Raw genomic sequence first — 230,686 nt, 5'->3', positions numbered from 1 at the left:
CTGGCGCGTGTTGTTCGCCCGGGACGTTAGCCGATATGCCCAGTAATCAAGAATATGTAGGTGTTCGAAGATTTGAATCACCGTCATCATGGCAAGAATGGACCATAATGTGGCAAAACTTATGTCGCTTATTTTAGGCCGGCCTATGAATAGACTTATGACGACCAACAAGCCGGTGATCTGCAGGACCCGATCTCTGATCAGACGCCGAATAACAATCATCAATTTACCTCATTTGAAAAAAACTCAACCTGTACATTTTGCGCTAAAAACCGAACGATGACAATAGCTAAACCCAACAGAACGTCTGGTATACTTGAATTAAGACAAGATTGTGGCAGAAGCATGATGACGGGAGCAGCAAGTAACGTGAATATTAAAATCATTGGTGTCGGTAAATTGAAAGAAAAGTACTTTCGTGAAGGTATCGCGGAGTACTTAAAACGGATGGACAAGTTCGCCAAAGTCAAAATTGTTGAAGTGGCGGATGAAAAAGCACCGGAGAACCTTTCCGAAGCCGAAATGGCGGAGGTTAAGGACAAGGAAGGTAAGCGTATTTTGGCCAAAATCAAGGACAAGGAGTGGGTCATTGCCTTAGCGATTGAAGGCAAGCAACGTCCTTCCGAAGTCTTTGCCAAGGAGATTGCCAATCTCGGTACATATGGCCACTCGGATATTACCTTTGTGATCGGCGGCTCGCTTGGCTTGTCACCGGCCGTCATGAAGCGCGCCAACGACACCTTGAGCTTCGGCAAATTGACCATGCCGCACCAGCTGATGCGCTTGGTGTTGATGGAGCAGATCTACCGCGCTTTTATGATTAATATTGGTAGCCCGTATCATAAGTGAGCGTGGACTTTAAAAGTGAAAAAATCACACTGTTTACCTTGCCAAAAAATATTTCTCTCAATTTTGGCCATTTCTAAGAGATATATTTTTAAAAGCGGCTGTTTCTTCAAATCTTCGAGATATATTGGCCAAAATCAGCAGGTATTTGTTTGATTGAGCCATCTAAGCAAGGAGGAAGATAATGACACCGGAAACTTATTTTACCCAAGCAAAGCAGGTGTTGGGTTTGCCGGGATCCACACCGTTACAAAGCGCGTATCAGTTTGGCGCTGAAGCAGATAAATTGGCAGCACTCGTGCTTGTTGGCAAAAAAACGGCAACAGCAAGTGCACGAGATCTATATGCTGTCGATGAACCATTGCCACAAACAGGCGCGTATGATGTGATTTTAAATGCATCCAACGAACCTGTTTGCGTGACTTACACGGATGCTGTTGAAGTCCAGCCATTTTTAGCGGTGACGGCCGACCATGCGTTTCGTGAAGGTGAGGGAGATCGCAGCTTAGCCTATTGGCGACAGGTTCACGAAGCATTTTTTAAAGCCGAATATGCGGAAGCAGGTAAACCCTTTGACCCAGCGACAGCGCGAATCGTTCTTGAATCGTTTCATGTTGTGTATCCGGTTTGACGATTAGTACGCAACAACATTTTGACATCATCAAAAAAAGTCTCCGGTATGGGAGGCTTTTTCTGTAAGTAAATATTCGGAAGTCAATAAATCTTAACTGCGGGCAGATCTAACTTTTTGCCTTCGATGATCTTCTGGTCAATCAAGCAGTTGAAGACTTCGTTACCAAAGAACTCGGCGCTTTTGGCGTCAAAATGATAGGCGTCCAGCAAGGTGCCGTTTTGCATGTCGATCATGTGGATGTTGGGGTCTTCCGAAGCTAGTTGGATCATGCTCTTTTCGACTTGCGGGTCGTATTGTTCGGAGTGATGGCTGACGGTGCCGCAGATGATGGGTAAGGTAGCGTTGCCGACTAACTGGCGGCAGTAAGTGAAGACAGCTTTGAGATTGTCATAGTAGTGATCGGCGGCAGCTTGCGAATAGGATCCGCGGTCGGCTTCGCCTTGATGCCACAGCATGGCCTTGATGTCGAGGTGTTGCTGACTCGCCGCGAGACACTGCTTGATGAGGTGGGTGAATGGCAGCAGCAAAGAGTCATCAGGCGAAGCGAGTTCGTCAAAATGCGTGGTCCAGTGGCGATCACCATCACCGGTTGGGTCGATCGATGTCCCGCCTTCGGAACATTTGATGACGTATAGACCTTGATAAGGCGTCCGCTGCAAAATGTTGTGGTAGGTCACCAAGTCGAAGCCCCAGCGATCCTGAGATAAATCGCTGGTTTTCAAACTGGGCTGAAAGACGCCTTTATCGTGATCAGGGGTGTCGTTGCTGCAATAGTGGCAATCCGCCAGCGGCAACTGAATGTCGGCGGGCAGTTCCGCCACGGGCACCCGCCCATCCATGTTGGACTGGCCGGCAGAGATAAGGGTGATCGGCGCTAGATCTTTTTCCAAAATAATCGCTCCATTCTTAAAAATGAATGTGGTCGAGTCGTTGCATCGAGCAGTTTTTACTGTCGTCGCGTTGTTTTGGCCCGAGACAACAAAGAGCACTTCTATGGATTCGGTTTTAGAGCGAACAAAATCCATGGAAGTGCTTCCGCGATTAAAGTACAACAAAAGGAACCGTATAGCAAATCGTTGAGCATTAATGAGATGCCAATCTTGTGCCAATAGACACTAATTTTTTTGGTGGTAGCAAGTAAAATGCGGTATAACACGCGCTTCATTGTGTTAAATTAGTAGCAAACCCTGATGTTGAAGGCGGATCGAGGTGAATCGGATGAATGAAAAACGCGAATTGCAAGTCAAAGCGGCCATTGCTGGCGCTTTGGACGCCGAAGACTGTATCATCAGCTTCTATTGTGCGCGGAAAAGTCAGTCAATCTATGTGATTCTTGGCCATCCTATGAGCCAATATCTGGCCATCCGAATCAGTAACCACCGTGCTTTCAGCGGGTTTCAAAAAGTGCCGACATTTTTCTTGCGTTCACAAGCACAGCTGACTGAAGAGCTGACAGAATTTTTAAAAACGGCGACTTGGCTAAAGTTTGATTATCAGGATTTCTTTGTGCTGTCACTGATTAAATACGGGCACCATCATGGGACAACGTTTCAAATTGATGATAGTTACGCGACCTTTTCCGAAGAATCGCAGGCTATGATTTTTTACCAGCTTATCCATTTAGGCAGGCGGCAGCAGGTGATGATGAACGCCTTGCCGGAGGATCTGAATCATGCGCTTGCTAAGCTTTATGCGTCGGATTTGATCGGCAGCTTCTCTAATCAGCGATCGTTGCTGGTTTATCTTTCCGAAGGCGGTCGGCGGCTTTTGGACTTACATGCCGGTCAGTATATAGCACAATTTATGCAAGATTATGAGCAAGTGAATTGGCGCAACTTGAATTTGCCAGCGGTTGGGTCGGCGACTGAAAGGCAGCAGGATCAGGCGTGATGCCGGTCATCTTATTTTTAAAAAGGCGAGCGCAATGCAGCCAAAAAGCCTGATTCAAGGCAGCGACGTTTTTGGTACAAAGGGGTGTGGACTTGGAAAAAATCACAAATTTTCGCGAACTTGGCGGTTATCGCAACAAGAGTAAGCAGATGGTCAAAAAGGGGTTGTTGTATCGCTCTGGGCAGCTTTTTGAACTGGATGATGCTCAGAAACGTTATCTGACCGAGACGGTGGGCATTCGGCAAATTATTGACATGCGCAGTGCAGACGAACGCGCGCAGTTTCCTGACACGACCCTGCCAGGTGCGGCGTACACGGTGCTGGACATTTTGAAAGACGCCACCACCAACGATGCGAGCTTGGGTCATATGATAACCGAACAAGGCGATGTGCGCGAAAACATGCTGGCGACTTATGAACAGCTGGCGATGAGCGGCTCGGCACAGGCAGGCTACCACGCGTTTATTCACGACTTGCTGGCGGAACCGGAGCCCACTGTTTTTCACTGTTTTGCGGGAAAAGATCGCACCGGCGTCGGCGCCGCGATCATCTTGAAGTTGTTGGCAGTTCCCGATGAAACGATCATGGCGGATTATTTGTTGACCAATCAAGAGCGCAAGACCGCGAATCAGGTGATTCTGGCTGATTTGAAAAAGCAAGGCGTTCGGGCCTCGCAACTGCAGACCATTGCGGTGGCGCTGAGGGTGGATGCTGCGTATCTGGAGCATTATTTTCAGGTGATTGATACGAAGTTTGGCAACTTTGACCAGTACTTGCAGCAGGGGTTGCAATTGACAGATGCGGATGTGGATACGTTCCGGGGGTTGTATTTGCAGGGTTAACGGACTAGTCTTTCGTTTCTTATTCGGTGTTTCTATTTATGAAGGGGCGCTACTTAATGCCGATAAAAATTGTTTTCGTTGATCGTGACGGGACGATTGGCGGAGATGGACACTTTACGCCTATATCTGAATTTGCGCCGTATGCCGGCAGCGCGGAAGGCATTCATGCTTTGCGTGCAGCGGGACTTCAGGTTTTTGCCTTAACCAATCAAACGCGGATCGCGGCTGGTGAGCTGGACGAGGCTGAATTGCGGCGCTCGCTCCTTGAACTGGGATGCTCGGATGCCTTTATCTGTCCGCACGCTGAAAATGCCAACTGTGATTGCCGCAAACCGAAAACCGGACTCTTGACTCAGGCACACTTAAAGTATCATTTTTCCAATGAGGAAGCTGTGATTATTGGAGACAGTTATCGGGCTGATATGCAGTGTGCCAATCGTGCAGGCATTTTGGGCATCCATGTTGCTACCGGTCGCGGAGCTGTTGGCCGAGCTGATGTTTGCGACACATGGGTTGAATGTGCGGATTTAGCCACTGCGGCAGACTGGATCTTACGACACAATCAGCTGGAAAAAGAAGGTGACTAGGCATGATGAGCATTCGCATTGTTAAAGCAACGCCGAAGACCGATTTTGATGCCGTCAGCAGGGTATATTACGACACTTGGCAGTCGGCCTATCGTCATCTGATTCCAGCAGGTTTTTTAAGACAGCTCACGCCAGCATCGTGGCATCCCGAAAAACGGTGGCAGAACACTTTTTTGGCAATCACTGGATCCGAAGAGATTGTCGGCGTTTGCAGCTTTGGTCATGCGCGCATGGCAGATTATGCAGGTTGGGGTGAATTATATTCGTTGTATGTTTTACCGCAATTCCAGCGGCAGCACGTCGGCAGTCAGCTGATTGAGCATGCGTTGAAACGACTTAGCCAAACCTATGAAAACAATTATGTGCGGGTGCTGAACAATAATCTTGCGGCGCAGAAGTTTTACCTGAAGTTTGGGTTTAAGAAGACGGACACAGTGCTAGAAGATGTGACCAGATTTGGCACGATTCGCGAATTGATGATGATTCGAGAAGGATAGAATCCATTAGTGAGGACAACAGCATGTCATTGATCAACACCCAGTTAGGACTCGATTTTCAATTGTCGGCGGCAGAACTGAAAGGTTCACGTAACCTTTTTATGGCAAAACCGCCCCAGCCCGCGGCACGTTTTTGGGCACGCGATGAAGGCGACATAGTGATTCGGGGCAATCGTTTGTTGGTGCGTGTGACAAATCCAGAAGCCCTAATAGTTTTGAAGCGGGCGTTTGGCGAAGAGGATGGCGCGTGGTTTTTGTCGATGGCTAATTTAACTAAATTAGCAACGATATTAAGCAGTTTTGGTCTGAGGGTGAGCAATATGGCCCCCTTTTTCGTGCCGAGTCAGCGGTTTGTGTCAAATCTCATTCCGGAGATACATCTGATTGAAGCGGATGAAATTCCCGCTTATCGAGCAAACAAGGCAATCACAATGGCGTTCGGCTATGATCGCCATTACCCAGATCAATTGGGCGTCGCTTATCATGTTGATGATGAATTAAAAGCCATAGCCGGTGCGAGCCAGAATGGGGATGCCTGCTGGGAGATCAGTGTTGAAATTCTTGATCCGCAATATCGACATCGTGGCATTGCCGTCCAATTGGTTAAACAGCTAACCGCTACTATTCAGAGTCGGCGGCCGGATATTTTGCCCGTCTATGGCACACAGTTTTCACATGTTCAGTCAATGAATGTCGCGATTCGGGCAGGATTTGTACTTGGATGGACAGAATTAATGATCGGGAAATGTTAATCTGGTGTTGGAACTATATGAGGCGCAAGCGCCGGGAATGCCAGAGTTTATGTAGTGTCATTGAAAGGGGAAAATATCATGTCCGATAAGCCGATTTCACCTCAAGTTATGGCGAAATTCAAACAGTACTGGCCGAGATTCGAAAAGAGCAAGAACTACCAGTAGTTGTATGTGTATCCCGCAGTTAAAGAAAATGCACCCAATCTTATCCAGGCATTTCTCGCCGGTATGGAAGATATCATCGGTTTAAACCCAAGCGAGTGGACATCCGCGGACATTCAACAATACGTGGATAGTTTTGCTGACGAGAAACCCGATGAGGTTGAGGCAATGATTCTCTTATCAGACAGTCTGGACTTAATTGAGACTTTCTTGGTGTGGTTGTCGGCAAGGCATGTGGTTCATATCAAGCAGATGGCTATTACACAAATAATGATGACACCCCGAATGGATTTGTCAGACCGTATTGACGCCACGTTCACAAGCGGTGAAACGGACGATCTGGGCGATGGCGAGGATATGTCTGATGCGTTCACAGATGAAGACCCATGGGACCAAGACAATTTGTATCAGCCGGATGAATTCTATCAAAGCGAGCCACACGTCGACAAAATTGGCGATCAGCAATGGCAATTGGCCACGGCAACAAGTGTTCACGATCAATTGCTTAAGTACATAAGATTGGCATGGGCAGCCGAAGACAGTCAGGATCTGCGTGATGCTTATCCTCAATCAGTGGTCATTGATGCGGTTGTTCAGATGGGTGATGCGCTTTATGCCCAACATTTAGAAACCTTACAGACATGGGAACCGGAACACTTTCTTGACTACATCACCAACACCATTCATACACAGTCATTAGAAAAATCTCAGGCACTCATTGCCAGTTGGATACATCTACTTTTGTATTTAATTTTCAATGACAAGATCGAAAGAGAGCATGGTGATGAACTGCTTGCGATGTTTGCGCGCGGAGCACAATTATTGCCCAAGCCAAAACCAAAAGGCAGAGCTGTTTCGCTATCTGACTATAAACGGGGCAAGCGAAAAAGTAAAAAACGTCGTAAAAAGCGTTAATCAGCAGTTGCCCAAATTGACACATATCTTTTACTTGTCTAATTTGACATCACCGTAAATATGTGAAAAGATACCTAACAACAGCAATTTAAATAACTAGTCACTACCGGGTGACAGTATCGCAACCGCATTAGGTCAATGTAGCGGTTGCGGGTACTGTCACCCTATTTTGTTTGGCTGTGATGGTTGATGACTGGCATTTAATCACAGGAGGAAAAGAACATGCAGTGGTTTTATTTAGTTTTAGCAGGCGGTTTTGAAGTCGTTTGGGCAACGTTTATGAAGTTGTCGCACGGTTTTTCCCGATTAGGTTTTACCTTAGCTACGTTGGCAGGGATGATTTTAAGTTTTGGCTTTCTTGCGCTGGCGGTCAAGCATCTCCCGTTAAGTCTTGCATATCCGGTTTGGACCGGGATCGGTGCGGTTGGCTCGATCATTGTTGGTGTGGTTTTGTTTAAGGATCAACTGCAGCCAGCAACTTGGCTTTTCATCGCGTTGTTGGTCATCGGAATTGTCGGTATTAAAGTGACGAGTGGCGATTAGTCACCAAATGAACCTTATGAAATGATAAACTTAAATCATGAATGGGGAGGTGTGCGAATGTTACCGGGTAGCATTGTGCGAGTGCTTCAGGCAGCTATTGTTGGCGATGCTTTTGGCGTGCCGTATGAATTTAAGGAGCGGGGATCTTATACCGTAGAAGCTGAGATGATTGGTGGCGGATTCTGGAAGCAAGCGGCTGGAACGTGGTCGGATGATACGGCTTTTACGCTTGCGCTCATTGACAATCTGACTCACGACGGCAGTTACGCGGATCTTATGGATAAGTTTGTGGCGTACATGGAGCGCGGCGCCTATACGCCAACCGGTCAGCTGTTTGATATTGGTAATACCTGTGCTAAAGCGATTCGCACTTATGTCATTGAGCAGGCTGAACCGACAATGTGCGGTGATCCCTCTGAATTTGCAAACGGCAATGGTGCCTTGATGCGATTGGCTCCCATGGCGATTGCGTTATATGATGAGTCGGCATTCAATCAGCGGGCTAAAAAGTATCGCGCTTACACCCAACTGACACATCGGCATCCACGAGCCGTGCTTGGCAGCATCATTTATCTGGAAATATTGTGGCAATTACTGCATGGCAAAACACTATCGCAAGCGCTGGCAGCAGTGAACTTATCGTTTGAAGCGTTGCCGACAGCAGAACAAGCAGAAATACCGGTTTATCACCGGTTATTCGCGGCCAACTTTAAGAAGCTGCCTGTGTCAGCGATTAAATCAAGCGGTTATGTCGTTGATACACTGGAGGCAGCAGTCTGGGTGGCGGCCAATGCTCGTGATTTGAAAAGTGGAATCATGAGCGCTGCTGCCTTAGGCCAGGATACGGATACAATTGCGACCATCGCGGCTTCATTAATGGCTGCCAGCGGACGCGATGCAATACCGCCGGAATGGTGGCAAGCCATTGTTAATCGCGAACTGGCGGAGTCGTATATAACGCCATTTGCGAAAAAGTTTGGTAACATGGATGAGCCAATTGAAGGCAACAAATAAAGAAGGCTTTAAAATCCGATCTAGTTTCGGATCTTAAAGCCTTCTTTTACTTATTAAGCGGGTTAGTCTCAAACACGAGCTGGAATGTTTTAAAGGCATTTGCCTCAACAACCGGTTGCTTCATCAACTCGATGAGAAATGCCTTATTCTTTTTGTTAACGAGTACTTTTAGAGTTTTCTCGTCTCCCATGAAAGTTATTGTTGCGCTAACTCTTGCGTAATTGCCTGCACTTCAGCAAGGTCATCTGCCACGGCGCCGCTTGCTAAGGGATGGCCACCGCCGCCATGGCGTACGGCTAAGGTGTTGATTTCCTTGGTTTTGCCCCGCAGTTCGACGCGATATTTGCCGTCTTGATGTTCCGTGAACACCACCCAGCGATCGATGCTGGCGAGTTTGCCAATATTGCCGACTGCGCGCTGCTCTTCGCCGTAAGCCAAGCCGAATTGTTGCAACACTTTTTGCGTGATGAGCAGTGATCCGGCACCGTTTGCCGTAATTTTAACATGTTCCAGCGCCCAGCCGATGAGTCGCCCGACTTTTTCCGGAAACTGGTCTTCGCGGCGGCCGATCGCCGGTGCGTCAATGCCGGTCGCAAGCAAGTCGGCAGCTGCCAGATGCGTGCGGGCCGTGGTTAAGTCGTAGAGGAAGCGACCGGTGTCACCGATCATCCCCGCGTAAAGCGCCGCCGCAGCCGGTTGATTGAGCGTCAGGCGCTTGCTGTGTTGCACCAGCTCCCAAACCATTTCCGAAGCACTTGACGCGTTGGTGTCGACCCAACTGATGGTGCCGAGTTGATCTTCATTCAGGTGGTGATCGATCTTAATCAGCATGGCGCCTTGGTCAAAATGCGTCCCGGCGATGCGCGAGCGATTGGCGGTATCAATCACCACCACCAGTGCGTCCTTATAAGCAGCTGCTGGCACATCTTGCTGCGGCCCGATCCAAGCTAAGTCGGGCGCGGCCGGGCCGGCAGTGTAAATGACTTTTTGCGGATAAGCTGCCCGCAACAGCAGCGCTAGTCCGGTTTGTGAACCGATGGCGTCTGGATCAGGGTTGATGTGGCGGTGAATGATGATGGTATCGAATTGATCAAAAGCGGCTAAAATGCGCTCGATTTCGGCTGACATAACAGGTTCCTTTCAATGTTGGGTTATGTAAAATTGTGCGTCCTGCTTGCGAAAATGGCAGGCGTGTACACATACTTAATCGTACTGGTCTCAGGTGAAAAGACAACTGTTATAATGATTGAAACCAAACTTAATGGGGGAATATTGGTGAAACGCTTATTGAAATGGATTGCCATTGTCGTTGGCGCCGTCGTGCTGGTCGCAGGCGGTTACCTGATTTATCTTTTCACGACTTATTACCGGCTACCGGATAATCAGGCGTTGAAAGTCAAAAATCAGCAAGATGCCCAATTCAAGCCAGGCCAGACGTATACGGCCATGACCTATAACATCGGGTACGGCTCCTATCCGCCGAGCTATAGTTTTTTCATGGACGGCGGCAAATATTCGCGGGCTTATAGTCAACAAGCGGTGCGAAAAAGTATCAATGGTGTCATTAAAACCACGCAGGCGCAAAATCCGGACATTGCCTTTTATCAGGAAATCGATCCGGATGGCGATCGTTCCCGCCACGTGAATGAAGTGAACATGGTAACGCAGGCACAAAAACAATACGCCAATGTGTACGGGCAAAATTACGATTCTGCTTATTTGTTTTATCCATTTACCCAACCGATTGGCAAAGCGAAGTCGGGGATTTTAACGTTAAGCAAGGCTAAAGTCGACAGTTCCCGCCGTTACAGTTTGCCGGTTGATACCGACTTCAACAAAATTATTGACTTGGATCGCGCCTTTACGGCCACGAAAACGACGGTCGCGAACGGCAAACAGTTCATCATGGTCAACATCCATATGTCCGCCTTTACCCCGAATGTGAAGGTGCAGCAGGCACAATTTGCCAAATTGTTTAAGTATATTGATCATGCCTACAAGCAAGGCAATTACGTCATGGTCGCTGGCGATTATAACCACCGGCTATTGAAAAATACTGCCGAGATTTTCCACACCAAAAATCTCGAAGAAACCTGGACGCACCTGTTTCCTAAGTCGAAACTGCCAACCGGATTTCACATCCCGACCATGGGCTTGGCTGAAGCTAAAGTGCCTTCCGTCCGCGCCCTTGATCAGCCGTATCGACCAGGGAAAAGTTTTGTGACGTTAATTGACGGCTATATTCTGTCACCCAATATCAAAGCGGAAAGCGTGCATGTGGTGTCGACCGGTTTCCAGTATTCCGATCACAATCCGGTCGTGCTGAAGTTCCAGTTGCAATAGTAAGAACATCCTTAGTGGCCTGAAAATGGGGCCACTTTTTTATGCCTTCATTCGTTGCAGTGTCAGCGTGAAGCACACCATTTTCTTGTACACGCTCATGCAGATACAGATGCAGCAATCTGTTTTGCTGGCAAACTAACTCGCAATTCCTTAATTGGTACACGTGACACTTTTCTGTTCCACGAGAAACTGCATTTCAGTGTTAACTTTTATAACGCAAATACTTGAAATACAGTTTCATATGGGACCATAATCAAGTTGATCGATGAAATCTTATTAGGGAGGGGAAACATCATGTCGATATCTGCTTTTGCACTTATTTTTCTGACGATCTATGTGGGCTTGGCACAACTCGATGCACTCTCACTGAAGATCGGCTTATTTTCACCGGTGTTTGGTGGTGCGGCAACTGGTCTAGTTATGGGAGATCTCAAAACCGGTTTGATTGTCGGTGCGACTTTGCAGCTGGCAACGTTGGGGGTCGCGACTTATGGCGGCGCAACGGTGCCGGACTTTCTTTCCGGTTCGATTATGGGCAGTGCGTTTGCGATTATGTCCGGACGCGGGGCTGCTTATGGGATCGGGTTGGCGATTCCAATTGGCCTGTTACTGACGCAAATGGATATTCTGGCGCGGATGACCAACACGATTTTTCAGCATCATGCTGATCGCTTGGCACTCAAGGGTGACTATAAAGGCGTTGAACGGAACAACCTTTACGGGATCATTCCGTGGACGGTTTCACGTATGTTGCCGGTTTTTGTGGGCTTGTTCTTTGGCTCGGCGGTTGTTAAGGCCATCAATGCCTGGATTCCGGCGTGGCTGATGGTCGGATTGAAGACGGCCGGGATTATTTTGCCCGCGATGGGGATTGCGATCCTGATGCGGTACCTGCCAATCAAGCGGTATTATCCTTATTTCATTCTCGGATTTGTCCTCATGGCTTACTTCACGAAGTCCTTCTCCCTGCTGGGCACGGCGCTGGTCGGCTTCGTCTTTGCGGCGATTCACGTGATGGAGGCCAACGAGCGCAAGCACAATGGCGGCAACGGCAACGGTCCAAGCAAGCCTGACAATGGTGGTAACGACAGCGGCAGTAGCGACGACGAGGAGGTCGAGATCGATGTCTGACTTGAAATTAAACAAAATAACCAAAAAAGATCTTAAGCACATCTTCATTCAAAACGTCTTGGGATTGCAGTTGGGTTGGAACTACGAAAAGATGCAAGGCCTGGGCTATGCTTATTCGGTGATGCCTGCGTTGAAACGGCTGTATAAAGATGATCCTGCCAAAATGAAGCAAGCGCTGAACATGGAGATGGGCTTCTTCAATACCACCCCGCAAATGGCGCATTTGATTGTCGGCGCGGATGTTGCCTTGCAGGATCAACTGGGAATGAACGATGAAAATGAAAAGGCCATTGCCGGATTGAAAACCGGGTTAATGGGGCCTTTTGCCGGCGTCGGCGATACCATTTTCGTTGCGATTTACAATGCGATTATTTACTCCATCACGGCGTACATGGCACTGTCGAATCAACCGATCGGCCTATTGATTCCGGTAGTTGGTTGCTTGGCCATTTTATGGGTGCGTTGGAAGTTGTTCCAAGTCGGGCTGGCGCAAGGTACCCGGTTGGCAACGACCTTCGCCGACAGCATGGCGATTTTCACGGAAGGCGCTTCGATTCTTGGCTTAACGGTTGTCGGCGCGATGATTCCTGCAGTCATTAATTACAAGCTTGATTTGACCTATAAAGTCGGCAAGGTCACGATGAATGTCCAAACCATGCTCGACAAAATTATGCCGGCGTTGATTCCGTTGGCGATTGCTTTGTTCTCATATTGGATTTTGGGACGGAAGCATATGAATTCCACACGGCTGATTTTCGTCTTGATTTTGATCGGCATGGTGCTGGGTAATCTCGGTGCGATTTTTGGTTGGATTGGTAGTTTGGTTTAACTTTATAACGATAACGCGCTCACCGGCGCAGAAACCTGCGTGTAAGGACCTCGGTCGCAATGGCCTAAGCCCGGGCCATCACGCCCAAGGCCACTTACACTTCGGTTTCTGAGCGCGCCGGTTCGCGCTCACTGAAGGGAAGTAGTGTTCAATGACAATTGTGGCAGCACGGGTTGACGAGCGGATGATTCATGGACAGGTAGCGATGGTGTGGACGAATACGGTTGGCGCCAATCGCCTCATGGTCGTCAACGATGAAGTCGTCCACGATGACATGGCAATTCAGGGTTTGAAAATTGCTCGGCCAGCCGGAAAAAAGTTGGCCATCAGCTCAGTGGCCAAAGCCATCGAAAATCTGCAAAATGGCAAGTTTGCCGCGAATCAAGTGTTTGTGATCACCCGCAATGTTCCGGACATGGCGAAGTTGATTGACGGCGGCGTGCCGATTAAGTCGTTTAATGTCGGCAACCTGTCAGAAAAACCCGGTACCAAGAAAATCAAGCCGTCTGTGGCGCTATCGCCTGATGATATTGCGATTATTCGGCGTTTGCTCAAACAAGGGGTGACCATTACTGCGCAGATGGTGCCTAATGAAAGTAAAACGTCAATCGCCACATTTATTGACAAGGCCGAATGACGCCGCTTTTAACAAGGGTGGAGGCGCGGCTTGCGCAGTTGAGCCCGGTTAACCGCGCCTTGGCCCACCACGTATTGGCCGATCCGGAGGCGTTTGTCGCCGAGACAACGGCCCAGATTGCCCAAGCTAGCGGCGTCTCGGCAGCGTCCGTCATTCGCTTTGTGCGCCTGTTTGATTTTGATGACTTACAATCGTTTAAGCTGGCTTTGGTGCGCGAAACCAAAACGACCGACGATCCGCAACCGCTTGATCCGCTGGTGCAAGACGACGATGATTTGCCGACCATGATGCGCAAACTCAGTCAGACAGCGATTGCGGCGGTGCGGGATTTGCCGGAAGCATTGGATCAAAATGCGGTTCAATCGGCGATTACCAAACTGCGGCACGCCCGACATATTTATCTGGTTGGCATCAGCGCGTCGGCACTCGTGGCACAGGACCTGTATTTAAAATTGATTCGGGCTGGTTATCTGGCGATTTTTGATCATGATGCGCACACGGCGTTGGAGCGGATGTATTATACGACTTCGGCTGATGCGGTAGTTGCCTTTTCCTACAGTGGCATCACCAAAGAAGTTGTCTTGGCAGCACAACAGGCACGGCACAATCACACCCCGGTGATCGCCGTAACCCGCCATGAGCCAAGTCCGTTGCGGGATGTGGCAAGTTGCGTGATTGCCTTGCCGCCAACGGAACCGCTTTTGCGTATCGGTGCTGTGACGTCTATGTTCACGGAAACTTATGTCGCCAATATTCTGTTTTTAGGCGTGGTTCATGGCGAAATTAAGCGCACGGAGCAGAATTATCGGGCGACATCACAACTAACCGGGGAATTGAAAATTCGAGGTGAGGAAAATGGCAATCGCAGATCTAACAACCGAACAAAGAAATCCAGCCAGCATGCACATCGACACGATGACGACGCCTGAAATTGTGGCCTTGATCAACCATGAAGATGCCAAAATTGTACCGGCGATCGCTAAGGAAGAGGCGCATATTGCCGCGGCTATTGATGAAGCCAGTCAGCGTTACAATCGCGGTGGGCGGCTGATTTACGCCGGGGCAGGCACGTCCGGGCGCCTAGGTGTTTTGGACGCGGCTGAGTTGGTACCGACTTATGGCATTCCGCCAGAGCGAGCAGTGGGCTTGATCGCGGGCGGTATGTCGGCCATGTTCAAATCTGTGGAAGGGGCCGAGGACTCGGCTGAATTGGCCGAACACGACCTGAAGCAGTTGAATCTGAATGCCAATGACACGGTGATTGGGATTGCTGCGTCCGGCCGCACGCCTTATGCGATTGGCGCGTTGACGTACGCCCAACAGACACACGCACTGGCCGTGTCCGTCACCTGCGTGGCCGATAGTGCGTTGGCCACCCACGCCGATATTGCGATTGCGCCAGTGGTTGGTCCGGAAGTGATTACCGGCTCCACCCGTATGAAGGCTGGTACCGCTCAAAAAATGGTGCTGAACATGTTGTCGACGGGTGTGATGATCCGCGCCGGAAAAGTGTTTGGCAACTTGATGATCGATGTACTGCCGACTAATGCTAAGCTGATCGATCGCGCCGAGCGGATTATCGTTGAAACCGCTGGCGTTACCAAGGCCCACGCCGCTTCCTTATTGAAGGCAGCGGCGCATAAGGTACCGGTAGCAATTGTCATGGCCAAAACCGGCATGGATGCCGCGACAGCTACCCAAGTGTTGGCTGCGCATGATGGCGTCGTGAGTGCGGTTTTAACGGCATGGGAGGCTGAACATGGCCAACAATCCTGACTTAGTGGCACCGATCACCTTGGCTATTCACGAGGGTGCCGTCTTTGGTGCTTCGTTTAGTTTGGTTGCGCCGGATGAAAATGCGTTATATTTTCTGGGTTATCAAGGTGCCGGTGACGATCATCTACCGTTAATGCCACAGGATCGTTATGATCTGGCCTCGCTGACTAAAGTCGTGGGGACGACGACGCGGTTATTGCAGTTGCTGGTGGCGGGGACAATCCAGCTGGATCAGCCGATCGGGTCACTTGTAGATGGCTTGCGGTATCCGCAACTGACGATTGAGCAGCTCATGTTACACCGCAGCGGGTTGCCGGCAGATGTAGCAAACGCACATGATCTTGATCGTGGCGGCTTGAATCAAGCGGTGAAAACGATGGCGGTAGTTGCGCCGCCGGATACGACCACGATTTATTCGGATTTGAATTATATTCTACTAGGCTGGGCGGTGGCCAAAATCGACGGTTCGTTAGCGACCAGTCTGCAGAAGCACATTTTTGCGCCGTTAGGGATGCAGGCTACGGGTTATCAACCCCATGGCGTCGCGTCACGCGATTTTGTCCCGACCGAAAAGGTGCCAGAGCGCGGCGGCGTGTTGCGAGGGACGGTTCACGACCACAAGGCCTTTTTACTGGATGGCGTCAGCGGTCACGCCGGGTTGTTTGCGACCTTAGGTGACTTGACAACGTTCACGCGGTTGTTGGCGGGGTTGCCTGTGCCAAACGGTGAAGCGGTGTTGCCACCTGCTGCTTTTTCCTTGCTGGAGCGTTTTTGTGTCGGCGGACGCACGTTGGGATGGCGTTGCTGGTCGGCCAATCGCCACCAGTATTGGCACACCGGCTTTACCGGCACCTCGATTGCTTTTGATCGCGACACCCAGCGCGGATTTGTTTGCCTGACAAATCGGATCTATCCCAGTCGAACTAACCGCGCGTGGGTCAGCATTCGGATGCAATTGCTCACCCGGTTTTTCGGAGTCGCCACTTCATGGCCTGATGCGTGACAAGCGGTGGTTGTGTTATCTTTTCTCAGCGTTGGTCATTGGCACGGCGAATGGGTGTATGATCGAAAGTAACTTGAGCTGAGTGTCTAGCTAATGCTTGTCTGGCGCTTGGTTTGCGATCGGAGATAGGTCTAGATGAAGCATGCCCATTTAGTTGAACAACTTAACCAATTGCACCGCCACTTTGCCGAGCCGCATGCGCTCTTGCTGGCGGATGACCACCACCTGCTTTATGGCGCAAAGACCGACACGTTGTTTCCCGCGGCAAGCTTGATCAAGCTGGGCATTGCTGCTTACGTGAAAAAACGTGCTGAGGCGGATCCTTTTCAGTGGAATCGAATGGTTGAATTACCAGCAACTGTTGGTGGCGCAGGGGTGCTGCGCTTCATGACGGCGCCGTCTTGGTGCGTGCGGGATTTGGTAACGCTGATGCTAATGGTGTCTGATAATTTGGCGACGAATGCGCTGCTGAAATTATATGGATTGCCGACAATTTCACGGTGGTTGGCTGAACATTTTCCTGGTACCCAATTGAACCGCGCATTGATGCAGTCCCATGCAGACAACGATAATCGGATTACGGCGGAAGCAGCTTGGCGGCTGTTGCATGACTTGTTAACGCCGACCCACCAGTCAGCTGACGGGGATTGGTGCGCGCAGGCGTTACGGCACCAGCAGAATCGTACGAAACTGTTGCTGGCACCAACGATGCGGGCTTTTGTGGGTTGGACAGCCGGTAAAAGCGGCGAGTTGTCAAATTGTGAACACGATGCGGCATGTTTTGCAGCGGAAGGTGAGCAGCTGTATGCCGTGGTGCTCACCACGTACAATCACCGGCGAGAAGACGCCATGCGTTTCAATCAGCAGGTAGGTCAGTTAATCGTGGATGACTTCCAGCAGCGGCGGGATCGGCTGTTGTGATAAATAGCCGATTGATGGATTGGGGTGTTGCTGATTCAGGCGCACTGCGAGAAAGGGAGACAATGAGATATGAGTAAGGTCGGTATCATAGGTGGTCTCGGACCAGAAGCAACCATCATCTATTATCAGGGAATTATTCGGCAATACCAGCAACGAGTCGGTAGCCAAGAGGACTTACCTGAGCTAACGATTGAAAGTGTTAATATGTATCGGGTCTTTCAGTTAATTGATCAAAACCGAACTGACGAGCTAGTTGATTATTTACTGCGGGCAGCTCGGCACTTAAAAGCTAGCGGAGCGGATTTTGCGGCAATGTGTGGGTTAACGCCCCATCTAGTTTTTCCGGCTTTGCAGGCGTCAAGCTCATTACCGCTCGTAAGCATCATAGATACTGCTTACGAACGAGCACGGCACTTGGGGTTGACTCGCCTAGGATTATTAGGCACAAAGTTTACGATGACACATGATTTCTTTCAGCGACCTTTTGAGGAGCGCGGAATTAACGTTATCGTCCCACCCGCTGATCAGCAAGCATATATTCACCAAAAAATCGTGACAGAGCTAGAAAACGGCATCGTGAAACCTGATACCAAATCAGCTTTCCTGAAGATTGTCCAAATGATGATGAGTAAAGACAACATTGATGGTCTGGTTCTTGGCTGCACTGAACTACCATTGCTCCTTCACTCGAACGATGTGGAAGTTTCAGTACTTGATATCGCTCAGATCCATATTGATGCGCTTGTTGATAAAATGTTTGCTGAGTCATAATTCGCTGTTAATTGTAAAATGTTAGCTACATGTGACTCCCATGAAATGGCCAGACTAAGCCATTTTATGGGAGCCATTTTTTGCTGGCATCTAAAAGCGGAAAGATTAGTATTTTAATTGCCGCCAAAGTATTATAGAATTATTAGAATTAATTAAAACATCTATGTGAAAAAGGAGACGGCAAACGTTCATGCAAGCAGCACACGCCACTCACCCTGTCATGATTACGGACCGGGAATCGAATCGCCAAATTACCAAGGACTTTACCAGCAACCTGATCGGCTCGTTGAGCGGCGGGATGTTTTCGTTCGGCATGGGGCTGATGTTGCTGAATCAAACCCATTTGGCCATTAGCTTTGGCCTCTCGACGATTGTCGGGCCGCTTGTCAGTCTGCTGCTTTTTGTACCGATGGGAAGCATTGTCGATCGCTACCCGCACCGGTCGATTCTAATCGTCAGCAATCTTGTCAGGTTGGTCGGACTAGCAGTGTTTGCGTGGGCACTGCCTAACTTTGCCGGGGTGCAAAAACTCATTCCTGTGGTGCTCTTTGCGATAATCGATTATATGTGCAGCGACTTCAGCTCAACCGCATACTCATCTTCTGTACACGAGTTGGTGAACAAACAGAAAATTCAAAAACTGAGCTCACTGACGTCAACGGCCAGTTCGATTTCTTCGATTTTCTCACCGATGCTAGGGCTAGCTTTATACTCGTTGGTTGGATTTGAAACTTTTATTTTCATCGAAATTGTTGCGTCATCGCTTTCTTTTTTCATCATGCTGACGATGAAATTCCACGTGGCGCCGCGCCGTGTAAGTACCGAGACCGATGAGAGCGGCCGTTCGCTGGCGATGTTTAAAACGGGCATTGGGTATATCAAGACCCGACCGCTGGTAAAAGGCGCCATCATGGTGGGCGTTGTGTTGAACTTTAGCTTCACCAGCGTGACGGTGGGGATGCCGTTCATCATCACTAACACGCTGCATTTCGGCAGTGCGCCGATCGGTTATCTGGAGACGGGCTCGGCGGTTGGTATTTTAATCGGCAGCCTATTTATGAGCACCTTGGCCACTCAGCGCCATATTCGCTTTAAAATGCTCGGCCCAGTCATCGCCGATTGTGGGTTGCTGGTGGTGCTGGGTGGTATCTTCAATATTGCCAAAACAGCAAGTGACGTGTCCATCAGCGGCACTATCCTCATGACCGTGCTAGGCTTTTTAATCGTGATTCCTAACATCGTCATGCAAGTGGCCATCCAAAAAACCGTCCCAACCAGCTTCCTGGGCCGCGTCAACACAACTTTGATGACCATCAACAACTCCGTCACACCCCTCGCCACGTTCTTTTACACGTTCCTCTTCCAAAACATCGCCCAAAACTATCTTGTCTTTGTCGTCAGCGGCATCGTGGCACTGCTGTACATGCTGGCCATTTTGCCACGAATTTTGCAGTTCTTTAGGCAGGAAGGGATTCAGTGAGATAGCGCCCAAACTGGAACAGGGGCTCTTTGATATGTAGTGCCAAAGCGGAGCAATCGGAGGCCAGAGGGGGCTCAGTGGTGACATTGTACTAGCCGGGCGATCTTCCCGGCGTAGTACAAGGCCGAGCTTAGAGACTCTGCCGGTTTTGCAGAGGCTCTAAGTCGTGCCCACCACTCTAGCTTCGCGGTCGCCAGCCCCCGACCTGGCCGGAGATTGCGTAGTTTGGCACGGCAGGAGAACATCATCCTCAAACCATTGACGTTCTAGTTACACAGCACCGCAAAATGCTATGTTTCATTTCGAAACACCTGTTTTTACATAATACTTACATAATTAATACACCGGGTTGACATCGATCTTTACAAAGGCTTGTTAGGCTTTGTGTAAGGAGTTGATGAGGAATGAGTATTCGATTAGCGAATGTGTCAAAGGCTTTTGGCAACACCAAAGTGCTTTCCAATATTTCCGTCGAGATCGAACCCGGTGAGTTTTTTGTCATGGTCGGGCCGTCTGGTTCTGGTAAAAGTACGCTCTTGCGGATGATTGCCGGTTTAACCAGCGTGACAGATGGACGCATCTTTTTTAACGAGCGTGACGTCACCGACTTGCCGCCCAAGGATCGCAAACTGGCGATGGTCTTTCAAAACTATGCGTTGCTGCCATTCATGAGCGTGGCGCAAAACGTTCGGTTTGGCTTGGAAAACCAAGACCTGTCCGATGATGAAAAGACCAAGCGGGTGGACTGGGCACTGGATCTGGTTCACATGACGGATTTACGCGACCGGAAGCCAAAAGAACTCTCCGGTGGCCAACAACAGCGGGTCAGCTTGGCACGCGCCTTGGCGACCAAAGCCCCAGTGGTTTTGATGGATGAACCGCTATCGAATCTCGATGCGCAACTACGAACCGAAATGCGCGAAGAAATTGCCCGATTGCACCGTGAAATCGGCATGACGCTGATTTATGTCACCCACGACCAGGTCGAAGCCATGACCATGGGCGATCGGATTTTAGTGTTGGATGATGAAAAAATCCAGCAACTCGGCACCCCGCTTGATTTATATAATCATCCGGCCAACGAGTTTGTGGCCAAATTTATCGGCAGTCCGGAAATGAACCTGCTGCCTATCACGGTTAACGATGAAGGCGACCGCTTCAGTATCGGCGATGCCTTTTGGACGGATAATGCCTTTGTTCTGCCATTCGATTTGCCAGCTGGTTCTTACCATCTTGGCATTCGGCCAGAGAAACTGGTGCCGGTTTCCATTGCCAATCCGGATACCATCACCGCGAAAGTCAAAAGTTTGCAACAGCTTGGCAACGATACCTTGATTTTCTGCGATTATGACGGCCAGCCACTCGTGAGCCGGGTACCGGAGCAGTTCACGGTCGCGGTTGGTGCTGAACTCAATTTGCTGCTTCCAGCCAGTGCCGATGAATGGCACCTCTTCAACGTTGACGACGGCGAGCGGATTGTTGCGGCGCCGGTAAAGGAGGCGGCAGGTTATGGAGCTTAATAAAGAACTCAATAAAACCACAACCGAATCAAAAGGCAAAGTAGTTGCGACGCTTCGCGAAAACAACAAGCCGGCCTTTTGGTTCTTAATGCCATCGCTGTTGATTCTGACCTTGTTTACGTTTTATCCGATGATCATGACGGTTTACAACAGTTTCTTTGCGACCAACATTCGCGGTGAATCGGCTAAGTTTGTCGGGCTAGGCAACTATCTCGATATTTTCAAAGATCCGTTATTCCTGAAAAGCCTAGCCGACACCTTAGTGTATGTCGTTGCGTTTGCGTTGGTGACCATCATTCTCGGGGTGACCTTGGCGCGGTTGGCGACGATGAAATTGCGGCGGATTAGCTGGTTCCAGACTGCATTCGCCGGCACGATGGGTACCAGTGCCGCTGCGGCTTCGATTCTCTGGCTATTCCTGTTCAACCCGTCTGTTGGTCTCGCCAGCTTTGCCTTGAAGGCGATGGGCGTCACGAATGCCAACTTACTGGTTGATCCGACTGGCGCCATGATTGTCATTGTGTTGGCCAGTGTCTGGATGGCTTTGGGCTTTGCCTTTCTGATTCTGCTCAGTGCCTTTCAGAGTGTACCGCCTGAATACTATGAAGTGGCCGATATTGCCGGTTGGTCCCAGTTTAAACAGACATTGAAAATTACGGTGCCGATGATTTCGCCAACCTTGTTCTTCCTATTTGTGGTTGAAATCATCGATGGGTTCAAAATGTTTGCCCAGATTGACCTGATTACCGGCGGCGGTCCTAACAACGCGACGAACTTTTTGGCTTATAAGATTTATCAAGACGCATTTGCTTTCCATAACTTCGGGACTGCAAGTGCAGAGTCGATTGTCTTAACCGTGATTATCGCGTTGGCAACCTGGGTTCAATTCCACTTCACAGAACGGAAGGTGTATTACGCATGACACATGTCAAAAATGGGACACGTTATCTGTTGTTGACCGTTGTGGCGGTAGTACTTCTGTTCCCGATCTTGCTGGGAATTTGGGCTTCACTGCTGCCGACCAAAGATATTGCGGCAGGTAACTTCTTATCGACCAATATTTCGTTAAACAACTACTGGCAGGCATTTGTGACCACGCCGATTATCCGTTACATGATCAACTCGTTTGTCACTGCCGGATTGATCACGATTGGCCAGCTGGTCTTATGTACGCTTGCGGCTTACGCGTTTGCGTTCATGAATTTCCGGTATAAGAAACAGTTGTTCTTTGCCTTTTTGATCACGATGATGCTGCCGTTTGAAGCGCAGATCATTCCTAATTTCCAGACGGTGAAGGCGTTCGGTTGGTTGAACAATTACGCCGGCTTGACGATTCCATTCTTCACATCTGCCTTCGGGGTCTTCATGTTGCGGCAGGCCTTCTTACAGATTCCCACGGACCTCGTGGACTTTGGGAAGTATCTCGGCCTCGGTCGCCTGCAGTTTCTTTGGAAAATCGCGATTCCATACAGCCGCAGCATGTTGATTACCTTTTCGCTGTACACGTTCCTGACGCATTGGAACCAATACCTGTGGCCGTTAATTACCACGTTCTCAGACGACTTCCGGCCAGTGCAGGTCGGCTTGAAACAGTTACAGTCTGAAGACACCTTCGCCAACTGGGGCATGGTCATGGCCACGGCGATTATCGTCCTGTTGCCAACCTTGGCGTTGCTGCTGATTGGCCAGAAGTTCTTCAAGCGTAATCTGAATGCAGGGGGGACGAAGGGGTGAAAACCACATACAAGAAAATCATCGCGTTGATCGCAGCGCTTGCGGTCATTTTAGGCCTTGCCTTTTTCCTGACCGGGCAACAAAAAACCGCGGCGGCGTCGGACAATGGCCGGACCACCATCACGTTTTGGCATTCGATGAACGGTCCGAACGAAAAGGTGCTGGAGAAGTTGGTCGATCAATTCAACAAGAGCCAGACGAAGTACACGGTTAAGCCGATTTACGCTGGGAGCTATGAATTGTCGATTATGAAGTACGCCAATACGGTCGGCAGCAATGTCTCGCCTGATTTGATTCAGAGTGACCAGGCCAACCAGTCGATGATGATCGGCCTCAACTCGACCGTGCCGGTGCAAAAGTTCATCGATCGCGATCATTATGATCTGAGTCAACTGTATCCCGGCGTGACGGCAGCCTATAAGATCAATGGCAAGCTAGCTTCCATGCCATTTAACTCGTCCAGCTCGGTCATGTACTATAACAAGGCACTGTTCAAGAAATATGGCATTGCGGACTTGCCGCTGTCGCCAACCTATAGCGACATCACCAAGGCGGCTGTTGCCTTAACCAAGAAAAGTAAAGGTGCCGTTAAAGGGATGACCATGCAGATCTATGGCTGGTTGCCGGAAGAATTGGTCGCCAACCAAAATTCGCTCGTGGTCAACCATGATAACGGACGCCAGGCAATGGCCACTCAAGCCACATTGAATTCGCCGGAAATGGTCAAAAGTATGAACTGGCTGCAGGATGTCATCAAGCAAGGCGCTTTCCAAAACTTCGGTACCGGATCAGCTGCTGCTAACAACCAAAGCGCAGCATTCCTGGCGCAGAAGGTCGGTATTTTCATGCAAAGCTCGGCAATGCTGGGGCAGCTGCAGAAAAACGCCAAATTTGACTACGGCGTCACCTTCACGCCGCATCCGGATAACACTAAGGCCAATGGGGTCGCAATTGGCGGGGCCAGTCTCTGGATCACCAAGAACAAGCCGACAGCCGTTCAAGAAGGGGCTTGGCAGTTCATGAAGTACCTCATGACGCCAAAAGCTCAGGCAGCTTGGCAACTCGGCACCGGCTACTTCGCGGTTAACCAGAAAGCCAACAAAGTTAAGACGCTAGCCACTGCGATCAAGAAGAATCCTGCCTTGGCCGTGCCAATTGAGCAGCTCAATCAAGGTAAAATCAATGCCGCCACAGCCGGCGCCTTCTTCAGCAATATCCAGGAAGAACGGCAAAATGTTGAGTTGGCCATGCAGCAGATTTACGGCGGTGAAGATGTCAAGAAAGCCCTAGATGAGGCGGAGTCAAGCACCAATACCGCAATTTCCAAGACCAACTCCGTCAGCGGCAATTTGCTGGATTATAAACGCTAAATGGGCCTTCTTTGCTGAATGAATGGCAGACGCGTATGATCAGGCATTGGATAGTCTTTTATCAATGAACGGAGGGTAAGCATGACAGTAGCAATTTATGGACATCGCGGGTACCCTGCCCGTTTTCCGGAAAATAGCCTGCAAGGATTCGAATATGCCTGTGAGCATGGGATTGACGGCATCGAAACCGACGTGCAGATGAGTGCTGACGGCCATCTGGTCATCATGCATGATGAACGCGTCGATCGCACCACAGACGGGACTGGCTGGATCGCCGATTTGACCCGAACCCAGTTGAAGGGGATGCGTCTGGCCAATGGCGAACACATCCCGTCACTGCGGGAAGCACTCACGGTTTTGAGCCGTTATGACGTGATGGTCAATATTGAATTTAAGACCGGCAAAATCCGGTACCCGGGAATCGAGGCACTGACGCAGGATTATGTCGAGCAGTTCGACATGCAGGATCGCGTGATTTACTCCTCGTTTAATCACGACAGCATCAATGTGGTTCACACACTGGCCCCAAAGATGAAAACCGCTTGGCTAACCAGCCGGGTACTCATGGGTGCTACCTTGCCATCCTACTTAGAAGCCGTGCACATCGAGCACTATAATGGCCACCTCGACAAAGCCCAGCGCGTCTGGACGGTTGACGACCCGCTGCAAATGAAACAACTGATGCGCGAAAAGTATGTTGTCGGGCTCATCACCAACCGTTTTGAGGAAGCCATGGACATGCGCGAGTTGGTGGCGAAAGAGAGTAAATCGCCGGTGTGAGTGGCTAGAAAAAAAGAGGCGTTTCGAGAATTTGCTCGAAACGCCTCTTTTATATTAGCTTTTGTTTTTACCGTTATGTTATGTTAAACAAACAGAAAACAGCATATACGAGGAGGCCCCATGATGCCAATTGGCGAGAACAAATATTTAGAAGGAAACGTTACCAGTGAAGGACGAGTAACCATTCCGGCTGAATTCAGACGCCGAATGGGCATCACTAAAGGTGCTAGAATCCGCTTTGACTTGGACAAGGATGGCGTTCTTGAATTGCGTGTGGTCAAAGATGATCAGACACATGACAAAGAGGCGTTGGACAATGCCGTTGAAGTACTGTTGGATAAGTATCACGTTGCAATGGATTATTTAAAGGATAGATGATGAATCCGAAAACAGATGTTACAAAGGTTACACTCATGTTGTGATCCAGAAAACGAATTCATTATAACAACCGTGATTAATGCGTAGCGTTAGACACATGCGTATAATGGCGATTAAGGAGGCGAGGAAAGTGGCAGACACCCGAGTTCAAGTGAATAAGCGGCTAATTGACTGGGCATTGGCAACCACTGACCTGCCCAGTGACGTTTTAGCGGACATCCAGAAGCGCAATAAGTGGTTACAAGTCGACTTTAAACATTATTTACAGCCGACCGTCAAGCAACTGGGGTTATTTGCGCGGCGCCTTCATGTGCCATTTGGCAATCTGCTGATGGATGAACCACCTAAAGAGGAAGACATTCGTTTGGCTTTTCGAACCCAGGAAAATGTGCCAGCGCAAGTCAGTCTCACGTTGCGTGACATTATATACGAAATGCAACGTAAACAAGACTGGTTCAAACACGAGAGCGGCGTAGCTAATCAGCAGCTAACCTTTGTGGGCGCTGCTCGTGGTGCATCGGCATCAGAGACACAACGGATGATGGCTCGTTTCATTGCATTGCATCATGCTGAATCGCCAAGACATCTTTACAAGGACCTGCGTGCTCAGCTATCCCAACTGGGTGTTTTAAACATGCAAAAGGGTGGTGCTGGTTTTGGCACTAATAGGCCGTTAAACGTTTCTGAAGCCCGTGCCTTTGTCCTTCTTGATGACTATGCCCCCTTGATATTCATTAACCAAAAAGACAGTTACACCGCCCGTATTTTTTCACTTATTCATGAGTTTGGGCATATTTTACATGGCACCGACGAGCTGCTAAAGAATCTTGACAGTGAAAAACAAGAAGAACAACTCATTAACAAGGCAACTGCTGCGTTTTTGATGCCTGAACAAGACTTCATTCGTCGCGTTAAAGAATATGATATTCGTAAGGCCGCTCGGTTCTTCAATGTGAGTCCTTTAGCAGCCGCAATTCGTGCGCAAGGCTTAGGTCTTATTGATCATGTTGTGCCCGAAGATTTTACAGAACAACCCGTAGCCAGTATGGATTCGACTGGGGGTAACCCATATAATAACGCACTGAGCTTAAACGACAATCGGTACATGAATACCTTGGTCGCCGCTCAAGAACGTGGTGCAGTGCAGCCAACTGAGGCCGCTAGCTTGATGGGTATCAGTTATAAGATGATGGATCGTACTATTGAAAAATTTATTGAGCGTGAGGTTCTGACATGAATGGCTATTTGCTGGATTCAGACATCTGGATTATTTCCAATAGGCATTATCGCCAGCGATTCTTTCCAATCGTCTGGCATTTCTTCTTAAACACGGAGCACCTGTACATGCTTGATCGAGTGTATGAAGAGATAACAACTAAGGATGATGAATTGAGTGTTTGGGTCAAAGAGCACTTTAAGGGTAAAACCATCGTGTCAGATTTATTTGTTACCGAATACCAAGTTGTTACACAGTACCTAATGACATCGCAAAAATGGACTGCTGCTGGATACGAACAGTGGACTGGTGATTATCAAAAGGCTGATCCGTGGTTAATCGCGTGTGCATTGAACAAAAAGATGACCATTATTACAAATGAAAATATGACTGGTCCTAATGGTCTGGCCAGTAAGGCAGAGCCCAAGATTCCATACGTTGCTAATCAATTAGGCGTTGCCACAATGAACTTTTGGGACTTTCTTGCTAATGAAAAGTTCATTGCCGAATAAACCTTCTTACCCAAAACTTCCCCTAAGAATTGGTAATGCCAAATTCAATGGGGTATTTTTGTATTTGAAGCCGCGTTTTTTCAATGAGTGAAACGGAAGTCAAATATACTGGCATCATTTAACCGTTGCTTTCGGAACTGCCACTTTCAAAACAAGGAGTTGACGCTATGGCCGATGAATTTGTTGCGCACCCACTAATTACCATAACCAATGTGATTTGGAGCTTTTCCCGCACCACGCATCAGCTGCAGATTTTGCTGATTCACCGCGCTGATGAGCCGTTTGCCGGATACTGGGCGCTGCCGGAGACCACGCTGCGAGTCAAAGAAAGTGCCGATGCGGCTGCGATTCGCCTGATTCGCGATAAAATTGGCATCCATGTCAATCGCGGCTCAACCGAGCAACTCGCCACGTTCACCGATCCGGCTCGCACGCCAGGGGAACGGGCGCTGGCGCTCACTTACATGACGTATTTGCCGACAATGCCAAAATTGCGGCCCGGCTATGGCGCCACCGATGCGCGTTGGTTTGCCTTCAATGCTGTGGCGGGGGATGAGCAGCTGCAAAATGGTCGGCTCACGTTTCACATGAAACCTGAAGCAGCTGACTTAGCTTTTGATCATGCGCGTATTCTCAGCGTCGCCATTGGCCGGATCCGCAACAAACTCGATTATCAGCCGACTATTTTGCAAGTCCTCGGGCCGACGTTTACCTTAAAAGAAGCGCGCGAAGTTTATGCGCCGTTTCTCCATACCACTGCCGCCGCGATCGATAACTCGAACTTCAAGAAAACCCACCAGCGGCTGTTTATCGAAGTCGGGGTTGCCCATGACCGTAGTCGCAGCGGCCGGCCGCCGAAACTTTTTAAGCTGGCATAGTTGAAAAAGCCAACCAGACCGCGTATCGTTGTCACCAAATAAAAGTCTTCTGTACTTTTATGCAACCTTAGTTTAAGTAAAAAGTACTTTAATTAGAAAGGAATGCTACTGATGGCACATTCAAATGAAGCACTGCTGATCATTGACTACACGAATGACTTTGTGGCAGATAAGGGCGCCTTGACTTGCGGAAAAGCCGGGCAGGTGCTGGCGCCTACGATTGTTGCACTCGCAGATGAATTCTTGCAACAGGACGGCTGGGTTTATTTACCGACTGACGTGCACACGCCGCATGATCCGTATCATCCGGAAAGCAAGCTGTTTCCACCGCATAATGTTCGCGGTACTTGGGGACGGGAATTTTACGGACCACTGGCGCCTTGGTATGCCGCGCATCGGGATGAGGAGCGCGTCAATATGTTTGACAAAACCCGCTATTCTGCTTTTGCCGGCACCCCGCTGGATCTGCGCTTGCGGGAGCGTAAAATCGACACTGTTCATTTGGTTGGCGTTTGCACCGATATTTGCGTGCTGCACACGGCAGTTGATGCTTACAATCTCAATTACCAAATGGTGGTGCACAAAAATGGCGTGGCGGCGTTAACCCCAGCTGGGCAGGAATGGGCATTGGATCATTTTGCTCATGTGCTTGGTGCTACTGTTACTGAATAAAATCGCTCACGAATCAAAAGAAGGCTTATTAAATTATGAATATGAATCCGGCAATGTTGACAGATCTTTACGAATTTTCGATGGCGAACGGGTATTGTGCTGCCTTGCCGCACGAGGATCAAGCGGTTTTTGATCTTTTCTTCCGCACCGTTCCGGATCACGGCAGCTTCGTTATCGCGGCCGGTCTGCAGCAAGTCGTTGAGGCGTTGCGCAACTTTCACTTCGAGGATGCAGATATCAGCTACTTGCGGTCGCTGAAACTTTATTCCGAGACCTTTTTAGACTATTTGAAAAATATGCGCCTGGACTGCACGGTGTTGGCCTTACCTGAAGGCACCCCGGTCTTTCCGCGTGAACCGTTATTAACCGTTCAGGGACCGCTGATGCAAGTTCAACTACTGGAAACGTTATTATTGAACATTGTCAATCACCAGTCGCTGATCGCTACCAAAGCACGGCGGATCACGGCTGCCGCAGAAGGCCGCCCCGTCATGGAATTCGGGGCGCGGCGGGCGCAAGGCCCTGATGCGTCGGTCTACGGTGCGCGCGCGGCTGTCATCGGCGGGTGCAGCAGTACCTCCAATGTGTTGTCTGCCCAGCAATTCAACATTCCGGCTGCCGGAACGATGGCCCACAGCTGGGTCGAAGCCTTTCCAGATGAACTAAGCGCATTTAAGGCATGGGCAAAAGTCTATCCAGACAACAGCGCTTTGCTGGTCGATACGTATGATGTCCTAAGGTCCGGTGTGCCCAACGCCATTACGATCTTCAAGGAGCTAAAAGCGGCCGGTCATCATCCGGTCGGCATTCGCATTGATTCCGGCGATATCACCCAGCTGGCCAAGCAAGCGCGTCAGATGCTCGATGCGGCTGGCTTCCCGGATGCCAAAATCACGGCCTCCAATGCGTTAGATGAAACCGTGGTGCAGTCCTTGCTAAAGGAAGGCGCGCCTATCGACAACTTCGGAATTGGTGAGAACCTCATCACGAGTGCCTCGTCACCGGTTCTGAGCGGCGTTTATAAAATGGCAGCCTTGCAAGCAAATGGCCAGTGGTTGCCGAAGATCAAAGTCAGCGCCAGTCGCGAAAAAACGACCTTACCGAGCCACAAGCAGGTTTACCGGTTGTATCATCACAACAACAAGCAAGCCTTTGCCGATGTCATTGCCTTAGCCGATGAAACCCTGCCGCAAACAATCGCAGCAGTCAGCGCGAACCCACTGGCAACGCATCCGCAAGTTACTCTGCGCGACTTCTCCGCCCGTCCACTTCTGAAACCAGCTTTTAATCCTGGAAAAGAATTGTTAGTGACAACCGATGTCTTTGCGATTCAAAAATACGCTCGTCAAGAATTAGCCCAGCTGCCTGAAGCCACACAGCGGCTCGTCAATCCGGATCTTTACCCAGTATATCTGACGCCTAAGCTGGCAACTTTGCAACAACAACTCATTGATGAGCATCATCAAAATAGTCAAAAATAATTAGTATAAACTGATTCTTTGAACGTCATCCGCTCTAAGTTGGATGACGTTTTTTTTCGTCGGTTTAAGATAACGTTGTTGGCGTTAATGAATTGTAAAACCATGAAGTCTTAGATTGACTATGTGTTATTTTATTAGCGCTTTATGGAGGCCTGGACAATTATGCTAGCACGACGATTCCGTGAACGTGGTGAACCAAATCGGACGACAAAAAGTGGCCAAAAAGTTGTCACTTGTTGTTCTCTTAACAATTTGTAAGTAGATGCGTCAAAAATAAAAAAGCCTGTTTTTATGCCATATTTTAGAGGCCAACGTCCTTTTTATGCAAAATAAATTAAATGATATTGTAATATAATTATTTAGATGTATACTAAATGTGGATTCAAGATTTATGCGCTTCCTGCCAAATGGGTTGTGTTGATAAGTGGCCAACCAGTTTTGTCAGGAAACGATCAGTTGTTACCATATGGAGGGGATACAAATGTGGAAACAGGCCAAGCTATATGTTTATAGCGCAGCTGTTTTGTGCATGACAACCATTGCGTTGTTATGTGTGCCTGGAACCAGTGTGTCGAATGCAGCAAGCAATAGCAGTACTGGTTCCGGCTCTGATCATGTTGCCACTCAATTGAAGACAACGCAGGACAACAGTGTTACCAATCTAATACCGAATCCTACCAATGATAATTCTTCGAATGAGCGAAATGGTGTGGCGTTTAGCACTCAGTTCCAGACGACTTATAAGAATGGTACGAGTGTGATCACACCGGTATCCACTAACTCAAACTCAATCACAAACTTTACGGATTTGAGCAAAGTGGATGAAATCAGCACGTTGAAGAACAGCAATTCTTCAGCTGAGAACATCAATGTTATTTTCGAAACACCCGATTTTAAAGGTGTTGATCCAAACAATATTGAAGCTGATGTTGCAGACGCACCGACCTTTAGTCAGGATATGGCTAAAGCGGGCTTGAAGGTGCTCTATAGTGGCAAACCAGGCGTGTATGATTCACAAAGCGATTTTCTGAGTCAGTACAAGTGGAGCCAGTTGATCGCCGTTCAAGTTATGGGTGATTTGCCAGCTAATAGCAAAATTACCATGACCATGCCGCTTACGTTGAGCAATACCACAGATAAAACGATTGGAGCAGGCGACTACAATCGTTCGACTTTGTTCGTTCAGACCTTGGCGTTTGGCGACAAGGGCTGGGGTTCAACGACAACGACTCGTTTCTCTGAACCTTTCGATATGAACTTTACCGGATACTTTGCAGCCAAGAGAGATTCGGATACACAATATACCGCTTTACCTGACTCAATTCAGAAATTGATGCCAACGACAGCCCCTAATGCAGATTTCACCGCGTATAACTTTTCGAATCTGCTTGATCAACCGGATGAAACCGGCACTGTTTACAAGGGTGGCCTTATCAAACTTGATTTGACGCGGATCATGAACGCGATCAAGGATCAGGGACTTTCCGTTGACGTTGGTGCGGATGGTCAGTTCGTGAAGAGCTATCTGTATGATACCGTGTCTGACACCAAGGTTCAGATTGTTGATGAAAACGGCAAGCCGATCAGTATTCCTAAGACTGATTGCTACGTTGAAATCCATCAAGTGATTGATACCAAAGATACAACGATTAAAGAAGGCAGCACCTGGAATCCTAAAGATAATCTTGTATCGGCAGTTTCACCGAAGGACAGCAGCGACATCTCATCCCAGATTAAGACGGATGGCACAGTTGATACCAGTAAGCCAGGTACTTATGCCGTTAAATATAGTTACACGCTCGGCGGTGTTACCATTTCCAAGACCGCGCATGTGACGGTTGCTGCGCCAGCTCCTGTTAAAGGCGGTAACGTCACGGTTTCTTACGAGACAACCGATGGCACCAAGTTGGCACCGGACGTTACCTTGAGTGGTAATGTCGGTGACACGTATACGGCAACGCAGAAGCAGTTTGAAGGTTACGAGTTTAAGTCAGTAACCGGCCAGCCTACGGGTAAGTTCACCAGCGATCCACAAACGGTCGTCTTCGTTTATGAAAAGCACGGTGTTCTTCCAAGCACTGGCGGCAGTGGCAGTAGCTCCAGCAGCAGCTCAACCGTTCCAAGCTCAGGTTCTAGCTCCAGCAGTTCGAGCGTCGTTCCGAGCTCCAGCGAAAGCAGCGGTTCGAACGTACCAAGTTCCAGCTCAGCTTCTAGCGAGAGCAGCGGTTCAAATGTACCGAGTTCCAGCTCAGCTTCTAGCGAGAGCAGCGGTTCAAATGTACCGAGTTCCAGCTCAGCTTCCAGTGAAAGCAGCAGCTCCAACGTTCCAAGCTCCAGCTCAAGTGCCAGTGAGAGCAGCAACTCGAACGTACCAAGTTCCAGCGCAAGCTCAAGCAGCAGCTCGAACGAACCAAGCTCAAAAGCAAGTTCCGAAAGCAGCAGTTCCAGCAGTTCCAGCAGCTCCAGCTCTAGTGCAAGCGGCGCCGTTACACCGGGCATCAATGACAACGGTGGCAATGGTGGTAACGGCGGCAACGGTCCACAATTACCTAATGTGACAGGCAATGACAATGGTACCAACAACCATCGTTTGCCACAAACCAGCGATGCAGTTAACGCATTGGTTGGCATTGTCGGCGCTATAATCGTACTGACAGGCATTGTTGGCCTCGCAGCACGGCACTTGGCACATCAAGCAAAATAATGCGGTAATTAAGATATGGTTCCAAAAGTAGCTTTTGTAACCGTGTTGATATGAGCATCAAAGAAGAACGCGTAGACATTTAATCTGCGCGTTCTTTTTGTGCGTTCAGATGCCAATGCTTAGCATCCGTGAATGAAATGAGTCTGGCTCTCATGAATATAAAAATTATAATCAAAAAAGTTCAGGGACATTTTCTTGGGCGCCGAACCCAGCTGAAGCCGCTTGATATATAACGAGTGTTGCGGCAAACTTCCGATAAATACATTTATATTTTCAGAAAAATATTTTAGGAAACCGATTTTTCCTTCTCATCGAAAGAACTTTCCAGTTGAAAGTATCTCATGAATGCGGTTACAATTCGCTCAGGTGGTACCAACCACCTAAATGATATGTTGTGCGAGGGTTATGCAAACGTTGAGGGGGAGTTTCTCGATGCACCAAGGGTTAAAGAAGCGGCAATATCGGGTTCCACGTTCATTACTTTACAGCAGCGCGGTTTTATCACTTACAGCCACGGCCATTTACTACACCAGCACCATTCCAGTGTCGGCGGTTAAGGCGGATCCTGACACTAGCAAGGCGACGGCCAAGGCAGCTACGAGCAACCTGCAAATTGTCAGTGTCACGAAACAAGCACACTATTTTGAAATTACTTACTCGAACAATCTCAAGGCGCGGTTATTCATTTTGGCGGACAATCAATTTCGCTTTTATGCTGATCCGTCTGGCAAGTTTGATGCGCCGGCGCAATCTGGCGATGGGCTGAATGCAAAAATTTTCACCAAAACTGTCGACACCTCGGCCACCAAGCCGTTTGACGCTGCTCAGTTGGCGAATGCAGCGAAGGGCTGGCAGATTCAAACCAAGGCGATCACGATTGCCTTTGATAAGGCCGCCGCGACGTTGCAGGTTTTGCAAGGCAACAAAGTGGTGCTGGCCGAACAGCAGCCACTGGAAATGACGGCCGATCACACGACGCAGGTCTTGAAGCGTAGCGGCCAGGATCATTTCTTTGGCGGCGGAACGCAAAACGGCAACTTCACCTTGACCGGCAAAAAGATCAAAATCCAAAACACCAACAATTGGGTGGACGGCGGGGTGGCGTCGCCTAATCCGTTTTACTGGTCCACAGCCGGTTACGGGGTGGTACGCAACACCTTTACGCCGGGAGCGTATGATTTTGATGCGGCTGGGGATGGCCAGGTTAAGACCACGCATCAAGAAGAGCGCTTCGATGCGGTTTACTTCTTTGATGCGAAGCCGGCTGATTTGTTAAAAGATTATTATGATCTCACGGGTGCGCCTGCCATGATGCCACGGTATGGCTTTTATGAGGCGCATCTGAATGCCTACAATCGCGATACCTGGGTGCCGGTCAGTGCCGATACGCCGGGTGCGATTAAGTTTGAAGATGGCAAGTATTACAAAGAGTATCAGCCAGGGAAAGTGCCGGCTGGTCAAAGTGGTATCAAGGAATCGTTGAATGGCGAGTTGAACAATTACCAATTCAGCGCCCGGGCCGTGATTGACCGGTATGCCAAGAACGACATGCCATTGGGCTGGCTGCTGCCTAATGATGGCTATGGAGCCGGCTATGGGCAAACCGATTCGTTGGCGGGTAATCTGGCTAATCTCAAGGAATTTGCCGATTATGCCGACAAACATGGCGTCGCAACCGGTTTATGGACCCAGCAAAATCTGTCACCGGTCGATCCGGCGCATCCAAAACCGGATGATCGCGACTTTGCCAAAGAAGTGGCGAATGGGGTCAAAGCGTTGAAAACGGATGTTGCCTGGGTCGGCTCCGGCTATTCATTCGGCTTGGATGGCTTGGAAAAGGCCAACCAGATGCTGACTAAAGTCAAAGGCGATGACTTACGGCCTTTTGCTATTACCTTGGATGGTTGGGCCGGCACCCAGCGCTACGCCGGCATTTGGACCGGCGATCAAACCGGGGGCCAGTGGGAATATATTCGCTTCCACATTCCGACGTACATCGGCACCAGTTTATCCGGCCAGCCGTATGTCGGTTCGGATATGGACGGCATTTTCGGCGGCGGCAATCCGATTGTCAATGCCCGTGATTTTCAGTGGAAGGCGTTCACCCCGATTCAGCTGAACATGGACGGCTGGGGCAGCAATCCCAAGACGCCATTTTCGTTTGATGACCAGACGACCGCCATCAATCGAGCTTATAACAAGCAGAAAACGATGTTGATGCCGTACAACTACACCGCTTCGGCGCAAAGCGTTTTCGATGGCAAGCCAATGGTGCGTGGCTTATTCCTGGACTATCCGGAAATTCCCGAGGCCTACACGGATTTGGTGAAGTATGAATACCTGTGGGGCGACAACTTCCTAGTGGCGCCGATTTACCAAAACACGGCCGCCGATGATAAAGGGAATGACGTCCGCAATGGGATTTATCTGCCGGATAAAAACCAGGTTTGGGTCGATTATTACACTGGCAAGGAATACCGCGGCGGGCAAGTGTTAAACAATTTTGATGCCCCAATCTGGAAGCTGCCGGTTTTTGTCAAAAAAGGGGCCGTGATCCCAACGACACCAGCCCATAATACGCCAAAAGCGTTTGATCAAACCAAGCGGCAATTCCAGATTTTCCCGGCAGCTGGCAAGAACGATTTTACCGTTTACGAAGACGACGGGATTTCGCAAAAATACCTAAAAGGTGCCCACGCCCAAACCAAAATCACAAGCGAGTTGCAAAAAGATCAGCTGGAAGTGACCGTTGATCCGTTGACTGGCGATTACAGCGGGTTGGATCCGGAACGCACAAGCGAGTTTGCCATTCGCACCAGCGGCCAGCCGAAAAAAGTAACCGCAACGGTTGGTGGCAAGGCGGTCACGCTAAAGGCAGTTGATAATCTTCAAGATTACGAAGCCGGCAGCAATGTTTATTTTGTCAATAAACAGTACCACACCAACACCTACTTGGAAAAACTGGCAGATAAAAGCATTGACCAAAACTTCCTGCAGGTTAAGCTGGACAAAACCAATGTGAAAACCGATGCGATTAAGTTAACCGTATCAGGCATTGACGCCACTGACGATCCGACGACTGGCGACTTGCCGGAAAGCGATCAGGTTCCTGTACCGACTGACGTGAAGCAAAACGACAAAACGACCACGGACACGACTGTCGGTATTAATTGGAGCCCAGTTAAAAATGCGGCAAGTTACGACGTGAAAGCAGATGGCGTCATTTATCGCAATCTGAACAAGCCAGCGTTTGTGCTGGATCAGGTCAAAGACAACTCGAAGCACACCTTCCAAGTGCGAACCGTCACAACCAAGGCCGTTTCAAAGTGGAGCACCGAGCAGACGTTCAGTTCCAAAGAAAATCCGATGCGCTTAGCCGTGAAAATGCGTAATCCAAAAGTGACCTCACCGATCAAGGACGCCCCGGTTTGGCAAGGTGACGATACCGTCGATAATCTTTTTGACCAGGATCTAGACACCATGGCGCACAGCAATTGGTTCTCGGATACGCCAAAACAGTCGCCGACACCGATGACGATCACCACCGAATTGGATGGCGTGTATGACTTAGATCACGTAACCTATGTCCCCCGCGAAAACGGCGGTAACGGCAATCTATCAGCGTTAACCGTTGAAACCAGTTTGGATGGCATTCATTGGCATCAGGCTGGTGAAGGCAAGGGCTGGAAATGGGACAGTACCGACAAAACCATTAACTTTAGCGAAAAGGAAAAAGCCAAGTATGTCCGTTTTGTTATTCCGGAAAAGTCAACAGTCGGCGATTTTGTCTCCGGTCGCGAACTCCTGCTTTTCAAACGCGATGGCACCAACAAAGCAACACTCGGCGATATTACCAATGACGGTCAGGTGAATGATGACGATAAAACGTCATTGATGAACTACGCCGGATTAACTGCCAATATCGACAGCGATTTTAACGGCTATGTTCAAAATGGCGACCTGAATCGCAATGGGGTGATCGATGCGTTCGATATCAACTATGTTATGACCAAGCTGGGTAAGCAGCCAGTGACCAAACCGGACGAAACGACGCCTGCTGGCACATTGGCCTTGCAGACTGACAAGCCGACTTATGTACCAGGCGATACCATCACATTATCCTTAGTCGGCAATCATCTAGACAAGGTGAACAGCCTATTTGCCCGCCTGCCGTTGACCAATCCGAATGTGGACTTGGTCAAAGTCGAACCGACTAAAGCGACCGCCAACATGGTCAACTTCAGCAAAATCCGGACCCACGGCGATAACAGCCGGGATATTTATCTGATTTTTGCCAATGAAGGCCAACAGCCGCGCTTATCCGGCGATCAGAAACTGGCAACGATCACGCTGAAAACCAAAACGCAGATGACTAAAGCTGACTTGCAGTTTGCGTTACGCGACTTGATGCTGACCAATCAGTGGGGGCCGGAAGCCTTGCCGCAAGACCCTTCACCTGTGACCGTGCAACAGTCCGTAAGTGAACAGGCGCAGGAGAAGACTAAGTTAACGGCGCTGCTGGATGCGGTTCATGCCTTGGATCCTAAACTGTTTACCGCTACCAGCTGGCAGGCAGTCGCAACCGCCAGTGACTCGGCCGCCCAGTTAGTAAAAGATGATGCTGCTTCCACCGATGCCCTCACGAAGGCGTATACCGATCTGCAACAGGCTTTGCAACAACTGGAAGCCGATCGCGGTGTGACTCAGGCGCAGTTGAAAGGGCTCATCGACGCAGCCGAAGCAATGAAACCAGACGCCTATACGGAGGACAGTTTCGCTAAATTGCTGGCTGCGGTTGCTGCGGCTAAGCCAGTCAATGCTGACGAACACGCCACCCAAGTGCAAATTCAATCGGCCATTCAGGCGATCACTGCTGCTTGGGTTGCGTTAGAGCTCAAACCGCAACCAACGCCGGTCACCGATTTGGCACAGTGGCTTCAGGTAGCGGCAGCACTTAAGGCAGACGACTATACACCTGCCAGCTATGCCAAACTAACCGAAGCCATCACCGCTGGCAAAAAGGTCGCGGCGGATCCAAACGCATCCACCGCTGCACAACAGGCAGCCGTGGATCAGTTAAAGGCCGCGATTGACGCGCTGGTGCCACGCGCCAACAAGCAGTCGCTGGAGGCGGTCATTGCAACAGCCGACAAGTTAAGCGCGAGTGCGTACACCGCTAGTTCCTACGCGAAATTGCAAGCTGCAGTGAAAGCGGCCCGTCCGCTTTTAACTGACCTGAACGCCACGCAGGCAGCAGTCGCGGAGCAAACCAATGCTGTTTTGACGGCACTTCAACAGCTCGTCAAACTGCCGGATAAAACCGAACTGGTCAAGCTGATCACGCAGGCGGCCGGACTCAAAAAAGACGCCTACACAGAAGCAAGCTTTAACGACGTGCAAACGGCTTTAGCGCAAGCACGCACCGTTCAAAAAGACCCTGAAGCAACGGAAGCGCAAGTTGCCAAGGCCGTTGCCGACCTCAAAACCGCGATTGATCACCTTGTGAAAGCGGCGCCGGAGCCAGGCAAAAAAGATCCGACAACGCCGCCAGCACCAAAGCCAACACCAGGTGGCGGGTTCCAGGGCGGGCAGCCAACGCAATCCGGCAAAACACCGGAATCTCGGAAAGAAACGAACGATACAAACACCATTCCTAAAACGGGCGAGCAAACGCAGTCAGTCTTGGCTGTTTTGGGAGCTGCGTTAATTGGGTTGTTAGGGTATGTTAAGTTGCGTAAGCATAAGCATGAATAATAGGTTGTCGTATTAGTTACGTGACGCCAATAGGCCGACATCTCCTGCGAGGTGGCGGCCTATTGTCTCAATTAAGAAGGGCACCATTTAGGCACCTTCTCGTAGCGAAATTCAAACGGAGGTAGGCAAATTGAAACATAAAATACTTTGGCTAGTAAACGGTATTTTGGCAGTTGCGATAGTTGGTCTAACCATCACAGTCCTGGTGCGACAAGTTGATGGGACTGGTCATGTGGAGACGTTGCAGTCACGTTTAGCGTCACTAGCAGTTTTGGGGGTCGTGATATTAGTGATTGCTCTTGTGGAAGGAATTTATTTGTTGGTTTCCAACCGTCATTCATGAACAACGCTTACTTTAATAACGAGATTTATTTATTAAGTGTCTGTCTTTAGAAAAATCGCATTCTATGGAAATTAAAAAACCCACGATATGATTGGTCGCGGGCGTAGCATCTGATAAGCTATGACTAAGCAGAAAGTTAAATAAGCGGTGGCGCTTCGCAATCGAAAGAAGGTGATGTCGATGGTTTTACAACTGTCGAACCACATTCCGATGAAAGGGGGTGCCAGTTTGTCGTCTGTGATTGACGCCTTTGCGGCAATCACGGCTGGCCTCGGCTCGGCCATTGTCATGGTCAACGTGTTCACACGTTTGATCAAGGCTTTGGAGAAACTGTGTCATGCAGTTTACGAGCTGAAGCAAGCGCTCGGAAAATTCCGAGAAAAGTAGGCAGACTAAAAGCCGCGTTAACTTTGACGAGTCGCGGCTTTTAGTTGCGTTATAGTCACCGTACTTTTAACGGTTCTGCTGTACCACAAGGGGCGTCTTGTTAGAGCAAGGCGCTCTTTGCTTACGCATTTATTATAACAGGTTCGAATTCATAGTGGAACCCGTTTCTGACGATTCGAATGCTACACTTGGTATCAACAAACAAGGCCTTCATCTTTATTTAAATTCATCACCAAATGCGCCTGTCCTGAAATGTCATCAACTACAATAGTAAGTGAGGTGATAGGGGTGGCAACGAAGGATCTGAATCTGTTAATCGTGCAGCTGCAAGCGATTGCGCAGTCCGGGCGCTATTATACAAAAGATGTTTTTGACCGCGAACGTTACGATCAGTTGGCAGCGATCACCAAGCAACTGGTGACGTTGCTAGGGGATGCGACACCCGAACAAGCACGGTTATTTGTGGATCAGGATATTGGCTACGTAACGCCTAAAGTTGATGTGCGGGCCGTCACGTTCATCGATGATCGCCTTTTAATGGTTCAGGAACGGGTCGGGGAAACGTGGTCAATTCCCGGTGGCTGGGCCGATTTGGGCTATAGTGCCAGTGAAATTGCAGTTAAAGAAACACGCGAAGAGGCAGGCTTGACGGTTAAACCTACGCGGCTACTGGCGGTCTATTCAGTCCGCAAGCGCGACTATGCACCGCAGAGTACCCGTGACGTGTACAAGTTTTTCATTGCGTGCGAGCCGGTGTCACACACGTTAAAAACGGGTGTTGAGACCGAAAACGTTAAAACTTTCAGTCGTGAAGAAGCGCTGGCACTGCCGTTATCGTTGCAACGTAACCTTCCCGCTGATGTTGCTATGGCGTTTGCGGCGCATGGGGTTGATCATTGGGAGACGCGGTTTGATTGATTGTTTGCCAATCAGATCGGTCCTGATATTGAACGTATCAGAAGACCTAATATCGCGTTGCGTATAGGATTAGTGCTTCGGCAACACTTACCATAAACTTGGCCGGAAACGCTACACCTCTTTGGAAAAGACTGCTGTAATGCGCTTTCTGCTTAGTAAAAGCTATATCAGTTAAGCACCACTCGCAGATCAACAGCACAACTGACCCGACACCACATACCACTGGAGTAAAAGTGAGTGTGATGCTCGGGATTTTTTAGTACACTTAACTTCAACTGAGGCCGATGAAGCAGTGCCAAGCTATTTGTGGTCATCTTGATGGTAGCCGGGCCTTTTTTCACTTCACTAGAGGCGGTCTGTGGCAGTCGCTACGCAAGTTGTTAGGGGATCTATATGTATACGAATGAACGCGTCAAACGATTTCAACTATTCAAGCAGCAGTTGGCGTTTACTGAGGCGAAACCTTTTTCGCAGCCAGCACTTTTCACGTTGCTAGGGAAAATCGGCTACATTCAACTTGACAGCATCAACGTCACCAACGCCAGAAGCCAGGACATCTTTTTGTGGTCTCGGTTTAAGAACTATCAGAACACAAGCTATGTCGATGCTTATACCAAGGGTGATGCGGTCGAGGTTTATTTAAACGCCCTTTCGTTGATGTCAAAAGATTCGCAATTAGTCCGGAACTTGCATCGAATGAACTTAGCTAAGCTTAAGCACGATGTCAATTACCCAGACTACATAAAGATATATCGCCAATTAATTCAAGTCGGGCGGGTTTATAAAAAGGATTTTGTCACCAACCACAATTTGCCGCAGTGGGAAATGTCTAAAGAAGACAACGCAATCGACAAACTTTGGCGCGCGGGACTCATTGACATCCAGCGGGATCGTTCATTTCGGAAAATATTGATCGCTGATAAGGATGACTTCGCCGATTCGCCCGCTGATGTTAACGAACTGGAAAAACAGGTATATGCGGACTTGATTCTGTTAACGTTCAATAATCTCGGGATAGCCACTAAAACAGACGTATTTAACGGAGCGCATTTTCGAAAGCGTTTATTCGATAGTGTTTTTGACGAGTTGCTCAAAGAAAAGCAGATAACAAACATCACAGTTGAGGGACAAGGCCATTACATCTTGGCGTCTGATCTAGATGCCTTTCATCACAACGATATCTTGCCGAACGTTGCCACTTTGTTGCCGCCTTTCGACAATCTTATTCGTGACAGAGCTAGAACGTTGCGATTATTTGGCATCAACTATAAGTTAGAAAGTTATACGCCAGCTGTTGATCGGAAGCTCGGCTATTTTGCACTACCCATCCTGATTTATGGTGATATTGTCGGCACGGTTGATCTTCGATTTGATAGAGCCCGCAAACAGCTTTCCGTGAACCGACTTGTTTGGAAAAATGAGAAGGTAAATAATCGAGCCAAAAGCGCAATCTTGGACGATGTTTTGCAGCGTTTTGGCAGGTTTATTTCACACTAAGGAATTGATAAAACACTAGAAAGGTGTCGGCGAGGAAACTTAATTATAAGCCATGACATGATCCGATAATGGGCTAGAAACATACCTATCATTTGGGAAGGACAAATGCAAATTAGAAAAGTTTTCGCTCATTAATCCGCGGCAGCCTCCTTCCCAACACAAACGTCACGATGGTCAAAATCACCACGATACCAAGACTAACAAGCTGAACTAACGAGTCACTGATCACGATTGATGAATGCGCATTGGCTTGGTCAAAAAGGCGAGTCAAGTCAGTGTGGGATAAAAGAGCGGCAATTAGGCCCCCGAAAACCAGCATCGCTTGCAGCAGAATGCTCCCTAAATAAGCATTTCGATACTTAACAGCCAAACGGTTAGCCGGGGTCGATATATTGAATCTGTAGACTTGGTGGTTAAGCAAAATACTGTTGGCACTGCCAATAAATCCGATCAGGAAAAAGCCGGCTGCGGAGATACTGGGGATGATCATGAGCCAACCACCTAGCATGAAGCCAATTAATTGTAACTGTAAATTTGCAATGTGGCGGAATTTGTTTTGAATAGCTTGCCGCACAATTTGTGCCAATATGAGCCCAAGCCCATAGGCGACATAAGCAGCCACCATTAATTTTTGATTGCGGATGGCAAATAGAATGTATAACATGGCAAAAGTTTCATAGACACCATTGATGAACGAACTTTGAATGAGCCACCATGGAAAGTCGATTCGAATTTGATGGTGGAGGGCAATGCGCAAAATAAAGAGAAAAAAGCCCAACGTGAATACGACCATTAAACCAACACCGAGCGCATTAGCAAAGAAGCGGGTAAAGCGGAGGCAAAAGACAATCGCGGTCAGCCAGAAGAAAAGTTCTAAGTCAGTTCTTGAGGATGTCTTTGCAACAAAGGTTGGTGTCTGCGGGGACTTTGCGAATTGGGGCAAGCGTATCAAGAACAACAAGCCACCAACCACAAATGCCAATAATACCCAGAAGCCTACGCGCATTGTTGACTGTCCGCTCCACAGGATTAGGCCTAACGTTACGATGCCATAAAGAACGAATCCTAGCATTTCAATCGCGGCAAAATTCCAATGCCAGACACGCCGCTCATGGTAATAAACAGCCTGATATGCTGGCAAAAAGGCACTGGCACCACAGCCGAGGACGAAAGCTGCCGTATCTTGAATGACTGCCTGTGAGAATACACTGAGCAAAATCAATGCTGCAGTACACAGCCATAAACAATTGCGGGCCAAACGATAAGCATTCTGGACATCACCTAAGCCGTTTACCAGCAATAGACCGGTTTTCGTTCCGGTGTAGAAGAAAATATAAGGCAAGTAAGCTGTGGGCGATTGGCCGTGATATAGCGTTGCAAAAACAAGCAGTGGCAACAATGAAATAAGGTTAGCCACTGCGAATAAACCACCCTGAAGCCACTTACCCTTAGTTGTTAAAGGCGCTACACCCATACTTGCCAGCCTTCCTTCAGCTGCGTTTATTAGCATAAATCGAGCTTAAGGCAGATAATCGCTGAAAACAATAGATAGATACTGATTCTCGGTGCCCGAGAGATGCCAAAATGTCAACCTAACAAGCAGCATAAAACCCATATTCACAACAAAGTTTGCAGTCTGCTCCCGATAAGCATATAAATAACGGTGAAATGCTTAATAAACAAATTAATAGCAAGTTGGGAAGCTAACAGGACAAGAATGCTGAAGTTAATGGCGTATCTGACAACAGCAGTAAACGTTACCGTTCTGGCAGAAACTAAGGAGCAGGGGTCGAAATGAAAAAGTTGAAGGTCCGTCTTGATGCATTCAGTGATGCCGTGATTGCCATTATTCTAACCATTATGGTATTGGATCTGACACCGGTGATGAAGGATGACTGGGCGAATTATTTGGTGTTGTGCAAGGAACTTGGGGTGTATTTGATCAGTTATGCTTTTGTGGCGAATATGTGGTACCAGCACAGCACATTGTTTAACGAAATCGATGACATGAGTTACCGCATCATGTTGTATGATTTTCTTTTCCTGATTCTGTTATCGCTGACGCCGCTGGCAACCAATATGATGGCGAGCAACACGACGCAAGTGACGGTGATGGGGTATGGTGTCTTGCTGGCAGTTGTGTCGTTTTCTTTTCGGCTTTTGGCGCGCGCCATCATTCATTTTCAATACACCGCGGCTTCAGACATGCGGCAAGTTTATGGGAAAATCTTTGGCGAACATAATCGCATTTATACGCTGTTTAATTTTATCTTGATTGGGTTGGCTTATTTCTTCCCGCATTTTGTGATGTGGTTTTACTTGCCATATCCGCTCGTTTATCTGCTACTTAGCAGCCGCGACCGCCAGCAAATGTATGATGTCGCACAGTTGACCCCGTCTCAGCGGGCGGACTACTTAAAACTGCCGCGCGATAAGATGGCGGCTTTTCGGAAAATGATTGCCGATCAAGCTGCTGCGAAAACGAGTGAGGCCACCGCTCAACCAGGCGAAAGTGCATCCCGGCCAGTCCTGCCATGGTTGGACCGAGTTGTTGGGAATGGCGTTGAAACAGCGGCGCCCCGCACACCTGGTGGCCGTATCGATGTCGAGCAATTACGGGCATTGCGCCGGGAACAGTGGGCAACATTTTTGGTGCAGCAAAAATCCCAACGCGCCAAGGGAAAAAATAGCCAACATGCTGACCATCACGAACAAGAAGATGCTGACAAAGCGGCAGCGCAACATCTTGACTTGAAGAAGAAGGCGCAGAAGCAGGCGGACAAAGAGCAGGAGCGGCAACAAGAAATTGATGAAGATACCCAAGAAGCAGCCAGACACGATTTGGCAAGACGACAAAAGTTAGCCCAAGAAGCTAAAGAACATGAACAAAAAATGGCTGCCAAAGCTGCAGAGCAGGCCTTGGAGCTGCAAAAACAGCAGCTGCGGATGGATCGGCGAGCGCAAAAGGCACGACTTAAGGCCCAGCGAGAGGAAGTTAAGGCACAAGTGCGGCGGGCAAAGATAGCCAGGGAAGCTGGTATTCCGGTTGAAAAATCTGGACAAGAGACGTCGACTTCGAAAGAAAAAGAGAAATCTGAGCATGATCAGTGAGGAATGTGGATCACCACATTGCGATCACGCTTGTTCACCCGCCTCAAGATGGTTGACCAGTTCCTGCCGTTTAGTTAAATAGTGAGTTGCTGTGTCGGGATCCGCATAAGTGGTTAGCTGAGCAGCCTCTAATAAAGATAATTGCTTCTGCTGCACGAGCTGATCAACGATATTCGTCAGGCGAGAAAATTTTTTAAAAGGCTCAATTTTATCTAATGGGCTAGGCGGGAAAGTGGATTTAGTGACTAAGTCTTGCCATTCTTTGTCGGTTAGCCTTGCCACTTTTTTGTTAGCCAATAAATCAAGCTCTGATAACCGCCGCGTGACAGCTGCGTAGGGCATCGCCGACACATTGGCAATTCGGATGATGGCATCTGTTACCATATCAATATTTGGCGAAGTTTGGTTTTGAATATATCTGTTCCAAGTTCTAATCATAACGTCCCGCGGCATCATGATTGCGGCAGCAAAATGGTCGGCTGCACGTTCGGTATTAAATTCGGGTAAGCTAATCAGTTTCTGGTACTTGGTTTGGTCAATGCTAAATAAGTCACTGCCCACAACTAAATGCCAGAGTTCGTGGGCAGCGCTGTAATAGCGGTTGCGTAATGTCTGGTGGGTGTTTAAAGCAATAAAATGAACGCCTTTATACGAAATGGCAGCTCCGGAATAGTTAGAATCGTCGACATCTTGATAGACGATATTCACTTGTTCAACGAGAACACGTTCGATGTCCGCGCTAATAAAAAGATCGGAGCCAAAGTAATTAATCAAGAAAGTTTCGGCTAGGTCTTCAGCTACTGACTCTGACAAGAAGGTGGAAATCAATGAATTACTTTGCATGAATTGTTTCCTCCAAGTCGACGCAATGCTGAACATCCAAAAGCAGTTGATCAATTTGTTTTTTGGCATAATCATTCGACAACCTGCCCCTTAAAGCAATCTGGGGCTGGTGGTTGTCATTTGCATTGGTGCCAAGCAGTTGCTCTAAAGGGATCTCGGTGATCTCGGAAATAGCGATGATATATTTTGTCTGCAGCTTTCGATTGCCATTCATAACTTGGCTTAGAAGAGCAGCAGACATATTAAGCTGCCCAGCCAACCAAGCCTGGGTCTTTTTGTTGTCGGTCAGCCATTTTTGAATGAGTTTTAATGTTTCTGGGGCGGTCATCAGGCACTTCCTTTCTGGGTCAAGTCGAGTAGGGTAAGATTTAATTTTAAACTCATTATAACGGCGGATGTAAATATTTACAAAGATGAAATAGGATCTGTAAACATATGGAAGACAACTGAAAAGTTTGACAAAAAATAGGCGGCTTTCACGGATGAAAGGATAAACCCAAATCTAAAATGGCTGCGCATCGCAGCATCCAACAAATGTTTCCCGTGAAACATTCAACGCTACCCTTGCAATTAGCTGAAAAAATACTATGATTTTGGTTAAACTCTTTTGAAAGCAGGGATGCGCATGTCAACACCAACCCATGAAGAAGTTATTCGGCCCATGACTGCAGCAGATGATGCACCGGTTGCAGCACTGATTCGTGAATGCTTGAAAGCCGCAGATTTGGATCGACCGGGAACAGTTTATTTTGACGCGGGACTGGATCACTTGAGCCAATTCTATGGTGCAGCGCCAAACCGGAATTATTTTGTTGCGACTCGCGATGGGCGAGTTCTGGGTGGCGTTGGCATTGCCGAATATGATCCGACCCACGGCGTTGCCGAATTGCAAAAGTTCTATGTACATGGGGATTTGCAGGGACATGGCATCGGCAAACGGCTGTTGCGCCACGCCTTGGATTACGCGCAGCAGGTCGGCTACCGGTCGGTTTATCTGGAGACCTATCACACGCTTAAAACTGCGGTTCATGTTTACCAGGAGTTTGGATTCACTTCGCTGCCGGGTCCGCTGGTGACGGCACAACATCAATTGATGGATCAGTTTTTGCTGAAGAAGCTTGCCTGAAGTGCATTTCTAGGAGAACATTATTCAAGACTGAAAATTTCTGGTAAAGGACGGTTTTTAGTTTCCAGGATTGCAAAAAAATATCCAGCTAAACTAATTGGCTCTAGAGATACGTTAGTGTACATTTCTCTAGAGCCAATTCGTTTGCCCTTGGAAGCCAAGCAGATGTCTTGGATATGAAATCTTGTTTTCAGTTTCAATTCCGTAGTATTGCAGCTAAGGTTTGTTCGAAAGGATCAGAAGTCAGTCGGGCATAGTCGTTAATTGTCTTGACAAGATTTTCGAGCTGAGGTTCCCAATATGCTGTTACATAATCCTTTGATTTGACGTTGCCTTTCGGTAGATGGGATAGCTCCTGCTTGACGTATTCATACGGTTTTGCGTTTGCCTTTTTGAACGTTGCAAACTTGCCTTCGTTAATGATGTATAGGATTTCAATTTCAGGCCGCGTATACAATGCTTCAATTTTTGAAACGCGCTTTTGATAGGCGGGAGACAATTTGAAACGCTCGTGACGTGAATCGAGAATACGGTAAATATGCACTTTACGATCCATGGCGCGATCAAGGTGCCGCTTTTGAAACTGTGTCGCGGATCGCGTGCGAATGATATCTTGTTCTAATAAATCTTCCCGTTCAAATTTTAAAAGATGGTGATCAATCAGTAATGTCATAACAGCATGTTCGGCAGCGCCTTCTGCAATGATCGCAATCCACTCAGCATTAACCATGATCAGACCTCGAGATTGTCAAGTCTTCGTCATTAGCTTGCTGATTCAAATCAATCGTCTGACTGCGTAACTTGAGATAAGTCGCGTAGTCCGGGGCAGTCCCGCCGAGATAGTCTGACATGAAGACTTCGGCGCGGTTGATGTCCTGACGATCCGCGATCTTTGAATAGCGGCCAAGGGTTATCTTGCCTTGTCGACGTCTGGTAATGAAGATTTGATCGCCGCGAGACAAATCGTTCAGCAAATCAGCATTGTGGGTGCTGAAGACGAGCGTGGCGTGATGCTGATTAATCTTGGGGTTGGCAAAATATTCCATAAATGTATGGACAATCGCCAAATTAAAATGATTTTCGAGTTCATCGACAAAGATGAGTCCCCCGCTTTGCAATGCCTGAACGACATAACGGTAAAGCGTGATGCCTTTGACAGTACCTGAAGAAAGATAGTATTCAATCGTGGCGAAATTGTTGTCGGTAATTTCTTGATCGTCTTGCTTGAACTTTAAGCGGTAAAAAGCTTTGCCATGTTTGTTGGTTTCGATGAAGAGATAGTCGATGGTCGGATCAAGGTAAGCCAGGATCGCGTCAGGGACTTGGCCATTGCTGCTAGGGAAGAATGGCAGATTGGCGTTTGTGAACATGAAAGTATCGAAAACCTTTTGAGTCTGATAATGATGTTGGGCAATTAACGACCGCATGAAAGAATCATCAGCTGCCAGCAGGCTTTGCTGAAAAGTGTCTAATTGCAGTCGATCCATTAATAACTCTGCTTTTGAAAAGTCGAAAATCGATTTTCGCGTCATTGATTTTTGTACCTTCTTGGCCCAGATTTTTTCGTCTTTAACTTGCCATTGCTTCGCTTGGTCTGGAACAGGCGCAATTGTGAGGTCATCCCGATAAAGGAAATGGTCACTACCGTAAAAATAGACGCTAAAAGAAATCGGTTGGCTACCCATTAACGTTTCATTTAGGTGGGTTTGGCTGATCGATCTTTGATGTAGCAAAAGATCCAGGATTCCCATGACAAGTTTCATGGTCAAGGTTTTCCCTGAGGCATTGCGACCGATCAATGTTGTCAGATTGTTAATCCAGATTGATCCAAATAAATGTGTCATATCGTCGTGGGCATCATTCGGAACGCGTTGGCTGGCGGTTAAGGAAAAAGACGTCTTCTGTGCAAACAGTGGGTGGTCCAAAATATCGATTCTCAGGAAGCTTAAGTGCGGATTTGTCATTGATTTTCACCTCTTAGGGTGATTTTACCATAGTTTCAAACGCGAATCACGTTTGAAACTTAAAAACGTGAGTGAGCAGTAAGACAACTGGAAGGCAAGCGTTGGTGCCGAAAATCTAGCTGTTCCAACTTGCTTAACCATAGATTACGCATCAGCCAACCCGATACCCTTTGTACCACCTGCCTTGAGCCTTACAATCCCAGCAAACCAAAACCCCCATCCGCCAATAACCATGACGAATGGGGGTTTAACTTTACATTTCAAAAGCCAACTTTACCTAGATTTAACTTTGCAACATCAAACCACCGTTGCCGCCTGACGCTTGGCCTCCTGAGTGTCAGCCACATCTTCCAACGCCTTAGCCGCCAGCAAATTCTCCTCGGCCATCATCGGCACCCGGCCCAGCGGATCGAGGCCGATATTGAGCAGGTAGTTGATGCCGAAGTCGTTGAGATGTTGCTTATAGCGGAAGAGCGTGCGCGGTGTTTTCCAATTTTGATCATGGTATGAAAAGCCCCACGAATCATTGATGGTGCCGGCGGTTTCGTACAAGCCCAATGGTGATGGCTTGAACCCGGAAAGGTCATTGAAGTCCACATCGGTTTTGGTTATGTCTTCTTTGTGTTTAGGAATTTCATTGTCACCGAGCGAGACATAGTCGTATTTGCCGTTGCCTAGGCGCGAGTTGATGAGGCAGTTTGGCTGCAGGTTGCGAACCGTGTCGTAAATCATCTGGCTTTGCGCTTCTGACAGCGTCATCGGTACATCGAACCAAGCTGTGGCGATGTCGCCGTAGTTGGTCATAATTTCTTTAATTTGCGGCAGAATTTTGCGGTCAAAACAGCGATCGAAGTTTTTTTGCTTTTCATCCGGGAAGTCCCAGCTGTTGTCCCAAGTCGTCCCAGCCGTTTCAACATGGTTGGATTTGTAGCCGCCGCCGTCTGGTTCGTGCCAGTCGAGGTCCTGCGAGTAGTAGAGGCCGAATTTCAGCCCGGCATTGCGACAGGCTTCTGCTAGCTCGCCGATGACGTCGCGGTGGAACGGGGTGGCGTCATAGACGTTGTACGCATCGACTTGGGAGTGATACATGGCAAAACCATCGTGATGTTTGGTGGTAACCACGAGGTATTGCATGCCGCACTTTTTGGCTAACGAAACAATCTTATCCGCATCGAAGTAGATGGGATTGAACGCCGTGGCCAGTTGCTCGTATTCGGCGTTAGGAATTTGGAACTTGGATTGAATCCATTCGGCGTAGACACTCGATGATTCGCCGCGGTATTCCCCAGCCAGCAACGAGTACAGCCCCCAGTGGATCATCATGCCGTACTTGGCTTCTTTGAACCATTTCACTTGATCGTTCACGAAAATGCCCTCCTTTTTAAATGGTTAACTCATCCTTTTTAACAACAATCAGGTCGTAAGCAGCGAGGAGGACGAAGAAAAAGCCGCTCCACAAAATCATATTGCCTGGGCCAGCATTGCCGACCATGCCGCCGAAGAATTGGAAGAAGTACGGGGCCACCAGCCCGCCGATGTTGATGCCGATGATGATAATCGAGGTCGTGAAGTTCATCGAATCTTTTGGCGAATAGTGGACCATTCTGGCGGTTAACGCAGGGTGGACGATGCCGTTGCAGAAGCCTGACACCAGGACCAGCACCAGTAACAGCGGAATCGATTCGGTGAAGGCCATGACGATCATGGTGGTGGCCACGATCAGTTCGGCAATGGCCACGGTATACTTGCCAAACCACTTGGCAATTTTCTCAAACGCCACGCCGGAGACAATCGAGCACAGGACCAAAAAGCCGAAGATGCGGGTTGCGTCGGCGGCCGTGCCGACGTGGTTGTTGACCATGTAGCTGGCCAGCTTCAGTCCAATCGCCGAGTAGAAAAGGCAAACGAAGAGGAAAATAATTGCCAGTTGAATGACGCCGCCGTTGGTTGTTGGCTTGGCTTTGGCCACTTCTTCAACGACCTCGCCACCTTCTTCAACCACGATGTTGTCATAGTGCTTAGGCACCAGCATCATGACCAAAATGATCGGCACCAGCAGGAACAGGAAAACCAAGTAAGTCGTGTGCCAGCTGATGTTGATCAAGAACCCGGCAATGAAAAGCATGATCGCATCACCAATCGAGCCCACCGAATTACGCCAGCCTAATAAGCGATTCCGGGTTTCTTCAGGGAATAAGTCGGTAATGTAAGACACACTCAGCGGGGTGAAAACCCCCATGCCGACGCCAAACATCGCGCGGGAAATCAAGATTGCCGGATAGCTGAAGAAGAACGCCGGAATGATGCCGAAAATCAGCGAAATCGTCAGACCGGCGATGACCGTGTACTTTTTACCCAGCAAGTTGGAGACCAAGCCGCTGATGACGGTTCCCAGCAGGACGCCGGCAGTTGGAATCACCACCAGTAATTCCACGTTGGCGCGGGAGACATCGGAAAAATATTTTTCCATTAACGGGATCGTGCCAGACACGGCATTGCTGACCGATATCAGAAACGAAATCGATAAAATGCCAAGCGCTAAGAACGGCGAGCGCTTGTCTTCGGGGACGTTGGTAGATGTTAACATGATGCCACTTCCTTCGTTAAGTTTTGTCGCGTTTCGTTACCCAACCAGTAAAAGTGCGCCGGCAATGTGCGGTATGACACGGTTTGCGGCGACTAATCAATCGAGGCGCCTGTGAAAATATGAATATTTTAGTATATACTAGTTAGTACATACTGATTATAACCGGCCACTTGTTGAAAGACAAGCAAAAATGAAAGGGTATACATTAGCGGCCTGAAGCTGTTTTTAAGTGGTACCAGGTTCACGCTACCGATTCAGAGGGCGTTTTGCATTGGCGGAAACCTTAAACGCAAGAGCCGATTGTAGGTGCCATTTTTAAATTCGCGCAAACGGTTGCAGTTTAAAAGTAGATCAAATAGTATATACTAAAAAGTATAGATGCGCAGCGGACCGCATGAACTTGAACACCATGAATCCTAGCGACAGTCCGCCCACCAAGAAACCGGAGGCTACAAAATGGCAAAATTTGAAGAAGTCGCAGATGAATTGAGTCGCCGTGTCCGTGATGGCATTTACACCACGAGTCAGCGCTTGCCGTCCGAATATGATTTAGCCAAAGAGTTCGCGGTCAGTCGGTTGACGGTTCGCAAAGCCATCGACCTGTTGATTCGCAAGCAACTGTTAGTCAAATCGCCAGGCAAGGGCACGTATGTCATGTCGTATTCCGATAAAGTTGAAAGCGGGCGGATGGGGCTGCAAGGGTTCACCGAAGCCGCCAAAGCGTACGGCAAAAAAAGCCGCACCGAAGTGATCAGCTTTGGGCCGCTGGAGCCGATCCCGGAAGAAATCGGCCGCGTGTTGGGCTGTGACCAACAAGTTCATAAAACCGTCGACTTATTGGTGCGGCGCCGGTTCTGGGATGAAGAACCGATGACGGTCGAGCATATCGCCATCTGCCACGAATACATCGAAGGCCTGCAGGCACAGGACTTTGAAGGTTCACTCTTTGCACTACTCGAAAAGCGGGTGGCGATTGCCTACTCACATCAGGAAGTCGAAGCGGTGCTGATGGATCCGGATCTGGCCGCGTTACTGGATGGGAAAAAAGGTGATCCGATCTTACTGGTCCATTCCGTGACCTACACGGCGGATGCCAAACCGATTTTGTATGATATTTCCTATTACCGCGCCGACAAGTATTCCTTTAAGTCAACGCTGACCCGCGATCACGTTTGAAGCCAAAGGAGCAGAACCCGGTGAAAAAAGAAATGCTGGCCGCCTTATACGATGCGCAGAGGCCAGAATTCATGGCTGCACTGCGCTCAATCATGCAAATTAAAAGCGTGCGCGGCCCAAGTCGTCCTGACGCGCCACTTGGTTCCGGTCCGCGCGCAGCACTGGACGCAGCGGCCGAGCTTGGCACGGCATATGGCTTTCAAGCCAAGGTGGTCAATAACGCCATGACGTCCATCCAGTGGGGTGACGATGATGAACACTACATCGGCATTGTCGGCCACTTAGATGTCGTCCCGGCCGGTGAAGTTGCGTGGCATTTTCCACCGTACGACCTCACCGAGCAAAACGGTCGCTTGTACGGACGCGGCATTCTCGACAATAAAGGCCCGAGCATGGCATGCTTGTTTGGGATGAAGCTGTTGAAAGAGGCCGGTTATCGACCGACCAAAACGATTCGCCTCATCTTGGGTTCAGACGAAGAAAGTGGTTCGGCTGATGTGCCGCGCTACCTCGCCAGCCAAGCACCGCCTGATTTTGGCTTCACGCCGGATTGCAAATTCCCGGTGGTGTATGGTGAACGCGGGATCGTGAATTATCAATTAACCACGCCGATCACGGATGGGTCGCTCGCTAACATCGGCAAAATCCGCGGCGATCAGGCCAGTGACCATGTTCCTGATCAGCTGGAAGTGACGATTGATGGCCAGCTGATCCGGGTCACCGGCAAACGGGCGCCTAGCAATGCGCCCGAACTCGGCAACAATGCGATCACCCGTCTAGCCGAAACATTGCTCAACCATCCTGCAGTCCACGGACAATTCGCCGACTACTGCCGCTGGTTAGTTACCAAACTAGCCGACCAGCACAATGGCGTGGGCTTAGACATGGCGTTTGCCGATGCGGCCAGTGGCAATCTCATCGTTACCCCATACCAATGGCAAAAGGCAGGCCAAACGCTGACTTTGCGCCTCGCGATGCGTTACCCAGTCACCTACCACGAGGCAGATGTTACGCAGGCACTGGCTGCAGCGGTATTGCCGCGAACAGCCATTGAAGTCATTCGCAGCCTGCCTGGCGTTTTGCACGATCGCCAGGATCCGCGCCTGCAGGACTTAAGCCAAGCCTATGAACAAATCACCGGCCAACCGGGGCAACTCGTCACCACCACCGGCGCAACCTACGCCCGGACCATGCCGAACATTGTGGCATTTGGCCCGTCTTTTCCCGGGCAAAAAGGCATTGCCCATAACGCGGATGAATGGATGGACGAACAGGATCTTAAACTGAATATGCTGATTGATATGACTGCGATGATGAAACTAGGAGGAATGACCGATTGAATAAGACTACGTGGGGCGCAATTGCCACTTGGCGAATGGCGCATGATGGCGTTAAGCAGGCCAGCCAGATGCTGCAAGCCAATAGCAGCGCCGGGGATGCTGTCGAGGCGCTAATCAAAACCGTTGAAGCCTACCCCTATTACAAATCGGTTGGCTACGGCGGCTTACCTAATGAAAATGGCGTCGTGGAAATGGACGCCGCATTTATGAACGGTGATACCCTGGCTCAAGGCGCCGTTGCCGGCATTCACAATGTTTTCCACGCTGTATCGGTGGCGCGGGCACTCAGTCATGAGCACTACAACAGTTTTCTGGTCGGCGAAGGCGCCACACAATACGCGCAATTAAACGGCTTTGAAATGCGCAATATGTTGACCGACCGCGCCAAGCAGCGTTGGGAAAAGCGGCGTCAGGAAATTGCCGACACCAAGGTCAAACCCTATGACGGCCATGACACGGTCGGCGCGATCACGCTGGCACCGAGCGGATCAATGGCCGCGGCTACGTCAACATCCGGTCTATTCATGAAGCGTCCTGGTCGCGTAGGCGATTCACCGCTGTCCGGCTCCGGCTTCTACGTGGACAGTGACGTTGGCGGTGCCGCAGCAACCGGCCTAGGCGAAGACATCATGAAAGGCTGCCTCTCCTATGATATCGTCCGCCGCATGGGCGAAGGCCGAACCCCGCAACAAGCCTGCGATGAAGCCGTCTACCCATTCATCGAAAAGCTGAAGCGCCGCTACGGTAAAGCCGGCGAATTTTCCTTGATTGCACTGGATCGTCAAGGCAATTGGGGCGTGGCAACCAACGTGGAGTTCACCTTCAGCGTCGCCACCGCCAGCCAAGAACCGGCTATTCTGATCGCGCATCCGGGCCCGAACCAAACGACGAACATCGCACCAATCACCCAGGCGTGGCTCGATGCTTATGAAAAGCGTATCAAGGCACCGATTGAATGAGATTATCTTGGAAAAAGAGGAAACAGCCACATGAAGCAGTACTTAGCCATTGACGTTGGCGGCACCATGACCAAATATGCGTTAGTCTCTGACCAAGGCGATTTGTCCGAACAAGGCAAACAAGCAACCGTCCACAGCAACCTAACAGAGTTCACGGCAGCCATCAATCAGCTTATTCAACGCTATCAAACCCAGATTGCCGGCATCGGCCTGGCATTACCCGGCGTTGTGGATCCGCAACGAGGCATCGTCAAAGCCTGCGCTGCCTTACCTTTTTTGGAGAATGTCGCACTAACCACGCGTCTCGCTGATGCTGCCAAAATAACGGTGCCCGTCGTCCTCGAAAATGATGGCAACGCAGCAGCACTAGCCGAATTCTGGCGCGGGCAACTCGCCGGCACTACCAACAGCGCCATGGTCGTCTTAGGCACCGGCGTTGGCGCATCGCTATTCATCAACGGCCAGCTCTACACCGGAAGTCATCAAGTCGGCGGCGAGCCTAGCTTCATGGTCACCAACGGCTTGCGCCCGATCACCCGCGACCAGACTGCAGCCGGACTTTCCGCGGTCAAAACCGTCAACGCCATGGCCGCTGCCCTCAACATCCACCGCGCACCACTTGGCCCGCGCGTCTTCCAAGCGCTCAAACCCAACACGCCTGCCGCAGCCATCCTCGAAATCTTCACCCGCGGGGTGGCAGCCATGATATACAACATGCAAACCGTATTGGATCTGGAAAAAGTCGTCATCGGCGGCGGCATTAGTGCCCAACCAAGCGTTATCGCCGCTATTCAATCAAGCGTGGCGGCGTACCGCGACGTGACGCCGCTTGCTGCGCGCACCATCCAGATGCCGGTGATCGAAGCAGCTAAATACCGCAACGAGGCAAACTTGATCGGCGCAGTGGTGCCGTTGCTGCAACGCACGGGCATCCACTCTAAGTCTTAGCATCGCCAAAGAATCAAATAAAAAACCAACAGCAGCGCAACTTCCAAATGACAATAAGTTGCGCTGCTGTTTTGGATTTTGTCCTTCAAGGAATCACCCATGCAGCTGAAGTGCCAGCTTACTGGCAAACCACTGGCGACCGTCTGCTGATACGGTGACAATGCGCGAATTTGGCGTTTGCTGCACATAGGCGTTGGCTAACAGCCCTTTGAAAAGTGCATGTCCCCACGCACCGCCCAAATGAAAGTCGCGCTCGCTCCAGTCGAGGCAGGCAACGGTGTTTTGGCGTCTGGTACGATCGATGCTATCGGGATCAATGGCCAGTTCCGCTTTCAGAAAATCCTTACCCGCCGACAATACTTCAAGACGATGGTCCGAATGCGCTATTACAAAATGCCGCTCTTCCAACGCATACAGTAAGCTGACCGCGACTTTGCCGGCTAAATGGTCATAACAGGAACGACAATAAGTCATTGCGGTTGCACTTTTCCGCTGACTCAAGCGATGTTCGATTTTCGTGGGAGCCACTGTACTTAAGGATTCAAAAGTGGCCGCTAACTCACTGGAAGCCAAGCGATAGTAATGATGCCGACCGCTTTTGATCTGATTGACAACGCCAATCGCCCACATTCTATGTAAATGATAGCTCACGGTTTGCGGCGTCACAGTCAGCCGCTGCGTGATCTCAGATAAGGTATAGGCTTTGCCGTCCATTAAGACATCAATGATAGCGGAACGGGTGTTATCAGCAAGCATCGCCGCCAAATCCGTCACGTTCGGGGCCGCGACAATTCGATCTTCAGAACATGCCATATTTCGATCCACCTCGATTATTACTTTTGTTATGGTTATACCACTAACTGGTCAAGGAAGGAATGTTGGCAATGCTGGTACCCTACACGACTAAGAAACTCTACTACGCTTATCCAATCTTCATCATTGGTTATCAAGATGACCGTTGCCACTACAATGTAACCACCTGCAGTTCATCATATTCCTTAGGCGACATGTTCACCTTCAGCGTGGCCAACGACGAAAATGTTGCCAAGCAATTGCAAAGAACCCGCCACTGCACGATCAATTACATGACAAGCGCTCACTTAGATCAAATCGAATATGCCGGCTACCTACATCGCCGCGAAAAAATAAACAGTGGGCAGCTGCCACACCAAATTGATCACCAAACTGATCTGCCGATTCTAACGGATGCCTTAAGCACACTCTTCATTGATGTCGAAAAAAGCGTTCCTTATCACGGCTACATCAACTTCATCGGCCACATTAGCCGCCGATTGGTACAAGAAGACGCGCTTCAAAATGGGCGCCTCAATGTTGCCACCATCACGCCAGCGCTTTATGCAGGCGATCAACATCAGCGGGTTTATCGTGAAGTCAATCAGCAAGTCAAAACAACCGGGCAATTCTTCCGCCAGCGGACCCGATTAAGCAAGCACTACGAGGAATAGACGTTAAAAAGTTGGCTTGGATCACGGTCATGCAGGTAAGCCTCTGCATGCATTATTCAAGAAACGCCGGAATGGCTAATGTCCACGACGCGGAAGCTCATCTATGAAGACAGTTGGGAAATGGCAGTCAAAAAAAGTGCCAGCAAAACTGCTAGCACCCAATAGTTAACCCGCTGTCAAACAATGAATGAATCACGAGGCGGATGATGAGCCATCCTTCTGTGGAATCCGCTTAATGACCCGCGCAGGATTACCGGCCACCACCAAATTCGCACCAAAACTGTGCGTGACCGTGGCATTAGCGCCAATCACCGTATTATCGCCAATCGAAGCCCCAGGCAACACCACAGCGCCACCGCCAATCCAGACATTGTTACCGATTGTAATCGGAGCACCTTCACCGATGCGTTCCCGCCGCCTCTCCGGATCAAGGGGATGCGACGCCGAATAAAGCTGCACCAACGGCCCAAACATACAATCATCGCCAATCGTAATCGGCGCAATATCCAGCATCACATTGTTGTAATTGCAAATAAAGTTATCCCCCACATGAATGTTGTACCCAAAATCGCAATGAAAATCAGGCTGAACATAAACATTCTTACCAACACTGCCAAACAACTGCCGAATCAAGCCAATCTTATGCGCATCATCCGTCGTACAGCGATTAATCTCCCGACACAACGCCCGTGCCCGTTCCTCATCCGCCGCCAACTCCTCATCAAAAATACGATAAGGCTGCCCAGCAAGGAACTTCTGCTTTTCCGTCGTCAATGAAATCACTTCCTTGGTTAAATTAAAGCGGTTTCTTTGGGTGGGGGCAAGGGCAGGAGGTTGGGTGGTTGGGACAGAAGGTTTGATTTAGAAGTTTGGCCAATGAAAAAGTACTGACCTCATTTATTACGGTGAGGACAGTACTTTTTTGAATTTAAAAGAAATCAGACTTTGTTTGTTTTATCCGTTTCAAGTTTGGCAAGTGTTGATTTGAGTTCGTCCCAGAATTCATCTTCGCCAATACCAGTTAGTAATCCAGTTCCGTTAATCACAGGAATCCCATAGTCCGCTTTTGGCAATGGGCTAGTAAAAACGATCAAGTCATAATGACCACTATCGACTAATTGCTTTGCCTCTGTCGGTCTTGCTTCGGTGGCGTTGACATGATAGCCATCACTTTTTAAGTTATCCGTGATCTCACCGGCTATCATCGATGATGTCACTGTACCAGAACCGCAGACAGATAACAGATTAATTCGCTTGCTCATAGTGCTTACCCCTTTTATCATAGTGTAGAAAGCCCTTACATCGAAACAATTATGGCATTCATTTTTTGAAATTGCAAGGATTTAGCTTTTCTATCATTGGCAAATTGTTTGCAAAAAAGATATAATTGGTTTGCAAACTGGTCGTTAATTATTTTAAAGAGGGACTTCGGAGGTAATCGTATGAAAATCGATGAACGCAGGCGTTATATCCTAGACGCCGTTAATCAAAATAAAAATGTGAGAATTTCAGCGTTGAGCAAGAAGATGGCGGTCTCACGGGAAACCATTCGCAAAGATATTTATAACTTGGCGGAGAAGGGGCTCGTTAGCGCGATCAGAGGCGGAGCAGAGGCAGTCGATGATGATCCGACATCACGATTTGATCAGCGGAAAGCGGTCAATCAAGATGCAAAACGTGAAATGGCACAACGAGCTCTGTCGTATATAAAAGATGGCGCCACGATTTTCTTGGACTCTGGAACCAGTTCATATGAATTAGCTGAAGCCCTTAAGCAGGAACCTCGCCATGATTTATCAATCATTACTAGTTCCACCTTTGTAGCGCAGACTTTGCTTGTTATGAAAGGTATCCAAATTGTTTTGCTTGGCGGTGTCGTCCGTGGAGATGAAGGATCGGTATCAGGGCCAATTGCCTTGCAAGCAATTGAGTCGATTTATGCTGACGTTGGCTTCTTTGGCTGTGGAGGGATCGATGAAGTCTCAGGTATTACGAACCGCTACTTGGAAGAATCCCAAACGGCCAAAGCAATGAAACAGCATTGCCGAACAAGCATTGTTTTGGCGGATCATAGTAAATTTGGCGCTAGCTCATTAGTCAGCATGTTTAAGTTAGATGACGTTGATTTTATCATCTCCGACTCTGGCATCAATAAGGATCTAGTTCAGCATATAGGCGTGAAAAACCTTGTAGTTTGAACATTGAGCTTTGAAAATTTGCTTCGACAAAAAAGCTCCTCTGTAGCAGCATTCCGATTTTGAACATTGGAAGATGCTTGCAGAGGAGCTTTTTAAACTATTTCCCAAGGAGGAAGAAACTTACTTCAACGGTTCCCATTGCCATTCTTCGACTTCCGGCAGATCGGTCCCGGCTTCACGAATGAAGTCGTGGTGCTTCTGCAGGAGATCATCCATTTCCTGCATCAGATGAGCGCCTTTTTCCGTGAAGTCCGGCACATCCAGGACAGCTTCCTTGACTAAGTGGAAGCGATCCAAGTCGTTCCTTACCCGCATATCAAATGGGGTCGTGATGTCGCCTTCTTCACGATATCCGTGAACATGCAGGTTGTGGTTATGGCGATCAAAGAAGATATCCTTGATCAGGTCATCATAGCCGTGATAAGCGAAGATGACTGGTTTGTCTTTGGTGAAGTACATATCGAATTCGTCATCGGACAAACCACGCGGATCGTCTTTCTTCAGCTTAAGCAGATCAACGACATTGATGAAGCGAATCTTGAGATCCAGCAAGGCCTTGTGCAGGATGGAGATGGCGGCCAGACTTTCCAGTGTTGGTTCCGAACCGGCTGCCGCAATGACCAGATCCGGCTCAGCGCCTTGGTCGGTGCTGGCCCAATCGATGATGCCGAGGCCTTTTTCAACCAGATCCTTGGCTTCGGTGTCCGTAAACCACTGCGGACGCGGATGCTTGCTGGAAACGATCAGGTTAATCAGTTGCTTGGAGTCAACGGCCTTGTCGAAGACCCGCACCAATGTGTTGGCATCGGCAGGCAAATAAGCACGGATGTACTTGGTCTTCTTTTCCGCCAAGTGGTTGATGACGCCAGGATCCTGATGGGAGTAACCGTTGTGATCCTGCTGGAACGCCGTGGAAGAAGCGATGACGTTCAAAGATGGCACATCAGCACGCCAGTCAGCTTCTTCATGGGCATTGCGTAACCACTTGAAGTGCTGGGTGAGCATGGAATCAACCACGCGCAGGAAGGATTCGTAGCTGGCAAAGAAGCCATAACGGCCGGTCAGGGTATAAGCCTCTAACATACCTTCGTCCATGTGTTCGGAAAGCATTGAATCAATGATTCGGCCATGTGACGCCAACAGGGCATCATATGGCGGGTCGGTTGGTTCCATCCATTGCCGTTTCGTGGCTTCAAAGACTTTATTCAACCGATTGGACAAGGTTTCATCCGGTCCAAAGCCGCGGAAATTCTTGTTCTTATCATTGAGCTTGATCAGGTCACGAATGTAGGCGCCGAGCACCATCATGTCTTGACCTTCGATGGCGCCATGATCCTTGTTATCCAAGGCGTAATCAGATGGGTTTGGCTTCTCCAGATGCTTGGCCAGCTGACCACCATTCGTCACCGGATTCATCGCCATACGTTTGTCACCCTTAGGAATAATCGCCTTAATGTCAGCTTTCAGGGTGCCATCGTCATTAAACAGTTCTTCCGGGTGGTAGGACTTCAACCAGTCGACGAGTTGATCGGCATGTTGCATATCGCCTTGGTCCACCGGAATAGGGATCTGATGCGCACGGAAGGAACCTTCGATCGGTTCGCCGTCCCATTCTTTCGGACCGGTCCAGCCTTTAGGGGCGCGGAAGACCAGCATTGGCCACGCCGGACGACTTTCATCATCGTTGTCCTTAGCGTTCTTCCGAATCGCCTGGATCTCTTCGATGATCTTGTCCATTTCGGCTGCCATAAGCACATGCATCTTGGCCGGATCTTTGCCTTCGACAAAATGCGGATCCCAACCCAAGCCTTTGAAGTAATCTTCCAACTCTTCATGGGATTCACGCGACAAAACGGTTGGGTTGGCAATCTTGAAACCATTCAGGTTCAAGATCGGCAGCACCGTTCCATCGGTTACTGGATTGAGAAACTTATTGACTTGCCAAGAGGTTGCCAACGGACCAGTTTCCGACTCGCCATCACCTACGACAACCGCCGCAATCAAGCCTGGATTGTCCAGCACCGCGCCGGCTCCATGAAGGATAGAGTAACCCAGCTCGCCGCCTTCGTGAATGGAGCCCGGTGTCTTTGGATCGGCATGTGACGCAACGCCGCCAGGGAATGAAAACTGTTTGAAGAGCCGTTGTAAGCCCTGCGCGTTCTGTTCAATCTTTGGATACAGTTCAGAATAACTGCCATCCAAATAGGAGTTAGAGACCATCACTTGGCCGCCATGACCCGGACCTTCAATGTAAAACATGTTCAGATTGTACTTGTTAATGACCCGATTCAAATGGGCGTAAATAAAGTTTTGACCCGAAATCGTTCCCCAGTGGCCGATTGGGTGCACTTTAACATCTGACGCCTGCAATGGCCGCTTTAACAGCGGGTTGTCTTTCAAGTAAAGCTGACCGACCGACAGATAGTTAGCCGCCCGCCAATACTTATCGACTTCAGCCAGATAGTCTTTCGACGAATAGTCGGTGGTTTTTTCAATTGTTTGGTCCATAATTGGCAATCTCCTTTGCAAAATGTTCGCATATTGTTGTCTACAAACCGTATAGTATATCTAAATGTAACCGATTGCAATTGTTAATTCGCTAAAAGGGCAAGATGAGCACAAAAAATCCGTAAAAAATTCGAAGCAGACTTTTTGCCAAGATAAATAATGAGCGAAGTTTAGGATTAAGAACTTGAAGTGCATCTATACTTAAGAAGGAATGCCTATAAATAAAGGGGAGTTAACGATGCATTAGTTTTTATGAACCTTGTTAAGAAATTTGCAATCTCAATAAACACTATATGCCTTAAAATTCTTTGCTAAAAAATTTAATGCAATGTTGTTGCAAACAAAAAGCAAAGGTGATACATTGATGACGTTGAAAGCGTTTCCTTCTTGTTTCTGACGGGGACAGATTTCAGGTAACAAACAAAGCTATAAGCGATTTTCAGGGTGTGTGAAAGGAGAAAGCCAGATGGCCTTAAAATTTGAAGAGGCGTTTATCTACCCAAAGCTAGACGCCAAAAGTTATGAAGATGCGGTTCGTAAAATGTCACAAAATCTCTTAAAGGAAGGTTATGTCACTTCTGAATATCCCGATCAAGTGCTTGCTCGGGAAAAGAATTTTCCGACAGGATTGGTATTGGCAAACATGAATATTGGTATTCCGCACACGGAAGCTGAATATGTCAAGAAAACAGCTGTAGCGGTTGCCACTTTAAGAGAACCAGTTAAAGTCCACAGCATGATTGATCCGGAACAAGAATTACCGGTCAGCATGATGTTTATGATCGCCGTTAGCGATCCTAAAGGACAAGTCACAATCTTGCGCGAATTGATGCGCCTTTTCCAAGATCAAGATTTGATGGAAAAAATTATGTCAGAAGATACAGCATCAGGGATTTATAAGTTATTGAAGCCAAATACCGTTAAGGAGCAAAGCAGCAAATCTTAGGAGGATGGAATTTATGAGCAAACGTATTAATTTATTGGCAGTTTGCGGTTCGGGAACTGTAACGTCATCTATGGTCGCTGGTGAAATCCAAGATGAACTAAGCGATGACGGTTACACAGTCAAGGCAACAGAAGCTCGGCCAACAGAAGCCAAACAGTTAATTGATAGTGGCAAATTTGATTTAGTAGTATATACAAGCCCACTCCCTAAAGCTAACTATGGAGTTCCGGTTATAAATGGGACAGGCTTGTTGACTGGCATTGGTGAGGACGAATTTTGGGAAGAACTTAAAAAGACCGTTGCTGGAATTAGTGCGAAAGCTTAGAGCTCTTTGTTAGTTCTTATACAAAATCATCAATATACGAGGAGATGCCGAAATGCTAACGACAGTAAAGCTCGTCTTTGACACTTTTGGAGCAAACGTCTTTGTTCCGATTATCTTATTCTTCATCGCCTTAATACTAAAAGTTAAGACCCAAAAAGCTTTTCTCTCGGCTTTATATGCCGGTGTTGGGTTGACTGGATTCACTCTATTATTGAATTCATATACACCGATCATTAGTAAAGTCATTAAAAAGATGGTTAGTGACACAGGTGTTAACTTGCCTGTTTTCGATATTGGTTGGCAAGGGGCATCGCTTGTGGCTTACTCCACCCAAGCAGGTATGATCTTTCTGGTTGTGGCATTTATTCTGCAAACAGTTTTGTTCTTAGTTCGTTGGACAGATGTCTTTCAGCCTTCGGATTTATGGAATAACTACTCCTACATGGTTTGGGGTTCGATGTGTTATTACGTCACAAAAAACATGTGGCTTTCGCTACTCTTGATGTGCCTCTTAAATATGTACAGTCTTCTTCTTTCAGACTCCATCGCTCAACGATGGTCAACGTACTATGGCTATCCTAGAACGACCATCATTGCCTTGCATAATTTGGAACCGGCAATTTTTGGCATTTTAATGGATCCTATCTGGAACAAATTGCACATCAACAAAATCAAATTAAGTCCTGAGTACCTTCAAGAAAAGTTGGGATTCTTAGGAGAACCGATTTCGTTGGGATTTTTCTTAGGATTTCTGCTAGGTATCCTGGGGAACTTTAAACATCTCGGCGAATTAGCATCTTGGGGACAAATTACGCAAGTGGCGATTGCTACAAGTGCAATTATGGCTATCTTCCCTAAAATTGCCGGTATTTTTGCTCAAGCTTTTGCACCTCTTTCCCAAGCTGCCAGTCGCTCGATTCGTAAAAGCAATAAAGGCAAAGCGGCAAATCAACCTGAAGGTAAAAAGCCTCGTCTATGGTTCTTGGGTGTCAATGATGCGGTTGGTTTTGGTGAAACAGCCACTCTGATTACAGGAATTTTACTGATTCCTATCATGGTTGTTCTGGCTATCTTGTTACCAGGTAATAAAGTCTTACCGGTTATTGATTTGCTTGCGATCCCATATTGGATTGAAGGTCTGATCGCGTTGTCGAACGGTAACATGGTCAAAACAATGATCAATGCCGTCATCTGGTTCAGCTTAGGGCTTTATATGTGTACCGCAACTGCTCCTTTATTCACACACATTGCAAGTTCAGGAATTGGCGTTGCTATTCCAACAGCTGCATTGATGGTCACAAGCTTTAACATTCTTGGCAAGCCGTTCTTTGGCTTAATCTTCTATGCCTTTTTAAGCCAAAACATTTTTTGGATAGGGTTGACTATCATTCTTTACTTCGTTTTATGGGCAGCGTTCCAAAAGAACAAAGAGAAATTCCGTGCTTATTTGGAACGGGCTGCTGCTAAGAATGCCACTGCGGCAACCGATGATTGATGTTTGGAAAGATTAGAACAAGTTGTTAACGCGGACGAAAGATTTAAAAAAGGTGGGCAATATTCTCATGGTTAATACAATGAAAGCTGCTGTGTTGATTAGTGCTGGTAACGTCGAGTACAAAGATGTCCCGGTTCCGGAAATTTCTGATGACGATTTTCTGATTAAAGTTGCTTATTCAGGCGTTTGCGGTTCAGATCTACCCAGAAGCCAAAAAGAAAATGGAGCTAGACTGTATCCGTTGATTATGGGGCATGAATTTAGCGGTACAGTGGAAAAAATGGGCGCCAACATCGAAGGTTTTAAGGAAGGCGATCATGTTGCCATTGCGCCGTTGCTGCCTAATCCGGATTCGATTTACACCAAAATGGGATTGTATGGGTTCAGCGAACACTACAACTTGATAGGGACAGGTAGCAATGGCGGATTCGCAGAATACGTTAAAGTGCCCAAAGGTCATGTTTTGCATCTGCCTGACTCAGTTGATTTAAAGACAGCAGCTGGCATTGAACCGGCTACGGTTAGTGGATATGGATTAGCTCGCGGGCACATTCAAGCTGGAGATACTGTGGCAATTCTTGGTGCCGGATCAATCGGCCAGTTTGCGATTCAGAATGCAAAACTTTATGGCGCAAGCAACGTCATTGCTGTTGATGTATTTGACGACAAACTTGAATTGGCGAAAAAGCTTGGTGCGGATTATACGATCAACGGAAAGACGCAGGACGTCATTTCAGAAGTTAAAAAGATTACCAAACATGGGGTAGACGTTGCCGTTGACTGTGCAGGTAGCCGATTCACTGAAATTGAAGCCTTGGAAATTACGCGGCGAGACGGCAACGTTGTCTATATCGGTATCTCAGGAGATGATTTGCCGATTCCTAAAGATGTCTTTGAACAATATGTTTTGCGCGGCGGCTTGAATATTCACGGATCATGGATGTCATACACCATGCCATATCCTGGTCGGGCATGGGATATCGTCATTGATGCCATGAGCAAAGGCCGGCTGAACTTTAAATCAATGATTTCACATGAGATTAGTCTAGATCAGCTCGGAGATACCTTGAAGAAAATGTACAACAAAGAAATTGAATTTAACAAGGTAGTCGTAAAGATCAATCAAGATATCGATTAACAAAATCGCTGATGCTGGAAGCGCCACTACTAGGAAGGAAGAGATTTTAAAATGTTAGAATCTTTAAAGAAACAGGTTTACGATGCCAATATGCAGCTACCTAAATTAGGTTTGGTTACTTTTACCTGGGGAAATGTATCTGGAATTGACCGAGAAAAAGGCCTATTCGTTATTAAACCATCGGGTGTTGCCTACGAAGATCTTACGCCAGACGATATGGTGGTGGTTAACCTTCAAGGGGAAGTAGTGGAAGGTGATTTAAACCCTTCTAGTGATACGCCAACCCACACGGTATTGTATAACGAATTTCCAGACATTGGCGGCATTGTTCATACCCATTCACCTTGGGCAGTTGCATTTGCCTCAGCTCATATGGATGTGCCGAATCTAAATACGACGGCTGCCGACACTTTCTATGGTGATGTTCCAGTCTCTGAAGCATTAACTAAACAAGAGATTGAGGAAGCTTACGAAGAAAACACAGGCAAGGTAATTGTTAAGACTTTCAAGGACAGGGGAATTGATCATAACGCCGTTCCTGCAGTCATTGTTAGTCAGCACGGCCCGTTTAGTTGGGGCGCAACACCAGAAAAAGCAGTTTACAACGCAAAAGTTCTCGAGGTAGTTGCCGATATCGATTATCATGCCCTGACGTTAACACATGCGGATGTTCATGTTCCTCAGTATCTGCTGGATAAGCACTATTATCGTAAGCACGGGAAAAATGCATATTACGGGCAGAATAATGCTAAGTCAAAGAGCCATGCCGTAAAACTTTAAGCTCTGCGTTCGTTGTCCGCTTAAAAAATTTTTGGAAAAAGGCTGGAAGTTAGATTCTTATTCAACGATCCGAAGCATTTGAGATATGCGATTGAATCGGTGAAAAACTTGTATTAAAGCTGAAAAATACTCCGCGATCGCAGTTGAGCATTGACTACGATTGCGGGGTATTTCATATCACTATGGTTTTTTGGTTGTCTCTTCGAAATGTATCTATTTGTCATCATGTCGGTTTAACTCAACAATGACACGATAAGTTTCTGGCTTAAGCGCCCATTGCATACCTTTATCGATTTCGGACAAAGGCACGGTACCCGCGATCAATGGCTTTACATCAACACTTCCGTTATTTAGCAACTTCATAGCTTTAAGAAAATCGACAGAATCTGAGTTTGCGCTGCCCATTAACTTTGTCATTCGCCGATGAAGGGTGTGAGGACTAATAGAAATTGGCGTGTCTGGATGAAAAGAGCTGTATAGAATAACTCGCCCATCAATAGCAGCCATTGATACGGCCTGTTCGGCAACTGGCGAAATAGGCAGGGTGTCGAATATAACGTCTGCACCTTTTCCGTTTGTTAATGTATTAATTGCGTTAACTGGGTCCAGATGTTTAGGATTGATTATTTCGTGAAACCCAAGCTGTTTCAAAAATTTTTGCCGATTTCCATCAGGTTCACTGACAATAACACGCGCACCACGCTCTCGTGCAAGCATCGCATGGAATACGCCCATAATGCCTGCACCAATGACCACGACATCATTACCCAATTCAACCTTTGCCGTATCTACGCTATGAACGACACAAGACAACGGCTCGGCAAGTGCCGCTTCTTCGTAGGTTAATTGATCACCAATTTTAAAGAGTTTAGTCACCGGAACGGCTAAGTACTCTGCGAGCCCGCCCATACCGCGAATGTTTAAACCGCCAACATGATTTTCGTAAGAGAACTGGGTGCAACTTCCTTCGTGGCCTGTCCGGCAATTATCGCAGTAGCCGCAAGAAGTCAGCAGGCCAACAACAACCCGGTTTCCGATTTGCCATAAATCGGTGTCAACTTTTTTCCCAACATCAATGATAATTCCTGCTTCTTCATGACCGCCAATAAATGGAAAGTGAACTTTGTTGATACCTGTATAAACTCGTTGTTCCCACGTACAAAGGGCACACGCCTTAATCTCTACGAGGACCTCGTCTTCTTTGATATTAGGTTTATTGATTCTTTCAACATCTAACTGTTCAATATCGTTGAAAATTGCTGCATTCATAGTTGCCATAATTTTAGCCTTCCTTTTTGTTCTTTTTTTCGTAGTTTTTAAATATCTCGAAAGCCGTGTTTGCATCAGCATTGTTATGAACTATTGCATTCAAGCCAGCTACTATTCCAACTGGGCTCTGACTCTGAGTGATATTTCGACCGACAGCTACACCTCGGGCACCGATCTCAATACAATGTTGGACAAACTTGAAGTAAGTTAGTGTGTCAGTCTTTGGACCGCCTAAAGCTAGAACAGGCTGACTGGTACTTCCTGTGATCAGGGCATCTTCTTCAGTACCTGTAAATCGTGTCTTAATAATGTCAGCACCAAGTTCTGCGCTCAGTCGAACGGCAGTTGCAATATAATGTGGATCATTTGACTTTGGGGAAGTAACTGGATAGCCAAACGGCAAAGCTTCTGCAATGACTGGCACTTTCCACTTTGCTGACTGATGCGCCAGTTTGGTCAGCATGTGATTAGAATCAGCTTCTCTTTTTGAGGCACCAGGAAATGTCATACAGACGACTCCTGATGCGCCGAGTTTAAGCGCATCTTTAATATCGAAAAAGAGTTGTGTGTTAGGCACTGATGAATCGTAAATTTCAGTATTTGCATCCACACGAAGTACAGTTGTTACCTTAGACAGTTCATGTTCATAAGTCTTAGCTTGACCGTACGTGACTAAGGCAGTATCTAAACCGGCATCAACTAATTGGTCAATTTGTAAACTCGTGTCGTCAATACCTGATGTGGTCATTGAAAAAGCAAAGCCATCTAACGCAGCAACAACTGCTCTGCCATCTGCTGCGAATATTTGATTCATTCTCCTAAATTTGCTCATAATCGTTTTCCTTATCCTTTCATTACAAAAACGCCCAAAAACTCCTGAAACAGGAATTCTTGAGCGTCTCCTTACGTTGCTCTATGCAGATCTTTAGTTTTAACTATCGATGGTACATGGTTTCATCAATCGCATCAACAGGTCTTTGTTAGTCAGCTTTTTCTGCCGCTGATGATGCTCGTGGTTACCACAAATCTTTCTGGCTAGTTGCAATAAGTTGATAGCCTGACGAAAACGCTAATTTAACTTGGTTACGAGTTTCTAACAAGCCACTTGCGATTAACGGCTTGTGTGTAACCATTTGTTTAATGCGTTTAACTTCAGCAATCGCACCAACGGCTGGCAAAACTTGAACAGCATCATAACTGTCAGAATTTTTTAAAAAATCGTGTGCCTTTGCCAAAGAAAGTGAATCAATTAAAGGAAGCCGATAGATCGTTGTCATTCCCCAATGTTTTCCTTGACTAAGTGCTCGAACATTAGCACTTAAAATACCATCTAATTTATACAAGTTTTTCAGCAAATGCATGCCGATATCATCCGATTTAAAGCCGCCTAAGATATCGATATGCGCCACTGCCTGTTTTTGATTTTCATGGATAGCATGGACAAATTCTCTCAAATTTCCAATCGAAACCCCAGATAGTAAAATAACCTTTGAGGGCACGCGCAATGCATAGTTGAGATCACGACCATTTATCAACGATGGAATGACCATTGATGTGTCAAAAATAACAAAATCACCTCCATGTACGTCATACGGCAAAGTCCCTTGATAAGTTTTTGTTATCCCAAGCCACTGTTTACTGACCGACGGCTGCTAACAATTTATTGACTTGTGATATTGGATCACTAGCGTCAAAGACGTAGGAACCAGCAACGAAAATATTAGCACCGGCTGCCGCACAATCCTTAATGGTTATATCGTTAATACCCCCATCTACTTCAATGTTAAATTTCAAACCTAAATTATCTCGTAACTCAGCCAATTCTTGAACCTTATTGACCATTTGAGGAATAAACTTTTGCCCGCCGAATCCGGGGTTAACAGTCATAATTAGTACTTGGTCCACAAGTGGCAACACTTCCCTTGCAGCGTCAACCGGTGTTCCTGGATTCAAAACCAGTCCGGCTTTTGCTCCAAAATTCTTAATTTCCTGAAGAACACGATATATATGCACTGATGCTTCTAAATGCACCATGATGACGTCGCCACCAGCCTTTGCAAATTCTGGTGCAAACTTATCGGGATTGTCAATCATCAAATGGCAATCAAGCTTTAATGATGTTGATTTGTGGAGATCTGCAATCATCTTTGAACCGAAAGTAATGTTGGGAACAAAGTGACCGTCCATTACGTCAACATGAAGCATATGAATGCCAGAATCTTTAACTTTATTGATATCCTGCATTAAATTTGAAAAGTTAGCACTTAATATTGAAGGCGCAATTTCAATTGACATTTTCTTTTCCCCCGAATAATTCTGGTTAATCCTAAATAATCCAGAATAAACCGCCAACGACACCGATTCCGACAAGTATTAATAATACCGTAGTGGGTTTGAACTTTTTTCGCAAAAGATAGTAGGTGAGTAGGGTGACAGCCATAGGGAGTAAACCGAGAACCAGTTTATCAAGTATCCCGGTTTGAACCTTCATAACGGTTTTACCCAAGTGCAATTTCGCCGGAGTGGAGATCTTAACGAAGGTTGCTGACAGTGCACCAATGACAATGGGTCCTAATGTTTGCGCATAAGTCATCACTGTCGGTAATAATGATCCCTGTAAGATCTTCGCTATTCCTTCTTTACCTAAGTTATAGCCTTGCATCCAAGCAAGATACCCGATGGACCAGATAATCGCTAAGTGCAAAACAGCAAAAAGAACAGGTCCCATTAAAATATTTCCTTTTGCCGCAAAACTAATAGTAAATGACAGCAAAATTGGAATTAAAGTACCTTGCCATAGAGTATCACCTATCCCAGCCAAAGGGCCCATCAAACCAGTTTTCAGTCCGTTGATGGTTTCATCAGTAATCGGTGCACCATTAGCTTTTTGCTCTTCCATCGCAATGGTAACGCCAAGAATGGAGCCGCCAAAGTGTGGTTCGGTGTTGAAGAATTGCATGTGTCGTAATAAAGCGGCTTTCATTTCTGCTTCATCATCGCCGTATAATTTCTTAAAGATAGGTGAAAGGGCATGAATCACCCCAGTAGCTTGTAAACGTTCGTAGTTGTAATTGGCGTGTGAGAAGAATGTCCACCGCCAAAAAGCCTTAACCACGTCACGCTTGCTTAATCTTTTTGCATTAGGCTTTTTTTCCGAGGGGAGTTCTTTTTCTTCGAGTTGTTCTTTTTTGTCTTCTTCACTCATGCTTGTTCACCTCGTTTCAGGAATAACTGGGTGTAAATATAGGCTATGATTGCTGCAAAGATAGCGATTGGCAAAATTGCGAGTTTTGAGTAAACGGCAACCATGAATCCCAGAAGAAAGAACACAATAGTTCCTTTGCTGCTCATTGCATGCAAGTTCATCGCGATCCCTAGAGCAGGTAAAATACCACCGATAACTGTTAATACATGCAATGGTGTACCAGCTAATCCACCAATAACCTGCTTGACCGGTCCTGCACCGAAATATGCTGCCAGCATAGCGGGAATGACGGAAAAAAGAAACATAGTTATCTGGGGCGGCCATACATGCAAGAAATCAATTCGTTTCAAATTTCCTTCTTCTGCTGCCTTGTCTGCCATGTGAACAAAAGTAATATCCACCGTCATATGAAGAACCCATATCATGGTCCCAACAAGGCTGATGGGTACGGCTAGTGTAATTGCGACTGATGGGGAAACGTTGGATGCCATGCCAAGGGCGGTACCCAACGTACCAGCTAATGCCGTATCCATAGGGACAGCACCACCGGCACCAATCCAAGCTAGAAAAGGCAGCTGAATAGCGGCACCGTAGATTGTTCCTTTAACCGGATCGCCCAGAATCAAGCCAACTAAAGCTCCGTTTACCAAGGGACGCATGATAGTGTGAGTGCCTGCTAGGGAAACCCAAGGCGTCCCCATCTGACCAAGGTAGTAAACAACCCCAATCAGGAATGCTTGCCAGAGATGAATTGTCATATCTCTATTCCTCCATTTTTACTTCAACAAGTTTTTAACATCAGTTGCTCCATCGCTGGGTACAATTTGAATTTTGACGTCAATGCCTGCATCAATTAGCTTTTGCATAATAGCTTTTTCGTCGTCTGAAGCGGAAATATTTTTAAAAAACTTTTTTCTTTGAGGATTTGCACCCATACCGCCAATAACAACTTTGTCAATTTTGACGCCTGCATTTACCAAATCAAGGAAAGCTTTGGGAGTTTTTGCTAGTAAAAGTAGCTTATCGTTACCGTGTTCCCCCTTTAGGAAATCTGGCCCTTCGGCAACGCTTAAGACATCTAACTTGATTCCTTGAGGTACTGACATGGACATAATGCTTTTTAGAAAATCATCCTTTGCTGTGGCATCATCGATAATGACAATGTGATTACCCTCCGTATACTGCAACCAAGCAGTCATGACCTGGCCGTGAATTAAGCGATCATCAACACGTGCTAATACGATCTGTGACATGATAATTCCCCCTTAATGTTTTGTTTGCGAAGTGTGTGCATTTAGTTCATCCCAAAAGTTTTTGATACCAACTTTAGCGGTTTCAAATGCAGCATTCGTGATCTGTTCAATATTTTGCCCCATCATTCGTGCATTGATTGCTTCAATAATCATCGGCAAATTGACCCCTGTGATCAGCTGGATTTTGACATTCTTGATTCTACTTGCGCAAAGTGCTGCTTGATTGTACGGACTAGCGGCAAAAAGATCAGTGAACACAATGACACCGTCACCTTCATCTTCTTGTCGGATTAATTTTTCCAACTTCAATCCAAATTCAGAGACATCATTGCCTTCGAACAAACCAATTTCGCCAATGTTCTCTTGTTCTCCAATAATTAACTTCACTGCGTCCAAAAACCCTGACGCTAACTTCCCGTGAGTTGCAATGACAAAACCTACCATACTTTCAACTTCCTTCTTTCATAGAATCATCACCGTTCATAGTTGACTTACAGCAGTTACCATTCAAATTTCAGAACGGCTTTGTACCAAGCCTTACTTGCAACAATTTCCTCAAATGCTTTATTTAAATCGGACGCGTTTTTGATAATCATTTCTTTTTGAGGCAAGAGTTTACGAAGCGTGTCTTGATATGCTTGACTTTGACTCATAGCTTTAACGACTTCTTCAAAGTCAGGTGTTGTCGAACGGCTAGTTCCATAGAACGTCAAACCCTTTTCCAAAATATCTCGGGTATCAATTGGAACCAAATCTTCGCTAACACCCATTAAGACAAACTTACCTGTTCGCTTGATGACTTTAATGCCTTCGTTAATAGCACTTGAGCTAAAGTTTCCGCCCGTTGCTTCGAAGATCACATCGAATTGTTCACCAGCGTGGTCGAAATCATAATCTGTAACCAATTCTTTGTTAGCAAAGTCAAATTCATTCAGTCGGTCGGGAATTGCACCGAACACAGTCAGGTGTTCTTTATCAATGCCGCGAATATAATGCAAAACGGCCGCCGCCATGTAGCCAACAGGTCCATCACCAAATAATGCAACGCGGCAGTTTGGTTTTGATAATGCTTCTGCAACATGACTAGTTGCGTGATACCCCACAGTGCTGACCTCAGTTAGAATTGCAATTTCATCTGGAATGTTGTCTGGGAGAGGGACAACCGCACGATCCGGCTGCACTAAGTCACTTTGCGCAATTCCGTCATAACCACTGCTTAAAAAGACTGAGTCGACACTGTAATTATCAGGGATTGGATCTTTCTTTGTTTCCCCTCGTAACATATAACCAGGAACATTCGGGACGATTACAACTCGCTGCCCTTTTTGGAATTTGTTGCTCATTGTTTCTTTGATTGTCCCAATGCCCTCGTGCAACAAAGCCATAGGTAACTTTTTAGCCAATGCCTCTGGGCGTCTTTTACCAGCAAAGTAACGATCATCCGCATGGCAAACGCTTGCCATTAGTGGCTGAATATTGACAAATCCAGGCTTTAGTTCGTGCTTTAACATAACCTCTTCAATATCTCCAGGCTTCAATAACCTGTAAGACTTTGACGTAATTTCCTTGCTTCTAACTGCATTGTTTAACATGATATAAGCCTCCATCTTTTTGCAACCGTTTTCAAGAAGGACTATAGCACGAGGTTTTGTACTTTGCAACATTTTGCTATTTGTATATTTGCCATAATTTGCAAATTGATGGCGCGATGCCTTGATTTATCAAGTATCGAACGAGGTTTAGGAATGTTAATATTGCCTTATACTTTGGGGCGTGCTTAGACAAGTTAAATCAACATTTGGAGGCGATCTTGGTGAATTATATTGAACGGCAGCAAAGTATTTTAAAACAATTGAACAGTAACGGAAGCGTGCGTATCTCTGAGTTAGCGAAAGACTTATCTGTTTCGCGCGAAACGCTTAGGAAAGATATCGCCGAGTTAGGGAACCAAGGGAAACTACAAGTGATCCGCGGCGGGGCTGTGCTGAATAAACCCGTGAATGAAACGATTTATGACCAAAGACGCAAAGAGAACTTCCAAGAAAAACTCTCGATCGCGCGGAACGCTGTCAAACTCATTTCTGAGGGTGATTCTGTATTCTTGGGTAATGGCACAACTGCCGCACTGGTGGCTCAGGAAATCAAGGAGCACGAATTTAAGAATGTTGTGGTTATCACTACGTCAATTAATGTCCTTCTGGAACTACGATATGCAGAGTCGGTTCAGTTGGTTTTGCTCGGCGGAGGGCTTCGTCGTATTGAAGGTTCACTGTCTGGCCCCTTGACGCTTGCCAATATCGACAGTGTCTTCTGCGACATTGGCTTTTTTGGTTCTGGTGGTGTAAGCATCAGTCGTGGCGTGACAAATCATTATTTTTCTGAAATTGAGGTGGACAAAAAGATGATGCAGCATTGCCATAAAAAGGTGTTGCTGGCAGATCATTCGAAGTTCACTAAGATGAATCCCTTTAGAACAGCTTCGATAAGTGATTACGACGTCATTTTGTCTGACAAAGGTCTCAACACTGAGACTATCTCGGCAATGGAAAAACACGGTGTAAAGGTCATTGTTTAAGAATGTTAATGGCGGTGTCCTTATCGTCATTCTTAAAAATAATTTTGAAAGGGGTTTCAAAATTTTGGTTGTGTGGTATTATTGCTATGCAAACAAACGCAAAGTTTAGCAAAGGAGATTGCCAATTATGGACCAAACAATTGAAAAAACCACCGACTATTCGTCGAAAGACTATCTGGCTGAAGTCGATAAGTATTGGCGGGCGGCTAACTATCTGTCGGTCGGTCAGCTTTACTTGAAAGACAACCCGCTGTTAAAGCGGCCATTGCAGGCGTCAGATGTTAAAGTGCACCCAATCGGCCACTGGGGAACGATTTCGGGTCAAAACTTTATTTACGCCCATTTGAATCGGGTCATTAACAAGTACAATCTGAACATGTTTTACATTGAAGGTCCGGGTCATGGCGGCCAAGTGATGGTCTCTAACTCCTATTTGGATGGCAGTTATTCTGAACTGTATCCAAAGATTGAACAGAACGCGCAGGGCTTACAACGGCTCTTCAAACAGTTTTCATTCCCTGGCGGCGTTGCGTCACATGCCGATCCAAAGACACCGGGCTCCATTCACGAAGGCGGCGAGCTGGGTTACTCTATCCTTCATGGAGCCGGCGCGGTGCTGGACAATCCAGGCTTGATTGCGGCGGTTGTCGTAGGTGATGGCGAGTCGGAAACTGGTCCGTTGGCAACCTCTTGGCAAGTCAATAAGTTTCTCAATCCAGTAACCGATGGAACGGTGCTGCCGATCTTGAACCTGAATGGTTTCAAGATTGCCAACCCAACCGTTTTGTCGCGTGAATCCCATGAAGAGTTGGAAGATTACTTCAAAGGCTTGGGTTGGGATCCGCATTTTGTCGAAGGCAAAGATCCGGCCAAGATGCATGTGCTTATGGCAGCCGAAATGGACAAGATCATCGAAGAGATCCAGGCGATTCGGAAGAACGCTAAGGACAACGATGATGAAAGTCGTCCGGCGTGGCCAATGCTGGTCTTCCGCGCCCCTAAAGGCTGGACCGGTCCGAAAGAATGGGACGGCGAACCGATCGAAGGTTCCTTCCGTGCGCATCAGATCCCTATTCCGGTGGACCAAGGCGATATGCAACATGCCGATCAACTCGTCGACTGGTTGAAGTCCTACCACCCGGAAGAACTGTTTAATGACGATGGCACCCTGAAAGCTGACATTAAGGCGATTATTCCTAAGGGTGACAAACGTATGGCGATGAATCCGGTGACGAATGGTGGTCAGCTGGCCAAGCATCTGGAGAAGCCAAACCCATCTGATTACGCCTTGGATAACAAGGATCATGGCGCCATCGAAGGTCAAGACATGATGGTGCTCGGCGCCTACATTCGTGACCTGATCAAGCTCAATGATAAGAACAAGAATTTCCGCGGCTTTGGACCGGATGAAACCTTGTCCAATCGGTTGAATAAAGTCTTTGAAGCCACGAAACGGCAATGGATGGAACCAACCGACCCGCCATATGATGCCCTGTTGGCGTCACATGGCCGAATCATTGATTCAATGCTTTCCGAACACATGGACGAAGGTATGTTAGAGGCTTATACCCTGACCGGCCGTTATGGCTTCTTTGCCAGCTACGAATCCTTCCTGCGCGTGGTTGATTCCATGCTCACCCAGCACTTCAAGTGGTTACGCAATGCCCATGAAGAAGCTGACTGGCGTGCTGATGTGCCATCTTTGAACGTCATCGCTTCTTCCACGGCGTTCCAGCAGGATCACAACGGTTACTCCCATCAGGATCCTGGCGTCATCAACCACTTGGCGGAAAAGAAGACCAAGTACATCCGTGCTTATTTGCCTGCCGATGCCAACACATTGGTGCGGGTCTTCGACAAGGCCGTTGACTCCAAGCAACTGATTAACCTGATCGTTTCCAGCAAGCATCCGCGTCCGCAGTGGTTTACGGACACCGAAGCCAAGGATCTGGTTGAAAAAGGCCTCGGCATCATCGATTGGGCCAGCACCGACCAAGGCGCTGAGCCGGATCTGGTCATTGCGGCAGCCGGTTCGGAACCAACACTGGAAAGTCTGGCCGCCATCTCCATCCTGCACAAGGCCTTGCTGGATCTCAAGATTCGCTTCATCAATGTCGTTGATCTGCTTAAGCTGAAGAAAGACGATCCGCGTGGTTTGTCCGATGACGAATTCGATATGTACTTCACCAAAGACAAACCAGTCATCTTCGCTTATCACGGCTATGATGACCTGATCAAGGATATCTTCTTTGATCGCCATAACCACAACCTGCATGTTCACGGATATCGTGAAGAAGGCGACATCACGACCCCATTTGATATGCGGGTAAGGAACGACTTGGATCGCTTCCACTTAGTCAAGGAAGCTGTCCTGGATGTGCCGGACTTCACGGAAAAAGGCGCTCATCTGATGCAGGAAATGGATGATCTCCTGCAGAAGCACCACGACTTCATTCGTGAAGCCGGGACCGATCTGCCGGAAGTCGAAGAATGGCAATGGGAACCGTTGAAGTAAGTTTCTTCCTCCTTGGGAAATAGGGAAATATTCTAAACCACGTCCTCTTGTGTGAGGGGGCGTGTTTTATTTGAGAAAGAACTTTTGCGCGAACTTTTAAATATTTACCACATACTACCTGAAAAGCTTAGTTGACAAACCGCCAACAAAATGTAAAATATACTGTGTTGTTGCAATGTAATCGCTTTATGCGAGCATGTGTAACCCGTTTCAGATTTAACTTATAAGTTAATCGATTATTGATAAGGTGCGATCGTTAAGAGCATGACTTATCCTAATTAAAGGGTCTATTTGACCTTCGTTAGGGTAAGTCTTTTTATTAACATTAGCAGGGAGGAAGTCAGTCGTGATCATCGAACGTGTTTTGAATAACAATGCATGCCTATCTGAGAATCACGACGGTCTCCCAGTCTTGTTAATGGGTAAGGGTTTGTGTTTTGGTAAGCGAAAGGGCTCGCCAGTTGATATGGAATTGGTGGATAAAACTTTTATTCTTAAAGACCACAACACAATGAACCGGTTCACTGACTTGGCAATTGACGTTCCGATGGATGAGATCATGATTGCGGAGAAGGTCATCAATTACGCGAAAATCCGCACTGGTAAAAAGTATAGTGAATCGATTTACGTTAACTTGACGGATCATCTGCATAACACGATTAAGCAGGCCAAAGAAGGCATTCAGCTAAGCAATCCGCTAAAGTGGGATATTAAGCGGTTTTATCCGGACGAATATGCCGTCGGTCAAAAAGCAATTCAAATCGTCAATGATGAGATGGGAGTATCCTTGAAAGACGATGAGGCGGCGTTTATAGCCTTGCATTTTGTCAACGCGGACGTCTCCAATGGGGCTGAACAAAATCGCGCCTATGACGTGACCCAGATCATGAAGGAAGTTGAAGGCATTGTTAAGGACTTCTTCAATACCGAATTTGACGAGAATTCACTAGCTTATTACCGGTTTATTACCCATTTGAAGTTTTTCGCGCAACGTCTGTTGGAAGGACAACATTATGAAGATGATGATTTAGATCTCCTCGAAACCATCAAGCGTCGTTATCCTCGTCCTTACGCCTGCTGCAAGCAGATTCAAGCCTATATTCAGAAAAAGTATCAATTTAAGGTGACGGATACTGAAATGATGTACATGACAGTCCACATTAGTCGCCTAGTTAAAAATCTTTAGGGTGTTATCTTAGCAAAGAGCATGACCTAAATGAGTGAGAGGATCTTTCTCGCTTGTTTGGGTCTTTTTATATGGAAAGGAAGAACAAACATGGACTATTCTGAAACAGCTCGCTCGATTGTTAAAGCAGTCGGTGGCAAGCAAAACATTAAGTCGTTGACCCATTGTGTCACACGGCTACGATTCTATTTAAAGGACGAACAGAAGGCTTCAGATGCGACTGTTAAAGATATTGCCGGGGTCTTAGGTGTGAATCATCAGTCCGGTCAGTATCAAGTTATTATGGGCAACGGAGTCGGAACTTATTATGACAAGATTATGGCTTTAGGTGGTATTCAAGCAGCTGACGCTGATAACGTGGCTGATTCAGCCGAAGATGAAGCTAAGGGTCACACGAACCTGTTTGATACTTTCGCCAACTTTATTTCTTCGTGCATGTCGCCTTTGATTCCTGCTTTGATTGGTGGGGGCATGATGAAGGTTATTGTCATTCTCCTTCCACTGCTTCATATGTTAAGTACCAGTAGTCAAACATATAAGATCCTCGCTATTTTTGGTGACGCTCCGTTTTACTTTTTACCCGTTATGCTTGCCTATACGGCTGCGAATTACTTCAAGGTCTCCCAGATCTTGGCAGTGGTAATTGCAGGCATCATGATCCATCCGAATTTCTTAGCGATGGTCAACGCGGCTAAACCGGTTCACTTCATCGGCATCCCGGTGACGCTATTCAATTATTCATCTTCAGTCATCCCGATCTTGATGATTGTGTGGGCTATGAAATATATCGAAGGTGGGCTCAAACGGATCATTCCAAATTCGATCAAGAGCATCGCGTTACCGTTGCTTGAAATTTTTGTGATGGGTTTCTTAGCATTGATTGTCATTGGACCAATCGGATCATTTGCAGGTCAAGGTTTGTCTGCCGCAATTCTCTTCATTCAATCCAAAGTCGGTTGGTTAGCGATGGCTCTGATGGCGGCCTTTATGCCGTTGATCGTCATGACTGGTATGCACTGGGCTTTTGCGCCAATCTTCTTGGCCGCCTCGGTAGCCACACCGGACTCGTTAATTTTGCCCGCAATGTTGGCTGCTAATATTGGTCAAGGTGCAGCGAGTCTCGCCGTCGCCATTCGGACTAAGAACAAAAAGACCCGTCAGGTTGCTTCTGCCGCAAGCATCTCAGCTTTGTTGGCGGGTGTAACTGAACCTTCACTTTACGGGGTCACTTTAAAGTATCGTCGTCCTCTCTATGCTTCTATGATTGCGGGCGGCATTACCGGATTATTCATGGGCTTTGTCCACTTGAAGGCGTTTGCCTTTGCTGTCCCGTCCTTTGTGGCCTTACCGCAATTCATGAGTGACGGTCAAAACCAGAACTTCATGTTTGCTCTGATTGCCTTAGCGATGTCGTTTGTTTTGTCCTTTGTTTTAACGTTAGTGCTTGGCTGGGATGATGGATCAGCAACAACATCGGTAAAAGGACAAAAAATGAATCATGCGGCTAATGAACCGGCTTTAGCTCTTGCAGGTGTTGCTGATGTTGCAGGTGTTGATGACACTACCGCCCAGACTGCGACGGATTCCGAAACGGTCAGTTCAGGCGTGCGGGCCACCAAGCGGATTTACAGCCCTGTTCAGGGAGAATTGATCACGATGGCAAGTATTCCTGATGATACTTTCGCAAAAGGGATGTTAGGAAAAGGTTGCGGAATCATTCCCGAAGATGATCACTTCTATGCGCCCTTTGATGGAACAGTTGAATCAGTTTTTCCAACCAAACATGCCATTGGCTTAAAGAGCGACACTGGGATCGAGTTACTAATTCATATTGGCCTGGATACGGTTGATTTGAAAGGCAAACCATTTACTGCTCATGTCAGTCAAGGCGACCGCGTCAAGCAAGGGCAATTGTTAATGGATGCTGATCTGAAAGCAATCAAAGCGGCAGGATATGATATCACCACGCCGCTGGTTGTAACGAACTCCAAAGACTTTGTCGAAGTCACTGCAAGCGATAAGACTCAAGTTTCAACCCAAGACCCAGTTCTCTACGTCATTTAAGGAGGAATATCAATGACTCAATTTCCAAAAGGTTTTTTATGGGGCGGTGCCACCGCAGCTAATCAACTTGAAGGTGCATATAACGTTGATGGTAAAGGCTTATCTGTTGCTGATGTATTGCCTGGAGGTAAGGAACGTTTCGCAATCGTGAACGACCCGCACTTTGATTGGCGTATCCATGCTGATCAATATCGTTACCCTAACCACGAGGGCATCGATTATTACCACCATTACAAGGAAGACATTGCCTTGTTCGCGGAGATGGGCTTTAAATGCTACCGTTTCTCGATTGCGTGGAGTCGCATCTTCCCGAATGGAGATGAGGCAACGCCAAATGAAAAAGGGCTGGCATTTTATGATGACGTTATCGCGACCTGCCTGAGCTATGGTATTCAACCGGTCATTACCTTGTCTCACTATGAAATGCCGCTCCATCTAATTACCCAGTATGGTGGATGGAAGAATCGAAAACTGATTGATTTCTTTAAACATTACGCGGACATTGTCCTGACTCGTTATAGTGACCGGGTTCATTACTGGATGACTTTTAATGAGATCAATAGTGCCATGACAATGCCGATCATGGGTCAAGGTCTGGCACCAAGTAATGGCAGTCACGACAAGCAAAATATTTTCCAAGCTTGGCACAATCAATTTGTTGCCGGTGCTTATGCGGTTTCTAAAGCCCACGAATTGAACTCGGAAAATCAGATTGGTTGCATGTTGCTGTATGCCACCAGCTATGCTTTTGACAGTAATCCGAAGAACCAACTGGCGACTTTGAAACATAATCAGGCTTTCAATCAATTCTGTGGCGATGTGCAGGTGCGCGGTGAATATCCTGGATATTCGAGCCAATTAATGAAATCGTTTGGGTTCAACTGGTCAGATCTAGATATCACAGATGCGGATTTAGCATTGCTCAAGGCTAATCCGGTTGATTACATCGGTTTTAGCTACTATATGTCAACGGTCATCGATGTTGTTGACACGAATAAGCCTCAAGCTAATGGGAATCTCATTGGTGGTGTGGCTAATCCGTTTTTAAAGTCTAGTGATTGGGGATGGCAAATTGATCCCACTGGTCTACGGATTGCGTTAAACGAGCTCTACTACCGCTATCAAAAGCCTGTTTTTGTGGTTGAAAATGGCTTAGGGGCAGTTGATAAACCAGACCAGCATCATTTTGTTCAGGACGATTACCGGATTGATTATTTGCGTCAGCACATCCAGGCCATGGCTGGTGCGATTGATGACGGGGTTGACTTAATGGGATACACACCATGGGGATGCATTGATCTAGTCAGTGCAACCACCGGGCAAATGTCCAAGCGGTATGGATTCATTTACGTTGATCTCGATGATGATGGTCAAGGAAGCTTGAAGCGGTACAAGAAGGCATCTTTCGACTGGTATAAACAGGTCATTGCGACTAATGGTGAGAAGATGTAGTTAATATGACTCAGTCTACGGCATTCTGCTTGACAAACCCAAATTTGCGCGTAAGCTTGCAATTAAATTAATATTTCATGACAAGATGAGTAATCGTCTAACCGAAATACAGAGAATTGTCAGTTGGTGGAAGGCAATGTGAAGTTGGCGATGAATATGGTCTTGGTATTGTAGGTGTGATTGCGGTCGAACGTTGGTAAGACGGCAACGGAAACTTTCGTTAACAAGTAAGGATATTGATTTTGATGTATCCGGAGTGAGACATTTTGTCTAATCAAGGTGGTAACGCGGCTTATGGTCGTCCTTGTCGAGTGATCGGCAAGGATAACATAGGCCGCGTTTTTGTTTGGTTGATGATGATGTTGTTGCAAAGGGCTATAGGAGGAGATTTTCATGAAACGAACGCAGCGGGTGGTTCATCTTTTCATTGTTTTGGCGGGATTGTTTTTGCTTCTGGTTGGCTGCCAGAAGACCAGCAGTCAGCAAGCTTCCAGTAGCACGAGTAACGTTAAGCAGGAGCTTTTGGATCATAAGACGTTAACGGTGGGGCTTGAAGGAACTTATGCGCCGTTTTCGTATCGAAAGAATGGCGAACTTGCGGGTTTTGAAGTCGATCTGAGTCGTGATATTGCCAAGAAACTTGGGGTTAAAGTGAAGTTTGTGCCGACTAAATGGGATTCGCTGATTGCCGGCTTGGGGGCGAACAAGTTTGATGTCGTTTTGAACAACATCACCAAGACGCCGGAACGGGAGAAGGTCTATGATTTTTCGACGCCGTATATTTATTCGCGGTATGCGTTGATTACGCCCACGGCAAAAGCCAGCACGATTACAAAGTTGGCGGATATTAAGGGAAAGACGGTTGTGGAAGGAACCGGCACGAGTAATGAAGTCTTGGCCAAGAAGTTGGGCGCCGCTAAGATCCTTCCGTCAGGTGACTTTGCGACAACGTTGGGGTTATTGCGGCAGAATCGGGCGGACGCGACGATCAACTCCACTGCTGCTTGGTATTCGTTTGCTAAGAGCAATAGCACTAAAGGGTTGAAGTTCAGAGCAGTCCCCGATTCTCAGCAGAAGCCAGATGAAGTTTCGGCTTTGCTGACGAAGAAAACGCCTAAGCTTCGTAAAGCGATTAATCAGGTGATTCACGATTTACGCGCGGATGGCACGCTTAAGAAACTTTCTGAGAAGTATTTTGGCGGAGACGTTACGACCAAGTAGTCGCCGTTCTTGAATTTGATACCGTCTTTTATAGTCAGGAGGATTTCAATGACAGATTTTAATACCAAGCTTGTCCATGGCATACCCGTTGGCGATAACCGAACCGGGGCAGTGGTGCCGCCGATTTATCAAAGTACCACCTTTGCTTATCCGCAGGCAGACGCTAAGGTGCGCTGGGATTATACCAGAAGTGGTAATCCTACTCGCGAATACCTAGAAAAGGAAATTGCTTATCTGGAAGATGGCGATGCCGGGTTTGCGTTTTCAAGCGGGTTAGCGGCGATCTCAACCGTGTTTTCGATTTTTGACCGCGATGATCATATTATCATTGGCGATTCGGTTTACGGCGGGACTTATCGTCTGTTGAACGATTATTTTACCAAGCATGGCTTATCGTTCACGACGGTGGATACGCGTGACCTGGATGCGATTAAAGCGGCCATTCAGCCGAATACCCGCGCGATTTATTTTGAAACGCTGTCGAATCCGCTGCTAAAGGTGACCAGCGTTAAAAAAGTCAGCGCGCTGGCTAAGGAGCACGGCCTTTTGACGATTGTGGATAATACTTTTTTGACGCCTTATCTGCAGCAGCCGCTTAACTTGGGTGCGGATATCGTGATTCACAGTGCTACTAAATATTTAGGCGGCCATAGCGACGTTTTGGCAGGCTTGGTGGTGACCAAAACGCCGGCGTTGAGTCAACAAGTCGGCTATTTGCAGAATGCGTTGGGGCCAACGTTGGCGCCTGAAGCGGCTAACTTGGTGCGGCGCGGGATCGAAACCCTTAGTTTGCGCATGGATCGAGAGCAGCAAAATGCGCTGGCAATTGCCGAACACCTGGAGGCATCGCCGCTGGTTTCAAGCGTTCATTATCCTGGCTTGAAACAGGATCCAAATTATCAGATAGCGCAGGAAGAACTCAACGGAGCAGGAGGCGTCTTGTCCTTTGAATTGGCCGATAACGTTGATGCCGATCGCTTTGTGAATCACCTGAAATTATTTACATTGGCGGTTTCGCTAGGATCGGTGGCCAGTTTGGCAGAGTTGCCTTGGACGATGACCCACGCCGAGCTACCGGTTGCTGCACGCAAGGCAAGTGGGCTTTCGCCGCAACTTATTCGGTTGGCGATCGGTGTGGAGAGTGTGCGGGATCTTATTGAGGATCTTGATCAGGCGTTGGCACAGGTGGGGTGAGAACAGCAGTAGGCCTTTTGAGGGGGAAAATCCCGAATTGCAAAAATAATCTCTTTATCGTACAATTGATTTAGTCAAAGTTCGACGTTTCGTCATCAGACCGTGAGTGACTGCAAGCCTCACGGTGTTTTTATGTCTAAAAAAGCTTGCTTTGCATATGTGCGCCAACAAGAAAACGCTTCGAAATCTGCAAGAATTCCGAAGCGCCCTGTTTACTTGCTGAACAATGTCACTACTTCCGCTTATTGTAGTCGTTCAGCACTATGTCAAGCAAGATCAAGACAATGCCAACGATAAGCGGCGCCGTTACGGTTTGGTCAAAGTCCGACAATCTCGTCACCTCCAATCCGTCACCGGATTTGGGTTGTAGTGACTTTTTTAGCTTACGATAACTGGCCAAAAATGGTAGCGTTTTTTTAAAGTTGCTAAAAAACTCGAAAAATAGAATCAACTATGATATCATTCACTCATCGAGACCTAACTGGCAGGGCATGTGGGTTGATGGAAACTGTATGCTTATCGCTGATCATCTGATTAATATGTAGGCAACAAGAGTCATATTCCTACAATGAATGACGCGATAATCGGGCCAAAAAAAGTCACGCATGACAACACCTCCCCTTGAGGCGGTTACCGTTTATCCACAGCCTGTTTTGTTTCTAGAAGATAGTCGTCAACGTGTGTTTTGCGGGACGACTATTTTTTTGGATTAAAGTTGTTTGGCATTGTGAATCAGTAGCCAAAACGGGAACGTTGACTTGACGAGTAGCATCAAAAAAACAGGTGTTGAACCAGCACAAAATGCTTGCTGAAACAATACCTGTTTCTTTATATCTATTATCGTTATACCCAGGATTGTCAGACTGAGAACCCGCCATCACCCAAGTTCATGACCGGTGCTTCTCATGCAAAACCTCAAGCTGATACCCATGCTGTTTGAGAGCCTCCGCATAGTTGTCAGGCAATTGCTGATCGAAACGAAAACGGATGAGCGGCTTGAATTCACCTTTGTCTGTGCGGGTACCGAAGATGTGATCAGCGCCTGGTTCGCTAGGCACGCGTTCAACAACGGTTTGTTGCAGTTCGCCGCGTTGACGCGCCTGAATCAAGGCGGTTAAGAGCCGATCGAGATTCATAATGGTCACTGGCTGCACGTGCTCATCTCCCTTGATAATCAACCTATTGTTTAAGCTGATTTCAGTCTAGACGCGTTTCTTCCGGGATGCAAAGCCCATAAAACTAAAGATGCTGACGATGGCGAGACCGATGATAGCTAACGGGCTCTGGGATTCACCGGCTTGTGGCATGGTTTTGCCGGTTGCAGCTTGTTTGGTGGCGTTGGCTGTCGTGCCATTCTTGGCAGCAGGCGTCTTGGTTTGATTCTTAAGCTTGTTGTCGAGTGTCACCAGTTTTGGACTCTGCTGACCGTTGTTGCCGTTACCGCCGTTAGTACCAGTGCCGGTTGTTGGCGTCGTCGGTGTGCCGTTGCCGGTAGCCGGGGTTTGGCCGCTACCGTTTCCACCTTGAGTACCACCGTTGTTGCCTTGATTGCCACTATTACCGCCTTGGTTACCGGCGTTGCCACCAGTTCCTTGCTGATTCGAGTTGCCATTGCCTGAGTTGCCGGTACCCGAAGTGTTGCCATTATCACCAGGCGTTGGTGTTGGCGTTTTAACTTTAACGACATGGAAGACCTTGGTGACTTTATTGCCGACCATATCGACGGCTGTCACTGTGAAGTAGTTGTCGCCGTCTTTCAGCGTGTAGGTCTGGTTGAAGTCAGCGGCACCGTATGGGTTAGAAGTTGTCGATTGCGGATCGAGATGGTTGTTGAAGCCAGCCAGATTCTTTTGGTGGACAACGTTATCGCCGTTGGTGTAGAGCCGATAACCGTTGATGTTGTCATTGACCGTGCCGGAAACCGTGAATGTGTCACTGGTGGTCGTGATGTCGTAGTTGCCTTGGTCATCAACCTTCAATGTGTCGGCTTGCGGCAGGTCGAGTGTCGGGAAGATGGTGTCGAGGTAGATTTGCAGTTCGCCATAAGCGGTTTTCGTTGATTTCGAGCCATCCGTGGCTGGTTCGGTCAGCCGGTAGCCAACCGATTGCTGTTCGGCGGCTTTGAATGGCACGGTGAAGCTGAACTTGCCATCTGCGCCGATTGCAACGGTTTTAGCCGGTTCGGTGGCATCCGTGACAGTTAACGTTTTACCAGCCGGGTTGTCAACGTGGCCGGTAATAGTTAGCTGGCCGGTTTGCGCGTTGTAGATATCGGCGACTTGGTCAGCGCCAACCAGCGTGAAGGAATTGTCGTTGAATTTATCAAACTTCAGACCGGCAGTTGGCTGGGCGTGCGTCGTGATTTGGGAAAAGGCGCGGCCACCTAGTACTGGCGCACCACTGGTCTTGGTCGCGTTGGCCGCAGCCTTGGCATTATCTTGCAACGGAACGACAACGTGCACGTTCTTTTGACTGAAGTGGCCGTAGCCGGCCGTACCGTTAGCATCCAAAAAGACAATCATTTCATCGCCGTCTGCACGACCGGCTTCTTCATAAGTCCCGAAGTCTGCGGTCGGTGACAGGACGGTGCCGACAAAATCACCATACGGCGCAGATTCAGTCAAGTTGAAGGTGACAGTCCCGGTTTTGGTGTCGACCGTGCCTGGGAAGACTTTGCCGGTTTGCGCATCAGTGGCATAGACGATCCAGTCCACGCCAGCCGGTACCTGCGCGTATGCGGTAAAGCTGGTTTGGTCGGAAACCGCTTGAACGAAGCCTTCAGAACGCCAGAAGTTGTGCGGGCCATCGCCGACTTTCCAGGTGAATTGCGGAGCAACATCAGATGTTGGCGTGGTTGTATCGGTTTGATGTGTGCCAGCAGTTGCTTGTAGGCTGGCGCTGGTTTTATTACCGGCGACATCAGTTAACGTCAGGGTCAGGCTGCCGTCACTATTTTCCAGTGCGGCTTTTTGGGCGGCGGTTAATTCAAAGCTTAACGTGCCGTCGTTATTTTGGCCGTTGTTGTTTAAGTTGACGCCGTATGCCTTGTTACCGATTTTCAATGCCAAATCGCTGAACTTGGTGAAGCCAGCGCCTTGATCATCGTAATGAACGGAGACGCGGCCGTCTTGATAGCTTAGGCCGGTTAGCGTTGGCGCAACGGTGTCGACGGTGACCGGTAAGTCATAATCCTGATTCTGTTGGGCGCCTGTGTTGTATTGCTCGGTCACCAGCCGGTACGTATACTTGCCATCGGGTGCGGTGACATATTTGCCGGTGGCCTGATCGTAAACCTTGCCGTCCCAAGTGAAGGCGGTTGGATCAAGGCGCATGTCGGTACTTAAACCCAGATCGGAATTAAAACTGTTGCCGTTTTGCAAGTAGGACTTGGAGGTGTTGTTTTCCTTGTCCAGGACTCGAACAACGTGGCCTTGAGCATCGAGGATCTGGATAGTGACCGACTTCAGGTTTTGCTTAGAGAAGACGTATGGGAAAACCGTGTCGCTAGCGCCGTCGCCATTTGGTGAGAATGAGACTTTCTTGTTGTCGACGTACGTGGGTACCAGCGTCCATGTATACTTGCCAGTCGTGTCGGTATTAACCAAATTGCTCAGCGATGCGGCGTCGGTGACACCAAGCGGATTGTTGTTGTTATCCACCAGATAGCCACCATTGAAAATGGATTCACCGCTGTTGGCCGGTGCGTCAATGACCTGTTCATCAGTGAGATCACCATAGTAGCCGAGATACGGAACGCTGATCGTTTGCGCAGCGTCGGTTGCTTTAAAGGTGAGATAGCCTTCAACTAGTTGGTTGGCGGCAACGGAATCGTCGAGGGAGAGTTTGAAGGTGACTTGCTTGGTTTCGCCAGCCGCTAAAGTGAAGTTGGCGGTATCGGTGTTGACGGTTGCTCCGACAAGCGTTTCATCATGGACGGTGTTGCCGTTACTTGCATCGCGAACCTGGGTGAGTGGACCACCATTGGTATCAACCGTGTAGTTTTGTGCGGTTTTGCCATGGTTCGTCAGGGTCACGGTGAAGGTCGTGGTTTTGCCGATTTTACCGAGTGAAACCGAACCGGCGTCGTTGGTGCCTTCAGCACTAACGGTTAAATCGCCGGCTTTGGCGACATCGATTTGGCCAGCTCCTTGGCGCCGCGGGGAAATGTAGGTGTCCGGATAATTGACATCTTTCATCGGTTCCGCTGCGTTCATGAGGGCTAACTTGACGGCCTTGACGAGATCAGCGCCGGTTAAGTCAGGCTGGGTTGCTTTGATTTTTTGCATAACCAGCAACGCGGCACCAGCATTGAACGGGCCGGCCATGGACGTGCCGGATTCGACGGCATATGTTTGCGTGTTGGTGGTAGGGTCGATCGCGGTGGATGTGACGTTGTCGCCAGGCGCAGAAATGTCTGGTTTTAAGGTGTAATCAGCCATCGGACCCCAAGATGAAAAGCCGTCCATCTGGGAATCCGCGCCAGTTGTGCTGGTTTCTGCCGCGACTGTCATGGCCGATGCAGCAGCACCAGGGTCACCGATTGTTGAGTCGTTCTTAGGCGCATAGGCGGTGGAGATATCATTCGGCGTTTTAGAACCGATGATACTGCCGGCGATGGCGTTGTTACCCGCTGAAATCGAGACGAAAACGCCGTGCTCCGTGGCGTATTGCACCGCTGCTTGCTCTTCATCGGTTAAATCCTGTTCGGTAACACCGATGCCCAGTGACATTTGAATGGCATTGGCGCCGAGTGCCACCGCATCACGAATCGCCCGGGAAATGTCATTCGCATTTTCATCCGGGAATTCATCGATGACCTGCATGGCGAGAATCTGGGCTTCAGGCGCAACGCCTTTGACGTAAGTGGATGCTTTTTCTTTGCCAGTTGCGCCGTCTGCGGTGGTGCCGTTGGCGGCAATAATCCCGGCAACGTGTTCGCCGTGGGTGGAGCCGGCAACCGTGGTCCCAGTGTTCACACTGTCGTTGTTAACATAATCGTAGGCAAATGGAATTTTGCTGTTAACGTAGGTGCCATAGCCTAGTTTGGCGATGGCAGCTTCGGCCTGTTCTTTGGTGATGGCGGCGGTGCTGTCGTCACTGAGGCGTAAGTCGGCGTGCGGTTGCACCCCGGAGTCAATGACGGCTACGACCATGCCTTGGCCTTGGTAGCCTTCGTCCCATAGCCCTTTGACGTTGCCTTTGGTCAGGGTATCTTGGTTAGCTGGCCCGGGATCGGTTGTGGCAGCAGAACTGGCTTGGCTTTGATTGCCAGCTGTAGCCGTACTGGTTGCAGTCGCCGCGGCGCTTGCTTGGCTAGTAGCCGTTGTTGCTGTACTTGTTGCCGTTTGGCTGGCCGCGCTGCTGGCGTTTGTTTGCGTGGTTGTGCCAGACGCCGGTGCGGTTGTTTTTGCTGTCGCAGATGAGGCTTGCTGGGTTGTAGTTTGCGGCTGACTAGCATTGCTCTGCGTGTTTTGGGCAGGTGTTGCCTGTGTTTGAGCTGCGCTACTTTTGGCATTGTTTGCCGTTGTAGTTTGAGTCGCGTTGCTAGAAGCAGCGCTGGCTGTTGCCTGACTGGTCGTCGTTTGTGCGGCCGGCTGTGATTGTGCACTAGTTGACTGAGCCGTTTGACTCGTTTTTTCTGTCGGCGTCGTCGTTGTATCGGCGGCAACGGACTGGGTGGCGGTGCCGCCCAAGACAATCAAACTCGTACCAAAAGTAATGATCGCAGCAGTCATCCATTTGGAGCCTGCCTTATACATCTTGTAATGTCGCTTCATTTCGGTCGTCGAATTTTTATTCATGTACGCCCGTCCCCCTTAGATTTTGTATTAAGAAAAATGAGACTTAAAAGAAATGTCTAAAATACCCAAATTTTTCACATTTTAAAAACAATTTCTTCTCATTTATTCTTAATAGCAAAAAGCTTATTCCCTGAGGTGGCTTCTGTCAAGACATGGACGGGGTTTCAGCGGTGAAATCTGGCTCGATAATTTTGATTTCATTTTATAGTAGATTATTTAGCTTATATTGATAACGATTAATAGGAAAATTGTCTTGCTTATACGAAGACAAAAAGTTCGAGTTTGCCGTGTCGCAGTTGCATTTCTCGGGCTTTTTGGCGTGCAAAAAAAGATGTCGCGGCATTTTGTTAAGCATTCCTAAATCATGAATAAGAAACAAGACAGGTATTGCATTCTGTTGGTTAACGTGCAATTTTAAATGTAATTGTAGATTCTTGCCTTAATCGGTTTTATATTCCCTCAACGTGTGTTTGTCTGCTTGTGATAAATAATACAGACGGACTGAGGCGACGTCCTAACCAAGAAACCAGCAGGCCTTTGATATCAATTTGGTTATGCCGCAATAACCTTTATGCACTGAATTGCCGAAAATTATGATTCCATTCATAAAGTTTCACTGCTTAAATTTGGAAACGTGCATATAAAATTCATAAAGCGTCATATAATCCCGTAAACGTTCATATAGCAGTATTGTAAGCGCAACCACAAGACTTTACCATGAGAACCAGGGTCAGGGAAAGAAGCTAAGGAGGAACATCATGGTAAAGAAGACAATCAATAACGTCACCCGCGAAAAATGGATTCTGAGCACGTTTCCGGAATGGGGGACTTGGTTAAATGAGGAAATTGCGGCGAAACATGTGAAATCAGGCACATTCTCGATGTGGTGGCTGGGTTGCACGGGGATCTGGTTGAAAACTGCTGAAGACACGAACATTTTGGTTGACTTGTGGTGCGGCACAGGTAAGCAGACGCATGGCAGCGGCATGATGCGCAAAGGGCATCAGATGATGCGAATGAGTGGCGTGCAGCAGATGCAGCCAAACCTGCGTAATCAGCCGTTTGTGATTGATCCTTTTGCGATGAAGGATGTGGATGCCCTGTTTGTGAGCCATATTCATAGCGACCATTTGGACATCAATACTGCCGCGGCAGTGAACGCGAATTGCCCGAATGCTAAGTTTTACGGTCCGGAGAAAGTCTGCGAAATCTGGCAGGGATGGGGCGTTCCAGCCGAAAAAACCATCGTTGTCCGGCCTGGCGATGTCGTGACGATTGGCAAGACGAAGGTCAAAGTGTTGGAGGGTTTTGACCGGACAGCATTAATCACTGAGGATGATCCGAATGTGAAGCTAGTAGGCAAAATGCCGCAGGATATGAACCAAATTGCCGTTAACTATTTGTTTGAAACAACCGGCGGCAATCTCTATCATGCGGCAGACTCGCATTACTCTAACCTATTTGCCAAACATGGCAATGAAAATCACGTTGATGTTGCCTTGGGTGCTTATGGGGAGAACCCGCGCGGCATTACCGATAAAGTGACCTCGATTGATATTTTACGGATGGCTGAATCGTTGAAAACCAAAGTCGTGATTCCGGTTCACTATGACATCTGGACGAACTTCATGGCCGATCCAAAGGAAATTGAGGCTTTGTGGCAGATGCGGAAGGATCGTCTGCAGTATCAGTTCAAGCCATTTATCTGGCAGGTTGGCGGCGAATTTACGTTCCCGGACGACAAGGATCGAATGGAATTCATGTATGACCGTGGCTTCCATGATACGTTCTCGGTGCCAAACGATACGCCGTTTCCAGCATTCTTATAAATCATGTGAGGTGGGGTTTTAGCATGTTACTGAAAGACTTTTGGGAAAAGGATTTAGTTGATATTCGCCCGGAACCGGCAACCGATTGGCGAGATGCATTGCGTCAGGCAGCAAACAAGTTGATTGAACATCAGTATATTTTGCCGGGATATGTAAATGAGATCATCGGAAATGTTGAAAAGAATGGACCTTACATTGTGATTGTACCTGGTGTGGCAATGCCGCATGCCATGGCGGAAAGTACCAATGTTTTGGGGACGGCGATCGGGTTTGCAAAGTTCCCGGAACCTGTCATCTTCGACCCGGACGATCCGGAGAAACAAGCACAGCTGTTCTTTACATTAGCGGCAAAAGAACCGAACCAACATTTACAAAACATCGGTGATCTTTCTGACATGTTGATGACAGAAGGACTGATTGATCAACTATTGGCCGTCGAAAGCGTTGATGACTTCAAGGTGATCGTTGACGCAGAAAGTTGAAGGGGAAAGGTATCAATTCATGCAGCCATTTTTAGATTTTCTAGTCAGTGTATGGGACTACTTTGCGGCAAATATTCTAACGCAGCCGGCCTACATGATTGGGTTCATTGTCTTACTTGGGTACATTTTGGAACGCAAGCCGTTGTATGAATCAATCGCCGGTTTTCTCAAAGCGGTGATCGGTTACATGATCCTGATGGTCGGCTCAGGCGGCTTGGTCAATAGTTTTCGCCCGATTCTGACTGGCTTAAAAGATCGATTTAACTTAACTGCGACTGTCATTGATCCGTATTTTGGGCAAAATGCGGTGACGGAAGGCTTGGAAAAAACGTTTGGGCGAACTTTTGGCGATGTCATGCTGCTGTTGCTATTTGCCTTTGTCTTCAATATTTTACTGGTCCGCTTCCAAAAATGGACAAAATTGCGGGCGGTTTTCACTACCGGTAACGTTCAGGTGCAACAAGCTGCCACGGCCTTTTGGATTCTGCTCTTCTGTTTTCCGCAGATGGGACGGATTGAAGTGTTAGTGGTAATGGGCGTTGTGCTGGGGCTTTACTGGGCTGTCGGATCTAACATGACGGTGCGATATACCCAGGATTTGACCGATGGCGGCGGCTTTGCGGTTGCCCATCAGCAAATGTTTGGGATTGCATTCGTATCTTGGCTGGCCGATAAGTTCAAAGCACATGAAGTAAAGGCGCAGAAAAAAGCCCGCCGCTTAGAAGACATCGAATTACCGGGCTTTCTCAAGATTTTCAATGAAAACATGGTGGCGACTGGAATTCTGATGCTGTTCTTCTTTGGGATCATCATGTTGATTCTCGGACGCCCGTACTTCAATGGCGTCTTTGCCGCGACAAAAGGTGCTTCGGGATTGGCACCGAATGGCAGTTTTCTGTTTTACATTATGACGACATCGCTAGGCTTTGCCGTCAACCTGACAATTTTGCAGCTCGGGGTGCGGACGTTCGTTGGCGAACTGACGGAAAGTTTCACCGGCATTTCCGACCGGTTATTACCTGGTTCGGTTCCGGGCATCGACGTTGCAGCCACCTTTGCGTTTGGCGAACCCAATGCGGTGACCATTGGCTTTCTGTTTGGTGCACTGGGGCAGTTTTTGGCAATCGGGGCATTGTTGCTGTTCCATTCACCAACGATTATCATTGCCGGCTTTATCCCGCTTTTCTTTGATAATGCCGCATTCGGAGTTTTTGCCAACCGACGTGCCGGCGCCAAGGCAGCTATGATTCTGCCATTCTTGAGCGGTTTGATTCAGGTCTTTGGCGCAGCACTGATCGCCACGTGGATCGGATTGTCGAAGTTTGGCGGTTATCTGGGGATGTTCGACTGGGACACGGTATGGCCATTCTTCACCGTCTTAATGAAGTTCCTTGGCATTATCGGCATTGTTGCGGTTGTGATCATCTTGGTTATGATCCCGCAACTTGAATACCGGCATGATCCGAATAATTACTTCTTGATGGTAACCGACTATGAACAGTACAAAGAGAATATGACGAAGAAAAAAGCATCGTGACATGCTCACAGAACATTAGGAGGAGATTTGATGAATATCTTAGTATCGTGTGCCAATGGATCAGGGACCAGTTTGATGATGATGCGCAGTGTTCAAAAGGCCTTCAAACGGCTGAATATTCCTATTTCTAAAATCGAACATACTAACTTGGCAGAAGGTAAAAGTACTGCTAAACAATATGACATGGTGTTTACCACCACCAATTTTGTCGACATGTTTAAAGATGCCAAGGACAAAGGTGTGCAGGTGATCGGCGTTAAAAACGTGATGAGTGATAAAGAAGTCGAACAACGTGTCCGTGAAGAGACTGACCTTGTGGAGTAATGGTTGTAAATTTTGAGTGTATGGTGGCGGGTTTGCCACCAGGAATTTTCGGTTGGGCGTACAGGAGGAAAACATTTTGACGAAACCAAACTTACAGGTGGCGCTGGACAACAATACGTTAGCCAGTGCCTTGGCAGATGTTCGGGAAGTCGGTCCGCTGGTTGATATTGTGGAAGCGGGCACGATTTTGATCTTGCAGGAAGGAACGATCGCAGTGAAGGCATTGCGCGCTTTGTTCCCAGACAAAGTCGTGATTGCTGATACCAAGTGTGCCGACGCAGGCTCCACGGTTGCCAAGAACATGGCTGATGCCGGTGCGGACTGGATGACGTGCATCTGTTCCGCAACTATTCCGACCATTCAGGCGGCGCAAAAAGAAGTGGCCGACATTCAGATCGAACTCTATGGTCAGTGGACCAAGGAAGATGCCCAATCATGGCTAGACATTGGTGTCACCCAGGCGATTTATCACCAGAGCCGGGATGCTTTACTTTCCGGCGGTTCATGGGGTGCCGCGGATCTGGCCAAAGTGCAAATGCTGGTCGATATGGGCTTCCGAGTGTCAGTGACTGGCGGCTTGAGCGTTGGCACGTTAAAACTGTTTTCTGGTGTGAATGTTTATACGTTTATTGCCGGGCGAGCGATTACCCAGGCACCGGATCCCGCCAAGGCCGCAGCTGATTTTCAAGCGGAGATTGTCCGAATCTGGGGTAAATAAGCAACGTAGGGTTTGGTTATGGGGTGACAATGGTGAAAAATTCAATGGCGAATGTGCAAGCGCGCCGGGAGAAAGTTCTGGTCGTTGTGGATCAAGCCGAATCGGTGGCGGTTGAAGAATTGGCCCGCCAGTTTGATGTGTCGATCACAACGCTGCGCCGGGACCTAAAAGCGTTGTCGGATATGGGTCAGGTCAAGTGGCATCATGGGCTCGTTGAAAAAGCCAAACTGCCCACAACTGCCAATCATACCTCGCGTTCGGGCATCGAATTGCTAAAGGACACGATTGCAGAGACGGTACCAGGCTATATTGTCAAAAATAGCACCTTGTTTGTTAACTCAAGTTCGCTATGCTGGCGAGCGATTAATCAGTTGGCGACAATGCCGCTGACGATTATCACAAACAATATCCGGGCGACAGAATGTGTCCGTCACCCTGAAACATCAATTATCCTGACCGGTGGCGAAATCCGCTACCCCAAGGAATCACTGGTTGGCACCGTGGCCATTCAGATTCTTGAAACCATGCAATCGGATTTCACTTTAATCGGTTGTGATGGCATTAGTGAAGGCGGCGGTGTCACGACGCAAAATATTTTTGAAGCGCAGGTGAACACCACCATGATCGCCCGTACCAAGCAAAAGGTGATTTGCGTGGCGGATTACCGCAAAGTAGGCGTCACCAGCAATTACCATGTGGCCGATTTAACGGCGGTGGATGTGCTCATTACCGATAATTTTGCCAACGAGAAAACGGTTCGTGAACTGCGGCGTCACGGGATTGATGTGGTTCAAGTGATCAATTAACGCGATTAATGCGGGAACACGCGCTGGCGAAGGCCTGTCGCCTGGCCGATCCAGCCTGAAAAACTGGTTGAATGGGCAACGGACTCAGGAGGTCTCGCCAGTTTTTTGTTGCCAAAAATCGCGTCAAGGAGGGAAATTTTTGAACTCATTGGGAATTTATGAAAAGGCACTGCCTAAGACCGATTCTTGGTTGACACGATTGCAACTGGTGCGGGACTTGGGGTTTAACTTTTTAGAATTGTCGATTGATGAAAGCGATGAGCGGTTGGCGCGTCTAGATTGGACCAAGGACGAGCGGGCGGCTGTTCGCGATGCGTGTTGGCAGACCGGCGTGCGGATTCATACGCTGATGTTAAGCGGTCATCGGCGGTATCCGTTGGGCTCGGCCGATCCGGCAGTGCAGCAGAAAAGTTGTGACATGTTAGTTAAAGCGATTGATTTGGCCAGCGATCTGGGCATCCGCAACGTGCAGCTGGCCGGCTATGATGTTTACTACGAACCCAAAACGATCATGTCCCGCGAATGTTTTATTGAAAATCTGCAACGCGGCGTGGCGTACGCAGCGACTAAGGAAGTCACCCTTGCGATTGAGACGATGGACGATCCGTTTTTGAATTCGTTAACGAAAATCCAGGCACTCAAGGATCAAATTCATAGTCCTTGGTTACAGGCCTATCCCGATGTCGGCAATTTGTCAGCGTGGCCGGAAAACAATGTTGGCTGCGAACTGGAGCTGGGCATTGCCAATATTGCATCCGTTCATCTGAAAGATACTCAGGCCGTTACGGCAAATCATCCCGGCAAGTTTCGCGATGTGCCGTTTGGGGATGGGGTTGTCGACTTCGCCGGCTGCCTGCGCACCCTCAAGCGCCTTCATTACGGTGGCGCGTTCACGATTGAAATGTGGACTGAAAAAGCCGCCGATCCGATTAAGGAAGTGAAACAAGCGAAAGTGTTTTTTGATAAGCTATTTGCTCAAGTCGGCTTGACGCAGGAACCTGTGAGCGAGGCAAATGTGCGGTCTTAAAAAGGGGCTTACTTCGCTTTCCATAACGCGCTCACCGGCGCAGGAGCCTGCGTGTAAGGACCTTGGTCGCAATGGCAAAGGGCGCCATCACGCCCAAGGCCACTTACACTCCGGCTCCTAAGCGCGCCGGTTCACGCTCACATAAAAAGCAGCCGACCCAAGCTGCCGGCTGCCAACTCAATCTATTCTTATAACCGAATTGCAGTTGGGCTGATCTGGAAGTAATCGACTAAATAACTTGCGACCCCATCATCGTCATTGGACGGCACAGTAATGTCCGCAATTTTCTTAATCGACGGGATGGCATTGCCCATGGCGACACCGATGCCAGCGTATTCGATCATGTCCTTGTCGTTTTCTTCATCGCCAAAAGCGGCGAGCTGCTCACGCGGAATGCGGTAGAAGTTGAGTGCTGCTTTTAAGCCGTTCATCTTGTTGACGTTTTCCGGCATGATTTCTAGCAATGTTCGGCGTGAACGGGCGACGTTGAGATTCTTCAGCGATTTTGCAGCAGTTGCGGCGGCATCGACCATGTCAGGCTCACCGGCGATCACAACCTTGAAAATCGGCAACTTAGCCGGAACCTTATCAAAGGTCGTGTCTGTAAACGGCATCAGCTTAGGAATCAGCGTCTGATAACTCGATTTACCAAACTCGGTCAGTGAATAAACTTTATCTTCACCGACAATGTCCAGCTTGAAGCCATTTTCCTTAACCAGATCATACACCGGTTTGACTTGTTCCTTGGTCAAAGCCGTTTCTTTAATCACGGTATGTTCGCGAACCAGCCGAACCAAGCCGCCATTGAAGCAGACGCAGACATCGTCATTTTTGGTGACATGCAGTTCCTCCAAGAATGGTTTCAGCGTGGCAAACGGCCGGCCTGAGCAAAGAATAATGCGGATGCCTTTACGATTCAGGTAACGAAGTACGTCGCGATTCGTGACGCTGAGTTCCTTCTTGCTGTTAAGTAACGTGTTATCCATATCAAGTGCGATGGCTTTAAGCATAATTAACTCCCTTTCCAACTTTACGTGGTTAATGCTTATTATATCAGAGTTTCCCAATGTAAAAACGTTTTCAGAACGAACCGAGCCAAAATGAATTCATGACAAAGGAGGCAATCATCATGCTCGAACAATTAAAACAAGACGTTTATGAAGCCAATATGCAGCTGCCAAAATTGAATCTCGTCACCTTCACGTGGGGCAATGTTTCCGGTATTGATCGGGAACGCGGCTTATTCGTGATCAAACCGTCTGGCGTTGCTTATGAAGACTTAAAGCCGGCAGACATGGTCGTCGTTAACTTAGATGGCGAGGTAGTGGAAGGCGCGCTGAATCCATCAAGCGACACGCCCACCCACACGGTTTTATACAATGCTTTTCCGGATATTGGCGGCATTGTGCACACTCATTCGCCATGGGCCGTCGCCTTTGCCTCGGCGCATATGGACGTACCCAATCTTAATACCACAGCGGCGGACACTTTTTATGGGAATATCCCGGTTTCCGAAGCCTTGAGTCAGCAGGAAATCGAGGACGCCTACGAAGAGAATACTGGCAAAGTGATTGTGAAGACATTCCACGATCGCGGACTCGATTACAAGGCAGTGCCAGCAGTGCTGGTAAGCCAGCATGGACCATTCAGCTGGGGTGCGACGCCGGCCAAAGCAGTTTATAACGCAAAGGTCTTGGAAGTAGTCGCGGAGATTGATTATCACGCGCTGACACTGACGCACCACGACGCCCACTTGCCGCAATATTTATTGGACAAACACTATTATCGCAAGCACGGCGCCAATGCTTACTATGGACAGGATGGCGCGAAGTCGCAGGAGCATGCGGCGAAGGCATAGGTGGGTTAGTTAGTTTTATAAAAGTTAAAAGGAGAACCGGTCAAGATGGGGAATCACCCACTTTGGCCGGTTCTTTTTATTGGCGCAAAAGTGGTATGGTAAATGGCCTTAGTTGATGAATGGCGACTTCTAACAAGTTGAAAAACCTCTATACCAGTGTTCCTACATAACCTAACACACAATGCCACCTGCCATGGTGCACGATTTTTCATCCACAACGGAAAATCACTGGATTAAGCCGGGCCCAAGTAACCGCTACCATGAGTATCGAAAGATGAAAAGGAGCGATATTTATGACTGATTGGTTAGGCTTGGACGGTAAGACGGTTGTTGTGACAGGCGGTTCGTCAGGAATTGGCGCTGCCATTGTTGAGGAGCTGATTCACAACGGGGCTAACGTCGTCAATGGCGACCTTAAGGAAGGCGACTTCAAAGATCCGAAACTGACTTATGTTGCGACCGACGTGACTGACCCGGCTGAAGTTGAGAAGCTCGCAGCAACTGCCGAAAAGATCAACGGCGAGATTTGGGGCGTTGTCAATAATGCTGGCATTAATAAACCGCGGGTACTGGTTGATCCTAAAACGCCGCATGGCAAATACGAGTTGGATGTGCCGACATTCGAACAAATCTTCAGTGTCAATGTCAAAAGTGTATTTCTGGTCTCGCAGGCAGTGGTGCGGCGGATGATCAAGCAAGGCCATGGCGTGGTAGTGAACATGTCGTCTGAAGCAGGCTTGGAAGGTTCTGTTGGCCAAAGTGTTTATGCTGCCAGCAAAGGTGCGATTAACGGATTCACCCGTTCTTGGGCGAAAGAACTAGGTAAGTATCATATTCGCGTGGTTGGTGTTGCGCCGGGCATTATGGAGGCAACGGGGTTACGAACACCTAGCTATGAGGAAGCCTTGGCTTACACTCGGGACACGACAGTTGAAGCGATTCGGGCAGGTTATAGTTCCACTTCAACCACCCCACTTGGGCGTAGTGGCAAACTGAGTGAAGTAGCTGATTTGGTTAACTACTTCCTGTCTAATCGCGCCAGTTATATTACCGGTGTGACAACCAATGTGGCAGGTGGCAAATCCAGAGGGTAAGCATTTGTTAGGAGGAGGTCAACCTGATTGAATAGTTTGGATTATCGACTTTTGCGCTATCTTCTGGCAAATGGCACCTCCAGTTTAGATGAATTGGCTGAAAGCGAAAATGTTTCAACCCGAACGATGCAAAAATATATTCATGAACTAGGCGAGTCACTAGGAGACGCAGCGGAAATCCGCATCAACAAAAACGGTTATTTCTTGCATATTTTAAATTACCGCAAGTTTTCGCTGATTCAATCAGGCGTCTTCAAACAAAATATTGACAATAACGACAAGCAAAAGCGGCAGGCAGAAATCTTGTTTCGGCTGATTCAAGAGCGTGAGTTTGTACCGATGGACGACATTGCCGATCAACTAACGGTAAGCCGCGGAACCTTGTTAAAGGATTTAGCAGCATGTCGTGTGTGGTTGAAGCCTTATGATCTCAGTATTGAAAGTGCCACCAGTCGTGGGATCAAACTTCGGGTTGGGTCGACCGTTGATTTAACGATGCTGATTTATAATCGGTTGTTTGATTATGTGCAGGCGCGGTTGTTCAGTGACCAAACACTGGTGGCAGTCGTCATTGATCGTTTGAATGCAGCCAAAATCAAAACAAGTACGACTCAGATCTTTGAAAAGGTGATGCAAATTGTTGTGTTTCTCAAACAACATCATTATAAACTCAGCGGTATCAGTCGATACTATACGAACTTGATGGAAGCATCGCCGTTGTTCATTAACATTATTGAAGATATTGAAGATCGTTGTCACGTGACGTTTACTCAAGAAGAATACAATTTCCTGGCTTTTCCATTTAACCTTTATGCCAACAAATTGCTGTCATCAGAAAAGTTAAAGCAAAAAGTCGAGGCTAACAAAGTGATTTTCGATCAGGTTGCTGACGAGATCCGCAATTTGGTCGATGCCAAAATCGATTATGAGCAGTTTTATCAAGCAACCAAGTATCATCTAATCTTTTTGATTAATCGCGGCATTTTTCACATTTCCCCGTCTGATTATCTAACCAATAAAATGTTGCAACGGTTTCAGCTGGCGGCGGACATGGCGATGGTAATGATTGACAAGTTGGAAGAAATTCTAGGGATTCACATTGCTGATGTCGAGATTAATTATCTGACGGTTTACTTTGAAATGGCACTGCAGCATGCGGATAGTGTGTCGCCGGATCAGCCACAGGTCGGATTCTTTTCCAGCATGGGGCAAAGTGTTTTGCGTTATTTACAAAATCAACTGGATACGATGTTTGAATCCAAGGTGAGCATTCGCACTTTTCAGGATGAAGCGGATATTTTGACGCATCAGGATCAACTAATCATGGTTTTTACCGATCGGCCGCTGGCATTCCGGCTGAAGATTCCGGTGGTGATGATGGGCGATATTTTCCGCGATCGAGTGTTGGAAACTAAGGTGCGGGCTTCGGCGGTGCAACATGAAATTGATGCCGGGCGGATTATCTGGCGGGCGCAGACGTATGCGAATAAACCGAATCAATCTTATGAAGCTGTTTTACGGGCAACGTTGCAGGCTGATAGTGAAGCTGGCTTGGTCGACGCCGGGTTTATTGATCGCTTGATTCAACATGAATCCACAACGAAATTTGTGTTGGATAATGGTGCGGCCATTCCACATGCCATCGCTGACATTGATCAAAATCGCCTGTTTTTGCATCTGAGTGTGTTGACGCATGCGATGACGATTGGCGGGAAGTCTGTGAGTTATATTTTTGTGATCGGTATTCCCCGCGTGTTAGGTAAGAAGGCCTTGGAAGATTTATCGATGCTTTATGACTTACTCTTTTTGCTGGCAGTAAATGAAACTGCAATGGCAAATCTACGCAAGATTTCCGATAGCCACGATCCTTTAACCGTTGTGACGGAGGGCTTATAAAATGAATGTTTTGATACTTGGTATTTTCGTTGCCGCAGCATTTTTGTTGCAGGCTTTGATGGGTTATTTTCAAATTCGCAACTTTGCTCATAACTACCACGAGGTGCGCCAAGGCGGTCGTGTGTTGATCGGCAAAAATCCGCGGCGGTTTCGGCAAGGCAGCTTGATGTTAATCGGACTGGATCACGATGATCGGATTCAGGAAATTCGGATTATGAAGGGACTCACGGTTTTCAGTCGGTTTCGCGAGGTTGACCGGTTCGATGGCGAATCGGTTGCTGAGGTTGGTGCTGATTACGCGGCATTGCATAAGCTGAGTCGCACCGAACGGGAATGTTTTCTCAACGCGTATCGCAATTATGTGAATTACAAAACGAACAATCTCAGTTTTGAAGACTTTGACACGAGTCGCGTCAGCATGTTTTCGTTGCCGATTTTTAGCGAAATTAGCATGAAAATGAAAACGGTTCCGCAGACGCTGACGCATGTATTCAAGAAAGATAATTTAGGGGGATGACATCATGCAATATATTTCAGATTTTGCCGCTGGATTTATGAAGCTGTTTCAAACCGGCGGAAAGACGTTTATCAGCTGGATGACCAGCATTGTGCCAGTGGTTTTGCTGCTGTTGGTTCTGATGAATACAATTATTGCGTTCATTGGGGAAGCGCGTATCGAACGGTTTGCGCAAAAGGCTAGCCGTAATGTGTTGATGCGCTATCTGGTTTTACCGTTTTTAGCAGCATTTATGTTGGGTAATCCGATGTGCTTTACACTGGCTCGCTTCTTGCCAGAATATTACAAGCCAAGTTATTACGCGGCCCAAGCACAGTTTTGCCACACCAGCAATGGCGTCTTTCCCCACATCAATCCAGGTGAATTATTTGTTTGGTTGGGGATTGCGCAAGGCGTGCAGAAGCTTGGTCTAAATCAAATGGATCTTGCCATTCGCTACATGTTGGTCGGTATTGTTATGAACTTTATCGGCGGTTGGGTCACTGATTTCACAACAGCCTATGTATCTAAGCAAACCGGAATTACGCTCAGCAAGACGGTTGACTTGTCAACGAGAGCATAAACGTGGCAATTACAATAGCACTTTCAAATCAAGGAGGCTCTATGAATTATGGCCGAACAAAAATGGCATAGCATTCAAGTGGTCAAAGGATCAGGTGGTTATGGCGGTCCATTGACGATCACACCGACCGAACAGAAGCATAAATTTATCTATGTAACCGGTGGCAACCGCCCCGCCATCGTCGATAAGATTGCGGAATTAACCGGGATGGAGGCCGTAGACGGATTCAAAACGTCCATCCCTGAAGACGAAACAGCATTAGCAATCATTGACTGCGGCGGTACATTACGTTGCGGCATTTATCCAAAGAAAAATATTTTAACGATTAATGTTTTACCGACTGGAAAGTCCGGTCCGTTGGCAAAGTATATTGTGCCGAAATTGTATGTTTCAAACGTTGATGTCGATCAGATTACGGCATTGCCTGATGATGCTGTTCCTGATCAGTCCCTGAACGGCGTGCCGCTTGATCAACGCGGCGAAGCAGGTAAGCAACAGGAAGCCACTGCTGAATCAACCGCCGCACCTTCTTCGACGAATACCACGTCAGAAGCAAAGGCAGACGAAGCGGCCGCTGAAGCCCGCGAAGCCAAGTTTGATACCAACAAGACGATTACGGCGCAAATGAAAAAACCTAACTTAATCGCGCGAATCGGCATTGGCGCTGGGAAAGTAATCGCAACTTTTAACCAGGCTGCTAAAGACTCAGTTCAAACGATGTTGAATACCGTTATTCCATTCATGGCCTTTGTTGCCTTGTTAATTGGGATTATTCAAGGATCAGGTTTAGGTAACTGGTTTGCCAAATTAATGACGCCGTTAGCTGGCAATGTTTTTGGCCTGATTGCGATTGGCTTTATCTGCTCATTGCCATTCTTATCACCAATTCTTGGTCCCGGCGCGGTCATTGCCCAAGTTATCGGCACGCTTATCGGGGTCGAAATTGGTCGTGGCAACATTCAGCCACAGTATGCGCTGCCAGCCTTGTTTGCGATCAATACGCAGAACGCGGCGGACTTTATTCCGGTTGGATTAGGACTTGAAGAAGCGGATTCAAAAACGGTTGAAGTCGGGGTTGTTTCCGTTTTGTATTCGCGCTTCCTAAATGGTGTACCACGAGTTGTCGTTGCATGGCTAGCAAGTTTCGGGCTGTATGCAAAGTAAGCAGTACTTTTGAGAGGTGAGGATAGTGTCGTCAGTAGCAGAAAAAACAAAATATGAAACAAAGATTCTTGAGGTTGGTTCAGACGCGCGGGGGTTCAAAGATATTAACATGGCTATTCTTTTCGGTGATGAGGCGCCGGATGCGTTGCGCTCGTCTTGCTTCATCATTCAAGTCACCAAAATTCTGGAACCGATCCAGGCGGGGGACGTGATGGTATTTGGCGATCAGGCTTATACCATTACGGCAGTTGGTGATGAGGTGAATACAAATCTAGGCAACCTCGGCCACACAGCAGTGGTATTTGATGGCTCAACCACTCCTGAGCTTGCCGGGTCGCTTTATTTGGAATCCAAACCATATCCACAACTAGACGTGGGCACTGTCATCAAAATTATGAAGGGGGTCTAGGCCATGTTCATTGATACAGCCAATCTCGCACAAATTAAGGAAATGTTGGGATTTAACCAATTTGAGGGCGTTACCACAAATCCCAAGCTACTTCTAAAAGAAGGCAATCCACGATTTGAACAATTGACTCAGATTCGGGCGTTAAAACCGGGTGTTCTTTTTGTCCAGTTGGTAGGAGATACTGAAGCAGAATTACTGGCAGATTATCACGAATTACGCAAGCGTTTTCCAGACACTGACGACACGCGAATGGCGTTTAAGGTGCCATTATTTGAACCGGGATACAGAACGATTTCGACAATCCGCTCTGAAAAACCGGATGAGTGTCTATTAGGCACGGCCGTTTATTCCGTTCGCCAAGGTTTCATGGCATGCGTGGTTGACTGTGACTACATTGCGCCGTACGTGAACCGCATGGAGCAACTTGACATTGATCCATATCGCATGATTGCCGAGACTCACGCTTTTTACCAGAAGACCGACACGCACATTAAAATAATGGGTGCAAGTTTTAAAAATGCCTCACAGGTGATGGCGGCGATTAAAGCTGGCGCGGAAAACGTTACGATCAGCTATGATATTTTCCAACAGTTGATGACTAATGCTGCAGCAGATGATGCCATCAGGGTCTTCAATGAAGAAGGCCGGCAGCTGGATCAAAAAACGGGTGTCTGAAGTATAGACGGATGCGTTAAGAGAAAAAGGATTAAGCACCTGTAAAGCATAAGAAAGCGCCATGGAGTTCCGAGTAGTTCGGACTCCATGGCGCTTTTTGCGTGCCAGCATCAAGTCTAAATGGCCGAATCATATGGGAAAGCGAATGGCGTTATCATCTTTGATAAACCAAACATTAACAACTACTTGTTATTTTATAAAATTAAAGCAGAAATTTTGCACGAATTGAATGGTCGCATTGTGAAACCAACAAAGCTGCCAATTTTTAATGTTCCAAAACAAAGACAATTCCGCCAGCCTGTTATACGCCGGTTAAATGCCGTTTTATAAGCATCTTAATAATAAACTGCTGAACCATAATCAGACAGCCACTTTCATAAATGGAACAGACCAATCAATTTTTTGTTGACCCGATCACATATTCTTGCACGATTAATCGTGCAAACATTTCCTGTTGTTTCGTTTGAGAAAGCGCTTTACAGTAATGATAGACATTAACAGCAAAGGGGGTGAACAGATGACATTGAGTAGCCGGCAGCGACAACTTGTTTTGCAGTTGTTGAATGCCGAAGGGACGGTGACCGCTAAGCAATTAGCTGAATCGGCAGGGGTCAGCGTCCGGACCGTGAAGTATGATTTGGCCGATATTCGTGATTGGCTGGCGGCGAAGGGCTCGGCGTTAAAGAGTGCGCCGCGCAAAGGGATTTGGATTGAAGCCGGTGATGCTGCCAGAGCGGCCTTGCGTGAGAAAATCGACGAACAAATTGCCGATCATTATTTAGCACCAAATGAGCGCATCATCCGCATGATTTTGATTCTTGCGCAAACCGGTGATTACACGACCCAGCAACAGTTTCAAGCGCGGGTGAATGTCAGCCAGACAACCGTCAACAATGATCTTAAGAAGCTGGCGGTTTATCTGCAGCAGTTCAACGTGAAGCTGACCAGTAAAAACTACTATGGCTATAAGCTCAATGGCACTGAATTGGACATTCGCCGCTTGCTGGAACAGTTGATTACCCAGCAGCTGAATCGGAAGACGCTCATGGCGGAATTGGTTGATAGCCTGAGCACCAAAACCGAGCCGAAACGGGCAGTGATTTTAACCGGCGAGGCAACGTTTGACCACGCGTTTAATACGATTTTGAAAGAAGCCATTCGCTTGGGCAAAACGGAAGCACACATGCCGGATCCGAGCGAACTGATTGCGACGATCATTCGGTTGACGATCGGTGTGATTCGCCAAGGTTTTAATCAATTGGTGAATAGTTATCATCGCGTTGCTCAGTCCCAGGCCAAGCAAAACTTTACTGACAAGCTGATCATGAACACGCTAGCCTTTTATAATCTGCCGGCGCTGACAGATGATATCGCATATTACCTTGGCCAGCGTGATCACGACCAGCCGGCTGCTCAGGATCACAATCTGGTGGCGATGACGCATCGCATCATTTTGGCGGTTGGCGCGTTGGTTGATCATGATTTCAGTCATGACAGTCAGTTGCAGGAGAATTTGTACCTGCACCTGAGCCAGTCTTTAGGCAAGCACAGTCAGCTTCTGGAATATAGTCCATTCACGCAAGACATTAAGCAAGAATATCCGGGCTTGTTTGCGGCTATTGAAAAAACCGTCAATAAGGAATTGGCCAATGATCAAGCCGTGTTGAGCGAGGCGTTTGTTTCTTTCATTGCGTTGCATTTCATGGTCTCGCTGAATCGCGACAGTCAAATGCGAACGGTGCGGGTTGCTTACGTCTGTGCGACGGGCATCGGGATTACCAATCTGATTCAGCAACGAATCGCTTCGGCCATTCCAAACATTGAACTAGTCGGCTTTGCTTCCATTGACGATGCGCGGGCCTTGATCGCACGTGAACAACCGGAATTGGTCATCAGCGTTTTTCCACTCAAAAATGTGGATGTTCAGGTGATCGAAGTGCAACCATTGCCTAATGCCACCGACATTGCCGCGATTCGCCAGGCGGTCGCCAAAAAATTACAGGTACCGCTGGCACAAATCAAATCGCAGCATCCCGTCGTACCGATCAAACCGAAGCCCAATCTGGAACAGCAGACGCAGCAGACGATTTTGACCATGTTCAGCATCTATTCGGAACTCAAGCTGCAGTTGCCGACCAAAATTGATCCGTATTATGGGGATGCGTTCATGATGCACGTTTTTCTGGCGGTGCAACGCATCATGTTTAACAGACAGTATCAAGGCAAGCCGAATCATGATGATCCGAAGCTGGTCGGAACCGTCGAGCATGTCTTTTCGGATCATGGACTGGCGATTAATCGGGCTGAGGTGCATGCGATTCTGGAATATTTGAGCCTAAGTCACGCAACATCTTAGAAAGGGGATGACACCACTGGAAGCCAACGATGAATTACCGGAAGAAGTTCAAACGATGATCCAACAAAGCAATGATGCTCTGGCGGCGGAAGCGCTGGTTCGTTATGTCATTGGACTAGCGGCAGCCGCGGAGATTCGATTTACCGATGTTCAGCTACAGGTGCTCACGAATCACTTAATCGAAATGCTGAACCGTTCTCAGTCTGGTGAACAACTCCCAGCGGTCGATCCGCAAATGTTTGCCGATGTTTCCCAAAAGTCGCTTGACTTGGCGGATCAGGTTGTTCGGCACATCGGGCATTTGGCCGTCGCCGAGAAGTATATTTTATCGATTCATTTTGAAGCAGCACAGAACAAAATATAGGAGGATTCAACCATGGTTAAAGTTGTTATTGCAGATCGAATGGGTAAAGGTCAAAACGTTGCAAAAGGTGTCGAGGCCGCTGGCGGTACCGCTGTTGTCGTACCGGGCATGGGCGCCGATATGCGTTTGGGCCAGGTCATGGACAAAGAAAAAGCAGACATGGGCATCAGTTTCTGTGGTTCCGGTGGTGCCGGCGCCATCACCGCGCATACGCAATTTGGCTGGCCGGAACGTCACGGTATGCGTTCGATTCAAGAAGGCGTGACCGCAATTGAAGAAGGCACCAAGGTTCTTGGCTTCGGATTTATGGATCAGGAAGCATTGGGGAAGGCCTTGGTCGAGGCGTGGAACAAGAAGTATCCGGAAGCTTAGGGAGTGAGTAAAGATGACGGTCGTGAATGAAATCAAACGTCAGGTGGTCACCGTTTCCGGCAAAGGCGAAACCAAACAACAGGCATTTGCCGCCGCTTTTAGCAGCATTCAAAAGCAACTGGTTGGCAACGGAGATGAAGCCATTTTACGGATTATTCCGGAAAAAGTTGAGCCGCTTAAGTTAGTTAAATCCAGTTATACCGAGAAGTTCCTGTTCTTCTTTTTCAAGCGGACGCGAACGACTTATGCGGTTACGCTGGCCGTGACGGTTGCCGTGAGTGCGATTGATCTTGATGCTTTGACGTTTAAAGATGTCACGACGCCGTCACCGGATGCACTTTCATTGCCAAATTTGAAAAATATGTTGAAGGGTGTGAAATGAATTGCCAATATTAACAATCTTATTCCAGTCGATCATTATTGGTGGACTGGTAGGTTTTGCGGCAGGCGTTGGGGCAGCGCGGATGTTTACAGCACCGAAAACCCAAGCCTTGGGCGCATTCCGTACCTTGGGGGAAATGAATGCGGCAGAAGGCGATCCGGCTTCGCATTTTAGCTTCGGACTTGGGTTCTTCTTCAATGCTTGGGCATCAACGGTTGGTGCCGGCGCGTTTACCCAGGATATTACCCACCGTGTGATTCCGAACTGGGCAGCAGCAGGCTTGTTGATGAAGAATCGCAATGTCGAACAGACCATGCATAACCCGAAGAAAATGGGGATTGCCGGTGCCATTGTCGGCGCAGTGGTCGTGGTGTTCCTGAATGTCACTTCCAGCTCGATTCCGGAATCGTTGCAGGTAACGGCGGTTAAGGTGCTGGTACCGGCTGCCAATCAACTGATCAATCTGATCATGCCGATTCTTTTCTGGCTGGCTGCCATCGATGCCGGCCGCCGCTCCGGATTATTCGGCACCGTTTTTGGCGGATTGTCCGCAATGATCATGGGTAATGCGGTGCCCGGCGTGGTGCTGGGCATTTTAATCGGAAAAGGAGTCGACGAACTCGGCTGGACGCGGATTACGAAGTCCATTTTGGCCGCAGCGATTCTGCTGTTTGTCCTATCCGGCTTCTTCCGTGGCTTTGATCTTAACTTGTTGAAGTCCTTTAACCTAAATGCGCCAGGTTGGTTGTCGAATGTCCATCAAATGATAGGCGGAAAGTAGGGGTGTTGACGTATGGCGGATAAACAAACCACCGCAACTGCGGACGAAGAATTGAAGGCAGTTGCAAACGAACATGACTTTTGGCACGCAGACTGGGGCTTCGTTGTGATTGTCGCGTTGATGTCGGCAGGGGTCTTTGCCGGGACGTCCATGTATTTCAATTATGGTGTCGGTGCCTTCAACGAAGTCGCGATCGTGGCGATGTTGAAGGCTGGGATGACAGGCGGTTCTTACGGTGCCGCCGCGGCGTTTGGCGCCAGCTTCCTATTCGCTCGGATCTTGGAAGGCTCGCTGGTCGGGATTCTGGATCTCGGCGGCTCGATTCTGACCGGTGTCGGCATCGGGATTCCGGCCATCCTGCTTTCCGTTGGGGCCAAACCCTTGGTCGCCAACTTCGGGCTGGCGCTTTTAACCGGTGCCGTGCTGGGCATTATCATTGGGGTCATCATTTTCCTGGTTCGGAAATTTACCATTAATCAAAGTAATGCCACATTTGGCGCGGATGTCATGATGGGCGCCGGGAACCAAACCGGCCGTTTCCTCGGCCCGCTGATCATCCTGAGTGCGGTCACCGCCAGCATTCCGATCGGGATCGGCAGCACAATCGGCGCAGCACTCTTCTACGCATGGAAAAAGCCAATCCCAGGCGGTGCGATTATTGGCGCTATGATTATGGGATTCTTTTTTCCCGTTAAGCTTTAACAGAAAAAGTTTTAGAAAGGCAGGTCTTCACTTGTGTTTGATGTTTTAATCAAGAACGGCAAAACAGAACGCGAACAGCCGATTGAAGTCGGCATTAATGGCAATCGCATCGCGGCGATCGCACCGAAGCTCGAAGGTGCCAGCGGGCAAAAAGAAATTGACTTGCATGGCCAATCGTATGTCAGTGCAGGCTGGATTGACGATCATGTGCATTGTTATGAAAAATTGACCTTATATTATGACGATCCTGATGCTGATGGTTACAAGTCCGGCGTGACAACCGTTATTGACGCCGGTTCGACCGGTGCGGACAATATTCGCGATTTTTACAACATTACCCGCGACAAAAAGACCAACGTTTACGCTTTGATTAATATCGGGCGGACCGGCATTTTAGCGCAAGACGAATTAGGCGATATGGAGAAGGTCAGCAAAGAAGCCTTGTTTGACGCAGTGGTTGATCTGCCTGATTTTATCGTCGGGATCAAGGCGCGGGAAAGCCATTCGGTGGTGATTGACAACGACATCAAACCGTTGCTGGCGGCGCGGTCGTACGCGGCACTGCTCGGGCATTTGCCGATTATGGTGCATGTGGGTGCCAATCCGCCAGAGCTCAAGGACATTTTGCAGGCGATGGGCGCAGGCGACGTCTTAACCCATGCGTACAATGGCAAACCGAACGGGATGATTGACGAAAATGGCGAGATCAAGGATTTCGTTTATGATGCCTACGATCGCGGCGTGGTCTTCGATGTTGGTCACGGAACCGATTCGTTTAATTTTAAAACCATGAAAATCGCCCGCGATCATGGGCTGGATCCGAAGTCGCTGAGCACCGACATTTATCACCGCAATCGGGAAAATGGGCCGGTTTATGACATGGCAACCACAATGGAGAAAATGCTTCAAGTTGGCTACACCTTGCCGGAAGTGATTCGGATGGTCACGTTTGCGCCGGCTGATACTTTCCACCTGTTGAACAAAGGACGCCTGCGTCCGGGTAAAGACGCCGACATTACCATTTACAATGTCACGACGGGTGATAAAGTATTAACGGATTCTAATGGCAATACGGAAACCGGCCATCAATTGATCACCCCGATCTGCACCATTGTTGGCGGGACGGTATACGACTTGGAGGCACAGCGAGCATGACAGACTATTACAGCACTTATGATTTAAAACACGTGATTAACGCCAGTGGCAAAATGACCATTCTGGGCGTTTCCAAAGTTCCGGAACCCGCGATTCAGGCACAGCAATTTGGCGACACCCACTTTTTTGAAATGAAGGATCTGACCGACAAAACCGGTGCCTTCATTGCCAAAAAGTTGGGGACAGAAGGCGCACTGGTGGTGAATTCGGCGTCTGCGGGGATTGCGGAAGCGGTGGCCGGGATCATCGGCCAAGGTAGCAAATATCACGCTTACCATCCGTTTTCACCGCGCTACACCAAGCGCGAGATCATTCTGCCAAAAGGTCAAAATGTGGACTATGGCACGCCGGAAGAAGTTATGATCGAACTCGGTGGTGGCCAGGTGGTTGAAGCCGGCTATGCCAACATGTGCACGCCGGAACACGTTGAGATGATGATCAATGAGAACACCGCAGCTATTTTCTACGTGAAGAGCCATCATGCCGTGCAGAAGAGCATGTTGACGATTCAAGAGGCGCTGGAAGTGGCGCATAAGCATGAGCTGCCGTTAATTCTTGACGCTGCGGCGGAAGAGGATCTGAAGAAGTACGTCGACATGGGCGTTGATGTGGTGCTGTTCTCCGGTGCCAAGGCGATTGAAGGCCCCGCTTCCGGTCTCGTCTTCGGCAAGGAGCCGTACATCAGCTGGACCAAGTTGCAGGGCCTGGGCATCGGCCGCGCGATGAAGATCGGCAAGGAAAATATTCTCGGCTTCACCACCGCGCTCGTTCAGTATCTTGACAACGGCCCGGAATCCGGCGAAGCGATGAAAGCCCGGCTGCACCCATTCGTGGCAGCGCTTAATGACGTGCCGCATCTGAACGTTAAGGAAGTGCAAGACGGAGCCGGGCGGCCAATTTTCCGCGCTGCCGTGACTGTCGAAGCTTCCAGCCCGAAAGACGCCAAGCAAGTGACCGCCGAACTCAAAGCCGGTAATCCGGCAATTTACACCCGCGAATATCGCGCCAACGAAGGCATCATCGAGTTCGACATCCGCGCCGTTGATCAAGCCGAAATGGACCTGATTGTTCATCGCCTCAAAGAAATTCTCGCTTAGAAAGGATCGTTCTCATGAATCTAATCCCAAACTATTACAAAAATCGTGTTGCGCTGAACGTTTTGGCTGGCTCCATTGAAAACGCCAAAGCGATCTACGAAGCCGCCGAAGGCCATGTGGTCGTGGGTGTTTTGACCAAAAACTATGATACCGACGAAGCCGCGATTGAAGATATGAAAAAATACCAGGAAGTCACCGACAACGGCTTGTCAGTCGGCCTCGGCGCTGGCGACCCGAACCAAAGTGCGATGGTCAGCCGCGTTTCCAAGATCTTGCAGCCGCAGCACGTCAATCAAGTCTTCACCGGCGTCGGCACCAGTCGGGCACTTTTGGGGCAAGCCGACACCGTGATTAACGGGTTGGTTTCGCCAACCGGCAAAGTCGGCGTGGTCAACATTGCCACCGGTCCAAAAAGTAGTCAAAAAGCGGCAGCGGAAGTACCAGTCGAAACGGCCATCGCCTTGTTACAGGACATGGGCGGCACCAGCTTCAAATTCTTCCCCATGGGTGGTTTGAAACACGAAGCCGAATTCCGTGCCGTTGCCCAAGCCTGCGCGGCAGAAGGGTTTAACCTCGAGCCGACCGGTGGCATTGATTTGGACAATTTTGAGGCTATTCTTCAAATCGCATTGGATGCCGGCGTTAAGCAGATCATTCCGCATGTCTATAGTTCGATTATCGACAAGGCGACTGGTTTGACGCGTCCGGAAGATGTTGCTGCGTTGTGGCGGATTACCAAGCGATTGGTGGATGCTAGTGAGTTGGTGGCAGCGGAGTAAGAAGTTTTTTGCAGCGAAGTGTATTTGGAAGTCATAGAAGTTAAAAGCCTACAGATCAAGCAAAATGCTTTTTGCGTGTTGCTTGATCTGTAGGCTTTTTTGAACGTTGAGGTCCTTTTGGTAGCAAAGGGTCGTGACTAAGCAATTCGACGAAGTTCTAGTCCCTGCCTATAAGTTAGTCCTAGTTGCAATAACATGAAAATGCCGAAGATTATGATCGAAATGGTATTTTGAGAAAAGTCAATAAACCGTTGAAGTGTCTGTGGCAACAGAAACATTGCAAGAATCATCAGCGTCATCAATAAAATGCCATGACGATTTGGTTGAATCGTATAGCGGGCGTTTGTTTGAATAATCGTGTAATTTTTCGAACGATTAATCAGGCTTTGAACAAGGCGAATTTGGTCTCCTTTTTTCAAGTTGAGTTTTAAGGCTAGACCTTCATAGACAGAGCCAACAGGTTGACCATTGACGAAGACTAATGTGGGAGCATTGCTCCGCATTGGCGATTTTGGTCGTTGCAAGATGATCATTTCTTTACCCTCCAATTGAAACCAAGAACTTGAATGCAAACCAAGCTTAAACACAAAAGAAAGCGCTGTCAAATAAATTTACTTAAGACAAAATTGTTTACAAAACAGAAAAAACGGGTTAAAATCTGTGCGTAAAATGAAAGCGCTATCAATTGGTTTTTTGGAGATTGGAGGAAAGATGATGACAATCGTCAATGTGCGAGTGGATGGTCGATTGATTCATGGGCAAGTAGCACGAATCTGGACGGGTGCTGTCAATGCAACACGCATTATGGTAGTTGGCGACAAAGTTGCAAGTGATGACTTGGAAAAAACTGCGCTAAAGCTAGCGAGACCAAGTCAGGTAGCACTAAGTATTTTGCCGCCGGATCGAGCAGGGGCAAACTTTCTTGCTGGCCGTTACAACAGTCAAAATGTTTTCATTGTCACGCGTGAGCCAGAAGCCCTTCTTCAGTTGGTAGAAGCGGGGGTTCCAATAAAGGAGGTTAATGTTGGTAACTTACCGACTGGAGAAGACAGAACGTCAATCTTTAAAAGTGTCGCTGTTTCAAGTGACGACGCTCAGGTATTTAAAAAGTTAGCAGCACACGATGTTCGAATTTACCATCAAATGGTTCCAAACGACCCTCAGGAAGACTTTATGGCAGCCCTAAAGAAGGAGGAGTCTTCATTATGAATCAATTGAGTATGGCTCAAATTATCCTATTGTCGTTATTTGCTTTTTTTCAAATTAATGAAATTATCACGTTGGGAATCGGTTTTGGGAACCCGGTTAATGCTGGTTTAATTGCTGGTCTGATTGTTGGTGACATGAAACTTGGGCTGGCGGTCGGTGCAACATTGCAGTTAATGATCCTTGGCGTCGGTACTTTTGGCGGTGCTTCGATTCCGGATTATGCCACAGGGGCAATTATTGGGACTGCCATTGCTCATATCTCTGGTAAGGGTATTAATTATGGGATTGGTGTTGGCATCCCTGTTGGCTTGTTGATGGTGCAACTGGATATTTTGGCACGATTTGCTAATACGTATTTTGCACACCGAATTAATCATGCAATCGGGAAAAATGACGACAAAGCAGTGGTGAGAAATTCGCTATATGGCGCAATACCTTGGGGGATTTCTCGAGCATTGCCGGTATTCTTAGTCTTAATTTTTGGCGAATCCTTTGTCAAAAATGTTCTGAATTATTTGCCACAATGGCTGATGGGTGGATTGAAAGCAGCTGGGACCATGCTACCAGCAGTCGGTATTGCAATTTTAATGCATTATCTACCTATTAAGAAATTTGCACCTTATATTATTTTTGGATTCATCGCCGCCGCCTACTTGAAGATACCGATGCTCGGTGTTGCCTTGGCCGGTGTCGGATTCGCTATTCTTTACTATCAAAAGCTAATGAATAGTAATGGTGAACAGCCTCATATTAAGGGAGACGGGTTAGATACGGAGAAGGCCAAGGAACTCGGTATTGGAGAGGAGATTACGGGCGATGAAGAATGAGACGACAGCTCAACCTGTACAAAAGTTGACCAAGAAAGATTTAAGAAGTGCAAATATTCGCTGGATTTTTACCTCATCTCTTAGTTGGAACTATGAAACGATGATGGCCCCAGGATATGTTGGTTCGCAAATGCCTATCTTGCGCCGCTTGTATGGTAATGATCCTGAGAAGATGAAGCGGATGATGGCACTGCAAGCCGAGTTCTTCAATACAAGTCCGCATATGGGATCCATCATTCAAGGGATTGACATTGCGTTAGAGGAACAGCAAGGCACCGCGGCCGAAGATGCGATTCGTGGCGTAAAGACTGGTTTAATGGGTCCCTTTGCTGCTGTCGGTGATACGTTATTGGGTACTGTTCAGTCAACCATCTTCGGGGCAATTGCTTCTTACATGGCGCTGAAAGGAAATCCGACTGGCTCAATTCTATGGATGGGCGCTCTGGCTGTTCTATATATTTGGGGATTTACTTGGATGCCGTTTGCTTATAAACGTGGTGTTGAACTCGTCACAACGATGAGTTCACGTTTAGCAGCTTTGACCGATGCTGCAACCCTTCTCGGCGTGACTGTTATCGGGGCGTTGATCCCGACAGTTATTAATATTAATGTCCCGTTTGTATTCAAAGTCGGCAAAGTAACGATGAAGCTACAGAGCACGCTGAATCAGATCATGCCATCGCTAGTGCCAATTTTGTTAGTCGCATTCGTTTACTGGTTGTTGGATCGTAAGCATATGAATTCTACCCGTGCGACATGGTTTGTGTTGATTTTGGCGATTGTTCTCTATAATTTGAAAATTGTTGGCTAACTTAAAAATGGCTCAACTTAAAAGGTTGGGTCATTTCTTTTAAAGAATAGGTGGTGTCACGATGCAAGTAATTTTGTTAAGCCATGGCCAATTTGCTGAGGAAATCCTAAAAAGTGCAGAAATGATTCTTGGCAACTTAAACAACTTTACTGCTTTAGGTCTTCAACCAAGTGAAGGACCAGACCAGTTGGCTGAACGAGTGAAAAGGTTAATTGATTCGAGCGATGATACAGATAAGTTGATTATTGTTGATTTATTGGGTGGAACGCCGAGCAATGTTGCGATAAACATGATGGTCCAGAACCCAGGTCTGCGAGTGCTGAGCGGTTTAAATCTTCCAATGATTGTGGCCATTGTCAATCAAACATTGTTAGGACAAAAGTTATCAAATCAGGAAATTATCCAAGCTGGGCAACAAGGCGTTTTAGATGTTAGGGAAGCTGTAAATAATCTCAGCACTAATGAAGATGATGAAACATGAACGGCAAAAGAGTTATTCGTTAAAGAGGGAAGTTGCTATGGTCAGTATTCGTAAGATTGCAGAAGAGGCAAATGTTTCACCTGGAACCGTTTCTAGAGTTCTTAATCGTGATCCAACTTTGTCTGTGACAGCGCAAACGCGGTACAAGATAGAGATGATTGCGAAACGGCTTAATTATTCTAAGTTGACGCGTAAGGTGCCACTGACCATTGCGCTATTGGCGACAATGGATTTAGACGAAGCAACATCAAATATCTATTATCAGCACGTTAAGCAAGGGATCATAGGAGAATTAAAAAGAATCGGTGCCAGATTAGGTCCCACGGTGTATCTCAGTTCGGCGATAACGCAACAAGCCTCTGACAGCATTAAGTACGCAGACGGGGTTATCGTGATTGGGGGGTTAACTCGAAACGGTCTTGAACATGTTCTTCAACTTAACAACCATGCAGTGGTGATTGATGACCGCTACGAATCTATTCAGGTTGATCGCGTTAACGCCGATTCAGCCAATGGAGCGAAGCAGGCGTTGGCGCATTTAGACGAATGGGCAAAAGGCGATATTGTTTACGTTGGTGGCAAACGTTATGTCACAGATCTTGATGGCACAAAGACGAAAACTGACGATGAAATTCGTTTGAAGACTTACCAAGCATGGATGCAAGCGCACACAGGCAAAGATGGGAAAGCAATCTTGGTTGGTTGGGATTGTAATGCCGGATATGAAGCCGCGAAACGTTTAGCTGGGTTGCCGAACCTTCCCAAAGGCATTTTGGCCGGGAACGACACGCTGGCGATGGGCGTTATGCGCGGACTTCATGAAGCCGGTTATCACGCGCCCAAAGATTATCACATCATTGGATTTGACGACATTCAGGAGTCACAGTATTTTATCCCGCGGCTTTCATCCGTCCACATTCCTGAAGATGAACTTGGTCGAACGGCTGTGCATGCGGTTCAAGCTCGATTGAATAAGTGGCGTTCTGCAACGTCAACGAATCTACTGAGTGTTGAATTGAAATTACGAGAAAGCACAGGCGACGAACATTATGATAGACAACGAGATGACAAGGAGGAAAAGGTAGAATGAAGACAGTCATAACGCCAAAAATGTTGCCGGGTAGCGCGTCTAAAGAACTGTTAAAAAATCCGGACAGAGGGTTTCGACTTGAAACATATTTAAACGTTGCAAGTAACAAAGGCATTTACGAGTATGCTGACTGGAACGCGATTGATGCACTTAAACATGAGTTCTCACTGTACAGTGAAGAGAAGCCAACAATCGCACAAGTTTATTTTTATTTAACTGATTATCGTGATATTCCCCTTGATGAAAAAGCATTCCAGAATATGCAAGCCTACTTCGATGTCATCAATCAGCTGCATTTGAAGGCACTGCTTAGGTTTGCTTATGTTTGGGATGATGCAAATCCAACAAAGCAATCAGCGACGCTATCGATGATGAAAACGCATCTCCAGCAGTTGGCATCATTGCTTCAAAAGAATCGTTCGGCAATTTATGCGTTGCAAGCCGGGATGATTGGTGCATGGGGAGAGTGGGCGTTTCGTTCAAGAGAAAAGATTGACGAAACCGAGCTTCTTAAGAGCCTTTTGGTTAATACGCCAAATGATCTTAAGATTCAGGTGCGGTATTTGAACATTAAAAATCGGAATCTGAGTGTTGATGATTCTGTTAGCCTAAGTCGAATCGGATTCCACGATGATTTCTTAATTGGCATACCGCACATGTGGAATACAGCCGGTAAAAATAAAGAATCAAGTGAGTATCAGCAATTGTTGCGTGATTCGAAACAGACATTGGTTGATGGTGAAATGAGTTGGTTTTGGGCAAACCCTATTTATTTAAAGACCCCCTTCATTGACCCCGTGATGATGGTTGACCGACTAGTGAGTGGTTCATTCACAACGCTCAGCTTGGCGCATAACTATCGTGAGGGACAAACAGGATCGTTTACATCAACGACCTGGAAGAATGAACTCAAACGAAACGGGGTCTCAGAACAAGAACTACCTTCTGGCGGATCACTGGCGGCATGGAAGAAGGTGCCGATCACACCTCAAATTTTGCGTGATCACCATTGGCCATTCCAGGAAAGCTGGTTTGTTGATGAAAAACAAAGACCAATTCAACGTAATTACTTTGAATATATCCGTGATTATTTAGGCTATCGCGTTTCAGTGAAAAGCATCACCTATGATCCCAAAGCTGACATCGTTCAAGTCATTTTGCGTAATGACGGGTTTGCTGCACCATTAGGGCTTGACCGTATCAGCTTGATGGTGACTGGCCAAACTCATCAGACACTGGGAAAAGTAAGTTTACCCAAAGCTTCTCTTGTCAGTGGCAAAGATGTAGGTTTTGTTGTGCCTATTCAAGAAGGACAGAAGCCATTTAGACTTGGCGTCTCGCTCAAAGCTACAAACGGCGAAGCGGCAAGACTTGCTAATTTGAGCGAATTTGATGATGGCATTAACTGGTTTGCATTTTCGTGAGGTGTATTGTCATGGGAAAAACGATCAAGTTGGTGTTTCTGATTGGGTTGGTGTTGATTGGCGTCGTCCTCTTTCCTAATTCAGTCAATGCAAGGGCCGCAAGTGGGCAAGACATTCCGGTAAAGGCATTGACTGCCGGCCTAGACAATCAGCTACTGAACAATCAAGATCGCGGTCTTAGAATGGAGGTCAATTTAGATGTCCATTCTGGTATGGGTCTTTGGGGAAACTCAAATAAAACCGGTATCGAGCAACTGGAGCAAGCCGTCAGCAATTTTAGCAGTGATCAGCCGAAATTAGCTCAAGTTTATTTTTATTTGACAGCTTACAAAGATAAACCATTAGACGATCAGGCATTTTCTGAAATGAATGATTATTTCCAAGCGCTATCGCAACACCATATCAAGGCAGTTTTGCGTTTTGCCTACATTTGGGATGATTCTAATCCAAAAGCGCAAGAACCAACAACAGCTACCGTTTTGCAACATTTACACCAGTTAGAACCGTGGATTAAAGCTCATCGTAATCAGATTTCAGTGCTACAAGCGGGTTTAATTGGCTCGTGGGGCGAATGGGATGGTGGCGCACGAAGGAGAATGGACGAAAAATCCATTTTGCAAACTTTACTTGCAGTCACGCCGAAAGATCTGCCAATTCAAGTGCGGTATTACAATATTAAAGCTAACGATGTCGACAAGAATTCGGCCGATTGGAATCGCGTTGGTTTTCATGATGACTATCTGATTGGAGATCTTCATGAATGGAATACGGCGGGAAATGATCCCAACTCGGCGACTTGGAAGGCAATGGCGGCGGAGTCAAAGATAGTTCCTGTAGATGGCGAAATGATTTGGGGTGTCACTAATGCTAGCGATCACGGTGGGAAACTCATTTCAGCCAAGTTAATCGCAAAGCGTTTAGCCCAACATCATTTTACATCCCTAAGTTTAGCGCACAATTACAAAGAAGACGGTCAACCATATTCGATGGTGAGTTGGCAACACCAATATATTAATCGTGCCGTTTTGGATCGACTCGCGTTACCATATCAGCCATCTTGGTTTAAAAAATCAGGTGGCGAGAATGCTAATCGGACTTGGTTTGACTACATTCGCGATTATTTAGGCTACCGAATTGCCTTGACGAGGGCAAATAAATCAATTGCTAATGGTCAAACCACGTATCAGTTGACCTTGAAGAATTACGGCTTTGCTGCGCCAATGCTAACGTCACAAGCTAAGTTTGTGTTACTGGATAAAGATAAAAAGATTGTTGCCGAAAAGCCTATCAATGATTTCAAGCATCTCCAATCTAGAAGCGAAGTGACAATAAGTTGGTCTGTTCCGGAAACGAATCAGACGAAGGCCAAGTATCTTGCTTTCTTTTTTGCAGGGTACGATGGCACAGGAAACCGGCTGGCTAATGATCTGGCATTTTTAGATGGCTATAACATCATTTCAACATTTTAAGAGGAGAAGGTCATGAAAGAAAAGAAAAAAATGAGTCTCCTTGGCTTGTTCATCACTATCTTGAGTGGCTGGTATCTAATCGCCAGTTCGAGACCAATTGCGGTTAATGCAACGTCTAGTGGGCTGGAGACCTCTGGCAATTTAACGCCAAAAGTTTCAGCCAGTGGCATTACGGGCGTTGAAGGCACAAGTGATAGTAGCTGGTCACTTCTGGCAAATGCCAGTAATACGCAAGATGTGAATTTTATAAAAAGTGACAATGCCTATTTTCAGTATGATTACAAGGAGCCCGTAACGGTTGCCGGGATAAGGTTGACGGGCTGGTGGCCAAATGGGCAGGGTGTCAGCAACGTGACGTTTGCTTCGAAGAGCTCGGATGGAACGTGGCACATGAACGAACCAACTTCTATTAGATGGGCATCAAAAGGCGCTGGTCCTGAAACACTCCAAGTCGCTTTGAAAACGATCTTGAAGACCCAAAGCTATCGGATCTATATTAATGCGGCTAATCATTCGTGGGGGAGTAAAATAACAATGCACCAAGTTCAACCCATTGTGCAACAGAGTCAGGATGCCGTAACAGCCCCCGAAGTCACAGTTGATGGCTTAACACTCACTGCCGGAACCGCTGACAACTTGGTTAACAATCCTGAGCACCATGATATTGATCTCGTGCCAAGTAGCGGACAGAACAGCATCGTCTATCAGTATGAAGGCTCAGTCTACGTAGACTCATTGAATTTGATTGGCTGGTTTCCGCAAGACCAAGGGGTGAAAACGCTTACCATTCAATATGAAGAAAATGGTACGTGGAAAGATGCCGGTAATGCAAATATTCACGTACCGTGGAAGACTCCCGCCGGTCAAGCAAAGGAGGAACCCTTGAGCTTGGCTCTAAAAAATCCAATCATTGCCTCTAAATTTCGAATAGTGATCAATGACTACTTTGCAAGCTTTGGCAAGAAAATCTCAATGAAGCTCTTGGCACCAAACCCAACAAGGATTGGACTGGATACCTCTGCTACTGATATGACTTCTGCCTATAGGTTAATTCAGAGTTTTGGATTGGTCGGGACAGCGGCAGGTGAATTTCAAACACAAGCGATGGCTGACTTTGTGGTTGACGGACAGAAGATTATTGAAAAATTGAACGTAGCAACAGATGATCAGCAGACGACATTAAAACAGCAGTTTGAAGATGAGGTAGTAAAATTATCTGGAACCCAACCGGATAGTGAGGCTGAACTTTCCCTGCAAAATGCTAACTTGAGTGAAATTACACCTTTAAAATGGCTTGCTGACCAGCAGTTAGGTACGTTCGTTGATCTTACGTCTCCACCGTCTGCAGGAACAGCCAGCGTCATCTTGAAACTGAAAAATAATCAGTCTGTTTCGAGCTTGACAGTAAATGTTCCAGATCAAAAGTTTGCGCCTAACCACCTTCAAATCTTTGCGAAGGTGAGTGGTAGCTGGCAGTCGGTATATGATGATTCATTGACTTGGTCATCTGACTGGTTTGATGACGATAGTGTTGCGGGACAGAAAGTGCTCTTTTCCAGTACTGTTAACACGAATGAGCTCAGGGTCGATTTGCCTGAAGGGAGATCTAGGATAAGCGAGTTGGATATCCAGTAGTGGAATTTGTTGTGGTTAATGTGTGCTTATAGATGGGGCAGTGACGATGGCTTAGCGGAACGTGTTACAAGAGGTGCGATAATGTACTGGTGTAGCCTCTATATTTTTTTGTTCGAGCTTTGGATATCCATGACATCAGGTTACTTCAGGCATCAGCTTGCTGTGAAGTTAAAAGCCTACTGACGACTATGCGCGGTAGGCTTTTTGTCATGCTGATTTTAGTGGGTATTAATGCAATCGTAAATAGGCATTCTGGTATCGATACCACATCGGTTTAGTAGTCTTAAGTGATGCGAAATTTTGCCACATATTAGCCAATTTGCTAAGTGATCGAAATTTTCAACTTAAGGCCAAAGCCAGTGGCTTAACGATTAAGCGGCGTAAACGACGGCACAGAGTCAAGTAACTCGATTTTGGCTAGCTGAGACTGTGTCATTCCGATCTTTTTAGCCAGTTCGCGTTGAGAAACACCTTGTAGAATGCGCTCGCTGTGCAATTTTGCGAGGGTGATGATGATATACGATCCTTGTGGTGGCATGTTTACGTTCATCTTTTTTGAATTCGTTCCAGGTTACCACGGTGTTTGCTCCTTTATGTGCGAATAGATTGCTAGCACATTCGACTTTGGCGGCTCGACTTCATTAATTCAACCTCAAAAAAATTGACATCATATTTGCAATCAAAATGAACTCGACGAGCACAAACTCGCGACAGAGACGAACCGAGCAAAAAGAAACCGTTTACAATATTTTTGTATTTCTGTACAATCAAAAATAACGACTATAACTTTTCGGCTTGTCAAAGCCTGGAATAGTTTATTGGCGAAGAAGGGGAGGATCACTGATGTTCGGTTTATTCAAGAAAGAAAAGCGCGAAGTTTATGTGGCTCCGGTGACTGGTCGACTAATGCCATTGGAGGATCTCAAGGATGGTGTTTTCTCAGAAAAAATGATGGGCGAGGGGTATGCTATTGCACCGGAAGAGAACACAGTTTATGCACCAATTTCAGGTGTCATAAGCTCGGTCTTTCCGACTAAACATGCAATTGGCATAACATCGGGAACAGGCTTGGAAGTTTTAGTGCACATGGGAATTGATATAGTTGAGATGGATGGTACGCCTTTTGAAACCAGAATCTCGGCTGGTGATGAAGTTGAAGTAGGTGACGAACTATCCACGATTAACATTACCGAAATCAAAGATTCAGGACGTAATCCGGCAATTGTAGTGGTCTTCACGAATATGAATAAGGTGAAGGATTTTTCGGCTGTCAATGCAAAACAGGTGGTGCATGGTGACCCTGTGACAACGCTGACTTACACAGATTAATTGTTAGGGGTGTCTGACCCTCAAAGGACTATTTTTCGATTAATTACTAGCTTTGTCGAAAGGACAATTGATAAGAGTGAAATTAGAGAAGTTGGTTGCGAGTAAGCATCTGTCCGAAACCGAACTGACAGTATTGCAATACATGATCGCTAACATTGACCGTGTGCTGGACATGGGTGTTCGCGAGGTGGCGAAGGCAAACTATACTTCAGCAACCACGGTGATGCGACTGGCACATAAAATGGGCTATCGTGGTTTTATTGAACTCCAATACAAATTAATGACGATGTTACGTAATGGTGAAACTGGAATTCAGGCGACACACGATTCTCAAGATCCGCTGATCTCTGAAGCAACCAAGAAAAATAACATCATCAAGTTTCAAACTGTGGCGCAACAGATCGCATCTGTCGACAACAAGTGTCTATACGTTTACGCTGCAGGTTTCTCCAGTGTCATTGGAAATTACATGTTTAAAAAGTTTCAGATTCTGGGGAAGCGTTGTTTCTTCTCGACACCAGGTGACTCTGCTGCACTGTTAGAAAATTGCTTGGAAGATTTGGGCCTTTTTATCGTTGTTTCAAAATCTGGAGAAACACAAACTGTTATTGATAAAGCGACTTTGGTTAGCAGTCTGTTGGTACCTATTGTGGCTTTTACGGGCAAAGATGATAGCTCATTGGCGAAAATAGCAAATTGGGCCATCGCGGTTCCAGACGAATTTCCATTAGATGATCTAAATCAACGTGCATCATTGTTTTATCCTAGAATGTTGACGGCGTTTGAATTGGTAATTAGCGAAGTGGAAAAGTTGGCTTGATGTTTAATAGCTGTAGGAAGTTATTAATAGTTGGTGTATACGCACTAATTAACCAGACGATAGGGAACCTGTTCCGAGTGAACAAAACGGGTTCCCTATTGTTGTGTAAGGGTTTTCAACAGGGGCACATTTTGCTAAATTAAGGCTATCAACAATGAGGCTTGCTTAGTTGAGAAACTTGTTTAGCAGATTTGAGAGGTGAAAAGAATGAAACAAAAGGTCATGGATGGCTTACAGCGATTTTCGAAAGCGATGTTTGTTCCTGTATTGATATTACCGATTGCTGGTATTTTGATAGCAATCGGTAATATCTTCACGAATCAGAAGCTTCTCGAAGTTGCACCCTTTATGAATAATCCGGTGACCAAAGGATTTGGGCTAATTCTATCAGGTTCCTTGGTATCAATTCTGACGAACCTTGGGGTGATTTTCTGTGTGGGGTTGGCAGTTGGCCTGGCAAAGAAAAAGAAAGCGGAAGCCGGTTTTACCGCATTATTGACGTTCCTTGTCTTCATCAATGCGATGAACAAATTTATGGAATTGCGCGGTATTCTTTCTAAGGCAGAAAATCTTCAAGGAACAGGTCAAGCATCAGTACTCGGTGTTCAAATTTTAGATATGGGCGTTTTCCTGGGCATCATACTTGGTATCACCGTGGGTTACATCCATAACAGGTTCGTCGATATAGAGTTCCGCAGTGCGTTTCAAATATACGGTGGGAGTCGATTTGTTTTTATTGTTCTAATTCCGGTGACTGTTTTATTGGCGGTCGTGCTTACGTATGTCTGGCCTTTCATCCAGATGGGTATTTCCGGATTAGGTGGGGTCATCAATAAGACTGGTAACTTTGGATTGTTCCTCTACGGCTCGTTGGAACGTTTACTAATCCCAACCGGCCTGCATCATTTAATTTATACACCATTCTTATATACCTCACTTGGTGGCGTTCAAGAAATTGGTGGGCATATTTTTGAAGGAGCAAGAAATATTTATTATGCTGAAATGGCGGATCCGAGCATCCACTTGCTGTCCCGCTCCGTTATATGGGATGCTCGGGGAATCTCAAAAATGTTTGGTTTGATCGGTGCATGTTTAGCAATGTATCAGATGGCTAAACCAGAAAATAAGAATAAAGTAAAAGCCATTTTGATCCCGGCAGTAGTCACTTCGTTCTTGGCTGGTGTTACAGAACCAATTGAATTTTCCTTTATGTTCATTGCCCCATTGTTATTTGTTGTACACGCAGCGCTGAGTGGCCTTAGTATGGTGGCTCTGAATATCCTTAATGTCAGGGCAATTGGTCCCAATGGTTTCCTTGATTTTCTACTTTATAATCTGCCATTGGGTATAGGAAAAACTCATTGGCCAATGTACATTCTCGTTGGAGTTGTGTTCTTCTTTATCTACTATTTCACGTTTAGATTCTTGATTAGTAAGTTTAATTTGAAGACGATCGGACGTGAAGATAGTGATCAAGAAACAAGACTTTACAGCAAATCAGATTATCAAGAAAAACAACAGGCAAAACCTGTTCAGACACCAAAAGATGATCGCCGCGTACCAGCTACAACTATTATTGAAGCGCTTGGTGGCGCGGATAATGTTGAAAGCGTCACGAATTGTTACACAAGACTGCGAACCGTTTTGAGAGATCCGAATTTGGTGGATGAGTCTACCCTGAAGAATGTTACAGGTGCCAGTGGCGTCATCAAGAAAGGGAACAACGTGCATGTCGTTTATGGCTTAGCAGTGACAAAAGTGCGAGCTGCAGTAGATGAAGCTTTAGGTATTGATGCAGCAGAAGTTGAATAGGAGTGGTTATAATGAACGAATCAAAGAAGTTTTCAGTTGTTATTGCAGGTGGTGGCAGTACTTATACGGCTGGTATTGTGATGATGCTCTTAGCAAACATAGAGCGTTTTCCGTTGCGAGTTCTAAAACTTTACGATACTGATGCAAATCGCCAGGCAACAATTGCAGAAGCGATTGCGATTGAACTTAACGAGAAAGCCCCGGACATTGATTTTACTTGGACGACTGATCCTGAGTCAGCATTCACAGATGTTGATTTTTGCTTCGCGCACATTCGTTCCGGTGGTTATAAAATGCGTGAACTGGACGAAAAGATTCCTTTAAAGCATCATGTGGTGGGACAAGAGACATGCGGCCCCGGTGGTATTGCATACGGGATGCGCAGTATTGGCGATATCATTGAACTAATTGACTTCATGGAGAAATATTCACCGGATTGTTGGATGCTAAATTACTCCAACCCAGCATCAATTGTGGCCGAAGCCTGCCGTCGATTACGACCTAATGCAAAAATTATGAATATATGTGACATGCCAGTTGGCACGCAACGGAGAATGTCACAAATTGTTGGCTTAAAGCCACAAGACTTGGAGGTGCGCTATTTTGGCATGAACCATTTTGGCTGGTGGACGAGTGTGAAGGACAAAGCTGGGCATGAGTATCTGCCGCAAATTCGCGATTATGTGGCTCATCATGGATACCTGACTCAAGTAGAAGTCGATACCCAGCACATGGATGCGAGTTGGCAAGCAACCCATAAAAAGGCACAGGATTTGCTTGCGGTGGATCCAAATTATTTGCCTAACACTTATTTGAAATATTATTTGTATCCAGACTATGTGGTGGCACATTCAAACCCTGATTATACGCGAGCAAATGAAGTTGAAGATGGGCGTGAGAAACGGGTCTTTACAGCGGCTCAAAAAATCATTGATGCAGGTACCAGCAAGGTTGGAGAATTTCAGATTGACAGTCATGCCTCCTTTATTGTTGATCTTGCACGCGCCATTGCATTTAATACTCATGAACGGATGCTACTGATAGTTGAAAACAATGGTGCAATTGCGAATATTGATGACGACATTATGGTTGAAGTTCCATGTATCGTCGGCAAAGATGGTGCCGAACCATTAACCCAAGGCAAGATTCCTTTATTCCAGCGCGGGATGATTCTCAATCAAGCTATGGTTGAAAAGCTTGTTGTAGATGCGTGGATCAATCATGATTATCAGGAACTATGGCAGGCATTGACATTGTCAAAAACATTGCCCAGTGCTCAAGTTGCCAAGGAAGTGCTAGATGATCTAATCATTGCAAACCAAGCATATTGGCCAGAGTTAAGACATGCCAAACATGAAGTACGGTTGATGAGTGAAGAAGAGGTTGCAAAGGTATAACAATCTTAAAAAAGTCGCGGGAAAAACCGAGGCTTTTTTTGATGCAAACAAGGCACAAATTAGGGGATTTTAAAAATCAGAGATTGCATGCTTACCTGATCACTTTAAAATTCGCCACAGGGTGCTTCTGCTAATGCCAAGTTCTTTTGCAGTTTTCGTTCGGTTATCGGCGTTTTGTTTTAGCAGAATCGTGCAGATTTGCTTTTCGATTTTGGCTAATGTTTCTCCTTTGAACATTGAAATGTTTGATAAATCGCTACGTTGGGTTTGGTGGTATGCAAATTGCGCTTCCTCATTAAGGATCATTCGCTTGACCGAGTTACTTGAGATAAACGGGCCGTTAGTTTGTAAGACAAGTTGTTCCAGAACCCGTTTGAACTGGAAAAGGTTTTCTGGCCACGAATACGATTCAAGGATTGTCATTCCATCTTCACTTATACCGACCACACTTTTCTGGTACCTTTTGGAAAATTGATAGAGGTAAAGACTGACCAAAGATCCAATATCAGCTTTACGTTTTCTAAGAGGCGTAGTTGTAATCTGAAAGGTCGTATGGAAGCGACTTGCAACCGAATTTTGATGAGAGCCAGATCGATAAATTAGAAGAAAATGATTGTCGGTTGTTTCTGACATGTCACAGAAGCTCTGGAGAGTTTTCAGATATAAAGCATTCAATTTTTCAACACCACTAATAATGAAGAGAGCATGGTGGTCGAGCAAAGGTGAAGTGGCATTGTTGAATAACGCCCAGAATGCTGATTCTGACTTCATCTTATTTAAGTCAATTTTCCAATAATGATTAGCCTGTATCATTGACGCAAGATGCTCAGCAGCTGTTAACTTTGCCGTCCCTTTTTCGCCTATGAACAAAACATTCCTTCCTGATTTAGCGGCTAATTGGACGTCTTTCGACAAATTGCCGATGTTAACTGAACTTACATCCTGATTAGAAGCAGGAACAAAGCTTTTGATGGAGGAATCATTGTCAACTAAAGACTTAAGAGGTGTTACGAGAACATACCAAAGCCTATTTCGGAACCTTGCGTTGATTTGATATAGTTGTTCTTCAACACGTGAAAAGAGTGTGAACGCTTTGGTAGAGCCAGACAATACTTGTGGCTTTATTGTGTGAAGAATTGCTTGCTCATGTGCTTTTAAAAGCCCGTTATGATGCTGAGACTGTAAATGACAATTTTGATCAAGAACTAAGACTGACTGATCAAATGCACTCAGGGCGTTAACAACCGCTCTATTGCGATCATCTACCTTTTTCAGCTCTGTACCGAGATAGCGTGCTGATGAAAAGGCATTGTAAATACTCTCGTCGCCGGATTCAATCAAAATAGAATTGAGATTTGACTTCCGTGCTTCTTTAAAGGTGATGTTGTCGCCAATGATCATAGAGTAGTCCTGAGCTTTAAGCTGCTTGATGATGTTAGGCAACTCGGCAGACTTTGAAATAGTGACAATGTGCAACTCCTTTTCCAAAATCTGCCCCAGTATCTTAATCTTATCAGTCACGTTAGAGAATCCTATAAATGCATAATTATATTTGTATACTTCGACTAATCGAATGACTCGCAGGATATCCAGTAATGACAAGTCAATTTCGATGAGAGGCTTGTCTAGATTTTCACGAATGAGTTTTGCAGTTCCACCTCGGGAAACAATGACATCAAAATTCGCACTCTTTTTCTGCGCGATTTCCAATCCCTCCGTAAGATCGCCAACGTAGGATTCAATATAGAGTGTTTTGAACTTCTGCGCGATTTCATCCATTTTGTTTTTTAAGTTTGGATATGGTGCAATAGCTAGCACTTTAAGCATCGTTAATGCCCCCTGAACGTTTAAAAATTGAACGATTTTTATAATTACAGCTGTTTATTTGAGACGTGTTTCAAAAACGAACACAATCTGACCATATCCCGTTTGTTGATTTTTTGCAAGCGCTTTACATTATAAGAAATGTAAAGGAGGAGGAAGCACCATGAACATCTTAAAAACAGTCAAGAAGTTACCAGGAGGCATGATGGTTGTTCCGTTACTATTAGGGGCATTAACAAATACCTTTTTTCCACAATTTTTTGCATTAGGAGGCTTTACAGAAGCATTATTCAAAACTGGAGCAATGGCGTTGTTAGCCGCATTCTTATTTTGCAGCGGAGCGCAAATTAGTGTTAAGGAGGCGGGTGTCTCAGTTTACAAAGGTGTGGTTTTGCTCGTCACTAAGGTTGGTATTGGGGCTATTTTGGGAGTTCTAGTGAATCATTTCTTTGGACTTGCAGGAGTCTTGGGATTGAGCCCATTAGCAATTGTGTCGTCTATGACCAATAAAAATGGAGGCTTATATGCGGCTTTGGCTGGAGAATACGGGGATGCCACTGATGTTGGTGCAACCTCAATCATTGCATTAAGTGATGGTCCATTTTTTACAATGATTGCTTTTGGCGCAACAGGATTGGCAAAAATTCCTTTGACCGCTTTAATTGCTGCCATCATGCCTATTTTAATTGGATTTATTCTCGGTAATCTGGATTCGGAGATTCGTAAATTTCTAGCACCTGGAACGACACTGCTTATCCCGTTTTTTGCCTTTCCGTTAGGCGCTGCGTTGAATCTCAGTCAACTTGTAGATGCAGGACTGAGCGGTATTATTCTGGGAACATTCTGTACGGTTGTGACAGGCATAGCAGGGTATACTGTCTATAAAGTATTAAAGATGAAATTCCCGCAAGTGGGTGCGGCAGTTGGCGCCACTGCAGGTAATGCTATCGGAACACCTGCTGCAGTTGCAGCTATTGATCCGGTCTTTAAGCAAGTTGCAGCTCAGGCGACTGCACAAGTTGCAGCTGCCATCATTGTGACAGCACTGCTTTGTCCGTTACTTGTCAGCCTGCTAGATCGCCATGAGAAAAAGATCCATCCCGAGCGACGTGAAGAATCGGCGGCTGAAAAGGAGATGAAGGTGATTGAAAATGAGTAGGGAAAAGTACCTGATTATCGCGGATGATTTTACTGGAGCAAGTGATACAGGCGTTCAACTTAAGAAGAATGGTTATCAAGCAGAGATTCAGCTTTTCCCAACAGGTGGATTAGTTGACCATTCTGTGGTGCTTGATACGGAGTCACGAACAATTTCTCCGGTAGCAGCATCCCGTAAAGTTGCTGAACTGGTTAAAAAAATAACCGAGAAAAATCAGTTTAATCTCGTTTACAAAAAAATAGATTCAACGATTCGCGGCAATATTGGAGAGGAGATTCATGCGATCTCGGACCTTTACCAACCTGATCTGATCGTTGTTGCCCCTGCGTTGCCTAATGCAAATAGAACGACCATTAACGGCATTCAGATGCTAGGAGGGAAACCGTTAATGGCAACTGATATTACTAATGATCCTTTAAATCCTTTATGGACAGATAACATTGTTGAACTGCTGCAAAAAGAATTCGGTCGTGATGTTGAGCTGGTAAGCTTAAAGACTAATAAAAGGGCATTGCCATCAAAAGCTAAAGTCCTCGTGTTTGATGCCGAAACTGATTCGGACCTGGAGGCTGTTGTAGCAAGTACGCGAGCAAAAGAAAGACGCATACTTTATGTGGGATCCGCAGGTTTGGCAAGTGTATTATTTAAAAAAAGCAAACGCGTTTTTCCAAGCCTAGCTGTTGTCGGGTCAATTAGTGAAACGAGTCTAAGTCAGATGGAATATGCAGCTGAAAATGGTATCTCAATTGTTACGATTCAGCTAAACGATCTCTTAAAGCCAGATAGCCTACCACTTATCTCAAAGTATCAAGAACTGGTACATTCGTCGCTTAGTAAAGGAGATACCATTTTGACAGTTACCCGAAAGAAGGAAGATTATCAGAAAACGATTGAAGCTTTTGAGAGCTTAGGGACGGTTGACAGATCAGAAATAAGCAGAATTGTTCGTGAAAACCTTGCTGCCATTGCATCAGAAGTTGTGAAAGCCCAGCGATTAAGTGGTTTATTTTTAACTGGTGGCGATACAGCCATAGAAATGATTCGAGCGCTTGGAGCCAGTGGGTCAGAGATTCAGGAAGAGATCACACCCGGCGTCGTTTTAGGTACTCTAATCGGTGGAATCGCAGATGGATTGAAGATTGTGACGAAAGCAGGTGCATTTGGCCAACAAGATACGCTTTTGGAAAGCATGAAAAGACTTAGTGGAGGAGAATAAGAATGACAAACTATATTGGAATTACAATTGGCGACCCTTCAGGTGTTGGACCGGAAATTTCGTTAAAGGCATTGATGAAAAATAAAGACTATCTGAGTGAGAGCATCATCTTCGGCAGTAAAGAAATTATGGCCTATTATGCGGATCTCTTAAAAATAAAGACACCATTAAATTTCATTACAAACGTGGATCAATTCGAACCAGGAAAGATTAATGTTTATAATGTCATGGATATTCCGTTAGAAAAGATTCCAATTGGGAGAGTGAGTCCCATCTCAGGAGATGCTGCTTTTCAGTTTTTGAGGGTAGCCATCGACCTAGCGATGAAGAAAAAAATAGGTCCAGTCGTTACATCGCCTTTAAACAAAGATGCTCTGCATAAGGGAGGACACAACTTTGATGGACATACGGAAATATTTGCAGAGTTCACTGGCACAAAAAAATATACTATGATGCTCTGGAGCCCAAAATTAGCGGTTGTTCATGTGTCAACGCATGTACCGTTAAGAAAAGCATGTGATCTCGTCACAAAGGACAGAGTAGAGGAATGCATTGATCTAGCCAATAATGCGATGAAACGGTTAGGCATAAGGGAACCTAAAATAGCGGTTGCAGGCTTAAATCCGCATGCTGGAGAGGACGGGCTCTTTGGTGATGAAGAGATTAAAGAGATTAATCCTGCTGTCAAAGAAAAACAAGCTCAAGGAATCAACGTGAACGGCGCACTTCCGCCTGACACGGTATTTTTAAAAGCAACGCAAGGTAAGTTTGATATTGTGGTAGCAATGTATCATGATCAAGGCCACATTCCCATGAAACTATTGGCGTTTGACGAAGGCGTTAACGTCACGCTAGGCCTGCCGATTATTCGAACCTCAGTAGATCATGGTACAGCGTTTGATATTGCTGGAAAAGGCATTGCAAATGAATCCTCTATGTTAGCGTCAATTGCACTCGCTATAAAGTTTGAGCACAATGCCTAGTCTTTCGAACAATAATGCGGTATTAATGCTGAATAGACAAGAGACTAGGATAACAGCGTTGAAATTAAGCAAGCACTTACGTAAAGAGTAGGTGCTTTTTGTTTTGCAGCCATCTCGTCCATGTCCAGAAGCAGCGTGTCCGAACCTCTGGACACCAGTTTATGTGGATCAATCCAGGACATCCGTATACTGTAACTGTAAGCGGTTGCACCGGTGAGGAGGTGTTTACAGTGAATCACATTGGCGATCTTGATCGGGCATTGTTGGATTACTTGTCCCAAAGTGCCGGATTTGTGAATGCAGGTGAGGTCGCAAAGTCTTTGGGAACATCCACGAAAACTATTTATCGTCACATTGATCAAATTAATGAACGGTCTGACGAGCCTGTTATTCAAATGATTCGGGGTAAAGGGGCACGGCTTTTACCCAGTGCACTGCCGGATCTAAAAGCTCCAAACGAGTCCGCCGATGGGACCAATCAAAGTAGTCTTGAACGCAGAAATCAAGTTCTAGAGCAGTTGTTGTTTCGGGCACCACTTAAAATCTCGCTGTCTGACTTGTATGCCGATCAATATGTCAGCGATGCCACGATTGACAATGATCTCCTTTATCTTAAGCGCAGATTGCTTAAGCAAAAATTGCAACTTGTCCGAGTCAACAACACCGTCCATCTGGAGGGTGAGGAGACCCGTATTCGGGAACAACTTAGCAGCGTTTTACAAAATATGTCGGCGATTACAAACGGTGGCAAGATCGAAGGCATTACAGATTACGATCAGCAGTTTATTACGACGCAGGTTCAAGTCATTGAGCAAGCCACCGGTGGCAAGCTGGCTTATCCATACAATGTCAATATTTTGTCTCATCTGTATATCTTGATCCAACGGGTTCGTCGTCAAGGTAAAGCTGAACAGCTCAAAATTGTCAACGGCGGTGAGGTACGGCGACTGATGTTGAAAAACATGCATCTTTATCGGTTGGCAGAAATCGTGATTAACAATACGGAGAAATATTTAGCCAAAAAGTTGCCACCTGAAGAAACAGACTACCTTTTTCAATATTTAATTTCGTCGCGAATTGATGAAGGAACCCCAAATGTCAAAATACTTTCATATAGTCAAAAGGTTCATGATGTCTCGCAATTTTTAATTCATTATGTCAATGAGCATCTTCCGACCGCGCATATTCAGTTAAAGACTTGGCGAGAGTTGGCTGGACACATCGCCCCGCTCATTAATCGCTTGGAAAACAATATTGCCGTCACAAACGGGTTGTTGACCGACATTCAGCGTGAATATGCCAAGTTATTTGAGATTTTGACATCGGGAACCCAGGCTGCAGCGAAGAAGTTCCAATTACCTGAGATATCGGCTAATGAAGTTGGCTTTATTGTCATGTATTTCGCGCGTTTCTTGGAACAACAGGATCATAAAATCCAAACGCTCGTCATTTGTGCCAGCGGTATTGGTACTTCGGAGTTGTTGCGGGTGAAGCTAGAGAAAACTTTTCGCGAGTTAAAAATCGATCAAACAGCGACAGGATTGTTGTCTGACATTGATCTCAATTCGCTGAAAAATACGGATCTGATCGTCTCAACGATTGATCTCAAAGATTCCCAGTATGACAAGCTGGCAATTCCTAAAGTGTTAGTCAGTGCAGTGTTGTCGAACTTGGATAAGGAGAAGATTCGCCATGCCATTAAAGAAATCAAGTGATGTGCCATTAGTTAGTTTGGAAGACCCAGTAAATCAGAAGCGCCTATTCGAACTGATTGCCAAGGTGTTGCAACCTGATATACCTGATCTGACGCCTGCCTCGGTCGAAAAGCTTGTGACTGAACGTGAACGTGAAGGGGAGACGTATATCGGCTATGGGACGGCCATTTTGCACTTGATTTCGGAGAAGATTGCGCAGACGATGGTGCTTTTGGTAAAAACCGAATCGCCATTGAACTGGCACTCAGATTACTCTGGCGAAGTGCACCAGATAGATAAATTCGTTGTATTAGCCATCTCACCACATGACCAGAACGGTGAACGTTTTCGTCCAGTCATGCAAAAACTAGCAGACGAAGATTCAATTAATCAATTGTTTGAAATGGAGTGAACGTTATGGAGGAGACACGTATCAATCATTTCTTCTCGGATCAGGTGATTACCTTTGACGAGGTTTTCTCTGATCGAAATGCAGTATTAAAGGCAGTTGCAAGTCGTTTAACTGCCGTTGGTGCAGTTAGACCGACTTTTGGCGATGCCATTATTGCACGTGAGCAAACTTATCCAACAGGGTTGCAACTGAATGATGGTGTGGGTGTTGCGATTCCGCATACTGATGCTGATCAGGTGCTTCACGACCAGATCGGTTTTATCGCTTTAAAAACTCCAGTTACATTTCGACAGATGGCAAGTGCAACTGAAGTGGTTTCGGTTAACTATCTGTTCGTATTGGCATTGAAGACAGCTCACCAACAGTTAGATATGCTCCAGAAGTTAATGGGCTTGTTTGCAGACGACAAAGCTATGGCAGAATTTCAACAAATAACCACGGTAGCAGCGTTCATTAAGTTTATGACTGAACGTGGTATCGGGTAACAGCTGGTATTGAAAACAAAGGAGGAGAGCTCAAATGCAAGTGATTCAATGGATCGTCAACTTAGGCGCAAGCGTCTTCTTGCCCATATTGCTATTTCTTTTCGGACTAGCGCTGCGGATTAAACCAGGTAAGGCATTTAAGTCTGCGTTAACGATTGGTATTGGTTTTATCGGATTAAATCTTGTTATTAACCTACTGACAACAAGCTTAGGACCGGCAACAAAAGCCATGATCAGTAATTATGGCTTGCACCTTAGCAGTATTGATGTTGGGTGGCCAGCAGCCTCGGCGATTGCCTATGGTACGGCATTGGGTGCTATGGCAATTCCAGTAGGTGTTGGCACGAATATCATTTTATTGATTTTGGGCTTAACCAAAACGCTGGACGTTGATATTTGGAACTACTGGCATGTGGCATTTGCTGGCTCCATTCTTTATACGCTGACCGGCAACATGTGGTTAGGACTTGCCACGATGGTTGTCGTTACCATGTTCACTTATTTCTTTGCTGACCTGAGCGCGCCCACGGTTGCCAAGTATTATGGTCTGGAAGGTATTTCGTTTCCACACGGTTTATCTGCACCAGGTTACGTCTTTGCGCTTCCTTTCAACTGGTTGTTTGATCGTATTCCCGGAATTAACAAAATTCATCTTGATGCCGAAACCATTCAAAAACGCCTAGGTGTGTTTGGCGATACGACCGTTATCGGAGCCATTATCGGGTTAGTTATTGGGTTATTAGCGCAACAACCGATCAATAAAGTATTGAACTTAGCTGTCAGTATGGCTGCAGTCATGATGCTCATGCCACGTATGGTTTCGCTGCTTATGGAAGGCCTGACCCCCATTTCGGAAGGCGCTAACGATATGATCAAAAAGCACTTCCCAGGCCGAAAATTATACATTGGGATGGATAGTGCGTTAGCTATCGGACAAGGTTCGGTTCTATCTTCAGCCTTACTGTTGGTGCCAATCACATTGCTCCTCGCAGTTGTCCTGCCAGGGAATAAGGTATTACCCTTTGGTGATCTAGCAACAATTCCGTTCTTTATTGCGTTGTTTGCTGCTGTGTTCAAGGGCGACATCTTTAGAACCGTCATTGCCGGGACTGTCGATATCGCAATCAGCCTTTACGTTGCCAGTTGGGCAGCGCCGCTGATCACCAAACTGGCAAAAGCGGCAAGTTTCAACATGGGTGGCAACAATTCGATTTCTGCATTAAGTGATGGTGGTTTGTGGACTAACTTTATTTACTTGATGATGGGTGAAAAGTTCCAGTGGGTCGGCATTGCAGTTTTGTTCCTGGTTGCATTGGGATTACTATTCTGGCTTAACAAGATTCGCGATAAGAGTACAAAAGTAACAGCATAATATCTAAAAAGAGGAGAACAAACATGACCAAAAAATTATTAGTTATCTGCGGTACCGGTGTAGCAACTTCAACCGTTGTAATGGGTAAGCTAAAAACCTGGTTGGATCAACAAGGACTCACGCAGAATGTCAAGCTGTATCAAAGCAAGGTGGCCGAAGAAGTGAACCACATTGATGATTACGACATTGTGGTCTCGACAACGTTGGTGCCAGATTCGATTAAAGAAAAGGTTATTGATGGGGTACCGTTGTTGACAGGTATTGGTGCAGATAAAGTTTATGCCGAAATTAAACAGGACATTGAAGATGGGGAGGCTGCTAAATAATGCTCATTTCTTCAAAAAATTTGTTGCTGACGGCACGCGCAGGTGGTTTCGCGATTCCGCACTTCAACTTTTGGGATGAAATGTCAGCTCGCGCACACGTTGCGGCTGCCGAACAAAAACAAATACCAATTTTACTCGCGTGGGCACAAAAGCACGAGGCAGATATCGATATTGATGAAGCTTTGAATTTAGGTAAGTTTTATGGTGCTCAGGCAAAAGTGCCGATAGTTTTGCACCTAGACCACGGATTTTCTCCGGATTTAGTGAAATATGGCGTCGACCATGGCTTCACATCCGTCATGATTGATGCTTCGGCAGAAAAGTTCGATAAAAATGTCGCAGTGACCAAAGATGTGGTTGATTACGCACACCAACGCGGCGTTGTGGTTGAAGCTGAAATTGGACATGTTGGTACCGGTTTGAGCGAGGACGATGCCAATCAGTATACCGAAGTCGATGCAGCAGTTGAGTTTGTAAAACGTACGCAAGTTGATTCTCTAGCGGTTTCAATTGGGACTTCACATGGTGTTTACAAAAGTGCACAAACACCGCATCTGAACTTTGAGCGTCTTAGCGAACTTAGAAAGGCGGTTTCTGTTCCTTTGGTTTTACATGGTGGATCTTCATCAGGGGATGAAAACTTGCGTAAAGCAGCAACGTTGGGAATCACTAAAGTCAATATCTATACCGACTTAGCTAATGCTGCACTTCACGCTGCGCAAGCTCAAGAATATGAAAATGTCCTTAAGATGATCGAAGCTGAACAACGCAGCGTTGAGTTGCTGGACGAACACTATATTGATGTTTTTAACACGGTCAAGCTGAATCAGGCTGAACATGCGATCGCACTTGGCACCTTATAGTTGTCATTTTCTGAAAGGGATGATGTTGGTATGACAGGGATCAGAAAACCATTTTTTATTGTGAACCCTAAGTCTTATCTTTACGGTGATGACGTGGTGAAGCTCGCAAAGGTCGCGGATAAAGTTGCAAGTCAGAATCAATTGGATTGTTTGTTTACCGGTCAACTGATTGACCTACCGCGCATCAAAGCTGCAACGAGTCACCTAATTATCGCGGCGCAACACATGGATCCGTTGCGACCGGGACGGGGAATGGGCCATGTGTTACCGGAAGCGTTAAAAGCAGCAGGTGTTGAAGCAGTTGTGTTAAATCATGCAGAAAAGCCGCTTGGGATCGGTGTCTTGGATCAAACGATTACTCGTGCCAAGGAGGTGGGTCTCATGACCATTGTGTGTTCAGATACACCATCGGAAAGTAGGGCAATTGCGACACTGCACCCTACAATGATGATCTGTGAACCCACCAGTCTGATCGGTACTGGTAGCATCAGCAATGAAGACTATATCAAGGCAACGAATGAAGCAGTGCGTGATGTTGACGCCAATATTTTAATCATGCAGGCAGCTGGTGTCAGCACCGGCGCTGACGTTAAGAAAGTGCTGCAACTAGGCGCTGATGGTACAGGTGGCACGAGTGGGATCATTAAAGCACCAGATTGGCAGGCAAAACTAGAAGAAATGATGGGTGCAATGGCTGCTTATAAGGAGGCACAATTAGCATGACGGTTAAAAGCGAAGTATTGGACTTAACGTCGAATGGGCATAGAGTTACTTTTCATAATGTGACTGACCAAGTCAAACAGTTTGTTAAGGATAGTGGCGTTCAGAATGGCATTTGTGTGGTTCAGTCACCTCACACCACTTGTTCGGTCATATTTGAAGAATTTACCCACGACCGCGACTTTAACGGTGATGAATATCTACTGGTTGATATGAGTCGCCTGTTAGACAAAATCGTGCCACGAGAGCTGACCGAAAATACTAATTACAAATATCCAGGTCCGAAGCATATTGATTTTCTACACAGCATTCAAGACAATCCTGCATACAAGGGCGACGACGGAACCGTGCTGAACGGGGATGCCCATATTCGTGCGTCGATGTTCGGTGCCAGTGAAACCTTTGTTATTCGCGATGGTGAGCTTCAAACGGGTACAGTTGGATATATCTATTTTGTTGATTGGGATCAGAATAGAGTTCGGACGCGGCATTGCAATGTGTTGGTGGAAGGCGAAGCGTAAGTGAAAATTTAACTGCAAGCACTACACATAATTACGGTAATGCGGGAAAATTGCGCGCAAATAGACTGTTTCACCGGTTGAGACACGAGAAAAGAACCTTCATAGAATTAAGAACGCCTGAGGTCTGGCCTCAGGCGTTTTGCTTTGAAATAAAAAACGGCTCCCTTTCAAGGAAGCCGCCAACCGTTCGAACGATCTTACTTAATGCAGGTGGTTAATCTGCGGTGACCGTCAAATGGCACGATTCATTTTCATCCTGTAAAGAGCTTATCACTTGTAACACTTTTTGTCACCGCAGTGTTAAATATGGGCATATATCTTGGAGGATTGAGTTAGGTGATTCAAAAGCGATGTAGCCACTTGGACTTTTCGTTGAAAAACTATTTGTTAGTGTATCTTGAGTCGCACTTCAAATGTGAGTTGTTAGTAAGCATTCTCGTCATTGAAGTCATCTGGTTTTGCGCTCTCCATTCAGTTCCTGACAACGGGCAGCGTGTCCGTTTCGTATAAGAAATCCAGTTCTTTCAAATCGTTGTAACGGTCTTTACTGACAAAAACAATTCTTCTATCGAAGTCGATACGTCGGTTGAGGGAAATTTCTATTTCTTCGTTTCCTGTTGCCACTTTGTTCAGCAAATCAAACAAATTTTTTCGCAGAGCTTCGGGGGTATATGTCTTCATAATAATTCTCCTGGTTTGTCAGCTTAGAGAGCTGGTATGGCATCAAGGTTACGGGAATGTGAGCTGATCATCAATTTAAATGTACTGTAAACCGAAAAATTCTGATAAGATTAAAGAGGCAGGTAGCTCGATGTTGCACTATTACATTGACAGAGTGGAGAGAACCGGCGTATTCTACCTATTGTAGAGAGTAATGGTTACTATTTAATTGCTCAGAGTTGAACGCTTTGACAGCGCCCAACTCTAATGGTTGTTATGGCTTAAAAAGCGGCTAACAAAGCGAGGGTGTTAAAAATGAAGGACTTATTGATCAGGCACCAACTGGAAGAAAGTCACCCGATTCGTGAATATAAGGCACAGATGATTCTTAAGGCATTAACAGCGACTGCAACGGTGTCCGAACCCAATGCAAAGCTTGAAGCCTTGCGTCAAGCAAATCAACGCACTAATGCAGTCATCAAGAGAGTTGTAGACGAAGTTAAAAAGGACCGCACCGTATTTTGTCGGGAACAATGTGGCCTTTATCAGCTGCGAGAACAGAAGGTTAATCGTATTCTTGATGACCTTACGGCAGAATCAAAGTAACCTGCATTTAGTGCGTTGTGTATTCTAGACGAGGAAAAGCAGCAGTCGTGCATGGTTACATACACTGCTAGCTGAATCCAATTTAGAATTAAGTACTTAAATAGTTGCATTGAGGTGAACTTTATGGCGACTGCAAGACAGACCACCATGACCATCCGACTTGACGCGACAACGAGAGACGCAGCTGAACAGGTGTTTGAAGCATTGGGAATGGACTTGAACACTGGCATCACTATTTTCTTAGAACAAGTTGTTCACGATCAGGCTTTGCCTTTCGCGCCGACAATGGAAGACTCGCTTGATCGAGCGACGGAACAGTCAATTCAGGATTTAAGGGTTGGTGGATATCAGGATTTTGACAACTTGGGAGATCTTTTTAAAGATTTACATGACGAAAATTAACGAATTAGCTAGCGGAGTTGTGCGAAATGCGCGACTCTTTTTTTTAAAATTCTGAATTAACTGAATCAAAATAGCGGCGAATCATTCCGGCGGTCGGCAGGGGCTATTTGAGCGTAGTGACGATGAGGGGGATAAAGGCGATCGGCTATTTTTTGCCAGCTAGCTGTTGAATGGAGGCGCGTTCGACAATTTTGGGCGGAAATTCAATGCTGTCAACTTTTTGATGGGCAATTTGCTTCAACAACATTTCGGCAGCGATACCTCCCATTTTACGTTTAGGGTGACTAGCTGTCGTCAGCTTGGGGGTAATATACGCTGACATAGTGTAATTGTCGAAACCGACAATTGAGATATCTTTTGGAATCGCATAGCCCTGGTCTTGCAACCAAGCGATCAATTGAATGGCTAATTGGTCGTTATAAGCGGCAATGGCCGTGGGTGGGTTGGTAGCATTGAGGAAACCCTGCAACTTGAGGGTGAGATTTTCAAATGACTCTTCCGACTGGTAAAGAATCAGGTTGCTGAAGGTGGCTAACTCAGGATGGGCTTGATAGGCCCGGACGAAGCCGTGCATGCGGTTAACCCCTTGTTGATCATCAATTTGGAACATACCGAGAATGTATTTGTGGTTGGCGTTAAAAAGCAGTTGTAATAGATCATACTCAGACTGTTCGTCAGCCGTTTTGATGACTGGCACATCTAGCTCGGGATATTTTGCATGAATAAAGATAATGGGGATGCGACGCCGTAACAGTTCTCGATAGATATCAAGATTCGGACTTGGCGTCGCACTTTTGGTTGGTTCAACGATCAGGCCATTAATCGGACTATCCAGAAAGGTCATTAAACTTTGACGTTCGCGGGCAACGTCATTATGGGTGTTGCTTAAGATAATCGAATAGTCTTGTTTAGATAGAACCTGATCGATTCCGGAAATAATTTTGGGGAAGATATAATCGGCTAAATGCGTGGTCAAAACACCAATGAGCTTTTGGCTACTGCGCGGGACGATCGGTTGACTAGGATCTCCAACATAGAATCCACTCCCTTGACGGGAAACAATGTAACCTTCAGCTCTCATTTTCTTTAAGGCTTGTCGTAATGAATAGCGCGTCACTTTGAACATGCTTAACAGGTCATGTTCGGTTGGCAATTTGTCTCCAACTTGATAGTCACCAGAAAGAAGTTTTGCTTTTAGCGCTTTTTCGACCTTTGTGATATCTGATTTCATGATTTGATCCTTTCGGAAAAGGTTTATTTTTAATTAATTCGAATTAATTTTAACACAATAAATTAATGCAATAAAGTTGTTGGGTTTCGTAAGCGGTTGCGCAAAATGTTCATATGAGAACGATGTTTCCTGAAGAGAAATGGGTGGTCTATTTGATTGAGATGGTGAGAATCGACGAGCGACTTGTCCACGGTCAGGTGGCGCTTGTCTGGAGTCGCAATTTGGGCGTTGACAGTATCTTGGTGGTTAACGATAAAACGGCAGCCGATCCGGTTCAGACTGATATTTTCAATCACTTGGCCATGATCTGGCAGTCTGCCAGCGTCCGGAAGTTACGCGATTGACTTTGCAAGGCTTTCAGTGGGCTGCGCGGTAATTACCCCGCAGCTACACTTAAGTTTTTGTGTTTGCGAATTTATTCGAATTAATTTTAAAAATTATATTTGATTCGAACAAAAAGCTGCGTTAGGATAAATGAAAGTGCTTCAATATTTTTAGTGATGTAGCAGAACTATTGAATATAGTTGCACTTTGATGAACACTGTCGAACGTTTTTCAGGCAAGTTCCGGTACACAGACGTCAATGACTAACGGCAACATTTTTCACGTTGACTGAAGATGTGTACGCAGTTTGCAAAGGCTCGCGTGTAAAGGCTAGCTGGCTAAAGATCCACCACAAAATTGCCGAGTCACATACATTCCGTTACCTCAACATCCTGACTTGCGTTCTAAAAAATGGAGGTTTTCAGTATGATGACATTATCGCAAAACTATGAATTCTGGTTCGTTGTTGGCAGTCAGTCACTTTATGGCGAAGAGACCTTGCGTGAAGTTCAATCTGATGGTCAAACGATTACTGATCGATTAAACAGTGAAGGCAAATTGCCTTATCCGGTAGTCTTCAAAGGTGTCATGACAACTGCTGACGGCATTACCAAGTTTATGAAAGAAGCTAATTATCACGATGAGGTGGCCGGTGTGATCACTTGGATGCACACGTTCTCTCCTGCCAAAAACTGGATTCGCGGTACGGAGTTACTTCAAAAGCCGCTTTTGCACTTAGCGACGCAGTTTCGTAACAACATTCCTTATAGCACGATTGATTTTGATTATATGAATCTTAACCAAAGTGCTCACGGTGATCGGGAATACGGCTATATTAATGCTCGTCTCGGTGTTCATAACAAAATTGTTTATGGTTATTGGGATGATCCCGAAGTTCAGGAAGAAATCGGTCAATGGCAAGACGTTGCCGTGGCTTATGATGAAAGCTTCCATACTTCAGTTGCCCGATTTGGCGATAACATGCGTCATGTCGCTGTAACTGATGGCGACCGGGTTGAAGCCCAAATCAAGTTAGGATGGACCGTTGACTATTATGGAGTCGGTGATTTGGTTCAGGTTGTGAATGCGGTGAGCGACAAAGATATTGATGATGCTTATACCAAGTTGGCTGCTGAATATGACTTTGTACAAGGCGATAACAGTGCTGACAAGTTTACGCATTCGATTAAATACCAGTTGCGGGAATATCTGGGGATTAAAAAATTCCTGGATGACCGCGGCTATAACGCATTTACAACGAATTTTGAAGATTTGTGGGGTCTGGAACAGCTGCCGGGGCTTGCCGCGCAGTTGCTGATGCGAGATGGTTATGGCTTTGGCGCGGAAGGTGATTGGAAAACTGCCGCTTTAAGTCGCATTATCAAGGTCATGGCTCATAATGAGAAGACATCGTTTATGGAAGACTACACGCTTGATCTGCGCAAAGGTCATGAGGCTATCTTAGGCTCGCATATGCTGGAAGTTGATCCGACGATTGCCAGCACCAAGCCGCGAGTTGAGGTTCATCCGCTCGATATTGGCGGTAAAGCTGATCCGGCACGTTTGGTCTTTGATGGTTCTGAAGGGGACGCCGTTGATGTGACGCTATCTGATTTTCGTAGTGGCTTCAAGCTAATCAGTTACCCCGTCAATGCCCACAAGCCTGAAGCTGAAACTCCACACCTGCCAGTGGCAAAACAGTTATGGACACCCAAAGTCGGGTTGAAAAAAGGCGCCACGGACTGGATTCAAAGTGGTGGTGGTCACCACACAGTCTTCTCGTTTGGCATTAATGAACAACAGATTCAGGATCTAGCAACATTGTATGGTATTGATTCGGCTGCCATTGATTAAGCCCAGAGCTTTTGCAACGTTTGTTGGATAGGCGTGTCATCGGAAACATGGTGAGCGGTTTAATGATGTTGAAGATAAAACCATCCATTAACATGCGGTGGCAGTCCACGCACATTGTATGCGTCACATAGCACCGGTACCTATAACTGTTGGAATCTTCCATCTATACTTGGTTTATCAAGAAGATTGGAGGATTTTTTATGACCCAACCCAACGATAAGGTGCCGATCCAAATGGTGAACCGCGATGGTGCCTCGGTTGTCGTAAAGCCAAAACTTGGCGCTAAGGTTAAACTCAAAGAAGCTGAGGTTCTTTTTTACAACGGCATTGATAAGGTGATGGCACGGATTATTCTGCAGGAGTTGATGGCCCATGATCTCCAACCTGTCCAAAGCTAATAGCTACATCGTTTGTGCTCGCATTGACTTACGCAAAGGCATTGACGGTTTGGCGGCGTTCGTCACAGAAGAGTGCAACATGAATGCTGCGGAGTTGTGCGAAATGCACGACTCTTTTTTCTTTTACAATATGATGCGTGGTAAAAACTCCGGATCTTTTCAAGGCAGCTGATAACCGTGAGAAGTGAACTGTCCATCAAGTAACTTGTAAATTAATCAAGCAAATAAAAAATTTGATTTATATTTTCAACAGCCGATGCAATATCAAAGGCATTTTAAATCAACGCAAGCGTCCATATTGTTTGCGCTTTCAACCTCTGCATGTTAACCTCACAAAGGTTATTTCATGACGTTCTCGGTGAATCTAACAGTTGATTCTTATCCTGAGATTGTCGTGAAATAAGATGCTTTTGAAGGACAAACAGGTGGGAGAGGTCTATGAGGAGATACATATTGAGCATAAGCGTGATGGCACTTACGCTGGGTTTGATTGGGTTGCAACCCAGCCAAGCAAGCGCCAGTGACACGCTTGATCAGCAGTCTGCGGTGAATGTGAGCGATGACAATGGCCAGGACACGAAAAAACTGGATCCGAATGTGGCAATTGAATTGCCAAAGCAGACAGCAGTTGCCACAAGCGATGAGCAGACTGCACGACCGGAATATGCTTTGATGCGGACACGGTGGCGGGATCGATTGATGGCGGCACATCCGGATTTGAACAATCCCAATGTTACTGCCTATTTGACCGATTTGGCTAAGCAAAGCCAGACGTTATGGGACACAATGGATCGCAGTGCTGGTCGAACGCGGTTGTGGCCCAAAAAGGCTGCCGATACAACGTCGGCGGATTACACAACAATGTTTACTAACCTCAAACTGCTGACGCTGGGGTACTATAATCCGTTGAGTGCCCAGTATCAAAAGACTGAGGTTTACCAAGCCATTCTTGATGGTATCGATTTCATGATTACGATTAAGAAGTACAATGGCGTGTATTCAACCGGCAATTGGTGGGATTGGCAGATTGGCGCGGCTCAACAACTGGATGATACGTTGATTTTGTTGTATGACGACCTGCATCAACAAGATCAACAAAAATTAGTTAAATTTGTTCAACCGTTGCTAGGTTATGCCAAGGATCCCAATATTCAATGGCCAAAATATACCGCAACCGGAGCGAATCTGACCGATATTTCGATTTCCGTGTTAGCCAGTGGTTTGCTTTTGGAGAATGATACCCGCGTTGCATTGGTCCAAAAGAACCTGCCAAAAGCGATGGGGTTAGTGACGTCCAAAGACGGTATTTATGCAGATGGTTCCTTTATTCAGCATACTTTTTTCCCATACAACGGCAGTTACGGGAATGAAATGATTAAAGGCATTGCCCGTATCTCGTCAACCCTTGTCGGTACGCCTTGGGCCATTAGTGAAGTTCAATTTGCCAATGTTTTTAATTTGATTGACAAAGGATTTTTGCAGCTAATGGTTAATGGGCGGATGCCGTCGATGGTTTCCGGCCGGAGTATTTCGCGAGCACCTGGAACCAATTCGGAAACAACTGAGCTAGAAACAGGCAAGGAGACGTTAGCTAATCTGACATTAATTGCTGATGCCGCACCAGCAACACTAAAACAGAAAATTTATCAGGTAGTCGCAACGTGGGTAGGGCAAGTGGGTAAACAGTATAATTTTTATCACAATCCGCGTGATTACGCTACCCTTAACGGATTGCAAACGGCGCTTAGTCATGCCTCTGCGCAACCTGATGATGTGAGCTCGCTGAATGTTTATGGCTCCATGGATCGCGTGATGCAGAAAACGCCAACCCACTCAGTTGGCATCGCGATGTACTCCAAGCGGATTGCCAATTTTGAATTTGGCAATACTGAAAACGGTCACGCTTGGCACACAGCTGACGGGATGCTTTATCTGTACAATCGCGATTTGAATCAATTTGGTGAAGGCTACTGGACAACGGTCGATCCTTACCGATTGCCGGGAACCACGGTTGACACTATTAAACTTGCAGACGGTGCCAAGTCATCTTCACGGAGTCCGGAATCCTGGGTTGGCGGTGCGACGGATGGTCTTACCGCCAGTGTCGGTATGTCCTTGAACAAAGTAAATGAAGGCCAAAATCTCAAGGCCAAGAAATCCTGGTTCTTGTTGAATGATCAAGTGGTGAATCTCGGTGCCAATATTACCGGCACCACCACAGCCGATATTGAAACAATTCTTGATCAGCGACAAATTGATCCGGCTGCCACCAAGATAACGGTAGACGGGCATGCCTATACGAGCCAAAAAACGGTAGGGCAGTGGGCCAATTTGAATACTGCCGATCCTGCCAATAATGTCGGGTATATCGTAGCGCCCGGCAATAGTCCGGTTAACATCAGCCAGGCAACGCGCACCGGAACGTATAAGGACATTAACGGGTATTTCCCATCTGATACCGTTTATCGACATCATTATGTCACATTAGCTGCCATGCACGGATCAGCTGTTAATAACGGCCATTACGAATATGTCACAGTACCTGGCGCGAGTGATACCAAAATCGCAGCCCTAGCCAAAGACCCAGCCTATCAAGTGCTGGCCAACACCGGTGATGTTCAAGCCATTAAAACGGAAAATCAACTGATGGCTAACATCTGGACCAAAGCTTCACAACTGGATGGCTTGGTTTCTGTTGAGCAACCGGCCGCAGTTGTCATTAAGAATCTTGGATCAAATCGTTATCAACTCACGATTGCGGATCCGCAACAAACCAATCAACCCATTCACCTTGATTTTGATTATCCTGTACAAATTGACGGAGATGACGCAGTTAACTTTTCCACGAATGGACATCGGCTCGTTTTTGAAGCATCAGGCTTGGCCGGTGCGAGTCGTACCGTGACATTCACGCTGGATGTACCTGCCGATAAAACCGATCTGGACAACGTGATTAAACAGGCTGAACAGATGAAAGCGGCCGATTACACGAAAACCAGCTTTGCGGCGTTCGCAACGGCACTAACAGCGGCCAAAGAGGTTCAGTCATCAGACAATGTTTCCCAAAAAGTCGTGGATGCGGCAAAGGCGAAACTAGTCGATGCCATGAACGCATTGGTCAAGGCCGCTGATAAGCACGCGCTTGCAGCAGCTTTGGCAGATGCCGCGAAGCTGAATGAGAAAGACTATACCGACGATACATGGCAAAACCTACAAATTGCTATTGCTGCTGCCAAACAGGTGCTGAGTCAGTATGAGCCGACGCAAACTGAAGTAGATAAGGTCACCCAACAGCTGAGGGATGCACAGGCCAACTTGGTGAAAATTGGAAAAGCCCCTGATATTGAACAAGAGTCTGGAGGGCAGGCAACATCAGCAAAATCGCATGCATCACAAAAAGGCCAACATCAACCGAAGAACGGCGATGAAATGCCGGAGACAGGGGAAACAAGTAACGTGAATATGAGCTTTGTCGGCGTGGCAATTCTCGGGTTGATTGCCGGTGCGATTCTATGGCAAAAGCAGCGAAGGGTATGAGCGGGTCAATATTGTTTGAATATCGGAACATTTCCGCATAACTGGTTAAATAAAAATTAATGTGCTTATGCGAGAAATTCCTTGTGAGCGAAAATACAGACGGTGCCACTTCATGAAAATGGAGGGTGCCGTTTTTTAATACCAAATAATGCTTAATAGCCTATTATAACGGAACTCAATGAAAACGTTGGTGCTCAGCCAATAAGATTAAAAAGAAAGAGAGAAAGTGGTAATCAGGACTAGAAAAAATTGACACATGATGAGCGTTATTTCTTTATAAGAAATCTAATTACTAATTTAAACCAACTCAATATAGCACGAAAACGAAAAAATACAAGTGCTGAAATTTAGCATTGATTTGCTCTTGACATTCTGTATGCGCTTGCAATAATATCAAGATGTTTGATAAATAAAAAACGTTATTTCTTTTTAGGAAATACAAGGTCTTTCGTTTTTAAATGTAGAAGGCGGCGTCTGACTTTTCTTGTGAAAAAAGTATCAAGCAAATGCTAACCAGTGTGTCGATAGACAGCTAAAGGAGGTTCCAAAACAGATGGGTGCATATACCAAGAATCAGCTAGAGACAAAAATTGATTTACTAATTGACAATGAGATCCACCTTAGCGATCCAACAGGCGAGTTCTTCGTAAAGGTTGCAGATGGTTCCCTTATAGACAATAAGAGTTTTAACTTCTGGGAATGGACGTCAGGAGTTGGATTGTACGGCATGATGAAATACTACCAGCTTAGTCGCAAACCAGAGGTGCTTAAAGTCATTAAAGACTGGTTTGACAGCCACTTTAAAGAATTGCCTGTTGAAAAGAATATCAATACCATGGTTCAAATGTTGACATTGGCATACTTGTACGAAGAAACCGGAGATCGAGCCTACTTGCCTCATTTAGAAGCCTGGGGTGATTGGCTTTATTACCGATTGCCGCGGACAGAAAAAGGCGGGTTTCAACATGTCACATATGGCGATCTCAATCCAGGAGAAATGTGGGCGGACACTTTGATGATGAGCGTTTTGACACTCACGAAACTCGGAAAGGTGTTGAAGAAGCCGGAGTACATTCAAGAAGCCCAAAAACAAGTTTTATTGCACATCCAGTTTTTGCAGGATAAGCGGACCGGACTCTGGTATCACGGCTGGTCATTCAAACGGCGGGACAACTTTTCTGGAGCTTTTTGGGGACGAGGTAATTCATGGATTACGATTGCTTTCCCGGAAATCTTAGAGTTGCTGAATTTGCCTGAAGGGGATGCTTTTCGTGAGTTTGTCCGAATGAATCTTCAATATCAAATTGATGCATTGAAGAAGTATCAAGACAAAAGCGGACTTTGGCACACGCTGATTGACGATCCGACTAGCTATCTGGAAGGGTCAGCAACAGCAGGTTTTACTTACGGCATTTTGAAAGCGGTTCATAATCATCTGATTGATAACAGTTATCGGGAGGTGGCGCTTAAGGGTATTGATGCACTTTTCGCTAACATCGACGAAAATGGTGCGCTTGCGATGACGTCTGGCGGAACACCGATGGGCGAAACAAAGGAATTCTATAAGCAGGTCAAAACTTCAGTGATGCCTTACGGACAGTCAATGGCGGAGTTAGCACTGACTGAATATCTGAAGGAATTCTACTAAAAATTTAAAAGCAAGTTTTGCCTGGTCTATTCATAATGACCGGACAAAACGGATGGTAAGGAGTGTTTAATGATGAAAGCATCTTCGATTGACACACCGGCTGATGCGGCGTCCGGGCTTGAAATGGTGCAAACACATGCCCACAGCTTTGATTGGCGCGACAAGATCGGTTACGCATTTGGCGATTTAGGTAATTGTTTTATTCTTGGTTTGGTTAACAGCTTTTTGACCATTTATTATACGAATGCACTTGGTATTTCCGGCGCGATCGTGGGCGGATTATTTCTTTCGGCGCGCTTTATTGATGCCTTTGCGGATGTCACGGTTGGACGTATAGCCGATATAACGCCGTTGACCAAAAATGGTCGGTTCCGTCCTTGGATTAAATGGGTTAAATATCCGTTTTGTGCGATTACTGTCATTCTTTTTCTTCCGTTTGTCTCGAACTGGCCGATGATTTGGCGGGTCGTTTATATTTTCGTCACTTACCTAGTTTATGGGATCTTAAATTCTTGCATCAACATTCCTTATGGTTCAATGGCCAGTGCAATTTCGGAAAATCCTGATCATCGAGCATCATTATCTACTTCTCGTTCAGTGGGTGCAGCGATTGGTGGCGCAGCAACTGGGTTCATCATTCCATTATTGGTTTATCAAACGGCCGCAAATGGTCAAAAAGTGGTTTCAGCGAATCGCTTCTTTATGGTTTCAATCATGTGTGCCGTCATTGCGTTTGCTTGCTACAATGTGATTTATCGGATGACCACGGAAAGGGTTCAGGTCAAGAAAACCGAGCGTGTTTCTGCTTCTAAACTCATCAAAGGCTTGTTTACAAATAAAGCTTTGATGGCGTTGGTCTTCGCCGATTTCTTCCTAGTCATCAACCAGAACTTGTCTGGCACGTTGGCAACCTATCTCTTTACCGATTATTTCCAGAACAGCACGGCACTTTCGATTGCTTTGCTCTTCACTTATGGCACAGTGGTTGTACTGGCACCGTTTGCAACGAAGCTTATCAAGAGTTTCGGTAAGAAAGAGGCAAGTATTGCTTGCTTAGCGTTTGGAACGTTCATGTATTTGCTGATGTATTTCTTGCATCTCACAAATCCTTGGATCTACCTCATTCTTTTGTTCTTGGCAACGCTTGGTTCCGGAATGTTCAACTTGATGGTTTGGGCATTTATTACTGATGTTATTGACTATCATCAATACTTAACCGGTTTTCGGGAAGATGGCACTGTTTATGGCGTTAATTCATTTGCGCGAAAGTGTGCGCAAGCTGTCGGTGGTGGCCTTGGTGGGTTCATGTTAACAGCGATCGGGTATATTTCTTCAACAACCGGTGGGGCTACTCAAAGTGCTGTGGTTATCAATCGGATATACGCGATCGGTAACCTGATTCCGGCTGCCTGCATGTTACTTGGCATGTTGACACTGATTTTCTTCTACCCGCTTAACAAGAAAAAGATTGATGCTGTCGATGCAAAATTAGCCGCCTGGCGCGCTGAAGAATTGAACGCTCAAGACCAAGAGGCCTAGAGAGCTAAAGAAAAGAGGAACTGATGACATGGCGAAAGACAAACTACAAATCGATCGCGAAAAGTTTGCCTACGCGGTTGTTGCAAATTATCAACCGGATGAAAAAACCGATCTTAAGGCTTCCAAGGCTGTCCTTAGACGCTTTTTGATCGCATATTATTTGGCAGACCAGTTTAACACTTTGGAAAGTAATCATTTTGATCAGGATAAAGGCTGGGATTTCAGCCTACTGGCAAAAGGATTAGACCAAATCAGTTTACATTGATATTTAGAAATCGGAGGATAAGCTCCGATTTCTTTGCGTTAGGAAGGAGTTTATCATGCGAAAAGATTTTGCAGTTCGTGCTCACGACATTCCCGGAACAGATGATCTTGAATTGCTAACTCGAAATATTAAAATGCGAAACATCCACACGTTGGCGTTTGCGCCGGCCATTAGTTTAGCGGCAACGACTCACGGAGGCGAAAAAGTCAGCACAGGGCTGGCAAATTACGTCCGCCGGCTATTTGCTGCCGCCGATATTGAGATTGGCACCTTAAGCTGTTATGTGAACCTGATTGATCCTGACATCAATAAACGGGCAAAGGTTATTAATCGATTTCAACATTACTTACAGCTGGCACCGAGTTTTGGTACAAACATTGTTGCGACCGAAACTGGCTCGGTGGATCCCGCATTTGCGTTCACCGAAGCGAATTTTAAACCAGAACCGTTTGAAACGTTACTTGATACGATCGCCCAGCTATTGCCGATTGCGCACGAATTCGGTACTTTTATCGCATTAGAGCCAGGTGTGAATCATCCACTGTATTCGTTGGAACGAACGGAGCAACTATTGACACATTTCAATTACGATCCGGCATTAGCATTGATTATTGACCCGGTCAACCTGATTTTGCCGGAAAAAGATAATGTCGAGACAATTTTGAAAGAAGCATTTGAGCGGTTTAATTCCAGAATTGTTGCCGTTCATTTAAAAGATTACGCATGGACACCTAATGCTCCCCGTCTGCTTAAAACGGTTGTTCCAGGTACGGGTCAGGTTAACTTCCGGCAGTTACTTGAGATAGCCGAGCATTATCAGCCATTCGGGTTAAAATGTTTAGACGAATTACCAAATGGACAGCTTGATAAGACGCTTGAGTTACCTGTTTTAGCGCCTTATCGAAGCTGAACAGCAGACGCTTGATGGGAGTCGGCAAAACACAAACAGGCATCGGAGATGAAGGTTATCTCCGGTGCCTATTGTCTATTTGTAATAAGGAACAATTAAGTTGTGCGTTTACTTTAAAAGACCGAAAGTTAACGCGTCAGGTAACCACCATCAACCGGAATAATCGCACCGTTGATATAGTTAGCAGCATCACTCGCCAAGAAGACGGAAACCCCCATTAATTCATAAGGTTCAGCCCAGTGTCCAGCCGGGATGCGGTCGAGGATTTCTTGGTCGCGGGCTTTGTCGGCGCGGATTGGAGCGGTGTTTTCGGTCTTGATGTAACCTGGGGCAATGGCGTTGACCTGAACGTTGTAAGCGCCCATTTCGGAGGCAAAGGCTTTGGTTAAGCCGGCAACACCGTGTTTACTTGCTGTGTAGGACGGAATGTATTTGCCGCCTTGGAAGGACAGCATGGAGCCGATGTTGATGATTTTGCCGGATTTTTGCTTGGCAAAGACTTTTGAAACAGCTAGGGACATGTGATAAACAGCGCTGAGGTTGATCGCGATGACCTGATCCCAGTCTTTATCTTTGGATTCGAGAAGGGGATTACGGCGAATCATCCCGGCGTTGTTGACCAAGATGTCGATGTGGCCCATTTTGTCGACGGCTTCGGCAACGACTTTATCGGCGATGCCCGGTTCGGTTAGGTTGACCTGCATGAATTCTACCTTGTGGCCGCGTTTTTCAATTAAGCGACGGGTGTTGTCCCATTCAGCGGTGCCAAAAGTCGGGATGAAAATATCGGCGCCGGCTTCGGCCATCGCAACGGCGTAACCCTGGCCAAGGCCGGTATTGCCGCCGGTGACAATGGCAACTTTGCCGGTCAGGTCGAATTGCTTCATTTTAAAATGATCGAGTTCGGCTTCGTGTCGTTTGATTTCTTCTTCGGTTTGATGAATTTCTGCCATTTTTTAAACGCTCCTTTAATGAGTTTAAATGTTAACGTAATTCAGACATTGGTACCTGATCCATATCATCGTAGGTTTGGTTTTCACCGCACATTGCCCAGATGAAGGCATAGTTGGTGGTGCCGACGCCGCAATGAATGGACCAGCTTGGGTTGACGACTGCTTGTTCGTTAAACAGTGCGATGTGCCGCGTTTCGTCAGGTTCACCCAGGAAGTGGAAGACGCGGGTATCGGGTTCGGCGAATTCAAAATACATATAAGTTTCCATCCGCCGTGCATGGGTATGTGCCGGCATCGTGTTCCAGGAAGAGCCGGGTTCGAGGACGGTGTAGCCCATCTGCAACTGGCAGGTGTCCATTTGTGAAGCGTCAATGTATTTGTAGATCGTGCGCTTATTCATATGCGCCTGATCGCCCATCGGTTTTGCTAACGCGTCGGCAAACGGTAACTTTTTATTCGGATAGGTTTTGTGTGCCGGCGTCGAAACGACATAGAACTTAGCTGGGTTCGCCGGATCATTTGATTTGAAAATAACATGCTTGGTGCCCATGCCCACATAGTAACCGTCGTGAGTCGTCATCGGCTCTTCGGTTCCGTCGATGGTGATACTACCTTCGCCGCCAATGTTGATAAGGCCCAGTTCGCGACGCTGTAAGAAGAAATCAACGCCTAATTCTTTTGATAGCGCAATTTCCAGTGGCTGATCAGTTGGGGTTACCCCGCCAAAAATCATCCGATCGTTGTAAGTATAGGTGAGTAAAATATCGCCAGGCGCAAAGATCTTCGGCATCAAGAATTCCTCACGTAGCTTATCGGTATCGTAATGTTTAATGTCTTCAGGGCTATGCGCGTAACGCGTGACCATATTGAATGACAATGAAAAAGCCTCCATTTCTTTTAAAGAAACAATGTTTATTATTTTGCACAAGTCCAATATAGCATGACTAGTCGAAAATGCAAGCGCTATTATGAAATTTCGGCCACCGTTTGACAGCACGCATTCGCTTGCCATACGATACAGTTGCCTTTTGTTGAAAACGGTCTTTCTTAATCGGAAATTTCAAGCTGGCAAAAGGACACGGTTTGCCGGGCTTAACATTCGGCTACCGAGTTAGCAGTTAATGACTTTGAGGAGGCGCATGATGACTGAAATAACCTTGCAATTAAGACATGAAGATCAAACGCTTAAAACCGCGACGAGTGAGGCTAGAACCTATTTGGCCTATCACAAACAGTATGCTTTGGGCGATTACTATCAGGTTCGAGTCAGTGACGCACCCGCTTATGTGTGGGTGCAATTGGATGCGAGTGTGGCACCATCGCTGGTGTATCTGAAACAAACCACGTGGGATTTTCGGATTCCGTTTAACTTGCAGAAGGAATGGCCGTATCCGGATGGGGCATTTTTAGGAACGAACCACTATGCCTGGGTGCGGGTGGCACATGAAGATGAGCTAACTGTTTCACGCAATTTGGCGTTGAACACCTATGACCAGCATGAAGCAACCGGTGCCTATCCCCATGCGTCAGCCAATGCGGAGACGCGGGATGAACTTGTGTTTTATGCCAAGAATGTCATTGATGGGGTGATTGCTAACGAAAAGCATGGCAGTTACCCATTTCAGTCGTGGGGAATTGCCGAGCGCCCTGACGCTAAATTGACATTGGACTTTGGCCGGGAAGTTTTGTTGAATCGCCTTGTGCTGATTTTGCGGGCTGATTATCCGCATGATAGTTATTGGCAGGAAGCCACCGTCGAATTTTCCGATGGCAGCAGCGAAAAGCTTGAACTTAAGAAGACGGCAGCACCGCAGCAGTTTGACATCACGCCGCGGAAAGTGACGTGGCTGAAACTTACGCAGCTGGTAAAGGATCAGGATAGCTCGACTTTTCCGGCGCTTACTGAGCTGGAGGCGTGGGGTAAAGAGGCGTTCGCAAAATAGTGACGATCACAATATTCAGCATGAAAAATGGCAGCCACTTTGCTTATGGTGATAAGCAAGGCGGCTGCCATTTTTGCATCTTTAAAGGTCTTAGCTTAAATTTACAGCGTTTGTTCAATAGCATGCTGCGTATTCAGCAACAAGCGGATGAAATTGGATTGACGTTCTTTGTTAACCCGGTATTTAGGTGAACTGATACTGAAAGCACCGTAAATGCGGCCGGCTTTCATGATCGAGGCGCCGAGGCAAAGGACTTCCGGCTGATTTTCCTCGTTGTCGATGGACACGCCCATTTCCTGAATAGTCTTCAGATTCTGGCGGAGTTTCGGCAAGCTGGTGATTGTATTAGGCGTTAGCGGCTTGAGTTTATGTGTCTCAAGGTAATCGTCTAAATGCTTGCGCGAATAGTTGGCCAGCAGCGCCTTGCCCATCGCGGATGAGTACATGTTCATGGTGCCACCGATGATGGATTCCAGTTTGATGCTGTTAGGACTCTCGAGTTTTTCAACCAAGACGATTTTGTCATTGCGGACAATGCCGAGATTAATGGTCTCGTTGGTTTCGTCGCGCAGATTCTCGAGAAACGGGCGCGCGACTTTGGCAATATCAAAACTGTCGAGTGCTTTTTGCGCATAGGGAATCAGCTCAGTGCCGAGATAATAGCGTTTGGTGCTTTCGTCGCGCCGAACGAAGCCGATCATGTCAAGCGTGTTGAGAATTTTCAAAATCGTGGGTTTCGACGAACTTAACGCCGCACTCATATCTGCCAGTGACGGCGGATCGTCAGCTTTCATGAGATAGTCTAAAATATCTTTAGCTTTGATAAGCACAGTGCCATAAGGTTTTTGCTGTTTTGGTTTTACTTGTTCCAATGGAAGGCCTCCAAACGAAATTTTGCGAAGTTTATTATATAGAAATATACAATGGTAAAAATGGTTTGTCCAGTTTTGGTTTGGGTTAGCTCAGGTGAAATTGTGTAAAGCTGTGATCAGCAATCGCTGATATGCTGGCGCTTACATGATAAGTTAACAAAACCACGAGACTTTTTAAAATATTTTGTTTCATTTTTGGAAATTGATAGACTGTTATAGGAAAAAGGTCCTGTGATAATCAGAAAACAACTTGTCAATTTGCCGATAAGTCTTGTGACAACCCGCTCATCTTCCGGGGAATCAGATATAATAGAGTTATTAAGCGAAAAGGATGGTTGGCCATGGATCAGAACAAGTTGAAGCAGGAAGCCGCTCAAAAGGCAGCTGAGTTTGTTGAAGATGGCATGACGATTGGCTTGGGCACCGGTTCGACGGTGTATTACCTGGTTGAAGCGATTGCGCAGCGGGTCAAAGAAGAGCATTTGAATCTGACCGGCGTTGCGACCAGTGTGCGGACGCGCAAACAAGCTGAGTCGCTCGGCATTCCTATGAAGGATCTGGATGAAGTTGCGCAAATCGATTTAACGATTGACGGCGCTGATGAAGTGGATAAGCATTTTCAAGGCATTAAAGGCGGCGGACGCGCACATTTGATTGAGAAGATCGTGGCGATTAATTCTGCGCGGAATATTTGGATTGTGGACGAGACCAAGCTGGTGGATACGCTAGGCAAATTCCCGTTACCGCTTGAAGTCATTCCGTTCGGCAGCGGCAAGTTGTTGCAACGGCTAAAGGATGAAGGACTGAAGCCGGCGTATCGCCTAAATGACGATGGCACCAAGGCGTTGACGGATTCAAAGAACTACATTATCGACCTGCACCTTGGCCGGATCGAGCATCCGCATTTGTTGGCGGAATGGCTTAACAAGCAGGTGGGCGTGGTTGAACATGGTTTGTTCCTCGATCTCGTTAAAACCGTGGTAGTCGGCACTACGCATGGTCCGGAGATTCTGGATGCGCACCGCGGCTGATTATTAGCTAAAGTGAAAAGCTGACAAGTTGAATAATCCAAATAGCGTCAACGCAAAACCCTCAAAGTTGCAACCTGACTTTGAGGGTTTTGCGTTGGCGTTTTTTTCTGGCCTCATCAGATGTCTAAAGAGCGAACATCGATAACTGACTTAAAAGTGATTATGAATGTTTATATTTGTCGCTTGTAAATCCCTATAAAAATAGCGTTTACAAGCGCTTATTGGTTTTTGAAGCCGTTAATTTGGGGAAAATTGTTCGTAAATGATTTACATTAAAGCGCTTGCATGTTATAGTCTTTTTGGAAATAAAAAGAAAGGACGTTTATTATAAAGAAATAAATGAGCAGCTCAATAATGCCCTTTCTTTTTAACGGTTTTATGAAAAAAGCTGATTTTACTTATATGACGCGGCACGAATGAACGAGGCAACTTTTGCTGGCTTTCAGGATTTACCTTCCTGTTACATAACAGAAACTGGATTTCCAAAAAGTATATGTTCCTTTGTGCAACTGCAGATGTAGGGAAATTAACGATAAGGCACCAAGGAGGCAAACATTGAAAATTGAAAATTTAACGAGTGCCCAGCGTTTTTTCAACGCCGGGATTGTCGACAAGCGCATGGTGAGCACGGCGTTGGATAATGCCGTTGCGCATCTTGATTTAAACATTAAGGTGTTCGGCGAGAATTTTCCCGAGCCGTCAACGGTCAACAACCGCTATGCACCGATGAAAAACACGGAATGGACCAATGGCTTTTGGACCGGGATGTTGTGGTTGGCCTATGAGTACACGGGTGACCAAAAGTATCGCGCACTGGCCGAGAAGAATGTCGCCAGTTTTGCCGATCGAATTGACCGCAAGATCTCGGTCGATCATCACGATTTAGGCTTTCTGTATTCGCCGTCAGTTGTCAGCGCGTATCGACTAACGAACAGTCAACTGGCAAAAGACACCGGGATTAAAGCGGCGGATCAATTGTTAACCCGATTCCATGAAAAAGGCGGCTTTATCCAAGCCTGGGGTGCAAAAGGCGCTAAAGATGAAAATCGGCTCATCATTGACGCGTTGCTGAACATTCCGTTGTTGTATTGGGCAACGTCTGTGACTGGGGATGCTAAGTATCGGCAAGTTGCCGATCAGCATTATCAAACAGCATTGAAGACAGTGTTTCGTCCGGATGGCTCCACTTTTCATACTTATTTCTTTGACGACGCCGGCAAACCATTGCGCGGGGCGACAAAGCAAGGGTACGCCGACGATTCCGACTGGGCGCGCGGGCAGGCATGGGCGATCTACGGGACGGCCTTGCATTACTATGACACGCATGATGCGACCGCTTTTGACAGTTTCAAAGCCGTGACCAACTTTTTCCTGAATCGGTTGCCGCAAGATGATGTGCCGTACTGGGATCTGATCTTCCAAGAAGGCAGCGATCAGAGTCGCGATTCATCTTCGGCGGCGATTGCGGTGTGCGGGTTGCATGAGATGCTGAAATATTTGCCGGAAGCGGATCCGGATAAGCCGGTTTATCGCGCGGCCATGCATGCCCAGCTGAAGTCGCTGATTCAACATTATGCGACGCCGGTGGATGGACAAACCGCAGAACCGCTATTGCTTCACGGGGTCTATTCCTGGCATTCCGGTCATGGCGTGGATGAAGGCAATCTCTGGGGCGACTATTTCTACATGGAAGCGTTGATCAGGTTTTATAAAGATTGGCAACTATATTGGTAGGGGGCTTTTAAAATGACGGAACCAAATATTAAGGCAGTACGTCTGGATGAGCGGTTGATTCATGGACAAGGGCGATTGTGGATTTCCAACCTTGGCGTCAACTTGGTGATTGTTGCCAACGACGAGGTCGCGAAAAGCCATATTCAGCAACAGTTGATGTCCTCGTTAATGCCGGAATCGGTGGGTATTCGTTTCTTTTCACTTCAAGAGACGATCGATAAGATTTTCAAGGCTTCACCGCGGCAGACGATTTTCATCATTGTGAAAACGGCGCAGGACGCGTTGACGTTGGCGGAAGGCGGCGTGCCGATCAAGGAACTGAATGTGGGCAATATTCATATGAAGGAAGGCAAAACGCGGCTGACGAATTTTATTGCGGTGGATGCCGATGATCTGCACGCTTTGAAGACGTTGCATGAAAAGTATCACGTGGATCTGAACACGCGCACGACGCCACTGGGTAACGATGTTGGGTCGGATTTTGATCTGAATGATTATGTTGCTAAGCACTAACACATGTGAAAGTTGAGGGGAGAAAAGCATGACCTATTCTATAGTTCAAGCGCTCTTGGTGGGTCTCTGGGCGGCATTTTGTTTTGCCGGTCAACAATGGGGCATTTATACCAATCGGGCATTATTTATTTCATTTGGTATCGGGTTGATTTTGGGTGATTTGCAAACGGCAGTTGTCTTTGGGGCAACGGCGGAACTGGCCTTCATGGGCTTTGGTGTTGGCCCCGGTGGTTCGACACCGCCTAATCCGTTGGGGCCAGGCGTGGTCGGCACGATCATGGCGATTTCGATTCATGGGCTGAAACCAGCTGCGGCATTATCACTGTCTTATCCGTTTGCGATTTTGATTCCATTCGTTATTACCTTCATTTTCTCCGTGAACGCGAATAACCTAGCGTGGTCACGAAAAGCGATTGAAGAAGGCAAGTATCGGCGGTTCCATTTCCTGGCAAATACGACCTTGTTAGGCTTCATTTTATTCGCCTTTTGCTTCGGTTTCGCCGCGACCTTGAGCACTTCAGCATTGAAGGTGTTCGTTCAGGCGATTCCGCAATGGCTGATCAGTGGCTTGACCGTTGCCGGCGGATTGCTTCCGGCAGTTGGGTTCGCGTTGATCATGAGCACGATGGTCAAGAAGGAATACATCCCGGCGCTGATTCTGGGTTACGTCTGCGTTGCCTATCTGAAGATGCCGGTCATCGGGTTAGCCTTCGCCGGTGCCGTACTGGCGTTCAACAATTACTACAACGGTCGCCGTGCCGATAAGAAGGATCATGGAACCAATGGCAATGATGACGGCAGTAACCAGGATGAAGGGGGTATTGAAGATGGCATCTAGTCGCAAACCGGTTTTAACCAAAAAAGATTATCTAAACTCCATTTTCCGTTCGTATGTTCTGCAAAATGCCCAAAACTACGGCACCATGCAGGGAACCGGGATGGCTAACAGTATCATGCCGCAGTTGCGGAAAATTTATAAAGACGATGACGCGGAATTTAAACGGGTCACAACGTCCAACCTGGAATTCTACAATACGAATCCGCAACCTTATCCGTTTGTAACCAGCATCATGCTGGCGATGTATGACAGCGGTCAGGATGAAGACGATGTCCGAGCGATCAAGTTTGCGTTGATGGGACCTTTAGCCGGGATTGGCGATGCCCTTTCGCAATTCGGGTTGGCGCCGTTGTTCAGTTCGATTTTTGCCTCCTTGGCACTTCAAGGGATGACTTGGGCACCGATTCCATTCATTCTCTGCTTGTTCGGGATCACGTTTGGCGTCCGGATGCTGATGGGGTACTTAGGCTGGAAAGTCGGCACGAGCATCATCGATACGTTGTCGGACCGGATGGCAGCCATTGCCGATGTTGCCAGTATGTTGGGCTTGACTGTGATCGCCGGGCTGTCGGTTTCCTTTGTGAAAGTTAACTTGGCATGGCAGTACACGCAGGTCATTAAAGGTAAAACCCAAGTCGTCGCGATTCAAACGATCCTGGACAAGATCATGCCATACATGCTGCCGATTGCACTCACGTATTTTGTTTATTGGCTGATCACTAAGAAAAAATGGACCATTTACAAGATTGTTATTTTGCTTTTTGTCGCTGGGGTGCTGTTATCAGTGCTGGGGATCTTAAAGTAATTAGATGATGAATTCGGCCGTCGCAAACTTTTGTCGACGGCTGTTTTAGAAATTGGCACGACGAAAAAATGGAGGATTTGAAGACATGAATTATGCAATGGCAGTTGTTGGGCACGGGCGCTATCCAGAAGGGGTATTGTCTGCCTTGAAGTTATTGATCGGAACTACAGACGGTATGACCGCGTTTAATCTGGACGAAACCACGACCCACGAGCAATTTGAACACAAGTTAAAAACATTTCTTGATGAAAATGACCATGCTTTGGTCTTTGCCGACATGACCGGTGGCGCGCCACATCAAATCGTTGCGCGGCTGATGCTGGAACAAAACCGTCCGCATCAGTACATTATCTCCAGTGCGCCATTGAACTTGATTCTGGATCTGTATGCCAAAAACATGGGTGGTTTTGACGATGCTAACGTTGATGAAACACTCCGGCATACCGTTACCTTGTCAAAAGAATTGATTGAAATTTTACCAGACAGGATGAAGACCAACTCTGACGAGGTGCCGGTGCCGGATATTAAGCACGAAGATGAAGGAGATGGCATCTGATGACAATATGGCAAATTGCATTGATTGTTCTGTTAGTCATCGTGTGTGCACTGTACTTGGTCGCGATTCCGTTGGCCAGGCGGTCGGCGATGCGCAAACAGGCCAAGATGGTTGATCAGATGCACGCCAATCTGAAACCCGGCGATCAGATTGTTTTGATTGATGGCATTGTCGGCAAAATCAAGCATTTGAATCAGGAAGACGTTCAAGTTGAAATTGCGGTGAATACCGTAATTACCGTTAAACGCATGGGGATTGCTGGTGTTGTGAAGGAGGCGGCGACAGGTGACGGAAACGAGTTGGACCACGTACATTCAGCAGTTGAGTCAGCAACAGCATCTCACGGATGATGCCCGCAAAAATGCCGACCGGTTATTAGAGAATCAATTTTTATTTGATAGCCCCTATGCGATGGAGCCGACGCAAGTGAGTTACACCATGAATCCGATTACGTGGCAGCAGACGCCAAATGGTGATCCGGAGTGGTTGTACATGTTGAAACGTCAGGAATATTTGCTGGATCTTTTGGAAGCTTATTACGAAACCGGTCGTAGTGACTATCAGGCTAAAATGAAAGCTTTGCTGTTCAGTTGGATTGATGAAAATCTGGCGGTGCCGGCGACATGGCGAACGATTGATACTGGCATTCGCTTGCTGAATTGGACAGCTGTTGTTGCGAACTTGCTGGAAGATCACCAGTTAAGCCAGGAAGAGCAAGCCCATATTGAAGAGGCGGTCAATGTTCAGGCGGCGTACCTGCAACAGAACTATACAGAGAAGTTTGATATCAGTAACTGGGGCGTGTTAATCACCACGGGTATCTTGGTTTACGCAGCGCGCTTTCCCAAGGTTTTGCCGTCAGCGATTGTCCAGTGGGCGCAGCAAAAGTTTGAGACCGAACTGGACTTGCAGGTTGATGCGCAAGGGATGCAATGGGAACAGTCGCCGCTTTATCTGCTTGAAGTTTGGCGGAGTACTTTGGCTGTCATTGCGGCGCAACAACGGGCCGGGTTGGCGGTGGTGCCGATCGTACTGACAAAAGCCAGTGCCATGCAGCGAATGATCACGCAGTATGTGAAGCCGGATTTGTTGTTGCTGCAACAAGGCGATACTGACGCGATTCGGATTGATAGTCTATACAATGCGTCAGCGGCTATTTTGCAGCAAGCGTCGCCGCTGCAGCAACGGTTAGCGCCGATTGTTGATTTCGGACTTTTGGAACTCGCCCATCAGGCGTGGCAACTGCCGGCCAAAGCCGAAACTAAAACACCGCTGCCGAAGGAGTTCGCTGCACCTACCAGTGGTAATTACTTTTGGCGTTCTGACTGGAGCGAGCATGCGGACTACTGGCATGTTTTTAATGGTGATTTAGGCAGCGGCCATGGGCATGCGGCGCTGGGACATGTGGATTTGACGATTGGCGGTCAGGATGTGCTGGTTGATCCGGGTCGCTACACATACGTTGATGGCACGGAGCGGCGGCAGCTCAAGTCGGTGGCCGCGCATAATACCGTGATGATTGATCATCGGGCGTTTAGCTTGCCGAACGATTCGTGGAAGTATTGCTATGTTGCGACACCACTGAATCATTCGCTAGTGGATTTTGCCGGTGGTCAGGTGGTTAAGTTAACGTTTCTTGATCAATCGCAGGCGGTGCCGGCGGTGATCACACGCCTGCTGATTAGCCTAAGTCATGAGCGGTTGTGGCTGATTGTTGATATGATTCATCATCCCGGTCAGCATTCTCTCAAGCGTTTTTGGCAAGTTGCGCCGCAGTTAAGCGTGACGCAGCACGACACTGGGTATCAATTAGGCGACGTAGCGAATTTTGCGATGACGGATAATCAGGTTTGGGCCAGTCAGCAATTATTTTCACCGCGGTACAACACGCTCGAACATTTGACCCGACTGGAAAGTGAAACGATGTTTACCGACTTCACGGCACAGGCAGCGGTTTTGTCGCCGCGACAACAGCCGATGACTATCACGCCGATCGCGGCACAGCAGTCCGGTGATCGCGATGCCGTGGTGCCGCAGCGGTTGGCGGCTGGGTTCCGGGTAGATTTGGACAATGGGCGTAACTTTTTAGTGACGTTACAGCCGGAAAACACGATCGTCGGCCGCAAGCTTTACTGGTTCGACGGGACTGAAGCTTATGGTAGTTTGAACATTTTCGAACGGCAAGGGCAGCAGGTAGCACAACATTTTCAGGTGTTTTAGCGATGAAAAAGATGAAAGCGAAGCGATGGAAGTGGGTGCCGTTTTTTCTACTCGGCATCCTTGCCAGTTTAATCGGTGGCTGCGATGTGCTTAAACCAGCCGACGCGCTATCCGTTGCGGGCACACCGATGTCGGCAAAAATTTACCGCCTCTTTTTACAGAATGAAAAAGCGCTGACGGTCAATCGTTATGTGACGAAATATCACGCTAAGTACAACGCACAATTTTGGCAGACTAAGTACGGACGCCAGACGCCGCAGCAGGCCGCGCAAGCACAAGCGATGAATAAACTGAAGCAGTTTGTGATTGAGGATCAGGCGCTGGTGAAAGCCAAACTGCTGCCGAAACCGCTGGCGGAGTTTGATAGCTTGAAGAAAACGCAAGGCACCGGTGCCGATCTGACGGGGATGGCCGCGGCGCAGAAACAGCATCGCGAGTTGATGCTCAAATTGCAGGCGCAATACGTCAAGGCGCATCGCAAGTCGGTGAAGAGTCAGCGGCAAATTGCTTTTTATCGGCAAAACAAAAGCAGGTACTGGGCGCGACCTGATTTGATTCATTATGAGACGCTGACTTTTGAGCGCGGGAAGATCGGCAACCTTAGTGAATTCACGGATTTGGTTCAGCGGTTTAATGGGCAGCAAACCGATCTGGCTAGTGTGCAAAAAGCATTTGTTGCCGCAGGTTTTCAAGGACAGCTTGGGCAAAATGACTCATTGCATGATGCTGACCAATACTATGGTGCCTACTTACGGGCAACCAACGATCAGACCGGTCATGTTGGGCAGATTTTTGCGGCGTGGTTGTCGGATCAAAAAATGAGTTTGGTCCGAGTCACATCATCAGCAAAGGGTGGTTTTGTTTCCTTTTCCGATGTGAAAGAAGATGTGACAGCTAAGATTTTACAAGCGCAACTGGCAAAGACGTTAGAAAGGCAGGCTAAACGAGCTGCGGTGCAAGGCGATCCGGCGCAGCTTGCCAAGGAAACCTTTGCCTGAAATGGAGGGACATCATGAAACGATGGCGGGTGACACAAGGAAAAGTTTGGGTATTTTTGGTGGCGTTGCTTGGTTTGGCGGTGATGATCAACGGGCAGGCGCCGCAACGTTCGTTAGCTGCCGGGCCGCGAACATTTTATGTGGCCAACAACGGCAGTGACAGTCATGACGGGCTATCTGCCGATCAACCGTGGCAATCGCTGGAGAAGGTTGCGGCGACGAAATTTCAACCGGGCGATCGCATTCTTTTTGATGCCAATAGTGTTTGGAATGGCCAGTTGCTGCTAGACGGCGCTAAAAACGGCGAAGGCACAAGCGCAGCGCCGATTACCATTGGCAGTTACAACCAAGGCAGCACAGGCAAAAAGGCGATTATCAATGGTTTAGGGACGACGGCTAACAAAAATCCCTATCACGAGCGCAAGTTGAGTAATCTCAATTTAATGACCGGGACCGTTGAGCTGTGGAATGCGAATCACTGGACAATTTCTGACTTGGAAGTGACGAATACTGCGGGTGATGGCAATCGGCAAGGGATGCGGATTGGCATTTTGGTCGCGTCAGACATTCAGACCGCATATCCGAGAGGGAACGATGCCGCGGCAGTTCAGCAAAAGCTGGCGATTTTTAAAGCATCGCACCGCACGGGGATCACGATTACCAATAACAACGTGCACAACGTCGATGGTGCTTATCAAAGTGACCTGATTCCCGATCAAACCGGGAAAATGGTAGCGGCCGGTAAGAATTCTGGGGGCATTATCATTGTCGGCAATACGGATGTGACTGCAACACATAACGTGATCACTGACGTTGCCAATGAAGGCCTGCGCAACGATGCCAACGCCTCGGTTTTGCCCGGCGGTTGGGATCAATATTCTTTTCAGGCCAGCGCCAAAACCATTTTTAGACATAATTACATCCGTAACAGTGCCGGTGACGGGATTGTCATTAGTTCCAGTGAAAATGGCACTGCCGAGTATAATACGGTGCAGGCTGCCAATAGCATGCCGAACTCCAAAAACGCGGCCGGTGCCAGCAAAAACTTTGCCGGATTGTGGTTCATGGGCGGGGAATATAACTTAGCGCAATATAATGAGGTGTTTGACATTCCCAACCATTACCTCGATGGTGCGGCGTTCGATTTTGACGGGTTTGCATCCAAAGGGGTCTATCAGTACAATTACTCGCACGACAATTCTGGCGGGTTCACGCTATTTATGGGCGACCACCAAACGGACAATGTTTTTCGTTATAACCTTAGTGTGAACGATGTGAAGGACGTGCCATTGCCTGCATTGAATCATCTGATTTTCGTAGTTTCAGGTAAGGCTGATGGCATCGATGGCTTCCCGCTGTTCAACAACAACACGTTTATTGTCGGCAAAGCCGTGAAGAACCTGATGATTTCCAACAATGGTCAGACGGGGATTCGGTTTGTTAATAATCTGGTTTACGCACCGGGTGGCAATGTGCCGCGCTTTGTGGTGAACCAAAATGGCACGAAACGCCCGGTCTTTACTGAGGGACGCTTGGACCATAACCTGTTTTACCCACAGGCGCTGATGGACGAGAGCCATGCCGGAACCGTTGATGTGAGTGGCAATATTTTTGCTGATCCGCAGTTGGTAGATGCTGGGGCTAAGCCAAGTGGACTGATTCAGCAGGTAGACGGCACGTTTGATCGCACTGCTTTGGCAGCTTTTGTTCCACAAGCCAAGTCGCCGGCCGCCAACGCCGGGGTCAATGTCGATGAACTGACGCCAGCGGCAGTGAAGGAGAAATTCCCGATTCGCCAAGACTTTGCCGGCAAAGCGATTGATTTCCAACACCCGACAATCGGTGCGTTTGAAGCAGCAAAGGCGGTTCCAGTGGTGCAAAAAGATGATTTAAAAACGCTAATCGATCAGGCGCTTGATGCTAAGAAGACCGATCGTTATTCGTTGGCAAGCGTGGCCAAAAAGCAGGCGTTCGATCAGGCGTTACAGGAAGCTCAGCGGATTTTAGCCGATTCGCAGGCTAACCAGTCGGCTGTTGATCAGGCAGTAAAAGCATTGCAAGCGGTCTTGGATCAGCTTGACGGGCACCAAGCTGCAGAAGCCTCGTCAGCCTCTCAGGAAGTGTCTTCTGGGCAGAAAACGGGCGACGATAAAAAGTCGAAGCAGGATCATGAAGACCAGTCGTTACCGCAAGCTGGCGACTTGATTTTTAAGAGCCTACCGATCATTGGTGGCGTGATCCTCATGAGCGTCGTGATCGGCGGCTTGTATTTTAAGCATGTTAGAGAAAAGTAAAACCGCAAAATTGCGGTGAATAAAAAACGCCTGTAACCTTTATGGCTGTAGGCGTTTTTGCTATTCATATGATATGATGGCTGTAACAGAGAAGTTAATATGACGGTTTGGCAAATCCAACGTATTGTGAGGTGGTCGCCTATGCGCGATGATCAAAATCTATACGGAAGGAGGTGTCTCGTTGTCCGTTGCTGACGCATTAATGCTGATGCTGACCTTTGCTATGTTCACGCTAGCACTGGCTGCATTCATCATTGATGTTGTGAAAGCGATTTTAGACAATCAAAAAGACCGTCAATAGATTTCTGGCCCGAAGTCTAACGGTCTTTTGATTGTTTTTACTTTAATGCCAGCTGTCTGAAACAACTGACTCTGCCAGAGGAGGAGTGCTGGGCCTAACCAGTGCTCCTCTTCGTGTTTTATTGTAGCATGAAAATTTGGCTAGGCGCAATTATTCTTGACTACACCTTTGACACTTCCGCTCTCCATAACGCATTCGCAGTCGCAGAAATCTACGTGTAAGCGCTTCTGCTCACACTCACACAAAAAGCCCGCTGTCTCAGCAAACAGCGGGTTTTGTTATGTATTGGCCGACCGGCTGGGAAACCGGTCGGCGATTTCTACTTTGGAGGAGTAAAAATGAAAAAGTTGGGTTGGGGTTTGTAGGAATGAGTGGGTGGCTCATTTCTATGTTGTTAATACTACCGAGCAGTTGTGACGAAATTGTGACGTTGTTATGTTGTTTATGTTATTCATGTGGGGTGAAAGCGTGACCGCAGGCGAAGCAACTTGGCGCGCCTATGCTTCTGCCTTCAAGATCGCTGCTTGCCCAGATATGCCCTAACTTCATAAGGCCGTAACGTATCACCGACGTCATCAGCATAATTGCTTATCAACAACTGGGCAGCTTGCGGCTGGCGGTCGGTGATGTTGCGCGTGAGTGTCTGGTCAGTGAAGTTGCTGACAACCAACAATTCCTGATCAGCGGCGTGACGCTGATACATATAGACCTCGGCGTCATCCGGATCGAGTAAGGTGTAGTCGCCATAAACGATCAAACTCGGATACTGTTTGCGCAGGCGGTTGAGTTTTTGATAAAAGAAGAAGACCGAGTCTGGATCGGCTAGGGCCGCAGCGGCATTGATTGTGGTGTGATTCGGATTCACTGCCAACCACGGCGTGCCGCGGGTGAACCCGGCTTGCTTTTCAGCCGTCCATTGCATCGGCGTACGGGCATTATCCCGTGAACGGAGGTGGATTCTTTTCAGCATGTCGTCCGGCGCCAAAGCATGTTGCTGTTCAACGAGCTCGTGCCAGGCATTCAGTGTGTCAAGGTCGCGATAATCGTGAATGGATGGAAAAGCAACATTGGTCATGCCGAGCTCTTCGCCTTGATAAATGTACGGGGTGCCTTCGAGAAAATGCAATGTGGCGGCGAGCATTTTGGCGGAACGTACCCGAAAAGCCGGGCGGTCATCGCCAAAGCGGGAAACGGCGCGAGCTTGATCGTGGTTGTCCCAGTAGAGACTGTTCCAGGCTTTCCCATGCAAGGCGGTTTGCCAATCAGACAAGACGCGCTTGAGATCGGTGAGCTTAGGCCGATGCAGCGACCACTTACCGAATTGTGGATCATTATCGAGGCCGACATGTTTGAATTGGAAGACCATCTCCAGTTCATGGCGGTCAAACCCGGTGTACTTGAGCGCCAGTGCCGGCGTGACACCGGGCGCTTCGCCAACCGTCATGAGGTCATACTTGCTCAGCACCTTTTGATTCATTGCCCGCAAATAATCGTGCACGTGCGGACCGTTGGCAATTAAGCCTAATGAGTTGCCGTTGGGCTGTTCAAAGAGGTGCGGATCATCTTCGAACACATCGGGTTTGGAGATCAGATTAATGACGTCCATCCGAAAACCGTCGATGCCTTGTTGGCACCACCATGTCATCATATTGAACACGGCGTCGCGTACAGCCGGATTTTGCCAGTTGAGGTCTGGCTGTTTGACGGCGAAAAGATGGAGATAATACTGGCCGACTTCCGGTACATAGGTCCATGCTGAGCCGCCAAAATCCGCGCGCCAATTGGTTGGGGCATGCCCATCAACCGGATCACGCCAGATATACCAATCGTGGTGGGGATCCGTGCGGCTTTGTTTGGCAGCTTGAAACCAGGGGTGTTCGTCGGAAGTGTGGTTGACAACCAAGTCCATCATAATTTTCAAGTCGCGCGCATGGGCTTCTTTCAGCAACCGCTTAAAGTCCACCATCGTCCCAAACTCCGGCATGATCTGCTGGTAATCCGCAATGTCGTAACCGTTGTCGGCATTGGGTGATTTGTAAATCGGGTTAAGCCAGATCACATCGGCACCGAGCTGTTTAATGTAATCCAGATGTTGAATGATCCCCGGCAAATCGCCGATACCATCACCGTTGCTATCCTGAAAACTACGCGGATACACCTGATAAACCACTGCTTCTTGCCACCAACTTTTATGCATGTAAGAGTACCTCCTGAGCGTGAGCAAGCCCTTCCGCCAGCTATCACGTAAATATATCGTCAATTTCAGTATAAGGGTTTCATCCACCATCGCAGGTAAAAAAGGTGTAAAACCCGGTTTGCTCTAGGCAGTTGCGGTGCATAATCGAAATCTTTTCAAAAAAATCCGGCAAGCAACTGGTTAAAACCAGTCCTTGCCGGAACGTTACTTTGCTAATTGAGGGAGCATGTGGCGGGGCGTGACTTGACCGGGCTGAAACAAACAGATAAAACAGTCGGCACCGTTTTAATCACAGGTCTGCGCAGTTTGCATACTAGCAGGTTTTTGTTTCAGCCACCGATCTTAGTGTTTAAGGAGCGCTTGATCAGATTATCCTTGATCGTTATGGAGATGCGGATCAGCCGGTTTGAATGTCGGCACACCGCCCATGGCTTCAGGATTTTCTTGGTAGGTGAACTTTTCGCCGTCTTTGGCGACTTGACCTTCAAAGGCCCGTGAGCCGTCACCGTCCGAGAAGTTCATCAACACGTGTGAGTACTTGGTGTGTTCGATGTCTTTCATGTCACCAGGTACGACGACACCGTACTTGTCCTCCAGCTCTTCCTGTGCCTTCATAAATTGCAGCTGATGCTGGGTTTCGCGTGCCAAAAGGAACTTGAGCATGTCGCGGATCCCTTCATCGCGGGTCATGTAATACAGGCGGCTGACTTGCAGGCGAGCTTCGGATTCACGGACAACGTTGAATCGCATATCCGCCACCAAGTTACCGCTGGAAGTGGCGTAACCCGCATTCCACGCAGCACCATTGGGGTTGTTCAAACTAGCGGTCAACCCGTGCACAATGGCGTGCTCAGGATCCATGCCACCCATGACTGCAGCCAATGCAGGATCAGACTTGTACGCATCAGCTTCCGCATAAATCGGGGCGCCTTCCAGCAGCCGCGCGATCATTGTCGAAATCATTTCGACGTGGGCGATTTCTTCAGTACCGGTATCCAGCAGCAGATCCTTATACTTTTCACTGCCGGTGGACGACCAACCTTGCGACAGGTACGACATCATTCCTGTCACTTCGCCCCACTGGCCACCGAGTGATTCCTGCAGCCGGCGCGCCATCAATGGATCCGGACGATCTGGTTTCGCGTTGTATTGCAACTTTCGAGTGTGCTTAAACATGAAATACCCTCTTTCTTGAAAGACCAAGGCAAATGTGAAAAATGTTTTGCACGACATTACGCGCATGCGATTTTTCATTGCCAAGATGACAGTTGCGTTCAAAAGAAAGCGAAAATTTCCCCGCCACATCATGCACAACGTTTACGCCATTAACATTGTACACAATTAAATATAGCGCGTCATATTATGATGTCAATAAGGAAATTATTCATGAATAGCTGAAAAAAGCCGGTGAAGCTTGTCAATTCGGCTTCGGTTTGAAAAGGTTAAAAATATCTAAGGAAGCTAGAGAGACGAAAAAAGGCGAAGACATTTTTTTGTCTTCGCCCTCTGTGTTGGTGTCAGCACTCGGTGATAAAGGAGTGAAAAGGTTCTACACCTCTAAATCTTTCCACATAACTTCCGGCGTACGATACCTCTTTAGCACCCTTGAGCTCTTTGCTTCCTTCAGTGCCTGCAGAGTTTCAGCTGGCAAGCTAGTTGGCGTAAATGGCAAGGCATGATCTTTGACTATTTTGGCAAGAAACATATTAACGGCAGTGGATAAATCCATGCCCATGTCGTTCGCGACGTTTTGGGCAGCTTCCTTTAATGCCGGATCAATTCGAATGCTTAATCGAGTTTCTCTTTTTTCGTTTGACATCGGTGGTTGCCCCTTTCTGCCTGGTAGTCGTATTGTATCATCCGCATATACCATCGCAAAGCAATTAGATGTGACAAGTTCGCAATTATTAGGGAAGATTGATTCATCTGTGCAACATGGTGCTACCCCAAAATGCGAAGATTTAGCGAAACCCAGGTCGCCACTACTTATTAACAAACTTGCTCACATAAGCCGTCACAAACAACAAAACCAAAAAAATCAAACCTAGCACTAAATCCCGCTTCAGATTAATCTTTTTCCCTGGTGTAAAGACGCGCGCGTCATAAGCAAAGTAAGCGACGAAAGCCAGTCCTGAAATCACCAGTAATCGATATATGTATTGCAACATGGTTAAGCACCTATACCAGTTTTGTGTGAGGTGCCAAAACCGGTCTTCACAGCAAGCAACTGATGAACTTTGAGTCTTGTATTAGCTAACATAAATCATTGCCTCCGTTAATAAACAAAATTAAAATATTGAACCGATACTAACAAACGAAAATTATAAAAGTCAACCGCAGTCACTAAATAAACAGGAAAATCGAGTCACTTAAATTGACAAAATGAAAGCGCTGTTATAAGCTTCAATTGGTTAGAGAGAAGAAGAGAGATAACCGCTGGTATTTCGTGTATACCGGTTTAGGTTATCTCTCTTTTTTAATGAGCGCGAACAGGAGCGCTTAGAAATCGGAGTGTAAGTGGCCTCGAGCCTAAATGGCTTGGCTTTGGCCATTTAGGCTCGAGGTCCTTACACGGAGATTTCTGCGACTGTGAGCGCGTTAATGCCAAAGCTTTAAGAAAGAGGAGGATATTAACCATGGCTAAGTTCAGTAAGGATACCAAGCTGTCGGAACTATTGGCTGATAAGCGGTACATGAAGGTTGTCGATAAATATGTTGCCGGCGCATCAACCAACCCAGGCGTTGTAATGGTCAAGAATCTGTCGCTGGAGCAACTGATTGCCATTCCGCAAGTGCACAGTGACGAAGCAAGCATGAACAAATTGATTGATGAACTCAACGAGACGTTTGGCTGATTCAGGAGGCGCGAGTGATGCAAATCGATTTGCCGAAGATTTTTATCAGTCCATCGAATTATATTCAGGCTAAGAACATTTTGTTTAACGCGGATCCGTATTTAAGCCGGTACGGTTCCAAAGCAGTGATTGTCGGTGATGAGAATGTGTATGGCTTGGTTGGTGATCGGTTCATTGACTATCTGAAGGACAATGACTATACCGTCACCAAGCTGATGTTCGGCGGTGAGGCTTCACCGGAAGAGATCCAAAAGGCAATTGATGAAATCAAGGACACACCGGACTTTGTGATCGGTATTGGCGGTGGCAAAACGCTTGATACTGCTAAAGAGATTGGCCAGCATTTGAACATTTACACCGTGATCATCCCGACACTGGCGTCAACGGATGCGCCGATTTCTCGGCTATCAGTGTTGTACAACGAAGATGGTACGTTTAATGCCTACCAGTTCCACACCAAGAGTCCGGATTTGGTTTTGGTCGATCCAGCTGTCATCAGTCAGGCGCCTCCGCGGTTCTTGGCTTCTGGCTTTGGCGATGCGCTGTCGACTTATGTTGAAGCCAAGGCAGTTGGCGACATCCACGGCTTTACCAATGCGCAAGGCATCGGCACGATCACGGCGATGAAAATTGCCCAGGCGTCGACGGATACGATTTTTGAGTTTGGCGCCCAAGCGTTTGAAGCTAACAAAGCCAAGGTGGTCACGCCAGCGCTGGAAGCCGTCATTGAGGCCAACATTTTAATGAGCGGCTTAGGCTTTGAAAGCGGCGGCACCAGCCTAGCACATGCTTTGCAAAATTCATTCCCGGCGTTGAAGAAGGGTAAGCATTTGATGCACGGAGAGAAAGTGGCGTATTCACTACTGACGCAACTGTTGATGGAAAATGCCGAGACTGCTGTGATTAATCATTATCTGCACTTCTTCTTGCAGGTTGGGCTGCCAACCACGTTAGAAGATCTTGGTTGGGAAGATGCGACCGATGATGAGTTGATGTTGGTGGCCAACGATGCCGCAGCGGCTTGGACTGGCATTGACCAATTGCGGTTTGATACGTCACCGGAGGCAATCGTTGCGGCCATGCGTGCGGTGGATCAGTATTCAAAGGATTATCAGGCTCACGCATTAGCAGAGTAACCGCAGTTAGTCATGGGGAAAAGTTTAGCAATGTGGGGTATGCCATTTGGTGGCTTGAAGAAGGAGTAGAAGATGCAACTGCAAGATGTTGTCGCGGCTAATCCGGTGATTGCCGGGATTCAGGATGATAAAGGCTTAAATGCTGCCTTGACCGCAGATGTCAAAGTTGTCTTTACCTTGTATGGGTCAATTCTTAACATTGGGGATATCGTGGCACAGCTAAAAGCAGCCAAGAAGATCGTGTTTGTCGACGTGGATCTGGTTGAAGGGCTGGCGAGCCGCCCCAGTGCCGTTGAATTCATTGCCAAAACAACCGATGCAGATGGCATTTTGAGCTCCAAGGGACACTTGCTGGCCGTGGCCCGGCAGAAGAAAATGTTGACCGTTCACCGTTTCTTTTTGATCGATTCGCGGACGCTGTATACGATGCAGCGACAGTATGATGTTGGGCATGCCGATATGATTGACGTGATGCCGGGCATTATGCCTCAGGCGGTTTCTTGGATTACCCATGAAACCGACGTGCCGCTCATCAGTAGCGGTTTGATCAGCACAAAAGAAGCGATTATGGCCGACCTGGCTGCTGGGGCAACGGGCATTTCCACGACGAATACCACCTTATGGCAAAATTAGCGCAGAGCAAAAAGAGCGCGCAATCCTTGAAAATAGGGAGGCGCGCTCTTTTTACGATTAAAAGCCGAAACGGACTGGCAGATTTGGTAATTTTTACGAGACGTTTGCTGCCGATCGCACATGTTTCGGCTGTATCCGAAAGGGGCGAGTTGAATGGATCGCTATATACTGGCCATTGATCAAGGAACGCAGAGTAACAAATTGACGATTTTTGATTTACAGGGAAACGCATTGTGGCAGGAGCATCAGCCGCTAAAACCGTTGCATACTGCAGCTGGTGGGGTGGTTGAGCATCCTGATGATGATTTATGGACGTCGCTGCAAGCCGCCAGCAAAGCGCTGATGGCGAAGTTTGACGGGGACGTGAATGAAATTCTGGCGATTGGCTTAGGCAGCATTCGCTTCAATCGATTGGTTTTAAAGGCGAATGGTGAGCTAGCCCAACCGGCCATTAGCTGGATGGACGACCGGGCGCACCAGATCTATGAAAAGACGACCGATGACGCGGTTTATGTCACGGCAAGCACGGGGTATCTGGCTTATCGGCTAACCGGGAATCGCATTGACACGGCGGCCAGTTATATTGGCACGTGGCCAATTGATATGGACAAATGGGACTGGACCGATGAGGACATGATGTTTGATTTCCTTAAGCTACCGCGGACCTCTTTGTTCAAACTGGTTAAGCCCGGTGGTATTTTAGGCAATGTGACGGAAGAAGCAGCCGCGGCAACCGGTTTGCCAAAGGGCTTGCCGGTGATCGCTACTGCCAATGACAAGGCGGTGGAAGCACTCGGCGCAGGGCTGAAAACCGGTCCGGATCTCCTACTGTCGCTAGGCACCTATACCACGTCCATGCTGCAAGGCAATGAGAACCATCCGTTCGGGACAACCCGCTACTACTGGACCAATTTTGCGGATGTGCCAAATGAATATTTGTATGAAAGCAACGGCGTTTATCGCGGCATGTGGACGGTGAGCTGGTTCGCCAAGCAGTTTCAGGGGATTGGGGATGCGACCCACGAATCCACCTTGGACGTGTTGACGCGCGAGGCGGCCACGGTTCAGCCTGGCAGTGATGGTTTGTTGACCATTTTGGACTGGCAGCCGGCTGCGGATCGCCCGTTTAGAAAAGGCGCGTTTATCGGCTTGGATGAGCGCCATAACCGCGGGCACATGTTCCGTTCGATTCTTGAAGGACTTGCCTTTAACCTGCTGGATTACTCAACGGCGATGCTGAAGGAATTGGATCGCAATGTTGATCGGCTGGTAGTGACAGGCGGTGGCGCGCAGAATGACATTTTCATGCAGCTCATTGCCGACATTTTCAACTTGCCGGCGCAGCGCAACGTGATTACCGACGCGGCTGGGTTGGGAGCCGCGATCAATGCGGCAGTCGGCATTGGCGAATATCGCACGTATGACGATGCCATTGCGGCGATGGTGAAGCCGGCCGATAGCTTTGCACCGCAAGCAGATGCAGTGGCGCAATATGCCAAAGTATACGAAAAGTACAAGAACCTGCATCAATTAACCGATTCAGTGTTTAAAGACCTTCAAACCATTAACGGCGTTGCCGAGCGCGGCAAGGTCGGCGAACCGTTGATTGCCAGTTGGGATTGAAAGTAGACGAGGTGAATCTAATGGATACCGTTACAAAAGATGCAATTGTGCAACAACTGATTCAGTTAACCAGTCGTGATCAGGTCAATGTGGATCCAGACCAGCTAAACTATGGCAGCCTTGACTTTTACCGGAAATATCCCCGGGCGCGGAAAATATACCAAGCACCGATTCCGGTCGCGATTGTTTATCCGGAAAATGTTGAACAGGTGGCGGCTGTGTTGAAATATGCCAATGACACAGGCGTCAACGTCATTCCGCGAACTGGCGGATCAGAGATTGAGCGGGGATTGGAAAGTGCGCGCGAGCCCCATATCATCGTTGACGGATCACGCCTAAATCAAATCTTGAAGTTTGACCCAGAAGACATGCAACTAACCGTTCAGGCCGGGGTACCGCTGAAGCAGGCCGAAGATTGGCTGAATGAAAAAGGCTACACCACCGGCCACTTGCCGCAGTCGCAGCCGTTAGCAGATTTTGGCGGTTTGGTGGCCACCCGCAGCATTGGGCAACTATCGACCTTGTATGGTGGGATCGAAGACATGGTGGTCGGTTTGGAAGCCGTCATGCCAGATGGCCGCATCGTGCGGATTAAAAATGTGCCGCGGCGCTCAGTCGGTCCGGACATTCGTCATGTGTTTATCGGCAACGAAGGCAGCATTGCGTTCATCACTGAAGTCACTGTCAAGCTATTCCCGTATTTACCGGACACGTATCATTATCTGGCCTATACCGTCGACACCATGCGCGAAGGTTTTCACCTGTTGCGCGACATTGTAGCAGCCGGCTATCGGCCATCGGTCATTCGCCTTTACGATGCACAGGACTGGAGTCAATTTTATCCAAAACACGCCGAAAAACCGGTGCTGATTTTCCGAACAGAGGGCCCACAACCACTCAGCGACGCCACAGCTGGCGCCATCAAGGCCATGGTCGAAGCATCCGACCAGACGCAGCCATACGAGCCGCTAGGTGAGATCATTGACTGGTTCAAACATCTAACGTGGACGCAAAAAGAGGTCGACGCTGAAGTCAATCAACTCGAGAAAACACCATTCGTCGGCTTCACGACGGAAGTTGCTGCTAACTGGCATGAAATTGACAACATTTTTGAAGCCGTGACCACACGAGTGAAAAAAGAAATCCCGAACCTATACGGCATCGGCGGCCACTCTTCGCACAGCTACGTCAACGGCACGAACTTGTACTTTGTCTATGCCTTCATCGATGCAGAAGACGACCCGGCTGGCGAAATGGCCCGCTACCACGATCCGATCAACAAAATCATCGTGGAAGAAACCCTCAAACGCGGCGGCACCATGTCCCACCACCACGGCGTCGGCAAAGCCCGCGCCCCATTCATCAAAGAAGAATACGGCAGTTCTTACTGGGTTCTCAAAACGCTCCTTAAGAGCTTCGACCCTAAGAATACTATGAACGCCGGGAACATCATTCCACTAGAATTCTGGGATGAACCAGATTAAGCACGTCACTGCAAAAACTAGAACAAAAAGCCTGCCATCTCGCAAACAAGAATTGCAAACATGACAGGCTTTTTCGTTGGATTTGGATGAGGGGTAAAAGTACAAGGATTAAATGTTTTCGCAGAAAGCTAAGAAACTTATCTAAAAGCCCAAGCGCCAAAGCGTAGCAATCGTAGGCCTGATGGGGCTCAGGAGTGAAATTGTTGTTGGTGGGGCGCCTTTTGCCCCGCCTACAACAAGGCCGAGCTTAGAGACTCTGCCGGTTTTGCAGAGGCTCTAAGTCGTGCCCACTCCGTTCCAGCCCCATCTGGCCGGAGATTGCGGAGTTTGGCGCGACGACAGGATCCATCACTTCCCAGGTACATAATCCTTATCAATTACGAGCACCGGCTTGATCGTCTTACCAGAACGGGAATCCGCGTTAGCTTCGTTGATCTGATCGAATGAATAGAACTTCTCGGTCTTGTCAAAATCAAACATGCCTTGCTTGTAAAATTCAATCAACCGCGGCACATCAATCTGCGGAATCGAATCGCCCATATTAACCCCGACAATCTTCTTGTCATTGACGCACAGATCATTCCAGGTATCCACATCAATATGATGCGGCGTAACCGCAATCGTTGCTGTGGTACCGCCTTGAGCCAGCATCTGGATCGTATCTTCCATAACCGCCTTAACACCAGTCGTATCAACAGCCCAGTCAACCCCGAGGCCGCCAGTCAGCTTCTTAACGGCTTCAACCGGATCCTCTTCCTTGCTGTTAACAACATCCGTCGCACCCAGCTCTTTAGCCAGCTGCAACCGCGAATCAACAATATCGATCGCAATGACCTTGGTGCAGCCAGAAATCTTGCCGGCCATCATGGCGGCCAGGCCAACCGCGCCAGTACCGGTAACCGCAATTGTATCACCAGGCTTTGGCTTCAACGTGTTCAAAACGGTACCGGAACCGGTGACATAGCCGCAGCCCAACGGTCCAAGCTTACGTAAATCGAGATCCTTGTCGACTTTAACAGCGTTCCGTTCGCGAACAACGGTCGTGGTGGTGAAGGAGCTTTGGTCGAACATGTCAGCCACCGGTTTGCCGTTTTCCGTGAAGTGCGCCGAACCGTCCGGACGGGTACCGGAAAGGTTGTTATGCGCATAATTCAAGCACTGCGTTGGAATGCCGCGTAAACAGTTCTTGCAGTTACCGCAAGCATAGAAACTCATGACAACGTGATCGCCCGGCTTGAACTGGGTAACTTCCGGGCCGACTTTCTCGACAATACCGGAACCTTCATGGCCTAGGACGATCGGATAGCCGATAACCGCGTCACCAATTCGCAACGCTTCGTCAGAATGGCAAATGCCGGTCGCAACCATGTGCACCTGCAAATCATCAGGACCCATCGGCGCTAATTCAACATCATCCCGAATTTCAAAATCAGCACCTTTTTTATCAACAACAGCTGCTGTGATCTTCATAAAAATCGCTCCTTCAATCGCTATAAATTGATTACACGTTCATTCTTTCACAATTCATATTTTTATCAAGAGCAACACTTAAACATATGAGAATATGTTCCAAAATTTAGTTGACTTTTTCCGTTTCACAGTGAAAGCGGTTTATAGAGGGCTTTGCGGTGTCAAAATGTGAAACATTTCGGAACACATTTACAGAATAGTTAACGGTGGGTTGGTGTGGTTTGGCGAGATGTAACCATTGGTGTGCTGGCGATCGTCCTTAGGCGTATTGCCGAAAAGATCATGATACTTGTGATAAAAGAAGCTCTTGTTGCTAATGCCGACTTCGAGACAGATTTCACTGATCGGTTTCTTGGTGTTTTGAATGAGCCGCCGAGCATTGATCAGCCGTTCTTGGGTCAAGGCTTCGGAAAAAGTTTTACCGACTTCTTTGGAGAATAGGTTGCCTAAATAGTTTTTGTTATAGGCATATTTATTGGCAAGATCTTCTAACGACAAGTCGCGGTAATGCTTGTGGATGTCATTAAGCAGCTTAACCGCTAGCTTTTGGGCCGGCGATGGGTCATCGATGGTCGGTTCATTGCCGCGAATCAATTCGGCAATCAGCACGGTTAATTCTGCTTGAATAATGGTGTCGGAAAATGGTCGCGGCCGGAAGTATTCCTCGATGATGCGTTCCAGTGACGTGCGAATATCATGCATGCCGCTGCGGAAAACCATGTAGCGTTTCTCGGTTTTCTCTTTTCGTAAATGGTTAATCATGAAGTCGTAAAGGACACTTTGCTGACTTTGGATTTGGTTGAGAAAGTCGAGCGAGATGTTGCGGTCACGGAAAAGGACGTTGATGAGGATGTCATTTTCCCCAAGCGCATCAATCGAGTGCTCGCTACCGATATCCAATAGGAGCAAATCACCTTGTGACAAGTGCACCCGATCGCCGTTCACGGTTTCGTTGGCGTTACCTTGCAACATATAATTCATTTCAAAAAATTGATGGGTGTGCATCGGATACGGTGCAAAGCGATTGTGCTTGCTGACGTAAATGGCGTGGTTGCGAAAAAAATAATCGTTTAAAACCGGAACATTAAACTCTTTTGACTCCTGCAGGTCGATGGCAGTCGGCGGGATATCGTCACTGAAGATCTGCCGGTTTTTTTGCTGCTTTTCGATTGTCGTTAGGCTTTCCAGTTGCTTTAAGACTGATAGTTCCATGATGGCCTCCTGTGGTTATGTTCCACTCATGATATTTATCTGACATTGTGACCATACCATGTAAGCGGTTAAATGTTAACTGTAAGCGATGACAAAATTATAAATGTTCAGGAGGTAACACAATGGCTTCAGAGAAAAGCTCGTTAAAATCCACGGTTCGTGTTTCGATTACGAACTTCCTGGATTCTGGCAGCATCGTGGCCGGCGCCAGTGGCTTGACGCTGTGGACCCAACATTTTGGGCTAAGCAGTTTTCAAGTCGGCTTGCTCGGTGCACTCTCGGCGAATGCGTTCGGGGCGGCACTAGGCGCGCTGATCGGCGGTCCGCTGTCAGATAAGTTTGGGCGTAAATTAATTTACACCTATGACATGTTGGTTTATATGCTTGGAACGATTTTAGTGATGTTTGCGGTTAGTTTTCCAATGTTGCTCACTGGATTTCTGATTACTGGTTTAGCAGTTGGTGCCGGTGTTCCTGCTAGTTGGACGTATATTTCCGAAACATCGCAAAATGATAATCGTGCTAAGAACATCGGGGTATCACAGTTTGCTTGGTCGTTAGGACCAGCCGTTATTTTCATTCTTGGAACCATTCTCGCACCAATGGGTCTTTTAGGTAACCGGATATTGTTTGGCTTGCTAACGGTGATTGCCTTTGTTGCTTGGTTATTACAACGTGGTCTTGGCGAATCCAAGGCATGGCAGGATCGCAAGGCATTTGAAAAGTCTTCCGGTCAAAAATCCCATCCATATCGCACCTTGTTCTCCAATAAAACTTCGCTTAAGTGGTTGTTCTTCTTAATCGGCGTTTACATGTTCTGGAACTTGGTTGCCGGCGCGATGGGCTTCTTCATGCCGTATGTTTACGAAACGGCGGGCGGCTTGTCCAACCAGGAAGCCAACATGTTGCAGGCAGTTCTATGGATCCTGACCGCGGTTGCAACCTACTTCGGCTTTGCTAAGTACGGCGACCGAGCTAACCACCGAATCTTCTTCTTCGTTGGCGCGGCAATGGCTGCCGCTTCATGGATTATCCTGACTTATGCCGGCATGGCACAGTCATGGAGCTTATGGGCATTCGTTGCTTTATGGGGTATCAGTGCCGGCATTGGTGCTCAGGCATGGTACGCACTGTGGGCAACCGAACTCTTCCCGACCCAGTTCCGGGCAGGTTCACAAGGTGTGATGTTCTTCGTTGTTCGGGCAAGCGCCGGTGTTTGGTCCATTATTTTCCCGGCCATTCTCAGCAGCTTGGGCTTCACCGTCGCTGGTACTTTCATGATCGGCCTGTTGCTCGTTTCCTTGGTCATTGGGACGATCTGGACCCCCAAGACCCGTGGCAAGAGCCTTGAAGAAATCACCCGTGAACAATATGGGGATAAATTCCTCACTGATGATGAAAAGGCGAAAGCTGATCGCGATACCGCGGCCAAAGATAAAGCTGCCGGTAACTCGGTCGCTCAGCAGATGATGAATCCAGACAAATAGTTTTGAAAAATGAACGCGTGCTGTACCAAGAAACGCGGTCGTCAATGTTGTTGGTAAGAGAGGTGCAATTTTATGAAAGCATACGTCGCAGTTGACATCGGTGCTTCAAGCGGACGCCTGATGCTCGGTGCTGTCGTTGACGGACAATTAAAAATTAAAGAAGTCCACCGCTTCAAGAACGGTTTTAAAAAGGAAAATGGGCATGATCGGTGGCAAATTGATCACATTATCGATGAAATCTTCGCTGGCTTGGAAAAAGTCAAAAAGATGGGTTATACGCTGATTGATATGGGCATTGATACCTGGGCCGTTGATTACGTCTTGGTTGGGGCTGATGGTAAAAAGATGCACGATCCGGTAAGCTACCGGGATGCGCGAACCAACAGCGCCATCAGTAAGCTCACATCAGAGCTGCCTAAGTCGTATATCTACGAAAAAACCGGCATTCAGTTCCAGAACTTCAACACGCTTTATCAGCTGTACACAGAGGAACGTGACGATCTGGCCAAAGCCGATAAGATTTTGATGATTCCGGATTATATCGGGTACGTGTTAACCGGTAATGCAGTCACTGAAGTCACGAATGCGTCAACCACGCAGATGCTCAACTTGCGCCAAGGCCTGTTCGACAAGGATTTGCTAAAAGAAGTCAACGTCGCGCAAGATCAATTCCCTGAGTTGGTCGAATCCGGCACGCCGCTGGGCAAGATCAGTCATAAGTGGCACATGAAGTATGACATTCCAGACACAGATGTTATTACGGTTGCCACTCACGACACTGCCAGTGCCGTTGTTGGTACGCCGGGTCTTGGTGATCACTGGGCATTCTTGAGTTCCGGCACTTGGTCCTTACTCGGAGCAGAACTAAACACGCCGGAAAATGGTCAGGATGCCTTCAAAGAAAATTACACCAACGAATGGGGCGCCTATGGGACGTACCGGTTCTTGAAGAACATCATGGGCTTGTGGATCGTGCAGTGCATCAAGCGCGAACTCAAGGATCAATACAGCTTCAATGAATTGGCGGAAATGGCTGATAAAGTCGCACCATTCCGAGTTTTCATCGATGTCAACGACAAGCGTTTTGAGAATCCGAAGAGCATGATCAAGGAGCTGCAGCAATACGTTGCGGAAACCGGTCAGGCCAAACTTGAAACTCCGGGCGAACTCACCCGGGCAGTTTATGAAAACTTGGCACTGTATTATGCCAACGAGATTCAGAAACTCAGCACTATCATTGCCGATCCGATCGACACCCTCAACATTGTTGGCGGTGGCTCAAACGTCACGTTGATGAATCAACTGACCGCTGATCTTGCCGGCATCAAAGTGGTCGCCGGCCCTAGTGAAGCAACCGCGATCGGTAATTTGCTGGTTCAAATGATTACGACTGGTGCGGTTAAAGACGTGGTGGCAGGTCGCAAGTTAATCAGGGAATCCTTTGACTTGAAGACTTATCAACCGAATGCGACAGCCTATCCTGATGTGTTGACGAAGTACAAAGCATTTATGAAGACAGCAAAGCCGACAAAGGCAGCTGCAAAATCTAAGGAGGCGGTTTGATCATGGCACGCATTGGCCAAGTCATGTATGTCTATCCTGACAAGTACGACGAATACGAAAAGCGGCACCATGAGTTGTGGCCGGAAATGAAGGCAGCACTCAAGGAATACGGCGCCACCAACTATTCCATCTACTTGAACAAAGCAAACGGTGAATTGTTTGCTTATCTGGAAGTGCCGGATGTTGACAAGTACAACCAGATTGCCAACACCGATATTTGCAAAAAGTGGTGGGCCTACATGGAGCCACTCATGAAGACCAATCCGGATAACAGTCCGGTAGCAGTTGATCTGCATGAAGTTTTCCACTTGGATTAAGTCGGTTTTTCATTTAGGTAACAAGTAGTTTCAAATCATTTTCAAAAAAGGAGCGTTTATCACATGGTTAAACCAGAAGAAGTCGATAAGGCATATGAAGTTGCCAAGCAACGTTACGCAGAAATCGGTGTCGACACAGACGCCGCTATGAAGGAATTGGAAAAGGTACCTTTGTCAGTCCATTGCTGGCAAGGCGATGATATTCATGGTTTCCTGTTCCCGAACCAGGCATTGACAGGTGGTATCGGGGTTTCCGGTAACTATCCTGGCATCGCCCGTACACCGGATGAATTGTCCGGCGACTTACACGAAGCCCTGAGCCTGATTCCAGGCAAGCACCGGGTTCAATTGCACGCTATCTATGCCGTTACCGACAAGAAGCGTGACTTGGATACTTTGGAGCCTGAAGACTTCGATTATTGGATTGATTGGGCAAAGCAAGAAGGCATCGGCCTTGACTTTAACGGCACCTTCTTCTCCCACCCAATGGTTAAAGACAACATGACCGTTTCATCACCGGATCCAAAGGTTCGCGATTTCTGGATCCGTCACGGCAAGATCAGTCGGGAGATTTCCAACTACATCGGTGAAAAGTTAGGCAGCCAGGTTGTCAACAACTTCTGGTTCCCAGATGGCTTCAAAGATAACCCAATTGACAAGAAGACCCCTCGTCTGCGCTTGTTGAAGGCTTTGGACGAAATCATCAAGGATCCGCTTCCGGAAAAGAATACGATTGAATCCTTCGAAGGCAAGCTGTTTGGTACCGGGATTGAATCCTACACCACCGGCTCACATGAGTTCTATCAAAACTATGCGATCAGCCGCAACAAACTCTGGACCATCGATGCCGGACACTTCCATCCTACTGAAGATGTGTCTGACAAGTTCAGCGCATTCTTCCCATTCGGCAAAGGTTTGTTCATGCACGTTTCTCGTCCGGTTCGTTGGGACTCTGACCACGTTGTCATCATGGACGACGCTTTGATTCGGATCACCCGTTCCTTAGTTCGTGACGGCTATCTTGATCGCACCCACATCGGCCTTGACTTCTTTGACGCAACGATCAACCGGGTTGCTGCTTGGGTTGTCGGCGCTCGCGCAACGCAAAAGAGCTTGCTGCAGGCAATGTTGGCACCGATCGATCAGTTGAAGAAGAGCGAATTGAACGCTGACTTCACCACTCGTTTGATTGAAACCGAAGAATTGAAGTCCTTCCCATTCGGTGCTGTTTGGGACAAGTTCTGCCAGGATCACAACACCCCGGTTGGCTTCGACTGGATGAACAACATTCATCAGTATGAAAAGGATGTTCAGTTCAAGCGCGACACCAAGTTGGTTCACTAATTCAGCAGATTCTGAAAGGAATACCTCTAATGGATAACAAGAAACAATTTCTGAATCCAGAATATACCCAAAGTTTTACAGAATCCCCTTATGTGACGCAGATGCGTAAAGTGACATGGAATCTCTACCAACACGGTTGGGACGAACGCAATGGCGGTAACGTCAGCTATCGGCTGACCGAAGCTGAAATTGCTCCTTATGGTGATGTTCACGAGGTCAAGCGCAACATTCCGATCAAGTTTGATGCCAGCAAACTTGCCGGCCAGTATTTTCTGGTTACCGGAACCGGGCGCTACTTCAAGAACGTGAAGGACTTCCCGGCACGTGATACCGGACTCGTTCAGATCGCCCAAGATGGTCACAGCGTTAATCTGTTGTGGGGTTTCAATGACGGCGGGCAACCAACCAGTGAGTTCCCGGCACACTTGATGACGCATATTCAGCGCCTCAAGGTTGATCCTAACCAGCGCATCGTGATGCACTGCCACCCAACCAATCTTGTGGCCATGTCCTTTACCCTGCCGCTAGAAGAGAAACTGTTCTCCCGCATTCTGTGGAAGATGCAAGCCGAATCCATCGTTGTGTTCCCCGAAGGCATTGGCGTCTTGCCGTACATGACCCCGGGAACCAATGAAATCGGGCAGGCTACGGCTGATAAAATGGCCAAATTCCGCCTCGTGATGTGGCCACAGCACGGCATCTTCGGTGCTGGCGACTCCATCGACGAAACCTATGGCCTGATCGAAACCGTTGAAAAAGCGGCAACCATCTACACCGCCATTCAGGCGCAAGGTGGCCGCATCATCAACGAAATCACGGATGAAAATCTGGAACAGTTAGCCAAACGTTTTGACCTAACACCAAATCCGGAATTTCTCCATGGTGATACCTTGATCAGCAAGGTGACACTCAAAGTCTGAACCAACAAGTATTGTTTGCGATACCTCCCATGAATTTAAGAAAAGCACCTCGTTCGCTGCAACGAGGTGCTTTTTGTGCTTTTCTAATGATTTTGATGCGGATACGTGAGCTGAATATGGTAGTTTTCAAACAAAGGTTGATAGGCTGAAGACGGCTGTTTGTCGGTGACGATTTCGTTGATTTGATCCATGTTGGTAATGCGGATGTAATCACTTTGGTCGAATTTAGTTGAATCAATCCCAAAAATCACACACTTAGCAGCATCAATCATGGCTTCTTTGACTGCTGCCTGTTCCGGATCGGCGACGTAAATGCCGTCAGCATCAATTGAACTGGTTGATAGCAGGGCAAAATCAGGGTGAAAACTTTGAATTTCGCGAACAGTGGTCGAGCCAAGTGTTGTGGCCGTTCGTGCCACCATTTTGCCGCCAGCAATGATGGTTTCGACATTGTTCAGCGAATTGAATTGGAGGCCCATGTTGACGTTGTTGGTGATGACATGCAGCCCGACTTGTTCATGGAGTAACTCGGGCAGACTGAAAAAGGTTGAACTGCCATCAATGAAAAAAGCGGCATTGCTGGGGATTCTGGCAGCAATCTGCCGACTAATCAATCGTTTAAGACGCGCGTTTTCGTTGCGTCTTTTTTCATACGTAAATTCAAGGTTATTGCCTTGCAGCAGCTGAATCATCCCATACTGCCGGCGAATGATGTTGCTTCTTTCAAGCTCGATCAGATCGCGGCGCAGTGTTGATTTGCTGGTGAACATTTGCTTGCTGAGATCAGCAATGCTAATTTGCGGCGTATCACGCAAAATTTGAATAATTTCGTTTAACCGCTCAAATTTAGCTGGACTTTGTGACATGGTAAACGCTTCCCTCAATTGATTTTTGTTGAATCATTTTGGACCAGTTTGGCTGAGTTTCGTGAACGATTCTCAACCTCAATGAACCTTGCTAAATACCGTAGACATAGGCCTGTAAGCGCTTTAGCATTAATAATGTGATGAGGGGAAAGATTCAAGAAGGTTCAAAACAATTGATTCAACTTTTCATATTGAGGGGAGCTAGTTATGGATTATAGCACAATGATTCACAAAGACTTGATTTTTTTGAATGAGGATGCTGCTGATCGCAAAAGATTGTTCAGAGATGTGGCAAAAAAGATTCAGGCCGCTGGTTACGTCAAGGACACGTATGAGGCGGCATTGAACCGACGAGAAGATGCCTTTCCGACCGGCATTGTTTTTCCGGAAATATCCGTGATGTTGCCACATGCCGATCCTGTCAACGTCAACCGACCATTTATGGCGATTGTCAAAAATGCCCAGCCGGTGCGGGTTTTACAGATGGGCTATAACAAGCCGGAAGATGCGACCGCGATGTTCTTTCTAGGTATCACGGATTCAAGCCAGCAAGTTGGACTCTTGCAGATCTTCATGGATTTGTTACAGAACGGAAAATTTGTCGCCAAGTTCAAGGCGATCAGTGATCCGGAAGCGATGTATGAGTTCTTTGTTAACACGTTTAAAGCACAAGTTGCAGGAAAATAATTTAAAAAAGGAGCGCAATTATTATGGCAAAGATTGTTGTTGCATGTGGATCAGGCGTTGCATCAAGCGAGGCTACGGCCAGTCGAATCAAGGATTTCTTTGAATCTCATAATGTCAAAGGTGTGTCGGTGGATGCAACCGATTTTAAGCAGTTACCTGAAGTATTGCACAACTACGACGTTTACGTTTGGATCGCCAAGCCGAATCAGCAATTAGAGGACTTAGCTAAAGAAAACCATATTGCGGTGGTTAATGGCATGCCGATCTTTATGAATATGAATCCGGAAAAGTCGTACAAACAAATCATTCAGGCTTTGAAGAATATGCAAAATGCTGGCAAGTGACGTCTTATGTCACGCGCACCGATGCAGCAGGTTTTGGCCTTTTAAGTGAAACGATCAACTGCATCGCGGGTTAAGTTGTGAGGAGGTAAAAATCGTGACGATTCTAAAAGACGTCGTTAATTATATCCTGAATCTCGGGGGACCGGTGTTTGTTCCCTTAATCATGCTGATTCTGGGATTGGTTGCTGGGTTGAAGTTCAAAAAATCGATTGTGGCTGCGTTGACATTAGGGGTTGCCTTTTCCGGGATGACCTTGGTTGTGAACTACATGATGGATGCCATTTCGCCCGCCGCCAAATCCATGTCTAAGCTATTCCACCTAAGTCTTAATGCGATTGATGCAGGATGGACAGGCGTAGCGGCGATCACATGGTCGTATAAATCAGCCTTTCTGTTTTTCCCGTTATTATTAGCCATTAATTTTGTCATGTTGACCTTTAACTGGACCAAAACGTTAAACGTTGATATGTGGAATGTCTGGAACAAAATTTTCACTTATGTTGTTGTATTGTACTTTACGCATAATGTCTTCTTTGGTTTCTTGGTTGCCGGGATTCAGATCGTGTTTGAATTAAAAGCCGGCGACATGTGGCATCGGCATATCGAGGATCTGACAGGGATGCCGGGAGTCACAGTGCCACATTTCATCACGCTGTTTGCGGTGATCTTACAGCCGCTGAATAAATTGCTTGATTTTATTCCGATCATGAACAAGCCGTTTGATGCTGATGCTTTGCAGAAAAGAATCGGTGTCTGGGGCGACAACACCGTGATGGGTGCGTTGATCGGGGTACTGCTTGGATTTGGTGCTGGGTATTCCATTTCCGGCTCGCTCAACTTAGCGGTTAAAGCGGCGACAGCCATGACGCTGTTTCCAATGATTTCCAAACTTTTCATGACGGCGTTGCAACCCATTGCCGATGCGATGAGTGGCTTCATGCAAAAGCATTTTAAAGGCCGTGAAGTTTATATCGGACTTGATTGGCCGATTCTTGCCGGGCGCAATGAGCTGTGGGTCACCGTGATTATCCTGGTGCCGATTATGTTGATTTTTGCGATGATCTTACCGCATAACACAGTGTTACCATTTGCCGGCATCATCAATCTGTCCTTTGTTAATGCGGCTCTGTTACTGACAGGGGCGAATCTGTTACGCATGATTACGTTGGGTATCATTACAACACCGATTTTCCTGTATGGCGCCACCTATTTTGCCCCGGTGATCACGAACCTGGCGAAGACAACCGGAACGGTCAAGGTTCAAGCCGGACAACAGTTGTCATGGTCAACTTTTGAAGGACCTGATTTCCGCCTCTTCTTTGCCCAAGCCTTTAATGGCAAATGGTGGGCGATCGCATTAGCAATTCTGTGGACACTCGGGTTCATCTGGTTGTACCGGGATCAAAATAAAATCAAATTGCCTAGTCAACGTTATGGCACCTTGGCCCCGGCTACTGCGGCGGCAGCACCAGCAGTGTCAGATACGAATGACAATGCCGATGACGTGGATTTGAATGACTTGAGTGGCTTGGACTTCAGTGATGCCAAAGCTTCTAACGAAAGCAAGAAAACGTCATCCCCGCAAAATAATGAAGCAGACAATGTTGATTTAAATGATCTTAGCGGTTTGGATTTCAGTCAAACCAGTCACGAGCAGAATAAGGGTGATAAGCATGAGTAAAACCTGGGCTTCGTTACTGGTTTTCATCGATACTCTTGGCGTCTCGATTGCCTTGTTAGGCGGCAATACCGTGTTATGTCTCTTGATAGGCCTCATTACTTTGATTCTGTACAGAAAAGTCAATCCAATCCTGTTCGGTGATTATGATCGAAAACGGGAAAAACGGTTGGCACAGCGTCGCAAAGTTTTGCTGGCGCAACGTGCAAATAACGGAGGAAATACAAAATGACGGAACAATATGTTTTTGAAGAAGAACGGAAGGATTTAGCAGCAGTTGCGCGGGAGATGTTTGTCCGCAAGAACACCAATGTGGCGGGCGGTAATATTAGTGTCCGGATTACCGCTGACAAGGATTTTGACTATGGTTCAATTCATATTAAAGCAGGCAAGGATTATCTGATCATGACGCCAACGATGATGTCAGAAGCTTGGTACGCAAAGCTTCAACCGACTCAGATTTTGGTGGTGGATCTTGAAACCGATCAGCAGATTGATGGGGTTGGTCGCTTAACCCGCGAAATCAATATGCATGAAGAAGCTTATCGGGCTAATGACAAAATCCGTTGCGTGTATCATTCACACGCCGAAGAGTCGATGTTCTGGGCAACGGCTGGATTGGACATGCCGAACGTTACCGAGGTCACCGGAGAAGTCGGGCCGATCCGCGTGCTGCCATACGCGCCGGCCTGCTCCAAGGAACTTGCCGATACCGTCTACAATGGACTCAAAGAGGTTGGGGATGCAGCAAAAGAGCATATTTTCTTGCTAAATAGCCATGGTGTCCTGATTACCTCTGAAGACTTGCATCACGCCACCGAAATCTTGGAGACCGTCGAATGGAACGCGAAGATTGCGTATCAACAAACCGTCTTCATGAAGTTGGGCTTGCTGGACAGCTACCAATCATGCGGCAAGCCAACTGATGGGATGCTGAAGCAGCCATTAAAGGCTTAGCGTTTTGAAATAAATAAATTAAAAAAGCGCGGTCATAATTCACAGCCACAATACAGAAGCGGACATACTCTCCAACAATAACTGGAGTATGTCCGCTTTTAGTATTCCTAGATAAATTGGTTAGAATTATTAAGATGATAGTGCCAAAGCGGAGCAAGCGTAGGCGGGGCGGGCTCAGTGGTGAGATTGTACTAGCCGGGCGGTCTTCCCGGCGTAGTACAAGGCCGAGCTTAGAGACTCTGCCGGTTTTGCAGAGGCTCTAAGTCGTGCCCACCACTCTAGCTTCGCGGTCGCCAGCCCTCAGCCCGCCGGAGATTGCGGAGTTTGGCACGGCATAGAACTGATTGCCTAAGCTTTTTTGATTGTTCGGGATTTACTAATCTATGAACGTTCTTACCGAATTATGACTCAACCTATTTTTGGTGTCTTTGTAGTGGTGTCATAATGGGACACCGATTCGGCAAATTGTGACCTCAAACAACAGTATCACCCCAAAAAATCCGGCAATTTTCGGTGAATGTTTAAAACAAACCGGGAGTGATCGTGAATGAACCGCGAAACCGAGTATTCGAATGCGTGGCCTTTTTGGTCGTATGCTGTTTGTTCAATGACGAGTACCGGGCTGTCTTTTTTGATATCAAGGGCGTCGGCGGTTTCGGCGTCGGCTTCGGTTGCGTATAAAATGCGGCGGGCGTCGGTTAGCTGAATGCCACGGTTGCCGAGGTAATCGTAAATGGAGCCTTTCAGAATATCCTTGTCTAACGGTGCGATGCTAGTGGGCATGATCGTGTGTTCAAGGCTGTAGTACCGGTCATTGATGAGGCGAACACGTTTGATGTCATAGACGGGTTCATTACTTTTAATGGCAAGGTTTTTCTGCTCGGTTTCATTGGGCAAGCGCGCATCAAAATACAGCAGTTTGCTGGAGATGTTTTGATCGCGGTGGGAATAGGTCGCCCCAATTGGTGCATCGAGCGGTAGCAGTTCCTTGTCGTCTTCAGTTGCCCGAGCACGCACAAAACTACCTGATCCTTGCTGACTGTAAATCAGGCCTTCATCCTGTAAGAGTTTTAGCGCTTTTTTAATGGTTAAACGGCTGGTGTGGTAAGTTTCCGCCAGCTTTTTTTGTGTGGGCAGCGGCTTACCGGCGCGATAGTGGTTCGTTAAAATGTCTTTTTTAATGTCTGAATAAATTTCCGAATAAAGATACAACACCGTCACCTCAATGGCTTACTTGTTAAGCGATTATAACATAAGCGAATGATTTGATAAGCCATATTTTCAAGCTAGTCAAGATTGAGCCAGCGTTATCTGACAACATCGCATAATTTGTATATACAAAATATAAATAAGACTTTACAAAAATTGGGGAAACCGGTAAACTGACGATGTTGGAAAACGTTTTCTTTTTAAAACTACTTAGGGGTGATGCATGATGAAGTTCAATGTGGATAAGCTTCAGGAGCCGTTATTGAAGGCTTCGATGTGGGTGCAGAACAACACAATTCTCCAAGCTGTTAAGAATGCTTTTGTTCGGACGATTCCATTTACGGTGATTGGATCGTTTTCGAACCTGATCAAGATGCAACTGGATGCGTTGATTAAGTCGCAACATTTAAATTGGGGTTGGTTGGCGAGTTTGAGTCAGCTCTTTGGTTATCTCGGCGTTGCCACGCTTGGCATTGTCGGCTTGATTGTGGTTGTCTCCAGCGCCTATTCCTACGCAGTTGAATTAAAGCGGCGCGATGAAAACAAAGGCATGAATGTCATCATTGCCACCTTGTTGGCCTTTTCCGCCTATTTTGTCATGGTACCGAACAACGTCAACTTCGCCGATCCTAAAGCTAAAGTCATTGAAGGATTTGCGGCGTCGCTGTTCAGTTATGAAGGAATGTTTACCGGCTTGATTGTCGGGATGTTAGCCGTTGCGCTGTTTGCTTCCTTCAGCCGGTCCAAGTTCACCATCAGGATGCCGGGAAGCGTCCCGCAAAATGTGTTTGACTCGTTTTTTGCCTTAATTCCAATGTCCGAAGTTTTGCTGTTGTTCGGACTGGCGCGGATCGGTCTTCAGGCCATGGGCTACACCAGTTTAATTCAGCTGATTTCAACGGTCATCATTAAGCCGTTACTGACAGTCGGCACCGGATTACCAGCTATTATTGTTGTCATTTTATTAGAACAGATCCTGTGGTTCCTTGGGTTGCACGGCTTCAACATTGTCTGGGGGATTGTTTCCGCGTTTTGGCTGCCGTTATTCCTGCAGAATGTGGCGAAGTTTGCGGAAACCAAAAGTTTTGCCGGCATCTCGATTGCGCCGAACACGATGACCAACGTTTACGCGATGATCGGTGGTTCAGGGGCAACATTTGGCCTCATCATCGCCATGCTGATTTTTACCAAAAAAGGTGAAAAAGAACGGGAAGTGGCCAAACTGGCCTTGGTGCCGGGGTGCTTTGGCATCAACGAACCGGTTATCTTTGGCTTGCCGATTGTCTTGAATCCGATCATGTTCATTCCGTGGATTTTTGTGCCGTTGTTTAACGCGATTGTGGCGTATGTGGTGACTTCGATTGGCTGGGTGGTACCGCTTGTCGTCTTGAATTCGGGCAATGAGCCGATTTTTGTCAGCACTTGGATCCTGGGTGGGTTGCATATGAGTCCGGTGATTCTGACGGCCGTTTTGGTTGTTATCGATATTTTCCTCTACGCACCGTTTGTCATTATGAATCAACGCAGTGAACGGCGACTGGCCACCGCATAGTTGGTAGATACGGCATGAAGACAGAAAGAAGAATTTGATTAATGCAAAAAGTTCACGTGATTGCCCACACACATTGGGATTTTGAATGGTACTTCACGCGTCAGCAGGCCCGAGTTCAGTTTGCTTATCACATGGCGGAAGTGTTAAAGGGGCTTGAGAAGAATCAGCTGGATGCTTATTTATTGGATGGGCAAATGGCAATTGTCGATGATTATTTGCAGACCAATCCCGAACAGCGTGATCAGATGCGCAGGTTTATTCAGGCACGGCGGCTGTTCGTCGGGCCGTGGTATACGCAAATTGACGAGATGGTCACCAGTGGCGAATCGATTGTGCGGAACCTGCAACTTGGGCACAAACTGGCTGCTGATTTAGGCGGCGTTATGAAAATCGGCTATCTGCCGGATTCATTCGGGCAGGGGCAGGACATGCCAAAGATTTATCAAGGCTTTGACATCAGCTCGACCGTCTTTTGGCGGGGGATGCCGCATGAAAAGAACGCGCGTTACTTTTACTGGACCGCCAATGATGGCTCCAAAGTGTTGGCCGCGAATATTAAAAACGGCTACTATGCCGGCGTTGAGCTGATTGAAAATGACGATGTGGCGAGTTTACTTCACCGCATTGCCACCGATACGCAGGCGCATGATTTGGTTTTGCCGGTGGGCGGTGACCAGCGCGCGGTTGATTTCAATTTGAAGGATCGGTTGCAAATCGCCAATGCGCAACAAGATGAATTTGACTTGGTAGAAGACAATTATCCGGACTTTTTCAAGGACTTGGCGAAAACGCCGGATTTGCCAACTTATCAAGGCGAGTTTGTGGATCCGTCCGCCTCGAAAATTCATCGCGGCATTTACTCGTCACGCGCTGATTTAAAGGCGCTGTATGATCGGCTCGAACATCTGATGGTCGATGTCGTTGAACCGCTGATGGCCGTTGCGGCACACCACGGAATTGAAGCCCAGTCCGGCATCGTTGAAACCATCTGGAAAAGCATTGCCCGCGGTCAGGCGCATGATTCTTCCGGCGGTTGCAATTCGGATGAGACAAATCGCGACATTGCCCAGCGCGGCACGGATGCCTTACAGTTGGCGGAATCGCTTCGTGACTATTTATTACGCAAGTTGGCTAGCAATGCCCCGGATTCGTTGAATATTTTCTTTTGGAACCCGACGATTCAACCGGTTCACCAAACCGGTCAGATCACGGTGGCAACGCGCGAACCGCATTTTAACCTGAAAGATGAAACCGGCGAACCGGTGGCGTTTGAGGTGTTGAAGCAAGAACAAGTCGACAACGCCATTTTGCGCGGTGATCCCGCACAGGAGAAGCCCGACATTTATTATCGAACGACCATTGCGGTGCCAGTGGCCATTGATGCGCTGGATTGGGTGGGCTTGACGCTTGAGCCGGCGCACCAGCCGCTGCCGTTGCGAACCAAAAGTACCACGATTAGCAACGGGGTTTACACGCTGACTTTTGAGGGTGGCAAGCTCTTGTTGACGGATCATCGCACGCAGCAAACCTTTGTCGATCCGCTTCATTTCGAGGATGGCGGTGATGCCGGGGATACGTATGATTACTCACCACCTGACCAAGACTGGCTGCTTGACTTGTCACTTGCGCAGGCCGAGGTGACCGGTCATCAAGGTGAGTTGGTGAGTGACCTGATTTTCCGGGGAAGCTGGCAGTTACCAGGCAAGTTGGCCGATCGCAAGGCGCAAAAGGCCGGCGTTATGATGCCGTATACATTGGTGTTGCAACTGGCCGGTGATGATCCCGTGATCCGATTTGATTTGACGGTCGAGAATACGGTGCGCGATCACCGACTGCGGCTGGTGCTTAAGACGCCAATCAAGGCAAAAGATAGCTATGCCGATACTCCCTTTGGCGTGGCAGCGCGTCCGGTCATCGATCCGCATCTGAAGGACTGGCAAGCCATCGGTTATCACGAGGAGCCCACTGCGCTGCGGCCACTGATTCATTTTGCCAACAGTCACGATCAAAAGACCAGTTGGACATTCCTTGGTTTAGGTGAAAAAGAGTGCCAAATTGTCGGCGAGCAGTTTGATCAGTTAGCAGTGACGATGTTTCGTGGTGTCGGTTACCTCGGTCGGCCAGATTTGAAGCGCCGGCCGGGGGATGCGTCCGGCTTGCAAACTCGGTATGTGCCGACTCCTGACAGTCAGCTGTTGGGAACACGGCACATGCGCGGCGGTATTTGTTTGGATGCCACCTTTGATCCGGTTGAATTACAGCGCCGGGTGCAGGCACTGGCGATTGGCAGTCTGGGTTACCAAAACCAGACAATTGATCGCTTTACCACCCCATTGCAATACTTCCCGATTAACGCAAATCAGACGCCATTGCGGCATCATTCAGCGATTGAGTTAACCGGTTCGGGATTGGTCGTGTCCAGCGTGAGCGCCACTTCGGATGGTACCGGATATCTTGTTCGACTTTACAATCCGACCGATCAAACTGACACGGAAGTAGCGACGCTTCAATTTGCCCAATCCGCCAGTGTTCGCTTGTTGAATCTCAATAACGAGGTTCGGCAAACAGTCGCAACCGATGCAACGATATTCGAACTGCCTGCATTTAAACCGGGGGAGATTCGGACTTATGGCATCTACCCGCGCCAATCGCCGTCAGTGGCAGAAAAGGAGCACGCATAATATGGAAGAAAAGTCAGCGTTGGCAACAGCCTTAACGGAATATGCTGAAGCCCATCCACTACCGGATACAGCGACCCAGACAATGTTTCGGACATTATTACCCGACGCGCTGGTTAAAGCGACCCGCCGTCAACCTGATGGTACGTATTTTGTCGCGACTGGCGATATTCCGGCAATGTGGTTGCGGGATGCAACGTTCCAAGTGCTGCCGTATGTGCAACTCATCAAGGACATTCCTGACCTGAAGCCGATACTTGAAGGGGTGTTGCGCCGTGAGCTGGCTTTTGTGCGGCTTGATCCTTATGCGAACGCCTTTAATGAAACGGCTAGTGGCGCGCATTGGCGGGCAGATGACGAAAGCGATCGGCCGATGTCGCCGCAAGTTTGGGAACGAAAATTTGAAATCGATACTCTGTGTGCGCCATTGCTGTTGGCGGTGAATCTTTACGCCGAAACCGGGGATGCCAGCATTTTTGACATCGACTTTTGGGCCACCTTCACGCTGATTCTGACGATTTTTGAACAGGAGCAGCATCATGAACGGTCGCCATATTTCTTTCGGCGGTCGGACACAGATGAAAACGATACGCTGCCCAACAACGGATTAGGCAATCCGATTGGCGAGACCGGCCTGATCTGGGACGGTTTTCGACCCAGCGACAATCGGTGTGAATATGGCTTTCATATTCCGGCCAACCTGTTAGCCAAAACGGTTTTGACCCACTTATTGCCGTTAATGCCGGTTGATGAGCGGTTACTGGCCAAGCGGACACAGACGTTGGTGGCAGCGATTGAGCAAGGCGTCATGACTTACGCGATTCAAACGTTGCCAAGTGGGGAACAAGGACTGGCCTATGAGGTCGATGGCCTTGGACACGCCCGCCTGATGGATGATGCCAATGTGCCAAGCTTGTTGAGTCTGCCGTTTTTAGGCGCCATCGCCGCGGATGATCCGCTTTATCTGGCCACCAAGGCGTTTATCCTCAGTCCGCAGAATCCTTATTACTATGAAGGAAAAATGTTGACTGGTATCGGCAGCGAACACACGCCGCCAGAGTACGTCTGGCCGATTGCCGTGGCAATGGAAGGCTTGGTTGCAACGACCGCCGCGGATAAAATGGCCAAGCTGTTATTGCTGGTGGCGACAACCGGCGGAACCGGTCAATGTCACGAAGGTGTTCAAAAGGATGATCCGCTGCAATATACCCGCACGTGGTTTTCGTGGGCGAATATGACGTTTTGTCAGTTGGCGCTTGATGTGATTCAGCAACAGGAACAGGAAGGATTGCGATGAGTTTAGCGGTGATCGATATTGGCGGCACCACGATCAAATTTGGTGGCTACAGTGCCGAAACCGGTCTTTTTCAGCAAACCAAGGTTACAACGCCGAAAACGTTGACAGCCTTTTATCAGTGCCTGCAACAACAGGTGGCGGCGTTGCGACAGACGACCAAAGTGACAGGTGTGGCCATCAGTAGTCCCGGCGTCGTGGATCAAGCGGCCGGCATCATTCGGGGTGCCAGTGCGGTGCCTTATATTCACCATTTTCCGATCGTGACCGAGTTAACCAATCGCTTGGAGCTGCCGGTCACAATCGAAAATGATGCGAACTGCGCGGCGTTGGCCGAAGTTCAGGCAGGTGCGGCTGCCGATGTGCGCGATGCGATTTTTCTGGTGCTTGGAACCGGCGTTGGTGGGGCGGTGATTCTGAATGGTCAGCTGCATCGGGGCCGTCATCTGATGGGTGGCGAATTCGGTTATATGTGGCACGGCGATGACGATTCCGTCAGCCATCTTGGCACGCTGGTTAACACGGTGGCACGTTACAATCGGCGCCACGGTACTCACCTGGATGGCAAAACGCTATATGAGCAGGCACACAAGGGTGGTCAGGAAGCCAAAAAAGCCGTTCAGCGCATGTTCCATGTTCTGGCCACGACCATTTTCAATTTGCAATATAGTTTTGATCCAGACTGTTTCGTCATTGGCGGCGGGATTTCCCAAAATCCACATTTATTGGCCGATTTGGAAGCTGCGCTGGATGCGGTCATGGCGCAAACCGAACTGGCACCGGTGCGGCCGGTTATTCGGATTGCCAAGTTTCAAGCCGATGCCAATCTGTATGGCGCGGCGGTTCATTTTCAACAACAACGTCAAGCCGGTTTGATCCGCTAGAAAGGAAGTGATGGCCATCCAATTTGCAGCTGATTTTACCTGGGGTGCGGCCACAAGCGGTCCCCAAGCAGAAGGTACGTTTCACAAAAAGCATGAAAATATCTTTGATTATCATTATCACACGCGGCCGCAGGATTTTTATCACAATGTCGGCCCGGATGTAGCGTCAAACTTTTATAACGATTATGAGCAGGATCTGAAACTGTTGAAGCAGGCGGGGGTTCAGGCGTTGCGGATTTCGATTCAGTGGACGCGGTTGATTGATGATCTTGAGGCGGGCACGGTGGATCCGGCAGGCGCTGATTATTATCGGCGCGTGTTTGACGCGATGCATGCGCTGGGGATCACGCCATATGTGAACCTGCATCATTTCGATCTGCCTATTGCCTTGCAGCAGCGTTATGGCGGCTGGCAGTCCAAGCACGTTGTCGATCTGTATGTGAAATTTGCGCGGCGGTGTTTTGAACTATACGGCGATCAGGTGACGCACTGGTTTACGTTTAATGAGCCCAAGGTGATTGTGGACGGGCAGTACTTATATCAATTTCACTATCCCAATCTGGTTGACGGTAAGGCGGCAGTTCAGGTTGCGTATAACCTCAATTTGGCTAGTGCCAAGGCGGTGGCGGCATTTCGCGAGATCAACCAGCATCCGGATGCGACTATCGGCACGATTATCAACTTGACGCCGGTTTATCCGGCCTCCCAGTCCGCTGGTGATCGGGAAGCGGCGCGATTCGCGGAGCTGTGGGCTAATGACCTGTATTTGGAACCAGCCATTCATGGGCGTTTTCCGGAAGCGCTGGTCGAACGACTCAGGCAGGATCATGTTTTGTGGGCGTCAACGCCTGAGGAATTGGCGGTCATTGCGGACAATCACATTGATATACTCGGCGTGAATTATTACCATCCTTGTCGCGTGCAGGCGCCGGATGTGGCACCTGACAGCCTACAGCCGTGGTTGCCGGACATTTATTTTGACGAGTATGCGATGCCGGGAAGGAAAATGAATCTCGACAAAGGCTGGGAAATCTATCCTGACGCGCTATATGACATTGCGATGACCATCAAAAACCGCTACGGGAATATCGACTGGTTTGTGGCGGAAAATGGGATCGGCGTTGCTGACGAGGAGCGCTTTTTGCAAGACGAGGTGGTGCAGGATGATTACCGGATTCAATTTATGACCGATCACCTGCGCTTCCTACATCAGGCGATAGAAGCCGGTGCCAACTGCCATGGCTATTTTGTCTGGACTGGCATTGATTGCTGGTCGTGGCTCAATGCCTATAAAAATCGGTACGGCCTGATCCGTAATAATTTGTGCAATCAAACGAAATCGTTGAAAAAATCCGGCTACTGGTTCCGCCAAGTCGCGGCTACCGGTTATGTGCCGAACGCCCATTCCTGACAAGTGCGCGCTGAAAAATCGACCCAATAGAAAAGAGGAACTTCACTATGGCTGAAAATCCGAAAACAATCATGCTGGTTTGTGCGGCAGGGATGTCGACCAGTATGTTGGTTAGAAAAATGATGGATGCTGCGGAACAAACCAAGGCTAACGTCAAAATCTTTGCGGCCTCGGCAGCAGATGCAAAAGACAAGCTGGCTGTCGAGCATCCTGACGTTTTACTGCTCGGCCCCCAAGTACGTTATTTGGAAGGCGACTTTAAAGCAGCCTTGTCGATACCGGTCGCTGTTATCAATATGTCCGATTACGGCTTGATGAAAGGCGACCGGGTTTTACAGACCGCGCTTGATTTAATGGCTTAAGGGGGGACGAGGCTCATGGACGAACAACAACAACTGGTCGTGATGCAGCTCATTATGGCTGGCGGCAATGCGAAGAATGCCGCATTTGAAGCCATTCGAGCAGCAAAAGTTGGCGACTTTAAACAGGCAAAAACCAAACTCAAAGAAGCCGATCACTTCTTAGCCGACGCACATCAAGCTCAGACCGGCATGTTGACCGCGGAAGCAAACGGCCAGCATCAACCCGTGTCACTTTTGATGGTTCACGGCCAAGATCACGTCATGACTGCCATTACGTTTCGCGACTTGGCTGAGGAAATCGTGGCGTTGTACGAGCGGTTGGGTGAGAAGTCAGACAGCTGATTTTGCTTGATTGGGAGGGTCATGACAATGAAAAAGGGTTTTAAGATACGGTGGGTAAGCTGGCTGATCATCGCCAGCAGTATCTTTTTAAGTCTGATGGTGAAGCCGCAGTCAGTGAGTGCGTCAGCGGAAACGCCGCAAAAGACGTTTATGGTTTATTATCGCGCGTGGCGGGACCAAGCCATGCACGGGGTTAATACAACAATTTTGGATCCGAATCCGCAAAGCATGCTGGACTTGCCATACGGGATTGATATCATCAACGTGTTCAGCTACGTTCCAGCCGGTCAAGAAGCCAAGGCGCAACCGTTTTTCGATAAGTTGAAAACCGTCTATGCACCGGAAATGCATCGCCGGGGCGCAAAACTGGTTCGTGCCTTGGATTATGGGCGCATGGTTGATGGCTTAATTCAGCAATATGGCAAACATCCAACCGCAAGCGAGATTGATGACTATGTGCAGACATTGATCTATGAATTGTCCGGTCAATGGGGACTGGACGGCATCGATATTGATATGGAACAGTACCCTGACGCCGAAAAAGTTGCGTTGTCAGACCGCATTATTCAGACAATGGGACAGTATCTAGGACCAAAAGCGGGAAATGGTACCTTATTGATTTATGACACCAATGGCAGTTATCTTGCTCCGTTTGAAAATGTGATGGGTTACTTTTCCAATCTCGGTTATCAACAATATGGCAGTGGGCCAAATCGAACGGAGAAAATGCGCCAAACGTATACGGCGGCAGGTTTCCCACAAGATCGGTTGCTGGCAGGCTTAACCTTTCCGGAAGAGGGCGATCATAATCGCTGGTATGACACCGATCCCAATCATTTTTTACGCTCGAACATGCATACGGTTGCAACGTTTTCGCGTGAAAATTTAGGCGGTATGTTTGTCTATGCCGTTGATCGGGATGGCCGAACCTATGAAGAACCGGATTTCAGCCACATTCGCAAGACAACCTATCGCTGGACGAAAACCGCCATTCTAGAAACAAAGGGTTATCCGTTAAATGAGATTAAGGCGGCAGCATATCGCCACTTGAAAAAGATAGCGCCACGGATATCGCCGATACAATATCAATTGCTTCACCGGCAAATTAACCAAGCAGCCAATGCTTTTGAAGTCAACAGCGTCTTCATGAAAGATGACTTTAACGGTGCGGTTGATCCTACTTTTGATGCTGTGAAGGAGATTCAAATGGCTTTGTGAATGCTCAGGCGGTTGTATCCAAGATTACATTTTTAACGGTGTCGAATTATTGCTGAGATTGGCGTAACCTTCACATTAGCTTAATAAGACGAGTGAATTTTCTGTAAATCGGAAAATTCACTCGTCTTTTGTTGTCTCAGAGGAAGGTTAGTCAACTTTTTTAAGAAGTGAGTGCCAAGGCGGAGCAATCGGAGGTCAGATGGGGCTCAGCTGTGAAATTGGTCTTGAACGGGCGGATTTCCCGTTTTAGACCAAGGCCGAGCTTTGAGACTCAGCCGGGTTTGCTGAGGCGTGCCCACCACTCTAGCTGCGCGGTCGCCAGCCCTCAGCCCGCCGGAGATTGCGGAGTTTGGCACGGGAACAAACTCATTACGTTAGATCTTCAGTGCCTTTTCCACCCAAGCAAAAACCCATAACCACGCACTTGATGCAGGCATAAGTTCACCTTGAACATTCCGGATCTGAATGGGGTGGACAAAAGCCGGAATGAAAGCGCCGTCATACGGGCGGTTTGTCCCGTACAATTGATATTGGACCTGGAGGTGAGGGTTGAGTGAAGAAACGCAATCTGCAAATCCTTTCAGAAATTATTCGGCATCCTAATTTGAAAAGTGGTGATTTGGAAAAACAATTTAAAATTACGCGGCGCCAACTTGCTTACGCCTTGGCCCAAATTAATCAGGAGCTAGTGGATCATCAGCTGCCCAAAATTACCCGGACCCCGCGTGGTGAGTTTGTCACTCCGAGCGAAGTAGCTGACTTTTTCAACGTCCAGGCAACCGAAGCGCCGCAACCTTATGTGTATCGCGAAGAAGATGAGCGCATCTTGCTCATTTGCCTGTATCTACTGGTCAGCGACGAGTTGTTATCGCTGGTGCACATCTATGATTTCAGCGGCGTGAGTCGGACAACCACGTCAGCTGATTTAAAAGCAGTTGCCCGATTCCTCGACGAGCGCCAATTGACGCTGAAGTACACGCGGCAGGCAGGCTATTTTATCGCCGGTTCCGAACAGGTGATGCGTAACCTGTTGAATTATCTGGTCACCCAGCTGCTGACGTTTGACGATGGCCGCAGCTCAATCGAGCAGTTAGGCAAGGTGCCCACAGAGCAGATCATTCATTTTATTCACAAAATCGAAAATGTCCGGAATGTCACGTACTCCGATGAATCGTTTAGCTTTTTAATGCTGGCGGTGTTGATGAACGTGACGCGCAATCTGTCGCATCGCGCCAAAGATACACCATACTTTGAGCATCAGATCAGCGATACGCAGGAGTTTGCACAGCTAAAACCGCTGATTCCCCAGTCGTGGCTAACGAGTGATTCGGATGCGGAGTGGTTGGTGATTCTGCTGTTATCGGCCAACACAATTCGCGGGGATGTCGGGGTCGCGGATCAAGCGTTGGTTGCGGCGATTCGCACGATGGTTGCCAAGTTTGAACAGCAGACGTTCATCAAAGTGGCGGATCAGGATGACTTTGTAAAAAGACTCCTTGCCCACTTACGACCGGCGATCTTCCGCGTGCGCTATGGCTTGCATCTGCGCGATATCGGCATCGGACAGGTGATGGCCGCCGATCCCCGTCACCGGTTTCTGGTCGACACCATTGATGCGATTATCGAACCGCTCGAGAAGTTGACGGGTAAAACCATTCCCGAAGATGAACGCAACCTCATTGCCTTTTATTTCGACGGTGAGCTGGAAAAGTCCGCCGACTTACACGTCAGTAAGGAACGCGCAGCAGTGGTTTGTACCAACGGTCTGATTGTTTCCAAATTGATGATTCAGAATCTGCGCCGGCTTTTTCCGGAAATCAGCTTTTTATCCGCCACTTCGGCGCGCGAATTCGAACACTTTTCCGGAGACTACGATCTGGTTTTCACCACGGTACCGTTAAAAACGTCAGCGCGGCAATATATCATTCACCCGTTGTTAAGCGAAGATGAGCAAGTTCAATTGCGTTATCGCGTCTTGAATGATATCGGCGTGAAAAATATCCAAACGGGCATTTCGGCATTGACCGCGATTGTGCGTAAACACGCCAAGATTACGGATTCTGCGGGTTTAGATCATGCCTTGCGCCGGTTTTTAGCCGATCAAGGGGTTGAGGAAATGCCGGAAGTTCACCAGCCGCGCTTGTCAGCGTTGACGGCGCCGAATCTGATTCAGATCGGTCAAAGTCGCGATTGGCAAAACGCCTTGCAGCAGGCAATTGAACCGTTGGAACGGTTGGATTATGTGACCGATCCGTTTCGCCAAACGTTGATCGACGAGACAGCAGCTGCGGATAATTACAGCTTCATTGGAACGGAGGTTGCCATTCCCCACACAGTTCCGGAAAACGGGGTGCTCAACAATGGCTTTGCCTTTTATATTCTGAAACAGCCGGTGATTTATTCAAACGGGTTTCACATTCGCATGATCGTGCCGATTGCCATTAAAGATACTGATCAGCATCTGCAAGCGATTCAGGAACTATCGGAGATCATTGCCGACACTACCACTTTGAAGCAGTTGTTGAACGCTAAAAGTGGCCAGCAGGCTTACGAAATCTTACAACACTACGAAAGCAAATCAGGCGCAAACCTGAAATGAAAAAATAAGTAGCACGTTACGAAACACAAGGAGGGCACCATGGAATTATCTGAATATCCAACTTTTACCGTGATTATGCGCGGTTACACGCCGGAGCAGGCTGATGCGATTATGCAAGCGATGGCCGGTTTTGAAAATCAGTTCGGTGTTGAAGTCACGATGAATACGCCACATGCGCTCGACATTATTGAAAACGGCAATGCGCAATACGGCGATCGCATCCACATCGGGGCAGGAACCGTCACAACGCTGGATGAAGCAAAGGCAGCAATTGCCAAAGGCGCCAAATTCATGCTAAGTCCGATCGAATTCACGGATGACATTTTCGCTTATGCTAAGGCGCATGACGTCATCACGGTGCCGGCAGCGATGACGCCGACCGAAGTGCACGACATGTTTGAAAAAGGCGCCGACATTGTCAAAATTTTCCCGGCAACCACGGTCGGGTCAGACTTCTTCAAAGCGATTCAGGCGCCACTCGGTAAGTTGCCATTAATGGCAGTTGGCGGCGTGTCGCTGGCAAATGCCAAAGACCTGCTGACGCATGGGACCAGTTACTTGGGCATCGGTTCCAAAATGTTCAACGCTGAAGATTTGGCCAACCGGAATGTGGACGGGTTGGCGGCTTCTATGCAAGCCTTTGTCGATATCAAATACGCACTTTAGAAAGGGGCTTGGATCTGTGGCGGTTGATTTAGTCATTGATAAAAAATTATTACTGCCTCACTTGGAGGCAAAGGACAATCTGGACGCGTTGAGCCAGATTGCTGACAACTTGTTTGCGCAAGGCTACGTCAAGGAAGGGTATAAACAGGCGATTCTTGATCGGGAAGCCACGTATCCGACTGGCTTGCCATCGCCGCGACCGACCGTAGCGATTCCCCACGCGAATTATCAGCTGGTGAAAAAGACAACCATTTCTGTTGCCACCTTGGCGCATCCGGTTAAGTTTCACGATATGGGGGATGTCAACAACGTCTTGGACGTGGATGTCATCATCATGATGGCCATTGGCGAACCGCATGGCCAGGTTGAGATGCTGCAGAAAATCGTCGATGTCATTCAAGACGATCAGTTACGCCACGCCATTGCAGACGCGGCGGATGTGGATGGTTTGTATCAATTATTGGCGAAAACGTTTGAATAAAAAATGGAGGTACGGAAATTATGGCTGCTCATATTTTAGTTGCATGTGGTAATGGTATCGCAACATCAACGGTGGTTGCATCGAAGATTAAGAGTTTTTTGGCAGAAAAAGGGGTCGATGTTGAAACCACCCAGACGAAGTTAATGGAAGTGCCCGGCAAAGTCGAAAACTACGACTTGCTGGTAACGACTGGCCAGTTTGAAGGGCAAACACACGGCGTTCCGTATATTCACGGGCTGCCACTGTTAACCGGCGTTGGGGCTCAAGAGACCCTCAACAAGATTTACGAGACGGTTAAAGACAAGTAAGCAGGTGCGTCAACAAGGTCAGGGGAACCTGACCGAATTGGAGGGAAAACGTTTTATGAATATCGTAATGGACGTCTTTAACTGGTTAATTGCCGTCGGTCCAACGGTGTTACTGCCAGTTATCATCACGATTATCGGCATGATTTTTGGCCTGCGCATCGACAAAGCGTTTAAATCCGGGCTGACGTTGGGAATTGGTTTTGCCGGGATCAAATTGATTCTGGACTTCATGACCACCAATGTCGGACCGGCTGCCAAAGCCATGGTTGAGCGAACCGGTGCCCATCTGACCGCCCTTGATGTCGGCTGGGGCTCCATTGCCGCTGTGACTTGGGCATCACCGATTATCGCGATTCTGATTTTTGCTATTTTGGCCGTCAACATTGTGCTTTTGATTATCAAGCGCACGCATACGCTTGACGTTGATATTTGGAACTATCACCACATGGCGATTGTCGGCGTCATGGTTTACTTCGTCACTAAGAACATTGCGCTTGGCGTAGGTTCATCAATTGTCATGGCGCTGGTTACCTTCAAGTTGGCTGATTGGTCACAGCCGATGACCGAAAAGTTCTTCGGCATGCCTGGCGTGTCCTTGCCAACCGTTTCGGCGCTGTCGTCATTGGTGATTGCATGGCCGTTGAATTGGTTGTTGGATCGCATTCCATTTATGCGGCGCAATAAGTTTTCCATTCGTGATGCCCAGAAGTATTTAGGCTTCTTCGGTGATTCGATGATCATGGGGCTGTTAATCGGGATGGCCATTGGCTTTTTCGCCGGGTATAACCTCATGAAGATTATGCAATTAGGTGTGTCAATGGCGGCGGTTTTGGTCCTGATTCCAAAAATGACCTCGCTGTTTATGGAAGGCTTAATGCCAATTTCCGACTCCGCGCAAAAATGGTCAGAAAAGCGGTTCAAAGGCCGCAAGTTGTTCATTGGCTTGGACGCCGCCGTGGTTGTCGGCAATGCCGACGTTATCACGACCGCTTTGATCATCATTCCATTGACCATCTTGATGGCATTGGTCCTACCAGGCAACCAAGTCTTGCCATTTGCTGACTTGGCGGTTGTGCCATTCCGGGTGGCTTTGGTTGTCGCACTGACAAACGGCAATTTGCTGAAGAACATCATCATTGGCTTGGTCGTCACCGCTTCGCTTTTGTGGTGCGGGACTTCGACAGCGCCGGTTTTGACGGAAATTGCCAAATCAGTCGGCATTAAACTTGGTGCCAACTCGCTGTATATTTCATCATTCGCGGCCACTTCGATGATTCAAAGCTTTGCGGTTTACTTCGCCTTCACTTGGCATCCGCTGATTTCGATTCCGGTTTTGTTAATTATTTTCGCCGGTGTCTGGTACTTCTTTGACGGGATCAAACATGTCAATGCGGCGATGGATGCCCAGAACCAGAAAAGTGCCCAAGCTTAATCGTTAACGTCGTTGAAACTGTTTTGAAGGGAGCATTTTTGAATTGAAACTGTCAGATATTAAAGTTTACAAAGTTAAGCCACGATGGATTTTTGTTAAATTGTCAACCGATGAAGGCATCACGGGCTGGGGGGAAATGATCTCCGGAACCAAAACGGAAACCGTTGTCGCTGGCGCCTATGAAATGGGGAAAAAGTTAATCGGCCGAGATCCATTCGAGATTGAACGGCTGTGGCAGGAGATGCACCGCTCCTTCTTCCGCGGCGGTCCAATTAACGGGACCATTATTTCTGGCTTGGAGATGGCACTTTGGGATATCAAAGGCAAAGCGCTTAATCTGCCGGTGTATGAACTGCTTGGCGGGGCGGCGCGCGATCGCATTCGGGTTTACTCTTGGATCGGCGGTGATCGCCCGTCCGATGTTGCCGAACAGGCGCAGGCCCGAGTCGACAAAGGGTTCACCGCGATTAAAATGAACGCCACCTCAGAGCTGCACTACATTGATTCCTACAACAAAGTGCAGGCCGTCGTTGATCGCGTTGCTTCCATCCGTGATCAGGTCGGCGATAAGCTCGAAATCGGCATTGACTTCCACGGACGGGTTCACCGGCCAATGGCAAAAGTACTAGCGCATGCGCTGGAACCATATCATCCGATGTTTCTGGAAGAAGTCGTGTTACCGGAAAACTGGGATTCGTTTGATGACATTGCCCGCGAAGTTTCCATTCCGCTGGCAACCGGCGAACGGCTTTACACGCGCTGGGACTTCAAGAATCTATTTCGTCAAGGGGCCATTGATATCGTGCAGCCGGATGTAGCGCTGTGTGGCGGTATTTTGGAAACCCGCAAAATTGCGGCTATGGCTGAAGCCTTTGACATGGGCGTTGCCCCGCATGCACCGTATGGGCCGGTATCACTCGCAGCAACCCTGCAAGTCGATGCCTGCACGCCAAATGTGTTCATTCAGGAACAAAGCCTGGGCATTCACTACAATCAAGGCTTTGACCTGCTCGACTTTGTGAAAAATAAAGAAATTTTCCAATACAAAGACAGTTATGTTCAACTACCAAAAGGCCCGGGTCTTGGTATTGATATGGACGAAGACAAGATCAAAGAAGTTGCCCAGGAAGGATTGGTTTGGAACAACCCGTCTTGGAAGAACTATGATGGCACGATTGCCGAATGGTGAAAGTCGCGGATTGAAAGCTTGGGGGCATGTGAGATGACAGATGTAACAGCAACGGCACTCTTGTTAGGTGGATTGCTTTATCTCGAGTGGCAGCAGCAACGACAGCTGCAAATCAAAACCAAGTCCTCTTGGCTTAAAGTCGTGGTCGCCATCGTTGCAGCACTATTAATCGTTGCGCTGTTCTGGTCGACAAACACCATCAGCAACCTCCGCCTCGTGATTTTGGCGATTCTGGTGGCAAGTGTCGGGCTGTATCGCCAAGGGTTAGGCAAAACCAAAGTGATCACGTATGGCTCGGTCGCGCATGCAAGTGACTACCGGCGCTATGATCGAATCATCACTGAAACCATCAAGCAAGGCACCATGGTCACTTTTTGGTCCAAAAAAGGCGGCAGCTACTCCTTGATGTTTGATCACCCCGAGGCCGATATCCGCCAGTTCTTCAAGGAAAACCTGCCGCAAAATGTGGCGCTGTTAACTGCGGAAGAATGGGCCACGTTGGAGAACCGCGACGCTCAAGATGATCGCCAGCGTCAGGCAGACATGTTGGCCGCGATCCGTAATCGGCCACAGCGAAACCGACTGCCGTGGCAGAAACGGGAGCGGCGGTCTGAGGTAACGCGTAAAGGTTGAATAAACAAAGAAAGTCCCGAGCGATCGGGGCTTTTTGTGTATTGCGATGAGGATTGTTGGATAGTATGAGAATTGATTCGCAGAAGTAAGCTCAAATTATTCCAGCAACAGCGAATATTTCACATAATGATTCGACACCGGCACTAAAAAACTGAATCTCATCTTCTGATTGCGTAACGCATAATTTGCTTGCGTTGTCATGAAATGCAGCGTGATGGGTTGCTTAGCAGCTAAAAGATGCTTGGTTTTGTGAATGCGCTGGTTGTCTTTATCCGTGACATCAGCAGTTGCAGTGCTGATGCTATAAGGGATGTTCAGCCACATGTTTTCCAAAAAATTGGGGTTATTTTTCTTATACCCATAATTGGCCGAGCCGGTTTGTTTGATTGTCAGTTCAACCGGCACCATGATTTGGCCTTTGCTTTTTGAGACATGGGCGCTGCAAATCATGAAGTCGACGTTCTTGGCATGAATGAGTTGATTTTGATTAATGAAGACTTCTTTGGTAACGCCGAGTGATTTGGGATTTGCGTTGACTTTGTGGTAACGGAAAATACCGATCGACATCACTATGATTAGGATCAGAAAAATAATCAGCCAAAGTTTATGTTTAGTACGCATCACTAATCGTCCCTTCCTTCACCAATAGTTTTTGAGTCGCCACCTGCTCCACGAAATCGTGGTCATGTGAGGCGATGATGAAAGTGGCGCCTTTGGCATGATAATCTTGAATGAGTTGGACCAACTTGCCGATGGCGTCATGATCTAACGCATTGGTGGGTTCGTCCAAGACGATCAGCGGATAGCCGCCTAAAAATGCCTCCGCAATGCCCAGTTTCTGCTTCATGCCTAGAGAAAACTTGCGAACTTTTTGCTTGGGAAATCTTGTGAGGTCAAAATAAGTCAGCAAATCCTGAATTTGCGATGATTGGATACTGGGGTCTAGTCTAGCCAGTAATTCCAGATTTTTAGCCGCTGTGAAGTCCTCGATCAGGCTGGGGTTTTCGATTAAGATGCCGGCTTTGATTGGGTAAGCATCTTGCGTCCGCACGGTTTTGCCGGCGACCATTACATTGCCGGTGACGGCGATAAGACCTAGCAACGCTTTTAAAATCAACGTTTTTCCAGAGCCGTTGATGCCTTCAAGTGTTGCAATGTTGCCGCGGTCAATGTTGGCATTGACTTGGTGCAAGAGTTGCCGATGCTTGATGACTTTAGCTACCTGATGTAATTCGATAAATGTCATGAAGTCCTCCTCAAGCTAACTTGATGTTGCGGTCAACGATGATGTAACTTAGCGTCATTACGATGGCGATGCCGAGCCAAATCAGAATAGCATTCCATGTTCCTGTGGCTGGAAGTCGGCTGAGCATCAGGAAGCCGAACGGGTTGTGACGATTTGCCGAATAAGCGGTCGCAATGAGGATAGCGGCAGGGATAACCAAAGCGAGTGGTGGGTTAAGTCGATTGACAATGGCCTGAATTAACAAAAGTGTGAAAACGCCTAGCCAAGTAAGGCAAAGAAGTTCGCTGAAGGTCACTGGGGTGGTGGAATGCGCCGCTCGCGATGTGGCGATTGAGGCTAGCAACATTGAGGTCATTGTCGACGCACAATAAGTCGTTGTGATGAAACCCAGCAATAGCAAATTGACATTGGCAAACTGCCGCGGTGGTATTTGTAATCCACGCAGGTGCATCGTGCGCGCCTGCCACAGCTGTTTGAAGCTGTTGAGCGAAATTAAAAGCGGGGCAAAGAAATAAACGAACCACAAAACCGGCAAGATGACATGATGGGTTTCAACCATGGCGTAACTGGTACCATCAAAAAACAGGTTGATGACGGATGTGTGGGGATTGCCAGCGATCTGGAAAGTGAGAATGATGATGGCGAGGTTCATAAAGATTAGCCAGAAAAGCAATCGAATCCGAATGATGTGCCAGTAAAAGAAAAACTGGTTTTGGAACAGTCGCCACACTATAAATCCCTCCTCCCGATAATCTGCGCCATGACTGCAACGAACAGCAAAGTAGCGCCTAACATGATGGTTTCTTTGCCAAGCAAGACGAAATTAGTATCTGCACTGGTAAAGTCGAAGAATAAAGAAGGCATTGTGGCAGTGGCAAGGTAAAAAGATAACGCGCTGATGGAAAAGCTAATAAGAAATGCGATTAGCTTGCTTTTGGTGGCAAACGTTAGTGTGATCGCAATCATTCCCAGTAGAAAACACGCTGTCCACAAATAAACGGCGCGTACCAAAATCGTGAGCCAGATTGCTGCCAAAAAGTAAAAATGATGGCTGACAGTCATTATCAAAAGGGTGCCAACAGTCCAAATGCCAGCCATGATGATGGTGATTAAGCAAAGCCGATAAAGCGCTTGAAGAACGACCACTTTTCGCGATTGATAAATCAGAACATCTTGCGAACGAGTCTGGATGGTAGCGAGTAATACGAGCAGGTAAGTCGGGATCAGTCCGCAAAAGATTAAGTAGCGAGGGAAAATAATTACGATCAGATTTTCCGGTGACATGAGTTCTTGGTTTAAGCTGTTGCCGCCGATTAAACTGATGATGAGCGTGATCACCGCACAGACGACGTAAATTTTGAGAAATGCATGCGTGAGTAGATTCTGTTGACGGATGACATTACGGTACAAGATGCTTCACCCCGATTTGGGAAAAGGCAATGCAATAGATCAGCATCAGCAAAGTGACAATGCCAGTGACCGCGAGACTGACATTGGTTGGGGCCATTTCATGTAAAAAGTCAGCGGGAGAGTAACTGACAGAATTAGGTAACTTGATGAAGCTATTGAGCATCAACACAACAATTTGCGCAACCAGTCCCAGACTCATGGCAACAAAGGCATTTTTGATCCAAATCGCCGTCACCGTCACAAAGACAGAAAAAAGACCCGCCCAAGTGCTTGCAAAAAGAATCGAAATGGCAGCGTGCAATAATGGGTGGGTATAGTAAAGACTGACCAACATCGTGTTTTGGTTAATTAACAGGATGTTACTGTTCAACAGGTTGTCCGGTTTTATGTTGGGCAAAACGGTAAAGTAAAACGCAAAGTTAAGCAACAATGCTAATGAAATGATAGCAAAGCCGGTTAAAAAGGCAATCCTGATATAGGACCACATAACTTTGTGCAATGAAGATTGCAATTTGACTTTTGCAAATAAGCCGGAATCAACATCGTTTTTCAACAAGGTTCCGGCGGGGATGCTGGCGATCAAAGGCAGCAAAATAAAAAAGATAACTGGTAAAAAACTGAAAGGATCGATTGACAGCCAACGGGTATAAGGAGAATTGCCGGCCGGGATCGGTTTTAGTAGTTGAATCATCTGTAACCCACAGATCGATAAAGCAATGACACCGGCTAAAACCACTCGTTTCTTGGGTAAACGCAGCCATAAAAATGCCAATGTATAAACACCTCGTTAGAAACAAACAACGCTCGGCCGAACATTTTGATGAGATCTTGTCCGAGTGCCACTTGCCTAGGTTTTAGATTCACTTGTCGCGGTCTTTCTGCTCGCAAATTTCTTCACTGAAGCGTACGTTTATTGTGAAACGGGTAAATTTTCACTTATCATCAACACGTCCGCGATGCTAAAAGCATACGATGGGACATTGACGATGACAATTTTTTTGGAACTTCACTTGCATATATGAAAATCTGAAGAGGTGAATGCCGTGACAGATACATTTGCAAATTTTGGGTTGTTGCTGGCAGCTATGCGCAAACGGCGACAGCTTCGCATGGCAGACATTGCCGACAACACCAGTTTGAGCACCATTTCGCGCTTTGAACGAGGCAGTCAGACCATTTCGATTAAGCTTGCCAGCGACTTGTTCCGACGCGTTCATGCTTCATTGCCGGAAACTGCCGAACTCGTGGATGGTTCAACCGAAATTCCCGAGATGTGGCAAACATTAGCTGAGGCTGCGCTTACCGAAGACACTCGCGAGCTAGACAAAGTGATTGTTGCGTTTGAAGAAAAGCCGGACGCTATCAATGCAATGATTGTCACTGTTCTCAAAACTTATCGCAGCATGTTCAAACACGAAAAGTTGGATCGCGGTCACGCAATTGCGCCGGTAATTCACTATTTGCTCGGCAATGGCCGCTGGTTCCTACTAGAGTTTCAACTGTTTGCGGCTTCAATTTACTTAGCTAATCCGGAAGACAGCAGGCATTGTCTGATCAGAGCCATTCATGAAATTGAACATGCCCATGCCCATATTTTTCTGGAACCATTCACCAGCGGCTTGTTCTACGCGGCAGTTGCAGCCATTGAGAAGCATGACGTACCAACGGCAAACGTCTTGTTAGGTAACTTGCGCGGACTGGTTGCCACCGCCGACACGATTTTTCTCAAATACCGCATCAGGATGATAGAGGCAGCATTACGGTGTTCACTCCGCAACGAACCGCACGAGTATCAACATATCGTGGAGATGCTTACCTTTCTACATACCATCGGCGCCGACAACTATTGCGTGGCCGATCGCCATTGGTTGCGAAAGATGGGGATTGAGGTTCATTTGAGTTTTGATTAGTGGGTGGGCATATTGTCGGACATTAGGGCTGTCAAACAAAGAGGCGCATGAATTTTCCGTTTTGAAAAATTCATGCACCTCTTTGTTTGATTCTGGTTTAAAGATTAACGGGTCTCGCGAGGAACGATGGATAAATGGATCTTTTTACCCAAACCTCCTGCATATCGGTTGAGCGTTCTTAACGTTGGTAAAGATTCCAAGCGTTCAATTTTGGCCAGTTGAGGTTGTTTCATGCCAATCATATCTGCAAATTGTTTTTGAGAAATACCCCGTTTGATTCGTTCGCTTTCCAATTCTGCCAGAGCTTTGATGATCGCTACTTTATCTGGATGATCGCGTTTCAACTGCTGTGCGTAATCGTCCCACGTTGTCATTTTTCACCTCTTTTATAGGCTGTCATGTTAAAGATTGGTATAAACCACTAGCCAAATTTCCGTGATAACTATTGTGTCATTGCCATACAGATGCAACTATCAATCTACATTTTACCGGAAATAATCTTAAATTGGTTAAGTTGGGTGGTAAATTTATGATTTGTTCAGCAGTTGATCCTTTAGAAAATTCCAGTAAGTCTTCTTGCCAGTGATAATTGAGACTTCCCCAGCTAAGCCATAACGCAAGGTGCGGGCTTGTTTGGGTGTGAGGTTGACCTGGGCGGTGACTTTGAAGACGTTCGTGTCCTTTGTTACCGTCGGGCCGCTATCAATCTGGGTAACCTTGCCATTAAGAACGAGCGGCACCGGAACGTGCCGTGCAATCTTTAAGCGAACGTTCTGGCTCTTTTTGATGCTCGTAATGTCATTAGGAATCACCATGAGCGTTAAGGCCACTTTCTTTTGATGCTGCAAAACCGGGTAGATTTCGGCCAAGGTGGTGCCACTAGGTAGGTATTTTTTGCCGCGTAAGCTGTCATCTAAGTGTAAGACCCCAGTGGTGGGGGCTTTGAGGGTGGAATCGGTCGCCTGATCTTGCAAGGTAGTCAACTTGGCCTTGAGCTCGGTCAAGGACTGGTTAGTTTGAGTGATCTGACCGGTGACCGATTTCAATTGTTCCGCTTGCAAAGCGGCCATTTTCTGCTGATCAGTTTCCAGCTGTACATGGCTCACGTCGCTATTGGCGTTATTGGCTTGTTGGAGCTTGAAGCTGTCCAACTGTTGTTGTTCCGCATCGAGCTTTTCGCTGATCTGACCGGTGTAAGTGGTCTTGAGTTTGGCTAAATCGGAACCATCAAGACCGGTGCTTTCAGCCACAAAGCTTTGATAGAGGTAGCTGAAAGGTTGATCGTCTGGATAGCCAGATTTGTTTTGAACCGCCGTTAATAGCTTTTGGTAGGCCGCGATATTGCGATTAATGGTCTGAATGCTTTGTTGCAACATTTGATTGACTTTAACCGTTTTGTCATTAGCCGTTGCTTGGGTGCCGCTAACCTGCTGGGCATCTAGGACGTAGATTTGGCGTTGCGACAAATAGTCTTGCAAGGCTTGACGATAACCAAATGCGTCATCTTGGGTGAAGACGTCCTGATTGGCGGTTAGCCCCTTTTTATACTGATTGAGGGCGGTCAATTGGTCTTGGTATTGTTGTACTTGTGCCTGGTAGACTTTGGCTTGTTCTGGGTTTGCCACATCATGGTAGGTTACGAGGGGTTCGCCTTGACGCACAAACTTGCCTTCTTTTAAGTGATTGGTGATGATCCGGTTAGCGGCGGTGGCCTGGACGCTGACTGGCGCTTGTAACGGTGTCAATTCACCGGTGCTGGTGATCGTAATTTCCCGTTGGGCGAAGATGAGGAACAGGAGCGCCGCCACTAGGGCGATTGCAGCTGGTACCAGCAAATGAGTGGCAAAGTTTTTAAAGCGGTGATTGTAGAATTCGCTGGTTTCTAAGGTTTCAGGATTAAACATGGTCACTCACCTCACTCATTGACGAGACGGGCGTAGTAGCCGCCTTTGGCTAGCAATTCCTGGTGGTTTCCCTGTTCCACCAATTTGCCATGATCCAAGACCACTACATTGTCGGTGCGGGCCGCAATGGCTAAACGATGGGCGACGAAAATGATGGTCTTATCGGTTAATTGCATTAGGTGATCGACAATGTTGCGCTCGGTGATGGTATCCAGGCTGCTGGTTGATTCGTCAAAGATAAAGACCTGGGCCGGTGATAACAGCGCCCTCGCGATTGCTAAGCGTTGTTTTTGACCGCCGGATAAGGCGGCCCCACTTTCGCTTAGTTCAGTCGTATAGCCTAGTGGCATTTTCTCAATGTCGGTTTTGATCTCGGCCGCCGCACAAGCCTGTTCAATCTCCGCTTGGGTTAGATTGGGACGGCTGCCCAGCGTCAAGTTGTCGAGAATGGTGCCCGAGAAAATGAAGGGGTCCTGGGGGACATAGTTGATGAACTGTCGCAGAGTCGTGCGATTAACTTCGCTGAGGTCGTGTTGGTTGATAAGCACCTTACCTTGATCAGACGCGACGTCAAAGAACCCCACTAGGAGCTTAGCCAGCGTCGTTTTACCGGAGCCACTCATGCCAACAATGGTCAGCTTGGTGTGCAACGGAATGGTGAGCGAAAGATCCGTCAGGACGTTGGGCCCATAGCCGTAGGTGAAGTTGACGTGATCGAACTGAAGATCACCTTGCAGGGCTTGTGGTTGGGTGATGGGACGGGATTTAGCAAACTCGGACTCAACCAGGTAAACCTCGTTGAGTCGATTATTGGCGACCCGCGCCATTTGAAGCTTGGGCTGTAAGTTGATAATGCTTTCCAATGGATTGGTGAAGTAGGTCAATAAGGCATTGTAGGTGAACAGTTGGCCTAAGGTCATCTGGTTTTGCATGACCAGCAAAGCGCCAATCCACAAAATGACGATGTTTAAAATCATTTTGACTGCTAGCTTGATCGCTTGTTGCAGTTGATCAGTTTTTTGATAGCTGAACGTCTTCTTAAGCAAATCGACAAACTCATGGTCAACCTTGCCATAGCTGGTGGTTTCTCCGGTCATGGCTTTAATGGTTTCAATACCATTGAGGCTTTCAATAATTGATGAGCTGACAATGGCATTGCTTTCCATGGCATCTTGGTTCAAGCGGTTAAAGGGAGTCTTAAACGACCAAACAACCGCAAAATAAATCGGCAAAGCCACCAATGAAACCAAAAAGAGCGTGGTATTTTGGATGGCCAAGAAGATGCCGACGGCAATGACAATCCAAATATCCAAAAACATCGTCATGATCGTACTACCTAGGGCGTCGATGATCTTACTGGCATCGGAAAAGCGAGAGGTGATTTCCCCGACACGGCGGGTCGCAAAGAAAGACATCGGCAGTTCAAATAAATGCCGCACATAGCCTAGCGTGACGTCAATGGTGAGGCGCTGTCCTAACACAATCATGAGGAAGGATTGGGCGTACGTGAAGATTGCTTGGAACAGGTAAGCGATGATCAGGCCAGAGGCAATGATCGAGAGCGTGTCGCGCATCGCATTGGGCAAATAGGTATCAATGATGGCTTGGAAGAAATAGGAACCGGCAATGCTAATAATGGTAATGAGGACCGCGGCCAAAACAACTTCGCTAATCAGCCGCTTTTGCTTGACTAACAGCGGTACAAACGCAAATAAGCTGCCTTTGGTGTCTTTTTGAGGCGTATATGCGGAAGTCGGCGCTAAAAAGATGGCGACCCCCGACCATTCCTTGGCAAACCGTTCCTTAGGCATCTTGATGAGCTTGACCGACGGATCAGGATCGCCAATGATGAGGTGCGTTTTGGTGGCCTTAAAAACGACGTAGTAGTGGAGCAGCTTGCCATTTTTAATAACGTGGGCAATAAACGGATAAGGAACATCATTGGCATCAAATAGGGACATATCGGCCCGAATGGCTTTGGTTTCAAAGCCTAAATCTTGGGCAGCTTTGACAATGCCTAAGGCGGTGGTGCCGGAGTTGTCTGTCTTGGCTAAATTACGTAGATGAGCAAGAGAAAAGTCTGATCCATGACGTTTAAGAACCGTGTTAAGGGCAGCAACGCCACAATCACGTTCATCAATCTGGCTTGTGTAGTATGTTTTGAAGTTAGCGAAAAAAGTCAACTTTCTATCCCTTCTAAAAAGAGGTCAACATCAATAATGGTTAACTAGATGTATATTCAAAGATCCAGTTTTTTTACCAAGTTGTATTTTTTATTTCCGGATAACAGTATGCTCAGTCCAATGGCTATCAAAACGCAAGAGACAAAAGCAGTTGTCATCCAGTCGGGACCTTCCATGGAATTAAAATTGATGCCATTTGCTAATGTAATAAAAAAGTCCCAAAAAAAGTGAAGAAACATGGGTGCTAAAATGTTACTTGTTTTGATATAGGTTGCGCCTAGTATTGTCCCAAGGCCTATGGTTTGAATAATCTGAGCCAGTGTATTATTAAGAGGCTGTACTTGAAGGTTGCTTAAATGGTAAAGGCCAAAAAGAATACTGCTAATTATCAAAGAATTAACAGACCTTTTTCGCCACGATCCCGATAGAAAACTTGCAAGAGATCCCAGCACCATACCCCTCCATATGAATTCTTCTGGTACAGCGGCAATTAAACCAACTGTTATTGCCTCTGGAATTCTTGAGGGGTGTTGTAATACTAGCAGTATTCCAAAGTAGATCAAGAACAGCGTTGCAAATATGCTAGATTTTGACTTGAAGCGCTTCTTCGTGAAAGTGCAAAATATCTTGGCTTTTAGATATTGTTTGTTTAGTAGGATGGCAATCAGGAATTCCAGAACCTTGAAAGTGATGTTTATTGCCCAAAAGTGCTTATGAAAAGCAAGTTCCAGAAGTGGAGAGGTGACTAATTCATCAGCAGCCTCAAGAGTCAGTAGTGTAATCACTAGCTTATGCCAATTAGGTAAGCTTGATAGCGATACCCAGCGCAGTATGCGATTTTTCATAAGGATGTACTCCATTTAGTTGAAAGGGTGTCTTGTTCCAAATAAGTTAATAAAATGTGTAAGGTTTCTTGAAAGAATAAGGATCCTTAATGAAAAACAAGACCAATGAAAGTAATGATGGAGATTACTTACCTTGGTCTTGCTTTTCATTAACGGTTTTGAAGGACGCGGATACTAATTAATCGCGAACATGGGTGAAAGCCCACTTGCCAAATTTCCAAGCTAAATCAGGGAACTTTCCGATAACCTCACCAATAGCACCAGCGAGCTTACTGTATCCTCGGCAATAAGGGATAAGTCCGATATCGAGACTATTGACAAAAAATTTGATATAGGGAACATTGAAATTAATCTGACTTCTCGCGAGTAACTGAAAACTCAAGACAGGATACCAAGGTTTTTTGCAAACCCTACGTGAACATTCAGAGAATTCTGAATTTAGGTTTTTAGGTGAGCTGTTTGATCAGTTTTATTTTGACTCAGTATCACCAAAAGCCGAGGTGAAAATGTTAGTTCTCGTAAGGGTTATATTGATGACCAACGTATGGGTTGCAGTCCCCGTTGTGGCAATTAAACCATTTTAAATAATCTCCATATGACTGGTGATCGTGCCAGTTATAGCCACCAACTACTTCTTGAAGATCCTGACTGCTCAGCTCTTTAAATTGATTCATGAGAAGCGTCTCCTTTGTGTTTTGACCCTTTAATTGGAATAGCTCATCAGTTACTAGTACTAGCTTTGTAAAAACAAACTGTAAGTAACAAGGTATCCAATTTTGAATTTACAAACGTATTTGGCACTGGCAAGAACCTTAGTATAATGTCTTAGTTCTCAGTTATTCGCGAGAGGCCAGATTGTCTTTGTTTCTTCTAGGTTGACTTTAATCGCACCCCAGTTAGTCATTTTATGCAACCTAAAAACTTTAATGCGAGTCTTCGTCAGTATCGTGATTAGTACCATGATTGTCAGAAAAAAGAGACTTGTCTGTAAAGTCGGCCATGTATAATCCATTCCAGCTGGCTAGTTGACTAATGTCTTCTAATTTCATAAAAATTTGTTCCTCTTTTTTTGAAAAATGAATATTTGTAAAGCCGACAATGTTAACATAATTGACTAGCCTGTTAACAAGTGACTCAGGAGCATGCACATGATCTAGCTTTTTGTACACCTGCATCAACACGCCGGTGAGGTTATAAAGTTCGGAAGATTGAGCTTTATGCTTAACCAAACTATTATATAGTTCATGTACATATTGTTTGGATTGCCTTCTTACATTAGAGCTATTCAATATAATAACCTTCTTAATGATTTGTGATTGTAACAGAGCCCATGTGAATTTCTTTAACAACTGCTGACGCCTTGCCAGAAGCGTTTCCTGTTGAAGGTGTAGAAAATGATTCCAAGTTCTTGTAGAATACCAGGCCAAAAGCAGATTTTGATCTCATTTGGACACCAGCATGAGATTCTATCTGGTATAAGATTTCCATCTGGTAAATTAGTTAACAATTATTATATAAATGATCGCCTCCAAAGATTAGCCATGCCTAAACTTTACGATGCAAAGGTAACACCGATTATTTTGCGTGTCAAACAATAAATGGGGTTTACGAAAACTTTTTAATAAAACGAATAATTCAAACGTTGAAATATATCCATTTACAACAGACTATATTAATAAATAAATTTTTTATATTAAATAAATAATCTTAGACGGGCATAAACTTCTTAGCATTGTATGCAGACTCGCAATAGGTAGCCGTCTTTTTGCGCTACAGTAAAGTGTTATTAAGTGCTTAGCATGAATAAACACAGCAATTCCCTTTGGTATACCCACCTTAGCAAAGAAAAGTTCACAAGCTTGATGAACTATGACGAAAATTGGCGCTTTTTTTGACGAAGTTTCAATCACTTTGCCAACCCTTGGCGCGTGGAATGAAAGCGCTTATCATAAAAACCGTAGTCAGCTGATGAAATTAACGAGATGGTAACTAGACAAGCAGCACATGTGGAGGCAAAAGAAATGACAAACATGGCATTCCCGAAGATTGGTATTCGTCCGACGATTGATGGTCGGCGGCGTGGCATTCGTGAATCATTGGAAGATCAAACGATGAAGATGGCGCATTCGGTGGCGGATCTTTTGGCGGCGACGCTTAAATATCCGGACGGGTCGCCGGTGCAGACGGTGATTTCTGACACGACCATCGGCGGGGTTAAAGAAGCCGCGATGTCGAAAGAAAAGTTCGATCGCGCTGGAGTGTGCGGCACGATTACGGTGACCCCATGCTGGTGCTATGGCAGTGAAACGATGGATATGTCACCGGACCTGCCGCACGCAATTTGGGGCTTCAATGGCACTGAGCGTCCAGGCGCCGTTTATCTGGCGGCCGTGTTAGCGGCGCATGCTCAGAAAGGGATTCCGGCGTTCGGCATTTATGGTCATGATGTGCAAGACGCCGACGATACCAGCATTCCTGACGATGTCAAAACCAAACTGATTCGGTTTGCCAAAGGTGCGCTGGCGACCGGCATCATGCGCAACAAGAGTTACCTGTCGATCGGTAGTGTTGCGATGGGAATTGCCGGCTCGACCGTTGACCCTGATTTCTTCCAGGAATACTTAGGCATGCGTAACGAATATGTGGACATGACGGAAATTGTTCGCCGCTGGGACGAAGGCATTTACGACAAGGAAGAATTTGAAAAGGCTTTGGCCTGGGCTGAAAAGAATACCCCGATTGGTCCGGATCTTTACAACGAAGACGATCCGAACAAATTTACCGACGAACAAAAACATGAGCAACTTGTTGCTTGTGTAAAAATGACCATGATTGCTCGTGACCTCATGGATGGCAATAAGAAACTTGCCGACATGGGTTTCAAGGAAGAAGCAGAAGGGCACAACGCGATTGCGGCCGGCTTCCAAGGGCAACGGCAGTGGACGGATCATTTTCCTAATGGCGACTACATGGAAGCCTTCATGAATTCCCAGTATGACTGGAATGGTATTCATCAGCCGCATGTTTTTGCGACCGAAAATGATTCATTGAATGCGACCTCCATGTTGTTCAACTACCTGTTGACCAACACGCCGCAGATTTTTGCTGATGTGCGGACGTACTGGAGCCCTGAAGCCGTTGAGCGTGTCACTGGCACCAAACTTGAAGGGGTAGCCAAGAATGGATTCTTGCATCTTTCTAACTCCGGTGCCCAAACGCTTGATGCGACCGGTCAGGAGACAATTGACGGCCAGCCGGCGATCAAGCCGTTCTATGACTTAAGCGAAGAAGAAGCTCAGGCCAATCTTGACCACACTCGTTGGATTCCGGCTAACATTGGCTACTTCCGTGGCGGTGGCTTTTCATCTAACTATGTCACCCGCGGCGGTGAAAAGGGCATGCCAGTCACCATGGCCCGCCTGAATCTGGTCAAGGGTGTGGGTCCGGAATTACAGGTGGCAGAAGGCTATGCCGTTGATTTGCCGGAAAATGTTTTCGACATCATTAATAAGCGGACCGATCCGGGTTGGCCATCAACGTTCTTTGTACCGATTTTAACCGGTCATGGTGCCTTTAAGTCGGTTTATGACGTGATGGACAACTGGGGAGCTAACCACGGGGCCATCAGTTATGGGCATATCGGTGCTGATTTGATTACCTTAGCTTCGATTTTGCGGATTCCGGTGAATATGCACAATGTTCCTGAAGCCGACATTTTCCGGCCGCGGGCATGGTCGTCACTAGGCACGGAAAATCTAGAAGCGGCAGACTTCAATGCCTGCAAGAACTTTGGCCCGTTATACAAATAGCTGGGGAAATGAGTGATAACCATGGCAATAACAAATTTAATTGCCGTCGATCTGGGCGCGAGTTCCGGTCGCTTGATTTCCGGCCAGTTTGATGGTGACCAAATTCACTTAAAAGAACAGTTTCGCTTTTCCAATCAATCAGTGGCGGTGAATGGTCATCTGTATTGGGATTATCTGAAAATTTTCCAGGAAATCAAGTATGGCCTGGCCATTGCGCGGCGGGATCTCGGGCGGATCGACGGCATGAGTATTGATACTTGGGGCGTTGATTATGGCATCTTGAGTCAACGCGGTGAGCTGTTATTTGCCCCGCACAGTTACCGAGATTCGCGAACCGACGCCGTCAAAAAGGCATTTTATCAGCGCATGAGTCCGTGCAAGCTGTTTCTGGAAACCGGTAATCAGGCGGCCATGATTAATACCAATGTGCAGCTTTTTGCCGATGTGACCCGTTATCCGTTTTTGCTGACGGAAGGTGCGGATGTGTTGATGATGCCGAATCTGATTGGGTATTTCTTCACCGGGGTCAAACAGACCGATTTTACGATTGCCAGCACCAGTGGTTTGCTTGATGTTGCCAATCGTGACTGGGATGAAGCGGTTTTGCATAAGTTAGGTATTCCGCGGAGCTGGTTTGGTCAGTTGGTGACAGGCGGCGCCGTGCTGGGACCATTGCGACCGGAGATTCAGGCGGAATTGCAGCTGAATGAGGATATGCAGGTCATCAATGGTGTCGGGCATGATACCGCCGCGGCGGTGTTGGCGCTGCCGCTGACGCCGGAAGATTGGCAACAAACCGCGTTTATCAGTTGTGGCACTTGGTCCATCATCGGCCGCAAAACCGCCAAGCCGATCGTGTCACTGGCAGCCGCTGATGCCGGCTTGACCAATGAAGGCTGCTTTGACGGCAGCAATCGCCTATTACAAAACGTGACCGGCCTGTGGATCGTGCAGGAGTTGCAACGGGAATGGTCGTATCAAGGCGAGATGGTTGATTTTGGCAAAATGACGGCAGAATCGCAGGCGGCTGAATCCCTGCACAGCTACATTGACCCGAATCATCCGTTGTTCACCGGTCCGAGTCGGATGGAAGAAAAAATTGAAGCCTTCCTGCACCAAACCGGTCAGCCGTTGCCGCAAAGCCGCGGTCAGTTGGTGCGCACGGTTTTGGAAAGTCTGGCCATGACGTATCGGCAAACTATTTTCAACTTGGAACAAGCTGCGGAAATGCCGCTGACGAAGATCCACATGTTCGGTGGCGGAATCCAGAATCAGTTGTTAGTGCAGCTAACGGCGGATCTGACCCAAATGCCGGTCAGCGCCGGGCCGATCGAAGCCAGTGTGACCGGAAACATTGTGTCGCAGCTGCTGGTGCTGAAAAAATTAGCGCCGGAAGACGTGGCCGCAACCATGAAGCGGTCGTATACCGTTTCAACCATTCAGCCGCAAGCAGTGCCGGATCTTGACGCGCACTTCAAGGCGTTTCAACAGATGGTGGAGAAAGGCAAGGCCGTAGCGGCTGAGTTACCACCAAAAATGGAGGCGAAGTGATATGGGGACGACATCGAAGCAACCTGTCACCAAACCGGCAACGAAACCGATTGTGTACCTGTTTGCCATTCTGGGCGGCTTTGCAGGGCTGTTATATGGCTACGATTCAGGCGCCATTTCGCTGGCCTTGCCGTCGATTACCACCGCATTTGGCTTAAATTCAGCAGAAAAAGGTTTGGTTGTTTCGTTTCTGCTGTTCGGCGCGTTGCCGTCTATCGTAGTTTTTACCGCGATGGAAAAGAAAATTGAACGCCGCAATGTTTTAGTCCTCGGCGGCATCATTTTCATCGCCGGCAGTATTTTCAGCGCGTTATCAACAGATACGGTGATGCTGATGATTGCCCGCTTTGTCCTCGGGGTTGCGGCGGGGATCGCCAATATGTATGGCCTGATCTATCTTTCTGAATTGGCGCCAGCGCATATTCGCGGGTTAATGTCATCGCTTTACCAATTGAGTGTCAATGTCGGGATTCTGGCGGCTTATGCCGTTGGTGCCTATAACCTGCCGACTGATAGTTGGCGGTGGACGCTGGGTCTCGGGGCAGTGCCGGCAGCGGTTTTTGCCATTGGCATGATGTTGTCGCCGCAAAGTCCGCGTTGGTTGATTCGTGATCAGAAAGTTGACAAGGCGCGTAAGGTTTTAAAACGGGTCCGTGCCACTGACGATGAAGTCGAATCGGAAATTCAGGATATTCAAGATAGTTCGAGGTCCCAAGAAGCCGGGATGCGTGAGCTGTTTGGCGCTTTTAGACCGGCGATGTTGTTGCTGTTTACCTTGACCTTTTTCCAGGTGTTTACCGGTATCAACGCCGCGGTGTATTATGCACCCGAGATTTTCCACAACTTAGGGATGGCCAATGCCAGTATCATCGCCGATTTCGCAGTCGGTAGCGCCTTGGTGATTTCAACCTTGATGTCGCTGCCGTTTATTGATCGGTTGGGGCGGAAAAAGTTACTGGAAATCAGTCTCGCCGGTCAAGTGCCGCCTGCTATCGTGCTATGTCTGTGGTCTAACGATGCCACGATTGCGATTATTGCGATCTTCGTGTATGTCTTTGCTTTCGGGTTTGGATTAGGACCGGTCTTTTGGTCATATGTGCCGGAGATTCTTCCATTAAAAGCGCGGGCATTGGGGATGGGCGTCATTACGTTTACGCAGTATCTGTTTAATGGCCTACTGTCGTTGATTTTCCCGATGATGCTGGAAGCGATGGGCATTAACGTCTTTTACATTTTTGCGGCGTTGTCGGCGCTGGCGGTGGTTTATATTCACCGGAACGTCTTGGAGACTAAGGGGCGGACGCTGGAAGATATCGAACATTATTGGGAAACGAAGCATGCGTGAGAGGGTGAAGTGATGCTGAAGCATATTCCAAAACAGTTGTCACCGGCGCTGGTTGAGGCGCTGATGGAGATGGGGCATGGCGACGAGATTTTGTTGGCGGATGCTAATTATCCGGCGCGAACGAATAATGCGCGGGTGATTCGAGCTGATGGGCTGACGATTCCGACGCTGTTGCAAGGCATTTTGACGCTGATGCCGCTGGATCCGTATGCGGATTATCAGGCGGTGGTTCAAGCGGTGGTGCCGGGTGATAAGAATGTTCCGGAAGGTGAGCCACCGATCTGGCACGACTATCGCGCCGAGCTCGCCAAGGCGTTTCCGGACTTTCACCTGAAGTCGCTGGAGCGGTTTGATTTTTACGATCATTCCAAGCAGTGCTTCGCCATTGTGCAAACTGGTGAGCAGGCGTTGTACGGGAATTTGATTTTGAAAAAGGGTGTCATTGCGTAGCGGTAAGGTGATGTACTGAAAAGCGTAGGCTGTAGATTACTTGTCGTGCCAAACTCCGCAATCTCCGGCGGGTGCTGGGCTGGAACGTGGTGGGCACGACTTAGAGCCTCTGCAAGCCCGGCAGAGTCTCTAAGCTCGGCCTTGTACTACGCCGGGAAGATCACCCGGCTAGTACAATCTCACCACTGAGCCCGCCCCCGCCTCCGATTGCTTCGCCTTGGCACTACTAGGTCTTTCTAGCTTCTCGAATTAGCAAGTGAAACTTTTGATAATCAAAAAGACCGAACATTTCCATCTGGGAGTGTTCGGCTTTTTGCGGCTTAGCACAATTGAGCCGTTGCCGCTGAATTAAAAAAGCCGCTTCATCCTGGGTGTCTTTTGACACAACTGGGATAAAGCGGCAGTGGGGCTGAATCATCGCCTATTTGACGGTGCTGGCTGGCGCGACTTCGCCTGGCTGCATTTCGCTGGCTGGGCGTTGGGGATTTTTTGGTAACGGGACTTGCTTGGCTTTGATCGGGATGCCGGGGACGGCGATGGGTGGGACTTCTTTGTAGGGTTTTTGATAATTTTGGCCGCAGGAGTGGTAGTCGTCGAGTAAGCCCAATTTGATGAAGATAGCTTGTTGATAGGCGATGCGGGCGTTCCATTCCAAGGTTTCCATGATGCGGGCCGCAATGTGGAGGTCGGTGCTGGTGATGAGGATGCCGTGGCTGTCTAATAGGAAGACATTTTCCATTGCCTTGTCGCCGATTTCTTTCAACGCCGTGTAGACGGTGTTGGCGAGTTCCATGGACGTTGCCGGGGCAAATGGTAGCACGCGGATGCGGCCTAGCTCGCGGGTGGCTTCGGTGACGTTGGGCATGTCAAGTCCGGCAGTGGCCCAGAACATGGACTCTTCTGCGTGCGAATGATAAACGCAGCGAATGCCCGGGTGTGCGTTGTAGGCTTTCTCGTGCATGTTGACTTCGCGCGTCACGTCGCCGACACCATCGATTTTTTGGCCGGTTTCGGCATCGATGACCAGAATCTGCGCCGGATGTAGTTCGGAGTAGTAAGTTTCGGACATAAACGTCGGCGTCATGAGGATGTAGGGATGTTCCTGTTCGTCAAAAACCTTGACCGACATGTTGCCGCCTGCGACGTTGGTATCTTTGCGATCGAACATGACTCTGACTGTATGGGCAAGATCGTCACGTTCCGCCTGAAACATCATTTCCATTTTGAATAACTTCCTTCCATGATTGATTACCGTCATTATAGTTGAAAACGCTGTCGTAGCGGCGCTTGGCGAACAATCTGGCTAAAGCGCGGGAAACGCGGCAAAGAAGCTTCATAATTCGCCACAAAGCGTCATTTCTTGCAACCGCTTTCTCAGCCCTTTAAACTGGTTAAGGGTGAATAGGGGGACGATATTGTGTTTAAAAATGAAAGGCTCAATCGGATCATGACGATTCTGGAGCATAAAAAAGTGGTGAGCACGACGGATTTGGAGAAAACCTTATTTGTCAGCAATTCCACATTGCGCCGGGATTTAATGACTTTAGAGCGATTGGACAAGGTGCATCGTAGTTTTGGTTATGTTGAATTGGTGAAAGCAGACAATCTGGAATTGCCGTATCTGTTTCGGGGACAGGAGCGAGCGCCGGAGAAGCATCGAATTGCCGCCACGGCGAGTGTATTTCTCGGGGATAATCAGGCTATTTTCATTGATTCAAGCTCAACAGCGTCTTTTTTGGCACCATTCCTTGCCAAACTGAATCATGTCATCGTGATTACCAATGGGTTGCGGGTCGCGGTTGAACTTGATGGATTGCCGAGCATCAAGACCTTTGTCACTGGTGGGCGGTTGCGCAACGGCGCGGGTTCGATTATCGGGGATGATGCGATTGGGTTTCTCAATAATTTTCGGGCGAATCTGTTCTTTATGTCCTGTGTCGGCTTAACTAACGATGGCGTCTTCATGTCCAGCCAGGAACAGTCCAGCGTAAAGCGCGCCATGATGCAACATGCGGAGAAAACGATTTTGTTGTGCGATCACTCAAAATACAACGTTAAAAGCTATTACCGCCTGTGCCACGAAGATGAGCTGGAAGCCGTCGTCTCGGACGCGCGCCCGGATCAACCACTGGCGACGAGTTTGGAAAAAGCGGGCGTTGAGGTGCTGGTTTAAAGGCGCGTTAAAATGCCTGCTGAGCGAGCCGTTTGCTTGAATAATCCTTATCATTGAATAACAATGGTTGTGCACAATCTAATAACTGAATAATAGCGTCTAGCCGGTTTCTAACCGCGCCGGTTCACGCTCATATTAACGCGTTCACCAGCCCAGAAACCTGCGTGTAAGGACCTCGGTCGCAATGGTCAAAGCCCGACCATCACGCCCGAGGCCACTTACACTCCGGTTTCTAACCGGGCTGGTTCACGCTCAGGAGGGATTTTCATCATGACAGATAAACTAACCACAGGCGAAGGTCAGGCGTGGGCGGATAATAATCATAGTTTGACCGCTGGCGAACGTGGGCCGGTGTTGTTGCAGGATTATCAATTGTTGGAGAAACTGGCCCATTTTAACCGAGAACGCATTCCGGAACGTGTTGTGCATGCGAAAGGCGCAGGTGCCAAAGGTGTGTTCAAGTTGACGCATGACATGAAGGCGTACACAAAGGCGGACCTGTTTAATGGCGTTGGCAAAGAGACGCCGATTTTATTGCGGTTTTCGCAGGTTGCTGGTGAAAGCGGGTATCCCGACACGATTCGCGATGTTCGCGGGTTTGCGCTGAAGTTTTACACGCAAGCCGGTAATTATGACATCGTCGGCAACAATACGCCGGTCTTTTTCGTCAATGATCCGTTGAAGTTTCCTGATTTCATTCATTCGCAAAAGCGGGATCCGCGCACGCATCGGCGCGATAACAACATGCAGTGGGATTTCTGGGCGCACTCACCGGAAAGCACCCATCAAGTGACTTATCTGATGGGCGACCGTGGCAATCCCGCGAGCTATCGCACCATGAACGGTTATGGCAGCCACACCTTTAAGTGGGTTAACGCACAAGGCGAGGCTTACTGGGTTAAGTATCACTTCATCAGCCAACAAGGCGTCCAGAATATGACCGATGAAGTAGCTGCCAAAATAGCCGGAACCGATACTGATTATCTGCAAAATGATTTGTTTAGTGCCATTGAAACTGGCAACTTCCCCAAGTGGACGGTCTATGTCCAGATTCTGCCGTATCAGGAAGGTTTGGATTATAAGTACGATATTTTTGATGTCACCAAAGTGGTTTCTCACCACGACTATCCGCTGATTGAAGTCGGTGAGTTTACCCTGAATGAAAACCCGGAAAACTATTTTACCGATGTCGAAGAAGCAGCTTTTTCACCGGCCAATTTTGTTCCTGGGATTGAAGCATCTCCGGATAAGTTGCTGCAAGGGCGATTGTTTGGGTACAAGGATGCGGAGCGCTATCGACTCGGCGCCAATTACGAGCAACTGCCGGTCAATCGGCCGTTGAATCCGGTGCACAATTATGCGCGTGATGGTTTCATGGCTGCCAAGCAGGATCGGTCGGTTAATTACGAGCCTAATTCACATGGCGGTCCTGAAGAAGACCACAGCGCTCGGATCCATCAAGATACTGTTAGTGGCAAAATCGGCAACTATAAGCCTTACGATGAAGATAACTTCTCGGCAGCCGGCCGCTTGTATCGCGTCATGAGCGAAGACGAACGCACCCGCCTAGTCACAACGATTGTCAATAACCTCAAGCAGGTAACGAGCCAGGAAGTCCGCGTCCTCGCTGCGCATAATTTCTACAAAGCCGATCCTGAATATGGTAGTCGCATTGCTGAACAACTCGGGCTGTCGCTGGAAGACGTGAAGGCGGGTAAAGCCGAAGCCTAAAGCCAGGATTTATGCAACCAAGTGTCAGCGAATGATAGCAAAAGAAAAAGCTGAGATAAAAAGTCACACCTGTTCAGTTTCGACAGGGAGACTTTTCATCTCAGCCTTTTTAGGTTTCGAGATTAGCCGATATGGCGATTAAGCATCGTGACTTGCGGCCTGGGTTTGGGCATGTCTGGTTTTTAAGCCGATCGCAATCGCAAGATCACCGATGATTGCCAGGATTAATAAGAACCAAAAGGCGTGTAACGCGCCAACCGCGGTTGTGTGTGCCGTGGTCTTAGGCACTTGCGCCAAGGCAACAATCAAAGAGACACATGCGGTTCCCAAGGCAGCGGCAAATTGCTGCAAGGTGTTGAAAATTGCATTGCCATCTGTTGTTTCGGCTTTGGCTAGCTGCGCTTGGCCGCTGGTCATGATGTTCCCCATGGCAAAGCCGGTCCCTAACATGACAGCTGCATAACCAAGCATCAACATGACCGGCGTGGCTGTCAAGGCAGTGACTAACAAAAGCAGAATCCCAACCAGCTGCAAAGCTAAGCCAATAAAAATCGGCTTGGCCGGCCCCAAATTGTCATATAATTTACCACTCATTGGTGCCATTAAAGCTCCTAATGCCGCGCCGGGAAGCAGGAGCAGTCCGGCGACTAATGAACTTGTGTGGTTGACTAATTGCAGGTAGTTAGGCAACACAAACGCAAAGCCGACGTTCACGATCTGAATGATAAGAAACGTGATGACGTGCCAATCAAACGAGGCGTTGGTCAAAAGGCGTAGATTGATTAAAGGTTCTTTGACATGCAAGGAACGCAAGGTGTAACCGATGAGGCCTAAGATGGCAACGACGCCGTAAATCGCTGCTTGCCCGGGCGCGTTTTCGATGCGATTAAGGCCTAAGATAGCACCGGCAAAGAAGATCGCGATCAAGAGCCAAGCGATGAAGTCCAAATGAACATGGACCGGCTTGGTGACTTGCGTAATCGAAAGCAGCCCGAGAAACAAGGCAATCACCATGACGACTAGCAGGAAAATAAAGATGAGATGCCAATTTAAATCCACCAAAACCCCGCCATAAGTTGGCCCGAGTGCTGGCGCAATGGCCGTTACCAACGTGCCAATGCCCATCAAAAACCCGATTTTATCCAGCGGTGCCTGCTCCAGAATAATGTTGAACATTAAAGGTAAGGCAATCCCGGTGCCGCAGCCTTGAATCAGCCGACCAATCAGTAAAAGCGCAAAATCATTTGCAACACTACAAATGGCTAAGCCGAGGATGAAAAAAGCCGTTGCGGTTAAGAAAAGCTGCTTGGTGGTGAAGCGGCGTTTTAAAAATCCGGAAATAGGGACAATGATTGACACGACTAACAAATACCCGGTGGTTAGCCATTGAATCGTGCCCGTGTTGACCTGAAATTGTTTCATTAAAGTCGGGAAGGTGACATTCATGGCGGTTTCGATGAGGACACCGCAAAACGCCATGAGGCCAGTGGCGAGAATCGAGAGATACAATTTAGCTGATACTTTTCTTGTCATAAAAAC

General features: G+C 47.4%; 218 protein-coding genes and 1 other annotated feature (1 of these 219 running past the window's edge). Of the genes, 163 read left to right on the top strand and 55 right to left on the bottom strand.

Annotated elements, in window-relative coordinates; genetic code table 11:
* A protein-coding gene (locus LACSTY_RS14045; protein WP_049169539.1) for an SLC13 family permease crosses the window boundary here: on the bottom strand, positions 1–222 show its 5' end (the start). 879 nt of this gene lie to the left of the window's left edge; 222 of the gene's 1,101 nt are visible here — the first part of the coding sequence; the start codon lies at positions 220–222; the stop codon falls past the left edge of the window.
* Positions 223–369: 147 nt separating this feature from the next.
* On the opposite strand from LACSTY_RS14045, the gene rlmH reads away from it, so the two are divergent.
* Together rlmH and LACSTY_RS14035 are read left to right on the top strand one after the other, a co-directional pair.
* Positions 370–849: a 23S rRNA (pseudouridine(1915)-N(3))-methyltransferase RlmH gene (gene rlmH / locus LACSTY_RS14040; protein ID WP_087913109.1), complete on the top strand. Its 480-nt coding sequence runs from the start codon at positions 370–372 to the stop codon at positions 847–849.
* A gap of 181 nt (positions 850–1,030) precedes the next feature.
* The gene (locus LACSTY_RS14035) at positions 1,031–1,477 is read left to right on the top strand and encodes an ASCH domain-containing protein (protein ID WP_087913108.1); all 447 of its coding nucleotides are present in this window, start codon (positions 1,031–1,033) and stop codon (positions 1,475–1,477) included.
* Between the two features lie 83 nt (positions 1,478–1,560).
* On the opposite strand, the gene LACSTY_RS14030 is transcribed toward LACSTY_RS14035, so the two are convergent.
* Complete coding sequence (locus LACSTY_RS14030) at positions 1,561–2,370, bottom strand: sialate O-acetylesterase (protein WP_087913310.1); 810 nt, start codon at positions 2,368–2,370, stop codon at positions 1,561–1,563.
* Between the two features lie 328 nt (positions 2,371–2,698).
* Here LACSTY_RS14030 and LACSTY_RS14025 point away from each other — a divergent pair, with 328 nt between their 5' ends.
* From LACSTY_RS14025 to LACSTY_RS13990, 8 genes are all read left to right on the top strand, one after another.
* Positions 2,699–3,370, top strand: a complete 672-nt coding sequence (locus LACSTY_RS14025) for a hypothetical protein (protein ID WP_087913107.1) — start codon at positions 2,699–2,701, stop codon at positions 3,368–3,370.
* 86 nt (positions 3,371–3,456) lie between these two features.
* Positions 3,457–4,212: a tyrosine-protein phosphatase gene (locus LACSTY_RS14020; RefSeq protein WP_191981874.1), complete on the top strand. Its 756-nt coding sequence runs from the start codon at positions 3,457–3,459 to the stop codon at positions 4,210–4,212.
* A gap of 56 nt (positions 4,213–4,268) precedes the next feature.
* Complete coding sequence (locus LACSTY_RS14015; RefSeq protein WP_087913105.1) at positions 4,269–4,799, top strand: D-glycero-alpha-D-manno-heptose-1,7-bisphosphate 7-phosphatase; 531 nt, start codon at positions 4,269–4,271, stop codon at positions 4,797–4,799.
* A 2-nt stretch (positions 4,800–4,801) separates the two neighbouring features.
* Positions 4,802–5,296: a GNAT family N-acetyltransferase gene (locus LACSTY_RS14010; protein WP_087913104.1), complete on the top strand. Its 495-nt coding sequence runs from the start codon at positions 4,802–4,804 to the stop codon at positions 5,294–5,296.
* 23 nt (positions 5,297–5,319) lie between these two features.
* Entirely contained in the window at positions 5,320–6,048 is a 729-nt protein-coding gene (locus LACSTY_RS14005) for a GNAT family N-acetyltransferase (protein WP_087913103.1), read from the top strand.
* 171 nt (positions 6,049–6,219) lie between these two features.
* On the top strand, positions 6,220–7,125 hold the full coding sequence (locus LACSTY_RS14000) for a hypothetical protein (RefSeq protein WP_151466785.1): 906 nt from the start codon (positions 6,220–6,222) through the stop codon (positions 7,123–7,125).
* Between the two features lie 222 nt (positions 7,126–7,347).
* Positions 7,348–7,668: a DMT family transporter gene (locus tag LACSTY_RS13995; RefSeq protein ID WP_010490584.1), complete on the top strand. Its 321-nt coding sequence runs from the start codon at positions 7,348–7,350 to the stop codon at positions 7,666–7,668.
* A gap of 57 nt (positions 7,669–7,725) precedes the next feature.
* Complete coding sequence (locus tag LACSTY_RS13990; RefSeq protein WP_087913101.1) at positions 7,726–8,682, top strand: ADP-ribosylglycohydrolase family protein; 957 nt, start codon at positions 7,726–7,728, stop codon at positions 8,680–8,682.
* 195 nt (positions 8,683–8,877) lie between these two features.
* On the opposite strand, the gene LACSTY_RS13985 is transcribed toward LACSTY_RS13990, so the two are convergent.
* Positions 8,878–9,810, bottom strand: coding sequence for a DHH family phosphoesterase (locus LACSTY_RS13985; RefSeq protein WP_087913100.1), 933 nt, complete (start codon positions 9,808–9,810; stop codon positions 8,878–8,880).
* A 147-nt stretch (positions 9,811–9,957) separates the two neighbouring features.
* Here LACSTY_RS13985 and LACSTY_RS13980 point away from each other — a divergent pair, with 147 nt between their 5' ends.
* The 27 genes from LACSTY_RS13980 to LACSTY_RS13850 all read left to right on the top strand — a co-directional run bounded on the left by LACSTY_RS13980 (position 9,958) and on the right by LACSTY_RS13850 (position 41,717).
* Positions 9,958–11,025 (top strand): endonuclease/exonuclease/phosphatase family protein, encoded by a 1,068-nt coding sequence (locus tag LACSTY_RS13980; RefSeq protein WP_087913099.1) that lies wholly within the window; start codon positions 9,958–9,960, stop codon positions 11,023–11,025.
* A gap of 294 nt (positions 11,026–11,319) precedes the next feature.
* Positions 11,320–12,156, top strand: coding sequence for a PTS mannose/fructose/sorbose/N-acetylgalactosamine transporter subunit IIC (locus LACSTY_RS13975; protein WP_087913098.1), 837 nt, complete (start codon positions 11,320–11,322; stop codon positions 12,154–12,156).
* Positions 12,149–12,985: a PTS system mannose/fructose/sorbose family transporter subunit IID gene (locus LACSTY_RS13970; protein ID WP_087913097.1), complete on the top strand. Its 837-nt coding sequence runs from the start codon at positions 12,149–12,151 to the stop codon at positions 12,983–12,985. Before LACSTY_RS13975 ends, LACSTY_RS13970 begins: the two co-directional genes overlap by 8 nt.
* A 151-nt stretch (positions 12,986–13,136) precedes the next feature.
* Positions 13,137–13,622 carry a PTS sugar transporter subunit IIB gene (locus LACSTY_RS13965; protein WP_087913096.1) on the top strand — a complete coding sequence of 162 codons (486 nt, stop codon included), beginning with the start codon at positions 13,137–13,139 and terminating at the stop codon, positions 13,620–13,622.
* Positions 13,619–14,551: a MurR/RpiR family transcriptional regulator gene (locus tag LACSTY_RS13960; protein WP_087913095.1), complete on the top strand. Its 933-nt coding sequence runs from the start codon at positions 13,619–13,621 to the stop codon at positions 14,549–14,551. Before LACSTY_RS13965 ends, LACSTY_RS13960 begins: the two co-directional genes overlap by 4 nt.
* Positions 14,478–15,398 (top strand): N-acetylmuramic acid 6-phosphate etherase, encoded by a 921-nt coding sequence (gene murQ / locus LACSTY_RS13955; RefSeq protein WP_087913094.1) that lies wholly within the window; start codon positions 14,478–14,480, stop codon positions 15,396–15,398. Before LACSTY_RS13960 ends, murQ begins: the two co-directional genes overlap by 74 nt.
* The gene (locus LACSTY_RS13950) at positions 15,382–16,401 is read left to right on the top strand and encodes a serine hydrolase domain-containing protein (protein WP_087913093.1); all 1,020 of its coding nucleotides are present in this window, start codon (positions 15,382–15,384) and stop codon (positions 16,399–16,401) included. The genes murQ and LACSTY_RS13950 overlap by 17 nt, the downstream gene beginning before the upstream one ends.
* Positions 16,402–16,536: 135 nt before the next feature.
* Positions 16,537–17,322: a serine hydrolase gene (locus LACSTY_RS13945; protein WP_087913092.1), complete on the top strand. Its 786-nt coding sequence runs from the start codon at positions 16,537–16,539 to the stop codon at positions 17,320–17,322.
* 69 nt (positions 17,323–17,391) lie between these two features.
* The gene (locus tag LACSTY_RS13940) at positions 17,392–18,093 is read left to right on the top strand and encodes an aspartate/glutamate racemase family protein (RefSeq protein WP_087913091.1); all 702 of its coding nucleotides are present in this window, start codon (positions 17,392–17,394) and stop codon (positions 18,091–18,093) included.
* Between the two features lie 190 nt (positions 18,094–18,283).
* A complete protein-coding gene (locus tag LACSTY_RS13935; RefSeq protein ID WP_087913090.1) occupies positions 18,284–19,573 on the top strand; it encodes an MFS transporter in 1,290 nt (429 codons plus the stop codon).
* Between the two features lie 404 nt (positions 19,574–19,977).
* Complete coding sequence (locus tag LACSTY_RS13930) at positions 19,978–21,093, top strand: ABC transporter ATP-binding protein (protein ID WP_087913089.1); 1,116 nt, start codon at positions 19,978–19,980, stop codon at positions 21,091–21,093.
* A complete protein-coding gene (locus LACSTY_RS13925) occupies positions 21,083–22,015 on the top strand; it encodes a carbohydrate ABC transporter permease (protein ID WP_087913088.1) in 933 nt (310 codons plus the stop codon). The genes LACSTY_RS13930 and LACSTY_RS13925 overlap by 11 nt, the downstream gene beginning before the upstream one ends.
* Positions 22,012–22,827, top strand: a complete 816-nt coding sequence (locus tag LACSTY_RS13920; protein ID WP_087913087.1) for a carbohydrate ABC transporter permease — start codon at positions 22,012–22,014, stop codon at positions 22,825–22,827. The genes LACSTY_RS13925 and LACSTY_RS13920 overlap by 4 nt, the downstream gene beginning before the upstream one ends.
* Positions 22,824–24,197, top strand: coding sequence for an ABC transporter substrate-binding protein (locus tag LACSTY_RS13915; protein ID WP_087913086.1), 1,374 nt, complete (start codon positions 22,824–22,826; stop codon positions 24,195–24,197). The genes LACSTY_RS13920 and LACSTY_RS13915 overlap by 4 nt, the downstream gene beginning before the upstream one ends.
* An 81-nt stretch (positions 24,198–24,278) precedes the next feature.
* Positions 24,279–24,977, top strand: coding sequence for a glycerophosphodiester phosphodiesterase family protein (locus LACSTY_RS13910; protein WP_087913085.1), 699 nt, complete (start codon positions 24,279–24,281; stop codon positions 24,975–24,977).
* Between the two features lie 120 nt (positions 24,978–25,097).
* Complete coding sequence (locus LACSTY_RS13905; protein WP_087913084.1) at positions 25,098–25,355, top strand: AbrB/MazE/SpoVT family DNA-binding domain-containing protein; 258 nt, start codon at positions 25,098–25,100, stop codon at positions 25,353–25,355.
* A 130-nt stretch (positions 25,356–25,485) separates the two neighbouring features.
* Positions 25,486–26,592 carry an ImmA/IrrE family metallo-endopeptidase gene (locus LACSTY_RS13900; protein WP_087913083.1) on the top strand — a complete coding sequence of 369 codons (1,107 nt, stop codon included), beginning with the start codon at positions 25,486–25,488 and terminating at the stop codon, positions 26,590–26,592.
* Positions 26,589–27,083, top strand: coding sequence for a DUF4411 family protein (locus LACSTY_RS13895; RefSeq protein ID WP_049169518.1), 495 nt, complete (start codon positions 26,589–26,591; stop codon positions 27,081–27,083). The genes LACSTY_RS13900 and LACSTY_RS13895 overlap by 4 nt, the downstream gene beginning before the upstream one ends.
* Positions 27,084–27,250: 167 nt before the next feature.
* Entirely contained in the window at positions 27,251–27,961 is a 711-nt protein-coding gene (locus tag LACSTY_RS13890) for an NUDIX hydrolase (protein ID WP_070651208.1), read from the top strand.
* A 111-nt stretch (positions 27,962–28,072) separates the two neighbouring features.
* Positions 28,073–28,633: a cysteine hydrolase family protein gene (locus LACSTY_RS13885; RefSeq protein WP_087913082.1), complete on the top strand. Its 561-nt coding sequence runs from the start codon at positions 28,073–28,075 to the stop codon at positions 28,631–28,633.
* Positions 28,634–28,668: 35 nt separating this feature from the next.
* Positions 28,669–30,114 (top strand): nicotinate phosphoribosyltransferase, encoded by a 1,446-nt coding sequence (locus LACSTY_RS13880; protein ID WP_087913081.1) that lies wholly within the window; start codon positions 28,669–28,671, stop codon positions 30,112–30,114.
* Between the two features lie 481 nt (positions 30,115–30,595).
* A complete protein-coding gene (locus LACSTY_RS13875) occupies positions 30,596–32,818 on the top strand; it encodes a MucBP domain-containing protein (RefSeq protein ID WP_161492255.1) in 2,223 nt (740 codons plus the stop codon).
* Positions 32,819–33,250: 432 nt separating this feature from the next.
* On the top strand, positions 33,251–38,572 hold the full coding sequence (locus LACSTY_RS13870) for a TIM-barrel domain-containing protein (RefSeq protein WP_087913079.1): 5,322 nt from the start codon (positions 33,251–33,253) through the stop codon (positions 38,570–38,572).
* Positions 38,573–38,702: 130 nt separating this feature from the next.
* Complete coding sequence (locus LACSTY_RS13865) at positions 38,703–38,915, top strand: DUF3923 family protein (RefSeq protein WP_087913078.1); 213 nt, start codon at positions 38,703–38,705, stop codon at positions 38,913–38,915.
* Between the two features lie 180 nt (positions 38,916–39,095).
* The gene (locus LACSTY_RS13860; RefSeq protein ID WP_087913077.1) at positions 39,096–39,302 is read left to right on the top strand and encodes a hypothetical protein; all 207 of its coding nucleotides are present in this window, start codon (positions 39,096–39,098) and stop codon (positions 39,300–39,302) included.
* Positions 39,303–39,590: 288 nt separating this feature from the next.
* Entirely contained in the window at positions 39,591–40,220 is a 630-nt protein-coding gene (locus LACSTY_RS13855; RefSeq protein ID WP_087913076.1) for an NUDIX hydrolase, read from the top strand.
* A 393-nt stretch (positions 40,221–40,613) separates the two neighbouring features.
* Positions 40,614–41,717: a DNA glycosylase AlkZ-like family protein gene (locus LACSTY_RS13850; protein ID WP_087913075.1), complete on the top strand. Its 1,104-nt coding sequence runs from the start codon at positions 40,614–40,616 to the stop codon at positions 41,715–41,717.
* A gap of 112 nt (positions 41,718–41,829) precedes the next feature.
* On the opposite strand, the gene LACSTY_RS13845 is transcribed toward LACSTY_RS13850, so the two are convergent.
* Positions 41,830–43,191 carry a hypothetical protein gene (locus LACSTY_RS13845; RefSeq protein ID WP_087913074.1) on the bottom strand — a complete coding sequence of 454 codons (1,362 nt, stop codon included), beginning with the start codon at positions 43,189–43,191 and terminating at the stop codon, positions 41,830–41,832.
* A gap of 320 nt (positions 43,192–43,511) precedes the next feature.
* Between LACSTY_RS13845 and LACSTY_RS13840 the strand changes: the two genes are divergently transcribed.
* Complete coding sequence (locus tag LACSTY_RS13840) at positions 43,512–44,828, top strand: TMEM175 family protein (protein WP_087913073.1); 1,317 nt, start codon at positions 43,512–43,514, stop codon at positions 44,826–44,828.
* A gap of 24 nt (positions 44,829–44,852) precedes the next feature.
* Here LACSTY_RS13840 and LACSTY_RS13835 read toward each other — a convergent pair whose 3' ends face one another.
* A complete protein-coding gene (locus tag LACSTY_RS13835; protein ID WP_087913072.1) occupies positions 44,853–45,671 on the bottom strand; it encodes an ImmA/IrrE family metallo-endopeptidase in 819 nt (272 codons plus the stop codon).
* Entirely contained in the window at positions 45,661–45,999 is a 339-nt protein-coding gene (locus tag LACSTY_RS13830; RefSeq protein ID WP_087913071.1) for a helix-turn-helix domain-containing protein, read from the bottom strand. Before LACSTY_RS13830 ends, LACSTY_RS13835 begins: the two co-directional genes overlap by 11 nt.
* A gap of 297 nt (positions 46,000–46,296) precedes the next feature.
* Here LACSTY_RS13830 and LACSTY_RS13825 point away from each other — a divergent pair, with 297 nt between their 5' ends.
* Positions 46,297–46,797 carry a GNAT family N-acetyltransferase gene (locus LACSTY_RS13825; protein ID WP_087913070.1) on the top strand — a complete coding sequence of 167 codons (501 nt, stop codon included), beginning with the start codon at positions 46,297–46,299 and terminating at the stop codon, positions 46,795–46,797.
* Between the two features lie 196 nt (positions 46,798–46,993).
* Here LACSTY_RS13825 and LACSTY_RS13820 read toward each other — a convergent pair whose 3' ends face one another.
* The 4 genes from LACSTY_RS13820 to LACSTY_RS13805 form a co-directional block, all read right to left on the bottom strand.
* Entirely contained in the window at positions 46,994–47,527 is a 534-nt protein-coding gene (locus tag LACSTY_RS13820) for a hypothetical protein (protein WP_087913069.1), read from the bottom strand.
* Positions 47,520–48,761 carry an AAA family ATPase gene (locus tag LACSTY_RS13815; protein ID WP_087913068.1) on the bottom strand — a complete coding sequence of 414 codons (1,242 nt, stop codon included), beginning with the start codon at positions 48,759–48,761 and terminating at the stop codon, positions 47,520–47,522. The genes LACSTY_RS13820 and LACSTY_RS13815 overlap by 8 nt, the downstream gene beginning before the upstream one ends.
* Before the next feature lie 297 nt (positions 48,762–49,058).
* Positions 49,059–50,126: an alpha-L-fucosidase gene (locus tag LACSTY_RS13810; protein ID WP_087913067.1), complete on the bottom strand. Its 1,068-nt coding sequence runs from the start codon at positions 50,124–50,126 to the stop codon at positions 49,059–49,061.
* 16 nt (positions 50,127–50,142) lie between these two features.
* Positions 50,143–51,348: an MFS transporter gene (locus tag LACSTY_RS13805; RefSeq protein ID WP_087913066.1), complete on the bottom strand. Its 1,206-nt coding sequence runs from the start codon at positions 51,346–51,348 to the stop codon at positions 50,143–50,145.
* A gap of 456 nt (positions 51,349–51,804) precedes the next feature.
* Here LACSTY_RS13805 and LACSTY_RS13800 point away from each other — a divergent pair, with 456 nt between their 5' ends.
* Genes LACSTY_RS13800 through LACSTY_RS13785 form a run of 4 tightly spaced genes read left to right on the top strand, consistent with a single transcriptional unit; the run spans position 51,805 to position 55,771 of the window.
* On the top strand, positions 51,805–52,524 hold the full coding sequence (locus LACSTY_RS13800; RefSeq protein WP_087913065.1) for a GntR family transcriptional regulator, LSA1692 subfamily: 720 nt from the start codon (positions 51,805–51,807) through the stop codon (positions 52,522–52,524).
* Positions 52,525–52,544: 20 nt separating this feature from the next.
* Positions 52,545–53,864 (top strand): Sapep family Mn(2+)-dependent dipeptidase, encoded by a 1,320-nt coding sequence (locus LACSTY_RS13795; protein WP_087913064.1) that lies wholly within the window; start codon positions 52,545–52,547, stop codon positions 53,862–53,864.
* Entirely contained in the window at positions 53,861–54,823 is a 963-nt protein-coding gene (locus tag LACSTY_RS13790; protein ID WP_087913063.1) for a glycosylasparaginase, read from the top strand. The genes LACSTY_RS13795 and LACSTY_RS13790 overlap by 4 nt, the downstream gene beginning before the upstream one ends.
* Positions 54,824–54,853: 30 nt before the next feature.
* Positions 54,854–55,771 (top strand): ROK family protein, encoded by a 918-nt coding sequence (locus LACSTY_RS13785; RefSeq protein ID WP_087913062.1) that lies wholly within the window; start codon positions 54,854–54,856, stop codon positions 55,769–55,771.
* Positions 55,772–55,864: 93 nt separating this feature from the next.
* On the opposite strand, the gene LACSTY_RS13780 is transcribed toward LACSTY_RS13785, so the two are convergent.
* Entirely contained in the window at positions 55,865–56,584 is a 720-nt protein-coding gene (locus tag LACSTY_RS13780; protein WP_087913061.1) for an ArsR/SmtB family transcription factor, read from the bottom strand.
* Between the two features lie 62 nt (positions 56,585–56,646).
* Between LACSTY_RS13780 and LACSTY_RS13775 the strand changes: the two genes are divergently transcribed.
* Positions 56,647–57,237: a flavin reductase gene (locus tag LACSTY_RS13775; RefSeq protein ID WP_087913060.1), complete on the top strand. Its 591-nt coding sequence runs from the start codon at positions 56,647–56,649 to the stop codon at positions 57,235–57,237.
* Between the two features lie 192 nt (positions 57,238–57,429).
* On the opposite strand, the gene LACSTY_RS13770 is transcribed toward LACSTY_RS13775, so the two are convergent.
* Together LACSTY_RS13770 and LACSTY_RS13765 are read right to left on the bottom strand one after the other, a co-directional pair.
* Entirely contained in the window at positions 57,430–58,011 is a 582-nt protein-coding gene (locus tag LACSTY_RS13770; protein ID WP_087913059.1) for a sugar O-acetyltransferase, read from the bottom strand.
* A gap of 164 nt (positions 58,012–58,175) precedes the next feature.
* Entirely contained in the window at positions 58,176–58,499 is a 324-nt protein-coding gene (locus LACSTY_RS13765) for a PTS sugar transporter subunit IIB (protein ID WP_047106919.1), read from the bottom strand.
* A gap of 180 nt (positions 58,500–58,679) precedes the next feature.
* Here LACSTY_RS13765 and LACSTY_RS13760 point away from each other — a divergent pair, with 180 nt between their 5' ends.
* The gene (locus tag LACSTY_RS13760) at positions 58,680–59,435 is read left to right on the top strand and encodes a DeoR/GlpR family DNA-binding transcription regulator (protein ID WP_049170800.1); all 756 of its coding nucleotides are present in this window, start codon (positions 58,680–58,682) and stop codon (positions 59,433–59,435) included.
* A 120-nt stretch (positions 59,436–59,555) separates the two neighbouring features.
* On the opposite strand, the gene LACSTY_RS13755 is transcribed toward LACSTY_RS13760, so the two are convergent.
* Entirely contained in the window at positions 59,556–61,943 is a 2,388-nt protein-coding gene (locus tag LACSTY_RS13755; RefSeq protein ID WP_087913046.1) for a phosphoketolase family protein, read from the bottom strand.
* Positions 61,944–62,409: 466 nt separating this feature from the next.
* Between LACSTY_RS13755 and LACSTY_RS13750 the strand changes: the two genes are divergently transcribed.
* The 5 genes from LACSTY_RS13750 to LACSTY_RS13730 all read left to right on the top strand — a co-directional run bounded on the left by LACSTY_RS13750 (position 62,410) and on the right by LACSTY_RS13730 (position 66,627).
* A complete protein-coding gene (locus tag LACSTY_RS13750; RefSeq protein WP_087913047.1) occupies positions 62,410–62,889 on the top strand; it encodes a PTS sugar transporter subunit IIA in 480 nt (159 codons plus the stop codon).
* 13 nt (positions 62,890–62,902) lie between these two features.
* Positions 62,903–63,214: a PTS sugar transporter subunit IIB gene (locus LACSTY_RS13745; RefSeq protein ID WP_087913048.1), complete on the top strand. Its 312-nt coding sequence runs from the start codon at positions 62,903–62,905 to the stop codon at positions 63,212–63,214.
* A 52-nt stretch (positions 63,215–63,266) separates the two neighbouring features.
* Positions 63,267–64,709 (top strand): PTS galactitol transporter subunit IIC, encoded by a 1,443-nt coding sequence (locus LACSTY_RS13740; RefSeq protein WP_087913049.1) that lies wholly within the window; start codon positions 63,267–63,269, stop codon positions 64,707–64,709.
* Between the two features lie 67 nt (positions 64,710–64,776).
* Positions 64,777–65,847, top strand: a complete 1,071-nt coding sequence (locus LACSTY_RS13735) for a galactitol-1-phosphate 5-dehydrogenase (RefSeq protein WP_087913308.1) — start codon at positions 64,777–64,779, stop codon at positions 65,845–65,847.
* Between the two features lie 51 nt (positions 65,848–65,898).
* On the top strand, positions 65,899–66,627 hold the full coding sequence (locus LACSTY_RS13730) for an L-ribulose-5-phosphate 4-epimerase (RefSeq protein ID WP_049172851.1): 729 nt from the start codon (positions 65,899–65,901) through the stop codon (positions 66,625–66,627).
* A gap of 213 nt (positions 66,628–66,840) precedes the next feature.
* Here LACSTY_RS13730 and LACSTY_RS13725 read toward each other — a convergent pair whose 3' ends face one another.
* The 9 genes from LACSTY_RS13725 to LACSTY_RS13685 all read right to left on the bottom strand — a co-directional run bounded on the left by LACSTY_RS13725 (position 66,841) and on the right by LACSTY_RS13685 (position 73,946).
* The gene (locus LACSTY_RS13725; RefSeq protein WP_087913050.1) at positions 66,841–67,905 is read right to left on the bottom strand and encodes a zinc-dependent alcohol dehydrogenase; all 1,065 of its coding nucleotides are present in this window, start codon (positions 67,903–67,905) and stop codon (positions 66,841–66,843) included.
* Between the two features lie 4 nt (positions 67,906–67,909).
* Positions 67,910–68,728 carry a class I fructose-bisphosphate aldolase gene (locus LACSTY_RS13720; protein ID WP_087913051.1) on the bottom strand — a complete coding sequence of 273 codons (819 nt, stop codon included), beginning with the start codon at positions 68,726–68,728 and terminating at the stop codon, positions 67,910–67,912.
* A gap of 184 nt (positions 68,729–68,912) precedes the next feature.
* The gene (locus tag LACSTY_RS13715) at positions 68,913–69,494 is read right to left on the bottom strand and encodes a glycerol-3-phosphate responsive antiterminator (protein ID WP_151466865.1); all 582 of its coding nucleotides are present in this window, start codon (positions 69,492–69,494) and stop codon (positions 68,913–68,915) included.
* A gap of 37 nt (positions 69,495–69,531) precedes the next feature.
* Positions 69,532–70,191, bottom strand: a complete 660-nt coding sequence (rpe, locus tag LACSTY_RS13710; protein ID WP_087913053.1) for a ribulose-phosphate 3-epimerase — start codon at positions 70,189–70,191, stop codon at positions 69,532–69,534.
* 31 nt (positions 70,192–70,222) lie between these two features.
* Complete coding sequence (locus LACSTY_RS13705; protein WP_049172842.1) at positions 70,223–71,101, bottom strand: PTS system mannose/fructose/sorbose family transporter subunit IID; 879 nt, start codon at positions 71,099–71,101, stop codon at positions 70,223–70,225.
* Complete coding sequence (locus LACSTY_RS13700; RefSeq protein WP_049172841.1) at positions 71,098–71,859, bottom strand: PTS sugar transporter subunit IIC; 762 nt, start codon at positions 71,857–71,859, stop codon at positions 71,098–71,100. Before LACSTY_RS13700 ends, LACSTY_RS13705 begins: the two co-directional genes overlap by 4 nt.
* Positions 71,860–71,877: 18 nt before the next feature.
* Positions 71,878–72,354, bottom strand: coding sequence for a PTS sugar transporter subunit IIB (locus LACSTY_RS13695; RefSeq protein WP_087913054.1), 477 nt, complete (start codon positions 72,352–72,354; stop codon positions 71,878–71,880).
* Between the two features lie 12 nt (positions 72,355–72,366).
* Entirely contained in the window at positions 72,367–72,798 is a 432-nt protein-coding gene (locus LACSTY_RS13690) for a PTS sugar transporter subunit IIA (RefSeq protein WP_087913055.1), read from the bottom strand.
* A gap of 56 nt (positions 72,799–72,854) precedes the next feature.
* Positions 72,855–73,946 (bottom strand): zinc-binding dehydrogenase, encoded by a 1,092-nt coding sequence (locus tag LACSTY_RS13685; RefSeq protein WP_087913056.1) that lies wholly within the window; start codon positions 73,944–73,946, stop codon positions 72,855–72,857.
* 221 nt (positions 73,947–74,167) lie between these two features.
* Between LACSTY_RS13685 and LACSTY_RS13680 the strand changes: the two genes are divergently transcribed.
* From LACSTY_RS13680 to LACSTY_RS13650, 7 genes are all read left to right on the top strand, one after another.
* Positions 74,168–74,929, top strand: a complete 762-nt coding sequence (locus LACSTY_RS13680; protein ID WP_087913057.1) for a DeoR/GlpR family DNA-binding transcription regulator — start codon at positions 74,168–74,170, stop codon at positions 74,927–74,929.
* Between the two features lie 127 nt (positions 74,930–75,056).
* Entirely contained in the window at positions 75,057–77,444 is a 2,388-nt protein-coding gene (locus tag LACSTY_RS13675) for a phosphoketolase family protein (RefSeq protein WP_087913046.1), read from the top strand.
* Positions 77,445–77,790: 346 nt separating this feature from the next.
* Positions 77,791–78,630, top strand: a complete 840-nt coding sequence (licT, locus tag LACSTY_RS13670) for a BglG family transcription antiterminator LicT (RefSeq protein WP_087913045.1) — start codon at positions 77,791–77,793, stop codon at positions 78,628–78,630.
* 90 nt (positions 78,631–78,720) lie between these two features.
* Positions 78,721–80,694 (top strand): beta-glucoside-specific PTS transporter subunit IIABC, encoded by a 1,974-nt coding sequence (locus LACSTY_RS13665; RefSeq protein ID WP_087913044.1) that lies wholly within the window; start codon positions 78,721–78,723, stop codon positions 80,692–80,694.
* 6 nt (positions 80,695–80,700) lie between these two features.
* Positions 80,701–82,146, top strand: coding sequence for a glycoside hydrolase family 1 protein (locus LACSTY_RS13660; RefSeq protein WP_269466790.1), 1,446 nt, complete (start codon positions 80,701–80,703; stop codon positions 82,144–82,146).
* A gap of 68 nt (positions 82,147–82,214) precedes the next feature.
* Positions 82,215–82,455 (top strand) — a binding site (T-box leader).
* A gap of 84 nt (positions 82,456–82,539) precedes the next feature.
* Entirely contained in the window at positions 82,540–83,367 is an 828-nt protein-coding gene (locus LACSTY_RS13655; protein ID WP_087913042.1) for a transporter substrate-binding domain-containing protein, read from the top strand.
* Positions 83,368–83,415: 48 nt separating this feature from the next.
* Entirely contained in the window at positions 83,416–84,561 is a 1,146-nt protein-coding gene (locus LACSTY_RS13650; RefSeq protein ID WP_087913041.1) for a trans-sulfuration enzyme family protein, read from the top strand.
* Positions 84,562–85,448: 887 nt separating this feature from the next.
* On the opposite strand, the gene LACSTY_RS13645 is transcribed toward LACSTY_RS13650, so the two are convergent.
* Both LACSTY_RS13645 and LACSTY_RS13640 read right to left on the bottom strand, forming a co-directional pair.
* Positions 85,449–85,715 (bottom strand): hypothetical protein, encoded by a 267-nt coding sequence (locus LACSTY_RS13645; RefSeq protein ID WP_087913040.1) that lies wholly within the window; start codon positions 85,713–85,715, stop codon positions 85,449–85,451.
* Positions 85,716–85,763: 48 nt separating this feature from the next.
* Positions 85,764–90,362: a S8 family serine peptidase gene (locus LACSTY_RS13640; protein WP_087913039.1), complete on the bottom strand. Its 4,599-nt coding sequence runs from the start codon at positions 90,360–90,362 to the stop codon at positions 85,764–85,766.
* Positions 90,363–91,120: 758 nt separating this feature from the next.
* Here LACSTY_RS13640 and ulaG point away from each other — a divergent pair.
* From ulaG to LACSTY_RS13605, 7 genes are all read left to right on the top strand, one after another.
* A complete protein-coding gene (gene ulaG / locus LACSTY_RS13635) occupies positions 91,121–92,191 on the top strand; it encodes an L-ascorbate 6-phosphate lactonase (protein ID WP_087913038.1) in 1,071 nt (356 codons plus the stop codon).
* A gap of 23 nt (positions 92,192–92,214) precedes the next feature.
* Positions 92,215–92,673: a PTS sugar transporter subunit IIA gene (locus LACSTY_RS13630; RefSeq protein WP_087913037.1), complete on the top strand. Its 459-nt coding sequence runs from the start codon at positions 92,215–92,217 to the stop codon at positions 92,671–92,673.
* A 19-nt stretch (positions 92,674–92,692) separates the two neighbouring features.
* On the top strand, positions 92,693–94,210 hold the full coding sequence (ulaA, locus tag LACSTY_RS13625; protein WP_087913036.1) for a PTS ascorbate transporter subunit IIC: 1,518 nt from the start codon (positions 92,693–92,695) through the stop codon (positions 94,208–94,210).
* A gap of 30 nt (positions 94,211–94,240) precedes the next feature.
* The gene (locus LACSTY_RS13620; RefSeq protein ID WP_047106941.1) at positions 94,241–94,534 is read left to right on the top strand and encodes a PTS sugar transporter subunit IIB; all 294 of its coding nucleotides are present in this window, start codon (positions 94,241–94,243) and stop codon (positions 94,532–94,534) included.
* Between the two features lie 76 nt (positions 94,535–94,610).
* Positions 94,611–95,252: a 3-keto-L-gulonate-6-phosphate decarboxylase UlaD gene (locus tag LACSTY_RS13615; RefSeq protein ID WP_087913035.1), complete on the top strand. Its 642-nt coding sequence runs from the start codon at positions 94,611–94,613 to the stop codon at positions 95,250–95,252.
* 29 nt (positions 95,253–95,281) lie between these two features.
* Positions 95,282–96,058, top strand: a complete 777-nt coding sequence (locus LACSTY_RS13610; protein WP_162494873.1) for a DeoR/GlpR family DNA-binding transcription regulator — start codon at positions 95,282–95,284, stop codon at positions 96,056–96,058.
* 139 nt (positions 96,059–96,197) lie between these two features.
* Positions 96,198–97,085 carry an L-ribulose-5-phosphate 3-epimerase gene (locus LACSTY_RS13605; RefSeq protein WP_087913034.1) on the top strand — a complete coding sequence of 296 codons (888 nt, stop codon included), beginning with the start codon at positions 96,198–96,200 and terminating at the stop codon, positions 97,083–97,085.
* 188 nt (positions 97,086–97,273) lie between these two features.
* Here the strand turns inward: LACSTY_RS13605 and LACSTY_RS13600 are convergent, their stop codons facing one another.
* Positions 97,274–98,095 carry a Cof-type HAD-IIB family hydrolase gene (locus LACSTY_RS13600; RefSeq protein ID WP_049169336.1) on the bottom strand — a complete coding sequence of 274 codons (822 nt, stop codon included), beginning with the start codon at positions 98,093–98,095 and terminating at the stop codon, positions 97,274–97,276.
* A 119-nt stretch (positions 98,096–98,214) separates the two neighbouring features.
* Between LACSTY_RS13600 and LACSTY_RS13595 the strand changes: the two genes are divergently transcribed.
* The 17 genes from LACSTY_RS13595 (at position 98,215) to dagF (ending at position 113,248) form a co-directional block, all read left to right on the top strand.
* Positions 98,215–98,943 carry an L-ribulose-5-phosphate 4-epimerase gene (locus LACSTY_RS13595; RefSeq protein ID WP_049169337.1) on the top strand — a complete coding sequence of 243 codons (729 nt, stop codon included), beginning with the start codon at positions 98,215–98,217 and terminating at the stop codon, positions 98,941–98,943.
* Between the two features lie 293 nt (positions 98,944–99,236).
* A complete protein-coding gene (locus LACSTY_RS13590; RefSeq protein ID WP_087913033.1) occupies positions 99,237–100,037 on the top strand; it encodes an SDR family oxidoreductase in 801 nt (266 codons plus the stop codon).
* A gap of 27 nt (positions 100,038–100,064) precedes the next feature.
* A complete protein-coding gene (locus LACSTY_RS13585; RefSeq protein WP_087913032.1) occupies positions 100,065–101,933 on the top strand; it encodes an HTH domain-containing protein in 1,869 nt (622 codons plus the stop codon).
* Position 101,934: 1 nt separating this feature from the next.
* Positions 101,935–102,450, top strand: a complete 516-nt coding sequence (locus tag LACSTY_RS13580) for a transcriptional regulator GutM (protein WP_087913031.1) — start codon at positions 101,935–101,937, stop codon at positions 102,448–102,450.
* A 4-nt stretch (positions 102,451–102,454) separates the two neighbouring features.
* Complete coding sequence (gene srlA, locus LACSTY_RS13575) at positions 102,455–103,012, top strand: PTS glucitol/sorbitol transporter subunit IIC (RefSeq protein ID WP_047106950.1); 558 nt, start codon at positions 102,455–102,457, stop codon at positions 103,010–103,012.
* 48 nt (positions 103,013–103,060) lie between these two features.
* Positions 103,061–104,176, top strand: a complete 1,116-nt coding sequence (gene srlE / locus LACSTY_RS13570) for a PTS glucitol/sorbitol transporter subunit IIB (RefSeq protein WP_087913030.1) — start codon at positions 103,061–103,063, stop codon at positions 104,174–104,176.
* A 25-nt stretch (positions 104,177–104,201) separates the two neighbouring features.
* Positions 104,202–104,585: a PTS glucitol/sorbitol transporter subunit IIA gene (locus LACSTY_RS13565; protein ID WP_087913029.1), complete on the top strand. Its 384-nt coding sequence runs from the start codon at positions 104,202–104,204 to the stop codon at positions 104,583–104,585.
* 3 nt (positions 104,586–104,588) lie between these two features.
* Entirely contained in the window at positions 104,589–105,260 is a 672-nt protein-coding gene (locus LACSTY_RS13560; protein WP_087913028.1) for a transaldolase family protein, read from the top strand.
* Between the two features lie 517 nt (positions 105,261–105,777).
* Complete coding sequence (locus LACSTY_RS13555) at positions 105,778–107,616, top strand: BglG family transcription antiterminator (protein ID WP_087913026.1); 1,839 nt, start codon at positions 105,778–105,780, stop codon at positions 107,614–107,616.
* A 7-nt stretch (positions 107,617–107,623) separates the two neighbouring features.
* A complete protein-coding gene (locus LACSTY_RS13550; RefSeq protein ID WP_087913025.1) occupies positions 107,624–107,980 on the top strand; it encodes a transcriptional regulator in 357 nt (118 codons plus the stop codon).
* 12 nt (positions 107,981–107,992) lie between these two features.
* Positions 107,993–108,352, top strand: a complete 360-nt coding sequence (locus LACSTY_RS13545) for an SFCGS family glycine-rich protein (protein WP_049169339.1) — start codon at positions 107,993–107,995, stop codon at positions 108,350–108,352.
* 13 nt (positions 108,353–108,365) lie between these two features.
* Positions 108,366–108,734: a DUF4312 family protein gene (locus tag LACSTY_RS13540; protein WP_087913024.1), complete on the top strand. Its 369-nt coding sequence runs from the start codon at positions 108,366–108,368 to the stop codon at positions 108,732–108,734.
* 1 nt (position 108,735) lies between these two features.
* Positions 108,736–109,515, top strand: a complete 780-nt coding sequence (locus LACSTY_RS13535) for a DUF4311 domain-containing protein (RefSeq protein WP_049169341.1) — start codon at positions 108,736–108,738, stop codon at positions 109,513–109,515.
* Positions 109,516–109,527: 12 nt separating this feature from the next.
* Positions 109,528–110,217, top strand: a complete 690-nt coding sequence (locus tag LACSTY_RS13530) for a DUF4310 family protein (protein WP_049169342.1) — start codon at positions 109,528–109,530, stop codon at positions 110,215–110,217.
* A 33-nt stretch (positions 110,218–110,250) separates the two neighbouring features.
* Entirely contained in the window at positions 110,251–111,372 is a 1,122-nt protein-coding gene (locus tag LACSTY_RS13525) for an amidohydrolase/deacetylase family metallohydrolase (RefSeq protein ID WP_087913023.1), read from the top strand.
* Positions 111,369–112,469, top strand: coding sequence for a DgaE family pyridoxal phosphate-dependent ammonia lyase (locus LACSTY_RS13520; protein WP_087913022.1), 1,101 nt, complete (start codon positions 111,369–111,371; stop codon positions 112,467–112,469). Before LACSTY_RS13525 ends, LACSTY_RS13520 begins: the two co-directional genes overlap by 4 nt.
* A gap of 14 nt (positions 112,470–112,483) precedes the next feature.
* The gene (gene dagF, locus LACSTY_RS13515) at positions 112,484–113,248 is read left to right on the top strand and encodes a 2-dehydro-3-deoxy-phosphogluconate aldolase (RefSeq protein WP_087913021.1); all 765 of its coding nucleotides are present in this window, start codon (positions 112,484–112,486) and stop codon (positions 113,246–113,248) included.
* 137 nt (positions 113,249–113,385) lie between these two features.
* Here the strand turns inward: dagF and LACSTY_RS13510 are convergent, their stop codons facing one another.
* Positions 113,386–113,781 carry a hypothetical protein gene (locus tag LACSTY_RS13510; protein WP_087913020.1) on the bottom strand — a complete coding sequence of 132 codons (396 nt, stop codon included), beginning with the start codon at positions 113,779–113,781 and terminating at the stop codon, positions 113,386–113,388.
* Between the two features lie 181 nt (positions 113,782–113,962).
* Between LACSTY_RS13510 and LACSTY_RS13505 the strand changes: the two genes are divergently transcribed.
* The 8 genes from LACSTY_RS13505 to LACSTY_RS13470 all read left to right on the top strand — a co-directional run bounded on the left by LACSTY_RS13505 (position 113,963) and on the right by LACSTY_RS13470 (position 122,194).
* Positions 113,963–114,457 (top strand): PTS sugar transporter subunit IIB, encoded by a 495-nt coding sequence (locus LACSTY_RS13505; RefSeq protein WP_087913019.1) that lies wholly within the window; start codon positions 113,963–113,965, stop codon positions 114,455–114,457.
* Positions 114,454–115,284 (top strand): PTS mannose/fructose/sorbose/N-acetylgalactosamine transporter subunit IIC, encoded by an 831-nt coding sequence (locus LACSTY_RS13500; protein ID WP_087913018.1) that lies wholly within the window; start codon positions 114,454–114,456, stop codon positions 115,282–115,284. Before LACSTY_RS13505 ends, LACSTY_RS13500 begins: the two co-directional genes overlap by 4 nt.
* On the top strand, positions 115,274–116,095 hold the full coding sequence (locus LACSTY_RS13495) for a PTS system mannose/fructose/sorbose family transporter subunit IID (protein ID WP_087913017.1): 822 nt from the start codon (positions 115,274–115,276) through the stop codon (positions 116,093–116,095). The genes LACSTY_RS13500 and LACSTY_RS13495 overlap by 11 nt, the downstream gene beginning before the upstream one ends.
* Before the next feature lie 61 nt (positions 116,096–116,156).
* The gene (locus LACSTY_RS13490) at positions 116,157–116,576 is read left to right on the top strand and encodes a PTS sugar transporter subunit IIA (protein ID WP_087913016.1); all 420 of its coding nucleotides are present in this window, start codon (positions 116,157–116,159) and stop codon (positions 116,574–116,576) included.
* Positions 116,577–116,613: 37 nt separating this feature from the next.
* Complete coding sequence (locus LACSTY_RS13485) at positions 116,614–117,666, top strand: LacI family DNA-binding transcriptional regulator (RefSeq protein ID WP_161492254.1); 1,053 nt, start codon at positions 116,614–116,616, stop codon at positions 117,664–117,666.
* Complete coding sequence (locus tag LACSTY_RS13480) at positions 117,663–119,090, top strand: DUF4874 domain-containing protein (RefSeq protein ID WP_087913014.1); 1,428 nt, start codon at positions 117,663–117,665, stop codon at positions 119,088–119,090. Before LACSTY_RS13485 ends, LACSTY_RS13480 begins: the two co-directional genes overlap by 4 nt.
* 11 nt (positions 119,091–119,101) lie before the next feature.
* On the top strand, positions 119,102–120,559 hold the full coding sequence (locus tag LACSTY_RS13475) for a DUF4874 domain-containing protein (RefSeq protein WP_087913013.1): 1,458 nt from the start codon (positions 119,102–119,104) through the stop codon (positions 120,557–120,559).
* A gap of 12 nt (positions 120,560–120,571) precedes the next feature.
* Positions 120,572–122,194, top strand: a complete 1,623-nt coding sequence (locus LACSTY_RS13470) for a hypothetical protein (RefSeq protein ID WP_087913012.1) — start codon at positions 120,572–120,574, stop codon at positions 122,192–122,194.
* A gap of 364 nt (positions 122,195–122,558) precedes the next feature.
* On the opposite strand, the gene LACSTY_RS13465 is transcribed toward LACSTY_RS13470, so the two are convergent.
* Positions 122,559–122,732, bottom strand: coding sequence for a helix-turn-helix domain-containing protein (locus LACSTY_RS13465; protein WP_410055328.1), 174 nt, complete (start codon positions 122,730–122,732; stop codon positions 122,559–122,561).
* 305 nt (positions 122,733–123,037) lie between these two features.
* Between LACSTY_RS13465 and LACSTY_RS13460 the strand changes: the two genes are divergently transcribed.
* The 4 genes from LACSTY_RS13460 (at position 123,038) to LACSTY_RS13445 (ending at position 127,552) form a co-directional block, all read left to right on the top strand.
* The gene (locus LACSTY_RS13460) at positions 123,038–123,523 is read left to right on the top strand and encodes a PTS sugar transporter subunit IIA (RefSeq protein ID WP_087913010.1); all 486 of its coding nucleotides are present in this window, start codon (positions 123,038–123,040) and stop codon (positions 123,521–123,523) included.
* A 76-nt stretch (positions 123,524–123,599) separates the two neighbouring features.
* Positions 123,600–124,343: a MurR/RpiR family transcriptional regulator gene (locus tag LACSTY_RS13455; RefSeq protein WP_087913009.1), complete on the top strand. Its 744-nt coding sequence runs from the start codon at positions 123,600–123,602 to the stop codon at positions 124,341–124,343.
* Positions 124,344–124,550: 207 nt separating this feature from the next.
* A complete protein-coding gene (locus tag LACSTY_RS13450; protein WP_087913008.1) occupies positions 124,551–126,155 on the top strand; it encodes a PTS transporter subunit EIIC in 1,605 nt (534 codons plus the stop codon).
* An 11-nt stretch (positions 126,156–126,166) separates the two neighbouring features.
* The gene (locus LACSTY_RS13445; RefSeq protein ID WP_087913007.1) at positions 126,167–127,552 is read left to right on the top strand and encodes a 6-phospho-alpha-glucosidase; all 1,386 of its coding nucleotides are present in this window, start codon (positions 126,167–126,169) and stop codon (positions 127,550–127,552) included.
* 99 nt (positions 127,553–127,651) lie between these two features.
* Here the strand turns inward: LACSTY_RS13445 and LACSTY_RS13440 are convergent, their stop codons facing one another.
* Positions 127,652–129,379: a sigma-54-dependent Fis family transcriptional regulator gene (locus LACSTY_RS13440; RefSeq protein ID WP_087913006.1), complete on the bottom strand. Its 1,728-nt coding sequence runs from the start codon at positions 129,377–129,379 to the stop codon at positions 127,652–127,654.
* Positions 129,380–129,539: 160 nt separating this feature from the next.
* Here LACSTY_RS13440 and LACSTY_RS13435 point away from each other — a divergent pair, with 160 nt between their 5' ends.
* From LACSTY_RS13435 to LACSTY_RS13385, 11 genes are all read left to right on the top strand, one after another.
* Positions 129,540–130,535 (top strand): 2-keto-3-deoxygluconate permease, encoded by a 996-nt coding sequence (locus tag LACSTY_RS13435; RefSeq protein WP_087913005.1) that lies wholly within the window; start codon positions 129,540–129,542, stop codon positions 130,533–130,535.
* The gene (locus LACSTY_RS13430; RefSeq protein WP_087913004.1) at positions 130,528–131,751 is read left to right on the top strand and encodes a four-carbon acid sugar kinase family protein; all 1,224 of its coding nucleotides are present in this window, start codon (positions 130,528–130,530) and stop codon (positions 131,749–131,751) included. Before LACSTY_RS13435 ends, LACSTY_RS13430 begins: the two co-directional genes overlap by 8 nt.
* A gap of 2 nt (positions 131,752–131,753) precedes the next feature.
* Positions 131,754–132,734 carry a 4-hydroxythreonine-4-phosphate dehydrogenase PdxA gene (gene pdxA / locus LACSTY_RS13425; RefSeq protein ID WP_087913003.1) on the top strand — a complete coding sequence of 327 codons (981 nt, stop codon included), beginning with the start codon at positions 131,754–131,756 and terminating at the stop codon, positions 132,732–132,734.
* A gap of 230 nt (positions 132,735–132,964) precedes the next feature.
* On the top strand, positions 132,965–134,449 hold the full coding sequence (locus tag LACSTY_RS13420) for a BglG family transcription antiterminator (RefSeq protein ID WP_087913002.1): 1,485 nt from the start codon (positions 132,965–132,967) through the stop codon (positions 134,447–134,449).
* Entirely contained in the window at positions 134,427–134,840 is a 414-nt protein-coding gene (locus LACSTY_RS13415) for a PTS sugar transporter subunit IIA (RefSeq protein WP_087913001.1), read from the top strand. Before LACSTY_RS13420 ends, LACSTY_RS13415 begins: the two co-directional genes overlap by 23 nt.
* A 5-nt stretch (positions 134,841–134,845) precedes the next feature.
* On the top strand, positions 134,846–135,325 hold the full coding sequence (locus LACSTY_RS13410) for a PTS sugar transporter subunit IIA (protein ID WP_087913000.1): 480 nt from the start codon (positions 134,846–134,848) through the stop codon (positions 135,323–135,325).
* Between the two features lie 34 nt (positions 135,326–135,359).
* A complete protein-coding gene (locus LACSTY_RS13405; RefSeq protein WP_087912999.1) occupies positions 135,360–136,697 on the top strand; it encodes a PTS galactitol transporter subunit IIC in 1,338 nt (445 codons plus the stop codon).
* A gap of 23 nt (positions 136,698–136,720) precedes the next feature.
* Entirely contained in the window at positions 136,721–137,023 is a 303-nt protein-coding gene (locus LACSTY_RS13400; protein WP_087912998.1) for a PTS sugar transporter subunit IIB, read from the top strand.
* Entirely contained in the window at positions 137,023–137,886 is an 864-nt protein-coding gene (locus LACSTY_RS13395; RefSeq protein WP_087912997.1) for a class II fructose-bisphosphate aldolase, read from the top strand. The genes LACSTY_RS13400 and LACSTY_RS13395 overlap by 1 nt, the downstream gene beginning before the upstream one ends.
* Before the next feature lie 30 nt (positions 137,887–137,916).
* Positions 137,917–138,609: a triose-phosphate isomerase gene (locus LACSTY_RS13390; protein ID WP_087912996.1), complete on the top strand. Its 693-nt coding sequence runs from the start codon at positions 137,917–137,919 to the stop codon at positions 138,607–138,609.
* Positions 138,606–139,127, top strand: coding sequence for a YjbQ family protein (locus LACSTY_RS13385; RefSeq protein ID WP_087912995.1), 522 nt, complete (start codon positions 138,606–138,608; stop codon positions 139,125–139,127). The genes LACSTY_RS13390 and LACSTY_RS13385 overlap by 4 nt, the downstream gene beginning before the upstream one ends.
* Before the next feature lie 471 nt (positions 139,128–139,598).
* Here the strand turns inward: LACSTY_RS13385 and LACSTY_RS13380 are convergent, their stop codons facing one another.
* On the bottom strand, positions 139,599–139,808 hold the full coding sequence (locus tag LACSTY_RS13380) for a prevent-host-death protein (RefSeq protein ID WP_087912994.1): 210 nt from the start codon (positions 139,806–139,808) through the stop codon (positions 139,599–139,601).
* A 294-nt stretch (positions 139,809–140,102) separates the two neighbouring features.
* Here LACSTY_RS13380 and LACSTY_RS13375 point away from each other — a divergent pair, with 294 nt between their 5' ends.
* Together LACSTY_RS13375 and LACSTY_RS13370 are read left to right on the top strand one after the other, a co-directional pair.
* Positions 140,103–140,393, top strand: a complete 291-nt coding sequence (locus LACSTY_RS13375) for a hypothetical protein (protein ID WP_087912993.1) — start codon at positions 140,103–140,105, stop codon at positions 140,391–140,393.
* Between the two features lie 123 nt (positions 140,394–140,516).
* Entirely contained in the window at positions 140,517–140,795 is a 279-nt protein-coding gene (locus LACSTY_RS13370) for a type II toxin-antitoxin system RelB/DinJ family antitoxin (RefSeq protein WP_087912992.1), read from the top strand.
* 145 nt (positions 140,796–140,940) lie between these two features.
* On the opposite strand, the gene LACSTY_RS13365 is transcribed toward LACSTY_RS13370, so the two are convergent.
* On the bottom strand, positions 140,941–142,026 hold the full coding sequence (locus LACSTY_RS13365) for a substrate-binding domain-containing protein (RefSeq protein ID WP_151466788.1): 1,086 nt from the start codon (positions 142,024–142,026) through the stop codon (positions 140,941–140,943).
* Positions 142,027–142,169: 143 nt separating this feature from the next.
* Here LACSTY_RS13365 and LACSTY_RS13360 point away from each other — a divergent pair, with 143 nt between their 5' ends.
* From LACSTY_RS13360 to LACSTY_RS13325, 8 genes are all read left to right on the top strand, one after another.
* Positions 142,170–142,370: a PTS sugar transporter subunit IIB gene (locus LACSTY_RS13360; protein ID WP_225362702.1), complete on the top strand. Its 201-nt coding sequence runs from the start codon at positions 142,170–142,172 to the stop codon at positions 142,368–142,370.
* A gap of 409 nt (positions 142,371–142,779) precedes the next feature.
* The gene (araA, locus tag LACSTY_RS13355; protein WP_087913305.1) at positions 142,780–144,204 is read left to right on the top strand and encodes an L-arabinose isomerase; all 1,425 of its coding nucleotides are present in this window, start codon (positions 142,780–142,782) and stop codon (positions 144,202–144,204) included.
* A 200-nt stretch (positions 144,205–144,404) separates the two neighbouring features.
* On the top strand, positions 144,405–144,602 hold the full coding sequence (locus LACSTY_RS13350) for a hypothetical protein (RefSeq protein WP_087912990.1): 198 nt from the start codon (positions 144,405–144,407) through the stop codon (positions 144,600–144,602).
* 438 nt (positions 144,603–145,040) lie between these two features.
* Positions 145,041–148,139: a polysaccharide lyase family 8 super-sandwich domain-containing protein gene (locus LACSTY_RS13345; RefSeq protein WP_087912988.1), complete on the top strand. Its 3,099-nt coding sequence runs from the start codon at positions 145,041–145,043 to the stop codon at positions 148,137–148,139.
* A gap of 553 nt (positions 148,140–148,692) precedes the next feature.
* Positions 148,693–149,787: a glycoside hydrolase family 88/105 protein gene (locus LACSTY_RS13340; protein WP_087912987.1), complete on the top strand. Its 1,095-nt coding sequence runs from the start codon at positions 148,693–148,695 to the stop codon at positions 149,785–149,787.
* A 123-nt stretch (positions 149,788–149,910) separates the two neighbouring features.
* Positions 149,911–151,326, top strand: a complete 1,416-nt coding sequence (locus tag LACSTY_RS13335) for an MFS transporter (RefSeq protein WP_225362727.1) — start codon at positions 149,911–149,913, stop codon at positions 151,324–151,326.
* 28 nt (positions 151,327–151,354) lie between these two features.
* Complete coding sequence (locus LACSTY_RS13330) at positions 151,355–151,591, top strand: hypothetical protein (RefSeq protein WP_044112739.1); 237 nt, start codon at positions 151,355–151,357, stop codon at positions 151,589–151,591.
* 55 nt (positions 151,592–151,646) lie between these two features.
* Positions 151,647–152,501 carry a sugar phosphate isomerase/epimerase family protein gene (locus LACSTY_RS13325; RefSeq protein WP_087912985.1) on the top strand — a complete coding sequence of 285 codons (855 nt, stop codon included), beginning with the start codon at positions 151,647–151,649 and terminating at the stop codon, positions 152,499–152,501.
* Between the two features lie 128 nt (positions 152,502–152,629).
* Here LACSTY_RS13325 and kduD read toward each other — a convergent pair whose 3' ends face one another.
* Both kduD and kduI read right to left on the bottom strand, forming a co-directional pair.
* Entirely contained in the window at positions 152,630–153,454 is an 825-nt protein-coding gene (gene kduD / locus LACSTY_RS13320) for a 2-dehydro-3-deoxy-D-gluconate 5-dehydrogenase KduD (protein WP_049169229.1), read from the bottom strand.
* A 31-nt stretch (positions 153,455–153,485) separates the two neighbouring features.
* Positions 153,486–154,331: a 5-dehydro-4-deoxy-D-glucuronate isomerase gene (gene kduI / locus LACSTY_RS13315; protein WP_025013746.1), complete on the bottom strand. Its 846-nt coding sequence runs from the start codon at positions 154,329–154,331 to the stop codon at positions 153,486–153,488.
* Positions 154,332–154,593: 262 nt separating this feature from the next.
* Here kduI and LACSTY_RS13310 point away from each other — a divergent pair, with 262 nt between their 5' ends.
* A complete protein-coding gene (locus tag LACSTY_RS13310) occupies positions 154,594–155,397 on the top strand; it encodes a hypothetical protein (protein WP_225362700.1) in 804 nt (267 codons plus the stop codon).
* Positions 155,398–155,498: 101 nt separating this feature from the next.
* Here the strand turns inward: LACSTY_RS13310 and LACSTY_RS13305 are convergent, their stop codons facing one another.
* Positions 155,499–156,269, bottom strand: a complete 771-nt coding sequence (locus tag LACSTY_RS13305; RefSeq protein ID WP_010490706.1) for an IclR family transcriptional regulator — start codon at positions 156,267–156,269, stop codon at positions 155,499–155,501.
* A gap of 341 nt (positions 156,270–156,610) precedes the next feature.
* On the opposite strand from LACSTY_RS13305, the gene rpiA reads away from it, so the two are divergent.
* The 11 genes from rpiA to LACSTY_RS13250 all read left to right on the top strand — a co-directional run bounded on the left by rpiA (position 156,611) and on the right by LACSTY_RS13250 (position 167,559).
* Positions 156,611–157,300 (top strand): ribose-5-phosphate isomerase RpiA, encoded by a 690-nt coding sequence (gene rpiA, locus LACSTY_RS13300; RefSeq protein WP_010490710.1) that lies wholly within the window; start codon positions 156,611–156,613, stop codon positions 157,298–157,300.
* 555 nt (positions 157,301–157,855) lie between these two features.
* Positions 157,856–159,034 carry a glycoside hydrolase family 88 protein gene (locus LACSTY_RS13295; protein WP_087912983.1) on the top strand — a complete coding sequence of 393 codons (1,179 nt, stop codon included), beginning with the start codon at positions 157,856–157,858 and terminating at the stop codon, positions 159,032–159,034.
* A gap of 12 nt (positions 159,035–159,046) precedes the next feature.
* Positions 159,047–159,547, top strand: coding sequence for a PTS sugar transporter subunit IIB (locus tag LACSTY_RS13290; protein ID WP_010490713.1), 501 nt, complete (start codon positions 159,047–159,049; stop codon positions 159,545–159,547).
* A 28-nt stretch (positions 159,548–159,575) separates the two neighbouring features.
* Positions 159,576–160,385 carry a PTS mannose/fructose/sorbose/N-acetylgalactosamine transporter subunit IIC gene (locus tag LACSTY_RS13285; protein ID WP_070651303.1) on the top strand — a complete coding sequence of 270 codons (810 nt, stop codon included), beginning with the start codon at positions 159,576–159,578 and terminating at the stop codon, positions 160,383–160,385.
* Entirely contained in the window at positions 160,375–161,190 is an 816-nt protein-coding gene (locus LACSTY_RS13280) for a PTS system mannose/fructose/sorbose family transporter subunit IID (RefSeq protein WP_087912982.1), read from the top strand. Before LACSTY_RS13285 ends, LACSTY_RS13280 begins: the two co-directional genes overlap by 11 nt.
* Positions 161,191–161,275: 85 nt before the next feature.
* Positions 161,276–161,746 (top strand): PTS sugar transporter subunit IIA, encoded by a 471-nt coding sequence (locus LACSTY_RS13275; protein WP_087912981.1) that lies wholly within the window; start codon positions 161,276–161,278, stop codon positions 161,744–161,746.
* The gene (gene yajC, locus LACSTY_RS13270; RefSeq protein ID WP_087912980.1) at positions 161,746–162,096 is read left to right on the top strand and encodes a preprotein translocase subunit YajC; all 351 of its coding nucleotides are present in this window, start codon (positions 161,746–161,748) and stop codon (positions 162,094–162,096) included. The genes LACSTY_RS13275 and yajC overlap by 1 nt, the downstream gene beginning before the upstream one ends.
* Complete coding sequence (locus LACSTY_RS13265) at positions 162,032–163,966, top strand: heparinase II/III family protein (protein ID WP_087912979.1); 1,935 nt, start codon at positions 162,032–162,034, stop codon at positions 163,964–163,966. The genes yajC and LACSTY_RS13265 overlap by 65 nt, the downstream gene beginning before the upstream one ends.
* Before the next feature lie 2 nt (positions 163,967–163,968).
* The gene (locus LACSTY_RS13260) at positions 163,969–164,964 is read left to right on the top strand and encodes a hypothetical protein (RefSeq protein WP_087912978.1); all 996 of its coding nucleotides are present in this window, start codon (positions 163,969–163,971) and stop codon (positions 164,962–164,964) included.
* A gap of 14 nt (positions 164,965–164,978) precedes the next feature.
* A complete protein-coding gene (locus tag LACSTY_RS13255) occupies positions 164,979–167,258 on the top strand; it encodes a right-handed parallel beta-helix repeat-containing protein (protein WP_087912977.1) in 2,280 nt (759 codons plus the stop codon).
* Positions 167,259–167,439: 181 nt separating this feature from the next.
* Entirely contained in the window at positions 167,440–167,559 is a 120-nt protein-coding gene (locus tag LACSTY_RS13250; protein ID WP_049169218.1) for a putative holin-like toxin, read from the top strand.
* Positions 167,560–168,070: 511 nt separating this feature from the next.
* On the opposite strand, the gene LACSTY_RS13245 is transcribed toward LACSTY_RS13250, so the two are convergent.
* From LACSTY_RS13245 to LACSTY_RS13230, 4 genes are all read right to left on the bottom strand, one after another.
* Positions 168,071–169,756, bottom strand: coding sequence for a glycoside hydrolase family 13 protein (locus LACSTY_RS13245; RefSeq protein ID WP_087912976.1), 1,686 nt, complete (start codon positions 169,754–169,756; stop codon positions 168,071–168,073).
* Between the two features lie 369 nt (positions 169,757–170,125).
* Positions 170,126–170,932: a manganese catalase gene (locus tag LACSTY_RS13240; RefSeq protein ID WP_087912975.1), complete on the bottom strand. Its 807-nt coding sequence runs from the start codon at positions 170,930–170,932 to the stop codon at positions 170,126–170,128.
* Positions 170,933–171,305: 373 nt separating this feature from the next.
* The gene (locus LACSTY_RS13235) at positions 171,306–171,575 is read right to left on the bottom strand and encodes a type II toxin-antitoxin system RelB/DinJ family antitoxin (protein ID WP_087912974.1); all 270 of its coding nucleotides are present in this window, start codon (positions 171,573–171,575) and stop codon (positions 171,306–171,308) included.
* A 163-nt stretch (positions 171,576–171,738) separates the two neighbouring features.
* Positions 171,739–171,924 (bottom strand): hypothetical protein, encoded by a 186-nt coding sequence (locus LACSTY_RS13230; protein WP_087912973.1) that lies wholly within the window; start codon positions 171,922–171,924, stop codon positions 171,739–171,741.
* A 468-nt stretch (positions 171,925–172,392) separates the two neighbouring features.
* On the opposite strand from LACSTY_RS13230, the gene LACSTY_RS13225 reads away from it, so the two are divergent.
* The 5 genes from LACSTY_RS13225 to LACSTY_RS13205 all read left to right on the top strand — a co-directional run bounded on the left by LACSTY_RS13225 (position 172,393) and on the right by LACSTY_RS13205 (position 177,487).
* Entirely contained in the window at positions 172,393–172,611 is a 219-nt protein-coding gene (locus LACSTY_RS13225; protein ID WP_010490734.1) for a hypothetical protein, read from the top strand.
* A gap of 17 nt (positions 172,612–172,628) precedes the next feature.
* The gene (locus tag LACSTY_RS13220) at positions 172,629–173,747 is read left to right on the top strand and encodes a glycerol dehydrogenase (RefSeq protein ID WP_087912972.1); all 1,119 of its coding nucleotides are present in this window, start codon (positions 172,629–172,631) and stop codon (positions 173,745–173,747) included.
* 72 nt (positions 173,748–173,819) lie between these two features.
* Complete coding sequence (locus LACSTY_RS13215) at positions 173,820–174,380, top strand: glycerol-3-phosphate responsive antiterminator (RefSeq protein ID WP_047106995.1); 561 nt, start codon at positions 173,820–173,822, stop codon at positions 174,378–174,380.
* Positions 174,381–174,533: 153 nt separating this feature from the next.
* Positions 174,534–176,003, top strand: a complete 1,470-nt coding sequence (locus LACSTY_RS13210) for an FGGY-family carbohydrate kinase (protein WP_087912971.1) — start codon at positions 174,534–174,536, stop codon at positions 176,001–176,003.
* A gap of 20 nt (positions 176,004–176,023) precedes the next feature.
* A complete protein-coding gene (locus tag LACSTY_RS13205; RefSeq protein WP_087912970.1) occupies positions 176,024–177,487 on the top strand; it encodes an FAD-binding oxidoreductase in 1,464 nt (487 codons plus the stop codon).
* A 348-nt stretch (positions 177,488–177,835) separates the two neighbouring features.
* Here the strand turns inward: LACSTY_RS13205 and LACSTY_RS13200 are convergent, their stop codons facing one another.
* Positions 177,836–178,957, bottom strand: a complete 1,122-nt coding sequence (locus LACSTY_RS13200) for an NAD(P)-dependent alcohol dehydrogenase (RefSeq protein WP_087912969.1) — start codon at positions 178,955–178,957, stop codon at positions 177,836–177,838.
* A 189-nt stretch (positions 178,958–179,146) separates the two neighbouring features.
* The gene (locus LACSTY_RS13195) at positions 179,147–180,169 is read right to left on the bottom strand and encodes an AraC family transcriptional regulator (protein WP_087912968.1); all 1,023 of its coding nucleotides are present in this window, start codon (positions 180,167–180,169) and stop codon (positions 179,147–179,149) included.
* A 122-nt stretch (positions 180,170–180,291) separates the two neighbouring features.
* On the opposite strand from LACSTY_RS13195, the gene LACSTY_RS13190 reads away from it, so the two are divergent.
* From LACSTY_RS13190 to rhaD, 5 genes are all read left to right on the top strand, one after another.
* Positions 180,292–181,656, top strand: coding sequence for an MFS transporter (locus LACSTY_RS13190; protein WP_049172779.1), 1,365 nt, complete (start codon positions 180,292–180,294; stop codon positions 181,654–181,656).
* Positions 181,657–181,728: 72 nt separating this feature from the next.
* The gene (gene rhaB / locus LACSTY_RS13185) at positions 181,729–183,219 is read left to right on the top strand and encodes a rhamnulokinase (RefSeq protein WP_087912967.1); all 1,491 of its coding nucleotides are present in this window, start codon (positions 181,729–181,731) and stop codon (positions 183,217–183,219) included.
* 2 nt (positions 183,220–183,221) lie between these two features.
* Complete coding sequence (gene rhaM, locus LACSTY_RS13180) at positions 183,222–183,536, top strand: L-rhamnose mutarotase (protein WP_047107002.1); 315 nt, start codon at positions 183,222–183,224, stop codon at positions 183,534–183,536.
* 63 nt (positions 183,537–183,599) lie between these two features.
* A complete protein-coding gene (locus LACSTY_RS13175) occupies positions 183,600–184,880 on the top strand; it encodes an L-rhamnose isomerase (protein WP_087912966.1) in 1,281 nt (426 codons plus the stop codon).
* 29 nt (positions 184,881–184,909) lie between these two features.
* On the top strand, positions 184,910–185,800 hold the full coding sequence (gene rhaD, locus LACSTY_RS13170) for a rhamnulose-1-phosphate aldolase (protein ID WP_025013738.1): 891 nt from the start codon (positions 184,910–184,912) through the stop codon (positions 185,798–185,800).
* Between the two features lie 83 nt (positions 185,801–185,883).
* Here the strand turns inward: rhaD and LACSTY_RS13165 are convergent, their stop codons facing one another.
* Positions 185,884–186,666 carry a DeoR/GlpR family DNA-binding transcription regulator gene (locus tag LACSTY_RS13165; protein ID WP_087912965.1) on the bottom strand — a complete coding sequence of 261 codons (783 nt, stop codon included), beginning with the start codon at positions 186,664–186,666 and terminating at the stop codon, positions 185,884–185,886.
* 207 nt (positions 186,667–186,873) lie between these two features.
* Between LACSTY_RS13165 and LACSTY_RS13160 the strand changes: the two genes are divergently transcribed.
* The 5 genes from LACSTY_RS13160 to LACSTY_RS13140 all read left to right on the top strand — a co-directional run bounded on the left by LACSTY_RS13160 (position 186,874) and on the right by LACSTY_RS13140 (position 190,332).
* The gene (locus LACSTY_RS13160; RefSeq protein ID WP_087912964.1) at positions 186,874–187,353 is read left to right on the top strand and encodes a PTS sugar transporter subunit IIA; all 480 of its coding nucleotides are present in this window, start codon (positions 186,874–186,876) and stop codon (positions 187,351–187,353) included.
* A gap of 23 nt (positions 187,354–187,376) precedes the next feature.
* Positions 187,377–187,697, top strand: coding sequence for a PTS sugar transporter subunit IIB (locus LACSTY_RS13155; protein ID WP_025013320.1), 321 nt, complete (start codon positions 187,377–187,379; stop codon positions 187,695–187,697).
* 94 nt (positions 187,698–187,791) lie between these two features.
* Complete coding sequence (locus tag LACSTY_RS13150; protein ID WP_087912963.1) at positions 187,792–189,378, top strand: PTS galactitol transporter subunit IIC; 1,587 nt, start codon at positions 187,792–187,794, stop codon at positions 189,376–189,378.
* Positions 189,371–189,607: a hypothetical protein gene (locus LACSTY_RS13145; protein ID WP_087912962.1), complete on the top strand. Its 237-nt coding sequence runs from the start codon at positions 189,371–189,373 to the stop codon at positions 189,605–189,607. Before LACSTY_RS13150 ends, LACSTY_RS13145 begins: the two co-directional genes overlap by 8 nt.
* Complete coding sequence (locus LACSTY_RS13140; protein WP_087912961.1) at positions 189,604–190,332, top strand: class II aldolase/adducin family protein; 729 nt, start codon at positions 189,604–189,606, stop codon at positions 190,330–190,332. The genes LACSTY_RS13145 and LACSTY_RS13140 overlap by 4 nt, the downstream gene beginning before the upstream one ends.
* Positions 190,333–190,818: 486 nt before the next feature.
* Here LACSTY_RS13140 and LACSTY_RS13135 read toward each other — a convergent pair whose 3' ends face one another.
* Positions 190,819–191,544, bottom strand: a complete 726-nt coding sequence (locus LACSTY_RS13135; protein ID WP_087912960.1) for a GntR family transcriptional regulator — start codon at positions 191,542–191,544, stop codon at positions 190,819–190,821.
* A 223-nt stretch (positions 191,545–191,767) separates the two neighbouring features.
* Here LACSTY_RS13135 and LACSTY_RS13130 point away from each other — a divergent pair, with 223 nt between their 5' ends.
* The 15 genes from LACSTY_RS13130 to LACSTY_RS13060 all read left to right on the top strand — a co-directional run bounded on the left by LACSTY_RS13130 (position 191,768) and on the right by LACSTY_RS13060 (position 208,590).
* Complete coding sequence (locus LACSTY_RS13130) at positions 191,768–193,093, top strand: PTS sugar transporter subunit IIC (RefSeq protein WP_087912959.1); 1,326 nt, start codon at positions 191,768–191,770, stop codon at positions 193,091–193,093.
* A 41-nt stretch (positions 193,094–193,134) separates the two neighbouring features.
* A complete protein-coding gene (locus LACSTY_RS13125) occupies positions 193,135–195,774 on the top strand; it encodes a glycoside hydrolase family 38 N-terminal domain-containing protein (protein WP_087912958.1) in 2,640 nt (879 codons plus the stop codon).
* Position 195,775: 1 nt separating this feature from the next.
* Positions 195,776–197,068, top strand: a complete 1,293-nt coding sequence (locus LACSTY_RS13120) for a glycoside hydrolase family 125 protein (RefSeq protein WP_087912957.1) — start codon at positions 195,776–195,778, stop codon at positions 197,066–197,068.
* A complete protein-coding gene (locus tag LACSTY_RS13115) occupies positions 197,065–197,949 on the top strand; it encodes an ROK family protein (RefSeq protein WP_087912956.1) in 885 nt (294 codons plus the stop codon). Before LACSTY_RS13120 ends, LACSTY_RS13115 begins: the two co-directional genes overlap by 4 nt.
* A gap of 10 nt (positions 197,950–197,959) precedes the next feature.
* Entirely contained in the window at positions 197,960–199,360 is a 1,401-nt protein-coding gene (locus LACSTY_RS13110; RefSeq protein ID WP_087912955.1) for a glycoside hydrolase family 1 protein, read from the top strand.
* A gap of 47 nt (positions 199,361–199,407) precedes the next feature.
* Positions 199,408–199,722, top strand: a complete 315-nt coding sequence (locus tag LACSTY_RS13105; protein ID WP_087912954.1) for a PTS sugar transporter subunit IIB — start codon at positions 199,408–199,410, stop codon at positions 199,720–199,722.
* Between the two features lie 15 nt (positions 199,723–199,737).
* Positions 199,738–200,064 (top strand): PTS lactose/cellobiose transporter subunit IIA, encoded by a 327-nt coding sequence (locus LACSTY_RS13100; RefSeq protein WP_087912953.1) that lies wholly within the window; start codon positions 199,738–199,740, stop codon positions 200,062–200,064.
* Positions 200,065–200,091: 27 nt separating this feature from the next.
* Complete coding sequence (locus LACSTY_RS13095) at positions 200,092–201,282, top strand: EndoS/ChiA family endoglycosidase (protein WP_225362699.1); 1,191 nt, start codon at positions 200,092–200,094, stop codon at positions 201,280–201,282.
* A gap of 553 nt (positions 201,283–201,835) precedes the next feature.
* On the top strand, positions 201,836–203,881 hold the full coding sequence (locus LACSTY_RS13090; protein ID WP_087912952.1) for a BglG family transcription antiterminator: 2,046 nt from the start codon (positions 201,836–201,838) through the stop codon (positions 203,879–203,881).
* A 39-nt stretch (positions 203,882–203,920) separates the two neighbouring features.
* On the top strand, positions 203,921–204,547 hold the full coding sequence (locus tag LACSTY_RS13085; RefSeq protein ID WP_049171809.1) for a bifunctional 4-hydroxy-2-oxoglutarate aldolase/2-dehydro-3-deoxy-phosphogluconate aldolase: 627 nt from the start codon (positions 203,921–203,923) through the stop codon (positions 204,545–204,547).
* Positions 204,548–204,563: 16 nt separating this feature from the next.
* Positions 204,564–205,028, top strand: a complete 465-nt coding sequence (locus LACSTY_RS13080; RefSeq protein WP_025013329.1) for a PTS sugar transporter subunit IIA — start codon at positions 204,564–204,566, stop codon at positions 205,026–205,028.
* 20 nt (positions 205,029–205,048) lie between these two features.
* On the top strand, positions 205,049–205,336 hold the full coding sequence (locus tag LACSTY_RS13075; RefSeq protein ID WP_010490817.1) for a PTS sugar transporter subunit IIB: 288 nt from the start codon (positions 205,049–205,051) through the stop codon (positions 205,334–205,336).
* Positions 205,337–205,391: 55 nt separating this feature from the next.
* On the top strand, positions 205,392–206,768 hold the full coding sequence (locus LACSTY_RS13070) for a PTS galactitol transporter subunit IIC (RefSeq protein ID WP_087912951.1): 1,377 nt from the start codon (positions 205,392–205,394) through the stop codon (positions 206,766–206,768).
* A 43-nt stretch (positions 206,769–206,811) separates the two neighbouring features.
* Complete coding sequence (gene dgoD / locus LACSTY_RS13065; protein WP_025013330.1) at positions 206,812–207,957, top strand: galactonate dehydratase; 1,146 nt, start codon at positions 206,812–206,814, stop codon at positions 207,955–207,957.
* 33 nt (positions 207,958–207,990) lie between these two features.
* Positions 207,991–208,590 (top strand): hypothetical protein, encoded by a 600-nt coding sequence (locus tag LACSTY_RS13060; protein WP_087912950.1) that lies wholly within the window; start codon positions 207,991–207,993, stop codon positions 208,588–208,590.
* A 96-nt stretch (positions 208,591–208,686) separates the two neighbouring features.
* On the opposite strand, the gene LACSTY_RS13055 is transcribed toward LACSTY_RS13060, so the two are convergent.
* Genes LACSTY_RS13055 through LACSTY_RS13035 form a run of 5 tightly spaced genes read right to left on the bottom strand, consistent with a single transcriptional unit; the run spans position 208,687 to position 212,018 of the window.
* Complete coding sequence (locus LACSTY_RS13055; RefSeq protein WP_087912949.1) at positions 208,687–209,211, bottom strand: hypothetical protein; 525 nt, start codon at positions 209,209–209,211, stop codon at positions 208,687–208,689.
* Complete coding sequence (locus LACSTY_RS13050) at positions 209,201–209,836, bottom strand: ATP-binding cassette domain-containing protein (RefSeq protein ID WP_087912948.1); 636 nt, start codon at positions 209,834–209,836, stop codon at positions 209,201–209,203. The genes LACSTY_RS13055 and LACSTY_RS13050 overlap by 11 nt, the downstream gene beginning before the upstream one ends.
* A 10-nt stretch (positions 209,837–209,846) precedes the next feature.
* Positions 209,847–210,566: an LPXTG cell wall anchor domain-containing protein gene (locus LACSTY_RS13045; protein ID WP_087912947.1), complete on the bottom strand. Its 720-nt coding sequence runs from the start codon at positions 210,564–210,566 to the stop codon at positions 209,847–209,849.
* A complete protein-coding gene (locus LACSTY_RS13040; protein WP_087912946.1) occupies positions 210,566–211,246 on the bottom strand; it encodes a hypothetical protein in 681 nt (226 codons plus the stop codon). Before LACSTY_RS13040 ends, LACSTY_RS13045 begins: the two co-directional genes overlap by 1 nt.
* A complete protein-coding gene (locus LACSTY_RS13035) occupies positions 211,236–212,018 on the bottom strand; it encodes a hypothetical protein (RefSeq protein ID WP_087912945.1) in 783 nt (260 codons plus the stop codon). Before LACSTY_RS13035 ends, LACSTY_RS13040 begins: the two co-directional genes overlap by 11 nt.
* A gap of 271 nt (positions 212,019–212,289) precedes the next feature.
* Between LACSTY_RS13035 and LACSTY_RS13030 the strand changes: the two genes are divergently transcribed.
* Positions 212,290–213,156, top strand: a complete 867-nt coding sequence (locus LACSTY_RS13030) for a helix-turn-helix domain-containing protein (protein WP_087912944.1) — start codon at positions 212,290–212,292, stop codon at positions 213,154–213,156.
* Positions 213,157–213,260: 104 nt separating this feature from the next.
* On the opposite strand, the gene LACSTY_RS13025 is transcribed toward LACSTY_RS13030, so the two are convergent.
* From LACSTY_RS13025 to LACSTY_RS13000, 6 genes are all read right to left on the bottom strand, one after another.
* A complete protein-coding gene (locus LACSTY_RS13025) occupies positions 213,261–213,530 on the bottom strand; it encodes a helix-turn-helix domain-containing protein (RefSeq protein ID WP_087912943.1) in 270 nt (89 codons plus the stop codon).
* Between the two features lie 153 nt (positions 213,531–213,683).
* The gene (locus LACSTY_RS13020; protein ID WP_087912942.1) at positions 213,684–215,060 is read right to left on the bottom strand and encodes a bacteriocin secretion accessory protein; all 1,377 of its coding nucleotides are present in this window, start codon (positions 215,058–215,060) and stop codon (positions 213,684–213,686) included.
* Between the two features lie 11 nt (positions 215,061–215,071).
* Positions 215,072–217,243: a peptide cleavage/export ABC transporter gene (locus tag LACSTY_RS13015; protein ID WP_087912941.1), complete on the bottom strand. Its 2,172-nt coding sequence runs from the start codon at positions 217,241–217,243 to the stop codon at positions 215,072–215,074.
* A 56-nt stretch (positions 217,244–217,299) separates the two neighbouring features.
* Positions 217,300–218,088, bottom strand: coding sequence for a CPBP family intramembrane glutamic endopeptidase (locus tag LACSTY_RS13010; RefSeq protein ID WP_191992412.1), 789 nt, complete (start codon positions 218,086–218,088; stop codon positions 217,300–217,302).
* A 509-nt stretch (positions 218,089–218,597) separates the two neighbouring features.
* Entirely contained in the window at positions 218,598–218,762 is a 165-nt protein-coding gene (locus tag LACSTY_RS13005; RefSeq protein WP_151466791.1) for a bacteriocin class II family protein, read from the bottom strand.
* Positions 218,763–219,011: 249 nt separating this feature from the next.
* Entirely contained in the window at positions 219,012–219,377 is a 366-nt protein-coding gene (locus LACSTY_RS13000; protein ID WP_087912939.1) for a bacteriocin immunity protein, read from the bottom strand.
* Positions 219,378–220,109: 732 nt separating this feature from the next.
* Here LACSTY_RS13000 and LACSTY_RS12995 point away from each other — a divergent pair.
* The 4 genes from LACSTY_RS12995 to LACSTY_RS12980 are packed head-to-tail and all read left to right on the top strand — an operon-like array spanning position 220,110 to position 225,243.
* Positions 220,110–221,897, top strand: coding sequence for an L-fucose isomerase (locus LACSTY_RS12995; protein WP_087912938.1), 1,788 nt, complete (start codon positions 220,110–220,112; stop codon positions 221,895–221,897).
* Between the two features lie 21 nt (positions 221,898–221,918).
* Positions 221,919–223,448, top strand: a complete 1,530-nt coding sequence (locus LACSTY_RS12990) for a rhamnulokinase (RefSeq protein ID WP_087912937.1) — start codon at positions 221,919–221,921, stop codon at positions 223,446–223,448.
* A gap of 1 nt (position 223,449) precedes the next feature.
* Positions 223,450–224,793, top strand: a complete 1,344-nt coding sequence (locus LACSTY_RS12985; RefSeq protein WP_087912936.1) for a sugar porter family MFS transporter — start codon at positions 223,450–223,452, stop codon at positions 224,791–224,793.
* 12 nt (positions 224,794–224,805) lie between these two features.
* Complete coding sequence (locus LACSTY_RS12980) at positions 224,806–225,243, top strand: RbsD/FucU family protein (protein WP_070651382.1); 438 nt, start codon at positions 224,806–224,808, stop codon at positions 225,241–225,243.
* Positions 225,244–225,664: 421 nt separating this feature from the next.
* Here the strand turns inward: LACSTY_RS12980 and LACSTY_RS12975 are convergent, their stop codons facing one another.
* Positions 225,665–226,465 (bottom strand): class II aldolase/adducin family protein, encoded by an 801-nt coding sequence (locus LACSTY_RS12975; RefSeq protein WP_047107045.1) that lies wholly within the window; start codon positions 226,463–226,465, stop codon positions 225,665–225,667.
* 195 nt (positions 226,466–226,660) lie between these two features.
* Here LACSTY_RS12975 and LACSTY_RS12970 point away from each other — a divergent pair, with 195 nt between their 5' ends.
* Positions 226,661–227,416: a DeoR/GlpR family DNA-binding transcription regulator gene (locus LACSTY_RS12970; RefSeq protein WP_087912935.1), complete on the top strand. Its 756-nt coding sequence runs from the start codon at positions 226,661–226,663 to the stop codon at positions 227,414–227,416.
* A 270-nt stretch (positions 227,417–227,686) separates the two neighbouring features.
* Positions 227,687–229,147, top strand: coding sequence for a catalase (locus tag LACSTY_RS12965; RefSeq protein ID WP_087912934.1), 1,461 nt, complete (start codon positions 227,687–227,689; stop codon positions 229,145–229,147).
* Positions 229,148–229,285: 138 nt separating this feature from the next.
* Here the strand turns inward: LACSTY_RS12965 and LACSTY_RS12960 are convergent, their stop codons facing one another.
* Positions 229,286–230,680 (bottom strand): MFS transporter, encoded by a 1,395-nt coding sequence (locus LACSTY_RS12960; RefSeq protein WP_087912933.1) that lies wholly within the window; start codon positions 230,678–230,680, stop codon positions 229,286–229,288.
* Positions 230,681–230,686: the final 6 nt, after the last annotated feature.

Source organism: Lacticaseibacillus styriensis, assembly GCF_030770295.1.
Taxonomy (GTDB): Bacteria; Bacillota; Bacilli; order Lactobacillales; family Lactobacillaceae; genus Lacticaseibacillus; species Lacticaseibacillus casei.
The sequence above is the reverse complement of the archived record's forward strand: the minus strand, read 5'-3'. Positions and strand labels throughout refer to the sequence as shown.

What these genes read in the sequence shown, in the direction of transcription:
- LACSTY_RS13630 (WP_087913037.1), top strand. Translation starts at nt 92,215, where the DNA reads ATGTTACTGAAAGACTTTTGGGAAAAGGATTTAGTTGATATTCGCCCG.
- LACSTY_RS13690 (WP_087913055.1), bottom strand. Translation starts at nt 72,798, where the DNA reads ATGGTAGGTTTTGTCATTGCAACTCACGGGAAGTTAGCGTCAGGGTTT.
- LACSTY_RS13450 (WP_087913008.1), top strand. Translation starts at nt 124,551, where the DNA reads ATGAAACAAAAGGTCATGGATGGCTTACAGCGATTTTCGAAAGCGATG.
- LACSTY_RS13310 (WP_225362700.1), top strand. Translation starts at nt 154,594, where the DNA reads ATGATGACTGAAATAACCTTGCAATTAAGACATGAAGATCAAACGCTT.
- LACSTY_RS13755 (WP_087913046.1), bottom strand. Translation starts at nt 61,943, where the DNA reads ATGGACCAAACAATTGAAAAAACCACCGACTATTCGTCGAAAGACTAT.
- LACSTY_RS13380 (WP_087912994.1), bottom strand. Translation starts at nt 139,808, where the DNA reads ATGAAGACATATACCCCCGAAGCTCTGCGAAAAAATTTGTTTGATTTG.
- LACSTY_RS13650 (WP_087913041.1), top strand. Translation starts at nt 83,416, where the DNA reads ATGACAGATTTTAATACCAAGCTTGTCCATGGCATACCCGTTGGCGAT.
- LACSTY_RS13130 (WP_087912959.1), top strand. Translation starts at nt 191,768, where the DNA reads ATGAAGTTCAATGTGGATAAGCTTCAGGAGCCGTTATTGAAGGCTTCG.
- srlE (WP_087913030.1), top strand. Translation starts at nt 103,061, where the DNA reads ATGGCCGAACAAAAATGGCATAGCATTCAAGTGGTCAAAGGATCAGGT.
- LACSTY_RS13335 (WP_225362727.1), top strand. Translation starts at nt 149,911, where the DNA reads ATGGTGCAAACACATGCCCACAGCTTTGATTGGCGCGACAAGATCGGT.
- LACSTY_RS13910 (WP_087913085.1), top strand. Translation starts at nt 24,279, where the DNA reads ATGACAGTAGCAATTTATGGACATCGCGGGTACCCTGCCCGTTTTCCG.
- rhaB (WP_087912967.1), top strand. Translation starts at nt 181,729, where the DNA reads ATGAAAGCATACGTCGCAGTTGACATCGGTGCTTCAAGCGGACGCCTG.
- LACSTY_RS13530 (WP_049169342.1), top strand. Translation starts at nt 109,528, where the DNA reads ATGGCGGATAAACAAACCACCGCAACTGCGGACGAAGAATTGAAGGCA.
- LACSTY_RS13800 (WP_087913065.1), top strand. Translation starts at nt 51,805, where the DNA reads ATGGCAAAATTTGAAGAAGTCGCAGATGAATTGAGTCGCCGTGTCCGT.
- LACSTY_RS13730 (WP_049172851.1), top strand. Translation starts at nt 65,899, where the DNA reads ATGTTAGAATCTTTAAAGAAACAGGTTTACGATGCCAATATGCAGCTA.
- LACSTY_RS13695 (WP_087913054.1), bottom strand. Translation starts at nt 72,354, where the DNA reads ATGTCACAGATCGTATTAGCACGTGTTGATGATCGCTTAATTCACGGC.
- LACSTY_RS13155 (WP_025013320.1), top strand. Translation starts at nt 187,377, where the DNA reads ATGGCAAAGATTGTTGTTGCATGTGGATCAGGCGTTGCATCAAGCGAG.
- LACSTY_RS13275 (WP_087912981.1), top strand. Translation starts at nt 161,276, where the DNA reads ATGAATTATGCAATGGCAGTTGTTGGGCACGGGCGCTATCCAGAAGGG.
- LACSTY_RS13285 (WP_070651303.1), top strand. Translation starts at nt 159,576, where the DNA reads ATGACCTATTCTATAGTTCAAGCGCTCTTGGTGGGTCTCTGGGCGGCA.
- LACSTY_RS13075 (WP_010490817.1), top strand. Translation starts at nt 205,049, where the DNA reads ATGGCTGCTCATATTTTAGTTGCATGTGGTAATGGTATCGCAACATCA.
- LACSTY_RS13200 (WP_087912969.1), bottom strand. Translation starts at nt 178,957, where the DNA reads ATGAAGATCACAGCAGCTGTTGTTGATAAAAAAGGTGCTGATTTTGAA.
- LACSTY_RS13780 (WP_087913061.1), bottom strand. Translation starts at nt 56,584, where the DNA reads ATGGCATGTTCTGAAGATCGAATTGTCGCGGCCCCGAACGTGACGGAT.
- LACSTY_RS13230 (WP_087912973.1), bottom strand. Translation starts at nt 171,924, where the DNA reads ATGTTGCAATACATATATCGATTACTGGTGATTTCAGGACTGGCTTTC.
- LACSTY_RS13100 (WP_087912953.1), top strand. Translation starts at nt 199,738, where the DNA reads ATGGACGAACAACAACAACTGGTCGTGATGCAGCTCATTATGGCTGGC.
- LACSTY_RS13540 (WP_087913024.1), top strand. Translation starts at nt 108,366, where the DNA reads ATGACGGTCGTGAATGAAATCAAACGTCAGGTGGTCACCGTTTCCGGC.
- LACSTY_RS13390 (WP_087912996.1), top strand. Translation starts at nt 137,917, where the DNA reads ATGACAGGGATCAGAAAACCATTTTTTATTGTGAACCCTAAGTCTTAT.
- LACSTY_RS13785 (WP_087913062.1), top strand. Translation starts at nt 54,854, where the DNA reads ATGAAGCAGTACTTAGCCATTGACGTTGGCGGCACCATGACCAAATAT.
- LACSTY_RS13970 (WP_087913097.1), top strand. Translation starts at nt 12,149, where the DNA reads ATGTCTGACTTGAAATTAAACAAAATAACCAAAAAAGATCTTAAGCAC.
- LACSTY_RS13760 (WP_049170800.1), top strand. Translation starts at nt 58,680, where the DNA reads ATGAAAATCGATGAACGCAGGCGTTATATCCTAGACGCCGTTAATCAA.
- LACSTY_RS13115 (WP_087912956.1), top strand. Translation starts at nt 197,065, where the DNA reads ATGAGTTTAGCGGTGATCGATATTGGCGGCACCACGATCAAATTTGGT.
- LACSTY_RS13600 (WP_049169336.1), bottom strand. Translation starts at nt 98,095, where the DNA reads ATGCTTAAAGCCATCGCACTTGATATGGATAACACGTTACTTAACAGC.
- LACSTY_RS13850 (WP_087913075.1), top strand. Translation starts at nt 40,614, where the DNA reads ATGTATACGAATGAACGCGTCAAACGATTTCAACTATTCAAGCAGCAG.
- LACSTY_RS13340 (WP_087912987.1), top strand. Translation starts at nt 148,693, where the DNA reads ATGGGTGCATATACCAAGAATCAGCTAGAGACAAAAATTGATTTACTA.
- LACSTY_RS13255 (WP_087912977.1), top strand. Translation starts at nt 164,979, where the DNA reads ATGAAACGATGGCGGGTGACACAAGGAAAAGTTTGGGTATTTTTGGTG.
- yajC (WP_087912980.1), top strand. Translation starts at nt 161,746, where the DNA reads ATGACAATATGGCAAATTGCATTGATTGTTCTGTTAGTCATCGTGTGT.
- LACSTY_RS13595 (WP_049169337.1), top strand. Translation starts at nt 98,215, where the DNA reads ATGCTCGAACAATTAAAACAAGACGTTTATGAAGCCAATATGCAGCTG.
- LACSTY_RS13435 (WP_087913005.1), top strand. Translation starts at nt 129,540, where the DNA reads ATGAACATCTTAAAAACAGTCAAGAAGTTACCAGGAGGCATGATGGTT.
- LACSTY_RS13880 (WP_087913081.1), top strand. Translation starts at nt 28,669, where the DNA reads ATGAATATGAATCCGGCAATGTTGACAGATCTTTACGAATTTTCGATG.
- LACSTY_RS12975 (WP_047107045.1), bottom strand. Translation starts at nt 226,465, where the DNA reads ATGGAAATGATGTTTCAGGCGGAACGTGACGATCTTGCCCATACAGTC.
- LACSTY_RS13475 (WP_087913013.1), top strand. Translation starts at nt 119,102, where the DNA reads ATGGGAAAAACGATCAAGTTGGTGTTTCTGATTGGGTTGGTGTTGATT.
- LACSTY_RS13890 (WP_070651208.1), top strand. Translation starts at nt 27,251, where the DNA reads ATGGCCGATGAATTTGTTGCGCACCCACTAATTACCATAACCAATGTG.
- LACSTY_RS13815 (WP_087913068.1), bottom strand. Translation starts at nt 48,761, where the DNA reads ATGACAAATCCGCACTTAAGCTTCCTGAGAATCGATATTTTGGACCAC.
- LACSTY_RS13620 (WP_047106941.1), top strand. Translation starts at nt 94,241, where the DNA reads ATGAATATCTTAGTATCGTGTGCCAATGGATCAGGGACCAGTTTGATG.
- LACSTY_RS13960 (WP_087913095.1), top strand. Translation starts at nt 13,619, where the DNA reads ATGACGCCGCTTTTAACAAGGGTGGAGGCGCGGCTTGCGCAGTTGAGC.
- LACSTY_RS13610 (WP_162494873.1), top strand. Translation starts at nt 95,282, where the DNA reads ATGGTGAAAAATTCAATGGCGAATGTGCAAGCGCGCCGGGAGAAAGTT.
- LACSTY_RS13020 (WP_087912942.1), bottom strand. Translation starts at nt 215,060, where the DNA reads ATGTTTAATCCTGAAACCTTAGAAACCAGCGAATTCTACAATCACCGC.
- ulaA (WP_087913036.1), top strand. Translation starts at nt 92,693, where the DNA reads ATGCAGCCATTTTTAGATTTTCTAGTCAGTGTATGGGACTACTTTGCG.
- LACSTY_RS13375 (WP_087912993.1), top strand. Translation starts at nt 140,103, where the DNA reads ATGAAGGACTTATTGATCAGGCACCAACTGGAAGAAAGTCACCCGATT.
- LACSTY_RS13405 (WP_087912999.1), top strand. Translation starts at nt 135,360, where the DNA reads ATGCAAGTGATTCAATGGATCGTCAACTTAGGCGCAAGCGTCTTCTTG.
- LACSTY_RS13895 (WP_049169518.1), top strand. Translation starts at nt 26,589, where the DNA reads ATGAATGGCTATTTGCTGGATTCAGACATCTGGATTATTTCCAATAGG.
- LACSTY_RS13195 (WP_087912968.1), bottom strand. Translation starts at nt 180,169, where the DNA reads ATGGAACTATCAGTCTTAAAGCAACTGGAAAGCCTAACGACAATCGAA.
- rhaD (WP_025013738.1), top strand. Translation starts at nt 184,910, where the DNA reads ATGGATAACAAGAAACAATTTCTGAATCCAGAATATACCCAAAGTTTT.
- LACSTY_RS13675 (WP_087913046.1), top strand. Translation starts at nt 75,057, where the DNA reads ATGGACCAAACAATTGAAAAAACCACCGACTATTCGTCGAAAGACTAT.
- LACSTY_RS13085 (WP_049171809.1), top strand. Translation starts at nt 203,921, where the DNA reads ATGGAATTATCTGAATATCCAACTTTTACCGTGATTATGCGCGGTTAC.
- LACSTY_RS13720 (WP_087913051.1), bottom strand. Translation starts at nt 68,728, where the DNA reads ATGAGCAAATTTAGGAGAATGAATCAAATATTCGCAGCAGATGGCAGA.
- LACSTY_RS13500 (WP_087913018.1), top strand. Translation starts at nt 114,454, where the DNA reads ATGAATCAATTGAGTATGGCTCAAATTATCCTATTGTCGTTATTTGCT.
- LACSTY_RS13860 (WP_087913077.1), top strand. Translation starts at nt 39,096, where the DNA reads ATGGTTTTACAACTGTCGAACCACATTCCGATGAAAGGGGGTGCCAGT.
- LACSTY_RS13395 (WP_087912997.1), top strand. Translation starts at nt 137,023, where the DNA reads ATGCTCATTTCTTCAAAAAATTTGTTGCTGACGGCACGCGCAGGTGGT.
- LACSTY_RS13555 (WP_087913026.1), top strand. Translation starts at nt 105,778, where the DNA reads ATGACATTGAGTAGCCGGCAGCGACAACTTGTTTTGCAGTTGTTGAAT.
- LACSTY_RS13520 (WP_087913022.1), top strand. Translation starts at nt 111,369, where the DNA reads ATGACAGACTATTACAGCACTTATGATTTAAAACACGTGATTAACGCC.
- LACSTY_RS12980 (WP_070651382.1), top strand. Translation starts at nt 224,806, where the DNA reads ATGCTGAAGCATATTCCAAAACAGTTGTCACCGGCGCTGGTTGAGGCG.
- LACSTY_RS13830 (WP_087913071.1), bottom strand. Translation starts at nt 45,999, where the DNA reads ATGACCGCCCCAGAAACATTAAAACTCATTCAAAAATGGCTGACCGAC.
- LACSTY_RS13750 (WP_087913047.1), top strand. Translation starts at nt 62,410, where the DNA reads ATGGCCTTAAAATTTGAAGAGGCGTTTATCTACCCAAAGCTAGACGCC.
- LACSTY_RS14010 (WP_087913104.1), top strand. Translation starts at nt 4,802, where the DNA reads ATGATGAGCATTCGCATTGTTAAAGCAACGCCGAAGACCGATTTTGAT.
- LACSTY_RS13665 (WP_087913044.1), top strand. Translation starts at nt 78,721, where the DNA reads ATGGACTATTCTGAAACAGCTCGCTCGATTGTTAAAGCAGTCGGTGGC.
- LACSTY_RS13330 (WP_044112739.1), top strand. Translation starts at nt 151,355, where the DNA reads ATGGCGAAAGACAAACTACAAATCGATCGCGAAAAGTTTGCCTACGCG.
- LACSTY_RS13055 (WP_087912949.1), bottom strand. Translation starts at nt 209,211, where the DNA reads ATGCGTACTAAACATAAACTTTGGCTGATTATTTTTCTGATCCTAATC.
- LACSTY_RS13145 (WP_087912962.1), top strand. Translation starts at nt 189,371, where the DNA reads ATGAGTAAAACCTGGGCTTCGTTACTGGTTTTCATCGATACTCTTGGC.
- LACSTY_RS13240 (WP_087912975.1), bottom strand. Translation starts at nt 170,932, where the DNA reads ATGTTTAAGCACACTCGAAAGTTGCAATACAACGCGAAACCAGATCGT.
- LACSTY_RS13290 (WP_010490713.1), top strand. Translation starts at nt 159,047, where the DNA reads ATGACGGAACCAAATATTAAGGCAGTACGTCTGGATGAGCGGTTGATT.
- LACSTY_RS13820 (WP_087913069.1), bottom strand. Translation starts at nt 47,527, where the DNA reads ATGGTTAATGCTGAGTGGATTGCGATCATTGCAGAAGGCGCTGCCGAA.
- LACSTY_RS13125 (WP_087912958.1), top strand. Translation starts at nt 193,135, where the DNA reads ATGCAAAAAGTTCACGTGATTGCCCACACACATTGGGATTTTGAATGG.
- LACSTY_RS13350 (WP_087912990.1), top strand. Translation starts at nt 144,405, where the DNA reads ATGACCCAACCCAACGATAAGGTGCCGATCCAAATGGTGAACCGCGAT.
- LACSTY_RS13205 (WP_087912970.1), top strand. Translation starts at nt 176,024, where the DNA reads ATGGATACCGTTACAAAAGATGCAATTGTGCAACAACTGATTCAGTTA.
- rhaM (WP_047107002.1), top strand. Translation starts at nt 183,222, where the DNA reads ATGGCACGCATTGGCCAAGTCATGTATGTCTATCCTGACAAGTACGAC.
- LACSTY_RS13220 (WP_087912972.1), top strand. Translation starts at nt 172,629, where the DNA reads ATGCAAATCGATTTGCCGAAGATTTTTATCAGTCCATCGAATTATATT.
- murQ (WP_087913094.1), top strand. Translation starts at nt 14,478, where the DNA reads ATGGCAATCGCAGATCTAACAACCGAACAAAGAAATCCAGCCAGCATG.
- LACSTY_RS13160 (WP_087912964.1), top strand. Translation starts at nt 186,874, where the DNA reads ATGGATTATAGCACAATGATTCACAAAGACTTGATTTTTTTGAATGAG.
- LACSTY_RS13590 (WP_087913033.1), top strand. Translation starts at nt 99,237, where the DNA reads ATGACTGATTGGTTAGGCTTGGACGGTAAGACGGTTGTTGTGACAGGC.
- LACSTY_RS14005 (WP_087913103.1), top strand. Translation starts at nt 5,320, where the DNA reads ATGTCATTGATCAACACCCAGTTAGGACTCGATTTTCAATTGTCGGCG.
- LACSTY_RS13685 (WP_087913056.1), bottom strand. Translation starts at nt 73,946, where the DNA reads ATGTTAAACAATGCAGTTAGAAGCAAGGAAATTACGTCAAAGTCTTAC.
- LACSTY_RS13580 (WP_087913031.1), top strand. Translation starts at nt 101,935, where the DNA reads ATGAATGTTTTGATACTTGGTATTTTCGTTGCCGCAGCATTTTTGTTG.
- LACSTY_RS13825 (WP_087913070.1), top strand. Translation starts at nt 46,297, where the DNA reads ATGTCAACACCAACCCATGAAGAAGTTATTCGGCCCATGACTGCAGCA.
- LACSTY_RS13995 (WP_010490584.1), top strand. Translation starts at nt 7,348, where the DNA reads ATGCAGTGGTTTTATTTAGTTTTAGCAGGCGGTTTTGAAGTCGTTTGG.
- LACSTY_RS13700 (WP_049172841.1), bottom strand. Translation starts at nt 71,859, where the DNA reads ATGACAATTCATCTCTGGCAAGCATTCCTGATTGGGGTTGTTTACTAC.
- LACSTY_RS13140 (WP_087912961.1), top strand. Translation starts at nt 189,604, where the DNA reads ATGACGGAACAATATGTTTTTGAAGAAGAACGGAAGGATTTAGCAGCA.
- LACSTY_RS12985 (WP_087912936.1), top strand. Translation starts at nt 223,450, where the DNA reads ATGGGGACGACATCGAAGCAACCTGTCACCAAACCGGCAACGAAACCG.
- LACSTY_RS13325 (WP_087912985.1), top strand. Translation starts at nt 151,647, where the DNA reads ATGCGAAAAGATTTTGCAGTTCGTGCTCACGACATTCCCGGAACAGAT.
- LACSTY_RS13740 (WP_087913049.1), top strand. Translation starts at nt 63,267, where the DNA reads ATGCTAACGACAGTAAAGCTCGTCTTTGACACTTTTGGAGCAAACGTC.
- LACSTY_RS13110 (WP_087912955.1), top strand. Translation starts at nt 197,960, where the DNA reads ATGGCCATCCAATTTGCAGCTGATTTTACCTGGGGTGCGGCCACAAGC.
- LACSTY_RS13940 (WP_087913091.1), top strand. Translation starts at nt 17,392, where the DNA reads ATGAGTAAGGTCGGTATCATAGGTGGTCTCGGACCAGAAGCAACCATC.
- LACSTY_RS13445 (WP_087913007.1), top strand. Translation starts at nt 126,167, where the DNA reads ATGAACGAATCAAAGAAGTTTTCAGTTGTTATTGCAGGTGGTGGCAGT.
- LACSTY_RS13490 (WP_087913016.1), top strand. Translation starts at nt 116,157, where the DNA reads ATGCAAGTAATTTTGTTAAGCCATGGCCAATTTGCTGAGGAAATCCTA.
- dagF (WP_087913021.1), top strand. Translation starts at nt 112,484, where the DNA reads ATGAATCTAATCCCAAACTATTACAAAAATCGTGTTGCGCTGAACGTT.
- LACSTY_RS13210 (WP_087912971.1), top strand. Translation starts at nt 174,534, where the DNA reads ATGGATCGCTATATACTGGCCATTGATCAAGGAACGCAGAGTAACAAA.
- LACSTY_RS13470 (WP_087913012.1), top strand. Translation starts at nt 120,572, where the DNA reads ATGAAAGAAAAGAAAAAAATGAGTCTCCTTGGCTTGTTCATCACTATC.
- LACSTY_RS13845 (WP_087913074.1), bottom strand. Translation starts at nt 43,191, where the DNA reads ATGGGTGTAGCGCCTTTAACAACTAAGGGTAAGTGGCTTCAGGGTGGT.
- LACSTY_RS14035 (WP_087913108.1), top strand. Translation starts at nt 1,031, where the DNA reads ATGACACCGGAAACTTATTTTACCCAAGCAAAGCAGGTGTTGGGTTTG.
- LACSTY_RS13835 (WP_087913072.1), bottom strand. Translation starts at nt 45,671, where the DNA reads ATGCAAAGTAATTCATTGATTTCCACCTTCTTGTCAGAGTCAGTAGCT.
- srlA (WP_047106950.1), top strand. Translation starts at nt 102,455, where the DNA reads ATGCAATATATTTCAGATTTTGCCGCTGGATTTATGAAGCTGTTTCAA.
- rpiA (WP_010490710.1), top strand. Translation starts at nt 156,611, where the DNA reads ATGGATCAGAACAAGTTGAAGCAGGAAGCCGCTCAAAAGGCAGCTGAG.
- LACSTY_RS13480 (WP_087913014.1), top strand. Translation starts at nt 117,663, where the DNA reads ATGAAGACAGTCATAACGCCAAAAATGTTGCCGGGTAGCGCGTCTAAA.
- LACSTY_RS13385 (WP_087912995.1), top strand. Translation starts at nt 138,606, where the DNA reads ATGACGGTTAAAAGCGAAGTATTGGACTTAACGTCGAATGGGCATAGA.
- LACSTY_RS13345 (WP_087912988.1), top strand. Translation starts at nt 145,041, where the DNA reads ATGAGGAGATACATATTGAGCATAAGCGTGATGGCACTTACGCTGGGT.
- LACSTY_RS12990 (WP_087912937.1), top strand. Translation starts at nt 221,919, where the DNA reads ATGGCAATAACAAATTTAATTGCCGTCGATCTGGGCGCGAGTTCCGGT.
- LACSTY_RS13245 (WP_087912976.1), bottom strand. Translation starts at nt 169,756, where the DNA reads ATGCATAAAAGTTGGTGGCAAGAAGCAGTGGTTTATCAGGTGTATCCG.
- LACSTY_RS13175 (WP_087912966.1), top strand. Translation starts at nt 183,600, where the DNA reads ATGGTTAAACCAGAAGAAGTCGATAAGGCATATGAAGTTGCCAAGCAA.
- LACSTY_RS13505 (WP_087913019.1), top strand. Translation starts at nt 113,963, where the DNA reads ATGACAATCGTCAATGTGCGAGTGGATGGTCGATTGATTCATGGGCAA.
- LACSTY_RS13885 (WP_087913082.1), top strand. Translation starts at nt 28,073, where the DNA reads ATGGCACATTCAAATGAAGCACTGCTGATCATTGACTACACGAATGAC.
- LACSTY_RS13870 (WP_087913079.1), top strand. Translation starts at nt 33,251, where the DNA reads ATGCACCAAGGGTTAAAGAAGCGGCAATATCGGGTTCCACGTTCATTA.
- araA (WP_087913305.1), top strand. Translation starts at nt 142,780, where the DNA reads ATGACATTATCGCAAAACTATGAATTCTGGTTCGTTGTTGGCAGTCAG.
- LACSTY_RS13460 (WP_087913010.1), top strand. Translation starts at nt 123,038, where the DNA reads ATGTTCGGTTTATTCAAGAAAGAAAAGCGCGAAGTTTATGTGGCTCCG.
- LACSTY_RS13485 (WP_161492254.1), top strand. Translation starts at nt 116,614, where the DNA reads ATGGTCAGTATTCGTAAGATTGCAGAAGAGGCAAATGTTTCACCTGGA.
- rpe (WP_087913053.1), bottom strand. Translation starts at nt 70,191, where the DNA reads ATGTCAATTGAAATTGCGCCTTCAATATTAAGTGCTAACTTTTCAAAT.
- LACSTY_RS13765 (WP_047106919.1), bottom strand. Translation starts at nt 58,499, where the DNA reads ATGAGCAAGCGAATTAATCTGTTATCTGTCTGCGGTTCTGGTACAGTG.
- LACSTY_RS13640 (WP_087913039.1), bottom strand. Translation starts at nt 90,362, where the DNA reads ATGAATAAAAATTCGACGACCGAAATGAAGCGACATTACAAGATGTAT.
- LACSTY_RS13920 (WP_087913087.1), top strand. Translation starts at nt 22,012, where the DNA reads ATGACACATGTCAAAAATGGGACACGTTATCTGTTGTTGACCGTTGTG.
- LACSTY_RS13990 (WP_087913101.1), top strand. Translation starts at nt 7,726, where the DNA reads ATGTTACCGGGTAGCATTGTGCGAGTGCTTCAGGCAGCTATTGTTGGC.
- LACSTY_RS13985 (WP_087913100.1), bottom strand. Translation starts at nt 9,810, where the DNA reads ATGTCAGCCGAAATCGAGCGCATTTTAGCCGCTTTTGATCAATTCGAT.
- LACSTY_RS13225 (WP_010490734.1), top strand. Translation starts at nt 172,393, where the DNA reads ATGGCTAAGTTCAGTAAGGATACCAAGCTGTCGGAACTATTGGCTGAT.
- LACSTY_RS13875 (WP_161492255.1), top strand. Translation starts at nt 30,596, where the DNA reads ATGTGGAAACAGGCCAAGCTATATGTTTATAGCGCAGCTGTTTTGTGC.
- LACSTY_RS13705 (WP_049172842.1), bottom strand. Translation starts at nt 71,101, where the DNA reads ATGAGTGAAGAAGACAAAAAAGAACAACTCGAAGAAAAAGAACTCCCC.
- LACSTY_RS13370 (WP_087912992.1), top strand. Translation starts at nt 140,517, where the DNA reads ATGGCGACTGCAAGACAGACCACCATGACCATCCGACTTGACGCGACA.
- LACSTY_RS13260 (WP_087912978.1), top strand. Translation starts at nt 163,969, where the DNA reads ATGAAAAAGATGAAAGCGAAGCGATGGAAGTGGGTGCCGTTTTTTCTA.
- LACSTY_RS13905 (WP_087913084.1), top strand. Translation starts at nt 25,098, where the DNA reads ATGATGCCAATTGGCGAGAACAAATATTTAGAAGGAAACGTTACCAGT.
- LACSTY_RS13165 (WP_087912965.1), bottom strand. Translation starts at nt 186,666, where the DNA reads ATGTCACAAAGTCCAGCTAAATTTGAGCGGTTAAACGAAATTATTCAA.
- LACSTY_RS13440 (WP_087913006.1), bottom strand. Translation starts at nt 129,379, where the DNA reads ATGCTTAAAGTGCTAGCTATTGCACCATATCCAAACTTAAAAAACAAA.
- LACSTY_RS13655 (WP_087913042.1), top strand. Translation starts at nt 82,540, where the DNA reads ATGAAACGAACGCAGCGGGTGGTTCATCTTTTCATTGTTTTGGCGGGA.
- LACSTY_RS13725 (WP_087913050.1), bottom strand. Translation starts at nt 67,905, where the DNA reads ATGGCAACTATGAATGCAGCAATTTTCAACGATATTGAACAGTTAGAT.
- LACSTY_RS13005 (WP_151466791.1), bottom strand. Translation starts at nt 218,762, where the DNA reads ATGAATCAATTTAAAGAGCTGAGCAGTCAGGATCTTCAAGAAGTAGTT.
- LACSTY_RS12995 (WP_087912938.1), top strand. Translation starts at nt 220,110, where the DNA reads ATGACAAACATGGCATTCCCGAAGATTGGTATTCGTCCGACGATTGAT.
- LACSTY_RS13840 (WP_087913073.1), top strand. Translation starts at nt 43,512, where the DNA reads ATGAAAAAGTTGAAGGTCCGTCTTGATGCATTCAGTGATGCCGTGATT.
- LACSTY_RS13950 (WP_087913093.1), top strand. Translation starts at nt 15,382, where the DNA reads ATGGCCAACAATCCTGACTTAGTGGCACCGATCACCTTGGCTATTCAC.
- LACSTY_RS13410 (WP_087913000.1), top strand. Translation starts at nt 134,846, where the DNA reads ATGGAGGAGACACGTATCAATCATTTCTTCTCGGATCAGGTGATTACC.
- LACSTY_RS13510 (WP_087913020.1), bottom strand. Translation starts at nt 113,781, where the DNA reads ATGATCATCTTGCAACGACCAAAATCGCCAATGCGGAGCAATGCTCCC.
- LACSTY_RS13400 (WP_087912998.1), top strand. Translation starts at nt 136,721, where the DNA reads ATGACCAAAAAATTATTAGTTATCTGCGGTACCGGTGTAGCAACTTCA.
- LACSTY_RS13545 (WP_049169339.1), top strand. Translation starts at nt 107,993, where the DNA reads ATGGTTAAAGTTGTTATTGCAGATCGAATGGGTAAAGGTCAAAACGTT.
- LACSTY_RS13415 (WP_087913001.1), top strand. Translation starts at nt 134,427, where the DNA reads ATGCCATTAAAGAAATCAAGTGATGTGCCATTAGTTAGTTTGGAAGAC.
- LACSTY_RS13095 (WP_225362699.1), top strand. Translation starts at nt 200,092, where the DNA reads ATGAAAAAGGGTTTTAAGATACGGTGGGTAAGCTGGCTGATCATCGCC.
- LACSTY_RS14015 (WP_087913105.1), top strand. Translation starts at nt 4,269, where the DNA reads ATGCCGATAAAAATTGTTTTCGTTGATCGTGACGGGACGATTGGCGGA.
- LACSTY_RS13935 (WP_087913090.1), top strand. Translation starts at nt 18,284, where the DNA reads ATGCAAGCAGCACACGCCACTCACCCTGTCATGATTACGGACCGGGAA.
- LACSTY_RS13805 (WP_087913066.1), bottom strand. Translation starts at nt 51,348, where the DNA reads ATGTTAACATCTACCAACGTCCCCGAAGACAAGCGCTCGCCGTTCTTA.
- LACSTY_RS14025 (WP_087913107.1), top strand. Translation starts at nt 2,699, where the DNA reads ATGAATGAAAAACGCGAATTGCAAGTCAAAGCGGCCATTGCTGGCGCT.
- LACSTY_RS13280 (WP_087912982.1), top strand. Translation starts at nt 160,375, where the DNA reads ATGGCATCTAGTCGCAAACCGGTTTTAACCAAAAAAGATTATCTAAAC.
- LACSTY_RS13465 (WP_410055328.1), bottom strand. Translation starts at nt 122,732, where the DNA reads ATGCCACCACAAGGATCGTATATCATCATCACCCTCGCAAAATTGCAC.
- LACSTY_RS13560 (WP_087913028.1), top strand. Translation starts at nt 104,589, where the DNA reads ATGTTCATTGATACAGCCAATCTCGCACAAATTAAGGAAATGTTGGGA.
- LACSTY_RS13735 (WP_087913308.1), top strand. Translation starts at nt 64,777, where the DNA reads ATGGTTAATACAATGAAAGCTGCTGTGTTGATTAGTGCTGGTAACGTC.
- LACSTY_RS13965 (WP_087913096.1), top strand. Translation starts at nt 13,137, where the DNA reads ATGACAATTGTGGCAGCACGGGTTGACGAGCGGATGATTCATGGACAG.
- LACSTY_RS13945 (WP_087913092.1), top strand. Translation starts at nt 16,537, where the DNA reads ATGAAGCATGCCCATTTAGTTGAACAACTTAACCAATTGCACCGCCAC.
- LACSTY_RS13105 (WP_087912954.1), top strand. Translation starts at nt 199,408, where the DNA reads ATGGCTGAAAATCCGAAAACAATCATGCTGGTTTGTGCGGCAGGGATG.
- LACSTY_RS13120 (WP_087912957.1), top strand. Translation starts at nt 195,776, where the DNA reads ATGGAAGAAAAGTCAGCGTTGGCAACAGCCTTAACGGAATATGCTGAA.
- LACSTY_RS13025 (WP_087912943.1), bottom strand. Translation starts at nt 213,530, where the DNA reads ATGACAACGTGGGACGATTACGCACAGCAGTTGAAACGCGATCATCCA.
- kduD (WP_049169229.1), bottom strand. Translation starts at nt 153,454, where the DNA reads ATGGCAGAAATTCATCAAACCGAAGAAGAAATCAAACGACACGAAGCC.
- pdxA (WP_087913003.1), top strand. Translation starts at nt 131,754, where the DNA reads ATGACAAACTATATTGGAATTACAATTGGCGACCCTTCAGGTGTTGGA.
- ulaG (WP_087913038.1), top strand. Translation starts at nt 91,121, where the DNA reads ATGGTAAAGAAGACAATCAATAACGTCACCCGCGAAAAATGGATTCTG.
- LACSTY_RS13190 (WP_049172779.1), top strand. Translation starts at nt 180,292, where the DNA reads ATGGCTTCAGAGAAAAGCTCGTTAAAATCCACGGTTCGTGTTTCGATT.
- LACSTY_RS13070 (WP_087912951.1), top strand. Translation starts at nt 205,392, where the DNA reads ATGAATATCGTAATGGACGTCTTTAACTGGTTAATTGCCGTCGGTCCA.
- LACSTY_RS13010 (WP_191992412.1), bottom strand. Translation starts at nt 218,088, where the DNA reads ATGAAAAATCGCATACTGCGCTGGGTATCGCTATCAAGCTTACCTAAT.
- LACSTY_RS13215 (WP_047106995.1), top strand. Translation starts at nt 173,820, where the DNA reads ATGCAACTGCAAGATGTTGTCGCGGCTAATCCGGTGATTGCCGGGATT.
- LACSTY_RS13550 (WP_087913025.1), top strand. Translation starts at nt 107,624, where the DNA reads ATGACACCACTGGAAGCCAACGATGAATTACCGGAAGAAGTTCAAACG.
- LACSTY_RS13975 (WP_087913098.1), top strand. Translation starts at nt 11,320, where the DNA reads ATGTCGATATCTGCTTTTGCACTTATTTTTCTGACGATCTATGTGGGC.
- LACSTY_RS13745 (WP_087913048.1), top strand. Translation starts at nt 62,903, where the DNA reads ATGAGCAAACGTATTAATTTATTGGCAGTTTGCGGTTCGGGAACTGTA.
- LACSTY_RS13060 (WP_087912950.1), top strand. Translation starts at nt 207,991, where the DNA reads ATGACAGATGTAACAGCAACGGCACTCTTGTTAGGTGGATTGCTTTAT.
- LACSTY_RS13495 (WP_087913017.1), top strand. Translation starts at nt 115,274, where the DNA reads ATGAAGAATGAGACGACAGCTCAACCTGTACAAAAGTTGACCAAGAAA.
- LACSTY_RS13235 (WP_087912974.1), bottom strand. Translation starts at nt 171,575, where the DNA reads ATGTCAAACGAAAAAAGAGAAACTCGATTAAGCATTCGAATTGATCCG.
- LACSTY_RS13925 (WP_087913088.1), top strand. Translation starts at nt 21,083, where the DNA reads ATGGAGCTTAATAAAGAACTCAATAAAACCACAACCGAATCAAAAGGC.
- LACSTY_RS13930 (WP_087913089.1), top strand. Translation starts at nt 19,978, where the DNA reads ATGAGTATTCGATTAGCGAATGTGTCAAAGGCTTTTGGCAACACCAAA.
- LACSTY_RS13050 (WP_087912948.1), bottom strand. Translation starts at nt 209,836, where the DNA reads ATGACATTTATCGAATTACATCAGGTAGCTAAAGTCATCAAGCATCGG.
- LACSTY_RS12965 (WP_087912934.1), top strand. Translation starts at nt 227,687, where the DNA reads ATGACAGATAAACTAACCACAGGCGAAGGTCAGGCGTGGGCGGATAAT.
- LACSTY_RS12960 (WP_087912933.1), bottom strand. Translation starts at nt 230,680, where the DNA reads ATGACAAGAAAAGTATCAGCTAAATTGTATCTCTCGATTCTCGCCACT.
- LACSTY_RS13430 (WP_087913004.1), top strand. Translation starts at nt 130,528, where the DNA reads ATGAGTAGGGAAAAGTACCTGATTATCGCGGATGATTTTACTGGAGCA.
- LACSTY_RS13365 (WP_151466788.1), bottom strand. Translation starts at nt 142,026, where the DNA reads ATGAAATCAGATATCACAAAGGTCGAAAAAGCGCTAAAAGCAAAACTT.
- LACSTY_RS13775 (WP_087913060.1), top strand. Translation starts at nt 56,647, where the DNA reads ATGTTGGCAATGCTGGTACCCTACACGACTAAGAAACTCTACTACGCT.